Annotated in this window: 200 protein-coding genes, 1 tRNA gene, 5 pseudogenes and 1 riboswitch (1 of these 207 cut by a window edge); of the genes and pseudogenes, 100 read left to right on the forward strand and 106 right to left on the reverse strand. The window is 70.3% G+C overall.

Annotation, left to right across the window (positions count from 1 at the left end):
• The 3 genes from KGS77_RS17270 to KGS77_RS17280 all read left to right on the forward strand — a co-directional run.
• On the forward strand, positions 1-1,443 hold the 3' portion of the coding sequence (locus KGS77_RS17270; RefSeq protein WP_242582630.1) for a DUF2252 domain-containing protein. Its footprint begins 237 nt before the window's first position; 1,443 of the gene's 1,680 nt are visible here — the last part of the coding sequence; its start codon lies off the left edge, out of view; it ends in the stop codon at positions 1,441-1,443.
• Between the two features lie 704 nt (positions 1,444-2,147).
• Positions 2,148-2,978 carry a J domain-containing protein gene (locus KGS77_RS17275; protein ID WP_242582633.1) on the forward strand — a complete coding sequence of 277 codons (831 nt, stop codon included), beginning with the start codon at positions 2,148-2,150 and terminating at the stop codon, positions 2,976-2,978.
• Positions 2,979-2,988: 10 nt separating this feature from the next.
• Positions 2,989-3,333 carry a rhodanese-like domain-containing protein gene (locus KGS77_RS17280; protein ID WP_242582635.1) on the forward strand — a complete coding sequence of 115 codons (345 nt, stop codon included), beginning with the start codon at positions 2,989-2,991 and terminating at the stop codon, positions 3,331-3,333.
• A 158-nt stretch (positions 3,334-3,491) separates the two neighbouring features.
• Here KGS77_RS17280 and KGS77_RS17285 read toward each other — a convergent pair whose 3' ends face one another.
• From KGS77_RS17285 to paaA, 6 genes are all read right to left on the reverse strand, one after another.
• Positions 3,492-4,667, reverse strand: coding sequence for an acyl-CoA dehydrogenase family protein (locus KGS77_RS17285; protein ID WP_242582638.1), 1,176 nt, complete (start codon positions 4,665-4,667; stop codon positions 3,492-3,494).
• An 89-nt stretch (positions 4,668-4,756) separates the two neighbouring features.
• A complete protein-coding gene (locus tag KGS77_RS17290) occupies positions 4,757-5,920 on the reverse strand; it encodes a 2Fe-2S iron-sulfur cluster-binding protein (protein WP_242582641.1) in 1,164 nt (387 codons plus the stop codon).
• On the reverse strand, positions 5,920-6,489 hold the full coding sequence (gene paaD / locus KGS77_RS17295; protein ID WP_242582643.1) for a 1,2-phenylacetyl-CoA epoxidase subunit PaaD: 570 nt from the start codon (positions 6,487-6,489) through the stop codon (positions 5,920-5,922). Before paaD ends, KGS77_RS17290 begins: the two co-directional genes overlap by 1 nt.
• A complete protein-coding gene (gene paaC, locus KGS77_RS17300; RefSeq protein WP_242582644.1) occupies positions 6,483-7,205 on the reverse strand; it encodes a 1,2-phenylacetyl-CoA epoxidase subunit PaaC in 723 nt (240 codons plus the stop codon). Before paaC ends, paaD begins: the two co-directional genes overlap by 7 nt.
• The gene (gene paaB / locus KGS77_RS17305) at positions 7,156-7,488 is read right to left on the reverse strand and encodes a 1,2-phenylacetyl-CoA epoxidase subunit PaaB (protein WP_242582648.1); all 333 of its coding nucleotides are present in this window, start codon (positions 7,486-7,488) and stop codon (positions 7,156-7,158) included. Before paaB ends, paaC begins: the two co-directional genes overlap by 50 nt.
• On the reverse strand, positions 7,485-8,435 hold the full coding sequence (paaA, locus tag KGS77_RS17310; RefSeq protein ID WP_242582651.1) for a 1,2-phenylacetyl-CoA epoxidase subunit PaaA: 951 nt from the start codon (positions 8,433-8,435) through the stop codon (positions 7,485-7,487). The genes paaB and paaA overlap by 4 nt, the downstream gene beginning before the upstream one ends.
• 170 nt (positions 8,436-8,605) lie before the next feature.
• Between paaA and KGS77_RS17315 the strand changes: the two genes are divergently transcribed.
• From KGS77_RS17315 to KGS77_RS17325, 3 genes are read left to right on the forward strand one after another with little or no spacing between them, the layout of a single operon-like run.
• Entirely contained in the window at positions 8,606-9,274 is a 669-nt protein-coding gene (locus tag KGS77_RS17315; RefSeq protein WP_242582654.1) for a DUF5819 family protein, read from the forward strand.
• Positions 9,271-10,869 carry an HTTM domain-containing protein gene (locus tag KGS77_RS17320; protein ID WP_242582656.1) on the forward strand — a complete coding sequence of 533 codons (1,599 nt, stop codon included), beginning with the start codon at positions 9,271-9,273 and terminating at the stop codon, positions 10,867-10,869. Before KGS77_RS17315 ends, KGS77_RS17320 begins: the two co-directional genes overlap by 4 nt.
• Positions 10,866-11,756: a TrmH family RNA methyltransferase gene (locus KGS77_RS17325; protein WP_242582659.1), complete on the forward strand. Its 891-nt coding sequence runs from the start codon at positions 10,866-10,868 to the stop codon at positions 11,754-11,756. The genes KGS77_RS17320 and KGS77_RS17325 overlap by 4 nt, the downstream gene beginning before the upstream one ends.
• A 141-nt stretch (positions 11,757-11,897) precedes the next feature.
• On the opposite strand, the gene paaN is transcribed toward KGS77_RS17325, so the two are convergent.
• Positions 11,898-13,595: a phenylacetic acid degradation protein PaaN gene (paaN, locus tag KGS77_RS17330; protein ID WP_242582661.1), complete on the reverse strand. Its 1,698-nt coding sequence runs from the start codon at positions 13,593-13,595 to the stop codon at positions 11,898-11,900.
• A 360-nt stretch (positions 13,596-13,955) separates the two neighbouring features.
• Between paaN and KGS77_RS17335 the strand changes: the two genes are divergently transcribed.
• Complete coding sequence (locus KGS77_RS17335) at positions 13,956-15,467, forward strand: 3-hydroxyacyl-CoA dehydrogenase (protein WP_242582663.1); 1,512 nt, start codon at positions 13,956-13,958, stop codon at positions 15,465-15,467.
• Between the two features lie 11 nt (positions 15,468-15,478).
• A complete protein-coding gene (locus KGS77_RS17340) occupies positions 15,479-16,066 on the forward strand; it encodes a TetR/AcrR family transcriptional regulator (protein ID WP_242582665.1) in 588 nt (195 codons plus the stop codon).
• 54 nt (positions 16,067-16,120) lie between these two features.
• On the opposite strand, the gene KGS77_RS17345 is transcribed toward KGS77_RS17340, so the two are convergent.
• On the reverse strand, positions 16,121-16,612 hold the full coding sequence (locus tag KGS77_RS17345; RefSeq protein ID WP_242582667.1) for an Lrp/AsnC family transcriptional regulator: 492 nt from the start codon (positions 16,610-16,612) through the stop codon (positions 16,121-16,123).
• A 222-nt stretch (positions 16,613-16,834) separates the two neighbouring features.
• Here KGS77_RS17345 and pdhA (KGS77_RS17350) point away from each other — a divergent pair, with 222 nt between their 5' ends.
• The 9 genes from pdhA (KGS77_RS17350) (at position 16,835) to KGS77_RS17390 (ending at position 28,117) form a co-directional block, all read left to right on the forward strand.
• The gene (gene pdhA, locus KGS77_RS17350) at positions 16,835-18,043 is read left to right on the forward strand and encodes a pyruvate dehydrogenase (acetyl-transferring) E1 component subunit alpha (RefSeq protein ID WP_242582669.1); all 1,209 of its coding nucleotides are present in this window, start codon (positions 16,835-16,837) and stop codon (positions 18,041-18,043) included.
• Entirely contained in the window at positions 18,040-19,074 is a 1,035-nt protein-coding gene (locus KGS77_RS17355) for an alpha-ketoacid dehydrogenase subunit beta (RefSeq protein ID WP_242582671.1), read from the forward strand. Before pdhA (KGS77_RS17350) ends, KGS77_RS17355 begins: the two co-directional genes overlap by 4 nt.
• Positions 19,074-20,597: a dihydrolipoamide acetyltransferase family protein gene (locus KGS77_RS17360; protein ID WP_242582673.1), complete on the forward strand. Its 1,524-nt coding sequence runs from the start codon at positions 19,074-19,076 to the stop codon at positions 20,595-20,597. Before KGS77_RS17355 ends, KGS77_RS17360 begins: the two co-directional genes overlap by 1 nt.
• A gap of 198 nt (positions 20,598-20,795) precedes the next feature.
• A complete protein-coding gene (locus KGS77_RS17365) occupies positions 20,796-21,911 on the forward strand; it encodes a DUF6457 domain-containing protein (RefSeq protein ID WP_242587519.1) in 1,116 nt (371 codons plus the stop codon).
• A 457-nt stretch (positions 21,912-22,368) separates the two neighbouring features.
• The gene (locus tag KGS77_RS17370) at positions 22,369-23,922 is read left to right on the forward strand and encodes a molybdopterin molybdotransferase MoeA (protein WP_347404585.1); all 1,554 of its coding nucleotides are present in this window, start codon (positions 22,369-22,371) and stop codon (positions 23,920-23,922) included.
• Positions 23,919-25,076: a potassium channel family protein gene (locus KGS77_RS17375; protein WP_242582675.1), complete on the forward strand. Its 1,158-nt coding sequence runs from the start codon at positions 23,919-23,921 to the stop codon at positions 25,074-25,076. The genes KGS77_RS17370 and KGS77_RS17375 overlap by 4 nt, the downstream gene beginning before the upstream one ends.
• Before the next feature lie 234 nt (positions 25,077-25,310).
• Positions 25,311-26,318: an NAD(P)H-quinone oxidoreductase gene (locus KGS77_RS17380; RefSeq protein WP_242582678.1), complete on the forward strand. Its 1,008-nt coding sequence runs from the start codon at positions 25,311-25,313 to the stop codon at positions 26,316-26,318.
• A 160-nt stretch (positions 26,319-26,478) separates the two neighbouring features.
• Positions 26,479-27,408: a hypothetical protein gene (locus tag KGS77_RS17385; RefSeq protein WP_242582680.1), complete on the forward strand. Its 930-nt coding sequence runs from the start codon at positions 26,479-26,481 to the stop codon at positions 27,406-27,408.
• A gap of 139 nt (positions 27,409-27,547) precedes the next feature.
• A complete protein-coding gene (locus KGS77_RS17390) occupies positions 27,548-28,117 on the forward strand; it encodes a bacterial proteasome activator family protein (protein WP_242582682.1) in 570 nt (189 codons plus the stop codon).
• A gap of 122 nt (positions 28,118-28,239) precedes the next feature.
• Here the strand turns inward: KGS77_RS17390 and KGS77_RS17395 are convergent, their stop codons facing one another.
• The gene (locus tag KGS77_RS17395) at positions 28,240-29,970 is read right to left on the reverse strand and encodes a protein kinase (RefSeq protein ID WP_242582684.1); all 1,731 of its coding nucleotides are present in this window, start codon (positions 29,968-29,970) and stop codon (positions 28,240-28,242) included.
• 476 nt (positions 29,971-30,446) lie between these two features.
• On the opposite strand from KGS77_RS17395, the gene KGS77_RS17400 reads away from it, so the two are divergent.
• Entirely contained in the window at positions 30,447-32,093 is a 1,647-nt protein-coding gene (locus KGS77_RS17400; protein WP_242582697.1) for a protein kinase, read from the forward strand.
• Positions 32,094-32,194: 101 nt separating this feature from the next.
• Here KGS77_RS17400 and KGS77_RS17405 read toward each other — a convergent pair whose 3' ends face one another.
• From KGS77_RS17405 to KGS77_RS17415, 3 genes are all read right to left on the reverse strand, one after another.
• On the reverse strand, positions 32,195-33,241 hold the full coding sequence (locus KGS77_RS17405) for a phosphotransferase (protein ID WP_242582700.1): 1,047 nt from the start codon (positions 33,239-33,241) through the stop codon (positions 32,195-32,197).
• A 33-nt stretch (positions 33,242-33,274) separates the two neighbouring features.
• Positions 33,275-33,691, reverse strand: coding sequence for a pyridoxamine 5'-phosphate oxidase family protein (locus tag KGS77_RS17410; RefSeq protein ID WP_242582702.1), 417 nt, complete (start codon positions 33,689-33,691; stop codon positions 33,275-33,277).
• A 324-nt stretch (positions 33,692-34,015) separates the two neighbouring features.
• Positions 34,016-34,678, reverse strand: coding sequence for a response regulator transcription factor (locus KGS77_RS17415; RefSeq protein ID WP_242582706.1), 663 nt, complete (start codon positions 34,676-34,678; stop codon positions 34,016-34,018).
• Positions 34,679-35,004: 326 nt separating this feature from the next.
• Here KGS77_RS17415 and pdhA (KGS77_RS17420) point away from each other — a divergent pair, with 326 nt between their 5' ends.
• Genes pdhA (KGS77_RS17420) through KGS77_RS17430 form a run of 3 tightly spaced genes read left to right on the forward strand, consistent with a single transcriptional unit; the run spans position 35,005 to position 38,770 of the window.
• On the forward strand, positions 35,005-36,219 hold the full coding sequence (pdhA, locus tag KGS77_RS17420) for a pyruvate dehydrogenase (acetyl-transferring) E1 component subunit alpha (RefSeq protein ID WP_242582710.1): 1,215 nt from the start codon (positions 35,005-35,007) through the stop codon (positions 36,217-36,219).
• A 2-nt stretch (positions 36,220-36,221) separates the two neighbouring features.
• Positions 36,222-37,205, forward strand: coding sequence for an alpha-ketoacid dehydrogenase subunit beta (locus tag KGS77_RS17425; RefSeq protein WP_242582712.1), 984 nt, complete (start codon positions 36,222-36,224; stop codon positions 37,203-37,205).
• A gap of 23 nt (positions 37,206-37,228) precedes the next feature.
• On the forward strand, positions 37,229-38,770 hold the full coding sequence (locus tag KGS77_RS17430) for a dihydrolipoamide acetyltransferase family protein (RefSeq protein WP_242582714.1): 1,542 nt from the start codon (positions 37,229-37,231) through the stop codon (positions 38,768-38,770).
• A 99-nt stretch (positions 38,771-38,869) separates the two neighbouring features.
• Here the strand turns inward: KGS77_RS17430 and KGS77_RS17435 are convergent, their stop codons facing one another.
• A complete protein-coding gene (locus KGS77_RS17435) occupies positions 38,870-39,736 on the reverse strand; it encodes a polysaccharide deacetylase family protein (protein ID WP_242582717.1) in 867 nt (288 codons plus the stop codon).
• A 499-nt stretch (positions 39,737-40,235) separates the two neighbouring features.
• Between KGS77_RS17435 and KGS77_RS17440 the strand changes: the two genes are divergently transcribed.
• Entirely contained in the window at positions 40,236-41,957 is a 1,722-nt protein-coding gene (locus KGS77_RS17440) for a mycolysin (RefSeq protein WP_242582719.1), read from the forward strand.
• Between the two features lie 101 nt (positions 41,958-42,058).
• Here KGS77_RS17440 and KGS77_RS17445 read toward each other — a convergent pair whose 3' ends face one another.
• Positions 42,059-42,235: a hypothetical protein gene (locus KGS77_RS17445; RefSeq protein ID WP_242582721.1), complete on the reverse strand. Its 177-nt coding sequence runs from the start codon at positions 42,233-42,235 to the stop codon at positions 42,059-42,061.
• A 626-nt stretch (positions 42,236-42,861) separates the two neighbouring features.
• Here KGS77_RS17445 and KGS77_RS17450 point away from each other — a divergent pair.
• Positions 42,862-43,056: a DUF397 domain-containing protein gene (locus KGS77_RS17450; protein ID WP_242582723.1), complete on the forward strand. Its 195-nt coding sequence runs from the start codon at positions 42,862-42,864 to the stop codon at positions 43,054-43,056.
• Between the two features lie 64 nt (positions 43,057-43,120).
• Here KGS77_RS17450 and KGS77_RS17455 read toward each other — a convergent pair whose 3' ends face one another.
• Complete coding sequence (locus KGS77_RS17455; RefSeq protein ID WP_242587521.1) at positions 43,121-43,855, reverse strand: helix-turn-helix domain-containing protein; 735 nt, start codon at positions 43,853-43,855, stop codon at positions 43,121-43,123.
• Between the two features lie 266 nt (positions 43,856-44,121).
• Between KGS77_RS17455 and KGS77_RS17460 the strand changes: the two genes are divergently transcribed.
• The gene (locus KGS77_RS17460; RefSeq protein WP_242582735.1) at positions 44,122-44,784 is read left to right on the forward strand and encodes a DUF4097 family beta strand repeat-containing protein; all 663 of its coding nucleotides are present in this window, start codon (positions 44,122-44,124) and stop codon (positions 44,782-44,784) included.
• 90 nt (positions 44,785-44,874) lie between these two features.
• A complete protein-coding gene (locus KGS77_RS17465; RefSeq protein WP_242582738.1) occupies positions 44,875-46,116 on the forward strand; it encodes a serine hydrolase domain-containing protein in 1,242 nt (413 codons plus the stop codon).
• 74 nt (positions 46,117-46,190) lie between these two features.
• On the opposite strand, the gene KGS77_RS17470 is transcribed toward KGS77_RS17465, so the two are convergent.
• From KGS77_RS17470 to KGS77_RS17495, 6 genes are all read right to left on the reverse strand, one after another.
• On the reverse strand, positions 46,191-47,330 hold the full coding sequence (locus tag KGS77_RS17470) for a hypothetical protein (protein WP_242582740.1): 1,140 nt from the start codon (positions 47,328-47,330) through the stop codon (positions 46,191-46,193).
• A 204-nt stretch (positions 47,331-47,534) separates the two neighbouring features.
• Positions 47,535-47,735: a hypothetical protein gene (locus tag KGS77_RS17475; RefSeq protein WP_242582741.1), complete on the reverse strand. Its 201-nt coding sequence runs from the start codon at positions 47,733-47,735 to the stop codon at positions 47,535-47,537.
• A 143-nt stretch (positions 47,736-47,878) separates the two neighbouring features.
• Positions 47,879-49,063 carry an NAD(P)/FAD-dependent oxidoreductase gene (locus KGS77_RS17480; RefSeq protein WP_242582742.1) on the reverse strand — a complete coding sequence of 395 codons (1,185 nt, stop codon included), beginning with the start codon at positions 49,061-49,063 and terminating at the stop codon, positions 47,879-47,881.
• Positions 49,064-49,441: 378 nt separating this feature from the next.
• On the reverse strand, positions 49,442-50,158 hold the full coding sequence (locus KGS77_RS17485; RefSeq protein WP_242582745.1) for a GAF and ANTAR domain-containing protein: 717 nt from the start codon (positions 50,156-50,158) through the stop codon (positions 49,442-49,444).
• A gap of 218 nt (positions 50,159-50,376) precedes the next feature.
• Positions 50,377-51,111 (reverse strand): GAF and ANTAR domain-containing protein, encoded by a 735-nt coding sequence (locus tag KGS77_RS17490; protein WP_242582748.1) that lies wholly within the window; start codon positions 51,109-51,111, stop codon positions 50,377-50,379.
• 6 nt (positions 51,112-51,117) lie between these two features.
• Complete coding sequence (locus KGS77_RS17495) at positions 51,118-51,834, reverse strand: GAF and ANTAR domain-containing protein (protein ID WP_242582751.1); 717 nt, start codon at positions 51,832-51,834, stop codon at positions 51,118-51,120.
• A gap of 473 nt (positions 51,835-52,307) precedes the next feature.
• On the opposite strand from KGS77_RS17495, the gene KGS77_RS17500 reads away from it, so the two are divergent.
• Both KGS77_RS17500 and KGS77_RS17505 read left to right on the forward strand, forming a co-directional pair.
• Positions 52,308-52,868: a GntR family transcriptional regulator gene (locus KGS77_RS17500; RefSeq protein WP_242582753.1), complete on the forward strand. Its 561-nt coding sequence runs from the start codon at positions 52,308-52,310 to the stop codon at positions 52,866-52,868.
• Positions 52,865-54,298 carry an MFS transporter gene (locus KGS77_RS17505; RefSeq protein WP_242582755.1) on the forward strand — a complete coding sequence of 478 codons (1,434 nt, stop codon included), beginning with the start codon at positions 52,865-52,867 and terminating at the stop codon, positions 54,296-54,298. The genes KGS77_RS17500 and KGS77_RS17505 overlap by 4 nt, the downstream gene beginning before the upstream one ends.
• Positions 54,299-54,395: 97 nt before the next feature.
• Here KGS77_RS17505 and KGS77_RS17510 read toward each other — a convergent pair whose 3' ends face one another.
• Complete coding sequence (locus tag KGS77_RS17510) at positions 54,396-55,220, reverse strand: maleylpyruvate isomerase family mycothiol-dependent enzyme (protein WP_242582766.1); 825 nt, start codon at positions 55,218-55,220, stop codon at positions 54,396-54,398.
• Between the two features lie 143 nt (positions 55,221-55,363).
• On the opposite strand from KGS77_RS17510, the gene KGS77_RS17515 reads away from it, so the two are divergent.
• Positions 55,364-56,158, forward strand: coding sequence for a carbon-nitrogen family hydrolase (locus KGS77_RS17515; protein WP_242582770.1), 795 nt, complete (start codon positions 55,364-55,366; stop codon positions 56,156-56,158).
• A 115-nt stretch (positions 56,159-56,273) separates the two neighbouring features.
• On the opposite strand, the gene KGS77_RS17520 is transcribed toward KGS77_RS17515, so the two are convergent.
• The 4 genes from KGS77_RS17520 to KGS77_RS17535 form a co-directional block, all read right to left on the reverse strand.
• Entirely contained in the window at positions 56,274-56,912 is a 639-nt protein-coding gene (locus KGS77_RS17520; protein WP_242582773.1) for a hypothetical protein, read from the reverse strand.
• 390 nt (positions 56,913-57,302) lie between these two features.
• On the reverse strand, positions 57,303-58,424 hold the full coding sequence (locus tag KGS77_RS17525; protein ID WP_242587522.1) for an alcohol dehydrogenase catalytic domain-containing protein: 1,122 nt from the start codon (positions 58,422-58,424) through the stop codon (positions 57,303-57,305).
• A 146-nt stretch (positions 58,425-58,570) separates the two neighbouring features.
• On the reverse strand, positions 58,571-59,557 hold the full coding sequence (locus KGS77_RS17530; RefSeq protein ID WP_242582775.1) for a hypothetical protein: 987 nt from the start codon (positions 59,555-59,557) through the stop codon (positions 58,571-58,573).
• Between the two features lie 49 nt (positions 59,558-59,606).
• Positions 59,607-60,818 (reverse strand): multidrug effflux MFS transporter, encoded by a 1,212-nt coding sequence (locus KGS77_RS17535; protein ID WP_242582778.1) that lies wholly within the window; start codon positions 60,816-60,818, stop codon positions 59,607-59,609.
• 84 nt (positions 60,819-60,902) lie between these two features.
• On the opposite strand from KGS77_RS17535, the gene KGS77_RS17540 reads away from it, so the two are divergent.
• On the forward strand, positions 60,903-61,397 hold the full coding sequence (locus tag KGS77_RS17540) for a MarR family transcriptional regulator (RefSeq protein WP_242582795.1): 495 nt from the start codon (positions 60,903-60,905) through the stop codon (positions 61,395-61,397).
• A gap of 199 nt (positions 61,398-61,596) precedes the next feature.
• Here KGS77_RS17540 and KGS77_RS34640 read toward each other — a convergent pair whose 3' ends face one another.
• A complete protein-coding gene (locus tag KGS77_RS34640) occupies positions 61,597-61,728 on the reverse strand; it encodes a hypothetical protein (RefSeq protein ID WP_277994233.1) in 132 nt (43 codons plus the stop codon).
• A gap of 38 nt (positions 61,729-61,766) precedes the next feature.
• Between KGS77_RS34640 and KGS77_RS17545 the strand changes: the two genes are divergently transcribed.
• A complete protein-coding gene (locus KGS77_RS17545) occupies positions 61,767-63,683 on the forward strand; it encodes an NHL domain-containing thioredoxin family protein (RefSeq protein ID WP_242587523.1) in 1,917 nt (638 codons plus the stop codon).
• A gap of 60 nt (positions 63,684-63,743) precedes the next feature.
• Here the strand turns inward: KGS77_RS17545 and KGS77_RS17550 are convergent, their stop codons facing one another.
• Positions 63,744-64,451, reverse strand: coding sequence for a DUF4232 domain-containing protein (locus KGS77_RS17550; protein WP_242582797.1), 708 nt, complete (start codon positions 64,449-64,451; stop codon positions 63,744-63,746).
• A gap of 298 nt (positions 64,452-64,749) precedes the next feature.
• Here KGS77_RS17550 and KGS77_RS17555 point away from each other — a divergent pair, with 298 nt between their 5' ends.
• On the forward strand, positions 64,750-65,334 hold the full coding sequence (locus KGS77_RS17555) for a hypothetical protein (RefSeq protein ID WP_242582799.1): 585 nt from the start codon (positions 64,750-64,752) through the stop codon (positions 65,332-65,334).
• Here KGS77_RS17555 and KGS77_RS17560 read toward each other — a convergent pair.
• The 4 genes from KGS77_RS17560 to KGS77_RS17580 all read right to left on the reverse strand — a co-directional run bounded on the left by KGS77_RS17560 (position 65,322) and on the right by KGS77_RS17580 (position 70,353).
• Positions 65,322-65,552, reverse strand: coding sequence for a DUF6458 family protein (locus KGS77_RS17560; RefSeq protein ID WP_242582801.1), 231 nt, complete (start codon positions 65,550-65,552; stop codon positions 65,322-65,324). The two genes, KGS77_RS17555 and KGS77_RS17560, sit on opposite strands and share 13 nt — an antisense overlap.
• A gap of 87 nt (positions 65,553-65,639) precedes the next feature.
• A complete protein-coding gene (locus tag KGS77_RS34645; RefSeq protein ID WP_277994234.1) occupies positions 65,640-66,515 on the reverse strand; it encodes a DUF4232 domain-containing protein in 876 nt (291 codons plus the stop codon).
• Positions 66,516-66,647: 132 nt separating this feature from the next.
• Complete coding sequence (locus KGS77_RS17575) at positions 66,648-69,026, reverse strand: BTAD domain-containing putative transcriptional regulator (protein ID WP_242582803.1); 2,379 nt, start codon at positions 69,024-69,026, stop codon at positions 66,648-66,650.
• 1 nt (position 69,027) lies between these two features.
• Entirely contained in the window at positions 69,028-70,353 is a 1,326-nt protein-coding gene (locus KGS77_RS17580; RefSeq protein WP_242582807.1) for a M18 family aminopeptidase, read from the reverse strand.
• A 348-nt stretch (positions 70,354-70,701) separates the two neighbouring features.
• On the opposite strand from KGS77_RS17580, the gene KGS77_RS17585 reads away from it, so the two are divergent.
• Positions 70,702-71,031 (forward strand): helix-turn-helix transcriptional regulator, encoded by a 330-nt coding sequence (locus KGS77_RS17585; protein ID WP_242587525.1) that lies wholly within the window; start codon positions 70,702-70,704, stop codon positions 71,029-71,031.
• A 146-nt stretch (positions 71,032-71,177) separates the two neighbouring features.
• Here the strand turns inward: KGS77_RS17585 and KGS77_RS17590 are convergent, their stop codons facing one another.
• Positions 71,178-73,004, reverse strand: coding sequence for an acyl-CoA dehydrogenase (locus tag KGS77_RS17590; RefSeq protein WP_242582810.1), 1,827 nt, complete (start codon positions 73,002-73,004; stop codon positions 71,178-71,180).
• Positions 73,005-73,283: 279 nt separating this feature from the next.
• On the opposite strand from KGS77_RS17590, the pseudogene KGS77_RS17595 reads away from it, so the two are divergent.
• The 3 genes and pseudogenes from KGS77_RS17595 (at position 73,284) to KGS77_RS17605 (ending at position 76,389) form a co-directional block, all read left to right on the forward strand.
• Positions 73,284-73,759 (forward strand): annotated as a pseudogene (locus tag KGS77_RS17595) (SseB family protein).
• Between the two features lie 200 nt (positions 73,760-73,959).
• Positions 73,960-74,910: a pirin family protein gene (locus KGS77_RS17600; RefSeq protein ID WP_242582815.1), complete on the forward strand. Its 951-nt coding sequence runs from the start codon at positions 73,960-73,962 to the stop codon at positions 74,908-74,910.
• 321 nt (positions 74,911-75,231) lie between these two features.
• Positions 75,232-76,389 (forward strand): AI-2E family transporter, encoded by a 1,158-nt coding sequence (locus KGS77_RS17605; protein WP_347404586.1) that lies wholly within the window; start codon positions 75,232-75,234, stop codon positions 76,387-76,389.
• Here KGS77_RS17605 and KGS77_RS17610 read toward each other — a convergent pair.
• Positions 76,377-78,479 (reverse strand): annotated as a pseudogene (locus tag KGS77_RS17610) (SpoIIE family protein phosphatase); the annotation flags it as partial. The gene KGS77_RS17605 and the pseudogene KGS77_RS17610 overlap by 13 nt on opposite strands.
• A gap of 381 nt (positions 78,480-78,860) precedes the next feature.
• On the opposite strand from KGS77_RS17610, the gene aspS reads away from it, so the two are divergent.
• The 3 genes from aspS to KGS77_RS17625 all read left to right on the forward strand — a co-directional run bounded on the left by aspS (position 78,861) and on the right by KGS77_RS17625 (position 81,400).
• Complete coding sequence (gene aspS / locus KGS77_RS17615) at positions 78,861-80,624, forward strand: aspartate--tRNA ligase (protein WP_242582872.1); 1,764 nt, start codon at positions 78,861-78,863, stop codon at positions 80,622-80,624.
• A gap of 159 nt (positions 80,625-80,783) precedes the next feature.
• A complete protein-coding gene (locus tag KGS77_RS17620; RefSeq protein WP_242582874.1) occupies positions 80,784-81,011 on the forward strand; it encodes a hypothetical protein in 228 nt (75 codons plus the stop codon).
• Positions 81,008-81,400 (forward strand): type II toxin-antitoxin system VapC family toxin, encoded by a 393-nt coding sequence (locus KGS77_RS17625; protein WP_242582876.1) that lies wholly within the window; start codon positions 81,008-81,010, stop codon positions 81,398-81,400. Before KGS77_RS17620 ends, KGS77_RS17625 begins: the two co-directional genes overlap by 4 nt.
• Before the next feature lie 178 nt (positions 81,401-81,578).
• On the opposite strand, the gene metG is transcribed toward KGS77_RS17625, so the two are convergent.
• The 17 genes from metG to eccD all read right to left on the reverse strand — a co-directional run bounded on the left by metG (position 81,579) and on the right by eccD (position 99,030).
• On the reverse strand, positions 81,579-83,297 hold the full coding sequence (metG, locus tag KGS77_RS17630) for a methionine--tRNA ligase (RefSeq protein ID WP_242582879.1): 1,719 nt from the start codon (positions 83,295-83,297) through the stop codon (positions 81,579-81,581).
• 232 nt (positions 83,298-83,529) lie between these two features.
• Complete coding sequence (locus KGS77_RS17635; protein WP_242582880.1) at positions 83,530-84,108, reverse strand: hypothetical protein; 579 nt, start codon at positions 84,106-84,108, stop codon at positions 83,530-83,532.
• Positions 84,101-85,552 carry an alpha/beta hydrolase gene (locus KGS77_RS17640; RefSeq protein WP_242582882.1) on the reverse strand — a complete coding sequence of 484 codons (1,452 nt, stop codon included), beginning with the start codon at positions 85,550-85,552 and terminating at the stop codon, positions 84,101-84,103. The genes KGS77_RS17635 and KGS77_RS17640 overlap by 8 nt, the downstream gene beginning before the upstream one ends.
• A 137-nt stretch (positions 85,553-85,689) precedes the next feature.
• The gene (locus KGS77_RS17645) at positions 85,690-85,878 is read right to left on the reverse strand and encodes a hypothetical protein (protein WP_242582884.1); all 189 of its coding nucleotides are present in this window, start codon (positions 85,876-85,878) and stop codon (positions 85,690-85,692) included.
• Between the two features lie 7 nt (positions 85,879-85,885).
• Positions 85,886-86,074: a hypothetical protein gene (locus tag KGS77_RS17650; RefSeq protein ID WP_242582886.1), complete on the reverse strand. Its 189-nt coding sequence runs from the start codon at positions 86,072-86,074 to the stop codon at positions 85,886-85,888.
• Between the two features lie 781 nt (positions 86,075-86,855).
• Positions 86,856-87,446 (reverse strand): hypothetical protein, encoded by a 591-nt coding sequence (locus tag KGS77_RS17655; RefSeq protein ID WP_242582889.1) that lies wholly within the window; start codon positions 87,444-87,446, stop codon positions 86,856-86,858.
• Complete coding sequence (locus KGS77_RS35030; RefSeq protein ID WP_347404502.1) at positions 87,443-88,069, reverse strand: alpha/beta hydrolase; 627 nt, start codon at positions 88,067-88,069, stop codon at positions 87,443-87,445. The genes KGS77_RS17655 and KGS77_RS35030 overlap by 4 nt, the downstream gene beginning before the upstream one ends.
• Positions 88,066-89,232 (reverse strand): alpha/beta hydrolase, encoded by a 1,167-nt coding sequence (locus tag KGS77_RS17660; RefSeq protein ID WP_347404503.1) that lies wholly within the window; start codon positions 89,230-89,232, stop codon positions 88,066-88,068. The genes KGS77_RS35030 and KGS77_RS17660 overlap by 4 nt, the downstream gene beginning before the upstream one ends.
• A 7-nt stretch (positions 89,233-89,239) precedes the next feature.
• Positions 89,240-89,704 carry a hypothetical protein gene (locus KGS77_RS17665; RefSeq protein WP_242582892.1) on the reverse strand — a complete coding sequence of 155 codons (465 nt, stop codon included), beginning with the start codon at positions 89,702-89,704 and terminating at the stop codon, positions 89,240-89,242.
• Between the two features lie 198 nt (positions 89,705-89,902).
• Positions 89,903-90,199 (reverse strand): WXG100 family type VII secretion target, encoded by a 297-nt coding sequence (locus tag KGS77_RS17670; protein WP_242582895.1) that lies wholly within the window; start codon positions 90,197-90,199, stop codon positions 89,903-89,905.
• A gap of 78 nt (positions 90,200-90,277) precedes the next feature.
• The gene (locus KGS77_RS17675) at positions 90,278-90,640 is read right to left on the reverse strand and encodes a WXG100 family type VII secretion target (RefSeq protein WP_242582898.1); all 363 of its coding nucleotides are present in this window, start codon (positions 90,638-90,640) and stop codon (positions 90,278-90,280) included.
• A 101-nt stretch (positions 90,641-90,741) separates the two neighbouring features.
• Entirely contained in the window at positions 90,742-92,037 is a 1,296-nt protein-coding gene (locus tag KGS77_RS17680; RefSeq protein WP_242582901.1) for a S8 family serine peptidase, read from the reverse strand.
• Between the two features lie 7 nt (positions 92,038-92,044).
• Complete coding sequence (locus tag KGS77_RS17685) at positions 92,045-93,700, reverse strand: hypothetical protein (protein ID WP_242582904.1); 1,656 nt, start codon at positions 93,698-93,700, stop codon at positions 92,045-92,047.
• A gap of 31 nt (positions 93,701-93,731) precedes the next feature.
• A complete protein-coding gene (locus KGS77_RS17690) occupies positions 93,732-94,238 on the reverse strand; it encodes a hypothetical protein (protein WP_242582906.1) in 507 nt (168 codons plus the stop codon).
• Between the two features lie 174 nt (positions 94,239-94,412).
• Positions 94,413-95,534: a type VII secretion-associated serine protease mycosin gene (mycP, locus tag KGS77_RS17695; RefSeq protein ID WP_242587526.1), complete on the reverse strand. Its 1,122-nt coding sequence runs from the start codon at positions 95,532-95,534 to the stop codon at positions 94,413-94,415.
• A gap of 171 nt (positions 95,535-95,705) precedes the next feature.
• Positions 95,706-97,304, reverse strand: a complete 1,599-nt coding sequence (gene eccB / locus KGS77_RS17700; protein WP_242582909.1) for a type VII secretion protein EccB — start codon at positions 97,302-97,304, stop codon at positions 95,706-95,708.
• A 226-nt stretch (positions 97,305-97,530) separates the two neighbouring features.
• Positions 97,531-99,030: a type VII secretion integral membrane protein EccD gene (gene eccD, locus KGS77_RS17705; RefSeq protein ID WP_242582912.1), complete on the reverse strand. Its 1,500-nt coding sequence runs from the start codon at positions 99,028-99,030 to the stop codon at positions 97,531-97,533.
• A gap of 185 nt (positions 99,031-99,215) precedes the next feature.
• On the opposite strand from eccD, the gene eccCa reads away from it, so the two are divergent.
• The 3 genes from eccCa to KGS77_RS17720 all read left to right on the forward strand — a co-directional run bounded on the left by eccCa (position 99,216) and on the right by KGS77_RS17720 (position 104,468).
• Positions 99,216-103,193 carry a type VII secretion protein EccCa gene (eccCa, locus tag KGS77_RS17710; protein ID WP_242582915.1) on the forward strand — a complete coding sequence of 1,326 codons (3,978 nt, stop codon included), beginning with the start codon at positions 99,216-99,218 and terminating at the stop codon, positions 103,191-103,193.
• A 283-nt stretch (positions 103,194-103,476) separates the two neighbouring features.
• A complete protein-coding gene (locus KGS77_RS17715; RefSeq protein WP_242582918.1) occupies positions 103,477-103,959 on the forward strand; it encodes a hypothetical protein in 483 nt (160 codons plus the stop codon).
• Positions 103,956-104,468 (forward strand): hypothetical protein, encoded by a 513-nt coding sequence (locus KGS77_RS17720; protein ID WP_242582921.1) that lies wholly within the window; start codon positions 103,956-103,958, stop codon positions 104,466-104,468. Before KGS77_RS17715 ends, KGS77_RS17720 begins: the two co-directional genes overlap by 4 nt.
• On the opposite strand, the gene KGS77_RS17725 is transcribed toward KGS77_RS17720, so the two are convergent.
• Together KGS77_RS17725 and KGS77_RS17730 are read right to left on the reverse strand one after the other, a co-directional pair.
• Entirely contained in the window at positions 104,457-105,995 is a 1,539-nt protein-coding gene (locus KGS77_RS17725) for an MFS transporter (RefSeq protein WP_242582923.1), read from the reverse strand. The genes KGS77_RS17720 and KGS77_RS17725 overlap by 12 nt on opposite strands.
• A gap of 293 nt (positions 105,996-106,288) precedes the next feature.
• Complete coding sequence (locus KGS77_RS17730; protein WP_242582926.1) at positions 106,289-107,140, reverse strand: hypothetical protein; 852 nt, start codon at positions 107,138-107,140, stop codon at positions 106,289-106,291.
• Positions 107,141-107,640: 500 nt separating this feature from the next.
• Between KGS77_RS17730 and KGS77_RS17735 the strand changes: the two genes are divergently transcribed.
• Positions 107,641-108,444, forward strand: coding sequence for a colicin immunity domain-containing protein (locus KGS77_RS17735; protein WP_242582929.1), 804 nt, complete (start codon positions 107,641-107,643; stop codon positions 108,442-108,444).
• Positions 108,445-109,891: 1,447 nt separating this feature from the next.
• Here KGS77_RS17735 and KGS77_RS17740 read toward each other — a convergent pair.
• From KGS77_RS17740 to KGS77_RS17755, 3 genes are all read right to left on the reverse strand, one after another.
• Complete coding sequence (locus tag KGS77_RS17740) at positions 109,892-110,266, reverse strand: RHS repeat domain-containing protein (protein WP_347404587.1); 375 nt, start codon at positions 110,264-110,266, stop codon at positions 109,892-109,894.
• A gap of 1,122 nt (positions 110,267-111,388) precedes the next feature.
• Entirely contained in the window at positions 111,389-111,817 is a 429-nt protein-coding gene (locus KGS77_RS17750) for a hypothetical protein (RefSeq protein WP_242582932.1), read from the reverse strand.
• A 430-nt stretch (positions 111,818-112,247) separates the two neighbouring features.
• Positions 112,248-112,403, reverse strand: coding sequence for an RHS repeat-associated core domain-containing protein (locus KGS77_RS17755; RefSeq protein ID WP_242582935.1), 156 nt, complete (start codon positions 112,401-112,403; stop codon positions 112,248-112,250).
• A gap of 1,387 nt (positions 112,404-113,790) precedes the next feature.
• Between KGS77_RS17755 and KGS77_RS17760 the strand changes: the two genes are divergently transcribed.
• Positions 113,791-114,033, forward strand: a complete 243-nt coding sequence (locus tag KGS77_RS17760; RefSeq protein WP_242582938.1) for a helix-turn-helix domain-containing protein — start codon at positions 113,791-113,793, stop codon at positions 114,031-114,033.
• Between the two features lie 44 nt (positions 114,034-114,077).
• Entirely contained in the window at positions 114,078-114,860 is a 783-nt protein-coding gene (locus tag KGS77_RS17765; protein WP_277994235.1) for a transposase, read from the forward strand.
• Between the two features lie 272 nt (positions 114,861-115,132).
• Here the strand turns inward: KGS77_RS17765 and KGS77_RS17770 are convergent, their stop codons facing one another.
• From KGS77_RS17770 to KGS77_RS17790, 5 genes are all read right to left on the reverse strand, one after another.
• Positions 115,133-115,399: a hypothetical protein gene (locus KGS77_RS17770; RefSeq protein WP_242582944.1), complete on the reverse strand. Its 267-nt coding sequence runs from the start codon at positions 115,397-115,399 to the stop codon at positions 115,133-115,135.
• Between the two features lie 17 nt (positions 115,400-115,416).
• Positions 115,417-120,096: a putative T7SS-secreted protein gene (locus KGS77_RS17775; protein ID WP_242582947.1), complete on the reverse strand. Its 4,680-nt coding sequence runs from the start codon at positions 120,094-120,096 to the stop codon at positions 115,417-115,419.
• Positions 120,096-120,731, reverse strand: coding sequence for a hypothetical protein (locus KGS77_RS17780; protein ID WP_242582951.1), 636 nt, complete (start codon positions 120,729-120,731; stop codon positions 120,096-120,098). Before KGS77_RS17780 ends, KGS77_RS17775 begins: the two co-directional genes overlap by 1 nt.
• On the reverse strand, positions 120,728-121,135 hold the full coding sequence (locus KGS77_RS17785) for an SseB family protein (protein ID WP_242582954.1): 408 nt from the start codon (positions 121,133-121,135) through the stop codon (positions 120,728-120,730). The genes KGS77_RS17780 and KGS77_RS17785 overlap by 4 nt, the downstream gene beginning before the upstream one ends.
• A 269-nt stretch (positions 121,136-121,404) precedes the next feature.
• On the reverse strand, positions 121,405-122,628 hold the full coding sequence (locus KGS77_RS17790) for a VWA domain-containing protein (protein WP_242582957.1): 1,224 nt from the start codon (positions 122,626-122,628) through the stop codon (positions 121,405-121,407).
• A gap of 428 nt (positions 122,629-123,056) precedes the next feature.
• On the opposite strand from KGS77_RS17790, the gene KGS77_RS17795 reads away from it, so the two are divergent.
• The 7 genes from KGS77_RS17795 to KGS77_RS17825 all read left to right on the forward strand — a co-directional run bounded on the left by KGS77_RS17795 (position 123,057) and on the right by KGS77_RS17825 (position 129,978).
• Positions 123,057-124,358, forward strand: a complete 1,302-nt coding sequence (locus tag KGS77_RS17795; protein ID WP_242582960.1) for an alpha/beta hydrolase-fold protein — start codon at positions 123,057-123,059, stop codon at positions 124,356-124,358.
• Between the two features lie 329 nt (positions 124,359-124,687).
• Entirely contained in the window at positions 124,688-125,242 is a 555-nt protein-coding gene (locus KGS77_RS17800) for a MarR family transcriptional regulator (protein ID WP_242582962.1), read from the forward strand.
• Between the two features lie 164 nt (positions 125,243-125,406).
• The gene (locus tag KGS77_RS17805) at positions 125,407-126,291 is read left to right on the forward strand and encodes an STAS domain-containing protein (protein WP_242582965.1); all 885 of its coding nucleotides are present in this window, start codon (positions 125,407-125,409) and stop codon (positions 126,289-126,291) included.
• The gene (locus KGS77_RS17810; protein ID WP_242582968.1) at positions 126,288-126,731 is read left to right on the forward strand and encodes an STAS domain-containing protein; all 444 of its coding nucleotides are present in this window, start codon (positions 126,288-126,290) and stop codon (positions 126,729-126,731) included. The genes KGS77_RS17805 and KGS77_RS17810 overlap by 4 nt, the downstream gene beginning before the upstream one ends.
• A 328-nt stretch (positions 126,732-127,059) precedes the next feature.
• Positions 127,060-127,419: an ATP-binding protein gene (locus KGS77_RS17815; protein WP_242587528.1), complete on the forward strand. Its 360-nt coding sequence runs from the start codon at positions 127,060-127,062 to the stop codon at positions 127,417-127,419.
• Positions 127,404-128,618: a SpoIIE family protein phosphatase gene (locus KGS77_RS17820; RefSeq protein WP_242582971.1), complete on the forward strand. Its 1,215-nt coding sequence runs from the start codon at positions 127,404-127,406 to the stop codon at positions 128,616-128,618. The genes KGS77_RS17815 and KGS77_RS17820 overlap by 16 nt, the downstream gene beginning before the upstream one ends.
• 169 nt (positions 128,619-128,787) lie before the next feature.
• Positions 128,788-129,978: a PP2C family protein-serine/threonine phosphatase gene (locus KGS77_RS17825; protein ID WP_242587529.1), complete on the forward strand. Its 1,191-nt coding sequence runs from the start codon at positions 128,788-128,790 to the stop codon at positions 129,976-129,978.
• Between the two features lie 32 nt (positions 129,979-130,010).
• Here the strand turns inward: KGS77_RS17825 and ligD are convergent, their stop codons facing one another.
• A complete protein-coding gene (gene ligD / locus KGS77_RS17830) occupies positions 130,011-131,003 on the reverse strand; it encodes a non-homologous end-joining DNA ligase (RefSeq protein WP_242582974.1) in 993 nt (330 codons plus the stop codon).
• Positions 131,004-131,322: 319 nt separating this feature from the next.
• On the opposite strand from ligD, the gene KGS77_RS17835 reads away from it, so the two are divergent.
• Positions 131,323-132,264, forward strand: coding sequence for an NADP-dependent oxidoreductase (locus tag KGS77_RS17835; protein WP_242582978.1), 942 nt, complete (start codon positions 131,323-131,325; stop codon positions 132,262-132,264).
• A 76-nt stretch (positions 132,265-132,340) separates the two neighbouring features.
• Here KGS77_RS17835 and KGS77_RS17840 read toward each other — a convergent pair whose 3' ends face one another.
• Positions 132,341-133,507, reverse strand: coding sequence for a cation diffusion facilitator family transporter (locus tag KGS77_RS17840; protein WP_242582982.1), 1,167 nt, complete (start codon positions 133,505-133,507; stop codon positions 132,341-132,343).
• A 294-nt stretch (positions 133,508-133,801) separates the two neighbouring features.
• On the opposite strand from KGS77_RS17840, the gene KGS77_RS17845 reads away from it, so the two are divergent.
• Positions 133,802-135,049, forward strand: coding sequence for a cytochrome P450 (locus KGS77_RS17845; protein WP_242582986.1), 1,248 nt, complete (start codon positions 133,802-133,804; stop codon positions 135,047-135,049).
• Here KGS77_RS17845 and KGS77_RS17850 read toward each other — a convergent pair.
• The 8 genes from KGS77_RS17850 to tsaD form a co-directional block, all read right to left on the reverse strand.
• On the reverse strand, positions 135,033-136,349 hold the full coding sequence (locus KGS77_RS17850; protein ID WP_242587530.1) for a cytochrome P450: 1,317 nt from the start codon (positions 136,347-136,349) through the stop codon (positions 135,033-135,035). The two genes, KGS77_RS17845 and KGS77_RS17850, sit on opposite strands and share 17 nt — an antisense overlap.
• Before the next feature lie 113 nt (positions 136,350-136,462).
• Positions 136,463-137,188, reverse strand: a complete 726-nt coding sequence (locus KGS77_RS17855; RefSeq protein ID WP_242582988.1) for an ATP/GTP-binding protein — start codon at positions 137,186-137,188, stop codon at positions 136,463-136,465.
• Positions 137,169-137,531 (reverse strand): DUF742 domain-containing protein, encoded by a 363-nt coding sequence (locus KGS77_RS17860; RefSeq protein WP_242582992.1) that lies wholly within the window; start codon positions 137,529-137,531, stop codon positions 137,169-137,171. Before KGS77_RS17860 ends, KGS77_RS17855 begins: the two co-directional genes overlap by 20 nt.
• Positions 137,528-137,956, reverse strand: a complete 429-nt coding sequence (locus tag KGS77_RS17865; protein ID WP_242582995.1) for a roadblock/LC7 domain-containing protein — start codon at positions 137,954-137,956, stop codon at positions 137,528-137,530. Before KGS77_RS17865 ends, KGS77_RS17860 begins: the two co-directional genes overlap by 4 nt.
• Complete coding sequence (locus tag KGS77_RS17870) at positions 137,953-139,590, reverse strand: ATP-binding protein (protein WP_242582997.1); 1,638 nt, start codon at positions 139,588-139,590, stop codon at positions 137,953-137,955. Before KGS77_RS17870 ends, KGS77_RS17865 begins: the two co-directional genes overlap by 4 nt.
• 378 nt (positions 139,591-139,968) lie before the next feature.
• Positions 139,969-140,100 carry a hypothetical protein gene (locus KGS77_RS34650; RefSeq protein ID WP_277994236.1) on the reverse strand — a complete coding sequence of 44 codons (132 nt, stop codon included), beginning with the start codon at positions 140,098-140,100 and terminating at the stop codon, positions 139,969-139,971.
• A gap of 310 nt (positions 140,101-140,410) precedes the next feature.
• A complete protein-coding gene (locus KGS77_RS17875) occupies positions 140,411-141,109 on the reverse strand; it encodes a GNAT family protein (RefSeq protein WP_347404588.1) in 699 nt (232 codons plus the stop codon).
• Between the two features lie 388 nt (positions 141,110-141,497).
• A complete protein-coding gene (tsaD, locus tag KGS77_RS17880; RefSeq protein ID WP_242582999.1) occupies positions 141,498-142,643 on the reverse strand; it encodes a tRNA (adenosine(37)-N6)-threonylcarbamoyltransferase complex transferase subunit TsaD in 1,146 nt (381 codons plus the stop codon).
• A gap of 270 nt (positions 142,644-142,913) precedes the next feature.
• On the opposite strand from tsaD, the gene cbiT reads away from it, so the two are divergent.
• The 3 genes and pseudogenes from cbiT (at position 142,914) to KGS77_RS17895 (ending at position 145,664) form a co-directional block, all read left to right on the forward strand.
• The gene (gene cbiT, locus KGS77_RS17885) at positions 142,914-144,257 is read left to right on the forward strand and encodes a precorrin-6Y C5,15-methyltransferase (decarboxylating) subunit CbiT (RefSeq protein WP_242583010.1); all 1,344 of its coding nucleotides are present in this window, start codon (positions 142,914-142,916) and stop codon (positions 144,255-144,257) included.
• Positions 144,254-145,014, forward strand: a pseudogene (gene cobM, locus KGS77_RS17890) (precorrin-4 C(11)-methyltransferase). Before cbiT ends, cobM begins: the two are co-directional and overlap by 4 nt.
• Positions 145,015-145,103: 89 nt before the next feature.
• Positions 145,104-145,664, forward strand: coding sequence for a hypothetical protein (locus KGS77_RS17895; protein ID WP_242583012.1), 561 nt, complete (start codon positions 145,104-145,106; stop codon positions 145,662-145,664).
• A gap of 45 nt (positions 145,665-145,709) precedes the next feature.
• Here KGS77_RS17895 and KGS77_RS17900 read toward each other — a convergent pair whose 3' ends face one another.
• Entirely contained in the window at positions 145,710-146,951 is a 1,242-nt protein-coding gene (locus tag KGS77_RS17900) for a cobalt-precorrin-5B (C(1))-methyltransferase (RefSeq protein ID WP_242583015.1), read from the reverse strand.
• 17 nt (positions 146,952-146,968) lie between these two features.
• Between KGS77_RS17900 and KGS77_RS17905 the strand changes: the two genes are divergently transcribed.
• A complete protein-coding gene (locus KGS77_RS17905; protein ID WP_242583017.1) occupies positions 146,969-147,751 on the forward strand; it encodes a cobalt-precorrin-6A reductase in 783 nt (260 codons plus the stop codon).
• A gap of 32 nt (positions 147,752-147,783) precedes the next feature.
• On the opposite strand, the gene KGS77_RS17910 is transcribed toward KGS77_RS17905, so the two are convergent.
• On the reverse strand, positions 147,784-147,924 hold the full coding sequence (locus KGS77_RS17910; RefSeq protein WP_242583020.1) for a hypothetical protein: 141 nt from the start codon (positions 147,922-147,924) through the stop codon (positions 147,784-147,786).
• A 285-nt stretch (positions 147,925-148,209) separates the two neighbouring features.
• Between KGS77_RS17910 and KGS77_RS17915 the strand changes: the two genes are divergently transcribed.
• Positions 148,210-148,266 (forward strand): hypothetical protein, encoded by a 57-nt coding sequence (locus KGS77_RS17915; protein WP_242587532.1) that lies wholly within the window; start codon positions 148,210-148,212, stop codon positions 148,264-148,266.
• A gap of 69 nt (positions 148,267-148,335) precedes the next feature.
• Here the strand turns inward: KGS77_RS17915 and KGS77_RS17920 are convergent, their stop codons facing one another.
• From KGS77_RS17920 to cobG, 3 genes are read right to left on the reverse strand one after another with little or no spacing between them, the layout of a single operon-like run.
• Positions 148,336-149,853, reverse strand: coding sequence for a precorrin-2 C(20)-methyltransferase (locus KGS77_RS17920; protein ID WP_242583023.1), 1,518 nt, complete (start codon positions 149,851-149,853; stop codon positions 148,336-148,338).
• Positions 149,850-150,506, reverse strand: a complete 657-nt coding sequence (locus tag KGS77_RS17925) for a precorrin-8X methylmutase (protein WP_242583026.1) — start codon at positions 150,504-150,506, stop codon at positions 149,850-149,852. Before KGS77_RS17925 ends, KGS77_RS17920 begins: the two co-directional genes overlap by 4 nt.
• Complete coding sequence (gene cobG, locus KGS77_RS17930; protein ID WP_242583029.1) at positions 150,503-151,882, reverse strand: precorrin-3B synthase; 1,380 nt, start codon at positions 151,880-151,882, stop codon at positions 150,503-150,505. Before cobG ends, KGS77_RS17925 begins: the two co-directional genes overlap by 4 nt.
• 74 nt (positions 151,883-151,956) lie before the next feature.
• A riboswitch (cobalamin riboswitch) is annotated at positions 151,957-152,092 on the forward strand.
• Between the two features lie 33 nt (positions 152,093-152,125).
• Here cobG and cobN point away from each other — a divergent pair.
• Positions 152,126-155,773 (forward strand): cobaltochelatase subunit CobN, encoded by a 3,648-nt coding sequence (gene cobN / locus KGS77_RS17935; RefSeq protein WP_242583032.1) that lies wholly within the window; start codon positions 152,126-152,128, stop codon positions 155,771-155,773.
• Positions 155,774-156,006: 233 nt separating this feature from the next.
• Positions 156,007-156,450, forward strand: a complete 444-nt coding sequence (locus tag KGS77_RS17940; RefSeq protein WP_242583034.1) for a hypothetical protein — start codon at positions 156,007-156,009, stop codon at positions 156,448-156,450.
• Between the two features lie 96 nt (positions 156,451-156,546).
• On the opposite strand, the gene KGS77_RS17945 is transcribed toward KGS77_RS17940, so the two are convergent.
• From KGS77_RS17945 to KGS77_RS17955, 3 genes are all read right to left on the reverse strand, one after another.
• A complete protein-coding gene (locus KGS77_RS17945) occupies positions 156,547-157,881 on the reverse strand; it encodes an LCP family protein (RefSeq protein ID WP_242587533.1) in 1,335 nt (444 codons plus the stop codon).
• A 697-nt stretch (positions 157,882-158,578) separates the two neighbouring features.
• A complete protein-coding gene (locus tag KGS77_RS17950; RefSeq protein WP_242583037.1) occupies positions 158,579-159,517 on the reverse strand; it encodes a M56 family metallopeptidase in 939 nt (312 codons plus the stop codon).
• A gap of 11 nt (positions 159,518-159,528) precedes the next feature.
• The gene (locus KGS77_RS17955; RefSeq protein ID WP_242583040.1) at positions 159,529-160,083 is read right to left on the reverse strand and encodes a BlaI/MecI/CopY family transcriptional regulator; all 555 of its coding nucleotides are present in this window, start codon (positions 160,081-160,083) and stop codon (positions 159,529-159,531) included.
• A 191-nt stretch (positions 160,084-160,274) separates the two neighbouring features.
• Between KGS77_RS17955 and KGS77_RS17960 the strand changes: the two genes are divergently transcribed.
• Positions 160,275-160,850, forward strand: a complete 576-nt coding sequence (locus tag KGS77_RS17960; protein ID WP_242583042.1) for a TerD family protein — start codon at positions 160,275-160,277, stop codon at positions 160,848-160,850.
• Between the two features lie 143 nt (positions 160,851-160,993).
• Here KGS77_RS17960 and KGS77_RS17965 read toward each other — a convergent pair whose 3' ends face one another.
• The gene (locus tag KGS77_RS17965; RefSeq protein ID WP_242583046.1) at positions 160,994-161,449 is read right to left on the reverse strand and encodes a TerB family tellurite resistance protein; all 456 of its coding nucleotides are present in this window, start codon (positions 161,447-161,449) and stop codon (positions 160,994-160,996) included.
• A gap of 323 nt (positions 161,450-161,772) precedes the next feature.
• On the opposite strand from KGS77_RS17965, the gene KGS77_RS17970 reads away from it, so the two are divergent.
• A complete protein-coding gene (locus KGS77_RS17970; protein WP_242583049.1) occupies positions 161,773-162,048 on the forward strand; it encodes a hypothetical protein in 276 nt (91 codons plus the stop codon).
• Positions 162,049-162,395: 347 nt separating this feature from the next.
• Here the strand turns inward: KGS77_RS17970 and KGS77_RS17975 are convergent, their stop codons facing one another.
• From KGS77_RS17975 to KGS77_RS17995, 5 genes are all read right to left on the reverse strand, one after another.
• On the reverse strand, positions 162,396-163,793 hold the full coding sequence (locus KGS77_RS17975) for an alkaline phosphatase (RefSeq protein ID WP_242583052.1): 1,398 nt from the start codon (positions 163,791-163,793) through the stop codon (positions 162,396-162,398).
• A gap of 359 nt (positions 163,794-164,152) precedes the next feature.
• Positions 164,153-164,842 carry a response regulator transcription factor gene (locus KGS77_RS17980; RefSeq protein ID WP_277994237.1) on the reverse strand — a complete coding sequence of 230 codons (690 nt, stop codon included), beginning with the start codon at positions 164,840-164,842 and terminating at the stop codon, positions 164,153-164,155.
• Entirely contained in the window at positions 164,835-166,244 is a 1,410-nt protein-coding gene (locus KGS77_RS17985) for a sensor histidine kinase (RefSeq protein ID WP_242587535.1), read from the reverse strand. The genes KGS77_RS17980 and KGS77_RS17985 overlap by 8 nt, the downstream gene beginning before the upstream one ends.
• A 263-nt stretch (positions 166,245-166,507) precedes the next feature.
• The gene (locus KGS77_RS17990) at positions 166,508-167,296 is read right to left on the reverse strand and encodes an ABC transporter permease (protein WP_242587536.1); all 789 of its coding nucleotides are present in this window, start codon (positions 167,294-167,296) and stop codon (positions 166,508-166,510) included.
• Positions 167,297-167,336: 40 nt separating this feature from the next.
• Positions 167,337-168,263, reverse strand: a complete 927-nt coding sequence (locus tag KGS77_RS17995; protein ID WP_242583054.1) for an ABC transporter ATP-binding protein — start codon at positions 168,261-168,263, stop codon at positions 167,337-167,339.
• Positions 168,264-168,520: 257 nt separating this feature from the next.
• Here KGS77_RS17995 and KGS77_RS18000 point away from each other — a divergent pair, with 257 nt between their 5' ends.
• A complete protein-coding gene (locus KGS77_RS18000; RefSeq protein ID WP_242583057.1) occupies positions 168,521-168,952 on the forward strand; it encodes a DUF6344 domain-containing protein in 432 nt (143 codons plus the stop codon).
• Between the two features lie 618 nt (positions 168,953-169,570).
• Here KGS77_RS18000 and KGS77_RS18005 read toward each other — a convergent pair.
• Positions 169,571-169,644: transfer RNA gene (locus KGS77_RS18005), tRNA-Gly, on the reverse strand.
• Between the two features lie 209 nt (positions 169,645-169,853).
• On the opposite strand from KGS77_RS18005, the gene KGS77_RS18010 reads away from it, so the two are divergent.
• The 7 genes from KGS77_RS18010 (at position 169,854) to KGS77_RS18040 (ending at position 176,227) form a co-directional block, all read left to right on the forward strand.
• Positions 169,854-170,012 carry a hypothetical protein gene (locus KGS77_RS18010; protein ID WP_242583059.1) on the forward strand — a complete coding sequence of 53 codons (159 nt, stop codon included), beginning with the start codon at positions 169,854-169,856 and terminating at the stop codon, positions 170,010-170,012.
• Positions 170,013-170,161: 149 nt separating this feature from the next.
• The gene (gene dcd / locus KGS77_RS18015) at positions 170,162-170,737 is read left to right on the forward strand and encodes a dCTP deaminase (RefSeq protein WP_242583061.1); all 576 of its coding nucleotides are present in this window, start codon (positions 170,162-170,164) and stop codon (positions 170,735-170,737) included.
• 149 nt (positions 170,738-170,886) lie between these two features.
• Complete coding sequence (locus KGS77_RS18020) at positions 170,887-171,384, forward strand: phosphoribosyltransferase (protein WP_242583063.1); 498 nt, start codon at positions 170,887-170,889, stop codon at positions 171,382-171,384.
• A 235-nt stretch (positions 171,385-171,619) separates the two neighbouring features.
• Positions 171,620-171,949 (forward strand): hypothetical protein, encoded by a 330-nt coding sequence (locus KGS77_RS18025; RefSeq protein WP_242583065.1) that lies wholly within the window; start codon positions 171,620-171,622, stop codon positions 171,947-171,949.
• On the forward strand, positions 171,946-173,040 hold the full coding sequence (locus tag KGS77_RS18030; protein WP_242583068.1) for a WXG100 family type VII secretion target: 1,095 nt from the start codon (positions 171,946-171,948) through the stop codon (positions 173,038-173,040). Before KGS77_RS18025 ends, KGS77_RS18030 begins: the two co-directional genes overlap by 4 nt.
• A gap of 53 nt (positions 173,041-173,093) precedes the next feature.
• Positions 173,094-174,443: a hypothetical protein gene (locus KGS77_RS18035; protein WP_242583071.1), complete on the forward strand. Its 1,350-nt coding sequence runs from the start codon at positions 173,094-173,096 to the stop codon at positions 174,441-174,443.
• Between the two features lie 218 nt (positions 174,444-174,661).
• Positions 174,662-176,227 carry a ricin-type beta-trefoil lectin domain protein gene (locus KGS77_RS18040; RefSeq protein WP_242583074.1) on the forward strand — a complete coding sequence of 522 codons (1,566 nt, stop codon included), beginning with the start codon at positions 174,662-174,664 and terminating at the stop codon, positions 176,225-176,227.
• A 177-nt stretch (positions 176,228-176,404) separates the two neighbouring features.
• Here KGS77_RS18040 and KGS77_RS18045 read toward each other — a convergent pair whose 3' ends face one another.
• From KGS77_RS18045 to KGS77_RS18065, 5 genes are all read right to left on the reverse strand, one after another.
• Positions 176,405-177,457 (reverse strand): Yip1 family protein, encoded by a 1,053-nt coding sequence (locus KGS77_RS18045; RefSeq protein ID WP_242587537.1) that lies wholly within the window; start codon positions 177,455-177,457, stop codon positions 176,405-176,407.
• Positions 177,458-178,047: 590 nt separating this feature from the next.
• Entirely contained in the window at positions 178,048-179,046 is a 999-nt protein-coding gene (locus KGS77_RS18050; RefSeq protein WP_242583077.1) for an AraC family transcriptional regulator, read from the reverse strand.
• 532 nt (positions 179,047-179,578) lie between these two features.
• Positions 179,579-180,349, reverse strand: coding sequence for a sensor domain-containing protein (locus KGS77_RS18055; protein ID WP_242583080.1), 771 nt, complete (start codon positions 180,347-180,349; stop codon positions 179,579-179,581).
• Between the two features lie 203 nt (positions 180,350-180,552).
• Positions 180,553-181,212, reverse strand: a complete 660-nt coding sequence (locus KGS77_RS18060; RefSeq protein WP_242583082.1) for a CatB-related O-acetyltransferase — start codon at positions 181,210-181,212, stop codon at positions 180,553-180,555.
• Positions 181,213-181,500: 288 nt separating this feature from the next.
• Positions 181,501-183,795 (reverse strand): (Fe-S)-binding protein, encoded by a 2,295-nt coding sequence (locus KGS77_RS18065; protein WP_242583085.1) that lies wholly within the window; start codon positions 183,793-183,795, stop codon positions 181,501-181,503.
• A 300-nt stretch (positions 183,796-184,095) separates the two neighbouring features.
• Here KGS77_RS18065 and dnaK point away from each other — a divergent pair, with 300 nt between their 5' ends.
• From dnaK to KGS77_RS18085, 4 genes are read left to right on the forward strand one after another with little or no spacing between them, the layout of a single operon-like run.
• Entirely contained in the window at positions 184,096-185,952 is a 1,857-nt protein-coding gene (gene dnaK / locus KGS77_RS18070) for a molecular chaperone DnaK (protein WP_242583097.1), read from the forward strand.
• Positions 185,949-186,644 carry a nucleotide exchange factor GrpE gene (grpE, locus tag KGS77_RS18075; RefSeq protein WP_242583100.1) on the forward strand — a complete coding sequence of 232 codons (696 nt, stop codon included), beginning with the start codon at positions 185,949-185,951 and terminating at the stop codon, positions 186,642-186,644. The genes dnaK and grpE overlap by 4 nt, the downstream gene beginning before the upstream one ends.
• A 45-nt stretch (positions 186,645-186,689) precedes the next feature.
• Positions 186,690-187,865 (forward strand): molecular chaperone DnaJ, encoded by a 1,176-nt coding sequence (gene dnaJ / locus KGS77_RS18080; protein WP_242583102.1) that lies wholly within the window; start codon positions 186,690-186,692, stop codon positions 187,863-187,865.
• A 1-nt stretch (position 187,866) separates the two neighbouring features.
• Positions 187,867-188,322, forward strand: a complete 456-nt coding sequence (locus KGS77_RS18085; RefSeq protein WP_242583104.1) for a helix-turn-helix domain-containing protein — start codon at positions 187,867-187,869, stop codon at positions 188,320-188,322.
• Between the two features lie 705 nt (positions 188,323-189,027).
• Here the strand turns inward: KGS77_RS18085 and KGS77_RS18090 are convergent.
• Positions 189,028-189,432, reverse strand: a complete 405-nt coding sequence (locus tag KGS77_RS18090) for a TIGR03618 family F420-dependent PPOX class oxidoreductase (RefSeq protein ID WP_242583106.1) — start codon at positions 189,430-189,432, stop codon at positions 189,028-189,030.
• A 25-nt stretch (positions 189,433-189,457) separates the two neighbouring features.
• Entirely contained in the window at positions 189,458-190,039 is a 582-nt protein-coding gene (locus KGS77_RS18095) for a Uma2 family endonuclease (protein ID WP_242583108.1), read from the reverse strand.
• 256 nt (positions 190,040-190,295) lie between these two features.
• On the opposite strand from KGS77_RS18095, the pseudogene KGS77_RS18100 reads away from it, so the two are divergent.
• A pseudogene (locus tag KGS77_RS18100) lies at positions 190,296-193,024 on the forward strand (AAA family ATPase).
• 206 nt (positions 193,025-193,230) lie between these two features.
• Entirely contained in the window at positions 193,231-193,767 is a 537-nt protein-coding gene (locus KGS77_RS18105; protein ID WP_242583110.1) for a YbjN domain-containing protein, read from the forward strand.
• Positions 193,768-193,975: 208 nt separating this feature from the next.
• Here the strand turns inward: KGS77_RS18105 and KGS77_RS18110 are convergent, their stop codons facing one another.
• Positions 193,976-195,352, reverse strand: coding sequence for a serine hydrolase domain-containing protein (locus KGS77_RS18110; protein WP_242583112.1), 1,377 nt, complete (start codon positions 195,350-195,352; stop codon positions 193,976-193,978).
• A 168-nt stretch (positions 195,353-195,520) separates the two neighbouring features.
• Here KGS77_RS18110 and KGS77_RS18115 point away from each other — a divergent pair, with 168 nt between their 5' ends.
• Positions 195,521-196,267 (forward strand): TetR/AcrR family transcriptional regulator, encoded by a 747-nt coding sequence (locus KGS77_RS18115; protein ID WP_242583114.1) that lies wholly within the window; start codon positions 195,521-195,523, stop codon positions 196,265-196,267.
• 138 nt (positions 196,268-196,405) lie between these two features.
• Here the strand turns inward: KGS77_RS18115 and KGS77_RS18120 are convergent, their stop codons facing one another.
• The gene (locus tag KGS77_RS18120) at positions 196,406-197,779 is read right to left on the reverse strand and encodes a hypothetical protein (RefSeq protein WP_242583116.1); all 1,374 of its coding nucleotides are present in this window, start codon (positions 197,777-197,779) and stop codon (positions 196,406-196,408) included.
• 226 nt (positions 197,780-198,005) lie between these two features.
• On the opposite strand from KGS77_RS18120, the gene KGS77_RS18125 reads away from it, so the two are divergent.
• Complete coding sequence (locus KGS77_RS18125) at positions 198,006-198,242, forward strand: hypothetical protein (RefSeq protein ID WP_242583118.1); 237 nt, start codon at positions 198,006-198,008, stop codon at positions 198,240-198,242.
• On the opposite strand, the gene KGS77_RS18130 is transcribed toward KGS77_RS18125, so the two are convergent.
• Positions 198,229-199,422, reverse strand: a complete 1,194-nt coding sequence (locus KGS77_RS18130; RefSeq protein WP_242583122.1) for a pyridoxal phosphate-dependent aminotransferase — start codon at positions 199,420-199,422, stop codon at positions 198,229-198,231. The genes KGS77_RS18125 and KGS77_RS18130 overlap by 14 nt on opposite strands.
• 1,046 nt (positions 199,423-200,468) lie before the next feature.
• On the opposite strand from KGS77_RS18130, the gene KGS77_RS18135 reads away from it, so the two are divergent.
• The 5 genes from KGS77_RS18135 (at position 200,469) to KGS77_RS18155 (ending at position 204,947) form a co-directional block, all read left to right on the forward strand.
• Positions 200,469-200,987, forward strand: coding sequence for a DUF2617 family protein (locus KGS77_RS18135; protein WP_242583125.1), 519 nt, complete (start codon positions 200,469-200,471; stop codon positions 200,985-200,987).
• A 63-nt stretch (positions 200,988-201,050) separates the two neighbouring features.
• Positions 201,051-202,886 (forward strand): spermidine synthase, encoded by a 1,836-nt coding sequence (locus tag KGS77_RS18140; protein WP_242583127.1) that lies wholly within the window; start codon positions 201,051-201,053, stop codon positions 202,884-202,886.
• 122 nt (positions 202,887-203,008) lie between these two features.
• Positions 203,009-204,016, forward strand: coding sequence for a carbon monoxide dehydrogenase subunit G (locus KGS77_RS18145; protein ID WP_242583130.1), 1,008 nt, complete (start codon positions 203,009-203,011; stop codon positions 204,014-204,016).
• A gap of 9 nt (positions 204,017-204,025) precedes the next feature.
• On the forward strand, positions 204,026-204,418 hold the full coding sequence (locus KGS77_RS18150; RefSeq protein WP_242583133.1) for an AraC family transcriptional regulator: 393 nt from the start codon (positions 204,026-204,028) through the stop codon (positions 204,416-204,418).
• Positions 204,419-204,536: 118 nt separating this feature from the next.
• Entirely contained in the window at positions 204,537-204,947 is a 411-nt protein-coding gene (locus KGS77_RS18155; protein ID WP_242583135.1) for a VOC family protein, read from the forward strand.
• A gap of 173 nt (positions 204,948-205,120) precedes the next feature.
• On the opposite strand, the gene KGS77_RS18160 is transcribed toward KGS77_RS18155, so the two are convergent.
• Positions 205,121-205,678: a GNAT family protein gene (locus KGS77_RS18160; protein ID WP_242583138.1), complete on the reverse strand. Its 558-nt coding sequence runs from the start codon at positions 205,676-205,678 to the stop codon at positions 205,121-205,123.
• A gap of 173 nt (positions 205,679-205,851) precedes the next feature.
• Between KGS77_RS18160 and KGS77_RS18165 the strand changes: the two genes are divergently transcribed.
• From KGS77_RS18165 to KGS77_RS18205, 9 genes are all read left to right on the forward strand, one after another.
• Entirely contained in the window at positions 205,852-206,718 is an 867-nt protein-coding gene (locus KGS77_RS18165; RefSeq protein WP_242587538.1) for an aldose 1-epimerase, read from the forward strand.
• Between the two features lie 62 nt (positions 206,719-206,780).
• Complete coding sequence (gene pyrE, locus KGS77_RS18170) at positions 206,781-207,323, forward strand: orotate phosphoribosyltransferase (protein WP_242583140.1); 543 nt, start codon at positions 206,781-206,783, stop codon at positions 207,321-207,323.
• A gap of 243 nt (positions 207,324-207,566) precedes the next feature.
• Positions 207,567-208,589, forward strand: a complete 1,023-nt coding sequence (fbaA, locus tag KGS77_RS18175; protein WP_242583142.1) for a class II fructose-bisphosphate aldolase — start codon at positions 207,567-207,569, stop codon at positions 208,587-208,589.
• 157 nt (positions 208,590-208,746) lie between these two features.
• Positions 208,747-209,160 carry a DUF3151 domain-containing protein gene (locus tag KGS77_RS18180; protein ID WP_242583145.1) on the forward strand — a complete coding sequence of 138 codons (414 nt, stop codon included), beginning with the start codon at positions 208,747-208,749 and terminating at the stop codon, positions 209,158-209,160.
• 188 nt (positions 209,161-209,348) lie between these two features.
• Entirely contained in the window at positions 209,349-210,248 is a 900-nt protein-coding gene (locus KGS77_RS18185; RefSeq protein ID WP_242583148.1) for a tryptophan 2,3-dioxygenase family protein, read from the forward strand.
• The gene (gene kynU / locus KGS77_RS18190) at positions 210,241-211,548 is read left to right on the forward strand and encodes a kynureninase (protein WP_242583151.1); all 1,308 of its coding nucleotides are present in this window, start codon (positions 210,241-210,243) and stop codon (positions 211,546-211,548) included. Before KGS77_RS18185 ends, kynU begins: the two co-directional genes overlap by 8 nt.
• Complete coding sequence (locus KGS77_RS18195) at positions 211,466-212,656, forward strand: alpha/beta fold hydrolase (RefSeq protein ID WP_242583153.1); 1,191 nt, start codon at positions 211,466-211,468, stop codon at positions 212,654-212,656. The genes kynU and KGS77_RS18195 overlap by 83 nt, the downstream gene beginning before the upstream one ends.
• A gap of 124 nt (positions 212,657-212,780) precedes the next feature.
• Positions 212,781-214,172, forward strand: coding sequence for a histidine kinase (locus KGS77_RS18200; protein ID WP_242587539.1), 1,392 nt, complete (start codon positions 212,781-212,783; stop codon positions 214,170-214,172).
• Positions 214,169-214,825: a response regulator transcription factor gene (locus tag KGS77_RS18205; protein ID WP_242583156.1), complete on the forward strand. Its 657-nt coding sequence runs from the start codon at positions 214,169-214,171 to the stop codon at positions 214,823-214,825. Before KGS77_RS18200 ends, KGS77_RS18205 begins: the two co-directional genes overlap by 4 nt.
• Before the next feature lie 68 nt (positions 214,826-214,893).
• On the opposite strand, the gene KGS77_RS18210 is transcribed toward KGS77_RS18205, so the two are convergent.
• Both KGS77_RS18210 and KGS77_RS18215 read right to left on the reverse strand, forming a co-directional pair.
• Positions 214,894-215,457, reverse strand: a complete 564-nt coding sequence (locus tag KGS77_RS18210) for a DUF1707 domain-containing protein (RefSeq protein ID WP_242583159.1) — start codon at positions 215,455-215,457, stop codon at positions 214,894-214,896.
• A 108-nt stretch (positions 215,458-215,565) separates the two neighbouring features.
• Positions 215,566-216,501: a helix-turn-helix domain-containing protein gene (locus KGS77_RS18215; RefSeq protein WP_242583161.1), complete on the reverse strand. Its 936-nt coding sequence runs from the start codon at positions 216,499-216,501 to the stop codon at positions 215,566-215,568.
• A gap of 72 nt (positions 216,502-216,573) precedes the next feature.
• Here KGS77_RS18215 and KGS77_RS18220 point away from each other — a divergent pair, with 72 nt between their 5' ends.
• Positions 216,574-216,909, forward strand: a complete 336-nt coding sequence (locus tag KGS77_RS18220; protein WP_242583164.1) for a cupin domain-containing protein — start codon at positions 216,574-216,576, stop codon at positions 216,907-216,909.
• Between the two features lie 104 nt (positions 216,910-217,013).
• Positions 217,014-218,227, forward strand: a pseudogene (locus tag KGS77_RS18225) (cytochrome P450).
• 290 nt (positions 218,228-218,517) lie between these two features.
• Here KGS77_RS18225 and KGS77_RS18230 read toward each other — a convergent pair.
• On the reverse strand, positions 218,518-219,315 hold the full coding sequence (locus KGS77_RS18230) for an SDR family oxidoreductase (RefSeq protein ID WP_242583166.1): 798 nt from the start codon (positions 219,313-219,315) through the stop codon (positions 218,518-218,520).
• Between the two features lie 213 nt (positions 219,316-219,528).
• Between KGS77_RS18230 and KGS77_RS18235 the strand changes: the two genes are divergently transcribed.
• Entirely contained in the window at positions 219,529-220,407 is an 879-nt protein-coding gene (locus KGS77_RS18235) for a helix-turn-helix transcriptional regulator (RefSeq protein ID WP_242583169.1), read from the forward strand.
• Between the two features lie 166 nt (positions 220,408-220,573).
• Here KGS77_RS18235 and KGS77_RS18240 read toward each other — a convergent pair whose 3' ends face one another.
• A complete protein-coding gene (locus KGS77_RS18240; RefSeq protein ID WP_242583172.1) occupies positions 220,574-222,247 on the reverse strand; it encodes an ABC transporter permease in 1,674 nt (557 codons plus the stop codon).
• Positions 222,244-223,188 (reverse strand): ABC transporter ATP-binding protein, encoded by a 945-nt coding sequence (locus KGS77_RS18245; protein WP_242583174.1) that lies wholly within the window; start codon positions 223,186-223,188, stop codon positions 222,244-222,246. The genes KGS77_RS18240 and KGS77_RS18245 overlap by 4 nt, the downstream gene beginning before the upstream one ends.
• Positions 223,189-223,300: 112 nt before the next feature.
• On the opposite strand from KGS77_RS18245, the gene KGS77_RS18250 reads away from it, so the two are divergent.
• Entirely contained in the window at positions 223,301-223,897 is a 597-nt protein-coding gene (locus tag KGS77_RS18250; protein WP_242583177.1) for a MarR family transcriptional regulator, read from the forward strand.
• Between the two features lie 120 nt (positions 223,898-224,017).
• On the opposite strand, the gene KGS77_RS18255 is transcribed toward KGS77_RS18250, so the two are convergent.
• Positions 224,018-224,920 carry a hypothetical protein gene (locus tag KGS77_RS18255; RefSeq protein WP_242583180.1) on the reverse strand — a complete coding sequence of 301 codons (903 nt, stop codon included), beginning with the start codon at positions 224,918-224,920 and terminating at the stop codon, positions 224,018-224,020.
• A gap of 247 nt (positions 224,921-225,167) precedes the next feature.
• Here KGS77_RS18255 and KGS77_RS18260 point away from each other — a divergent pair, with 247 nt between their 5' ends.
• The 4 genes from KGS77_RS18260 (at position 225,168) to KGS77_RS18275 (ending at position 228,442) form a co-directional block, all read left to right on the forward strand.
• Positions 225,168-226,454, forward strand: coding sequence for an adenylosuccinate synthase (locus KGS77_RS18260; RefSeq protein ID WP_242583183.1), 1,287 nt, complete (start codon positions 225,168-225,170; stop codon positions 226,452-226,454).
• A gap of 143 nt (positions 226,455-226,597) precedes the next feature.
• Complete coding sequence (locus KGS77_RS18265; RefSeq protein WP_242587540.1) at positions 226,598-226,798, forward strand: DUF397 domain-containing protein; 201 nt, start codon at positions 226,598-226,600, stop codon at positions 226,796-226,798.
• 30 nt (positions 226,799-226,828) lie between these two features.
• Complete coding sequence (locus tag KGS77_RS18270; protein WP_242583187.1) at positions 226,829-227,680, forward strand: helix-turn-helix transcriptional regulator; 852 nt, start codon at positions 226,829-226,831, stop codon at positions 227,678-227,680.
• A gap of 465 nt (positions 227,681-228,145) precedes the next feature.
• Complete coding sequence (locus KGS77_RS18275) at positions 228,146-228,442, forward strand: hypothetical protein (protein WP_242583189.1); 297 nt, start codon at positions 228,146-228,148, stop codon at positions 228,440-228,442.
• A gap of 50 nt (positions 228,443-228,492) precedes the next feature.
• Here the strand turns inward: KGS77_RS18275 and KGS77_RS18280 are convergent, their stop codons facing one another.
• The 3 genes from KGS77_RS18280 to KGS77_RS18290 are packed head-to-tail and all read right to left on the reverse strand — an operon-like array spanning position 228,493 to position 229,510.
• Positions 228,493-228,657, reverse strand: a complete 165-nt coding sequence (locus KGS77_RS18280) for a hypothetical protein (RefSeq protein ID WP_242583191.1) — start codon at positions 228,655-228,657, stop codon at positions 228,493-228,495.
• A complete protein-coding gene (locus tag KGS77_RS18285) occupies positions 228,654-229,094 on the reverse strand; it encodes a MarR family transcriptional regulator (protein ID WP_242583193.1) in 441 nt (146 codons plus the stop codon). Before KGS77_RS18285 ends, KGS77_RS18280 begins: the two co-directional genes overlap by 4 nt.
• Positions 229,094-229,510: an SRPBCC family protein gene (locus tag KGS77_RS18290; RefSeq protein WP_242583195.1), complete on the reverse strand. Its 417-nt coding sequence runs from the start codon at positions 229,508-229,510 to the stop codon at positions 229,094-229,096. Before KGS77_RS18290 ends, KGS77_RS18285 begins: the two co-directional genes overlap by 1 nt.
• Positions 229,511-229,631: the final 121 nt, after the last annotated feature.

Raw genomic sequence — 229,631 nt, forward strand, 5'->3', positions numbered from 1 at the left:
CGGATGGCCGCCAGCCCCTTCGCGTTCCTTCGCGGTACGGCCGGCCTGATGGCGTACGACTTGATGTCCGGGCCCGTGACCGGCATCGGCGCGCAGATATGCGGGGACGCCCACGCCGGCAACTTCGGTCTCTACGGCGACGCCCGCGGCCGTCTGGTGATGGACCTGAACGACTTCGACGAGACGCTGTACGGACCCTGGGAGTGGGACCTCAAGCGGCTGGTGACGTCGTTGGTCCTGGCAGGACGTGAAGCGGGGGCCGGCGAGGACGCCTGCCGGGACGCCGCTCGGGACGCGGCGGGAGCGTACCGGCGCACGATGAGGCTGCTGGCGGCGATGCCGGCCGCGGACGCCTGGAACGCGATCGCCGACGAGGAACTGGTCTCGCACGCCGACGCCCGTGACCTGCTGGGCACGCTGAAACGGGTCTCGGCCAAGGCCCGGAAGAACACCAGCGCACGCTTCGCGGCGAAATCTACGGAAGACGAGCCGGGAGGCGGCAGGCGGTTCGTGGACGCGCCGCCGGTCCTGCGCCGGATACCGGACGAAGAGGCCGCGGCGGTCGCCTCTTCACTCGCCGGCTACTTGGAGACGCTCCCCGAGGACAAGCTGCCGCTGCTGGCCAGATACGCGGTGCAGGACGTGGCGTTCCGGGTGGTGGGCACGGGCAGCGTGGGGTTGCGCTCGTACGTGGTGCTGCTGCTGGACCACCGGGGGGAGCCCCTGGTCCTCCAGGTGAAGGAGGTACGTACCTCGGCGCTGGCTCCGTACGTGGAGAAGGCGGGCTTTCCGGTGCCGGCCGTGGCGCATGAGGGGCGCCGTGTGGTGCTCGGACAGCGGCAGATGCAGGTCGTCAGTGATCCCTTGCTGGGGTGGACGACGGTGCCGGACCAGCCGATACCGGGCGTCTGGGAGAGGCCCGCAAGGACGAAGGACTCAAGAAAGGGCGAGGGCAGGGGAGCAAGCGAAGCGGAAGAAACCGCGAACACCACGGAAGCCACCGGCCCAACGGGAAGGAAGGCAGAAACAGGCGCCGGAACAACCGTCCAGGCAGCATTGACGCGGATGACGAGGCACCCCGGCTCTCACGGATACCAGGACTATCAGGGTTATCAGGCTCAGGGCCGAAGCCGTGTCCATGGCCGGGAAGGCGTGCCGTTCCAGGTGCGTCAGTTCAGGAACCGCAAAGGCAGCGTGGATCCGGCGGCACTGTCCCCGGACCAGATCGACGACTACGCACGGATGACGGGCGCACTGTTGGCGCGGGCCCATGCCCACAGTGCCGATCCGCGCCTGGTGGCCGGTTACTGCGGCAAGAACGAGGAGCTGGACGAGGCGCTGGCCGCCTTCGCGGTGGCGTACGCGGACCTGACGGAATCGGACCACGAGGACCTGATCGCGGCGATAGGCAGCGGACGCATAGCCGCCGAACCCGACGTGTGAGCACACCACCCGATCGGTGCGCCGCGCCGCGATGAACCCCCGTACCCTCCGGGCCGCGAGGGCGTTACCTCCGGGGCCGGGGTGCCGGGGTGCCGGGGCCGGGGTGCCGGGGTGCCGGGGTGCCGGGGTGCCGGGGTGCCGGGGTGCCGGGGTGCCGGGGTGCCGGGGTGCCGGGGTGCCGGGGTGCCGGGGCCGGGGTGCCGGGGTGCCGGGGTGCCGGGGTGCCGGGGTGCCGGGTGCCGGGGTGCCGGGGTGCCGGGTGCCGGGGTGGTCGTGGGTGGGTGGTGGTGGGTGGTGGTGGAGGAGGGGTGGGGTGGGGGGAGGGGGGAGGCCCCCCGGAGGGGCGGGGGGGGAGGTTGAGGGGTGTGGGGGCGTTCGGTGGGCGGGAGTGTGTGGGGTTGGGGTGAGGTTGGGTGGGGGCTTGGTGTGGGCCGTAGGGTGGCCGGGTGACGAACTCGCGGGCGTGGAATGTGCAGGACGGCCAGGGTGCGGCGGAGGGCCGGCACGCACCGGACAGTCACGAGGTGTCGGTGGGTTCCGGCTTCGGTGCGTCGGATGATCGCAATGGGGCGGTGGGTTCCGGCTCTGGTGCGTCGGATGATCGCAATGGGGCGGTGGGGGACGGCGGGTCCTGGGGCCACGATGGTGCTGTTGCAGGGCTTGGGGCGGTAGAGGGGCAGGATGTTTTGGCGGGCCCCGGTTCGGTGGACGGTCACGGGGATTCGGAGGGGGCCGGCGCGGGGGCGGGTCAGGGGGAGCAGGCTGCGGCTACTGAGCGGTTGGCCCGGGCGGTGCGGGCTGCTGAGCAGGCGCTGATCGAGTTCGAGATCGCGGTGGAGACGTTCCGGGTGGAGGTGGAGAACTTTTCCCGGCTCCACCATCAGCGGCTCGGGCCCATGTACGCGCGGCTGGACGAGTTGGACGCGCAGATCGCGGAGGCGATCGCGGCCCGCAGCGGCGACCCGGAGGATCTGCGCAGGGCCCAGGAGGCGCGGGCGGCGGTGTTGCCGATGCCGGACGTGGAGGAGCTCTTCCACGGCTGGATGGGGTCGGACGGGCTGTTCCCGGAGGCCGAGGCGATGCTCACGGAGCGGCCCGTACAGCCACCGCAGAAGGTACGTCCCAGTGAGGAGGCCCGCCGGGCCTATCGCGACCTGGTGCGTAAGGCCCACCCCGACCTGGCGCGGGACGAGGCCGAGCGGGAGCGCCGGGACGCTTTCATCGTGCGGGTCAACGCGGCGTACGCGTCCGGGGACGAGGCGGCGCTGCGGGAGCTGGCGCGCGAGTGGGAAGCCGGACCGGCTCCGGCGCAGCAGCGGCTGAGCGAGAGCGAGGAGCTCTACGCGCGGCTGGAGTGGCTGGCCGAGCGCAAGGAGCTGCTGGCTGCGGTGGCCGCCGAGCTGGAGGGAAGTGCGATCGGCGCGATGATCAAGATGGCGCCGCAGGACCCGGATGTCCTGCTGGAGGAGATCGCCGAGAAGCTGCTCGCCGAGGTCGCCGAACGCGAGGCGTATCTCGCCGGCCTGGTCGGGTAGCGTCGGGTCCATGCATTTTGGTTCTCTGCCCACGGTCGGTGTCGACGCTCTCACCTCCGAGGACTTCCTCCTGGACGTCCGTGAGGACGACGAGTGGGAGGCGGGACACGCCGAGGGGGCGTTGCACATTCCGATGAGTGAATTCGTCGCCCGCTTCGGCGAGTTCACCGAACAGGCACCTGAGGACGGCAAGGTGTATGTGCTGTGCCGCGTCGGTGGCCGCTCTGCTCAGGTCACGCAGTATTTGCTCCAGCAGGGCATTGCCGCGGTGAACGTCGAGGGCGGTATGCAGGCGTGGGAGGCCGCGGGCCGCCCGGTGACGGACGGCAAGGGCGGCATCGGCACAGTCGTCTAGCGGGCGGCCGGCTTTCGTACGGGTCTTCGGTAGCTCGGGACGCGGGCGTACGGGCCGTTCGGCGCGTCGGGCCGGGCGGTCGCGCGGTCGATCCGGTCGGTTGCGTAATCGGGCCGGCCGGCCGCGTGGGCAGGTCGGCCGGCCGGGGTTTGGGCCAGTCAGTCCAGGGCGTGGGAGGCGGCGAGCAGGTCGCCCAGGGCTTCCTCATGGGCCGCTGCCGGTCCCAGGGACAGTTCCAGTTGCTTGGCCCAGGCGTGGTAGCGGTGCAGCGCGTAGTCGGTGTCGGCGCCGAAGCCGCCGTGCAGGTGCTGCGCGGTCTGTACGACGCGGCGTACTCCCTCGGAGGCCCAGATCTTGGCCACGGCCACGTCCGCGGCGCGGGGCAGCAGGCCGCCCTCCCCTCCTCTGTCGGTGTTTCCGGGTACGTCGGTGTCCGGGGCGGTGCCCAGGCGCCAGGCGGCCTGCCAGAGGGTGGCTTCCATGGCGCGCAGGTCGATGTAGCGGTCCGCGGCCTGCATGGCGACGGCTTGGAAGGTGGCTATCGGGTGGCCGAACTGCTCTCGTTTGCCGGTGTATTGGCTGGTCATGGTGAGTACGGCCTGGCCGAGGCCGAGCGCGAGGGCACAGGTCCCGGTGGCCAGGAGGTCGCGTAGCCACTCCCACGCGGCGGGGTGGGTGACCACGTGGCGGGCCGGGAGGCGTACGGAGTCGAGGTGGAGTTCGGCGCAGCGTTCGCCGCTGGTGAAGACCTGGTCCAGCAGGGTGACGCCGTCGTGGGGGCGGGGCACCAGGGCCAGTACGGAGGGGCCGTCGTCGGTGCGGGCGGGTACGAGGACGTGATTGGCGGTGGGCGCCCAGGGAACGGCGGTCTGTACGCCGTCCAGCACCCAGCCGCCCTCTTCCTGCCGGGCACTGACGGACAGTTCGGCCGGGTCGTGGCCGGTACGGCCGTTGGAGGCGGCCGTGACCACGAGTTCGCCCCGGCCGATCTGCGGCAGCACCTCGGCCTTCAGCTCGGTACCGGCGTACTTCTGGAGGGTGAGGGCCGCGGCGCTGGTCTCCAGGAGTGGTACGCGGGCCAAAACCTTGGCCGCTTCGCGCAGGACGAGACAGAGCGCGATCGGGTCGAGTCCGGCGCCGCCGTGTTCGGGAGCCGTCAGCAGGCTCAGCAGGTCGGCGGCGGCGAGCTTGCGCCACAAGGGGCGGTCGAAGTCGTCCGCGACGGCGCCAGCGGTCAGCGCCGGGCTGGGCACGCTGTCGGGGGAGACGCCTGAGAAGACGGCCTTGGCCGCCTCGGCGGCGGCCTGCTGCTCCTCGGTGAAGGTGAAGTCCACTGGTCTGTCCTCCCACGCGCCGTGCCGGGCATGACGAGGCGCCAAGGTAGAACATGTTCCAGAATTTGGGAATGGGCTCGGCGAAGGACTCAGCGGTCGAAGTCCAGTTCCACCCGCTCGGTGAGCGGATGTGACTGACACGCCAGCACATATCCCGCCTCGACCTCTTCCGCCTCCAGCGCGAAGTTGCGGTCCATGCGTATCTCGCCCGAGACCAGGAAGGCCCGGCAGGTGCCGCAGACGCCGCCCTTGCAGGCGTACGGGGCGTCCGAGCGGTGGCGCAGCACCGTCTCCAGCAGCGCCTCACCGTCCCGCACCGCCCAGTCACCCGACCGGCCGTCCAGGGTCGCGGTGACCGTGCTGCGTACGGGTGGGATCGCGGCCGTGCCGGATGCCGGCACCGAGCCCGAGTCCGAGGCCGTGCCCGAAGCCGTGGCCGCCGCGTCGGAGGAGGGCGGGGGTGAGATCGCGGTCGGCGGGGTGGCCGTGCCGGCGTTCACCGGGCCGGCGTTCACCGTGTCGGCGTCCACGTGGAATATCTCCTCGTGGACACGGTTGCGGGGCACCTGGAGGGCGCGCAGGGCACGCTCGGCGCTCTGTATGAGCCCGTAGGGCCCGCACAGGAACCAGCCGTCCACGTCACCGACGGGCAGCAGTGCGGGCAGCAGGTCCCGCAGCCGCCCCTCGTCCAGGCGCCCGGAGGGCAGCCCGGCCTGCTGTTCCTCGCGGGAGAGGGTGTGCAGGAGCTGGAACCGGTCGGGGTGGCGGTCTTTGAGGTCGGCCACCTCTTCCAGGAACATCGTGGAGGCCGCCGTACGGTCGCTGCGGATCAGGCAGAACCGGGCGTCCGGCTGCCGGTCCAGGAGCGTGGTGGCGATGGACAGGACGGGTGTGATCCCGCTGCCGCCGACGATTCCGACGAAGTGACCGGGGCGCGGGTCCAGGACGAACCGTCCGGCGGGCGCCATGACCTCGACCGTGTCGCCGACGGCCAGTTCTTTGAGCGCGTACGTGGAGAACGCGCCACCGTCGACCAGCCGGATCCCCACCCGCAGGACGGGCTCGGCGGTGGCGGGGGCGCAGATCGAGTACGTACGGCGGATCTCCTGGCCGTCCACGACGCGGCGCACCGCGATGTGCTGGCCCGGGGTGTGGCGGAAGGTCTCGCGCAGCTCGGGCGGCACGTCGAAGGTGACGGCCACCGCGTCGTCCGTGAGTGGTTCGATCGCCGCGACCTGGAGCGGGTGGAACATCACACCTCCTTGAAGTGGTCGAACGGTTCGCGGCAGGACTCGCAGCGGCGCAGGGCCTTGCAGGCGGTGGAGGAGAAGCGGCTGAGCAGGGCGGTGTCGGTCGAGCCGCAGTGCGGGCAGCGGATCGCGAGGTCGACCGGTATGGGCCCGCCGCCCCTGGTGGCGGTGCCCCGCGGGCCGGCGGCGGCCGGGGCCGGGGCGCCGTCCACGGACGGGGAACCCGCGGTGGGCAGGACCGGGCGTGGCGGGGCGATGCCGAACTCCGCCAGTTTGCGCCGTCCTTCGGCGCTGATGGCGTCCGTCGTCCATGCGGGGCTCAGTACCCTGCGGACTTCTACCTCGGGGATGCCGTGGTCGTGCAGGACGCGCTCTATGTCCGCCGACATCGCTTCCACGGCGGGGCAGCCGGTGTAGGTGGGGGTCAGCTCGACCTCGACGCGCCCGGGGGCGGTGACCCGTACGCCGCGCACCACGCCCAGTTCGGCGAGGGTGACCACCGGCAGTTCCGGGTCGGGTACGGAGCCGGCCAGCTCCAGCAGTTCCGCTTCCAGGGCGGTGGTGGTCACCATGTCGCTCCCGGGTGGCTGCGGTGCAGATGCTGCATCTCGGCGAGCATCCGGCCGAAGGGCTCGGTGTGCAGCCCTTGGCGGCCGGCGCCGGCGGTCCAGGCGCCGCGCTGCGGGCCCTGGGGCACGGTGAGGGTGGCGCGGTCCAGTACGGAGCCGATGCGCGCGGTCCATGCTTCGCGCAGCGGGGCCGGGTCTACCTGCGTGCCCTCTATGGGCGCGAAGAGTTCGCCGGTGTAGCGCCACAGGGCGTCCAGGCCGCGCTGCATGCGGGTACGGCTCTCTTCGGTGCCGTCGCCCAGGCGCAGGGTCCACTGTTCGGCGTGGTCGCGGTGGTAGGCGACCTCCTTGACCGCCTTGGCCGCCAGGGGGGCCAGCGGTCCATCGCCCTGGGCCAGTTGTTCGTACATCAGCTCCTGGTAGGTGGAGAAGTAGAGCTGGCGGGCGATGGTGTGGGCGAAGTCGCCGTTGGGCTGCTCGACGAGCTGGACGTTGCGGAAGGCGCGTTCCTCGCGAAGATAGGCCAGTTCGTCCTCGTCGCCCACGAGGGAGAGCAGTACCCGGGCCTGGCCGAGGAGGTCCAGTGCGATGTTGGCGAGCGCCACCTCTTCCTCCAGGACGGGCGCGTGTCCCGCCCACTCCCCCAGGCGGTGGGAGAGCACCAGGGCGTCATCGCCCAGGGACAGGGCCGCGACGAAGGCGGGCGTCTCGGTCTTCACAGGTGCTGCACCCCTCGGGGATGTCGTAGAAGGTCGGGTGGCGGTAGGGCTTGTCGGCGGCCGGTTCGAAGAAGGCGTCTTTTTCGTCCGGTGAGGAGGCGGAGATCTGGGCGGAGGGCACCACCCAGATCGAGACGCCTTCCGAGCGGCGGGTGTACAGGTCGCGGGCGTTGCGCAGCGCCATCTCGGCGTCCGGGGCGTGGAGGCTTCCGGCGTGGGTGTGCGACAGTCCGCGCCTGCTGCGCACGAACACCTCCCACAGCGGCCAGTCGGCGGAACTCATCGCTTGTCCTCCCCGTGCTTGGCCGCGTAGGCGGCTGCCGCTTCGCGTACCCAGGCGCCGTTCTCGTGTGCGGTACGGCGCTGGGTGATCCGTTGTCCGTTGCAGGGGCCGTTGCCCTTGAGGACGTCGCGGAATTCGTCCCAGTCGATGGGGCCGAAGTTCCAGTGCTCCCGCTCCGGGTCCCAGGCCAGGTCCGGGTCGGGGAGGGTCAGGCCCAGCGCCTCGGCCTGGGGGACGCAGATGTCCACGAAGCGCTGGCGCAGTTCGTCGTTGGAGTGCCGTTTGATCTTCCAGGCCATGGACTGCGCGGAGTGCGCCGATTCGTCGTCCGGCGGGCCGAACATCATCAGCGAGGGCCACCACCACCGGTCGACCGCGTCCTGTGCCATGGCGTGCTGGGCCGGTGTTCCCTGGCTGAGGGCCAGCAGGAGTTCATACCCCTGCCGCTGGTGGAAGGACTCCTCCTTGCACACGCGGACCATGGCGCGGGCGTACGGCCCGTAGGAGCAGCGGCACAGAGGGACTTGGTTGGTGATCGCGGCGCCGTCCACGAGCCATCCGATGGCGCCGACGTCGGCCCAGGTCAGCGTCGGGTAGTTGAAGATCGAGGAGTACTTCTGGCGGCCGGAGTGCAGCTTGTCGAGCAGCTCTTCGCGGCTGACGCCGAGCGTTTCGGCGGCGCTGTAGAGATACAGGCCGTGGCCGGCCTCGTCCTGGACCTTCGCCATCAGGATCGCCTTGCGGCGCAGGGACGGCGCCCTGGTGATCCAGTTGGCCTCCGGCTGCATCCCGATGATCTCGGAGTGGGCGTGCTGCGCGATCTGCCGCACCAGTGAGGAGCGGTAGCCCTCCGGCATCCAGTCGCGTGGCTCGATGCGCTCGTCCGCGGCCACGGCGGCTTCGAAGACGGCCGCAAGGGCCTCCTCGTCCGGCGCGATCGTCGTCATGTGCTGCCCCCTCGCTCCCGACCGACCGATCGTTCGGTTCAATGGTGGGTCGCGGGAAGGCGGAGTGTCAAGCCTGTGGATAAGTCGGGTGAGGGTGTGCCCGGTGGGAAGGCGTAGGTACGGTTCCGTGGCGGTGCAAACTCGTACGGGATCTGGGGAACGGGGCTGGAATGCAGGCAAACGGGGACGAAACGCGGCCGACGGCCGCGCTCTCGCTACCCTCACGCATGGTCATAGCGGTAGCGGCCGGCGCGGTCGCGCTCGCCGTGGCGATTCATCTCGCGATGATGTTTCTGCACGTCGCGCCGCCCAACACGCTGAGCAAGCAGCACGGGGACGCGATCGGCGACTACGTCTATCCGGAGTACGAGCAGAACTGGAAGCTGTTCGCACCCAACCCGCTCCAGCAGAACATCGCGGTCCAGGCCCGTGCCGTGGTCAGGGACCGGGACGGACGTACGCGGACGACCGGCTGGACCGACCTGACCGCCCAGGACGGCCGGGCGATCCACCACAACCCCGTCCCCAGCCACACCCAGCAGAACCAGCTCCGCCGCGCCTGGGAGTTCCTCGTCAACGCCCATGACACCCAGAACCGCCCCAACGGGCTGCGCGGAGAGCTGTCCGAGCGCTATGTACGGCGCATCGTGATGGCCCGCGCCGGCAAGGAGTGGGCGGCCGGCGGGCGCACCGAGCAGATCCAGGTGCGCTCCGAGACCACGGCCGTCGGCGCGCCCCCGTGGAGCAACGAGAAGATCAGCCGCACGCCCGTGTACCGCGTACTGCCCTGGTGGCAGGTCACCGCCGACGACCTGCCCAAGGGGGCGACGAACCAGTGACACCGAAGACGGCCACCACCGAGGAGACGCGCGTCGAGCGCCTGATCGGCCGCGGTTTCGCCCGCGTCACCGGCAGCGCGCTGGCCCCGTACCAGACCGCCGTGATCCGTATCGGCTTCGCGGCCACCTGGTTCCTCTTCCTCCTGCGGGAATGGCCCAACCGCCTCTCGCTCTACGGTCCGGACGGCCCGTGGAGCCTGGACATGGCCCGCCGGCTCCTCGCCAACAACCACGCCTTCTCGGTCCTGACCTGGTCCGACGGCCGCGGCTGGTTCGAATTCGTCTACGCCGCCGCCCTCGTCTCCAGCGCGCTGCTCATGCTCGGCTGGCGCACCCGCACCATGTCCGTACTGTTCATGATCGGTGTGCTCTCGCTGCAGAACCGCAGCGTGTTCGTCGGTGACGGCGGTGACAACGTCATCCACCTGATGTCGATCTACCTGGTCCTGACCCGCTGCGGCCAGGTGTGGTCGCTGGACGCCCGCCGCGCGAAGCGGGCCGCTCGGCGTGCGGAGGCACGGCGGGCGGGCGACCAGGAGGCGGACGAACGGCGGGCGGGCGACCAGCAGGCCGTCGCGCGGCCCGGCACCGGTCCTGACCTGCCCGGCATCATCCTGTGGTCGGTCCTCGGCCTGGCCCTGGCCGTCGCCCAGTCGCTCGGCGTGTACGGGCTCACCTGGTTCGAGCACGGCCCCTTCCCGCAGATGGGCTGGGCGCTGGCCCTATGGGGACTGTGGCTCATACATGGGGTGTGGTGGGCGGTACGGCGGTACGCGCCGGGCGAGCCGCGCACCGTACTGGACGCCCTGGCCAAACTCGCGCACAACGGTGCGCTGCTGGTGATCGTCTGCGAGGTCTGCCTGATCTACGCCACCGCCGGCTGGTACAAGATCCAGGGGTCGCGCTGGCAGGACGGCACTGCGGTCTTCTACCCGATGCACCTGAACTACTTCTCGCCCTGGCCCGAACTCTCCCAGGCACTGGGTGACAACGGCCTGCTGATCATGCTGATCAGTTACGGCACCGTGGCCGTACAGGTCGCCTTCCCCTTCACCCTCTTCAACCGCCGGCTCAAGAACGTCCTGCTCGTCGTGATGATCTGCGAGCACCTCTCGATCGCGTTCCTGCTCGGGCTGCCGTTCTTCTCGCTGGCGATGGTCGCCGCGGACGCGGTCTTCCTGCCGACCAACTTCCTGAAGTGGCTCGCCGCCCGGATCTCGGCCGTACGCGACCGGCTGCTGAACCGGGGCCGGGACCGGGGCCTGCCGGTGGACCCGGCGCCCGCCCTATCAGACCCGGCGCCCGCCCTCTCGGACGTGGCGGCCACCGCGCAAGGCAGCGGCGGCGGTGGTGGTGGCGGCCTTCCCGGCGTCCGCTCCACGCCGTACGGCCTACCGGCACAGCCCGGACAGTCCGGACAGCACGCGCCGGCCGAGCCGACGGGCTCCCCGGCCCCCACCGCCCCGCACGGACCGGCGGCCCCTCGGACCGGTGAGGCGGCGATCGGGACGGCGGTGGAAGCAGCAGTAGAAGCAGCAGTGGGAACAGTGGTGGAAACAGCGGTCGGGACGCCGGTTGAGATAGTGGAGGCATGAGTGACAGTGGCGCGTGGGATGTTCTGGTGCGGCAGTGGCGTGCGAGCGCCGAGGACCCGGCCTCGGTCCTCCTGGACGGCTTCCACGCGCTGAAGCACGCACTGCGCTTCGGCGGCGACGTACGGCATGTCGTCACCGACGACAAGGCCGCTGCGCTGGCCCTGGCGGCGGAACTGGCCGAGGACGTCCACGACGCCCTGGACGCCTCGGCCGTGCAGGTCCCCACACGGGTCATGCGCTCGCTCGTGCCCAAGCCGCACCCCACCGGCGTCGCGGCCCTGGCCGTACGTCCCGATGCCGGGGCGACCACCGCGCGGCTGCGGCGGACCCCTCGGCGCTCGCCCGTCGTCCTGCTGGAGAACCCGCGGAACCTGGGCAATATCGGTGCGGTCGTACGGCTCGCGGCGGGATTCGGGGCGACGGGCGTGGTCACCACGGGCAGCCTGGACCCCTGGCACCCGAACGCGGTACGCGGCAGCGCCGGCCTCCACTTCGCCGGCGCCGTACAGCGGCTCACCCTGGAGGAACTGCCGCCCGGCCCGGTGTACGCCCTGGACCCCGAAGGTACGGACATCCGTTCCCTGGTCCTGCCCGACGACGCCGTGCTGGCGTTCGGCTCCGAGCGGCAGGGGATCTCCCCCCAGTTGCGCGAGCGCGCGACCGCGTTGGTCGCGGTGCCGATGCAGCCACGCGTCTCCAGCTTCAACCTGGCCACGAGCGTCGCCATGGGACTGTTCCACTGGATGTCCCACAGCCCGTCGACCGGCCCGGTCGGCCAGACCGGCCTGTCCGGCCGGCCCGAGCAGGTCGGACAGCCCGAGCGGGCGGGCCGGCCCGTCCCGGACGACCTCTCCGGCCTCGGCGGCCTGACCGATCTGCCGGCCTGACCGATCTGCCGGTCTGACCAGTCAGTCGGCGTGACCGATCTGCCGGAGTGACCGGTCAGCCGTCCTCCGGACAGAAAGACCGGAAAGCACCTTCCTGACTTCCTGTCCGGAGAACGGCACTCCTCTGGACGGCCGGGCTTCTCAGGCCGGCCTGCGCACCTCCACCGTCCTGAAGCGGTTCGCCACGAACGCGCCGTCGCACAGCGCCGCGTTGGCCGCCGGATTGCCGCCCGAACCGTGGAAGTCGGAGAAGGCGGCGGTCTGGTTCACATAGACACCGCCCGTCAGGTTGAGCGAGAGCTGCGCGCACTCCTCCAGGCACGCCTCCTCGACCAGCTTCTCCACCTCCTCGGAGGTGGTGTACGCGCCGACGGTCATCGCGCCCTTCTCCCGGGTCGTTCGCCGCAGCAGGTCCACCGCGTCCGCCGCGGAATCCATGGCCACCGCGAAGGACACCGGCCCGAAGCACTCCGTCAGATACGGTGCGTCGGTGCCCGCGCCCTCCCAGAGCTTGCGCGCGCCGTCCAGCTTGACGATCACGGGCGTACGGACCGTGGCGTCGGGGAAGTCGGGGTTGGCGACCTCCCGCGAGGGCAGGGCCACCTCGCCCAGCCCCGGCGCCGCCTCCAGCCGCTCCTTGACCTGCGGATTGACGATGGCACCCAGCAGGGCGTTGGCCCGCGCGTCGTCCCCCAACAGCCCGTCGACCGCGGCGGCCAGGTCGCTGACGACCTCGTCGTAGGTCTTGGGGCCGGCGTCCGTACCGATGCCGTCCCGGGGGATGAGCAGGTTCTGCGGCGTGGTGCACATCTGGCCGCTGTAGAGGGACAGGGAGAAGGCCAGGTTGGAGAGCATGCCCTTGTAGTCGTCCGTCGAGTCGATGACGACGGTGTTGACCCCGGCCTTCTCCGTGTAGACCTCGGCCTGGCGGGCGTTGGCCTCCAGCCAGTCGCCGAAGGCCGTGGAGCCCGTGTAGTCGATGACGCGGATCTCGGGCCGTACGGCCAGGGTCTTGGCCAGGCCCTCGTCGGGCCGGTCGACGGCCAGGCACACCAGGTTGGGGTCGAAGCCGGCCTCGCCCAGCACCTCGCGGGCCACCCGTACGGTCAGCGCCAGCGGCAGTACGGCGCGCGGGTGCGGCTTGACCAGCACCGGGTTGCCGGTGGCCAGGGACGCGAACAGGCCCGGGTAGCCGTTCCACGTGGGGAAGGTGTTGCAGCCGATCACCAGGGCGACGCCACGCGGGACGGGCTTGAACTCCTTGTCCAGTTGGAGCGGGTCCCGCTTGCCCTGGGGCTTGGACCACGAAGCCTTGTCGGGGGTGCGGGTCTGCTCGGCGTAGGCGTACGCGACCGCCTCCAGGCCGCGGTCCTGGGCGTGCGGCCCGCCGGCCTGGAAGGCCATCATGAACGCCTGGCCGCTGGTGTGCATCACGGCCTGCGCGAACTCATGGGTACGGGCGCTGATCCGGGCCAGGATCTCCAGGCAGACCGCGGCGCGGACCAGGGCGCCGGCGTCCCGCCACGCGGGGATCGCCGCGCGCATCGCGGGCAGCAGGACGTCCACGTCCGGATGCGGGTAGGTGATGCCCAACTCCGGCCCGTAGGGCGAGACCTCGGAGCCCGTCCAGTCGTCGGTGCCGGGCTGGTCGAGCTCGAAGCGCCGGCCGCGCAGCGCCTCGAATGCGGCCTGGCCGTCCGGTGCCGCGTTCTCCCCGTACGCCTTGGGGTGCTCGGGGTGCGGCGACCAGTACGCGCGGGTGCGGATCGCTTCCAGCGCCTGGTCGAGGGTCGGGCGGTGCTTCTCGGTCAACTGCGCGGCGGTTGATTCGGCGGCCATTGATGACCAACTCCTCGTCGTGCTGGGCCGGTACACGGTCGGTGACCGGGGACGGGAACAGGGGCGGCGGCTGGGGCCGGCTGAACTTGCGGCGGAGTCGTGACGGGACCGCGGCACGGGCGCGCTGCGGGCGGAACGGGGTCTGGGACGGGAACGGCAACGCAGCTAGAGTAACCGAACGATCGGTCGGGGCAAGGGGCTCTCGCGAACCTGTGGACAACTTTTGAAAAGCCCCTGCGAGCGGCCTGGAAGCCCGTCGGGGCGAGGCTTGGACGGGCAGCCCGGACCGCCCGAAGCGCGAGCTCGGAAGCACAAGACGGACCACCACAAGCACCAGGGACGAAACAGGAAGGCGGCCTGATGACAGTCATCGCGCCGAGCAGCACCGTCGCCGTGGTCGGCACCGGCACCATGGGCCAGGGCATCGCCCAGGTCGCCCTGGTCGCGGGCCACCGCGTCACGCTCTACGACGCCGCCCCGGGCCGGGCGGAGCAGGCCGCGACCGCGATCGCCGCGCGCCTGGGCCGACTGGTCGACAAGGGCCGGCTCGCCGCCGCGGACCGTGACGCTGCCCGGGCCCGCCTGACCCCCGCCACCGGCCTCGCGGACCTGGCCGGCGCGGCGCTCGTCATCGAGGCGATCGTGGAGGAACTGACCGCCAAGCAGGAACTGTTCCATGCCCTGGAGGACGTCGTCGGTGAAGACTGTCTGCTGGCCACCAACACCTCCTCCCTGTCGGTGACCGCCGTCGCCGGTGCCCTGCGCCACCCGGGCCGCTTCGTGGGCCTGCACTTCTTCAACCCCGCGCCGCTGCTCCCCCTCGTCGAGGTCGTCAGCGGTTTCGCGACGGACCCGGCGGCGGCCACCACCGCGTACGAGACAGCCGCGGCCTGGGGGAAGACGCCCGTACGGAGCGCCGACACTCCGGGCTTCATCGTCAACCGCATCGCCCGCCCCTTCTACGCCGAGGCCCTGCGCCTGTACGAGGAGCGGGCCGCCGACCCCGCCACCATCGACGCGGTGCTGCGCGAGTCCGCCGGCTTCCGTATGGGTCCGTTCGAGTTGACGGACCTCATCGGCCAGGATGTGAACGAGGCCGTCACGCGCTCGGTGTGGGAGGGGTTCTTCCGGGATCCGAAGTTCACGCCGTCGCTCGCACAGCGGCACCTCGTGGCGGCCGGGCTGCTGGGCCGCAAGTCGGGGCGGGGCTGGTACGACTATGCGGAGGGTGCGGCCGAACAGCTCCCGCACACGGCGGAGCGCTGCCCGGCGCCGGAGTCGGTGGCGGTGCACGCGAAGCTCGCCGGGCCTTCCGCGGTTCTGCGGGAGCTGATCGACGAGGCCGGCATCAAGGTCACCCGGGATCGCACGCCGGCTGAGCATGAGGGCTTCATCCGGCTGCCGGGCGGTGCGCGCCTGGCCCTGACCGACGGCTATCCCGCCACGGGCGACACGTCCGGACCGGCCATCCGCTTCGACCTGGCGCTGGACTACCGGGCCGCGACCCGCATCGCCCTGGCGCCCGGTGCGGAGGCGTCGCCCGGGGACGTGAGGGAGGCGGTGGGCCTCTTCCAGGCGCTCGGCAAGGAAGTCAGCGTCATCGACGACGTACCGGGCATGATCGTCGCCCGTACGGTCGCGATGATCGTGGATTTCGCCGTGGACGCCGAGGCCCGGGGCATCGCGAGCCGCGCGGACATCGACACGGCCATGCGCCTGGGCGTGAACTACCCCGGCGGCCCCTTCGAGTGGGCCGAGAACGTGGGCCGCTACTGGGTGTGGGACCTGCTGGACACCATGCACCACCAGTACGCGAACGGGCGCTACGGACCGTCCTGGGCCCTGCGGCGCAGTTTGAAGCTGAACCACTAGATGCTCTAATCATGACCATGGCCAAGCGCGACACCTATACGCCCGATTCGCTGCTCGCGGTCGCCGTCGAGGTGTTCAACGAGCGCGGTTACGACGGCACGTCCATGGAGCACCTCTCCAAGGCGGCCGGTATTTCGAAGTCCTCCATCTACCACCACGTGCGCAGTAAGGAAGAGCTGCTGCACCGTGCCATAAGCCGGGCACTGGACGGACTCTTCGGGGTCCTCCAGGAGCCCGGCGCGCAAGAGGGGCGGGCGATCGACCGGCTGGAGTATGTGGCCAGGCGCGAGGCCGAGGTGCTCATGGACGAACTTCCCTATGTGACCCTGCTGTTGCGCGTACGGGGCAACACGGACACCGAGCGCTGGGCCATGGAGCGCCGGCGGGAGTTCGACCACCAGGTGGCCGAGCTGCTCAAGCAGGCCGCCGCCGACGGTGACCTGCGGCCGGATGTGGACGTACGGCTGGCGACCCGGCTGCTCTTCGGCATGATCAATTCGATCGCGGAGTGGTACCGGCCGGGGCGCGGTGGCGCGGCGAGCCGGGAGGAGGTCGCCGAGGCCGTGGTCCGTACGGCCTTCGCGGGTCTGCGCAACTGAGGCGGACCCGCCCCCCTCACCCGGGGCACGGGTCGAGGGCAGGCCCCTGCGCCGTCACTGCACCTCGGAGCCGATGTCGGACTCCTCGAAGACCAGTAACGTGCGGGTGCTGAGCACTTCCGGGATCGACTGGATACGGGTGAGGACCAGCTCCCGCAGTTCGCGGGTGTCTTTGGTGTGGACCAGCAGCAGGACGTCGAAGTCACCGCTGACCAGGGCGATGTGCGCGGCTCCGGGGAGGGCCTTGAGCTGGTCGCGCACCGTACGCCAGGTGTTCTGCACGATCTTGAGCGTGATGTAGGCGGACGCGCTCTGCCCGGCCCGTTCCTGGTCGATCCGCGCGGTGAACCCACGGATCACGCCGTCGTCGATCAGCCGGTTGATGCGGGCGTAGGCGTTGGCGCGCGAGACGTGTACCCGCTCGGCGACGGAGCGTATCGACGCCCGGCCGTCGGTCCGCAGCATGGCCAGAATCGCCCGGTCGATGGTGTCCAGCGGGCGTACCGGCGGGCGCCCCCCGGAGCTGGCCATCTGTTCGTCCGCCATACCGCCCCGCCTCCCCTTCATGGACGCTCTGTACTCATCTCAGGCTGTGGAGAACCGTTTGTCCACAGCCCGACCCTGCCTGTAGCCAAAATGTGCTGGCGACCGAACAATCGGTAGGGAGAGCACACCCGCTCCCGCCTTACGCATCATTCCCGCCTGTCGCCCGCCACCACCCCATATGCGGCGCTTCGCGCCACCCCTTCATCCGAGGAGGTGCTCGTCATGACGGTCCTTGAACAGTCCGGCAGCAGCAGGGACTTCGGCCACAGGAACACGGAGCAATGGCCCGCCCCGCCGCCCGCCTGGCGGCCTCGTGTCGACCCCGCCCCCCTCCTCCCCGGCGCGGAGCCCCGGCGCGTGCTGGGGACGGACGCCGCGGGGCGCCTGGACGCCGCATTCCTGACCGATCTGTACGAGCGGCTGGTGCGCGGGCGCCGTTACAACACGCAGGCCACGGCGCTGACCCGGCAGGGACGGCTCGCCGTCTACCCGTCCTCCACCGGCCAGGAGGCGTGCCAGATCGCCGCCGCGCTGGCCCTGAAGGAGCAGGACTGGCTCTTCCCCAGTTACCGCGACACGCTGGCCGCCGTCGCCCGCGGGCTGGACCCCGTACAGGCCCTGACGCTGCTGCGGGGCGACTGGCACACGGGGTACGACCCGCACGAGCACCGCATCGCACCGCTGTGCACGCCCCTGGCCACCCAGCTCCCGCACGCGGTGGGACTGGCGCACGCCGCGCGCCTGAAGGGCGATGACGTCGTGGCGCTCGCGCTGGTCGGTGACGGCGGCACCAGCGAGGGCGACTTCCACGAGGCGCTGAACTTCGCCGCCGTATGGCAGGCGCCGGTGGTCTTCCTCGTCCAGAACAACGGCTTTGCGATCTCCGTGCCGCTGGAGAAGCAGAGCGCGGCGCCGTCCCTGGCCCACAAGGCGGTCGGGTACGGCATGCCGGGCCACCTGGTGGACGGCAACGACGCGCCCGCGGTGCACGAGGTGCTCACCGAAGCCGTCGAGCGGGCGCGCCGGGGCGGGGGCCCGACGCTCGTGGAGGCCATCACCTACCGCATCGAGGCGCACACCAACGCCGACGACGCCACCCGCTACCGCACGGACAGCGCGGTCCAGGAGTGGCGGGCGCACGACCCGATATCCCTGGTCGAGCGCGAGTTGGAGGCGCGCGGGCTGTTGACGCAGAAGTTCACCGGGGCCGTCCGCGAGGGCGCCGAGGAGATGGCGGCGGACCTGCGGGCCCGTATGAACCAGGACCCGGTCCTGGACCCGATGGACCTCTTCACACATGTGTACGCCGAGCAGACCAGTCAGCTACGGGAACAGGCGGCGCGGTTGCGGGCGGAACTGGAAGCCGAGACGAACGCCGCACCGCACGGCGAACCGAACGCCGAGGGGACAGCACAGGAGGACCGGCCATGACGCCGACCGTGGTGGAGACCGGACGCAAGCCCGCCAGCATGGCCCAGGCCCTGAACAGGGCACTGCGCGATGCCATGGCCGAGGATCCGTCCGTCCATGTGATGGGCGAGGACGTGGGCGCGCTGGGCGGCGTGTTCCGGATCACCGACGGGCTCACCGAGGAGTTCGGCGAGGACCGCTGCCGCGACACCCCGCTCGCCGAGGCCGGCATCCTCGGTACGGCCGTCGGCATGGCCATGTACGGGCTGCGGCCCGTCGTGGAGATGCAGTTCGACGCCTTCGCCTACCCGGCCTTCGAGCAGTTGATCAGCCACGTCGCGCGGATGCGCAACCGCACCCGGGGCGCGATGCCGCTGCCGCTGACCATCCGCGTGCCCTACGGCGGCGGGATCGGCGGCGTGGAGCACCACAGCGACTCCTCCGAGGCGTACTACCTGGCGACCCCGGGTCTCCACGTCCTGACCCCGGCCACGGTCGCCGACGCGTACGGGATGCTGCGCGCGGCGATCGCCTCCGACGACCCGGTGGTCTTCCTCGAACCCAAGCGCCTGTACTGGGCGAAGGACGACTGGTCTCCTGAGAACCCCACGCCGGTCGCCCCCATAGGGCGCGCCGAGATCCGGCGCCCCGGCCGCAGCGCCACGCTCATCACGTACGGGCCCTCGGTCCCGGTGTGCCTGGAGGCCGCCGAGGCCGCCACGGCGGAAGGCTGGGACCTGGAAGTCCTGGACCTGCGTTCGCTGATGCCCTTCGACGACGAGACGGTGTGCGCGGCCGTACGGCGCACCGGACGGGCGGTGGTGGTGCACGAGGCGAACGGCTTCGGCGGCCCCGGCGGCGAGATCGCCGCCCGGATCACGGAGCGCTGCTTCCACCACCTGGAGGCGCCCGTACTGAGGGTGGCGGGTCTGGACATCCCGTATCCGCCGCCGATGCTGGAGCGGCACCACCTGCCGGGTGTGGACCGCATCCTGGACACCGTCGCCCGGCTCCAGTGGGAGGCGGGCTGGACCGAGGGGAGCGGGGACTGATGGCCGAAGTGCGGGAATTCGCCCTTCCCGACCTGGGCGAAGGGCTCACCGAGGCGACGATCGTCCGGTGGCTGGTCGAGGTCGGCGAGGTCGTGGACGTCGACCAGACCGTGGTCGAGGTCGAGACGGCCAAGGCGCTGGTGGACGTGCCGTGCCCGTACGGGGGCGTGGTCACCGCCCGGATGGGCGAGGAGGGCGCCGAACTGCCGGTTGGTGCACCGCTGTTGACGGTCGCGATCGGGTCGGAAGCGGCGCGGGAAGCGGCAGCGGGAGCCGGGGGCGGCACGTCGCCCGGGGCACCGGTGGGCGCGTCGGTGGATGCGTCGGCGGGCATGTCGGCGGGGGATGTGCCCGGGACATCCGGTACGGGTTCCGCGGCTCCCGGTAAGGCCCGTAAACCCGTCGCCGGTGGCAGCGGGGATGCCGGGGGCGACCGGGATGCCGGGGGCGATCCGGACGGCGGGTCGGGCAATGTGCTCGTCGGGTACGGGACCCGGGCCCCGGCCGCGCGTCGCCGGCGGATCCGTCCCCAGGCGGGCGGCGCGGCTGCGGGAAGCGTGACCGAGAAAGCGGGCGGGTCCCGGCGCCGGAACGGACCCGACCGGACAAGTGGTGAGCGGACCAGTGGTGAGCGGACCGAGGTGCCGGCTCCTGCGGGGGCGGTGCCGGTCATATCCCCCCTCGTACGGCGGCTGGCGCGCGAACACGGCCTGGACCTGCGGGAGGTGACCGGCTCGGGAGCCGATGGGCTGATCCTGCGTACGGACGTCGAGCGGGCGGTCCGTATGAAGGAACGCCAGCAGCAGGAGGCGCGGGCCGGGGCGGCCTCCGGGGCGGGCGAGCGGATACCGCTGCGGGGCATGCGCGGTGCCGCGGCGGAGAAGTTCCGCCGCAGCCGTCAGGAGATCCCCGACGCGACCTGCTGGGTCGACGCCGACGCGACCGAACTGCTCGCCGCCCGATCGGCGATGAACGTTCCCGGTGCGCCCAAGGTGTCCGTTCTGGCGCTCATGGGACGCATCGTGACGGCCGCGCTCGCACGGTTCCCCGCGCTCAACTCCACCGTCGACACCGAGCGCAACGAGATCGTACGGCTGCCCGCCGTGCACCTGGGATTCGCGGCGCAGACCGAGCGCGGACTGGTGGTGCCGGTGGTCAGGGACGCCCATGCCCGTACGGCCGAGGAGCTGTCCGCCGAGATGGCCCGGCTCACCGAGTCGGCCCGGGCCGGCACGCTCACCCTCGCCGACCTCACGCACGGCACGTTCACCGTCAACAACTATGGGGTCTTCGGCGTGGACGGTTCCACGCCGATCATCAACCACCCCGAAGCGGCGATGCTCGGTGTGGGGCGAATAACACCCAAGCCATGGGTCCATGAGGGCGAGTTGGCGGTCCGGCAGGTCGTACAGCTCTCGCTCACCTTCGACCACCGGGTGTGCGACGGCGGTACGGCGGGCGGGTTCCTGCGGTTCGTCGCGGACTGTGTGGAGCGGCCCGCCCGGCTGCTGCGGACGCTGTGAGTCCGGTGTGGCCGCCGTCCCCGCCGTCTCCGCCGCCCCTGCCGTCCGCGCGGCTTCGGCGGTGATACTCGTGGGGTGAGCGACCACACCGACGACAGCCACGGTGCCTCTGTCCGGGGCGATGGGTACGGGTCCACGTACGGGTACGGGTCCGCGTACGGCCACGGGCACGGGCACCGGTACGCGTACGACGCCGTTGTGCTGGCCGGGGGCGCGGCCAGGCGGCTCGGCGGGGCGGACAAGCCCGCCCTGTCGGTCGGGGGACGTTCGCTCCTGGACCGGGTGCTGGGCGCCTGTCCCGACGCGGCGGCCACCGTCGTGGTGGGGCCCCGGCGTCCCACCGGCCGCGCGGTCCTATGGACCGTCGAGGACCCGCCGGGCGGGGGCCCGCTCGCCGGGCTGGAGGCGGGCCTTCGGCACACCACCGCTCCGGCCGTGCTCGTCCTGTCCGCCGACCTTCCCTTCCTCACCGCCGCGACCGTACGGGCCCTGCTGGAGGCCACGGCGGGAGCGGAGATCACGGAGGGCGGGGAGGCCACGGAGGGCGGGGAGGCCGTGGCGGGAGGGGAGCCGGAGGCGGACGACGCAGGCGGGGGCCGCGGGGGACGACCGGTCGACGGTGCGGTGCTGCGGGACGCCCAGGGGCGTGATCAGCCGCTGGTGGCCGTGTACCGGGCAGCCGCTCTGCGCCGCGAGTTGGCGGGGCTGCGCGCCGAACGCGGCGCCCTCGGCGGGCTGCCGTTGCGGGCGCTGCTGGGCCGACTGGCGCTCCGGAGGGTCCAGGACCGTACGGCCGCGGCGTCCTTCGACTGCGACACCTGGGAGGACCTCAGCGCGGCGCGCGCCCGTATCAGGGAGCATGGGAGCGTGTTGGACGAATGGATCACAGCAGCCAAAGCCGAACTGGGCATCGAACTCGATGTCGACACGGCGGCACTCCTCGATCTCGCGCGGGACGCGGCACACGGCGTGGCCCGCCCGGCCGCGCCGCTGACGACCTTCCTGGTCGGTTACGCCGCCGCCCAGCAGGGGCGGGACGTGGCGGAGCTGGCCGGCAGGGTGGCGGAGCTGGCCAACCGCTGGTCCGCGGAGACAGCCGGAACCACCGGTAGCGGGGCGGCCGGGGGAACGGGCCGGAAGCGAAGCGTACGGAATGAGCGACGCGGAGTTCGACGACGCCCTGGCGCTGGCCAACAGCCACAGCGAGCCGGCGCGTCCCGGGCCTGGGCCCGCCGGCACCGGTTCCGGGGCCGCGTCCGGGGCCGCGTCCGGGCCCGGGCCCATGTCCGGTTCCGGCCCTGCCTCCGAGTCTGACGGCGGCACCGGTGCTGGTCCGGGCCCCGGCGCCGACGCCGGTAGCGGCACCGGCACCGGCCCCGGCCCCGGTCATAAGAAGGCGCCGGAACCGTTCTTCTTCGAGCAGGTCTACGACATCGAGGCGGAGACCGGTATCGACGCCTATCAGGCCGAGCAGTACGAAGACGAGCCGTATGAGGACACCTCGTACGACGAAGGGACGGAGGCGGCCCTCCCGTACGACCCCTCGGCCTACGACACGGAGGTGTGCGGCGGCGAGCCGTCCGGGGCCGGATCCGTGCCGCCCGGTGGCCCCGACACGTACCCCACCGAGCCCATCCAGCTCTACGGCACCGGACGGCGCCGCAGCCGGCCGACTCCGTTGTTCGACTACGAGCAGCCCGACCCCCCGCCGGGCGAAAAGAGCCGGGCCGCCCCCGGCCGTACCGCGTCCGGCCATGCCCCGGCAGGCCGCATTCCGTCCGGCCAGACCCCGCCCAGCCCCCAAACGCCCGCCCCAGCGGCCCATACCCCAGCGGCCCATACCCCAGCGGCTCATACCGCAGCGGCTCACGCCCCAACCGCGCCCACCCACTGGCAGACCGCCCGTACCGTCGCCGGGCAGGTGGCCCGCGGCCCCCTGGAGGTGGTCACCTCCCCGCTCGTCGAGGCTCTTGGCCGTACGCTCGCCGTACCGCTCACCGCCCTCACCGACCTGCCGTCCTTCGACACCTCCGCCATGGACGGCTGGGCGGTCTCCGGACCGGGCCCCTGGCGCATCACCACCCATATGACCGCCGATGGCGAGGCCGAACACGACGCCGAACCCGGCAACGAGCAACCCGCCAACGAGCAAAACGGCCAGCCCGGCGACGGCCAGGCCGACGACGAGCGACACGACGACGAGCGGTACGACGAAGACCTCCGCCAACTGGGCATCCTCGCCGGTCACGCCCAAAAGGGCGCGCTACGCGACGGTCACGCCGTCCCCATCGCCACCGGCGCCCGTATCCCCCTCGGCGCCACCGCCGTACTGCGCAGCGAGTACGGCGAGGTCCGCGACCTGGGCCCGGCCGGCTCCCGGCTGTACGCGCCGGCCCCCGCGCCCCCCGGCCAGGACATCCGCCCGCGCGGCCAGGAGTGCCGACGCGGCGACCAACTCCTGCCCGCCGGCGCCCTGGTGACCCCGGCCGTCGTGGGCCTGGCCGCCGCCGCCGGGTACGACCTCCTGGACACCTACCGCCGCCCGCGCGTGGAGGTGCTCGTCCTGGGTGACGAGTTGCTGCACGAGGGTCTGCCGTACGACGGGCGGATCCGTGACGCGCTCGGCCCGATGCTGGGCCCCTGGCTGCTCACCCTGGGCGCCGAGACCGCCCCTCCGCGCCATCTCGGCGACGACGCGGAGGTGCTGTGCCACGCCCTCACCGACTCCACCGCCGATCTGGTGATCACCACCGGCGGTACGGCCTCCGGGCCCGTCGACCACGTCCACTCCACGCTGCGCCGCCTGGAGGCGGAGATCCTGGTGGACGGTGTCGCGGTACGCCCCGGCCACCCCATGCTGCTCGCCCGCCTCGCCCCGCGCCGTCACCTCGTCGGCCTGCCCGGCAACCCGCTGGCCGCCGTCTCCGGCCTGCTGACCCTGGCCGAACCGCTGCTGCACACGCTCGCGGCCCGGCCGCGGCAGGAGCCGTGTACGGCGCCGCTCACCGACGCCGTACAAGGCCATCCCCACGACACCCGGCTGGTTCCGGTGGCCTATCAGGAGGACGGCGAGGAAGCCGTCATGGCGGCTCCGCTGCACTTCAGCGGGCCCGCCATGCTCCGTGGCATCGCCGGCGCGGACGCCCTGGCCGTCGTTCCGCCCGGCGGGGCGCAGCGCGGCGAGGAGGTCGAGCTGCTGGAACTCCCCTGGTCCACGAGCTGGCCCGGCTTCGCCCCGTACGGCCCGTACGCCACCCCGTCCGCCTCACCTGCCGCCTCCGCCTCCCCGGCCTCCGCCCCTCCCGCCGCCGGAGGCGCCGAGTGATGCTGCCCACGCAGGACGCGGCGGCCCGCGAGGCACCCGAGAGCCGGTCCCACCACGTGCTCCTGCCGCGCCGCGCGCCGGCCGCCCCACTGCGCCAGGTGGTCCGCCGCATCCTGATGGCCCTGCTGGTCCTGGCCGTGACCGTACTGATCGTCTGGATCGACCGCGACGAGTACCACGACAACGCCGACGGCTCGGTGGACTTCCTGGACTGCGTCTACTACGCCACCGTCACGCTCTCCACCACCGGTTACGGTGACATCGTCCCGTACGGCGACAACGCCCGGCTGCTGAACATCCTGCTGATCACGCCGCTGCGTATCCTTTTCCTGATCATCCTGGTCGGCACCACTCTTGAGGTCCTCACCGAGCGCACCCGCGAGCAGTTGCGACTGAACCGCTGGAGAAACGCCTTGCGCGATCACACCGTCGTCATCGGCTTCGGCACCAAGGGGCGTTCGGCCGTCCAGACGCTGCGCGCCACCGGCCTGACGCGCGAGCGCATCGTCATCGTCGACCCGAACCCCAAGGTGATCGAGTCGGCCGTCGCCGAGGGGCTCGCGGGGGTGGTCGGCGACGCCACCCGCAGTGACGTACTCGTACGGGCCGAGATCCAGCGGGCCGCCCAGATCGTCATCGCCACCCAGCGGGACGACACCGCCGTACTGGTCACGTTGACGGCGCGTCAGCTCAACAAGAAGGCCAATATCGTCGCGGCCGTACGGGAGGAGGAGAACGCGCCGTTGCTGCGCCAGTCCGGCGCCGACGCCGTGATCACCTCCGCCAGCGCCGCCGGCCGGCTGCTCGGCCTGTCGGTGCACAGCCCCAGCGCCGGTACGGTCATAGAGGACCTGATCCAGCAGGGCAGCGGCCTGGACCTGGTGGAACGGCCCGTGGTGAAGGCCGAGGTGGGCAAGTCGGTCCGGGAGACCGACGACCTGGTCGTCTCGGTGCTGCGCGGGCACCGCCTCCTGGGGTACGACGATCCCGCGGCGAGCCCACTCCAGCCCGCCGACCGCCTGATCACCATCGTCCGCGCCGCTCCAGGGGCCGACGGTTACGGACCGGCCGCCCGGCAGGGCACCGCCTCCGGCCGGTCCTCGCTCCCGGGCGGCGTCTCGCCCATGACCCCGGCACGCCGTACGGACGACTGAGCCCAGGAGGACGGAACCGGTACGAGCCGAGCGAGGCCGGACGACTCAGCCCGGACGAGCCGGCCGGGACGGGGCAACCGGAACGGGTCAACCGCTACAGGGCAACCGGTGCGGGTCAGCCGTGACGAGTCAGCCGGGACAGGTCAACCGAGCTGAGACCACCGGGACGGCCGGAGTCCCCGGTGGCGGTCCGCCTCGTAGTACGGCCGACCGGTGACGAGTAGCCTCGCGGTCATGCGAGCGATCACCATCCCCGAGCCCGGCGGTCCCGATGCCCTCGTATGGGCGGAGGTGCCCGATCCGCAGCCCGCCGAGGGCGAGGTCCTGATCGAGGTCGCGGCGACGGCCGTGAACCGCGCGGACCTCCTCCAGCGCCAGGGTTTCTACGACCCGCCGCCCGGCGCCTCCCCCTATCCCGGCCTGGAGTGCTCCGGCCGGATCGTCGCCGTCGGCCCCGGCGTCGGGAGTCTTCCCGGGCCGGAGGGTGCGGGCGGCGGCTGGTCGGTCGGTGACGAGGTCTGCGCGCTGCTGGCGGGCGGTGGCTACGCGGAGCGGGTCGCGGTGCCGGCCGGGCAGGTGATGCCCGTACCGGAAGGGCTGGACCTGGTCTCGGCCGCGGCCCTGCCGGAGGTCGTATGCACCGTCTGGTCCAACGTCTTCATGATCGCCCATTTGCGCCCCGGCGAGACGCTGCTGGCGCACGGCGGCTCCAGCGGCATCGGCACGATGGCGGTCCAGCTCGCCAAGGCGGTAGGCGCGCGGGTCGCGGTGACCGCGGGCGGCCCCGAGAAGCTGGCGCGCTGCGCCGAGCTGGGCGCGGACGTCCTCATCGACTACCGCGAGCAGGACTTCGTGGAGGAGCTGCGCAAGGCCACCGACGGCAAGGGCGCGGACGTCATCCTCGACATCATCGGAGCCAAGTACCTGGAACGGAACGTCAAGGCCCTGGCCGCCAACGGGCGACTGGCGATCATCGGCCTCCAGGGCGGTACGAAGGCGGAGCTGAACCTCGGCACGCTGCTGGCCAAGCGCGCCGCCGTCACCGCGACGTCGCTGCGCGGCCGACCGCTGGAGGAGAAGGCGGCGATCGTGGCGGCCGTACGCGAACACGTCTGGCCGCTGATCGGCAACGGGCAGGTCCGGCCGATCGTGGACCGTACGCTGCCGATCACCGAGGCCGCCGAGGCGCACCGGATCGTGGAGGCGAGCACCCACGTCGGAAAGGTCGTCCTGACGGTCTGAACGGTCTCACGGCCTGACTGTCAGGTCGGACACCTGCCCCAATAGCCCGTCCCGACAGCCCCCTATTCCGCCCACTCCCATTCGTCCGAGATGCCGGAAATGCCGGTCCATGTGAGGCTGAGTACGTTTCCCGGTGGCTCCGGACGAAAGGGGCAGGGGCGTGTACTCAGGGCTTAACGCGCGCATCGCGGCCGGCCTTCTGGTCGCCGCCGTGCTGCTGCCGGTGCCGCCGACGGCGTCCGCGGCGGCACCGGTGACCTCTCCGACGGCCCCGGAGCCACGGGAGGACACGGAGAACCCCGGCGGTCCCGGTTCCGCCCCCGACCCCGCATCCGACGCCCCGGCCCTGGCCGGCAGCCGGGCGGGACAGGGGCGCGGGCACCCGGGCCACCGCGAAGCCCCACCGCGCCCCCCGGAGGCCGACCGCGCTCGCGTCCCGGAGGCCGACCGCGCTCCCCTTTCGCGTCCCCCGGACCCCGGTTCCGCCGCACCCCCGAACCACCACGGCCCGGAACGCGGCACACCCCCCGGCACCGAACCGGACTCCGGCACCGGCTACGGTCCCGGCCTGGACCTCGGCCTCGGCCTTCTCCCGGCCCTCGGGTTCGCCCCCGGCCGCTACCCGCCCCAACATGAGCCGCTGTCGCCAGGGCCCCCCGTCCCCTCCTCCGCCCCGCCCCTGGCGGCGGGCTTCCCGGAGTCCCCGTCCGCACCGCGGTCGGTGTCCTCCTCGCCCCGCCGCTCCGCGTCCACGGCCGGGCGGCCGGTCAGGCGCCGGTACGGACCGGTGCCGCCGCTCCAGTTCCGCGTGGCGCCCAAGAGGCACCGCCCGTACGGAGCCCGTCCCCCGTACGGGCGGAACCCGTACCGCCACGACCTATACCGCGACGCCCCGAACCACCACGCCCCGAACCGCCACGCCCCGCACCACCACGCCCCGTACAACTACGACCCGTTCGGTCAGGTCCCCTATGAGAGCGCCACGCCGGAGTACCGGGAGCCCGTCCAGCGCGTGCTCCCGCTCGGCGCCGGGCTGGCCCTCACCGGCCTCGGCCTCGCCTTCATCGGCCTGCGCCTGCGCCGCGGCTGACGGGGCGCAGGGATCACGGCAAGGATCACGACACGGCGCAAGGACCACGACGCGTTTCGAAGTCACTTCTGCGGAAGGGTGGATCACCTTCCCGCGGGGGCACAACCGTTCCTAGTCATCTGTACGAGAGAATGGCGGCATGGATATGCCGATGAACGAACGGTCGCAGGAGAGCCCGCACGTCCTGGTTGTCGGCCCGGACGGAATGGCTCTCGGCAGTGCCGGGCCCGGTGGCGGGGACGGCGACGACGAGCCCCGCGAGGTTCCCGTGACGGACATGGTCGAACAGCCCGCGAAGGTCATGCGCATCGGCAGCATGATCAAGCAGTTGCTGGAGGAGGTGAAGGCCGCTCCCCTGGACGAGGCGAGCCGCGTCCGGCTCAAGGAGATCCACTCCAGCTCGGTCAAGGAGCTGGAGGACGGGCTGGCGCCCGAGCTGGTCGAGGAACTGGAGCGGCTCTCCCTGCCCTTCACCGACGACACGGTGCCCACCGACGCCGAACTGCGCATCGCCCAGGCGCAGTTGGTGGGCTGGCTGGAGGGCCTCTTCCACGGCATCCAGACCGCGCTGTTCGCCCAGCAGATGGCCGCCCGCGCCCAGTTGGAACAGATGCGCCGCGCCCTGCCGCCCGGCGCCGTGCCCGCCGAGGACGCCGGCGACAAGGGCCCCGGCCGCACCGGCGGCGCCCGCTCCGGCCCGTACCTCTAGGACCGGAGCGCAGCCGGTAGCCGGCAGTAACCGCGCCGCCGGTGGCCGGCAGTAACCACACACAGGAGAAGGGCCCGATGCGCACCCGCGCACCGGGCCCTCCCCTTACAAGCCCGTACGACTCAGGGCGAGTACCCGTTGGACACCGTCAGTTCGATCCGCTCGGTCTTCGGGTCGAACGCCGAGAAGAACTCGGGCGACTGCTTGGTGACCGTGCCCTGGCCCCACAGCGTGTCAGGCGCCTCCGTGACGTGGACCTTCCAGCCCGCCGCGGAGATGCACTTCTTCACCGACTCCACGTTCTTGAGCTTGAAGTGCGGCATGTAGATCTTGTTCTTGTCGCTGTAGTACGGCCGGGCGTTGGTGCACTCGGACGGGTCGACCGGCGACCACTCGTCCGGCGGCCTCCTCGTCTGGGTGGGCGAGGCCGGCGGCGAGTAGGAGTACGGGGTGTACGACGATGTGACGCTGCCGCCGCCGATCGGCTTGTCCTTGCCGCCTCCGGCGCTCAGCCCGATGCCGATGGCTATCGCGGTGACCACCACGACACCGACGACTGCCGAGATGACGATGACCGGAGCGTTGCTCTTGCCGCTGCGCGACCCGCCCCCGCCGCCGGTGACGACCGGGGTGGGCGTCGTGGGCGCCGCGTAGGACGGCGCCGGGGTCGGGAAGCCGCTGTTGAACGCGGGGGACGGTGCCGGGGTCTGGGCGCCCACCGGACCGGGCCCGGGAGCGGGGAAGGGGCTGTTGGCCGGCGGCGGGGTCGGCGCCGAGGGGCCGAAGCCTCCGGACATGCCCCCGGACAGGCCCCCGGAGACGGCCTGCGTCGGCTGGTACGGCGTCTGGACGCTCGGCGGCGCCGGGGTCTGCGGATTGCCCGTCGCGGTGGGGAAGACCGCGGAGGACACCGAGGAGCCGCTCGTACGGGCCCGCGGGCCCTCGCTGATGATCAGCGGCGTCGCCCCGGTCTGCCCGCTCCCGGCGACCCGCAGGCACTCCTCGCGCATGGCGTCGGCGGTCGGGAAGCGTTCGTTGGGGTTCTTCTTCAGTGCCCGGGCCACCAGCGCGTCCACCGCGGGCGGCACCGAGCGGTTGATGCTGGAGGGCACCGGCGGCTCCTCCTGGACATGCGCGTAGGCGATGGCCAGCGGGGAGTCCGCGTCGAAGGGGAGCTGGCCGGTCAGCAGCTCGAAGAGCATGATGCCGACCGAGTACAGGTCGGAGCGGGCGTCCACGCCGCGGCCCAGCGCCTGCTCGGGGGAGAGGTACTGCGGGGTGCCGACGACCATGCCGGTCTGGGTCATGGACGTGACACCGGACTGCATGGCGCGGGCGATGCCGAAGTCCATGACCTTGACGACGCCGCGCTTGGTCATCATCACGTTGCCGGGCTTGATGTCGCGGTGGACCAGGCCCATTTCGTGGCTGGCCTCCAGGGCCGCCAGCACGTCGGCAGTGATCTTCAGGGCTTTTTCCGTCGGCATCGCGCCGTGTTCGGCGATGTCGTGGTCCAGCTCACCGCGCAGCGGGCGCCCGGAGACGTACTCCATGACGATGTACGGCACCATGCCGCCGTCCAGCTCGTCCTCACCGGAGTCGAAGACCGAGACGATGTTGGTGTGGGTGAGCTTGGCGACGGCCTGCGCCTCGCGCCGGAACCGCTCGCGGAAGGCCGCCTCGCGCCCCAGCTCGGTGTGCAGCGTCTTGATCGCGACCTCGCGGTCCAGCACGCTGTCGTAGGCGAGGTGGACCGAGGCCATGCCGCCCTCACCGAGAAGGTCGCGGAGTTGGTAGCGTCCCCCGCCGACCGAACGGCCCTCGTATCGGCCCTGAGCGCCGTCCTGGCTCATGGTTGCGCTTCCCCCTCGGCGTGCCTTCCGGCTCGCTGTGCCCGTACGTAATGTGGAGATACCTCTGGGGATACCTCTGCATCAATTGTTTGATTCAGTATCTGGAATATCGCTGCCCAGTCTGCCCCAGGGCACTGACACGTCAAGCTGTGTGCCCGTTCCGTGACCAGATGTGCAAGATCCGGTCACGACTCCGGGACGTCCGTGACGAATCGAAACGGCGTTCGCAACAAGTTCCCGACGGATTCCTGTCGGGTTACCCGCGGGTTACCGGCAGGTTCCCCCAGGTGATCGCGATGGTTTCGTGCCGGTATGGGCGGCTTCGCCATCGCGGGAGAACTTGAGAGACTGGGGCGTGGCAAGGCTCGTCGGCCGGGTCATCGGGGACCGGCGCGCACCGCGGAGCCTGTAGCGTGCTCTAGCGAAGACCGAGACCTTACCGCGTATGACGCGGATCGATTCGACGGCGAGGACCGATGGCACCGACGCAGAGCCCCCAGGGCCCGTCCGATCCTGACGCCACCGGCTCCAATATCCCCGACGCACCGGAGATGTGGGGCAACGGCGGCTTGGTGGGCGACGGCCGCTACCGGCTCACGCACCGGCTCGGCCGCGGTGGCATGGCCGAGGTGTTCGCGGCCGAGGACGTACGGCTGGGGCGCACCGTCGCGGTGAAGCTGCTGCGGGCCGACCTGGCGGAGGACCCGGTCTCCAAGGCGCGCTTCACCCGTGAGGCGCAGTCCGTCGCGGGCCTGAACCACCACGCGGTGGTGGCCGTGTACGACTCCGGCGAGGACTACGCGGGCGGCAAGACCGTCCCCTACATCGTCATGGAGCTGGTCGAGGGCCGTACCATCCGCGACCTGCTGCTCAACGCGGACGCGCCGCCGCCGGACCAGGCCCTGATCATCGTCTCGGGGGTGCTGGAGGCGCTGGCCTACAGCCACCAGCACGGCATCGTGCACCGGGACATCAAGCCGGCCAACGTCATCATCACGAACAGCGGCGCCGTCAAGGTCATGGACTTCGGCATCGCCCGCGCGCTGCACGGCGCGGCCTCGACGATGACCCAGACCGGCATGGTCATGGGCACGCCGCAGTACCTCTCCCCGGAGCAGGCGCTCGGCAAGACCGTGGACACCCGCTCCGACCTGTACGCCACGGGCTGTCTGCTGTACGAACTGCTGGCCCTGCGCCCGCCGTTCACCGGCGAGACCCCGCTGTCGGTGGTCTACCAGCACGTTCAGGACATGCCGGTGCCGCCGTCCCAGGTCCTGGACTCGGTGCCGCCGGAGCTGGACGGCCTGGTCATGCGCTCGCTGGCCAAGGACCCGGACGACCGTTTCCAGACCGCGGAGGAGATGCGCGGGCTGGTCCAGTACGCCCTGCAGATGCTCCAGGACCAGGGCGGCCACAGCGGCGGGGTGTGGAACACCGGCCCGGTCGCCGTCCACGAGGGCGGGCACGGCGCCACCCGGAGCATGGCGGCGACCACCGCGCTGCCGCACCCGGACCACGGCCAGACCGCGGCCCAGCCGATGCTGCCGCCCAACATGGTGGACCGGAACGGCGGCGGCTACGACGGCAGCCATGGCGGCCCGGCCAGGAGCGGCGGGCGCGGCAAGATCGTGCTGGTCGTGGTGCTCGCCGTGATCGCCGTCGCGATCGGCGTGGCCTTCGCCGTGCGCCAGGCCGGCAGCGGGACCGAGACGCCCAAGAAGGAGAAGAAGACCACCGCCCCGCCGACGACGCCGGAGAAGTCCGCCGAGCCGTCGACGCCGCCGCCGACGACGGAGCAGCAGACCCAGCCCGGCGGTACGGGCGGCAACTCGGGCACGTACACCCACCGTCCGACCTACCGTCCGACCTGGCGGCCCACCACGCAGCCGTCGACGACCCCGCCGCCCACGCACAAGCCCTCCTCGCCCCCGCCGACCACCAGCGGCGACGGCGGCAACACCAGCCAGGGCAACACCAGCCAGGGCACCACGGACGGCGGCAACGGCGACAACGCGGGCAACACCAGCACCGGGCAGTCCGGCAGCTCCGGGAACACCAACAAGGGCACGGACAACGGCGGCCCGGCGGGAGACACGACCGACGGGAGCGGCGTGACCGGCTGAGACCTCACGCCGTGGAGTGGACGGTGCCGTTCGCCCAGGGCGACGGCACCGTCGGCATGTCGGGGCCCGGGCACCGTCAGCAGACCGTCGGCCAGGCCCCGTCAGCAGGTGAACGCGTCCCGTACCGCCCGGTATTCGCGCGTCCACCACACCGCCAGCGCCGCCGCCGCCGGGAACTGCGGGTCGGCCCGCCGGTCCCCCAGCCGGTAGCGCCAGGTGAGCATCCAGAAGTCGTTCAGCCGCTCCCACCACACCCGGTGGACGGCCGCCGCCAGTTCGGCACCGCAGGCCCCGGAGACGCGCCGGTAGGCACTCGCGTAGGCCCGTACCTTCGGCAGGTCCAGCGTGCCCGAAGGCTGTACGAAGAAGATCGCTGCGGCGCGTACGGCCTCTTCGGCGCGGGGGTGGACGCCCAGCCGGTCCCAGTCCACGATCGCGGCCGGCTCCGCGCCCCGGTAGAGCAGGTTCAGCGGGTGGAAGTCGCCGTGCACCCACCCAGTGGCCGGGTGGGCCGCCGCGTCCGGCCTGCGGTGTGCCTGGCGCTCCAGCAGGGCCCGCCGCTCCAGCAGCCGGTGTTCGGCCAGCTCGTCGAAGCTGGTGCGGGGGCGGCTGCCGCGGGCCAGCGCCAGCAGCTCGTCGATGACCTCGAAGGTCCGCCGGGGATCGGCCACGGCGGGCTCGTACGGCCTCGTGGGGCCGCAGGCCGGGTCGTCAGCTATGACGTGGTCCAGCGAGGTGTGTACGCGCCCCAGGAGGGCGCCCAGCCGCCGCGACTGGACCCGGGACAGCGCCGCCCCGTCGCGGTGCCGGCCCTCGACCCAGGGGTGCAGGGCGTAGCAGCGGTCGTCCACGACGGCGACGGTACGGCCGTCGGCGGCGGCCAGCGGCGGGGCGACGGGCAGCCCGAGGGCGTCGAGTCTGAGGGTGGCGCGGTGCTGCCGGGCGATGGCGGTGCGGTCCCCGTCCAGGTGGTGCTTGAGGAAGAAGCGACCGCGGGTGGTGGCCAGGCGGTAGCCGCGGTTGAGCAGGCCCTCGGCGACCGGTTCGCACGACAACGGCTCCCCGGCGCCTTCGTAGCGGCGCAGCAGGGAGCCGAGGGAGCGTCCGTCGGGCGTCGTCACCGTGCGGACAGCGGATGAGCGCAGCACGCGCCAGATGTTAGATCACGTGCATCACTTGGGTCACACAGAGTGCTCGTACTGGAACACTGGGGCATCGCTGAGGTAGTGCACGCGCGCGAACTCCGGCTCTATGCCCAGGAAAACCGGGTCGAAGGGGTCGCCGTCCGCGAGCCGGGGCGCGCGGCCGAACCGGGCGCGCTCGGCGGGGCCCGGGTCGGTCAGCCGCGCGGTGCCGGTGAACTGGACGGACCAGGCCACCGGTTCGCCGTCGTGGACGTTGTCGGCCTCGTACGTGGCGACGCTGCCGTCCAGGGCGTGGTGGTAGCCGTGGCCGCGGTGCAGCCGCAGCACGATCCGGTCGCCGACGACCAGGTGCCGGGCGATGGTGGTGAACGGCAGTGCCCGCTGGCTGGCCGACACCCGCCCGTAGGGGGTGCGGTGGAGCAGCTCGATGGCGCGGGGGTCGTCGATGGGCATGTCTTCACCCTGCCGCGCGGCGGAAGGAGGAAGTAGGGACACCCGCCCCCTGGGTGTGGGGACATAGGTCCCGAATGCGGTGGCGGGCGCCGGGGAAGGGTGAATTCTCAACGCAACCTCAAGACAACCTCAAGGCGCCCTGCCGATCTACCGCCCTCGGGCCTTCCCGGCCGCCTTCCGGCCGCCTTCCGGCCGACGCTCCCCCCGCACCCCGCGGAATTCTTTGTATTCTTTTGAACTTTCCCGGCCGAATACCGGAATGGAGTATTCCATCGGGGTGACGGTCCCCACCGTGAGGGTCTGGGCACCCCCGGTCCGTACCCCTCAGCCCCGCTCGGCCTGCCTGCGGGCCACGTACGCGGCGGCCTGCGACCGGCGTTCCATTCCCAGCTTGGACAGCAGGCTGGAGACATAGTTCTTGATCGTCTTCTCGGCGAGGTGCAGCCGCTCGCCGATGGCCCGGTTGGTCAGTCCCTCGCCGATCAGGTCGAGGATCCTGCGCTCCTGATCGGTGAGGCCGGCCAGCCGGTCGTCGCCCTTGGCGCCCGCGCCGCCGTCCCGCAGCCGCTCCAGTACGCGGGCCGTGGCCACCGGGTCCAGCAGCGACTTCCCGGCTGCCACGTCCCGTACGGCCGCCAGGAGTTCATTGCCCCGGATCGCTTTCAGGACGTACCCCGAGGCCCCGGCCATGATCGCGTCGAAGAGCGCCTCGTCGTCCGCGAAAGAGGTCAGCATCAGGCATTTGATGTCCTCGTCCTGGGAACGGATCTCACGGCAGACCTCGACCCCGCTGCCGTCCGGGAGGCGGACGTCCAGTACGGCCACGTCCGGGCGGGTGGCCGGAATCCTGACCAGTGCGTCGGCGGCGGTACCGGCCTCGCCGACGACCTCGATGTCGTCCTCGACGGTCAGCATTTCGTGGACGCCACGCCGGACGACTTCATGGTCATCGAGTAGGAATACCGTGATTTTTCCGTCTACGCGCACGTTCTCAGTCTCACACACCAAGTCTTCCCGTGCTCCAGGTCACCGATATAACGTGCCGTTGTCCCGGCGGCCTGCGACGCTGTGACCAGGAGTTGTTCCCACCCCTCGCGATTTACTTGGAAATCCAAGCAAAATCGCAGGTCAAAGCCGTTTTTGCGTACGCTCCGGCAGTGGGTACCGTGCAATGGGCAGGCCACTTCCGGGACACTTTGTTCCATCCGGATCCGGCCGCGTTCGCACCCACCCCGTGCGCCGTATCGGAACCGGGTGAGCCGCAAAACGGCCGCCGGCGGACCCCGGGGGCCGGACAGACGGAGGAGCAGCACGTGACCGTGGAGAGCACTGCCGCGCGGAAAACCACCCGCAGCGGCAAGCGCACCGCCGCAAAGAAGACATCGCCCGGCAAGGCCGGCGCCAAGGCCCAGGACGCGCCCGCGGCCGGGCCGGCCGATGCCGAGCAGCACCAGCTCGTACAACTGCTGACCCCCGAGGGGAAGCGCGTCGAGCACCCGGACTACTCGATCGACCTGTCCGCCGAGGAACTGCGCGGGCTGTACCGGGACATGGTGCTGACCCGGCGTTTCGACGCGGAGGCCACCACGCTCCAGCGCCAGGGCGAGCTGGGCCTGTGGGCCTCGCTGCTGGGCCAGGAGGCGGCCCAGATCGGCTCCGGGCGCGCGCTGCGCGACGACGACTACGTCTTCCCGACCTACCGTGAGCACGGCGTGGCCTGGTGCCGCGGGGTCGACCCGACGAACCTGCTGGGCATGTTCCGCGGGGTGAACAACGGCGGCTGGGACCCCAGCAGCAACAACTTCCACCTCTACACCATCGTCATCGGCTCGCAGACCCTGCACGCCACCGGCTACGCCATGGGCGTCCAGAAGGACGGCGCGGACTCCGCCGTCATCGCCTATTTCGGTGACGGCGCCTCCAGCCAGGGCGACGTGGCCGAGGCGTTCACCTTCTCCGCGGTTTACAACGCCCCGGTCGTCTTCTTCTGCCAGAACAACCAGTGGGCGATCTCCGAGCCCACCGAGAAGCAGACCCGCGTCCCGCTCTACCAGCGCGCCCGCGGCTTCGGCTTCCCCGGCGTACGGGTGGACGGCAACGACGTCCTGGCGTGCCTGGCCGTGACCAAGGCGGCGCTGGAGCGGGCGCGCGGCGGCGAGGGCCCGATGCTGATCGAGGCGTTCACCTACCGCATGGGTGCCCACACCACGTCCGACGACCCCACGCGCTACCGCCGCGACGAGGAGCGCGAGGCGTGGGAGGCCAAGGACCCGATCGCGCGGCTGAAGACGTACATGGAGGCCGAGGGCATCGCCGACCAGGCGTACTACGCCGCGGTCGAGGAGGAGAGCGAGGCGCTGGGCAAGCGGGTGCGCGAGACCGTGCGCTCCATGCCCGACCCGGACTCCATGGCGCTTTTCGAGAACATCTACGCCGACGGGCACGCGCTGGTGGACGAGGAGCGCGCCCAGTTCGCCGAATACCAGGCTTCATTCGTCGACGCGCAGACCGCCGCGGAGGAGAACTGACCATGGCTGTCTTCGAGAAGATCACCCTCTCCAAGGCGATCAACGCATCGCTGCGCGCTTCCATGGAGGCCGACCCCAAGGTCGTCGTCATGGGCGAGGACGTCGGCAAGCTCGGCGGCGTCTTCCGCGTCACCGACGGCCTCCAGAAGGACTTCGGCGAGGAGCGGGTCATCGACACCCCGCTCGCCGAGTCCGGCATCGTCGGCACCGCGATCGGCATGGCCCTGCGCGGCTACCGCCCGGTCGTGGAGATCCAGTTCGACGGCTTCGTCTTCCCCGCGTACGACCAGATCGTCACCCAGCTCGCCAAGATGCACGCGCGCGCCCTGGGCAAGGTCAAGGTCCCCGTCGTCGTCCGCATCCCCTACGGCGGCGGCATCGGCGCGGTCGAGCACCACTCCGAGTCCCCCGAGGCGCTGTTCGCGCACGTCGCGGGCCTGAAGGTGGTCTCCCCCTCCAATTCCTCGGACGCCTACTGGATGCTCCAGCAGGCCATCGCGGGCGACGACCCGGTCATCTACTTCGAGCCCAAGCGCCGCTACCACGACAAGTCGCCGCTGGACACCGAGGCCATCCCCGAGCCGCTGCACAAGGCCCGCGTCGCCCGGACCGGCACGGACCTGACGCTCGCCGCGTACGGCCCGATGGTCAAGGTGTGCCTGGACGCCGCCAAGGTGGCCGCCGAGGAGGGCAAGTCGGTGGAGGTCGTGGACCTGCGCTCGATCTCGCCCATCGACTTCGACACGGTCCAGACGTCGGTGGAGAAGACCGGCCGGCTGGTCGTCGTCCACGAGGCGCCGGTCTTCCTGGGTACGGGTTCGGAGATCGCCGCCCGGATCACGGAGCGGTGCTTCTACCACCTGGAGGCGCCGGTCCTGCGGGTCGGCGGCTACCACTCGCCCTACCCGCCGTCCCGCCTGGAGGAGGAGTACCTGCCGGGTCTGGACCGGGTGCTGGACGCCGTCGACCGCGCGCTGGCGTACTGAGGGCTTCGAGGAGAGTCGTGACCATGACTGCAAGCACCGCCAAAGACCAGCGCTTCCGCGAGTTCAAGATGCCCGACGTGGGCGAGGGACTCACCGAGGCGGAGATCCTCAAGTGGTACGTCCAGCCGGGTGACACCGTCACCGACGGGCAGGTCGTCTGCGAGGTGGAGACCGCCAAGGCGGCCGTGGAACTGCCCATTCCGTACGACGGGGTCGTGCACGAACTCCGCTTCGAGGAGGGCGTGACCGTCGACGTCGGTACGGCGATCATCTCGGTGGACACCGACCCGGGGGCCGGGCCCGCCCAGGAGACCGTGGAGCCCGCGGCGTCCGACGTGCCGGCCGGCGGCGCCGCTGCCGACAACGGCGAGGAGGAGGCCGAGCCGCAGGGCCGGCAGGCCGTACTCGTCGGGTACGGGGCGGCGCCCTCGTCCACCAAGCGCCGGGCCCGCAAGCCGCAGCCGGGCGCGTCGCAGCCCGGGACGCCGCAGCCCGGGACGCCGCAGCCCGGGACGTCGCAGCCGTCCGCGCCCCGTCAGTCCGTGGCGGCGGCCGTCCAGGCGGAGTTCAACGGGCACGGGGCCCAGGCCCCGGCACCGGCTTCCCCTGCACCGGCTGCCGCCCCCGTCGCCGCCGCCCCGGACCGTACGCGCCCGCTGGCCAAGCCGCCGGTCCGCAAGCTCGCCAAGGACCTCGGCATCGACTTGGCGACGGTCCTTCCGACCGGCCCCGACGGCGTCATCACCCGCGAGGACGTCCACGCGGCGGCGAGTGCCACCGCACCGGCGGCCCCCGCGGAGGCGACAGGGACCGTGACGGCCGCGCCCGCCGCGCCCGCCACCGACGACGCGGCCCGTACCGCCGCGCGCGAGACCCGTATCCCCATCAAGGGGGTCCGCAAGGCCACCGCGCAGGCGATGGTGGCCAGCGCCTTCACCGCGCCGCACGTCACCGAGTTCGTCACGGTCGATGTCACCCGCACGATGAAGCTGGTCCAGGAGCTCAAGCAGGACCCGGACATGGCCGGCCTGCGCGTCAACCCGCTGCTGCTCGTCGCCAAGGCCCTGCTGGTCGCCATCAAGCGCAACCCGCAGATCAACGCCGCCTGGGACGAGGACAACCAGGAGATCGTCCTCAAGGACTACGTCAACCTGGGCATCGCGGCGGCCACCCCGCGCGGACTGATCGTGCCGAACATCAAGGACGCGGGCACCAAGACGCTCCCGCAGCTCGCCCAGGAGCTGAGCGAGCTGGTCTCCACCGCCCGCGAGGGCCGTACCACCCCGGCCGCGATGTCCGGCGGCACGGTGACCATCACCAACGTCGGTGTCTTCGGCGTGGACACCGGTACGCCGATCCTCAACCCGGGGGAGTCGGCGATCCTGGCCTTCGGCGCGGTCAAGCTCCAGCCGTGGGTCCACAAGGGCAAGGTCAAGCCGCGCCACGTCACCACCCTCGCGCTCTCCTTCGACCACCGTCTGGTCGACGGCGAGCTGGGCTCCAAGGTCCTCGCGGACATCGCGGCGGTCCTGGAGCACCCCAAGCGCCTGATCACCTGGGCGTAGGGCGCATATCGAACGGCCGGTGCCCGGTACGCGCAGCCGTGCGCGTACCGGGCACCGGCCGTCGCCGTACGCGTACCGGGCACCGGCCGTCGCCCGTTCCTACCGGCCCGAGGCCGTACGGGCGTAGTGCTCGGCGATCTCATCACTGGTCGTCAGCCACACCCCGGGGTGCTGGGCGACGTGTTCGAGTGCCTGGTCCAGGTACTTGTGCCGGAACGGCTGGCTGATCACGAACGGATGCAGCACCAGCGACATCACCCGCCCGCTGTCCGCCGAGTCCTCGTAGAGCTGCTCCAGTTGGTCCTTGACGATCTGGACGAAGTCCGGCCCGCTCAGGCTCTTGCCGACGAACAGGCTGATGTCGTTGACCTCGATGGAGTACGGGACGCTGAGCATCCCCGGCACGTTCAGCGGGTACGGCTGGTCGTCGTTGCTCCAGTCGAGCACGTACCTCAGGCCCAGTTCGGCGAGGATCTGCGGCGTACGGAAGGTCTCGGTGAGCGCCGGCCCGAGCCAGCCGCGCGGGCGCCGGCCGGTGGCCTTCTCGATGGTCTCCACGACCTCTTTCAGGAAGGCGCGTTCCTCCTCGGGGGCCATGTCGGCCTGGAAGGTCGAGTTGTCCCGCCCGTGGGCGATCCACGCCCAGTCCCGGGCCCGGCCCGCCTCGATGATCTGCGGGTAGTGGGCGGTGACGGCGGAGTTGAGCATCACGCTCGCCCGTATCCCGTGCCGGTCCAGGCTCTCCATCAGCCGCCAGATGCCCACCCGTGGGCCGTAGTCGCGCCATCCGTAGTTCAGCGGGTCCGGCGCGAGTCCGGCCGTACCCGGGAAGATACTCGTCGACGGCCGGTCGACCTGGTAGTGCTCGACGTTCAGGCCGACGTAGAAGGCGATGCGGGCGCCGCCGGGCCAGTGGATCGGCTCACGTCCGACGATCGGGCTGTAGTCGAAGAGTTCGTTGTCCATCGTCCTGTACCTCCGTACGGCCGGCACTTCTCACGTCCGGCCCTGTGGTGTGGTTCCGTATGGCACGCATGATCGAACGCTCCCATTAGTGAGAAGGTCAAGCGGGCCCGCTGCGGCAGCCGGCGGCAGGTACGGGTGATGGGGTCGGGGCCGCCGAGTCGAAGCCCAGCCATCACAACGTGTAATCGGCGCATGCGGCTTGAGTCAGCCCTCAGCACCCGTGATTACAAACACCGGCCATTTCTGTTATGGCGCAAATGGCCTGGCCAGGGCCCTAGTTCGCACCAGATCCAGGCTCTGCGCCGAATGATGACATGCGCAGGCCACCGGTGTATGGTTTCGACCTCTGTCACCCAGGGTGTTGCTTTGGCCAGTGGTCGATTGATTGGTTGAACGCACCGGCGCCCCGGGAGCAGTGCCCTGCCCCCCACAGCGGGCCCGCGTGCACCGGATCCGGTCGGCCGGATCCAGGCCGCGTGCGCCGCGGAAAGGTTTGCCCATGTCCCGAAAACGGGCCGTGAAAAGACGGATACTCAAGCCCGTCCCTCTGACCGCACTGGCAGGCGTCGGCGCCTGTCTCGCCATCGTCGTCGTACCGTCCGCGTTCGCGGGCAAGGCGGCCCCGGCCGATCAGGCCGCCCCGGCCGGCGCGTGCACGATCCGCTCCGCGGACAAGCACTCCGAAGCGCCTCTTAGCTGCCTCGGCGTCACCGCCTCCCTCGACCACCTGCCCGCCGTCGGCCAGCAGGCCACCCTGACCGTGGACGTCAAGGCACAGGCGGACGTGAAGAACGCCGGCCTGTCCGTCCAACTGCCGCCCGCGCTGCGAATAGCCGACGACGACTCCGGCCTCCCCGCGCCCACCACGGACGCCTTCGGCCAGCGCACCAGCCAGAAGCTGGCGCTCACCCCCGGCACCCGCTCCGTCAAGCTGAAGGTCAAGGCCGTGGCCGCCGGGCCCGCCCAGATCCAGGCGGACATCAGCGACATCGACCGTCCCGACCCGCGCCGCGCCGGACACGACTCGGTGGAACTGACCGTCGGCACCACCAAGGGCTCCACCGACAAGGGAGTCTCGGTCACCAAGGGCCGTGCGACCAAGGTCCAGGGCCCCGGGCCTGGCCAGCGCAAGCCCCGCAAGACCACCCCCAAGACTCCGCCCCCGGCCCGTGCCAAGACCGGTTCGACACCGGCCGCGCGCGCCCAGGTCTGCGTCGGCGGCACCTTCCGCAACCGCTTCCAGTCCTCCGAGGGCGGCGACTGGAACGGCAAGGCCAGCCGGGACGAGCCGGTCAGCAACGCCAACATCACCCTGTGGGGCAAGCCGACCGCGGGCAGCGCCACGCGGAAGCTCGCCACGGGGATGACCGGCAACGGCAACGGCAAGTTCAACCTCTGCTACACCCCGACCACCGCCGTCACCTCCGCCGCCTGGGTGGAGTTCCAGACGCAGGCCGGCCGCATGTGGTCGGTGGTGGACGGCAACAACGGCCTCTACGCCACCGCCTCGTACGCGGCGAACAACATCTCGCGCAGCATCAGCCTGGGCGACGTGTACGCCAACACCGGCCAGAGCCGCGCCTGGCACGCCTTCGACACCCTCAACAAGCTGTGGTGGAACCGCGGTTCCACGACCAACTGCTGGGCGAGCAGCCAGCAGGACGGCCGCTGCACCCCGATCACCGTCCAGTGGTACCCCGGCTCCACCGACGGCACGTACTGGATGTCCGGCGAGGACAAGATCCACCTCGCGGACAACGACCCCGACGCCGAGCACACCACCATCCACGAGGCGGGTCACGCCCTCATGGGCAAGCTCTACCGGGGCTGGTGGCCGCAGGTGAGCAACTGCTCACCGCACTACGTCAACCGCACCTCCTCCGCGAGCTGCGGCTGGACCGAGGGCTTCGCCGACGCGGTGGCGTTCCACACGTTCAACGACACGACCTACTACTGGGGCAACGGCGGCTCCCAGGACCTGGCCAACGACCGCTCCACGAGCGGCATCGACCCGGGCGACGCCTGCGAGGCGCGGGTCGCCACCGCGCTGGTCGACCTGTGGTCCCAGGTCGACGGCGGCTGGGTGAAGAGCAACTCCATGATGGCCCGGGACCCCCAGTCCAGCTTCCGCGAGTACTTCGTCACCGACCGGCCCGCCTACGGCCTGGACACCGGTACGAAGGCCCGGAACATCATCTGGAAGCACACCATCTGGTACTGACCGGTTCCGACGACTCACCGTAGTCGATCACACGCGCACAGGGACCGGGCCGACTGTCGGCCCGGTCCCCGTGCGTCGCGTCCGTGACGGCTCTCCCGGCACTACCCGCGGATGATCTCCACCGCGCGGGTCAGGGGCCCCACCGGGCCGTTCGGCGCCGACCGGTCGCCGTGCGTGGCGCCGGCGGTCAGCGCGGTTCCCGCCCACAGTGCGGCCATCAGCAGAACGATCAGCGTGGCGTTGCGGGTGCGGCGGCCGGCGTTCGTCCTGGGCTGCATGGGTCCTCTCCCCTTACGTACGGATCGGGGCCTGGTGGCCCCCCTTCCATTACGTCACGGGAAACCCCCCGTCCTCGTACGCGCCAGGTACATATTCACGTCAGCCTTAAGTCGGACAGGGCATCCACCCTGAGGCGCAGAACCCGAAAGAGTGCGCCGCCGACGGGCGCGCTGTTTACGGTCACCGCGCTGTCTACGGTCACGCGGTGAGCACCGACACCCGGCAGCCGCCCCCCGCCCCTCTAAAGATCAACTTCCGCCCACACCGTCTTCCCCGCCGCCCGCACCTCCGTCCCCCACCGGTCGGCGATCATCCCGACGATCACGATCACGATCACGATCACGATCACGAGCCCGTGCCCACCCGTCCCGGCGCCCCGGGGGCCGCGCGTGCGGCAGCCGCCCGGCCCCCGGATCACTCACCTCGATCCGCAGCGTCATCCCGCTCATCACCGTCCGTACCCGGAACAGCCGGTTACGCAGCGATCCGTGCAGCTACCGTATGGGTGGAGAACGAGAAGGCATCAGCCGCGTACGCCGAGTCATTCGACCGTGCCGCCCGGCTCAGCCTGTCACAACACGACTCAACCGTGCTGATCGAGAGTATCCGGAAGGAATCGTGAGCCGTGGCCGAGTACACATTCGTGACGTCCAGCCACAGCACCCTCAGTGGCGAGTGCGTCGAGGTAGCGATGAACAACCCGGGAGAGGTCGCGGTCCGGGACTCCAAAGATCCGGACGGCCCCATACTCCGTTTCGGGGCGGCCGAGTGGGCGGCCTTCCAAGAAGCCGTGGCGCAGGACGGCTCCATATTTCGGTGAACGGGACTCGGGCGGCCCACCCCCGTGTCGGCGGAGACGGCGCCGACCGGCCGTCGAGGGCCGATCAGGCGGTGTCGCCCGGGGGCGTTTCGGTTCTGGTGTAGAGGACCTCGCGGCCCTGCTCGGCGGCGCGGATCAGCGCTTCGCTGACGAAGTCGAGGAAGCGGGCGGCGTTTTCGAGGCGGTGGGCGGCCGGGGTGCCGTGGCCGAGGATGCCGACGCCCTGCCGGGCGGTCTCGATGAACTCGTCGTTGGCGCGGGCGCTGCGGAGCATCGACTGGTACCAGAGGTCGTCGTCCACGACATAGCGCTCGCGGCGGCGCTCGTCGCGTTCCCGGCGGACGAGGTCCAGGCCCTCCAGGAACGTGATCGCCTTGGAGATGGACGCCGGGCTGACCTGGAGGCGCTGGGCGAGTTCGGAGGCGGTGAGGCTGCCGCTGTCGGTGGTGTAGAGGCAGCCCAGTACCCGGGCCATCATCTTGGGCAGGCCCGAGGTCATGAAGACGGTGGTCAGCGTCTCCTGGTAGTCGCGTACGGCCTCGGCGTCGCGCCCGTACGGCTGCGGGAGTGCCTGCGACCCCTGGGGCGCGGTCGGCCGGCGTCGTTGGGTGCGCTGCTGGGTGGCGCGGTGGGCCAGGTCGGCGCGGTATCCGGTGGGACCGCCGTTCCGCGTCACCTCACGCGTGATCGTGGAGGTCGGGCGGCCGAGACGGCGGGCGATCTCGGCGTAGGCCAAACCGTCGGACAGCCCGGCCGCGATCTGCTGGCGCTCCTGCTGGGTGAGTCTGCCTCCCGGCATCACGGCCCCCTTCATGCCCCACAGGTGGTCCATGGGTGCTGCTTCTCGGTGTTCCTCGACGCCTTCACCATAGCGTTCAGCTCCTAGTAAGTGCAACGACCGGTGGTCTCGTCATTGCGTTAGGCGTGAAGGCGTTGCAACGATTTGCAGCCACTCACCTGCGCAGATGTTGTTTTGAAGCAATGTCGGTGTTGCTGATACCTGGAAAGCAACGTAGCGTTTCCATCGTTCGGAAACGGCGACCCATCAGCACAAGGGAGAGCACGATGCAGAAGTTCGACACCCCGGCCCCGATCTCCGCCGTCCTGACCGTCCCCGCGGGACGTGTCCAGTTCATCGCCGCGGACCGGGCCGACACCGTGGTCGAGGTCCGTCCCGCGAACGCCGCGAAGGGGCGTGACGTGAAGGCGGCGGAGCAGACCACGGTCGACTACGCCGATGGGGTCCTGCGGATCGAGAACGCGGCGAAGAACCAGTACCTCGGCCCCTCCGGGGCCGTCGAGGTGACGGTCAAGCTGCCCGCCGGTTCCCGGGTCGAGGGCAGGGCGGCGGGCACCGAACTCCGTACCCTCGGCCGCCTCGGCGACGTCGCCTTCGAGGGCGCGTACCGCCAGATCAAGGTGGATGAGGCCGCGAGCCTCCGGCTGACCGCGGTCGACGGCGACGTGGAGGTCGGCCGACTGGGCGGGGCCTCGGAGATCAGCACCGCGAGGGGCGACATCCGGATCGCCGAGGCCATGGGCGGCACGGTCGTACTCAGCACCCGGTCCGGTGACATCACCGTCGCCGCATCCCGCGGAGTCAGTGCCTCTCTGGACGCGGGCACCAGCCACGGCCGTATCAACAACGCCCTCAAGAACGACGGCACCGCCGGTCTCGACATCCGCGCCACCACCCCCAACGGCGACATCACCGCCCGCAGCCTCTGACCTGCTCCCCACAGCACCTCGCCGCGCCAACCAGCCACCCACCCACCCAGTCACTCACTCATCCACACACCCCACGAGGAGCCCACAGTCATGTCCCTCAACCTCACCGGCCGGCCCAGCGGTTTCTCCGACACGGGGCTGCGCAGACTCCGCGACGTGCTGACGCGGCATGTGGAGTCGGGGCGGATCCCCGGTCTCGTTGCCCTGGTCAGCCGGGGCGGCCAGACGCACGTCGAAGCGCTCGGGACGATGCGCCACGAGGGTGGCGCGTCGATGCGCCGGGACACGATCTTCCGGCTGGCCTCGACGTCCAAGCCGGTCACGATGGCGGCGGCGATGGTCCTGCTGGACGAGTGCCGGATACGGCTCGATGACCTGGTGGAGACTTGGCTGCCGGAACTCGCCGACCGCCGGGTGCTCAGACGGCCCGACGGTCCGCTGGAGGACACCGTGCCTGCGCGCCGGCCGATCACCGTACGGGACCTGCTGACCTCCACCTTCGGGCTCGGTATGGACCTGACGGCGGTGGGCACCCCGATCATGGACGCGATCTTCGAGCGGGGCGTGTTCAGCCAGGGCGCGTCAGCGCTGGCCGAGCCGGACGAGTGGATGCGCCGCCTGGGCACGCTGCCGCTGATGCAACAGCCCGGGGAGCGCTGGCAGTACCAGATCAGCCACGACGTGCTGGGCGTGCTCGTGGCCAGGGTCACCGGGCAGTCGCACGAGTCGTTCCTGCGTGAACGGGTCCTGGGCCCGCTGGGCATGAAGGACACCGGTTTCCATGTGCCTGCCGACAAGATCGACCGGCTGCCGCCCTGCTACACACCGAACCCGCAGACGGGGGAGTTCACCGTGTGGGACGAGGCGGTGGGCGGGCAGTACAGCGCGCCTCCGGCGTTCCAGTCGGGCGGTGGCGGCCTGGTCTCCACCGTCGACGACTACCACGCCTATCTGCGGATGCTGTTGAACCACGGCATGCACGACGGCGAACGCGTCCTGTCCCGGCCGGCCGTGGAGCTGATGACCACCAACTGCCTCACCCCCGAGCAGGAGGCCGCCCGCAGCGAACTGGCCCGCAACAACGTCCACATCTCCTTCGGCCAGGGGCAGCACGGCGGTTGGGGCTACGGCATGGCGGTACGCACCTACCGCGGCGACTACGCGCCCATCGGCCAGTTCGGCTGGGACGGCGGTACCGGCACCTCCGCCTACGCCGACCCGCACAACGGGCTCGTCGGCATCCTGCTCACCCAGGTCGGGCTGTCCGTGCCCGCCCCGGCACAGCTCATCCACGACTTCTGGACCACGCTCTACCAGGCGATCGACGACTGACGCCGGACCCACGCCCCCGCAGCCGGGCCGGCCTTCGGCCCGGCTGCGGGGGCAGGCGGACATGGACCGATGGACTAACGGCCGGACGGCGCGGTGACGGTGGGGGCGGCGGCCAGTGCGCCGAGGACCGTGGGCGCATCGCGTCGCCGGGTGGCGATGCGGACCGCCCGGTCACCGTCCCGGCACTCGATGACGACGCCGTCGTACTTGTAGAGGGGCTGCCAGCCGGCGTACTCCTCGACGGTGAAAGTCCGGACGCCCTGTACGGTCAGCGTTTCCGGAAGCTCCTTGCGGGCGAATCGGCCGTCGGGGTCCGGCGTGGCCGCCGGCCGCCCGTCCCCCACCACCAGGTGCCCGTAACCGGACACGCTGTAGGGGACGTCCCCGCTCACGGACGCCCGCAGGCACCGCTTCTCCGTGGGCGGTACCGGCACGATGTCACCGGTGTCGGCGGCGCGGACCATGCGCTGCCGCATGCGCCGTAGGGTCAGCCAGGCCAAGGCCAGGGCCGGCACGATGCCGACCCCCGTGATCAGGAACGCCTGCTGTACACCGCCGCAGAGCATGGCCGCGCAAGCGCCGATCACGCCGAGAAGGGCACCGGCCGCGACTCCCACGCCGGGCGCCCAGGGAACCGCGTGGGCCGGGGCGGAGGAGCGGGGCCGGCGCCAGAACAGGAACGAGAGCATGCCGAGTCCGAAGGGCAGCGCGCCGAGGCCGATCGCCACGGGAACCCGCCAGTGGGAGGTCGGTGACGCCGAGGTCTCCTGGGAGGTCACGCCGAGCCGTACGGCGGTGATCTCACCCCGCCAGTACGTCACGGTCACCTTGTCGCCGGTGCGTGCGGCGCCGTACACCGGCCCCCACCCGGCCATGCGCACACGCCGCACGGTGGACGAGCCGGCCTCGGTCAGGAGGAGGTACTCCTTGTTCTTGAACTCGTGATCCGTTCCTTTGACGGTCGCCGGGACCGCCGTCGTGCACGAGCCGGACCGGGGGGTGCCGGCCGGGCAGGCGGGCGCGGCGGTGTACGCGTCGGCGTCCGCCAGCGTGCCGGGCACGGTGGCGAGGGACCCCGCGGACACCAGCACGGCCAGCAGTCCGATGACGGCGAGAGCCACCGTCGCCCGCTTGCGGGTCGCTTCCGGCGTCCGGCCCGGCGTCCCGTTCAGTCTTCCGTCCGGTGTCCCGTCCGGCTTTTCAGAACGCGCCATACCCGCCGCCCCCTTCTGCCGCCCCCGGGCGGCAAACAGTTGCTCCGCCCCGCATTCTGCCCGGGTGTTCCGCACCCGTGGAGGCCAGGGTGGCAACACCGCTCACCGAGGCGCCGCCCGGCCGCCGCCCCCCTCACAAAAGCCCCCCGAACAGCGGGAACGCAGCTCGGAGGGCGATAGGCGTGGGCGCGCCGGTGGTACTCCTCAGTCCGACTCGGCCTTACGGATGCGGTACCACGTCACCCCGACCATGAATGCCGTGAAGAGCATCGCGTAGGAGCCCTGGGACGCGTACGAGACGTACTCCTCGTTGCCCTCGGCGCGGAATTGGACCGCGAAGAATCCCAGCACGGTACCGACTGCCGCGAACCCGCAGATCAGTGCGGCGAAAGGCGGCTTGGCCATTCCATCTCCTCCAAACAATGAGCTGACCTGATCGCCGCAGAGTCTACGTAGGGGCGGTCTACGTAGGGGCGGGTCGGCCACGGATCGGCTGCCACTCGCTTACCCATGACGGTGTGTTCCATGCACATCCACGGCCAGGACCATCAGCCCACAAGCCGCTCCAGCTCCTCGTTGTAGAACTCCTCCGCCGCGCAGACGCCCGAGAGGACGCCGAAGTAGCGGTCCACCAACTCCTGATGGGGGGATATGGCGCGGACCACCGCCAGTTTCTCTTCCGTCACCTTGAGTTCGGCCACGCTCAGCGTGCCGTGGTAAGCCTCCACGAACTTCTCTTCCAAGTCCCTGGCATAGCGGTCACACGCCGCCGTGAGGGCCTTCGGGTCGTGCAGGTCCGTGCCGATGTAGTCGGTGAGCATCTGCACCTGACGGAAGGCGTCGGTGATGCCCCGGGCGGCGATGGAGTCCTTGTGATGCGCGGCGTCACCGACCAGGGCCCAGCCCGGACCTGCGGACTGCCGTACGAAGTTGAGCTGTTCGCCCGTGCCGTAGAGCCGTTCGGCCTGGCGGGCGGCGGACAGCCGGTCGCTCAGCTCCGGGGACGTGGTGCGGATCGCTTCCAGGTAGGCGGCCTGGGCGTCCTTGCGTATCTGCCGGAACTCCGCCTGGGGGAAGTAGGCCATCACCAGCGTGCGCCCGTCGTTGGTCGGTACGACGCCGAGTGACCGCCCGGTGCGTTCGTACAGCTCCCAGTGCGAGGCGTTCAGGCCCTCCCAGTAGCTGTAATACGTGCAGCTCATGGGCGCATGCTCGACGATCACCGGTGCCTGGACGTGCCGGGCGACGGTCGAGCGCATGCCGTCCGCGCCGACGACCAGACGTGCACGCTCGGTGAACTCGCCGCCGGCCGTCCTGTACTTCACGCCGGTGACCCTGCCGTCCTCCTGGAGCAGACCGGTGACCGTGCATCCCTCGCGGAACTCGGCACCGGCCTCGACCGCGGCGGCGGCGAGGATCGGGTCGAGTACGTAACGCCTGGGCGCGTACGTCGTGGTGTGCCCGTCGGCCGGCAACAGGGAACCGACGAGCCGGACGCCCGCGGTCTCGCAACTGACCCGGTCTATAGGCGTGCATCCGGCGGCCCGCAGCTTCTCCAGCACGCCCCACCGGTCGAGCAGGGCGACCCCTGGCTGGTGAAGGTAGTGGGAGGAGAGCTTGTCTTTCGGAAAATGCGCCTTCTCCAATAACAGCACGCGGTATCCGGCACGGGCCATCAGCATTGCCGTCGGCGCCCCCGCACAGCGCGCACCGACCACGATCACGTCGTACACGACGTCTCCTTGCTCCTCGGACCGAGAAAACTGAACCCCCGTGTTATTCGGCTCCCAGCCCTGGAAGGAGAAGAACACGCTCAAGGCACCCTCGAAGATGCGCGCGAAGTCGTCGAGGTTCCACGTGAAACATCGGTCGATGGTGGTGGGAATTGCAATCGAGCGTGCTGCGGGGCGAGTTCGTGCGCTGGCAGAGGCACGCGGCAAACCATCAACAGATGCCGAACAGGACCCAAAACGGGGACCATAGGCCCTGGCCCCATAGGGCCATATGGCGGGCGGATTCCGTCTCGGTGAGCGGGCGCGAGAAGTAACCGGCTCCCCGCGCGGGTTAGGTCGCTCACGCCCCCGGCCGGCCGTCCCGGTCAGTCGTCCCGGTCAGTCGTCCCGGTCGTCGTCCAGGGCCCGGCCGTTGATGACGTTCTCCGCCGTTTCCTGCAGGGGCTGGTTGTAGCGGTAGGAGTGGGCACGCATACGGGCCAGTGCGTCGTCGGGGGTGAGGTTGTCCTTCGCCGCGAGGATGCCGGCAGCGGCATGTACGGCCGGGGGGTAGCCCTGCGGGCCCGGGCGGGCGGAGCGGGCGTCGGCCGCCAGGAAATGGGGGTGCTCGTCCAGGACGAGCAGGGCGAGAATGCGGGCGTACGCGCGGGCCCGTGCCTTCTCCTGGCCGTTCAGGGAGCGCGCCTGGAGGCGGTAGAGGTCCAGGGCGCCGACGCGCAGATCCCCGACGGCCAGGGGAAGCGCCGTCACACTGCGGATACCGAGTTCGGCCGCGACCTGGCTGAAGGCGGGCCACCGGCTGGGGGCGAGGTTGAGGTCGGCCTCCTCGATCAACGCGTGCTGGAGGAAGGCGTCGGTGCACGGGCCCTCACCGGTCACCAACTGGGCGTTCTCCAGCAGTTCCGCCTGCTCGTTGCTGGCGCATCCCAGTACGCGCAGCTCACCGACGGTGACAAGGGTGACGCCCAGGGCGTCGACATCGATGTCGACGGCGGTCGCCTGGCAGGCCGTGGCCAGCGTGACGCCGGTGCCGGCGGCACGTGCGGTCTCAGAGAGGTGCCGCCAGGCTGCGGCGTGATGGCGATCGTCGTCCATGTGTTTTCCCAACGGCAGCGCCCGGGCCGTACGTCGGAGGCGCACGGAGGAGCGGTAGGGGTGGAGCAGGTCGAGTACCTGGTTGAAGGGGCGGGGCCGGGGTGAAGGCCGAGGCCGGAGGACCAGAAACCGGGGCCGGGGGCCAGGGGTCGGAGGGCGGGCAGGGACGGGTGGGCCGGCAGGCGGCCATAGAGGGCCGGACCCGGCCGCGGCGGGGATCAGTGGTCGGGTCGGCGAAGGTCATCGCTGTCGAGTTCGCCGTCGATCACCATCCGGCAGACCTCGGACAGCCGGAGCTGATGCGCCCGGGCATACCGGCGTACGGTGTCGAACGCCTCGTCCAGGCTGGTCTGCCACCGCTCGGTGAGGATGCCCTTGGTCTGCTCGATGACGATACGGCTGGTCAGAGCCGCCTGTAGCTGGACGCGCTCCACGTTGCCCTGGACGATGGTGCGGTGCTGCAGGATGGCGATGGTCGCCACGTCGGCCAGCGCCTGTGCCACGTTCGCGTTCTCCGGGGAAATGTCCTGAGCGCGGGTGTCGAAGAGGTTCACCGCCCCGATGATCTGCTGGCGCAGGCGCATCGGCAGCGCGTGGGTGGTGAGGAATCCGGCCTGCCGGGCTTGCGCGGCGAACACGGCGAATCCCGCCGTTTCCTCGGGGTTGTCCAGGTGGATGTTCAGCCGGGCGACGCCGGTCCGGTGGACTTCCACACACGGCCCCTGGTCGCTTTGCAGGGCGAACAGCTCCAGCAGCCGGGTGTGCTCATCCGAGGCGGCGATCACCTGCAGGCTGCCCGTGGGGTCGGCGAGGGAGACGCCCACGGCCGACACGTCGAGCAGTTCGACGCAGCGGTCGCAAAGCTGGTGGAGAAAGTCGATCAGGTCGAAGTCGTCAACCAGGGTGTCGACGGCCTCGACGACAGCCGCCAGGAGGCGTTGTTCCCGGGTCATGATCCTTCAGTCCTTTCGCCGGCCAGGCGCGTCCGGCCCGTCTCCATCATTTCTGAAGTGCACCCGCCTGGCCACCACGTCCGTGGCAACCTCCGCCACCGTACGGCCGCGCCGGTAGGCGTAGGCCCGCAGCCGCAGCAGGGCCTGTGCGAGCGGAACCCCGGCCTGAACGCTGATCATTCCCGTGGCCTGGTGAACGGCCGCTCCGTAGAAGATCGAGTGGTTCTCCCCGGCGGCGATGGCCTCCTGCTGTTCGCCGCCTTCGAGAATCACCGCGGTCAGCGCGCCCGTCAGCAACAGGGTGTCGGTCAGCGCCCGCTGCGACAGCGCGCCGGGCGCCGCACGTTGAAGAGTCATGACGCCCAAGCATGCGCCACCGATGTGCAGCGGAAAACAGAACACCGCGCGCACGCCCATAGCCGTGACGTCGGGCAACAGGCCGGGCCATCGGTCACCGGGGACGCGGCTCAGGTCGGGCTCCAGCACGGTGGCGCACGTGGCGACCGCCTGCGGACCCGGGCCCTCCCCCAGTGTGAACTGGAGCCCCTCCAGGCGTTCGCTGACGCCGGGGGAACACCAGACGACTTCGTTCAGCCCGCCGTTCACCGTCAGGGAGACCGCGACCCCGTCGACGTCCAGCACCTGGGCACAGAACACCGGGTCCGCCCCCACGAGTCCGCCGCTGCCGGGCGCGGGCCGCAGGGTCTCCAGAACGGCAGCCATCGCGGAACTGGCGCCCACCGTCCTCACCCACTTCCTGACCGCGCCATCGCCTGCCGCACTCGGCGAGCCGAGTACTTCCAGCCTAGACGGGTTGCTGCCGGGAATCGCCGTACCGAACGCGGGATTCCGAGGGGTTCTCCCGCCCGTCGGCGGCGGGTGAGGACAGCCCAGGTCGACGGGGCCGGCCACCGGGAAACCGGGGGGCCGCGACGGCCGCCGGCCCACCGTTCGCATGGCGGACACCGATGTCGTACGCATGCATGTTGTATCTATCCTGTGCGCATGTCTCTCGCCCCAGCAGCCTCCTCCCCAACCGGCGCATCGCCCGCCTCGGGCCCCGCACCTGATTCGGGCTCCACACCCGCCGCCCCTACGGGTGGGCCCGCCCCGGCCCCCGCCAAGCAGCCCCCGCCGCCGAACGGGTCTACACCCACGTCAAACAGGCCGTCCTGGAGCGCCGCTACGAGGGCGGGATGCTGCTGACCGAAGGCGAGCTGGCCCAGGCCGTCGGCGTGTCGCGCACCCCCGTACGGGAGGCGCTGCTCCGCCTGGAGGCCGAGGAGCTGATCAAGCTCTACCCGAAGAAGGGCGCCCTGGTCCTGCCGGTGTCCGCCCAGGAGATCGCGGACGTGGTGGAGACCCGGCTGCTGGTCGAGGAGTACGCCGCCCGCAAGGCCGTACCGGCGGGCCCGGCGCTCCTTGCCGAGCTGGAAGAACTGCTGGACCGGATGAAGGAGCTGGCCGCCGCCGGGGACCTGGCCGGCGTGTCCGTCGCCGACCGCTGCTTCCACGCCGCCATCGTGCGCGACACCGGCAACCAGATCCTGGACCGCCTCTACGAGCAGCTCCGCGACCGGCAACTGCGGATGGGCGTCGCCGTCATGCATGCCCACCCGGACCGGATCGCCAAGAACATCGCCGAGCACGGCGAGATCCTCGACGCCCTGCGCGCGGGCGACGCGGACGCGGCCGGCCGCGCCGTACACCGGCACGTGAGCCGGGTACGCAACCTCGCGCAGGGAGACGTCCGATGAGCGCGGGCGCGTCCGCGATACCCGCCGCGCAGTTGCCCGGCGACCCGCCCGGAGGCCGCCGCGCCGTGGCCGTCTGGGGGATCGGCGTCGCCGTCTACTTCGTCGCCATCACCTACCGTACGAGTCTGGGCGTCGCCGGACTGGACGCCGCCGACCGCTTCCACATCAACGCCTCCGCGCTGTCCACCTTCTCCATCCTCCAGCTCCTGGTCTACGCGGGCATGCAGATACCCGTCGGCCTGATGGTCGACCGGCTCGGCCCCAAGAAGGTGCTGACGCTGGGCGCCGTGCTCTACACCCTCGGCCAGCTCGGCTTCGCGCTCTCCGGCTCCTACGCCGCCGCCCTCGGCTCCCGTGCCCTGCTGGGCTGTGGCGACGCGATGACGTTCATCAGCGTGCTGCGTCTGGGCGCCCGCTGGTTCCCGGCCCGCCGGGGCCCGCTCGTCGCGCAGATCGCCGCCCTGGTCGGCATGGCCGGCAACCTGATCTCCACCCTCGTCCTCGCCCGCCTGCTGCACACCTTCGGCTGGACGCCGACCTTCGCGGCCAGCGCGCTCGGCGGCGTACTGGTGCTGGCGCTGCTGACGGCGTTCCTCAAGGACCATCCGCAGGGGTACGGGCCACAGCCGGGGTCCGCCGCGCGCAACGGGGCGGGGCCCGAACGTATCGCCGGGTCCGAACCCGCCACCGGGCCCGAACGTGTCGCCAGGACCGAACGCGTCAGGGCCGAGGAAGAAGCAGGGAAAGGCGAGACGGCCGGCTCCGGCGGCTTCATACGCCGCCAGATCGCCGACGCCTGGCACGAACCGGGCACCCGCCTGGGCATGTGGGTGCACTTCACCACCCAGTTCCCGGCGATGGTCTTCCTGCTGCTGTGGGGCCTGCCCTTCCTCGTCCAGGCACAGGGCCGTAGCCGCGGCGCGGCGGGCGCGCTGCTCACCCTCGTCGTCCTGTCCAACATGGTGATCGGCCTGGTCTACGGCCAGATCATCGCCCGCCACCACGCGGCCCGGCTGCCGCTGGCCCTGGGCACGGTCGCCGCCACCGCGCTGCTGTGGGCCGCCACCCTCCTGTGGCCCGGCCACGCCCCGACGGCGCTGCTGTCCGTCCTGTGCGTGGTGCTGGGTGCCTGCGGCCCCGCCTCGATGATCGGCTTCGATTTCGCCCGCCCCGCCAATCCGCCGCAGCGCCAGGGCACCGCCTCCGGCATCGTCAACATGGGCGGCTTCACCGCCTCGATGACGACGCTGCTGGCCATCGGTGTGCTGCTGGACGCCACCGGTGACAACTACCGGGCCGCCTTCGCCTCGGTCTTCGTCCTTCAGGCGCTGGGCGTCTGGCAGATCCTGCGGCTGCGGTCCCGCGTCGTACGGCGCGAACGCGAGCGCCTGGTCGCCAGCCGCGTGGAGACCGTACACGTACCCGCATAAACAGCCCTAAAAGCCGCAATAGGGCGAACCCGACCCCAGCCCAAGCGGTTTCCCCTCACAGCCCTACAGTCCCGGCCCCCTGCCGCTGCCCCACGCCCTACGGCGTGATCGCGAAGTTCCCCAGAATCGAATCGGCCAGCGCCCGGTCCCCGTCGATCTTTATCTGCTCGGCGACGGCGGCCGGGCGCACCCGCCCGCAGGCCAGCCGCATGTAGACCTCCCAGTCCATCGACAGCGTCACGGCCGGGCCGAGCGGAACGCTGGCGTCGACCGTGCCCACTCCCTGGGCGTCGACCCGTACCGTACGCATGAACTCCACCGGCCCGCCCACGTCCACCACGACGGACGACCCGGCGGGCGCACCCGCGTCCTTGGCGACGACCTTGGGCAGCGCGAGCAGCAGCAGGTCGCGGGTGATCTGCGCGCCGGGGGAGTCGAGGTTTCCCGGGGCGTTCAGCGCCCGGCGCAGATCCTGCTCATGAACCCATACATCGAATGCCCGCTGCCGCAGCAGGAATTGCAGACTGCGCTCCTCACCCAGGGGACCGCGCAGCACCGTTTCGGGGGAGCGGGTCTCGTTGCGCAGGCTGCGGGCGCGGCGGATGACGGTGTATTCCAGCTCGGCGGTCATTTCCGGCCCGGTGTGGTGCCGCCGGACGTCCACCTGGAGTTCCATACGGCGGGCGAAATCGGTCCGTACGTGGAACAGGTCGCGCGGCAGCGTGTGGATCGGGCGGGGGTCGCCGAGCATCTCGCATTCGACGCCGATGATGTGCGAGACGACATCGCGCACGGACCATCCCGGAAGGTCCGTCGGCCGGCTCCATTCGCCTTCCGTGAGCGGTGTCACCAGCTCGGATATCGCCTCGATGGAGTGCGTCCAGGCGTCGATGTAGGGCTGCAGACTTGGGTGGACGGTCACGGGACCCCTCGGACGTTCGTACGCGGGCTGCTGTCTGTGCAGTTAAGTTACGCTGCGCACGGGCACCCCGGCAGTGCTTTCGGGTGACCATCGTAGGTCGATTTTTGACGGCGGACCGGCTCGAATGCTTAGGCGGTGGTACTGTGCGCGCTTCGCTGCTCCAGATCGGTGTGGACACGGAAGAACCGGTCAAGTCCCGGCGCCTGCGCGCCGCTGCGCTGGTACGCGAGCGCTCCGGCAGCGACCTCGTCGTACTCCCCGAACTGTGGCCCGTCGGTGCCTTCGCCTTCGACTCCTTCCAGGCCGAGGCGGAACCGCTGCACGGCCCGACGTACGAGGCGATGTCGGCCGCCGCGCGCGACGCCGAGGTGTGGCTGCACGCCGGATCGATCGTGGAACGCGCCGCCGACGGTGCCCTCTACAACACCTCCCTGATCTTCGCCCCCGACGGCTCACTGGCCGCCGTCTACCGCAAGATCCACCGCTTCGGCTTCGACCGGGGTGAGGCGGTCCTGATGGGCGCCGGCGAAAAGCCCGTCACGGTGCCGCTGCCCGACACCACCCTCGGCCTGGCGACCTGCTACGACCTTCGCTTCCCCGAAATGTTCCGGCAGTTGACGGACGCCGGCGCGCAGACCCTGGTCATCCCGGCCGGCTGGCCCGCCCGGCGCCGCGCCCACTGGTCCCTCCTGGCCCGCGCCCGCGCGGTGGAGAACCAGTGCTACGTCCTGGCCTGCGGCACCGCCGGCACCCACGCCGGCGTCGAACAGGCCGGTCACAGCGTCGTCGTCGACCCCTGGGGCGAGGTCATCGCCGAGGCCGGCCCGTACGAGGAAGTCCTCACCGCCGACCTCGACCCCGCCAAGGTAGCCAAAACCCGCTCCGACTTCCCGGTCCTGCGCGACCGCGTCCTGGGGCTGGACCTGCCGCGTCCATAGAAGCCCGGCCATGCAGGCAGTACGCCAACACGCGCGTCACTTTGCGCGTGGGGGGCGGCGCAGCGGCCCGGTCGCGGGGCCGGTACGTCACGGACAGCACGCCGGCTGACAGTCCTTACCCCGCCGGAACTTTGTCCGTGAGGTCGTAGCCGCCCCTGATCACCTTGGAGTCGGCGGCCGGCGCCATGCACTTGCTCAGCAGCGGCTCGCCCTCCTTGGTGCCTCCGGAAAGCCCGATGCGGCTGGGACCGCTGCCCTTGCCTTCTCCCACGTAGAAGCTGATCCCCATGCGGACATGCCGCTTCAGATAATCGTCCCAGCCACCGACGTCACCCCCGGTGTGCACGATGCGCCCGGTCACGGTGGCGGTGGGGCCGCCGCTGGTCAGGCAGTCGACCTTGAAGTCGCCCCAATTGACCTTCGCCTGCTCGCCCTTGCCGGCCGGCATCCGGTGGTAGATGCGGAAGGTGCCCCAGGCTCTGTCGGGCTCGGCCCAGCCCACGCCCTTGAAGGTGGCGTGGGCGTCGACGGTGACCTGGATGTCGTGACCGGCGTCGGGATAGTCCATGCGGCCCCAGCCCTTGAGGCTGGAGGTGAGGGTCCCGGAAGCGGCGGAGGCCCGTGCGGCCTCGCCGGGCTCGGACGCGGGTGCTGTTGACGCAGTTGACGCAGAGGCGACCCCCGCAGTGGCCGCCACCACGGCGGTCGCCGCGAGGAACGTGACGATGCGGTTGGGCAGCTTGCATCTGGACATGGCGGAACTCCATTCGGGGTCGTGGAACCGAAGCGCCGGAGTGAGAGAACCTCCGCTTCGCCACGACCGATCCTGCTCAACATCCGCTTCGCCCACGTCAGTCACCGGTCGTGACCGCATTCCGCCGTGCGGCTGAGCCCGCCGGTGAAGCGATCCTCCTCAAGACGTACGCGACAACGACCATGGCGCCGAACCAAGACGTCGTCTCAGTCCACGATCCTGGACACCTCGCTCAGATCAGCGTCGCTGTACACAAGGCCCTGGATACGGCGCCGGACGGTGACCCGGCGCCCACCTGCTCCCTGGATCCGGTACCCGGCGACCGGGCTGCCCGGCGGCAAAGCGGCGCTCCCCACTTCGCGTCGGAGGGCCGCGCCCAGACTGCTGGGGTTACGGCTTCTGGTGGGGTGGTTGGGAGGGGTTGATGACAGCCATCCACATGGGCTCGGTGCGGGTCTGCAGCATGTGCAGGGCGGTCCGGACTTCGGCGAGCGGATAGCGGTGGGTGATCAGGTCTTCTGCCTGGAGGAGGCCGGTCTCCATCAGGCGCAGGATCTCGTGGACGTCGGAGCGGGTGCAGGAGCGGGTGCCGATGAGGCGCCAGCAGTTGGTCATCAAGGTGAGGGCGGGGAACGGGCAGGGGGTGGGGTTTCCGCCCATGTGGACCATGGTCGCGCCGGTGGCGAGAGCGGCGGTGGCCTGCCAGGTGGTGGGGCCGTCGGGTGTGTAGTCGAGTACGGCGTCGGCGCCTTGGGGCAGCAGGTGGCGCAGCCGGGCGGTGAGGCCGGAGTTGGTGGCCCAGTCGGTGTCGAGCTCTTCCAGGGCGACGGTGTCGGTGGGCAGGCTGCCTGCGAGCCGGCTCACGGCGTCCAGGCGTGCGCGAGAGCGGGCGACGAGGATCAGCCGGGCTATGCCGAAGTAGGGGGCGAGCTTGATGGTGGCGGTGCCCATGGTGCCGGTGGCGGCGGTGACGACCAGGGCGGAGCCGGGGCGTAGCGCGGCGAGTTTCAGTGCGCGCAGGGCGTTGGCGAGGTCGTGGACTTTGGCGCCGAGGTCGAAGGAGACATTGTCCGGCAGTGGGTCGAGCAGCCAATGGGGCACTCGGATGTATTCGGCCAGGCCGCCGTCGTGGTAGCGCGCGTACAGAGGCATGGGGGCAGGACCGAAGGCGGCGTGGCCGATCATGGCCTGCTGGGCGCACAGCATGTCGCGGTCGGTGGTGCAGGCCGCGCAGGTGCGGCAGTTGAGCTGGGGATGGACGCGGATCCGCTGTCCTGGCGCCCAACCGTGGGCCTCCGCCTCGGGACCGACGGCGGTGATGGTGCCGGCGGCCTCGTGGCCCAGGACGGTGGGCAGGTGACGGAAGGCCCCACGGGACAGGAGGGTCATCATGCCCGGGGCGAGTCCGGCGGCGGCGACGCGGACCAGGACGTCCTGCGCTCCGGGTTCAGGGACGGGAATGGTGTCCAGATGGATTTGGGCGGAGCTGGCGTGGGCGGTGACGGCCTGCATGGTGGGCACGGGGTCTGTCTCCCGGTTTCTCGATGGTCGGTGCGATGGCGCGGCGTCGAAGCGGTGGCGCGGCGTCGAAGCGGTGGAGGGGGTGCGCGTGAAGCAGCGTTTGTCGTTCTTCGGGTGGCGGTGGTCGTAGGTGTGGGTCAGTGCGCGATGAGTTCGCGCACCAGAGGTGAGGTGAGGGGTTCGGCGGTGCGGGCGGCGGGTGCGACGCGGGGAGCCGGTCGGTGGGAGAGGAGGGTGATGTGTAGGGCCGGTTCCTCGGTGATGCTGGTGTGGGCGACCCCCAGGGGGATGCGGACGAAGTCCCCTGGGCCCAGTTCGAGGGCGCCGCGCTGGGTGAGCAGGACGCGCCGGCCGCTGATCTGGTACTGGATCTCGTCGGCGTCCAGGGTGCGGGTGTAGGCCCGCTGGTCGGGCGCGGCGGACAGGCGGGTGATGCCGAGCCGGAAGCCGGCGGCCCGGTAGAGCCACGCGGTTGTTGCGGGGGCGGGGTCCGGGCGCAGCACGGCCAGCCGGCCGGGCTCGTTGTGGGCTTGTTCCAGCAGGAGGCGTTCGTCGCTGCGGTGGGCGGCCACGTCGTGGCCGGGGGTGCCCAGGCACTGGGTGGTGACTTCGGTGACGGTTGCAGCTTCCCAGCCCTCGAAGGGTGGGAAGAGGGGGTGGGAGACGTGGTGGGCGGTGTGTTCTTCGGTGACGGGCGCGGGGACGTAGAAGAGCAGATGGCTCTCCCTACGGCCGTAGTTGTCGTGGGCGACGCCGCGGGGGATGCGGGAGAAGTCGCCGGGCTGAAGCTCGACGGTGCCCAGTTCCGTCATGAGGGTGCGCTCGCCCGCGATCTGGTACGACATCTCGTCCACATCGCAGTTGCGGTGGTAGAAGGGCTGCCGGTTGTCCATGGTCTGCCACTCGACGCGCAGTTGGTCGTTCTCGTAGAGGCCCCGCGGCGGCGCGAACGGCTGGGACGCATACCGCTGGGGAAAGTGCACCGTCTCCAGCAGGGGCTGGTCGGCCCACAACTTCATCGGCCCGGGGGCCGGTTCGGCGAGCAGCAGCTCTTCGTCGCGCCGGATCGTACGCAGGGGCTGCTCGTGTCCGAGCAGGCGGAAGGTTTCGGTCACGATGGCCATGACGGGCTCCTCGGTGTCGGAGGCAGTGAAACGGGGGCGGGGAAGTTGTTCAGCGGGCCTGGCTGGGGCTCAGGGGCTGTGGCGCTGTCGCACGCCGGGCGATGCGGGCGCCGATCGCGGTGGCGACAGCCGCGCCGGTCATGACGCAGGCCATCGCCAGGGCCGGGTCGGCGTCCCCGAGGCCGACCAGCGGGGTGACCAGGGCGCCGGTGGTGAACTGGGTGGCACCCAGCAGTGCCGAGGCCGAGCCGCTGGCACCGGACTGGCCGGACATGGCCAGCGTGGTGCAGCAGGGCGCCGCGAGGCCGAAGGCGGCGATCTGCACCACCAGGGGTATCAGGAACACGGGGAGCGGCGCCCCGGCCCAGGCCGCTGCCAGCACCCCCGTGCCGGCCAGGACGAGGACGGTGGTCGCCTTGGCGAGGATGCGCTGGGGGGTGGTGCGGCGGGCCAGGCGGCCGGTGGCCGCACCGCCCGCCACCATGCATGCCGCGACCAGTGCGAAGACGGCGCCGGCGGCGGTGGGTGTGAGGCCGTAGCCGTTCTGGAGGACGAAGGCCGCACCGGCGATGTAGGCGAAGAGAATGGCGAAGAGCGCGCCGAGGGTCAGCGTGTACGCCCGGAAGGTGCGGTTGCTCAGCAGTCGGCCGTAGACGCGGAAGATGCTGGAGGGGCCGGTGTTGGTCCGCTGTCCGGGCGACAGGGTCTCCGGCATCGAGCGCACCGACCACAAGGCCAGTACGGCGCCGGCCATCGCGAGAGCAACGAACAGGCCGTGCCAGGAGGAGACGCGCAGCAGTCCGCCGCCCAGAACAGGGGCGCAGACCGGGGCGATCCCCATGACCAGGGAGAGTGTCCCGAAGAGCTGGGCGAGTCTGCTGCCGGAGTACAGGTCGCGGGCGATGGCCCGGCCCAGCACCGGTCCGGCCGCACCTGCGAGGCCCTGCAGGAACCGCAGGGCGGTCAGCACCGCGAGCGAGGGTGCCAGAGCACAGCCCAGGGAGGCCAGTGCGAAGACGAGCAGGCCGGCGAGCAGGGGCCGTCGGCGCCCCAGGACGTCGGAGAGCGAGCCCATGAGCAATTGCCCCGCTGCCAGCCCGGCGACGTTCGCGGACAGGGTGACCCCCACCGCTGCCGGACTGGTCTCCAGCGAGGACGCGATGACGGGCAGAGCTGGTACGTACAGGTCGATCGCCATGGGGGCCATGGCGCACAGCAGACCGAGCAGCAGGACGGGGGGACCCTGACGGCAGGAGGTCACGGGAGAGGGCACCGGAAGAACCACCAAACTTGTAAGGTGGCTTATAAAGCTAGAGCTTTATAAGCTAACTGACAAGCGGTGCCCATGGATACGCCCGATACTTCCTCTTCCTCACCTTCCGCCGAAGCTGGCGCAGCGGTCTTCGAGCCGTCCACCGGCTACCTCGTCTGGCAGCTCGGGCACGCCTTGGGCGCCCGGCTCGAACGGGCCCTGCGCGACCTGGACCTCACGCTCGCCCAGCACAATGCCCTTCAGCACGCCATCCATCGCCCCGGCGTCACCAGCGCCGAATCCGCCCGGCGCACGGGTGTGACCGCGCAGTCCATGGGCAGCGCGGTCGCCGACCTGACCGCGCGGGGACTCCTGGAACGCCGCCCACACCCCACCAACCGGCGCATGATCGGCCTGCACCCCACGGAGGCCGGCGCCCGGCTCGCCGCCCGCGCGAAGACGGTGGTCGAGAACGTCAACGCCGAGGCGCTCGCCGTCCTGACACCCCCGGAACAGGCCACCGCCCATCTGCTCCTGCATCGTCTGATCACGCACCTCAACCCCGACGCCCTGCGCCTGCCCTCCTGAGCGCCCAGACCCACGGCGCCGCCCCGGCCGCCGCCACGGAGGAAGCGATGCGGGTCCGCGAGTAAGACGTCATCTCATTTGGTGGCTCTGCGGTCCAGCGGTGGCGGCCCGGACGGGTCGAGGACTTGATGCCCTTGCGGGCGATGCGGTGCCTGATGCCGCAATCCCTTCCAGCCGATTGCGGCCGATTGCGCGCGGATTACGCGAGCGAGTCACGGGCCCGCGTGACCAGCGCGCGAGCCTTCGCGCCGTAGACCGCCATGCCGGCCGGGTTGGCGAACGTGTCGGCGTACAGATCCGGTCCCACCCGGCTCTGTAACGGCTGTCGCACCGCCGTGATCCTCCGTTCACGCCCGGATGGCACCCTTGGTGCATGAACGATGCTGCCCCGGCGTCCACCCCCGCGCGCCCCGCCGTGCCCGTGTCCGTGCCCCCGAGCTGATCGGCAAGGGCGGCTGGCTGAACACCGGAGGCAAGGAGCTCACCCTCGCTGACCTGCGAGGTAAGTGCGTTGTTGTCGACTTCTGGACATTTTGCTGTGTGAACTGTCTGCATGTTCTGGACGAGCTGCGGGAGCTGGAGGAGCGGCACCGGGACACCGTGGTGATCATCGGGGTGCACTCGCCGAAGTTCGTGCACGAGGCGGAGCACCAGGCCGTCGTGGACGCGGTGGAGCGGTACGGCGTCGAGCACCCGGTGCTGGACGATCCCGAGCTGGCCACGTGGAAGCAGTACGCCGTACGGGCCTGGCCGACACTGGTGGTCATCGACCCCGAGGGGTACGTCGTCGCGCAGCACGCGGGCGAGGGGCATGCCCATGCCATTGAGAAGCTCGTGGAGGAGCTGGAGGCCGAGCACACGGCCAAGGGCACGCTGCGGCGCGGTGACGGCCCTTACGTACCGCCGGAGCCGGTGGCGAGCGACCTGCGCTTCCCCGGGAAGGCGCTGCGGCTGCCCACCGGAACGTTTCTGGTCTCCGACACCACCCGGCACCAGCTCGTGGAGCTGGCGGCGGACGGCGAAAGCGTGCTGCGCCGGATCGGCAGCGGTGAGCGCGGGCTGGGCCCGGACTCCTTCAACGAGCCGCAGGGGCTGGCGCTGCTGCCCGACGGCAAGGTCGCCGTGGCCGACACCGTCAACCACGCCATCCGTACGTTCGACCCGGTCAGCGGCGTGATCGAGACGGTGGCCGGGACGGGCCGGCAGTGGTGGCAGGGGTCGGCGACCTCCGGGCCGGCCCGCGAGGTGGACCTCTCCTCGCCGTGGGACGTGGCGTGGTGGAAGGACCGGCTGTGGATCGCGATGGCGGGTGTCCACCAGCTCTGGACGTACGACCCGGAGACCGGGACGGTACGGGCCGTGGCGGGGACGACCAACGAGGGGCTGGTCGACGGACCGGCCGCCGAGGCGTGGTTCGCGCAGCCGTCCGGGCTGGCGGCGGCCGGGGACCGGCTGTGGGTCGCGGACTCGGAGACCAGTGCGGTGCGGTGGGTGGAGCGGTCCGCCGAAGGGGACGGGGACGATCAGGACGGGGACGACGAGGACGGGGACGATGCGGGGGCGTATGTCGTCCGTACGGCTGTCGGGACCGGGCTGTTCGACTTCGGGCACCGGGACGGGGACGCCGGGCAGGCGCTGTTCCAGCATCCGCTGGGCGTCACCGCCCTGCCGGACGGCTCGGTCGCGGTCTCGGACACCTACAACCACGCGCTGCGCCGGTACGACCCGCACAGCGGCGAGGTGACCACGCTGGCGACCGACCTGCGCGAGCCCTCCGACGCGGTCCTGGTCGACGACGACATCGTCGTGGTGGAGTCGGCCCGGCACCGGCTGACCCGGCTGCGGCTGCCCGAGGAGGCCGTACGGGTCGCGGCGGTCGCCCACCGCACCCAGCGCGCGGCCACCGAGGTCGCGCCCGGGAAGCTGCGGGTGGACGTGGTCTTCCAGGCCCCGGCGGGCCAGAAGCTCGACACCCGGTACGGGCCGTCCACGCGGCTGCTCGTCAGCTCGACCCCGCCGGAGCTGCTGGCCTCGGGCGACGGGGCCGGGACGGACCTGGCGCGGGACCTGGTGCTGGCGGACGGGGTGAGCGAGGGTGTGCTGCACGTCTCGGCGATGGCCGCGTCCTGCGACGACGACCCGGAGATCGAGTACCCGGCCTGCCATGTCCACCAGCAGGACTGGGGCGTGCCGGTCCGGGTCACCGAGGGCGGCGTGGCGCGGCTGGGGCTCGTCCTGGCGGGGATGGACAGCCAGGACGGGAGCGAGCGCGACAGCGCGGAGTAGTTGGAGTGGTTGGAGCCGCGGTGGCGGTCGGGCAGCGGTCAGCCGGCCGGCCGCAGACCGTCAGGACTTCGGCTTCGTGTAGTGCTCGGCCTGGCGCAGGGTCCTCTGCCAGAAGGTGACCTGGGTGGCGCCGACGGCGAGCCGCGCGTTGGGGAAGTCCACACGCTGCTGGGGGCCGCGCGCCTCGTCGTCCAGGTCCCTGCCGCTGAACTCGATGGTCGCGTACGTGTGCTCGGGACCGCTGCCCTTCTGGGCGGCGGTCGCCGTCGGGATGCTCGCCCAGGCGGTCGCCTTGGGGGCGACGGTCACCACCGATTCGCCCAGTAGGCTGCTGTCCTTCATCACGGGCAGCGGGTTCTTGGCACCGCCGAAGCGGATGACCGGGTGGTTGTAGAGCAGGCAGGTGAGGCTGCTGCGGTTGGTGGCCTTGATCACCACATGGTCGCTCGGGTAGTACGAGTAGACCGTGAACCGGAAGATGCCGGGCCCGCACGAACGGGCGCCGCGGCTGCGCGTACTCCCCACCGCACCGCCCCCGGCCGCCGCCGCCGACCCGCCGCCAGTCCTTTTCCCGCTTTTGCCCTTGCTCGTCGACGAGGACGAGGAGGAGTGCGACTTCGACTTCGACTTCGTCCTCGACTTGGACTTGGACGACGAGCCGGAGGAGCTGCCGCCGGAGCAGCCTGTCAGGGCGAGTGATCCGGCCATCGCGACCGCGAGTACGGCGTACGTGGCGGAGCGTCGTGAGCGGCGGCGGCGTGCGGTCATGGGTGGTTCCCCTTGTGAGTGGCTGCTTGCGAGTGGCTTCGCTCAGTGGGTGGCTTCGCTCAATGGGTGGCTTCGCTCAGTGGGCGGCCGGGGCCGGATCGGATGTCATGGCACCGACACGATAGCGAGTGTTTCCACAGGCGTCAGTGGGGTGATGAAACGTTACCCTTTCGGGTGGGATCACTGGATTCGTTTGAGGTTCGGGCCTCTATGTACGGTCGTGACCTCCGTCGCGCGGCGGAGGCGGATCACCCCGCTGACTGATCAGCGCGTGCCACGGGCCCGGAACGGTGGACGCATGACCGTACGTACGAAAGATCCCACGGCGCCGGCCGCCCGGACCGAGCGGCCCGTACCGCTGTGGGCCGAGCGCGTCGCCCGTCTGATGCCCCTCCTCGCCCTGCCGGTGTGTCTGTGGCGGCTGCCCATCGGGTTCGACTTCCAGATGGGGATGGATATGCCTCCGATGGGCTGGGCCCGGTGGGCCAGCGTGGCGTACGTCGTCACCCTGAGCGTGCTGTCCGAGGCGTTCGCGCTGCTGTGCCGCGGACTGGTGCGCCCGTGGGGAGAGGTCGTACCGGCCTGGGTACCGAGGCTGGGCGGCAGGCGCATACCGCCCTTCATGGTGATGGTGCCCGCGACGTTCGCCGGCCTGTTCTTCACCGCGCTGCTGGTCGACTGGGTGCTGTGCACGTTCCACATCGCGGGGTTCTCGGACGTCCCGTACACCAATGCGGGGTGGCGGTTGCTGGCCACCACGGTCAGTGGTCTGTTCGTCTTGTGGGGGCCACTGGTGCTCGCTTTGACGTACGCGTATTACCGGCGCCGGCGCGGCGGCACGACGTCAGTCCCAGGAGGTCTCGGGCCCGTTCAGTCCCCGTAGTGCATGCGGTGGTTCTCCTCCACCACCGGGGCCGCCGGGCTCGGGGGCTGCATGCGGCGGCGCTTGAAGATGCTGACGTACGCGGCGATGCCGATGACGCCGACGGCCATCAGGATCAGGCCGACCAGGTGGACGTTGACTCCGGCCATGTGCCAGTCCACGGCGAACGTGAGGATGCCCCCGATCGCCAGCAGACCGATGCACCATCCGATGCCCATGGTTCCGCCCCTCCGTACACGATTGGCTGTACCGCCGGACGGTGGGGCGGGTACCCGGCGCCGGGGCGGTCAATCGCGCGCCGCAGATCACCAGTTGGTGGCTGCGTTCGCCGCGCGCTGCCAGTACGTCACGCGCGCGGTGGCGTCGACGCGGACCGTGCCGCCACCGGGCACCGTGGGGGAAGCCGCTTCAGGCAGTCGCACCTTCACGGTGCGGGGCGGCCGTGGGAGCGTACTGCCTTCGACCTCCGCGAACACCGAACGGTGCCGGGCGGTCAGGGCGACCCGCAGCGACGTTGTCACGCGGCTGTCGCCGCCGGAACCGTCGGCGGAGCAGGTCCTGACGGCGGCATGGCCGGACTCGCCGGGCGCGAGGGTGACGGCGGTCTGCGGGCGGCTGTCCAGGAGGGGGGCGACAGGGGTCAGGGAACCGCCGAACCGCAGGTAGGGATAGGCGTACAGGACACAGTCGGTGGCAGAGGTGTTGGTGGCCTTCAGCAGCAGGCGGCCGGTGGTGTGGGGGACCGGCTCGGCCGTGACGGTGACCTTCGTGGCGTCGCAGGCGGTGCGTGACGTACCGGTCGCACGGGGCGCACGGGGTGTATGGGGCGTATGGCTGGTGCCGGGGTGACCGGAGCCGGGGCCGAAGCCGGGGCCTGCGGAGACCCGGGCCGCTCCGGAGGTGCCGGTGCCGGTGTCGGTGCCGGTGCCGGCCCCGGAGCGTGGGATGTACGGGGCGGACGGGTCGGAGGTGTCGTACGAGTCGGAGGTGTCGTACGGGTCGGACTGGGTGAAGGGGCGGAACGGTTTGGCGTCGGCGACCTGGAGGGGGTCCTGCCCGCCGCAGGCCGTGAGGGTGAACGCGGCGGCGACGGCGGTCAGCCCGGCGGTGGCGACCCGCAGCGTACGGACCTGGCGGCCGGTACGGGAGGCGGCGGCGGGGCGTGCGGCGGTGCGCGGCATGTCAGGTCGTCTCCCCCGGTCGGTCCATGTCGTCGCTCGATACGCGCCCAGGCTGCCGACCGCCGCTGCCGAACGGCTAACGCTTCCCTAACATGCGCAGGTCAGGGGCCTTTTTTGTAATTTTCCGGCCTCCTACCGGCGGCCGGCCGACCCCTCATCCGTACCCCCGGCAGGCTTTTCGTCCGCGGTCCCGGCCGACCCTTCGACCGCGCCCCCTGCCGGGCCCCCGGCCGGGCCCCCAGCCGGGCCCTCGTCGCGGGCGAAGAGCTGGGTGAGAGTGCTGATCGTATAGACGTCGGTGGCCTGCTCGTCCACCAGGTGCATCTGGGCGAGCCGGTCCAGGCCGTCCTGGATCTCCTCGGGGTCCGCGCCTGCCAGCGTGGCCGCCAGGGAAGCGCTCAGGTGTCCGTCGGCGCTGGTGGCGAGCGTGCTGAGCAGCCGTGCGTCGTCCGGCGAGAGCCGGGCCACGGATGTCCGCAGCGCCGCCGCGATCCCGGCGTCCTCCGCCGACAGCAGGGCCAGCCGGCGCCGCTCGTCACGCAGTGCGGCAGCCATCCGGGCCAGGCGCCGGCCCGGACGTGCGGTGAGCTGTGCGGCGGCGGCGCGCAGCGCGAGCGGGAGCCCGTCGCACAGCGCCACCAACTCCCGTGCCGCCTCCGGGTCCTCGTCGATGCGCTCGGCGCCGAGCATGGCGCGGAGCAGGGCCACCCCTTCCTCGTCCGTCAGCGGCTGAAGGGCGACCGGGCGGGCCCAGTCGGTGGCGACCAGCCCGTCGAGCCTGCTGCGGCTGGTCACGACGGTGGCACAGTACGGCCCTCCGGGCAGCAGCGGACGCACCTGCGCCGAGTCGCGGGCGTTGTCCAGTACGACGAGCAGCCGGCGCCCGGCGACCAGTGACCGGAAGAGGGCGGAGGCGGCCGGGGCGGAGGAGGGCACGTGCTCGGGAGGCGTACCGAGGGCGAGCAGGAAGTCGCGGAGGATCTCGACGGGGCCGGCCTCCTCGTCGTCGCCGAAACCGCGCAGGTCGGCGAAGAGCTGCCCGTCGGGGAAGGCCGCGGCGTTCAGGTGGGCCCACTGCACGGCACACGCCGTCTTGCCGACGCCCGCCGGTCCGGTCACGACGGCGAGCGGGCTCTCGCCGCCCTCGCCGGGCAGCAGGATCGTGGACAACTGGGCGAGTTGGCGGTCGCGGCCGAGGAACCGGGCCGGTGGGCGGGGGAGCAGCCGGGAGCCTGGTACCGCCGGGGCTGTCCGAGCGCCGGCGGGCGTATGAGTGCTTGAGGCTGCCTGGGCACCAGGTGTGGGCTGGGCACCCGGTGCTGGCTGGGCACCCGGCGTTGGCTGAGCACCCGGTACTGGCTGGGTGCCTGGCGCGGTCTGAATCCCCGGGATCGTCTGGGCACTTGCGGCATCCGCCGCTTCCGCGGCGGCCTGAAGCGCCGACTCTCCAACGGCCGACGCGTGCGGGGCCACCCCCTGAAGACCCTGCCGCGCCTGATCCGTCCCGCTGCCGGCCAGGCCGTCTCCGTACGACGTGCCCGCAGCGGGGCCACCCTGCGCCGGTACGTTCCCGGCCGGCCTGCCGTACGCCGTCCCGCCCGACACCGCCCTGCCGTACGCCGCCCCGCCCGACACCGCCCGGCCCGGGCCCGCCCCGCCGACAGCACCAGCGGAACCGGCCCCGGAACCACTTCCGAAACCACTTCCGGAACCACTCCCAGAGCCGCCCCCGGAGCCCCTGCCGGCGCCGGCCGCCCTGCCGCCGCCGACCCCCTCCGCCCGCAGGATCTCCTCGTACGCCGCGCTCAGCCGCTCGCCCGGATTGATGCCCAGCTCCTCCTTGAGCAGCCGCCGCGTCCGGTGGAACCACTCGATCGCGTCCGACCGGCGCCCCGTGCGGAACAGCGCCCGTATGAGGGCGGCGATCAGCCCCTCCCGCAGCGGGTTGCCGACCGCCGCGGTGTAGAGGGTGGCCGCGGCCTGCTCGTGCTCGCCGAGCGCGCCGTGGGCCCGGGCCAGCGCCTCGACGGCGCTCAGCCGCCGCTCCTCCAGCGCGTGCGCCGCGGCGGCGAACGGCGGGCTGGGAACCGTGCCGGTCAGCGCGGGCCCGTGCCACAGGCCCAGCGCCTCGCGTAGCAGCGGTACGGCGTCGCCCGGTGCCGCCTGGGGGCGCGCCAGCGACACCAGCTCCCCGAAGCGGTGGGCGTCGATCATCTCCTCGGTGACCCGCAGGAGATAGGCCGAGCCGTGTGTGGCCAGCTCGATGCCGTACGCCTCGGCGCCGCCCTCGGCGAGCGTGGCGCGCAGCCGCGAGACATGGCCCTGGACGACCGTACGGGCGTGCTCGGGCGGCTCGTCCTCCCACAGGGCGTCGATCAACTGCGTCAGCGGCACCGTCGTGTTGGGCCGCAGCAGGAGCAGCGCCAGCACGCTGCGCCGCTTGGCCGGGCCGAGCGCCAGCTCATGGGGACCGGACCGGACGGCGATCGGGCCCAGCAGGGAGAATTCCAACTCAGCCCTCCAGGAAGGCCGTCAGGGCGTTGGCCAGCAGGTACGGGTCCTCGGCGCCGCACATCTCGCGCGCCGAGTGCATGGAGAGGATGGCCACGCCGATGTCGACGGTGGCGATGCCGTGCCGGGCGGCGGTGATCGGGCCGATGGTCGTGCCGCAGGGCATCGCGTTGTTGGAGACGAAGGTCTGCCACGGCACGCCGGCCCGCTCGCAGGCCGCCGCGAACACCGCGCGCCCGCTGCCGTCGGTCGCGTACCGCTGGTTGACGTTCACCTTGAGGATGGGGCCGCCGTTGGGCAGCGGGTGGTGGCCCGGCTCGTGGCGCTCGCTGTAGTTGGGGTGGACGGCGTGGCCGGTGTCGGAGGAGAGGCAGACGGTCCCGGCGAAGGCGCGCGCCCGGTCCTCGTACGATCCGCCGCGGGCATAGAGCGAACGTTCCAGCACCGTACCGAGCAGCGGGCCGTCGGCGCCGGTGTCGGACTGGCTGCCGTTCTCCTCGTGGTCGAAGGCGGCCAGGACGGGGATGTACGGCAGGTCTTCCCGGGCGGCGGCTGCCGCCAGCGCGGCCGTACCGGCGTGTACGGACAGCAGGTTGTCCATCCGGGGACCGGCCACCAGCTCGCGGTCCCGGCCCAGGTAGGCGGGGGGTTCGACGCTGTGCAGCATCAGGTCCCAGCCCCGGATCTCCCCGGCCGGCACACCGGCCTCCTCCTCCACGAAGGAGATCAGGTCGCCCTCGCGGACCTCGCCCAGGCCCCAGATGGGCGTCATGTGGCGCTGCTTATCCAGCTTCAGCCCGTCGGTGTTGACGGACCGGTCGAGGTGGACGGCGAGCTGCGGTACGCGCATCAGCGCCCGGTCCACGTTCACCAGCCGGTGGCTGCCGTCGCGCAGCGTCACGCGTCCGCTCAGCCCGAGGTCGCGGTCGAGCCAGGTGTTGAGCAGGGTCCCGCCGTAGATCTCGACGGCGACCTGCCGCCAGCCGCGCGAGCCGGTGTCCGGCAGCGGCTTGACGCGCAAATTGGGCGAGTCGGTGTGTGCTCCGACAATTCGGTACGGAGTCGCGGGAGTGGCACCCTCGGGCACGTACCACGCGATGAGCGCACCGCCCCGCAGGACGTACTTCCCGCCCGTACCCATCGCCTTGCGTTCCTGGGCCGTGCCGCCGCCCCCATCCCAGGCGTCGGTCTCGGCCACCTGCCGGAACCCGGCCTTTTCCAGCCGCTCGGCCGCGTTCGCGACCGCGTGGTACGGGGACGGGCTGGCGGCTAGGAAGGACATCAGGTCGTCGGTGAGGCCGCGATCGAAGCGGGCGGAAGTGCTCATGGATTCAGCATAAGGACGGCAGCGGCTCAATCCCCTGCATCCTCTTGGGTAAAGCTTCACAGTCCGTACGAACGCACTGCCTCTGCCCCGTTGCGTCGCCCCACTGCCCCTCGGCCTGCCCTGAAGTACCGCTGAAGAGGGGAAAGGCGATGTTTCACGTGGAACAGACCTCGTACGGCTGCGTATGGCCGCGTACGGCTGCGCACGGCCGCGGGTGAGCCCGACCGCACCAACCCCGAAACGTACGATGGCGATAGAACCTCTAGCGCCAGTGACAGCGCCAGCGTCAGTGACAGCGCCAGCGTCAGTGAAAGCGACATGGACAGGGACAGCGAGGGAGCCGCCGCCATGCCCGACGCCGAGGGGCACCCCCACCGCGAGGAGATGACCTTGCGGACGGTCCTGAACGCCCTGTCGGACCCGTTGCGTTACGAGGTGGTCGCCCGGCTCGTCCAGGAGCCGGAGGGAACTACGCGGACCTGCGCGTCCTTCGGCTTCCCGGTCTCCAAGTCGACGCTCAGCCACCATTTCCGGGTGCTGCGCGAGTCCGGCCTGATCCTTCAGGTGGACCGTGGCAACAGCCGCGCCGCCGAACTGCGCCGCGAGGACCTCCAGGCCCGCTTCCCGGGCCTGCTCGACCTGGTCGCGGCCAACCCCGAGCACGGCGGCCCGGACTGAGTGGCACGGGGTCGGAGTGAGCGCCCAGGCCCGCAGTAGGGGCAGGGCACGGACAGCGCGAACGACGGCGCCCGCCTCCCCGGGGGGTGGGGAAGGCGGGCGCAGGTGTCAGTGTGAACCGCGTTCGTGAAAACGCCTCTTAGAAATCAGAAGGCGGCCTCGTCCAGCTCCATCAGCGACTGGTCGACGGACTCGGCCAGCGCCCGCTGCACGGCCACGCCCGGCAGGACGTTGTGCGCGAAGAACTTCGCCGCCGCGATCTTGCCCTCGTAGAACGGCTTGTCCTTGGCCGAGGCGCCCGCCAGCTTCTCGGCCGCGACCACCGCGCCCTTCAGCAGCAGGTAACCGACGACGACGTCACCCGAGGCCATCAGCAGACGGGTGGTGTTCAGGCCGACCTTGTAGATGGACTTGACGTCCTTCTCGGTCGCCGCGAGGTCCGTCAGCATCGCGCCGACGATCGCCTCCAGGCCGGCGGCGGCGGTGGCCAGCTCGCCGCGGGCCTGCTCCAGCTCCTCGCCGCCGGCGGCCTCGGCGAGGAACTTCTTGATCTCCTCGGAGAGGGCGGTCAGTGCCTGGCCCTGGTCGCGGACGATCTTCCGGAAGAAGAAGTCCTGGCCCTGGATGGCGGTGGTGCCCTCGTACAGGGTGTCGATCTTGGCGTCCCGGATGTACTGCTCGATCGGGTACTCCTGGAGGTACCCGGACCCGCCGAAGGTCTGGAGCGACTGGGCGAGCTGCTCGTAGGACTTCTCCGAGCCGTAGCCCTTGACGATCGGCAGCAGCAGGTCGTTCAGGCGGATGGCGGCGGAGGCGTCCTCGCCCGCCGCCTCCTTGACCAGGATCTCGTCCTGGACGGCGGCGGTGTAGAGCACCAGGGCGCGCATGCCCTCCGCGTAGGCCTTCTGCGTCATCAGCGCGCGGCGCACGTCGGGGTGGTGGGTGATGGTCACGCGCGGCGCGGTCTTGTCGGTGAAGGCCGCCAGATCCGGGCCCTGCACCCGCTCCTTGGCGTACTCCAGGGCGTTGAGGTAGCCGGTGGAGAGGGTGGCGATGGCCTTCGTGCCGACCATCATCCGCGCGAACTCGATGATCTTGAACATCTGGCGGATGCCGTCGTGCTTCTCGCCCAGCAGCCAGCCCTTGGCCGGGTGGTTGGCGCCGAAGGTCATCTCGCAGGTGTTGGACGCCTTCAGGCCCATCTTGTGCTCGACGTTGGTGGCGTAGACGCCGTTGCGCTCGCCCAGCTCACCGGTCTCCCAGTCGAAGTCGTACTTCGGCACGATGAACAGGGACAGGCCCTTGGTGCCCGGACCGGCACCCTCGGGACGCGCGAGGACGAAGTGCACGATGTTCTCGGACATGTCGTGCTCACCGGAGGTGATGAAGCGCTTGACGCCCTCGATGTGCCAGGAGCCGTCCTCCTGCTGCGTGGCCTTGGTGCGGCCCGCACCCACGTCCGAGCCGGCGTCCGGCTCGGTCAGGACCATCGTGGAGCCCCACTGGCGGTCCACCATCCGCTGCGCGATCTTGTGCTGCTCCTCGGTGCCCTCGTCGTAGAGGACACCCGCGAAGGCGGGACCGGAGGCGTACATCCAGATCGCCGGGTTCGAGCCGAGGATCGTCTCGGCGAAGGCCCACAGCAGGGAGCGCGGCGCGGTGGTGCCGCCCAGCTCCTCCGGGATGCCCAGGCGCCACCACTCGGCGTCCATGTACGCCTGGTAGCTCTTCTTGAACGTGTCGGGGACGGGCGCGGTGTTGGTCTCCGGGTCGAAGACCGGCGGGTTGCGGTCGGTGTCGGCGAAGGAGTCCGCCAGCTCGTTCTCCGAGAGCCGGGCGATCTCCGACAGCACGCTCTTGGCGGTCTCGACGTCCATCTCCGCGAACGGTCCGGTGCCGTACACGCTGTCGCGTCCGAGCACCTCGAAGAGGTTGAACTCGATGTCGCGGAGATTCGACTTGTAGTGCCCCATGACGACGGCTCCGTAAGGATTCGGGAGGTGGTACCTCAACGCAATACCAGCAAGTAGCTACCGATGATGCTACCCGTCGGTAATAAGGCGCAACCCCTGGCCGCCCATCTGTGACGAGAGTCCCTCGTGCCCGCGGCGAGGGCCCTTCGGTCCCTGCCGGCCGGCTCCCGTGACGCCGTACGGCCCCACCTTGCCCGCCCGCGTACGGCCTCACCCCGTTCCGTCTGCCTACGGCCCTCCGGCGCCTGCCCGGTACGGGGACTCAGTACGCTGTGGCGCATGTACGGCTACGACCAGAACGCGGGGCCCGGGCAGCAGCAGTACGGTGCCCCCCCGCCCCCGCCGCAGCACCCGTCCCCGGCGGCTACGGCGAGCAGCCGCTCTACCCGGAGCCGTCGCCGCCGTCCCTGGCCGACGCGGTGCGCGCCTTCACCACCGGCTCGATGTCGGCGGAGGACTTCCAGGGCATCTTCTCCACGTCGAAGGTCTACTGCCCGCGCGGCGACAACCCCGGCTTCCTGGCACTGCACAACACCCAGCAGCCGGTGATCCCCATGTTCACCTCGCTCAAGGAACTGCGCCGGTACGCGGGCAAGGAGTCCAAGTACTTCGTGATCACCGGTGCCGAGGTGCTGGACCTGCTGCCGACCGGCTACGGCTTCGTGCTGGACATGGAGGGCGACCACCGGATGGTCTTCGACGCCAAGGCCGTGGAGCAGATGGTCGACTTCGCCATGCGCCGGATGTACGGCTGATGCGCAGGCCCGGCTGACGCGGAGATCCGGCTGACGCGGAGATCCGGCTGACGGCCGGACCCCGGCGTCCTCCCGCCCGGCCGGGCGCCTCTTCCTCGCATACCCCTGTCACCTGCGGGAACTCCGGAGGGAATGCCGCACGCCTTGCGGGTTGTTCAGTCTTCAACTAACTTGGATGACGAACGACCGAGGAGGCCGTCATGCCCGCAGTGACCGTAGAGAACCCGCTGACCCTGCCGCGCGTGGCCGCGCCCGCCGGAGGCCGCCCGCGCCCCGTACTCGCCGTCGCCACCGCGCCCAGCGGCTTCGAGGGCGAGGGTTTCCCGGTGCGCCGCGCCTTCGCCGGCATCGACTACACCTACCTGGACCCGTTCATCATGATGGACCAGATGGGTGAGGTGGAGTACGCGCCCGGCGAGCCCAAAGGCACCCCCTGGCACCCCCACCGCGGCTTCGAGACGGTGACGTACCTGCTCGACGGCACCTTCGTGCACCGCGACTCGCACGGCGGCGGTGGTGTCATCAATGACGGCGACACCCAGTGGATGACGGCGGGATCCGGCCTGCTGCACATCGAGGCGCCGCCGGAGGCCCTCGTCATGAGCGGCGGCCTCTTCCACGGCCTCCAGCTCTGGGTGAACCTCCCCCGGAGCGACAAGATGATGGCGCCGCGCTACCAGGACATCGGTGGCGGCCGGGTCAAGCTGCTGACCTCGGCCGACGGCGGCGCGCTGGTGCGGCTGATCGCGGGTGACATCGACGGTCACAAGGGGCCGGGTATCACTCACACGCCGATCACGATGACGCACGTCTCGCTCAGCCCCGGTGCCGAACTGACTCTGCCCTGGCGCCCGGAGTTCAACGCCCTCGCGTACGGCCTGGCCGGGCGCGGCACGGCCGGCGCGGAGCAGCGCCCGTTCCGTATGGGGCAGACGGTGGTCTTCGGCGGTGGCGGTGACATGCTGACGATACGGGCCGACGCGTCACAGGAGTCCCGTAGTCCCAATTTCGAGGTCGTCCTCCTCGGCGGCCTGCCGATCCGCGAGCCGATGATGCACTACGGCCCCTTCGTGATGAACACCCACGCCGAACTGGCCCAGGCGTTCGAGGACTTCAAGTCGGGCCGTCTGGGCACGGTTCCCGCCGAGTAGCGTCCGGCTCCCGGTCGTACGGCGTCCCGAGACGGGACCGACGCGCCGTCAGGCGCCGTACGGCCGAACGCCGTAATTCCGATTGACACACGAAATCGTCCGGCCGTGCACCCCTGCCGAGTGAAGATCGCGTGGTGGACTGACGGCGTGCACAAAGAGACGGAGCGAAGGCAGACAGAGCGAAGGCAGACGGAACCAGAGCGGCAAAAACAACGGCAGGAACAACGGCAGGAACGGCGGACACAGTGGTCGGGGTCGCCGGGGCAGGCACTCCTCCCCGTAGGCGCTCGTAAGACGGCGGCCTGGTCCGGCGTCGTACTCCTGGTGGCCGCCGTCGCCGCCGTGGGTGTGTGGCTGTGCGTGGAGCTGAGCGCCGCGGTCACGCCCGTCCTGCTGGCCCTGCTGGGCAGCGCGCTGCTGGGCCCGCTGTACCGGCGGCTGGTGGCCATGAAGCTCAACCGCTCGCTGGCGGCCGGGCTGACCTGCGCGGTGCTGCTGGTGTTCGTCGGCGGCGCGGCCTACATCGTGGTGAACGCGCTGATGGAGACCGGTGACCAGATCATCGCGTCCCTGAAGCAGGCGGCCAAGGACGTCTCCCGCCACTTCGGCACCGCGGGCACCTCGCTGGACGACATCGCCTCCAACGCCAAAGCACTGATAGGGAAGTTCGGCGGCACCGCGGCCTCCGGGCTGCTGACGGGCGTGAGCATGGTGAGCCAGTTCCTGGCCGCCGCGGTTCTGGCGCTGCTGCTGACGTTCTTCTTCCTGCGCGACTCCGGCAAGGCCGTACGCGCCCTGAACCACTGGGCGCCGGGCGACTCCGGCCCGCATCTGGAGCGGATGGCGCGGCGCGGCTTCCAGGCCGTCGAGGGCTTCATGCGCGGTACGACGCTGATCGCGTTCATCGACGCGCTGTGCATCACCGTCGGGCTGCTGATCCTGGGTGTGCCGGGCGCGGTGGGCCTGGGCGCGCTGGTCTTCGTGGGCGCCTACATCCCCTATCTGGGTGCGTTCATCTCCGGCGCGGTGTCCATCCTGGTGGCGCTCGCGGACCGCGGGCTGGCGATCGCGGTGTGGGCGCTGGGCGTCGTCCTGCTCGTACAGGTGCTGGAGGGGCACATCCTCCAGCCGGTGATCCAGAGCCGTACGGTCCAGATGCACCCGGCCGTCGTACTGCTGGCGATCACGGCGGGCGCCAGCGTGGCCGGAATCCTGGGGATGCTGCTGTCGGTGCCGCTGACCGCCGCGGCCTTCGGTGTGCTCTCGGAGCTGCGCGGGCACTACGCGGCGGGCTCGGGCACCGACTCCCCGGAAGCCGCAGGGGGTCCGGGAGGCCCGGAAGACCCGCGGGAGCCGGGCGACCCCGGGCCAGGAGATCCAGGAGACCCCGGAGACCCGGGGACCACGGGAGGTGCCACGGCCGACGCGCCGCCCGGTACGGACGGCGGCGCCGCCCCGCCCCCGCCCGCGTCCTCATAGAGCTCGAACCACGTCGACTTGCCGTCCCCGCGCGGATCCACGCCCCACGCGCCGGCCAGCAGTTCCATCAGCACCAGCCCGCGGCCCGAGGACGCCAGTTCCCCGGGGCTGCGGCGGTGCGGGAGCTCGTCGCTGCCGTCGGCGACGTCGACGCGGATGCGCCGGTGGCCGCGCGGACCGGTGATCTCGGCGACCAGCAGCGCGTCCCCGTCGGTGTGGGTGAGCACGTTGGTGACCATCTCGGAGACCATCAGGACGGCGGAGTCCACCTGGTCCTCGTCCGCCCAGTCGTGCAGCACGTCGCGGACCTGGCGGCGGGCCTCGGCTATGCGCTCCGGCTCGGCCTGGGCGACGGTCAGCACTGTACGCCGCATGTGTTCGTGCCCGGCGCCGCCGCCCGTGCCGATCGCACAGCTCGCGCCGTCCCGGCCCAGCAGCAGCATCGCGATGTCGTCCTCGCGGCGGTCCACCAGCGGCCCGGTCGTGTGGTACGAGAACGGGCCGTGCACGGCCTGGACCAGGGCGTCGGCGAGCCGTTCCAGGCCCTCCCCGTCCTCCCCCTCCTCGTACGCCTCCAGGATGTCGCGCAGCCGCGCCCAGCCGCTCTCCAGATCGTGGCCGCCGGTCTCGATGAGGCCGTCGGTGCAGACCAGCATCGTCTCGCCGGGCTCCAGGACGAAGCGGGTGGTGGGGTAGTCGGTGTCCGGGTCGATGCCCAGCGGCAGCCCGCCCGCGGTGGGCCGTACGAGCATCGTGCCGTCGGCCATCCGGATGGCCGGGTCGGGGTGGCCGGCCCGGGCGATGTCCAGCAGGCCGGTCGCCGGGTCGACCTCCATGTAGAGGCAGGTGGCGAAGCGCGGGTCCTGGCCGGCCGCCTCGGTGTCGTTGATGCCGCACAGGAAGCGGGAGGCGCGGGAGAGGACCGCGTCGGGGTGGTGGCCCTCGGAGGCGTAGGCGCGCAGCGCGATCCGCAGTTGTCCCATGAGGCCCGCGGCCCGTACGTCATGGCCCTGTACGTCCCCGATGACCAGGGCGAGCCGGCCGGACGGCAGGGTGATCATGTCGTACCAGTCGCCGCCGACCTCCAGGCCGCCGCCGGTCGGTACGTACCGTGCCGCGACCGTCATACCGGGAATGTCCGGCTGCACCGTCGGCATCATGCTGCGCTGGAGCCCCACCGACAGCTCGCGCTGCGTCTCCTGGTCACCGGCCCGCGCCAGGGCCTGGGCGAGCATCCGGGCGACGGTGGTGAGCACCGAGCGCTCGTCGGGGGTGAAGGCGACCGGGTGGCCGAAGGCCGCCATCCAGGCGCCGATCGTCCTTCCCGCGTTGATCAGCGGGAGGAAGGCCCAGGAGGCGCGGTGGAAGGCGGAGGCCAGCGGCCAGGTGGTGGGGTAGCGGCGGCGGTAGTCCTCGGGGGTGGGCAGGTAGATGGCCCGGCCCGTACGTATGACCTCGGCCGCCGGGTAGTCGGTGTTCAGCGGCATGTCGGCGAAGGGCTGTTCGTCACCGGATTTGTGCCCGTGGTGGCCGATGACCGAGATCCGGTCGGCCTCGATGCCGAAGACCGCCAGGCCGTCCGGCATGAAGCCGGGCATCGACAGGCCGGCGGCCACCCGCAGCACCTCTTCGGTGGAGCGGGCCTCGGCCAGCGCGCGGCCGGCGTCCAGCAGGAAGGCTTCGCGCGAGCGCCGCCAGTCGCCGGTGATGGGGGTGTGCGCGGAGGAGGTGCCGGGCTGCGGCTCGGGGACCTCCTGGAGGGTGCCGACCAGCTCGTACGTACCGTCCGGGTTGACCAGGGGACGGGCGCGGCTGCGGACCACGCGCCGCACCCGGCCGCTCTCGTCCACGATCCGCAGCCGGGCCTCGGCGAGGGTGTCCTCGGCGACGGCGAGCTGCACGATGCCGTTGATCTCGGCGAAGTCCACGGGGTGGAAGCGGGAGCGGACGGCGGCTTCGGTGTGCGCCGCGGGGTCCTCGGGCAGGCCCAGCAGCCGGGCCGCCTCGGCGTCCAGGGTCACGCCGCCTGTGGCCCTGTCCCAGCGCCACAGGCCGGTCGCGATGGCGGCCAGGAGCTCCTTGGTGCGCATTGCATCACTTTATGTGAGTTTGGCGGGACCCGACCAGCTTGGCTGGGCCCGTCGGGATCGGGCGGCTTGCCCACCGGGATCGGGCGCCTTATGAGGGCCGGTACGTGGACGAGGACGCGGCGGCCCGGCCGGACGAGACCGTACGAGACCGGAAAGGGCCACCGGAACCGGCCACCGGACACGGTCACCGCAAACAGCCACCGGAACCGGCCACCGGACGTGACCATCGTCCCACGGCGCATGCGATCCGCATATGTCAACCGAACGGCGGCGCCCGGGACGGTAACCTGAAGCGGGTGTCTCCATGGTCCATACCGCTCGGTCCGGACGGTGGAGGTCCCCAAGACCCCCCTCTTCGACTCGCGACGACTTGGATGAGCGATGCATCGTTACCGGTCCCACACCTGCGGCGAGCTCCGGGCGACGGACGTCGACACCGACGTCCGGCTCAGCGGCTGGCTGCACAATCGACGTGACCTGGGCGGCATCCTCTTCATCGATCTGCGCGACCACTACGGTCTCGTGCAGCTCGTCGCCCGCCCCGGCACCCCCGCCAACGAGGTCCTCGGCTCGCTGACCAAGGAGTCCGTCGTACGGATCGACGGCAAGGTCAGCGCCCGCGGCGCGGACAACGTCAACCCCGACCTGCCGACCGGCGAGATCGAGATCGAGGTCTCCTCCGTCGAGGTGCTGGGCGCCGCCGAGCAGATCCCCTTCACGATCAACGCCGAGGACGGGGTGAACGAGGAGAAGCGCCTCGAATACCGCTTCCTGGACCTGCGGCGCGAGCGCATGCACCGCAACATCATGCTGCGTACCGCCGTCATCTCCGCCATCCGCCACAAGATGGTGGCGCTGGGCTTCAACGAGATGGCGACCCCGATCCTGTCGGCGACCTCCCCCGAGGGCGCCCGCGACTTCCTGGTCCCCTCGCGGCTGCACGCCGGCAAGTTCTACGCGCTGCCGCAGGCCCCGCAGCAGTTCAAGCAGCTCCTGATGATCGCGGGCTTCGACCGCTACTTCCAGATCGCACCCTGCTTCCGTGACGAGGACGCCCGCGCGGACCGCTCGCCGGGCGAGTTCTACCAGCTCGACGTCGAGATGAGCTTCGTCGAGCAGGAGGATGTCTTCCAGCCGATCGAGAAGCTCATGACCGAGCTGTTCACCGAGTTCGGCGGCGGCCGGACCGTCACCTCCCCCTTCCCGCGCATCCCCTTCCGCGAGGCGATGCTCAAGTACGGCTCCGACAAGCCGGACCTGCGCGCCAAGCTGGAACTGGTCGACGTCTCGGAGATCTTCGCCGGCTCCGGCTTCAAGGCGTTCGCCGACAAGCACGTCCGCGCCCTGGCGGTCCCCGACACCGCCGACCAGCCGCGGAAGTTCTTCGACCAGATGGGTGAGTTCGCGGTCGCCCAGGGCGCCAAGGGCCTGGCCTGGGTGCGCGTGGGCGAGGAAGGCACGCTGACCGGCCCGATCGCCAAGTTCCTCACCGAGGACGACGTCAAGGCGCTGCTGACCACGCTGGACGCGAAGCCCGGCCACGCGATCTTCTTCGGCGCGGGCGAGTTCGACGAGGTCTCCAAGATCATGGGCGCGGTCCGCGTCGAGGCCGCCAAGCGCGCCGGCCACTTCGAGGAGAACGTCTTCCGCTTCTGCTGGATCGTCGACTTCCCGATGTTCGAGAAGGACGAGGACACCGGCAAGATCGAGTTCTCCCACAACCCGTTCTCCATGCCCCAGGGCGGCCTCCAGGCCCTGGAGACCATGGACCCGCTGGACATCCTGGCCTGGCAGTACGACATCGTCTGCAACGGCGTCGAGCTGTCCTCCGGCGCGATCCGCAACCACGAGCCCGAGGTCATGTACAAGGCCTTCGAGATCGCCGGTTACTCCAAGGAGACCGTCGAGCAGGAGTTCGGCGGCATGCTCCGCGCCTTCAAGTTCGGCGCCCCGCCCCACGGCGGCATCGCCCCCGGCGTCGACCGCATCGTCATGCTCCTGGCCGACGAGCCCAACATCCGCGAGACCATCGCCTTCCCGCTCAACGGCAACGCCCAGGACCTCCTGATGGGCGCCCCGAGCGAGGTCGAGGAGTCCCGCCTGAAGGAACTCCACCTCTCGATCCGCAAGCCGCAGGTCAAGTAGCCCCTCCCCGCGCCGGCCTCCACGGGGGCCGGCGCGCGGCATCCGGCGCCCAGGGCTGTCGGGACTTCTGGTCCCGGCAGCCTTTTGCGTTGGGTGCCCGGCCCGGCCGCCTGGAATCACTGCGTTGTTGCCGCGTGAAAACAGCGCTAATCTGCATGCATGGCCACCGTACAGATCAGGAACCTGAACGACACCGCGTACGCCATACTGCGCCGCCGCGCGGCCGACTCCGGCCGTTCACTCCAGGAGTACCTGCGGACTCGACTGGAGCAGGAAGCCACGACCCCGACGGTCGAGGAGGCCCTGGCCGAAGCCAGGGCGGAACTGACCGGTGAGGTGCCCGTGAGCGCTATCGTCCACGTACAGCGTGAAGGCCGCGAACGGTGATCGTCGTCGACAACTCCGTACTGATCTCCGCCCTCGTGGACGCGGGCCCCACAGGCAAAGCATGTGCCGCGCGGCTGTCCGGCGAACGGTTGGCGGCGCCGGCGGTCATCGACTTCGAGGCGCTGCACGTACTGCGCGGTCTGCTCCTCGGCAACAAGATCACGCAGCCGGTCGCGGACCGCGCGGCGCGCTGCCTGCCCACCTTCCCGGTGGACCGGGTCCCGACCACCTCACTCGTCGGCCGGATCTGGGAGCTACGCGGCAACTACACCGCGTACGACGCCGCATACGTGGCATTGGCGGAACAACTCGGCGCACCTTTGGTGACCAGCGATGCCAAAATGCAGCGCGCCAATGGGGCACGGTGCGTCGTCGAAGTGATCCGGTAAGCGGTAAGTCCCCGACCCCGCGCCTCTATGGACGAGCTGATCATCGGCACCCGTACCGGCCCGCAGAGGCGTAGCCGTAGCCGCTCTGTACGCCGACGTACCGACGCACCGGGGCCCGTTACCGAATCCCCGATCCGGTAACGGGCCCACGTACATCCGCGCGTACGCCCTACTCGCCCTACTGGCCGCTGTCGCCGCCCCCGAAGCGCTCCCGGTACGACTCAAGGTCGTCCTCGGTGATCTTCGCGAAGAGCACCGGCGGTACGGTGAAGGCCGTGCCGGCCGCGACCGTGTCCAGCGCCCTGGCCTCCTCCGGGCTCACCCACGTCTTCGTGTCCTCGGCCAGCGCGAACGCGCCGCGCATGGCCTTCGCCGACGCCGGGATGAACGGCTCGGAGACCACCGCGTACAGGTGGATCAGATTCATGGCCGTACGCAGCGTCAGCGCCGCCGCTTCCTTGTCGGTCTTGATCTCCAGCCAGGGGGCCTTCTCCTCCAGGTAGGAGTTGCCCGCGCTCCACAGGGCCCGCAGTGCCGCCGCGGCCTTACGGAACTGGAGCGCCTCCATGTGGCCCTCGTACTCCGCGAGCAGCTCCGCGATCTGCTCGCCGAGCCGGACCTCGGCCTCGCCCGCCGCGGCGCCCGCCGGGACCTCGTCCCCGAAGCGCTTGCGGGAGAAGGACAGCACGCGGTTGACGAAGTTGCCGAGGGTGTCCGCCAGGTCCTTGTTGACCGAGGAGGAGAACAGCTCCCAGGTGAAGGAGGTGTCGTCCGACTCGGGCGCGTTGGCCATCAGGAAGTAGCGCCAGTAGTCGGCCGGCAGCAGCTCCAGCGCGGCGTCGGTGAAGATGCCGCGCTGCTGGGAGGTGGAGAACTTGCCGCCGTAGTACGTCAGCCAGTTGAACGCCTTGAGGAAGTCGACCCGCTTCCACGGCTCGCGGGTGCCGATCTGGGTGGCCGGGAACATGACGCTGTGGAACGGCACGTTGTCCTTGGCCATGAACTCCGTGTACCGGACGTCCTCGGCCTCGTACCACCACGACTTCCAGTCGCGGGCCCCGGGCTCCTGGTCCGCCCACTCCTTCGTCGCCCCGATGTACTCGATCGGCGCGTCGAACCACACGTAGAAGACCTTGCCCTCGGCCGCCAGCTCCGGCCACACATCGGCCGGCACCGGTACGCCCCACTCCAGGTCACGGGTGATCGACCGGTCCTGCAATCCCTCGGTCAGCCACTTGCGCGCGATGGACGACGCGAGCGTCGGCCACTGGTCGCCGTTGGCGTTGATCCACTGCTCGACCTCGCCCTGAAGCTTGGACTGGAGGAGGAAGAGGTGCTTGGTCTCGCGCACCTCCAGCTCGCTGCTGCCGCTGATCGCCGACCGCGCGTCGATCAGGTCGGTCGGGTCCAGGACGCGGGTGCAGTTCTCACACTGGTCGCCGCGCGCCTTGTCGTACCCGCAGTGCGGGCACGTACCGACGATGTACCGGTCCGGAAGGAACCGGTCATCAGCGATCGAGAAGACCTGCCGAATGGCCCGCTCTTCGATAAAACCGTTCTCATTCAGCTTCCGCGCGAAGTGCTGCGTCAGCTCACGGTTCTGCTCCGAGGAACTGCGCCCGAAGTAGTCGAAGCACAGGCTGAAGCCGTCGTAGATCGCCTTCTGCGCGAGGTGCTGCTCACTGCAGAACGTGTCCACAGGCAGCCCGGCGTCCTTGGCCGCCAGCTCGGCGGGCGTGCCGTGCTCATCCGTCGCACAGATGTACAGCACCTCGTGCCCACGCTGCCGCAGATACCGCGCGTACACATCCGCCGGGAGCATGGACCCCACCATGTTGCCCAGGTGCTTGATCCCGTTGATGTACGGAAGGGCGCTGGTGATGAGGTGTCGAGCCATTGCCGGCTGCTCCCAAGTCGCTACGGAAAGTAAGGTTTTGTTCTACGGAACGTCAATATCGTACTGGACCGCCCACCCCGGCGGTCGCCCATTTGATCCGGGCTCGAAGACCGTCGGCGTGCAGCGCCGTCGACGCCGAAGCGGCTGTGGGCCTCGTGCGGCCACCATGCCCGTTGCGGCCTGACCCATCGCGAAGAACGCGGGCGGAGAGCCGAAGCGCAGAGTTGGAGGGTCAGTACTCGTCCACGGTCTTACCCTTCGGCACCTGGAAGCACTCGGAAAGCAGGTCCACGAAGATCTTCGACTTGGGCCCGTCAGGCTTGGCCCGCCCGCTCTCGTCATAGAGGTGAATGTTCACGAAGAATCTCTTCTCGGCGAATTCTGCCACCAGTTTGAGGCTCTTGCTCGGGCTCTTGTCCGGGCCGTAACCGAAAATCTTCCACCCATGCTTGGGCAGGTCCGCCTTCAGGCTCGCCATCGCCTTTTTCATGTCTCCCACCGGAACATCTGTCACAGACCAACGATGATGGATCGAGTAAAATCTGCCAGGATCCTTGCCCGAACACTCGGAAACCCCTGGCCCTCTATCGCTCACCTTGCCGTGCAGGTTGATGAGTTCAAGAATCTTCGCCGAGATATTCCTGACCTCCGCCCGCGCATCGGAGATTTCTCGGGTTTCCGGAGTGTGGTCCAGCCGGTCGTCAGAATCATTCATCGTTGAACACCCTGTTAGTGCGATAATTGCCACCGAAGAAAAAGTGGCGATCCAGATCCGCAAGCACAAACCCTTGCCCACGGTACGGCTACTCATCACGCTCCACCTTGTCATACCGCCCGGCGACTACGGCTGCCTGATTTAGCAAACTGGTCGATTTCTCATTCCAGTAGTTGCTGTGCTCCGTGGTGTCGGTACTCATTTGGTTGGCCCCGAACAGGTCGTCGCTGGGGTTGATGAAGGTGCCTCCGCCCAGCCTCCACTGGGACCCACCATGCCCGAACCTCCCTATGTCCGGCACAAAGTCCCGGTCTGCCTCCTCATTCCACACATGCCCTTGTGGCACGTCCATCTCCTTCGCACTCCCCACCTGAACTCCGGGGCTCCCTGCGAACACCACGTCATCCGCGTTGAGGTCACCTTGTCTGGCCGCAGAGCCAATGAGGGTGGTGCCGTAAGAATGGCCAATCGCAGTGAGATGGCCACTTGACTTTGTTTCGTTCGCGGCCTTGAGTCCATCGACGAAGCTGTTGAATGCTGGGGCACCGTCGTCCGCATAGTGGCTGAACGGAGAGTCCTTGACAATATTTTGCGGTGCGTCGTAGCCGAGCCAAGTAATAGTCGAGACGTTCTGACTGTTAGCAAACTCATGAGTAGCATTCCACGTATCGGCCATTCGTCGGATGTCGCCGTCGATGCCTGCAAGGTTCGATCCAGTGCCGGGTACGTAAACCGCGGTGTGGTCGGCCGTGTCAGGGTTCCCGTTGGCGACAATCGCACGGCCGTTACCTTCCGAGCTGAAGCCCAGCAAGTATGCCTCGGGCGCTCCTATCTTGTCAGAGCCGCAAACAAGGCGCCTCTGGATGGCGTTCATTCCTTCGAGGGGCCCCGCAAGCTCCTGCTTCTTTTCGTTCCACTCCTTCCATTCTTCGGTGTCGACCTTCACGCCATCAATCGAGTGCCTCCCATAGGGGCTGTAGTAGGTCCGATATCGGTCGGGCTCCTTATTTAGCTTCAGCCAGTTGTCCAACTCAAGCTGCGCGGTGGCGCGGGACTCGGCCAGTACGACGCGGTTCGCCTGGTCGCGCACGGTGGCGGGGAGGCCGTCCAGCGCACCGACACTCGCCGGATACAGAGCTGTGTACTCGTCACGACGTTCCTGGCTGAGGCTCTCCCACCACTTTTTGTTGTCGGTGGGTGACTTGCCCTTGGGGATGTCGCTTTCTTTGAGGTAACCGCCGGCCACTTTCCGGACGTCCTTGAGGTCATGGCCTGCGTCGGCCCAGACCGCGTCATCGACCTTCAGCCCCCGGGTCGTCTTGAGTTTCCCCAGGACCGACCGGTAGCGCTCGTCCACCGCGACCGCATCGCGGAGTGCGGCGGCGATGCGTTTGGCGATGTCCTCTGCCTTGGCCCGGTTGGGGTTGGCGTCGGCGTCTGCTTTGCGGGGGAGAAAAGGGACGGGGACGTCGGCAGTCGCGGTGACCGTCTTGGAGAGGGAGAGAGCAGCGGCCGGGTACTGGACTGAACCGTCCGGCATCACCGTGAAGCCGAGCTGCTGTGCTTCGTCCAGGGCGTTATTGAGCTTTTTCTGCGGGCCGGCGAGTTCCGAGGCGAAGCTGTTGAGCGCGGTACGGATCAGGCCGCATTCGGTGTGGATGTACTGGTAGTTGCGGCTTAGCTGGTCCGGGCGGCGATCGCCTTGTCGGCCGTTGTTCCGGATTGACTGTCGCGGAGCTTCGCGAGCATCTCGTGGTCGACCTGGTCCTTGGCCGCTCTCGCACGACTGCTGACCTCACCCCAGCCGTCGGCCGCGTCCTTGTATGTCTGAACCTTGAGATCCCGAAGCTGCTGCCAGGTGATCACTGGGCCATCACCTCCCGGCCTGCGAGGCGCCGTGCCCTTGCTGCTGCGGGAACGAGTGCGCCACCCTCGTATCGACCTCGCCGAACTCCTTGGCTGCTGCCCTGAGCGCGCCCTCAAGCCGGTGGCACTCGGCCTTGACGTCCCCAAGGCGGTCGCTCCATGAGGCACGCACTTCATTGAGGACTGCTGGGGTCATGAACCCTTCTAGACCCCAGGTCACGCCTTCGTGCGCAGCGCTGAGCCTGGCTGCTGCCGAGCCCGTGCTCGCCTGTAAGGCGTTCGCAACCCCGGAGGCAGACCGCCACGGCGCTTGACTGACTTTCAGGTCGGAAGACCCACCGCCGTCACGCCCTGCCTTGGCCTGAGCCGAGGCGAGCGCCAACCGGGCACCTTGGCCAGAGCCCTGGGCCACACCACTTGTCCCGGACCGTGCCGCTCTGACCAACTGCTCCCATTCCTCGCGGAATTCCATTCGCCCTCCCCGTCCCACACGGCGCACCGTAAGCGAGACCAGCGCTATGCACGGCAGGGGCACCTGTCACGCGTACCGCTCTCTACACCGCCTGAGTACGCGTACTCAGGCGGGGCACGCGTGCACCAGGGCGTTGGTGGGCGACCGGGAGAGCTGCCGGACACGGCTCGTGAGGAACCGCAGGTCGAGCGCGGATGGCGCACGACCCGATTCCCGCACCATCGCGTTGGGACGCCCGCGCGGAGTACCCCAGCAAGGCACCTGACGCCGGACCGCTGTTGCCGCCTGCTGCCCTTCGTGCTCTCCGGCCATGATGCTGACGGGTCCTGCTCCACCACCGTCCTGGGGTGCATCACGATTCGCGGTCCGGTCGGCCTCGTACTCGTATCCGGACACACACTGGCGGCGTGGCCGTGGACAAGACGTATTTCTCCGAGCCAACTGCGTCTATCTGCGCAGGCGCAACATCCAGGCAGTGACCGGGAGAAGACCGATCAGGGAGGGCTCAGGAAACCGGAGCGCCCTTCGACCAGAAATCCGATCGAACGTTGGGGGTTGGGATGTCCTGCCCTGAGTAATCAGGGCCGTTGGTCTTGGTCTTGGGAGAAGCGACCTTGGATTCCGTCGCACAAGGGGTCACGACGTCGATGAACACCTGCCCTTTGTAGCCGACCTCCAGGGCCAGCTGAAAGTTCTCCGGGGTAAAAGCAAACATCGCGGGATTCTTTTTGTGCTGGCGCACTGTGGTGATTTTGTATCCCTTGCTTTTCCAATAACGTTCCACTACCCCGAGGAAGCTCCCGCGTCGCTCGTCGGAAATGACCGTCGTTACTACAGCTCGCCGCGTCACCGTGCCAGTTCCCAGCGAACGATTCCTGAAGTCCGTGCACGGCCCATGAGTGGATTCGCCATGTGTCCATTGAACGGGAGGCTGAACGGCCGCGAGTGTGCCGCTGATCACCGCGTCTGCGTACTCTGCAGCATGTTGCATGTTCATGCTTAAATCACTTTCCTTACGCTCATCAGCGCTGTCCGAAGAGCCACAGGCAGCCAGGCAAAGCGCAAGAACCAGGATGGCAGCGGCTCGGCGCTTCATCGGCCCTCCTCGGGAACGATGAGGTCGCTTCGGTTGGCGACGACGGCGGCCACGTTCGCGGCGGAGGCCGCGTCCACTTTCGGGTCGAAATAGTTGGAGTGAGCAGCGGTGGGTGCCTGGCCGTCAACAAACGGACGCGGGCCATCATCGACCTTGAATCGTCTGGCACCGAAATCTGTACTCGCTGGGTCGATGCCGAACCATCGTTCATTGTCGTCCGCCACCAGTGCGCCGAATCCGTAGCCGACGGCTCCGCTCAGGACGGCCCCCGGTGGCCCCAGGACCAGGCCGCCCACTGTCGCACCGCCGGCCAGGCCGGTTCCCTCTGCCTTGCTCGGCAGTTTCGTAACCGGATCGTTCTCGGCCGCGCCAACAAAGACGTGGTCCTTGCCCACCCCCAGATCTGACGCGGTCTCCGCCCCTGTCCCCGGGCTGCCGAGCAGCACGATGTCGTCCACCCCGGGGATGCCTTTGCTCGTAAGAGCAGACTGACCGACGGTCAATGAGCCGTATGAATGGCCGATAGCAGTGATGTGCGGGTCCGCATTGGTGTTTGTCGCAGAGATGCCGCTCATGAATCCGATGAACGCCGGCGCCCCGGCCCGCGCGTTCCCTTCAGTCAAGACATCGAAGTTTTCAGCAAAATCCTCGGCTGGGAGTTGGGGGCATCATACCCCAGCCACACGAGTGACGCACTTGACGGATCGTGTTTCTGCGCCCCGATTGCTGTGTCCTTAGCTCTCTTAAGGTCGATGGTCGCAAAATCCTCGTTCAAGGCGGTACCTAGTCCGGGAACGTAGGCCGAAACATTCCTTGCGGTGTCGGGATTTCCGTAACTGACGATTGCCCGGCCGTTCCCTTCATCGCTGATCCCCAGCAAATACATGGGAGGCTTACTGGGTTCGCTGAGCTTGCTCGCGAGCTTCTGGAGTCCTTCCAGCTGCATCCTGGACTTCTCGTCGTCCTGCCCATTCAGCTTGCTGATCAGCATAGGTAGGTAATTGCGGTTCGCCTCGTCACGAGCCACCGCAGGCACCCCATCCAGTTGCCCAATAATATCGGGGTAAAGCGTCAGTAGCTCTTGCTGTCGTTCACGGGACAGACCATTCCACCATTTGAGGGTGTCCTTGGGTGACTTGCGCTTCGGGATACCTCCGTTGGAGGAACCACGTACAGAGGCGGTGTCAGCGGATACGTCCCGCCAAGTGGCGTCATCGACGGTCACGCCGCGGGAAGTCTTTAGTTTGGCCAGGACCGATTGATAGCGTCTGTCCACCTCGACCGCGTCGCGCAGTGCGGCGGCGATTCGCTTGGCGATGTCTTCTGCCTTGGCCTGGTTGGGGTTGGCATCGGCGTCTGCTTTGTGGGGGAGGAATGGGAGGGGTACGTCGGGGGTTGCGGTGACCGTCTTGGTCGGGGAGAGGACAGCGGCCGGGTATTGGACTGATCCGTCCGGCTTCACCGTAAAGCCGAGCTGCTGGGCTTCGTCCAGGGCGTTGTTGAGCTTCTTCTGCGGGCCGGCGAGTTCTGAGGCGAAGCCGTTGAGTGCGGTACGGATCAGGCCGGCCTCGGTGTGGATGTACTGGTAGTTGCGGCTCAGCCGCTCCAAGGCGCCGATCGCCTCGTCGGCTGCCTTGGCGGACTGGGTGTCCCGGAGCTTCGCGAGCATTTCGTGGTCGACGCGGTCCTTGGCAGCTCTAGCGCGGCTGCTGAGCTCACCCCAGCCATCGGAGGCGTCCTTGTACTTCTGGGTTTTAAGGTCTCGCAGCTGCTGCCAGGTAATCACTGGGCCGTCACCGTCCGGCCTGCGAGTCGCCACGGCTCTGCTGTTGCGGGAACGAGTGGGCCACCCTTGCCTCGACCTCGCCGAACTCCTTGGCTGCTGCCTTGAGCTTGCCTTCCAGCCGGTGGCACTCGGCCTTGACGTCCCCGAGGCGATCGATCCATGAGGTACGCACCTCGTTAAGGACCGCCGGGGTCATGAACCCTTCGAGCCCCCAGGTGACCCCTTCATGCGCAGCACTGAGCCTGGTTGCTGCCACGCTCGTGCTCGCCTGCAAGGCATTCGCGACACCGGAGGCAGAAGTCCAGGGCTCCTGGCTCACTTTCAAGTCGAGGGAGCCACTGCTGCCACCCCCTCCCTTGGCCTGAGCCGAGGCGAGCGTCATCCGGGCATCTTGACCAGAACTCTGAGCCTCAGCATCCGGCCGGGATCGCGCCGCCCTGATCAACTGGTCCCATTCATCGCGAAATTCCATTCACCCTCCCCCATCCCGCATGACCCACTGCATGCAGGATCGACGCTACACACGGCAGCGTTCCCCCGTCGCACGTATCGCTCCCTACACCGCCTGAGTACGCGTACTCACCTCGGCCCATCTGCCCAACGCAGAATGACGCGGGGTGGATGCCCGATAGATGGGCGCCCACCCCGACGTCTTGCCACCCGTGGGCTGCTAGTGGAAGAAGCCAGCAGCCCGGCGGTCCGTTGCCTGGTAGTCCGCGCTGCCCGCACGGACCTTGGCGGAGACCTGGTGCAGCGTGCTCTGGATGTGGCTGGCCCGGGAGTTCCACTGGCGTTCCGCGGCCTGGAAAGCCTGGTGCGCCTCGCCCTCCCAGGCGTTCGAGACGCGCTTGACCGCGGCCCAGATCTTGTCGAGTTCGGCCTGAAGTTCTTTTGCGGCACGCTCAATATCGGCGGCGGTCTGTTCTACCGCGGCGTAAGTGACCCGAAGGTCCTGGTTGCCGGCCATTTCTCCCCCACTGTTCGTGGCTGATCGGTGGACTTGGGCTTGTCCGAGGCAGCGCGCTGCTCCGGCGGACGGGGTGGTCTAGTAGTTGCTGATGCCGCTGGTGGAGCCGGTGTTGAGCTGGCCGCCCGGCGCTCCGCCGTTCACATCGATTCCCCGGAAGCTGGAGAGCACCTCGGAGTCGTTGGCCTGGCTGGTGGTGCTCGTTCGGGCGATCGCGTCATTGATGCCGTCGAGCATGCGGCGCAGAGCGGCATGGTCTTCGTTCAGTGCGTTCTGGGCCTGCCGGAAGGCGCTTGCGCCCTGGCCGGTCCACGCGGACTCGACAGTGGCGATGGCGTTGACCAGCGTACGCAGTTGGGACGACATCGCCTGGCTGCCGCTCTGGATCTCGCTCTTGAGCTTTTCGATCTCCGCGTAGGTAAGTGCGGTATTTCCTGCCATGATCCACCTTCCCCATGAGTAAGTTACAAAGCTGAGGTCATTCTTATGCTCTCGGCTTCGCCTGAAGGTCGCTCCTCGGTAAGTGCGACCTGGTGTTCTGGTCACTCTAGTCGCGTTGAGCTAGAGTCCCAATTTGATTTCCGAGATTCATGTGATGCTTTGCGGCGGCGGGCGATCACTAGTCCGCCGATTGTCAGGGCACCGGCCCCTGTGCCGATTCCAGCGATTACCGGCCAAGGCTTCGTTGCATTCGCTTGGTCGGCTTGCTGCTGCGTCGGTTCGGTGATTTTCCTGTCGTGCCCTGAACGCGGTGTCTGTGAAGGTGAAGATGAAGGTGTTGCGTTCTTCTCCTTGTTCTTACGGACTGGAAGCAGCGGGTTGACGTCAGCGGGGCCCGGATCACCTTCCTGATCGAGCAGGACCTTGCGAGGACGAACGATGCCATAGCCGAGATACTTACTCGGAACCTTTCCGTCTGTCGGTTTGCCGGCGGTTTGCAGCATGACTCGCAGAACCTGGTTATTTGTCCAGCTCGGGTGCGCTGACCAAATCAGGGCGGCCGAGGCTGAGGCAATGGCTGTGGCCTGGCTGGTGCCCCTGGACATGCAATCCAGCAGTTTCTTTGTGCAACGGGTCGGAATATCTACCCCGGGTGCCGACAGCGCCACCTGCGGCCCGTACGTGGAAAACTTCGTCACCGTCAGGGACTTGTCAACGGCTCCAACCCCAACAACCCCGGGAATGATTGAGGGATATCCTGGGGAGTTGCCCTTGTCGCCGCTGTTCCCAGTCGCCGCGAAGATCAGGCTCCCCTTGTTGTTCGCATAATCGACCGCAGGTTGCAACGTGGCCTTGATATCATCGGTCGGTGTGCCACCCTGGGAAATGTTGATGACCTTCGCGCCCTGATCTGCCGCATAGCGGATACCCTTGGCCATGTTCACGGCCGAGTTTTCACCAGCGTTCCTGATGGGCAGGATTTTCGATCCCGGTGCCAGCCCCCAGGCTCCATCTCCAATTCGCTTTGCGGCGATGGTCATCGCCATTCCTGTACCATGGCCATCGTCGTCGTAGTTTGCACCGCGCCATTGGATTGAGAAGTCCTTTCCCGGCACCAACTGGCCGCGCAGCTCAGGTACTGAACTGTTGACCCCGCTGTCGATCACGGCGACCGTAACGCCTTCTCCTGTGCTGGTTCGCCACATGCGTTCAGCCTGCATCGCGTCCAGGTACCACTGGCGTGACCTCAGGTCTGCCTTGGCGTCTGTCGATGCGAGCAGGGTGAGGCACAGTGCCGTGAGGCAGACGAACACGGTCGCTGACAACTGGTTCTTCCGTTGCACGCGAATTGCCGCATAAGTCACGGTGCTGCCTACCCCTGTCTGTTGCACGACCACGCCTGAGCTATTCGATCACCGGAGGCACCACCGACGGGTGCGGTGCCGTCCACGTCTCGCCGTCTTCCTTGAGATAGTCCGGCCGCTGAACGAGGTTGCGCCTTCTCTGGTGAGACGACGGAGCTCCTGGCATGGGAAGCGCACCACTGGATGGGGTGCCTCGTGTCAATCCGGTGCCGCCAGACGTAAAGTCGCCGGCCCGGCCTCGCGGCATCTGTGTTCGGCCCTCTGCTGCTGGTTCGCCAACACCTTTCATCGGGCCTTGGATGCCTGGGCGTCGCTCATTCCCTATCACCGATCCGCCAGGTACCGAGCCGACGGTCCCACCGGGCTCGGATGCCAGCCGACGGCCCGGCACATGGGGACTCCCACCAGCGCCGACGCTTCCCGGAATGCCACCTCCTGCCACGCCGCGCGCCGCCGAACCGCGTTCCTCGCCCATGGCTGCCGCGCGCGGCCTGTCCACGGTCTCACTGCGATGAGGTGCCAGGCGCTGGCCAGGACCAGCCGTACCCCCCTGAGAGGGGCCGCTTCCGAGGACGGGAGGATTCGCCCCGGAGCCGACCGGCCTGGGTAGGGTTACGGCGCGTTCCTCGCCCATGACGGTCCCTCCCGGCAACCGCGGGCGTCCACCGCCAGTGCCACCCTGCTGCGTAGTCGCACGAACGATTCCGTCCTTCGCGGGGTTGCTCGGCCGCGCTTGTACCGTGCCGGGACGCTCGGTGGTCGGTATCGAGCTTCGTTCCATGTTTCCGCGTCGAGTGCCGGGCGTTTTCTCTTTCCCGGGAATCGTCGGAAAATGGGGTACGGGAGGTACGTGCCAGTTCGCAGGGGTGCTGGAACGGGGCAGCGTGGTGCTTTCGTGGGTCGGTACTGTGTGGGGCAGGGTGACGGGCCCCGTGGAGTCCACAGACATACCGACATGCTGGTCCTGCTGAACGCCAGCAGAACCTGACGGGGTGATCTCCATGTGTCGCCCACCACCACTGTTGGCCGGTGAGGAAGCTACTCCGCTGTCACCTGCCATATGCACAGCCCCGCTGCCTGCGGGTCGGTCCACAATGGGAGTAGCCTCGGCCCAGTCTATGGACCTGTCCGGCGGGCCCGGTACAAACCCGGACGCCGGCTTGAAGTTCGGCGTTTCGTGCCGCTTGAAGTCCTCCTGAGCCGTTCTGTAGTAGGACGCCAACCGCTCCATCTCCCGGACGGCTTCCTCGTAGTGCGGGCCGTCCGTGATGGGGTGGGGGTCGGTCACTCGAGTGGGCGCCAACAGGCTTTTCTTGGGGTTTGCCGGTCTGACCGCTCCGTGGTCGAGTGCGACGTAGTTCGGCTTGGGCATGGACTGCGCGTGGCTGAGAGCCCCGCCGGCGCGGGTCATCGCGTCTCCGGCGCCCTTGGCGTAGGCGGCGAGCTTGAGGCTTTCCTTGACGGTGTGGTGGCCCCATTTGGTGAAGGCATCGGCGCCTTCGCCTTCCCAGCGCACCTTGTCGATGTAGGTTTTCAGCTCCTCGGCGATCTTCTGGATCTCCTTGCCGGCGCCTCGCAGGCCCGTGCCTGCGGAGGTGATCCGCTCAGGGTTTCCGTCGACCACCATTCCGTACAGCTCGCCGTGCGTCTTGTGCTCGAAATTGCTCGCGCCGGAGCTGCCCGTGCTTTTTGTCATTGCCCTCCCCGTTTCGTCACTCCCTGTGTCGTCAGACGGCGTCGGGGCCCGCGGACTGGCCGCTGCCCATTCCCGGGGCGGTGTCACGCTCATCGGACCGCGACGGTGACTGCGCCGGCGACTGCGACTGCGGATGCTGTTCGTACAGCTTCTGCGTACGGCGCTGGATGGCGGCCAGGCGGCTCTTGACGTCCGCGTCGACGGCTTCGTAGCCCTTCTCGGCGACCTGAGCACCGATACTAAGTGTCTCAATCTGATCGCCGAACGCCTTGGAGAACGCCTCCAGTTGAGAGATCACGCCCTCGTACGCGGCGGCCAGGTCATCCGCTTCATGGAACCCCTGCCCGTAGGCGAACCGGTCGACCTTATGGCTGCCGATCGCGGTGGGCCCGGCCTGTGATGCCTTGAGCTGGTGCAGCAGGTCATCGACCCGCTTCTTGAATCCCCCGAGCGTTTCGGCGCCGACGGCCATCGCCGCGTACTGAGCCGTTGGTGCCGCCCCGTTGACCTGCGTGGTCGCCGTCTCGTTGGTCCCCATAGCGCCCCTCCCCCGTAAGTCACTCACGTCAGGAGTCACTGTAGTCACCGCCTATGACATCGACAGTTCGTCGTCGCACCAATGGGATCAAAAAGCGCCAACATCCGCTGATTAAAAGGTAGCCTCACACACCGTCGGGCTCATGCGCCCCAATTCTTAACGCTATGGGTACGGCTACTTATTGACATGCGCCGACCGGCGACGTACATCGCGCCATACGACCGCCGCTCCCGCGATCACCGCGACCGCGACGCCACCGGCGCCCAGGCCGTACATCGCATACCGTTCCGTACGTGCCTGTGGCGTCTCGCCGGCCGGCAGAGCCATCGGGTCCGGGGGAGTGGCCTTGACCGGGCCGCCGTCCGCGGTGGGCTCGTCGATGGGGTGGTCGTCCTCGGCGAGGGCGCGTACGGGGTCCACGACGCCCCACCCCACAAAGGGATCGCGGCCGTTGACGGTCCGCTCGGCGGTCTGCTCGATCTGGGCGACGATCTGGTGTTCCTTCCAGTCGGGGTGTTTGGCCCGCAGGAGGGCGGCGACGCCGGCGACATAAGGGGCCGAGAAGCTGGTGCCGTTGTCGACGCACTGGCCGCCTTTGGGGACGGTGGAGACCATGTCCACGCCCGGGGCCGCGACACCGATGAAATCGCCGCTCTGGGAGAAGGAGGCGCGCTCGTTGTTGCGGTCGGAGGAAGCGACGGCCAGAACGCCCTCGTAGGACGCCGGGTACGTTTTCTTGAGCCGGCCGTCGACGCCGTCGTTGCCCGCGGAGGCGACCACGACGACGTTCTTCGCCCGTGCCTCCCGTACGGCCGTGGCCAGGTCGGAGTTGGGGGAGAGCGGTTTGGTGGTGTCCTGGGAGATGTTGATGACGTCGGCGTGCGCGGCGACGGCCTTGCGGATGGCCCGGGCCAGGGTGGCGGCGGTTCCGGTCCCCTTCTCGTCGTTCTGGCGGATGGGGATGATCGTCGCCTCGGGGGCCAGACCGACGAAGCCGGTGCCCGGGCGTGGGCGGGCCGCGATGATGCCGGCGACCTTGGTGCCGTGGCCCACCGGATCGTACGTACCGTCCTTCGGTGCCTTGGGGTCCGCGTCCTTTCCGCCGCCCAGGAAGTCCGATCCGCTCTTGGCGTCGACGGCACCCGCGAGCTGCGGATTGGTGGTGTCCACGCCGGTGTCGATGACCGCGACGCGTACCGGGTCGCCCTTGGCGTCGCGTCCCTTGGTGTCCTGCCACAGACGGTCGAAGACGAGGCGCTGCAGGGACCAGGGCCGCTCTTTGATCTGCTGTTTCATGGGGAAGGTGCACGACCCGTTGCCCTCCGGCACTTCGGTGACGCCCTCCCCGCCCGCCGCCACCGCCGGCGAGACCGCGACCGCCACGTAAACGAGCGGCATGCAAACCAGCGGTACGACCGCGGTCCGCGCCGCGATTCGCTTCCTCCCCACCCTTGGACCCCCCGTTCCTTACGAGCCCTGCGGCTGTCGGGCGGCATTGGTGTCCAGCCGCGGCCCCATCGGCAGGAACTTCGACCAGCTCGCCGGCACCAGGGCGGGCTTGATGTCCTTGTAGCCGAGCAGGATCTGCGCCTGGTGGGACTCCTGCTGCTTCCCCGGTCCCGGTCCCGACCCCGGCCCCGCTTCCGGTCCCTCCCCCGGCCCCTGCCCCGACCCCTGCGACCCGTCTTTGTCCTCGCCGTCCGCGCCAATACCCGACTGCTTCGCACTGCTGTCGTTGTTCGTCTGGACTCCGTACCTCAAGCCCGTGTCCGTCACGAGAAAGTGCGCGCCCGAGTCCACGTCACCGGCTTGGATCTGCTTGTAGAACAGGCCCGTGCCGGGAGTGACGTACGCGCTGGTGCCACCGTTCACGATCTGCTGCGGGTAGCTCGTCCCCGCCCAGGTGCTGAGTTCCGTGCCGCCGGTCCTGGACACCGAGCGCAGGACGCTGCACACCGTGCCCCCCTCGCCCCCGGCCGTGGTGGCGTTGGCCTGCTCGGCCACCGCTTGGGGCCACTGCTTTTCCGCGAAGAGGCTTCCGGTCTCCGGGGTGAAGGACTGGGCATCCACCTCGGTCGGCCGGTTGCGCTGCTCCAGCGGGGCCGTCTGCTTGGAGAACAGGAGCAGGCGGGCGACGAAGTCCGAGACCGGCACGACCTTGCCTCGTAGTACGGCGTACTGCTGCGCACCGGCGCCCGTGGTCGCACGCAGGATCACACCGACGCGGTTCTCCCGGGCGGCCAGGCCCTGGATACCGGCCGGCTCACCGACCGTTCCGGGAAGGTCAGGAAAGGCGATCGGCGTGCCGTCGTGGAAGGTGGCCAGCCAGTCCTTGGTGACCTGCTGCGGCTGTCTGCTTCCCACCAGCGCACGGAGCAGGAGCTCGGTGTCACGGCCACCGTCGATGAGGTACTTGGTGCCCTTGGCGTCGATCAGGTAGCGCGCGGCCTCCGTGCCGCCCGTCTCTTGTACGTAGAGCACTTGGCCGCCGCTCAGCCGCCCGGGGCCGTCCACCTTGCCCGCGTCGCGGTCGGCGAGGAGGAACGTGGCCTTCTGTACGGACCTGCCGTTGCTGCCCGGCTGCTCGCACACCGCCCAGCGCTTGCTCCTCTCCGCCTCCTGGGCCTCGGGGATACGGTCCGGTGCGTAGGGGATGCCGAGGGTCGGGCCGTGCGGGATCTTGCCGCTGTCCAGCTCGCTCTCGTCGACCTTGAGGAGGTCGAACCGGTCGGTCTTCAGCAGCAGGCGGGCGGAGGCCATGTTGAGGACGGGGTGCAGTTGCCGCTTGCCCCCGGTGTTGAGGACGACGTACAAGGTCGCTGACTTGCTGCCCACGATGACGTGCTGGCCGGGCGTGTCCCAGCCCTTGGGGGCCTTGGGGCGGAACATGCCCCAGGCGCCGAAGCCCGCCAGGACGAGGGCGGCGATGACCAGGCCGGGCAGAACGGCGCGCAGGGGGTTGGGAGCGCCTTCGTCCGTACGGTCGGGCGAGGGCTGCAAAAAGGCTGCCACCAGCCGTTTCTTGGCGAAGGTATAGCCGTTGAGCTCGTCCCGCCGTGATGCCATGGTGCTGAGCTTCCCCCTGCGACCCTTACTCGTACTCGGCTGTTCGGACTTGTCTTTCCCGCCCCGGGCAGTGGTGCCGGGCAGGAGCACCCGCCGCTGTGCCGTTCGCCCGCCGTTCTCACCGTTCTCGCCGCACGGAGACCGGATTCTCGCCATACGGAGACCGGATTCTCGCCGTACGGGGACCGATGGCCGGCGGCCCCCGTGCCCCGTACGCCGTAGGCCCTCACCCGCTGGTCATGCTGCGGGCCCGGCTGTACAGATCCAGCACCGCCAGGCACAGCGGCATCAGGGACAGCAGGAGCAGCCCGTCGGTGATGTCGAGGGCTCGCCCCCAGAACGGGGTCAGGCCCCGCTTCGGGACGGTCAGGGCGATGAACGTCAGCAGCGCGGCGCCACCGACGAGCGCGAGTGACAGCCACAGGGTACGGAGGTCCGTCGCGGCCCGGTCACCGGCGAGGAAGTCGGTGAGCGCGCCGGTCGGCGGATTGACGGCCATGCCCAGTACGAGCAGTGCCAACGCGGCGAGCCCGGCAACCAGCGTGCACACGACCTGCGCGGTGTAGCGGAAGAGCCGGGCCCTGAGCAGCGTGGTCAGACCGGCCGCGAGGGAGAGGAGCTGGGCCCACGCCGACGCCGAGAAACCCAGGACGGCCGCCGCGCCGACGACGACCGCGCAACAGCCACCGAGCAGCCCGAACAGCAGCTCGTGGCCGCGGCGGGCCTGTGCGGCGATGCGCTGCTCGTCGACCGCTTCGGGGCCGGCGTCCGGGCCGGTGTTCGAGCCGGGCACATCCCTGCCACGCGGGTCCGTCTCCGCGTCGCGCTCGGCCAGGCTCCGTGGTGTGACGTAACCGATGGGCAGGCGCGCCAGACGCGTGGAGAGTCCAGGGAGAAAAGCCATGAGCCCGATGGCCACGGGGACGCAGACGCCGGCGGCCTGGGTCGCCGTGGCCTCCGTGACGATGGCGAGGAAAGCCGCGAGGGTGCAGATGGCCGCCACGAAGGTGGCGGCGATGAACGGCGCGTCACCCTGCGCCGACAGCACGACGAGCGCCACGGAGACGACGAGCACGGCAACGCACCCGAGCAGGAACTGCAGCCGTCCGGCCCCTTGTCCGCTGTCCGGGCCGACGATCCCCGAGCCCGCGCACAGCACGATCGGCAGCGACCCCAGGCCCAGGGCGACGGCGGACGGCTGATCGCGGTAGACCCGGGCCCGTACGCCCGCGAGCGCGGCCAACAGCAGCCCGGCCGTGGCCGCGATTACGCCCGGCAGGCCGTGCATGTCGTGCCGTACGGGGTCGGCGCTCCACAGCACGAAGGCGAGAAGGGTGAGCAGCACGCCCACACCGGCCAGGCCGGCACCGCGCAGCATGCCGTCGTTCCACAGCCGCCGGTCCCGGGTGACGGCGGAGGCCACGGCGTCGCAGACATCGTCGAAGACGGTCGGCGGAAGCGATTGTGCGAAGGGCCTCAGGTGCAGCATCTCGCCGTCCACCACGCGCTGGTCGGCGAGCGTACGGGAGCTGTCCAGGGCGGTGCCGTCGCCGCGGAAGAGGTAGTAGCCGGTCGGCGCGTCCGCGGGCTGGGTCTGGCCGGTCAGCCGCAGGATCTGCGGATAGACGTCGGACACCGGGATGTTCTCGGGCAGGGCCACGTCGATACGGCTGTCGGGGGCGACCACGGCGACTCGGCGAAAGCCGGTGCCCACGCTCGTTGCCATCTTCGGATTCCCCTGTTCACCGCCGGGTTGTTCACCACCGGGTCCGGTCCTGACCGGTCGTGCCGCGAATCCCTTCCCCCGTCGGTCACATTAGTCGGCAGTAGGATCGCGTGGTGCGGGGGGTGCCGTCGCCAGGGGGCGGTGGGTAAGGATTGCGCCTGCCCGTAATGAGGGATTGGTGCCTGGTGAGCCAGATTGTCGTCAAGCGCCCGCCGAGAGTTTTTCCGCCGGACGTTCCCAGTGGAGAGCTACGGCTCGAAGCGCCGCCGGAACTGCCGCGCGGACAGCAGGAGGGCGTGCTGATGCAGCTCCTGCCGATGATCGGCATGGGCTCGTCGGTGGTCTTCTTCTTCATGCCGGGCATGCCCGCGTTCATGCGCGTCATGGGCGCGCTGATGCTGGTCTCGACGATCGGCATGGTCATCGCCCAGGTCGTCCGCCACCGCCGCGGTACGCAGGGAGAGATGGCGCAAAGTCGCCGTGACTACCTCAGGTACCTGGCCCAGACCCGGCGCAGGATCCGCCGTACGGCACTGGCCCAGCGCGACGCCCAGCACTACCTCCACCCCGGCCCCGACCAACTGTGGGCGGTGGTCGCCGAGGGCAGCCGCGTATGGGAACGGCGGATCGGCGACGCGGACTTCGCCCAGGCCCGCATCGGTCTGGGCACCCAGCAGCTCGCCACCGCGCTCATCGCCCCCGACACCGCGCCCGTCGACGAGCTCGAACCACTGACCGCGGGCATCATGCAGCGCTTCCTGGCCACCCACGGCTCGCTGCGCAACATGCCGGTGGCGGTGTCGCTGCGCGCCTTCTACCACGTCACCGTCTCCGGCGACCCCGACTGTGCCCACGGGGCGGCCCGGGCCCTGATCGGTCAGCTCGTCACCCTTCACTCACCTCAGGACCTCATGGTCGCCGTGGTGGCCGCTCCGGGTGCGATCGGGCGCTGGGAGTGGACGAAGTGGCTGCCGCACGCCCAGGTGCCTGGCTCGGTGGACGGTGCCGGCACCCGCCGTCTCTTCGGCGACGACCTCAGTGAGATCGAAACGCTGCTGGCGGATCAGCTCGCGGACCGCCCACGCTTCAGCCGCGACTCCCCCGCGCTGGTCGAGCAGCCGCACCTGGTTCTCGTCCTGGACGGTGGCCTGGTGCCCCCGGACTCCGCCTTCGCCGCCCCCGAGGGTCTGCAGGGTGTCACCGTCATCGAGGTCGTCTCCGGTGAACTCGACGAGCCCCGCGGCGGCCTGTCCGTACAGGTGCACCCCAACCGGCTGCGGCTGGAATCCGCCGTCTCCCGCTACGACGGCATCCCCGATCTCCTCTCCCTCGAACGCGCCGACACCCTCGCCCGCCAGCTCGCCCCCCTGCGCGTCGATGTCGACGACGACGGCGAGCCGCTCCTCGCCAACCTAGACTTCGCCGACCTCCTCGACCTCGGAGACCCCGGCGCCATCGAGACCGCCCGCACCTGGCGTCCCCGTTCCCAGGCCGAACGCCTCCGGGTCCCCATCGGCATCGGCGAGGACGGCCGGCCCGTCATGCTCGACCTGAAGGAAGCTGCCCAGAACGGCATGGGACCGCACGGCCTGTGTGTCGGCGCCACCGGTTCCGGCAAGTCCGAACTCCTGCGCACCCTGGTTCTCGGCCTGTCGGTCACCCACTCCTCCGAGACCCTCAATTTCGTCCTGGCGGACTTCAAGGGCGGCGCGACCTTCGCCGGCATGTCCCATCTGCCGCACGTGGCGGCCGTCATCACCAACCTCGCCGACGACCTCTCCCTGGTCGACCGCATGGGTGACTCCATCCGCGGCGAACTCCAGCGGCGTCAGGAACTCCTGCGCCGGAAAGGCAATTTCGCCAACATCCACGATTACGAGAAGGCGCGCGCCGCCGGAGCCGCACTCGCTCCGCTGGCCTCACTCGTCATCGTCATCGACGAATTCAGCGAACTTCTCACCGCCAAGCCCGATTTCATCGACATGTTCATCCAGATCGGCCGCATCGGCCGGTCGCTCGGTGTCCACCTCCTCCTTGCCTCCCAGCGCCTGGAGGAAGGCCGCCTGCGCGGTCTGGACACCTACCTCTCCTACCGCATCGGCCTGCGCACCTTCTCCGGCGCCGAATCCCGCGTCGCTCTCGGCGTGCCCGACGCCTACCACCTCCCCACCGTCCCGGGCTCCGGCTATCTCAAATTCGGTACGGACGAAATGACCCGCTTCAAGGCCGCATACGTCTCCGGGGCCTATCGCCCCGGCATCGGCCACGCGAACGAAGGCCCGCTCCCCGTCGAACAGCGCGCGGCCCTCTTCACCGCCTCCGTGGTCCCCGTGTCCCACGCCGCCCCGGCTCCGGATTCCTCCGCCACCGCGTCCTCCGCCGCGTCCGCCGCATCCACCACGCCTGCCGTCGACGACGCCCTCACCGACACGGTCCTGGACGTGATCGTCCGCCGCCTGGAGGGCCAGGGCCCGGCCGCCCATCAGGTCTGGCTCCCGCCCCTGGACAAGGCTCCCTGCCTGGACCAACTGCTCCCGGCACTGACCACCGCCCCCGACCGTGGGCTGCACGCATCCGGCTACCAGGGCGAGGGCAGGCTGTCCGTACCGCTCGGCCTGGTCGACAAGCCCTTCGAGCAGCGCCGCGAGATCCTCTTCCACGACTTCTCCGGCGCCCTGGGCCACCTGCTGGTGGTCGGCGGCCCCCAGTCCGGCAAGTCCACCTTGCTGCGCTCCCTCGTCGGCGCCTTCGCCCTGACCCACACCCCCGCCGAAGTCCAGTTCTACGGGCTCGACTTCGGCGGCGGCGCGCTGTCCTCCCTCACCGGCCTCCCGCACGTCGGCTCCGTGGCTTCACGTCTGGACCCGGAACGCATCCGCCGTACGGTCGCGGAGGTGGCCGGCATCCTGGCCCGCCGCGAGGAGTACTTCCGTGCCCACGACATCGACACCATCGCCACCTACCGCAGACGGCGTGCCGACGGACATATCTCCGACCAGCCCTGGGGAGACGTTTTCCTTCTCGTCGACGGCTGGGGCACCTTCAAGGACGAATACGAATTGCTGGAGCCGGTCGTCACGGACATCGCCTCCCGCGGCCTCGGCTTCGGCATCCACGTAATCGTCACCGCATCGCGCCACATGGAGGTCCGCGCGGCCCTCAAGGACCAGCTTCTCGGCCGCCTCGAACTGCGCCTGGCCGATCCCATGGATTCCGAATTCGACCGCAAAACCGCCGCCAACGTTCCCTCCGGCGTCCCCGGCCGCGGCCAGACCCCCACCCGGCTCCACTTCATGGCCGCGCTGCCCCGTACCGACTCCGCGAACACCGCCGACGGCCTTGCCGACGCCACCGCCGACTTCGTACGTACGGTTGCCGCGGCCTGGCCCGGCCCGCCCGCACCCGCGGTCCGCCTGCTGCCCCACAAGGTCCCCGCCCACCAGCTTCCCAAGGGCTCCGATTTCCCCGAGCGCGGTATCGCCCTGGGTATCGACGAAACCAGCCTCGCGCCGGTCTACGTCGACTTCGAAACCGACCCCTTCCTCCTCATCTTCGGCGAAAGCGAATCCGGTAAAACCGCTGCCCTTCGCCATATCGCTCAAAAGATCTCCGAACGCTACACCCCTGACGAGGCCAAAATCGTCGTCGGCGACTACCGCCGCACCCTCCTGGACGCCATTCCCGCCACCCACCTCCTCGAATACGCCCCCACCGACTCCGCCCTCACCGTTCACATGGAAGCCCTCGGGAGCCTCATGGAACGCCGCGAACCCACCCCCGACGTCACCCCCCAGCAACTTCGCGACCGTAGCTGGTGGGCCGGCCCCCGCTTCTTCGTCCTCATCGACGACTACGACCTGATCGCCACCAGTACGGGCAACCCCTTGACCGTCCTCGCCGACAAACTCCCTTTCGCCCGCGACGCCGGCATCCACTTCGTCATCACCCGCTCCACCGCCGGCGTATCCCGCGCCCTCTTCGAGCCCGTCCTCCAACGCATCATGGAACTCGGAGCTCAGGGCCTGATCCTCTCCGGCGACCCGAACGAGGGCGACATCCTCGGCAGCGTCCGGCCCCATCCCATGCCACCGGGCCGCGCCCATTTCGTCTCCCGCAAGCGCGGCACGCCGCTGGTACAGCTCGGATGGATGTCCGAAGGGTAGGTCCGGCCGGGCTCGTGATCGGAGACCCGAGACCTGAGATCTCTATATAAGGAATGGGTGGGAAACTTAACCCGCCCACCCTCCCAATTCCCGTGCACAGCGCGCGAGATGACGCCAGGTAGTCGGTTTGCCACGGACCGTGCCGACCCTCTAGCGTTCGCGGCAACAAACAACCCCGGCAGGTGCTGACAACACCGGCCGGGGTCTGACCGACAAGATCAACCCAAGGGATCTCGTGGCGTACTCAAACTCTATCGCTGCCCGGCACTCGTCCGCACACCCCATGGCCCGACCGGGTTACGGAAAACGCTCCGCCCCCGGTCAACTGCCGCGCCAGCGCGACACATTCAGCCATCTGCCCGAGCGTGAGGCGTATCTCGCCGCCTTCATCGACCGGCTGCCGGACGGCGCCGCGATCGGCATCAAGGCCCTGGCAGAGGCCCAACCTCGGTACGGGCAACAGGCGGTGGCCACGGCTCTGCGCAACCTGTCGGTGGCCGGGCACCTGCGGCGCGTGCACCTCGGCGCCGGTGAGGGCCCCGGCAAGCTCGTGACCCGCACGTTCTTCTCCCGTACGGCACGCGACGACGCCTGGTGGGCGACGTTCCTGCGCGACGACGGCACCCCGCACCGAGCCCCGAACGGGCTCCAGAACCAACTCCCGCATCAACTCCCGCAGCGCCCCCCGTACTGGCTGCCGCATCGGCTCCCGTACTGGCTGCCGCGACCGCGCAGGTACCGGCTGGGCAGCCCGCCGCACCCATGACCGCGACGGCTGCGCCTGCCCCCGCCCCTGTGCGGGAGGCCCGCTCGCAGGCGTACGAGACGCTGGCCCGCCTCGGGCACGTCGACGACCGGCTGACCCTTTCGGCCGCCGAATGCGCTGCCCTGGAGGGGCTGGCGGGGGAATGGCTGGCGCGCGGGGCCGGAGAGGGGCAGCTCGTGTGTGCGCTGACCGCCGGCCTGCCCGCCACGGTCTACAGCCCGGGCGCTTTCGTCCGTACTCGACTCACCGGCAAAATCCCACCCGAACGAGTGACGCCGCCGTCTACTGCTCCGGCCCCCGCGCGCGCCTTCGCACCCGTCCCCGCCCCTACGTGGATGGTGGAGTGCACCGACTGCGGTATCCCCGGCCCGGCCGAAGCACTCGCCGGCGGCCTCTGCCGCCCTTGCCACGGCGACCCGCCACCCGCTCCATCCGTCCCGCTGACTCCCATCGAGGTCCATGCCCACGCCGCGCGCGTCCGCGCCGCCCGCATCACTTCACCTCGGTGACACATCGGCAGCGCCGGGTGCGTCCTCCGCCGCCCCGGCACCGGCATCGTGCTTGGGAGCCCCGGCCGCCACCATCAAGCCCGCGACCACCGCCGCGAGCAGCATGATCGCCGCGCCCCACCCGATTGCAACCGTAAACCCGTGCACCACACCGTCCTTGACGACACCGTCGCGTACGCCCCGCGGCACCCGGCCGCCCGTATGTGCCGCGCTCGCCGCCAGGTGGGAGCCGATGTACGCCGTACTGGCCGACGTCGCGATCGTGTTGAGCAACGCCGTACCGATGGAACCGCCCACCTGCTGCGCCGTGTTGACGGTCGCGGAGGTGACGCCGGAGTCGCGTGGTGCGACGCCGGCGGTGGCCGTGGCCATGACCGGCATGAATATCAGGCCCATGCCCAGGCCCACCAGGATCTCGGCGGGCAGCACATGCGACACGTACGCGGGCTCCGCCGTCAGGAACGTCAGCAGGAACAGGCCCGCCGCCGCCAACAGCCCTCCCGGAACCATCAGGGCCCGAGGCGGCAAATGGTGCAGCAGCCGTGCCGAGACCTGCGTGGATCCAACAATGATCGACACAGTCATCGGCAAATAGGCCAACCCGGTCTTCACCGGCGAATAACCCAGCACCACCTGGAAGTAATACGTCATGAACAGAAACATCCCGAACATGGCGATGGTGGCCAGCGCCATGGTGAGGAATGCACCCGCCCGATTCCGATCGCGAACGATATGCAACGGCAACAGCGGACCGGGCGCCCGCGTCTGCCACCACATGAACGCACCCAACACCACCACCCCGCCCACGAGCATCCCCACCACCAGCCCGTCGTCCCACCCCCGCGGCTGCGCCTCACTGCACCCGTAAACGATGGCGACCAGCCCACCACACCCCAGTACGACCCCCGGCACATCCAGCCGCGCCCGATGACTCCGCCCCACCCGATCACGCAGAAACACCACCGCACCGACCAACGCGATCAACGCCACCGGAACATTCACATACAAACACCACCGCCAGTCCAAATACTCGGTGAGCAACCCACCCGCAATCAGCCCGATAGCCGCCCCACCACCGGCAATCGCCCCATAAATCCCGAACGCCTTCCCCCGCTCCCTCCCATCCGTGAACGTCGTCGTCAACAACGACAAAGCGGTAGGCGCCAGCAACGCCCCGAAAACCCCCTGCAACGCCCGCGCCCCGAACAACAACCCCTGCCCGGTCGCGGCACCACCCAACGCCGACGCGACCGCGAACCCCACCAGCCCGATCATGAACGTACGTTTCCGCCCTGCCAGATCCGCGATCCGCCCCCCGAGCAGCAACAACCCACCAAAAGCAAGCGTGTACGCAGTGATGACCCACTGCCGATTGGTATCCGAAATCCCCAACTCACGCTGCGCCGACGGCAACGCGATGTTGACGATGGTCGCATCCAGCACCACCATCAACTGCGCCAGCGCAATAACAACAAGCCCCCACCACCGCCGCGGATCGCCCCCAGAAGCGCTACGAACGGTCTCCACCCGCCCTACACTGCTCCGGCTCATGACGCCCCACTTCCGCCGGCCGATCACGTACGGGGTCTCACACACACGGGCTCACGGGCTCCCAGGCCCCCTCACCCACCCAACCCACCGTAAAACACCCCACGTCCCCCCGCCCCCGGAACCAATTCCCCTGACAACCAGCTACTGACCGCCGCCGCAGGCCCCAGCCGGCCTTGATGAATCCCGCACCGACCCGCCGACCAAGGATTCCTGCCGCGCGCCCCACTGCGCCCGATCCTTCACCCCTCACCACACTCGGAGGGACTCTCTCACCCGAACTCGTCTGCCAGATCTTGAACGGCGCGACTGATAGTTTGCCTCTGCGGTAGACCCCCGCCAGGATCAGTGATCCTTTTCACGAATTCACGAAATTCCTGGCGGGCGCCCTCATCGCCATCTTGAAACCTCTCAACAAATATTTCCGTCACCATCGTCAAGTATTCACTCAGAAGACTGGCAGTAGCGTCATCTGGCGGCGTGTGTGGCGGAAACTCCCAGGAAGCCGTCAAGTACTTCGCCGGATTGCTCAGCATCCAACCGACGAGCTTCCCGTCTGCAGCAAGGAGATCCACATCCTGCGCGAAGCGGACCCTGAAGCACGCCTCTGCCGTGCGGGACTCAGGTTCCTCAAGGCACACCAAAGCTTTGCCGTACGGGTCGGCCCATCGAATGACTGTCGCCGGTAAGCCGAAATTCTGCTCAGTCGTTGCGTGGAGACCCCCGTGTACAACTCTCACTCGGAACCATTTTCCACAAAGACCCGAGTCCTCGCACACCACCTCGGGGACTGAAAAGAAGGCGCTATGCAAGTTCCGGTCAGTCTTCCTGAAACGAAGCTCATCGTCCCCTGACCAGAGCCAGTCGAGACTGCCAAACGTTTCTGAATACTGGCGTTCGCGCTCGCCCGTGTCGGCGTAGTCGCCGACAGCCAAGAAAAGTCCTGACAGACAAAACCGAGGAATATGCGGCAGTATCATTTGATTCACTTGCGCTTTGACTTCACGCGTCAGTGCGATCTGCAATGCAACATTCCTTCCATTTTGCCCAAACTTCGAAATGGCATCCACGATGCCCCTGGCGCTCACTGCGATCGCTTCATCAGAATCACCGGAGTGGCCCATCGAGCCCTCCATCCTCCATGGCAATATTCCTCCCGGCGCGTTCGGAACAGTCGACGCAACCTCTCACCAGCACTGAGCGCATGGCATCAATCGCTGGCTGGTATGGCGGGTGCTCTGGTTTTGGGGACGGAGCTCTTGAGCTCCTCACCCATTTCCGCCTCACTGAGGGGAAATGCGCAGAATACACTCAAGGGGATTTTACGGACATCCGCAGAAGTACGTGGCCCAACTGGATATAACCAAAAAACAGCAAAATGAAACTGAGGGCCCGCCGCATGCACGCACGACGACCTCGGCCCCTGGTCAACATCCGCATTCGCCCTCGAAAGCGAAGACATGTTAGCACTGGTACGCGAAACGGAAAACGCCCCGCATCCAAGATATATACTCACCACCATCATCGATAAGGGGAATCAGACGGTACTGAACGCCTTCATTCACTAGGCCATCAGCATCGAACAAAGATATCGTCGACCAGGGAAGATTGTGATGATCGGGCAGTGACCTACCAGCTCGGCGCAGACGTGACGAGAAACGTCCTTTCCTCGGGTAGCTCTTACGCGCAACTTTGGCTGAGAAGCGGGAAGAAGCGAGTAGCGCCACTAGCCGTTAACGGTAAAACTGACCTCGGTTCTCTCCGCCGCATGGTTGCGGGGTGCTGGGAGAGCGGGGCAGACGAAGTGCTGTTGGCTCACCCATTGCATACGAACAGCTCCGTGCCAGTGATGCACACGGCGGCATCGGTCTCGTCTCTGCAGGAGGCTGCGCGGCAATGGCGTGGTCACCTATTGCTTGTGTCATCGTCTTTCGACGGAGCCTTGCTGTTCCCAGCGCCTGGTTATGCCCTCATCGCAGGCGACTGTCGTTTCCTGTCGGGGGCTGTATCCGAGGGTATCGACCAGGCGCGCGCCAATTTTTCCAGGTACGCAAAGAGAGTCGAAAGCAAGTGGCCGAGCCTAACTGAGATTGCCAGATCATTCCCGCCGCGCAAGGGCGCCTGGTCGAAACCCGATGATGTGGCTACCGAGAGCGGAACGGCCGAGCAGTTGAACCTCATGCGGTCTCTCGCAGATGGACGCATATCCCCTACCCATTTCGCCGCGGACTGGACGGCCGCACGGCGTCGGGCCATGAAAGAAGGTGACCGCGTGCGTTCTCCACTCAGTGTAGCTCTCAATGAAGTGTTTTGCGCCCTTGAGGACTACTCGATCGATCCTGCTTACAAAGAACCAGAAGACCTTACGGATGAAGAGCTGGTTGCGCGAGTACGCGAGGTCCTCGATGGTCTCGTACGCCAGAAGTGATATTTCAGTGCAGACCAGACCCGGGTGAGGCAGTAGCAGCCATTCATCGCGTAATACACCATCACAAACGTTTCGCCCTGACGAGAGAATCTCCTAACGTTCGGGGCGGGGCGGAAGAGGTGCCGAGAAGAGCACGGCCAGCGAATGCTGAAAAAATCCCAGCGACGGACAAAATAAGCGAAATGGCATATCCATGCAAAGCTTCAGCTACACCGAAGTTAACAGATTGCTCAGCGAGCGGCCATTCTTTATCGAAAGGCCTCGCGAGCAGGTGTGCCCCTCTTGCGGAGCGCGATCTGTACGTACTTATGTTTATCGGGCGGGCACGGAGTCACGCCCCACTCTCATTACGTACTACTGGTGCGCCAACTGCCGGAAAGTCAAAGGGTGGACAGGTCCTGATCCTGGAGACCTGGCGTTCTCTGATCCGCTGGAAAGGATGTCGCCGCAGGAACGTGACGTGGTGTTGCGTAGTGTAAATCGTCTCTTTCTTCTACTGGACGATCTGTGGGCCGCTGGTTCACTGCCGCAAAAGTTCATCAGAGCCACTAACTGATAAATACGCAAGAACTCACATGTCAGACCCCTCACCACAGGAAAACAATGTGCGACAGGCAGAAACCGTCCATTGCCCCTACGCTGGACCGATATTGCGGCTCCTCGCGTGGCCGGGTGTCGCCGACTGTTGACCACTCGCTTCGCAGTTCCGGGTCGTACACGTATTTGCCGTCCGTGTATACACCGTGATAGGTGAAATTGTCGTGTTGAACTCCTTTTGTCGAGGTCTGTGGCACGGCGATCTCTTCCCTTGACGGAGTCGTGAATTCACGATTTTCCCATGCCCTTCTGATCTCCGCAGAAAGTACTCGGCGAGTTCGGAACAATCGACGCTGCCGCCCGCAGACGCAGGCCTCATTGCCCCTATCGCCGGCTGATGTGGCGGGTGATCTGGGTGCGGCGGCCGGAATTCATAGGTTCCTCGTCCCCGCCCGTTGGGCTGCAAGACATCAGGGTGAGCGGCTCGACCCACGAACTTGTGTTGCGCACGTACCCGACTGGCTCGGGGCCGGGCTCGAGCCAGTCGGGGGTCCTGGGACACATAAGGCCGGAACCTGGGTCGTAGTGGTGGTGGCAGTTGTAGTGAAGTAGCGATTCGGAGTCGAAGTACTGCCCCGGGAAGCGTAACGGTGTGTACGCCGTAGCGTGCGGGCTCCAGGTTGTGGCGCCCCAGAGGGAGGGTCTGGTTACCGGACTCGTAGTAGGCATAGGTCTCGGTCCAGTTGGCGGCGTTGACGGCGGTGACGCGGCCTGCGCGGTCGAGGTCGAAGGTGCGGTGGCCCCGGATGGAGTCGTCGATGCCGGTGAGGTTGCCGTCGGGGCGGTAGGTGTAGGTGCGGGAGGGGAGGGGGACTGGGGGAGGTGCTCGTGGAAGTTAGAGATTGGGAGGTTAGGCGGCCGATGGGGTCCCACTTGTGGATGAGGGGGAGGGTGTCGGTGAGGTGGCGGGTGGTTTCTCTGCCGATGGCGTCGTGGTCGAAGGTGAGTGGGTGGCCGGAGGCCGACATGTGGGTGCGGTTGCCGGCGGGGTCGTACGCGTAGGTGGTGACGAGGCCCGCGGCTTTCTTCTCGGCGAGGTGGCTGAGGGGGTATAGGTGGTGGCCTGGCCCAGCGCGTCAGTGCGCGTGGTGAGTCGGCCCGCCGCGTCGTGGATGTAGGCGAGGACGCGGTCGTCGAAGTCGGCCTCGGAGCTCAGGCGTCCGGCGCCGTCGTACGCGTAGTTCCAGGTCAGGCCCTGGGGATTGGTGACCTGAGTGATGCGCAGCTCGGTGTCGTGGCTGAAGGTGTGGCGGGTGCCGTCCGGGTCGGTGCGAGCCGCGAGCAGCTCGAAGTGGGTGTATGTGAAGCGGGTGGTCTGGTTTAGGGCTGGGCTAGGGCGCGCTGGGTGGGGCGGACGTTGTCATGTTTGACAAAGTCGATGCGAATCAACGATTACGAAAAGGCGCGTACCAGTCTCTGGGTAGTCCTTGGATCCTGGAGATCTCGCCCAGTGTGTCGTTGATCAGTGCAAACGTCTTGAACGTCAACGGGTAGTAGATGGTGAACATTGCGTGTTCTTTCGTGGTGATTGTAAGTCTGCTGTTTTCCGGGTCGGCGATTGACAGGGTGGCCAGAAACCCGGAGCTCTCGTCTTGGAGCACCGAGACGGGGGACTTTTGCGCAGTGGCAGTGACGGACATTCGCCACAAGGTGGTCCAAGAGCCGTCGAGATTCCTATATAAGTCTCCCCAAACAGTCTTACGGATCGATGATGCAGTGTATTGAGGCGGTTCCTCACTGGGCCCTTCTACGGGGTGATGGATGCCAGCCATTTCATCTCCTGATTGAGTTTACCGAAAAAAACCTGAATGGAATATCGTCTTTCCGGGAACCCCTTCTCCTGCTTCGCGCACTGTTATCAGGCCGAGCCGGCGGCTTTCAGCTCTTGAAAATATGCTCGGCGTGTCGGCGGGAAGTGCCATGTCAGGGACATAGCTTCTTCCGTAGTCCCTCGCTACGCATCGGTCATCCCGGGTAGTAGAAGTGGCGCTTCTCGCCGACCTGCTGGTATCACTGCACTTCGCGTCACGCAGAATCCAGCGCTCTAGGGCTGTGCTGCATGGGAGTGAGGCTCAGCGCGTTCGGGGCGTTGGTATATTCGGCGATCACGCGCGTGCCTTTGGGTGATTCGCACTGATAACGCCATCCGTAAAATCCAGGGCTGTTGCAATAACCATAAGCCCACCACCGCCGAGGACCCGGCTCCCTGTCGCCTCGGCTCGTCCCTGCACCCGACTCTGGCTCGGGCTCACGAGGATTCGCCTTCGCCGTTGGTCGGTCGACGGTTGCTCGTGTAGCTCGCCAACTGGCTGGGCGCATCCAGTGCATGTTGCCTCCTGGAGGTCGACTACCTGAAGTCGTGGGCTTCGATTTCCGACATGCCCATGGGCTCAAATACGGGAATTATGCGACGTAGGTACCAGCTGAAGTCGCAGAACTGGGAGCCTTCTATGTTCTTACGATTCACGGTGATGTTCAGCGATGCGGACTGTCGTCCGGGGTGGAAAAGAAAGTCGCCTCCGTGGCGATGGCCGTCCAGTAGGACGGTGATGCCAAAAGTGGTGTGTTGGGCGTCGGCTCCTTTGGCCATTTCGATTACCTGCTGAACATGTGTGTAGTCAACTCGGACCCATTTGAACATTTGGGCCGAGTCTACGACGTACGCCACCTTTCCCTCGTAATGAAGTGACATGCCGGCAACACGGAACCGCTCCAACGTGGCGGCCGTGTCGAGCGGAGTGATGAAATTGAAATCGATGTCGGCGCTTCGGGACACGGTGCATCCTCAGGTCTCGGCTTACATGGGTATGACATCCCACAGGATGCCTTTTCTGGCAAGCCAGTTGCTAATTTGTGCGGGTATCTCCTTCTCGGGAATGGCCATGTAGTCGATGTCTTTTCCCACTGCTATTACTGACTTCTGACCCTCGGTCGAGAAGAAAAGACCTTACGCGTGCGCTTCGGGCTTTCGATTATGTTTTGCCAGAAGTCTCCCGGCTTCGCCTCGTACCAGGTCTCGCGTCCCGTTGCGGGGTGGATGAAAGCGCCATCGAATTGGCGCTCCATTTGCGAGAATTCGCCTACCCCGCGCAAGTGATTCACGAGGTGTTCCTCGTAAGCTTCTCCGTACTCCTGGGCGATGCGCCCACCGCTCTTGCGCTCACACGCAGAGAGTGCAAGCGGGTCTACCTGTTTATGCGGGCAGGCTACATAGCTGCTGACGTTTGGTGCGGGGGCGAGCGGAGAGGGTCGTTCGACAGGTCTCGCCCGGCTTCGGCCGCATAATAGCGTTGCAGATTGTAGCGAAGTTGAGTCTCAAAATCGAAGTACTGCCCCGAAAACCGCAGCGGCGTATACGCCATCGCGTTCCCGTTCCACGCCGACGTGCACACCGTCGGCTCGGTGCTGTGTGTTCCGATCGGGCGAGTAAGGAGCACTTCATGCGCCCTGCCCCCCTACATCACGCAACCATGCGTCGGAGAGGGGCCAGATCAGTTTTCCTGTTAACGGCGAGTTTCGCCACGCGTTAATTCCCGCTCCTTAGCCAGGAAGGAGCGTAAAAGCGTTCAGAGGAAAGGACTCGACTGGTCACATCTGCGTCGATATGGTGAGGCACTTCGCGATCGCCACAACCCTCCTTTGTCGATAGTATCCTGGAATTGCGCGTCGCTAAGGCTCCATGCCGAGAAATCTAGCTACGTGACTCCGACGGTCTAGGTGGCTAGCTTTTCGGGTTTCTGCCGGAATTCGTGCACAACAACCCAGTACTCGTCGTCTTCTACGGAAATGGCGCAGATGCGTCGACCATCCCCAGATACAGCGACAAGAGAGGGGTCCCCTTTGTGACTAGCCAGACGTGTCGCTAGGTCAAGGCCAGCCACTGGGTCCTTGACGAGGTACCACCCAACGTCGGCGGCGCATACTGCGGGTCCGCAAATGATGACTTCATCGTTTGCACTATAAAGCCGATTGCGTTGAGACTGTTCTCTCCAGTGAAGGTCCAACTGACTCAACGCATCGGCGAGTGCCCGGCTGACGGACGCCGTGGGCTCGGCGTCCATGCTGTTTACGATCTGCAACGCCTTAGTTGGGTCGGGCAGCGATCGGTTACATGATTCGTTGAGGACACGCATTCCTGCTGCGGAAATAGCGGCGCGCCATTTTGTTATGACTTCCTCAGTGGTCATCGGTTCCTTTCGCAAGCTTGCATATCATGGTTAACATGAGTCTCAGCCGTGCACATCTCGTTCCTTGTAGCGCGTTCCTATGCCGGGGGAATTAGCCCGGCCGAAATTGACGCCGGCACGTGATTCGACGTCTTTTGGCGGGTCTTCGAACTTGAGCGGTGCGTCTTGTCGGGCGCACTGACTGTTCGTCACACCGAGTGATATGCGCGGCGGGAGGGGCCCTGGACGCAGGGAGCCCGTGGCCCTGAGTGATCATTTCTGTTCTCTACGCAGAAGGATCATTGGGGAGCCACGGGCTTGGTCAACGATGCGAGGTTGCTGCTCGGCCTCGACGGGGTGTCTGTCGTGCGAGTCGAGTCGCTGGCCGACCGGACGCGACGGGTGCGCCTGATCACGGCGGACGATGCGGCGCGGGCCTGCCCGTCCTGCGGGATCTTGGCCTCCGGGTGAAGGGGCCGGCAGTGACCTGGCCGCGTGATCTGCCCTCGGCGAACGGGGGCTGGGGTTCTTCTGGCACAAGCGCCGCTGGTGGTGCCGCGAGCCGACGTGCCCGAGGAAGTCGTTGACCGAGAGCATCGCCCAGAGACCGGCCGGTGCGCGGATCATTGTCCGGCTGCGCCAGGCAGCCGGACACCGGGTACGGGAGGCAGGCTCCACGGTCATCCAGGCCGCCCGTGACCTGCATCTGTCCTGGCCGACGGTGATGGCCGCCTTCCGTACAACGGCGCGCGAGGTGGTCGACGCCCCGCTGCCCGAGGTGACGGTGCTGAGCATCGACGAGGCCCGCCGGGGCAAGACGAGGTGAGAGCAGGATCCCGGCAGCGGCAAGTGGCGTCCGACCCGGGATCGGTGGCACACCGGGTTCGTCGCCGCGGCCGGCCGCGGCGGGCTGCTCGGCCAGGTCGAGGGCCGCACCGTCGCCGACGTCCTGGCCTGGCTGTCCACCACACCGCTGACCTGGCGAAAAAGGATCCGCCACGTTGCCATCGACATGTCGCCACCTACCGTGCCGCGATCCGCACCGGCCTGCCCGACGCCACCGTCGTGGTCGACCACTTCCACGTCGTCCAACTCGCCAACAAGATGCTCTCCATGGTCCGTGGCCACACCACCGCCGAGATGCGCGGACGCCGCGGACGCGCCAGCGACCCGGAGTGGAAGGCGAGGCGGCGTCTGCTGCGAAACCGCGAGGGCCTCACCGACGAGCAGTTCACCACCATGTGGAACCCGCTGCCGGCCGAAGGGAAGATCGGCCGCACCCTGCTGACCGCGCGGATCGCCAAGGAGTCCCTGTGCAACCTCCTCGTACTGGCCCGCACCGGCGCCAACCGCCACCGCATCGGCCACGCCCGGCGGAAGTTCCTGACCTGGTGCGCAGGCGCCGACACTCCCGAGGCCCGCCAGCTCGCCACCCGTGGACCGCTGGTGGACCGAGATCGCAGCATTCATCGACACCGGCCACATCAACGCCAAGAGCGAAGGGACCAACCGTGTGAGCAAGCTCGTCGCCCGCGCCGCCTTCGGGTTCCGCAACGCCGACAGCCAACGCCTGCGCACACGGTGCGTCACCATCCGCCGAGCCCGCGGGCGCCTCCGCACCGCTCAACTTCGAAGGCCTGGCTTGTTCGGTGAGGGTGGGGCCGTCCCAGGTGAAGTGCGTGGATCGGAGGTGATGGTGCCGTCGGGAGTGAGGCGGTGTTTGGCGGTGCGGCGACCGAGAGGGCGGAAGGCAACGCGATATTCGCAATCATCACGTCCAACACGACCATCAACTGCGCGAGTGCGCTAACGACCAGCCCCCTTCACCGCTGAGAGGCCGGCCCCTCGCCCCGCCGACCCGTCCCTCCACCCGACTCTGGCTAGGGCTCTGGCTCATGAGGATCCGCCCCCGCCATGGTCAACAGTCAGTGGTCACTTGCCGAGCCGCCGTGCCATTGGTCATCGTCGTCCGGCCTCGGCTCCCAATCGATAACCCAGCGCGCCTCTTCGAAAAACTGCTGCAGGGATGCGAAGTCCTCGACCCACTCATCACCGCCTTCGTGCGTGAAGTCGGGGTCGGCGGCAGTGAGGACGAGGAAGCTGGGCGGGTCGTCAAGTAGCTCCTGGATCTTCACGTACTTGCCCTGATCGTCTCCCGCAGAGATTCTTCCCAAGGTGTTGATTTTGATCACGCTGCGCTCTTTCTAGTCTAGTAGTCGGTCAGGGGAACGTGATTGTTTACGAACGCCTTCTTGGCCTGGCCGTTCTCGTATATCTCGAAATGGACATGAGGGACGTGCGGCCAGTGCCCGCCCGCCAGGGAGTCCCGGTCTATTCTGAACTGCCGCAACCCGTCGGCGCTTCGGAAGACCCACGTGTTCTTTCCAAGCTCTCTATACCCTTCTCCGAGGAAATCCGCACCTGCCTTCAGTGCTTCGTTAAATGGCATTGGGTGATCGCTGACTATGCTGCCTTTCCCTGCTCTGGTCTCGGCTACTGCGGGCGGCTCACAAGGAGACAGGCCCAGTGGGTCTATCCACGCGTGGGGATTAGTTACGTAGGAAAGGTTATTATCGTCCGGAGCGAGGCCCAGGGGGTCGGCGCTGATGTACCGAGATGTGAATGCGTCATAGTGACGATAGAAGTTATAGTGCAACTGTGTCTCCGGGTCGAAATATTGACCCGGAAAGCGGAGGGGCGTATAGGCTGTGGCGTCTGCATTCCAAGAAGTGCATCCCCAGAGGGTGGTTGTATTTCTCCAGACAAGTTCTCCCGAACTGGACACCAACTCCGTCGGAGTTCCCACCAAGTCCGTGACGATGCCGAAGAAACGCTCGTCGATGACCTCTTGTGGCGCGGAGGGCAGGCCGGACGTGGAGAGCTTTCGTTCGGTTTGGGTTAGGGGGGTTAGGTCCTGGTGGTCCCAGGTGAGGGTGAGGGATTGGGGGGAGCCTGGGGTGGTGGTGGATTGTTCGGTGAGGGTGGGGCCGTCCCAGGTGAAGTGGGTGGATTCGAGGGTGGTGGTGCGGTCGGGGGTGAGGCGGTGTTTGGCGGTGCGGCGGCCTAGGGGGTCGTAGGTGTAGTGCCAGATAGTGCCGTCGGGGGTGGTGACGGTGGTGAGGCGGTCCTCGGGGTTCCAGGTGTAGTGCCAGGTGTCTGGTTTGCGGGAGAGGCGGGTTTTTTGGCGGAGGGTTACTCGGCCGAGGGCGTCGTGTTCGTAGCGGATGGAGCCGGCGCGGGTGATGCGGGTGCCGGTGTAGGTGCGGGGGCCTTGGGCGGCGGGGTCGGGGTGGTTGGTGGGCCAGGTGGCGTGGGTTTGGTTGCCTGCGTCGTCGTAGGCGTAGGTCTCGGCCCAGTTGGCGGCGTTGACGGCGGTGACGCGGCCTGCGCGGTCGAGGTCGAAGGTGCGGTGGCCTCGGGTGGAGTCGTCGATGGCGGTGAGGTTGCCGTCGGGGCGGTAGGTGTAGGTGCGGGAGAGGAGGGGAGCCGCCTCCGGTGAGGTGGTCGCGGAGGTGAGGGATTGGGAGGTTAGGCGGCCGGTGGGGTCCCACTGATGGGTGAGGGTGAGGGTGTCGGGGAGGTGACGGGTGGTTTCTCTGCCGGTGGGGTCGTGTTCGAAGGTGAGGGTGCGGCCGGAGGCGGTGAGGGTGGTGCGGTTGCCGGCGGCGTCGTAGGTGTAGGTGGTGGTGGCGCCGGTGGGCGTGGTGCGGGACGTGCGGCGGCCGAGGGCGTCGTAGGTGAGGGACAGCGTGCGGCCGTTGACGGTTTCGGTGAGGACGCGGCCGAGGGCGTCGCGGGTGTAGGTGAGGGTCGCGTCGGGGTTGCTGGTGCGGAGGAGACGGCCTGCGGGGTCGTAGGAGTAGGTGGTGATATGGCCGGCGGCGTCCTTGGTGGTGATGTTGCCGAGGATGTCGCGGGTGTAGGTGGTGACCTGGCTGAGGGCGTCGGTGCGGGTGGTGAGTTGGCCGGCCGGGTCGTGGGTGTAGGTCAGGACGCGGTTGTCGAAGTCGGTCTCGGAGGTCAGGCGGCCCGCGGCGTCGTAGGCGTAGTCCCAGGTCAGGCCCTGGGGGTTGGTGACCTGGGTGAGGCGTAGTTCGGTGTCGTGGGTGAAGGTGTGGCGGACGCCGTCGGGGGTGGTGCGGGCGGTGAGGGTGTCGAAGTGGGTGTATTCGAAGTGGGTGGTCTGGTTGAGGGCGTCGGTGTGGGTGGTGCGGTTGCCCTCGCCGTCGTAGGTCCAGTGCTCGGTGGCGCCGGTCGGGTCGGTGCGGGTGGCGAGGTGGCCTTCGACGGTCCAGGTGAAGTGGGTGGTGGCGCCGAGGGGGTCGGTGACGGAGGTGACGCGGCCGAAGCGGTCGCGGCGGTAGTGGGTGGTCGCGCCGAGGGGGTCGGTGACGGTCAGGGGGAGGCCGGCCGGGTCGCAGTGGATGCGGGTGGTGGCGCCGAGGGCGTCCGTGACGGCGGATATGTGGCCGCGGCGGTCGTAGGTGTAGGTGGTGGTGGCGCCGGCGGGGTCGGTGATCGAGGTGCGGTTGCCGCGGGCGTCGTACGTCTGGTGCCAGGTGGTGCCGTCGGGGCCGGTGGTGGTGACCGGGTTGCCGTGGTCGTCGTAGGTGGTGGTGGAGTGGCGGCCGTCGGGGAGGGTGATGCGGGTGGGGCGGCCGACGGGGTCGTATTCGATACGGGTGGTGCGGCCGAGGGGGTCTGTGGTGGACAGGACGCGGTCGTAGCGGTCGCGTTCGGTGCGGGTGGTGGCGCCGGTCGGGTCGGTCTCCGCGACGACGTTGAGGCGGTCGTCGACCAGGTAGCGGGTGGGCTGGTCGTGGGAGTCGTACTGGAGGGTGGTGCGCAGGCCGGTTTCCGGGTCCCGCTCTCCGTAGACGAAACGTGAGCGCAGGTGGCCGGCGGCGCCGGTCTGGAAGGTGCAGCGGTCCTGGTCGTCGTACTCGAAGGTGAAGTGGCTGTCGTTGGTGTCGGTCCAGGACGTCATACGGCCTTCGGCGTCATAGCCGAAGCGCAGCGGGAGGCCGGAGGAGTTGGTGACGGCGGCGAGGTTGCCGGCCTCGTCGTATCCGTACGTCATCAGGAGCTGGTCGCCGCCGTCGGGGGCGGCGCCCGCCAGGTGGAGGGCGGTGATGCGGCCGGCCTCGGCGGTGAGGAGGAGGCGGTAGCCGGCGCTGTGGGTGATGGCGGTCGGGGTGCCGTGCTCGTCGTGGTCGAAGGTGATGTGGTGGCCGCGCCGGTCGGTGATCTCGTCCAGGAGGGCGAGGTCCTCGTCGTACGTGCTGAAGAACCAGCGGGTTCCGGTCGAGGGGTCGGTGACGATGTAGTCGCCCTCGGGGGTCTGCTCCAGGGGGCGCGGAGTGCCGTCCAGGGGTACGGTCGGAACGCCGACGGCCGGGTGCGGGTAGGCCAGGATCTGCCCCTGCTCACCGACCAGCAGGACGCCCTCGGCGTCGATCTCCAGGCGCTGGTCGGCGGTGCTCGACCAGGTGGGGCCGAACCAGCGGCCCGCGCGGTAGGCCGACTCGAAGGTACGGGAGAACGCCAGCGGCAGGCTGCCGGGGAGCTGGATATCGGTCTGCGGCAGGATCATCCGGCCGGTGCCGATGTCCACCGGCTCGCGGCGCAGGACCTTGCAGTTGAATTCGCGGGCGAGGTTACGGGCGGCGTCCGCGGTCCGTTTCATCGCGCCGCGTGCGGCGCCCTTGACCGTACTCTTGGCACCCGCTTTGGCGGCGGCCTTGGCGAATCCGCCCGCGCCCTTGCCGCCGAACAGGTTGCCGATCAAGTTACCCGTCGCGTCCGCCGGGTCGCTGCCCCAGCCGGAGCCCAGCAGGGCCTTGGGCAGGCGCTCGGGGTGAAGGGCCATGCCGCCCAGCCCCATGAGGGTGGTGGAGACGTTGCTGAAGTACTGGAAGGGGTGGGAGATGTTGTACGGGTCCAGGGGGAAGAGGGTGCGGGCGAACTTCAGCGTCTCGGCGCCGGACTTGACCAGGCCGCCGCCGAAGTGCATGAGGTGGAGGCTGCCTGCCGCCATCCCGTCGACGCCGTCCAGCACCAGCCGGTCGGTGAACTTCGGTTCCGTGGGGGCGTGGACCAGCGCCAGCGTGATCGCGTGCTGCGCCTTCTCGGCGGCTGCGTCGCGCTGGCTGCGGGCGTGCTTGAGGATGTCCCGGGCCGCCTCGCGGTCCTCCTTGCCCGGGTCCTCGAAAGGGCCGGGTTTCTGTGGCTTCGAACCCGGGTCGGCGTTCTTCTCCACGGCGGCGTTGTAGGCGTCGACCCTGGAGTTGTACGCGCTGATGTGGGAGTTGTACGCCTCGATCGCGTTCTTGGTCGTGTTCTCGGCCTTCTGGTACTTGTCGATGGCCGCTCTTGCCTGGCGCTGGGCCCAGGCGACCGTGTCCGCGTACGCGTCGAGCGCGTCGCCGGCCGCCTCGCAGGCGTCGGCCGCGTGCATCCACTGCTTGGGATGGGCGTCGAACTCCTCGTGGAAGCTGTCGGCCGCCTTGCCCTTCCAGCCACCGGTGTCCAGCTTGCGCAAGCCCTGGCCCACGCCGTCGAGGGCGGTGAAGAAGTCCTTGAGGTGTGAGGCCGACTCGTTGATCTTTGCGGGGTCGCCGTGGATCAACTGCTTCGGGTCGTCGGTCTCGCCGAGCTGCCGCTCCCCCACCTTCGCGCCCAAGGTGTCGGCGATGTCGTCACCGGCGGTACGGACCTGGTCGGCCACGCCTTCCGCGCCGGCCTTCTCCAGCGCGTCGGCCGCCTTGTCGGTGGCGAATTCGACGGCCTCGCCCGCCGTCTCCTTGACGTCGTCGATGACCTCGCCGGCCTTTTCGGCGACCGAATCGATGCCGTCCTTGATGCCCCCGACGATCTCTCCGAAGCCCATCAGCCCTTGCCCCCGTGCTCGTCCCCGCCCTTGCCCCCGTCTTTGTCCGGCTTTTCCTGGACCGGCCCCAACGCCTTGTAATCGGCGAGATCGTGGTCGGAACGACCGAGCCAGGTCGAGGTTTCGGCGTCGTCCTGTAGCTGGCCCCACGCGTCTTTCACGCGCTCGTGTGCCTGGAGGCTCTCGGCCGACCGGGGGTTCCAGTCCGCGTCTCTGAATTGGTTGAACGGGTTGTCCGATCCGATCTCGCCCCAGGTCATGTCCTTGAGCTCGTCCGAAGTCCGTGTGGGGTCGCCCATGCCCGCGTTGACCACGGTCTTGAGCGTGCTGGATATGTACTGCTCCTGCTCGTGGTAAAGCCCGACGGAAAGGTCGAGGCGGCGGGCCAACTCGTTGGCCTCGTGCATCAAGGTGCGCACGCCCCAGTTCCAGCGGTCACAGAAGGACTTGAAGGTCTCGGCCAGTCCGGGGTGGCCCGCCTCCATTCCGGACAGGGATAGCTTGTCGAAACCGTGGCCCAACTGGGCGTCGATGTCGAAGCCCAGTTCTTTCAGTTCCGAGATCGTGTTGTTGATCCCTTTGCTGACCTGCCGAAGTGCTTCCGGGTTGAGTTCGTACCCGTCGCCCGAGCTCACGAGCGGCCCCCGTTCTCGTCTCCGTTCTCGTGCCGGTCCAGTGCGGCGGCCTCCGGGACTATGCCCTTGAGCGGCGGGAAGACCATGCCGTGCTCGCTCCCGGCATCCAGGGCCACACCGGTCGGGCCCTCGATGGCGGGGATCACCACGTCCAGGAGCCGGGCGCCCCTGACGGTCACGTACTCCCAGGAGGCACCGGGTGCGAGGCCCTTCCCGGCGGCATACCGCATGAGTGCGTCCTCGTCGGAAAAGGCGAGGAGCCAGCGGATTCCGTTCCACTCGGCGGACATGAGGCTGTCGTCGGCGAGCGGGACCAGAACGGGGGTCCGCCGGAATTCTCCGATCATCGCGGCCGGGTTTCCGTTGCCTGCGCGCATGCCGGCGATCTCGTCCGCCAATGCCATGTCATCCGCCCCCTGGTCGGTACTTCGCCGTACGGGTCCGTACGGATCCCCCTGAGCCCGTACGGGAACTGTGTGTGCAAAGGCCGTGCTACGGCTCCGGTGTCTCTTCCGTCGCCCGCATCACCCTGGCACAGGGGACTGACAGTGGGGGGCCGGCGGTTGCATAACCGGCCGACCTGTTTGTTTTTGAAAATTGGACAGCGGAAAAGCCAACGGCCGTGGCGAGCTTGGGCTCGGCCACGGCCGGGGGTGAGGGGTGAGGTCGGGAGTCAGTTATTGAGGATGCCGGCGGTGCGGGCTTCGGTGAGCCACTCGGGGAATTCGATCATCAGTTGCTGGTAGAGCTCGGAGTCGGCGAGGGCGCGGGGGTCGCGGCCGGCGTGGAAGAAACCGGCGTTGTCGACGACGCGCTTTTCGGGGACGGCGAGGTCGTCGAGTTTGCGCAGGAAGTCGAAGCCCTTGGCGTCGGGGTCGCCGAAGCCGACGAACTGCCAGAAGATGGGGAGTTTCGCGGCCTCGCAGAGGGCCTTTTCGGCGGCGGGCCTGGAGGTGGGGGCGCCGTCGGTCTGGAAGATGACGAAGGCGGGGTCGGTGGCGCCGGACTTCTCGTAGTGCTCGACCACGGCGTTGATGGCCCAGTGGTAGTTCGTACGGCCCATGTGGCCCAGGCCCGCGTGCAACTCCTCGATGCGGCCCTCGTAGTTGGTCAGGTCCAGGTCGGCGGTGCCGTCGACGTCGGTGGAGAAGAAGATGACGGGGACGGTGCCGTCGTCGTCCAGGTTGGCGGAGAGGCCGAGGGCCTGCTCGGCGAGATGCTGGACGGTGCCGTCCTTGTAGTAGTTGCGCATGGAGCCGGAGCGGTCCAGGACCAGGTAGACGGCGGCGCGCTGGGTGGCCAGGCCGCGCTTCTCCAGGGTGACGGCGGCGGCCTTGTAGAGGCTGACGAGGCCGGGGGCCTGCTTCTCGACCTTCTCGGCCTTGGTGAGGGAGACGGGGGAGAGGGGGGAGAGCGAGGTGGGCTGCGGCTCGGGGTCGGCCTCCGCCTGCGGTTCGGCCTCCGCCCGCAGTTCGGGCTCCGCCTTCGGTTCAGGCTGCACCTTCGGCTCGGGGACCACCTGCGGTTCGGGCTGCGCCTTCGGCTCAAGGGCCGCCTCCGGCTCGGTTTCGGGCTTCGAATCCGGGGTGGGGGTGTCGAAGGCTTGGGTCACGAGGTCGGAGGCCGGGGAAGTCGCCGGCTCTTCGGGCTGGGAGGCGGTGGAGTGGTGGGGCGGAGTGCTCTGGGAGGGGAGGGTGGGGGCCGGCGGGTCGGCCGGTGCGCTGCGGGCGGCGGGGAGGCCGGATTCGCGGTCCTTCGTCTTGGCGCCGGCTTCCTCGCGGGCTTCCGGAATGGCTGCCGAGCCCGGCGCCTTCACGCCGTCCGGTGCCGCGTCCGGTTCCTCGCGGGTCTCCTTTGAGCGGCCGAAAGCGTTGCGCAGCAGACTCCGAATGCCCATCGGCGAACCTCTCTTGCGTGTGGTGGTTGCGGTGCGGCGTATGTCCGTGACAGCGACATGTCCCTGACCAGACCGGACACGTAAGGGTAGCGGCCGGACCCGGCCGGATCGTGGGACGACCCCGCGCGTCGTGGCGCGTGCCGTGGCGGGGCCGTACAGAGGTGGAGGAGGGGGTGCGGCTGAGTCGTACCTGCGCAACCGCATACATTTACCGTCCGGACGGGTCCGCCGCCATCAGGTGTGCCGGTCACAAACGGACACGAAGTGGAAACGGGACGGCAAGAGGTTGGTAAGAAGTATGGCGATCAGTTATCCGGGCCCCGAACGTCCCCGTCTTCGCCGGTGACCATTGGCCTTAGCCGCCGTTGTCCCTCACGGCGGCCGAAAACGAAAACAACCCTCGTACGGGTGACGGGAGAAGTGGGCGCATGGGACTGACCAGTCAGTCACTTGAAATCACGGTAGGCGCACTGGCCGTGGCCTGCGTCGTTCTTACGGTGTGGCTGTGGCCGCGGCTGTCGCGGCGGGGGGTCATCCCTGTCCTGGGGAGGCTCGGCTCCATCCTCGTCACCCAGGTTGCCATCATCTGTTCGCTCGCCCTGGCCGTGAACAACAACTTCGAGTTCTACGGCACCTGGGACGAGTTGCTGGGCAACAACGAGAAGGCGCCGGTCGCGGTCAGCGAGGGCGGCGGTGGTCAGTACGCCGACGTCGGCAGCATCAAGGGCGGCGGGCTGGTGCAGCCGGCCGGTCCGCAGGGCCTGGACCGGGTGACGGGTCTGCCGAAGGGGGCCCCCGAGAAGGCCGGCAAGATGGAGTCGGTACGGATACTCGGGCGCCGCAGCCGCGCCATCAACCCCGCCTTCGTCTATCTCCCCCCGCAGTACTTCCAGAAGGCGTACAAGCGGCAGCGGTTCCCCGTCATGGTCGTCATCAGCGGCTACCCGGGCGGCATCATGAACCTCGCCGAGCACCTCCAGATCCCGCAGAACGCGGGCCGGCTGATCGCCCAGGGCCGGATGCAGCCGACCATCCTGGTGATGCTCCGGCCGACGATCGCGCCGCCGCGCGACACCGAGTGCGTGGACGTACCGGACGGGCCGAAGGCCGAGACGTTCTTCACCAAGGACCTGCCGGACGCCTTGAAGTCCACCTACCGCGTGGGCCACGACCCCAGCGCGTGGGGTGCTTTCGGCTACTCCTCGGGGGGCACCTGCTCCCTCGAACTGGCGATGCGCAACCCGAAGGTCTATACCTCCGCCGTCTCGCTGTCCGGCGACTACCGCGTCAAGAACGACCTGGCCACCGGCAGCCTCTTCGGCGACAGCCCGGCCGAGGCCCAGCGCCAGCGCGAGCACGACCTGCTGTGGCGGCTGAAGAACCTGCCCATGCCGCGGATCTCCGCGCTGGTGACCAGCAGCCGCGAGGGCGAGCCGAACTATGGCGACACCATGAAGTTCATCCATGCCGCCAAGCCCCCGATGACCGTCGACTCGATCATCCTGCCCAGGGGCAGCCACCAGTTCTCCACCTGGAACCGCGAGATCGTGCCCGCCCTGGAGTGGCAGAGCCAGCAGCTCATCTACCCGCAGGACGTGGAGCCGCTGCACCCCAAGCCGAAGACCGGGTCGCTGCCGCCGGCCGAGGGTGACGCGAAGGACAAGGCCAAGGACGAGCCGAAGGACAAGCCGAAGGGCAAGTCGGTGGTCGCGGAGCCGTCGGAGCACTGAGGCGCGGATTCCTCACGCGGATCCCTTCCCGCGGATTCCTTCCCGCGGATACCTTCAGGCGGATTTCTTCACAGCGGAAGCGCCGTACGATCCGGGGCGCCGCGCACGGGTACGTCCCGTGCGGGGTACCTCCCGGCCGTACGGCGCTTCCGTGCGTACGGGACGTGAGCCACCACTGACCACACGCGTCACACCCCGCCGACCGCCGGTCGCCGGACGTCGGTTGCCGTACGCGCCGCTGACCACGGTGTTCCCCCACGCGGCGAGCCGCCGTCCGGGCGCCGTCCGGGAGCTGACAAGCGGCGGTACGAACTGCCACAGTTGCGGGCATGAACCCCTCCTCCCCCTCCCGCCGGCCGCGGACCGCCGCGCACGCGGCGTCCGAGGTCGTCGAGTTGCTGGAGGTGCTGTGGGAGCGGGGCCGGGCGGCGGCCCCGCCCGCACCGGTGCCGTCCGCGCAGCTCAGGGTCCTGTACGTGCTGGAGCGCGCCGAGGGCATCAATCTGCGGGCCCTGGGCCAGGCCCTGGGCGCCGCGCCCTCCTCGGTCAGCCGGCTGTGCGACCGGCTGGAGGCCGCCGGATACGTGGCCCGCCGGCACAGCCCCCTCAGCGGGCGGGAGGTCGATCTGCGGCTGACCGGGGCGGGCCGGGCGTACCTGGCCGAGCTGCGGGCCCGCCGCGAGGACGTCCTGCTGACGGCGATCGCGGCGATGGCTCCGGAGGAGCGTGCGGCGCTGGTGGGCGGGCTCTCCGGCTTCCGGCAGGCGTCCGAGGGGCTGCTGCCGCGCCCGCGCCGTACGGTCGGACCGCGCCCGCGCCGTACGGTCGGCAGTGCGATCAGCACGCAGGAGCACCACCCGAAGCGACAGGGCGGCGATCAGTAGGCCTAGAGCGGCACGACTGGGGTACTGGGGGAAGCTGAGTCTGGATAATATTTGCCGCTCGGCAACTGTTGTGTGATGTTGGCGGTCGGGCCGGCGACACGGCCTCCGGACCAGCAGCATGCTTCCGCCGGCGACGGCGGGAGCCGAAGCGGAAAGGGCATGGGTTGACGAGCAGCGATACCGCCGTACGGGACCGCCTCACGCGAGCCCTGCGGGAGCGGGCCGATGACATCGCCGACCGCTGGGTCCAACTCCAGTGGGAACAGGCCGTGGTGGACGACGGCGTCGAGGAGAGCGAGCTGCGCGAAGAGGCGGACGCGCTCGTCGACGCGGTACGGGCCGGGCTGGAAAGCGCCATACCGGTCTACCGGGTGGTGCAGGAGCACCAGGAACTGCGACGCTCGGTGATCGATCTGTCACTGCGCCGGGCGCGCGCCGGCGCGTCCCCCTCGGCGACCTCCATGGCCGTGCTGTCCTTGAAGGAAGCCTTGTTGGAGGTGGTACGGGCCGAGGTGCAGGATGCCACGGAGCTGTACCACAGCGCGCTTCTGGTCAACCGGCTGCTGGACGCGGCGGGCGCGCTGTGTTTTGAGACGTTCGTGGACGGCCGCGAGGAGATCATCCGGCGGCAGAGCAGGCAGTTGCTGGAGCTGTCCACGCCGGTGGTACGGCTGTGGCGCCAGGTGCTCGCGGTGCCGCTGATCGGCACGCTGGACACCGCCCGTACGCAGGTGGTGATGGAGAACCTGCTCCAGGCGATCCAGGACCACGAGGCGCTGGTGACCATCATCGACATCACCGGTGTGCCGACGGTGGACACCGCCGTCGCCCAGCACCTGATGCACACCGTCAACGCCGTACGGCTCATGGGCGCCGACTGTGTGATCAGCGGCATCCGGCCGCCGATCGCGCAGACCATCGCACAGCTCGGCATCGACCTGTCCACGATCCTGACCCGGGCCACCCTCGCCGACGCACTGGGTACGGCGATCAAGCTGATCGACCGGCCCGCCCGCCAGGCCGACTCGTTCACCCCGGCGGCACCATGAACGGATCACAGCCCGCGACCGGCGTCCCGATCCTGCGGCTCGGGGACGTCCTGGTGACCGGCCTGCTCAATGAGCTGGACGACAAGACCGCGGTCGCCTTCACGGACGAACTCACCCGGCGCATCACCTCCGACGAGGCGCGCGGGGTGCTGATCGATGTCTCCCGGCTGGAGATCATCGACTCGTTCGTCGCCCGGACGCTGATGGAACTCAGTACGGTGGCGCGGCTGTTGGGCGCCCGGGTGATCGTGGCCGGCGTACGTCCACCGGTGGCGATCACCCTCGTGGAGCTGGGCATCCAACTGACCGGGGTGGAGACGGCGCTCAACGCGGAGCAGGGGATGGCCGCGCTGGGCTGGTACCGGACGACGGCCGGGCAGCGGGAGGGCGAGCGGTGGGACGGCGATCGGTGGGACGGCGAGCAGAGGGAAGGGGCGTGAGGTGAAGCTGTCCGGTGAACGTTCCGCGTCGTCTCCGCCTGCCCTTACGCCCCAGTCCTCCCTTACAACTCGGTCCTCCCTTACGTCCCAGTCTCCGCTCACGTCGCCTCAGCCTGCCCTGACGTCCGCGCCGGGGCGGCCGGCCCCTGTGGTCCCGGGTCCGGCTCGACCCTCGGCGTCCGCTCCGTCTTCACCATCTTCGTCCCCTTCTCCCCCTTCACCCTCTTCGTCCTCGGCTTCGTCGAGTACGGCAGAGTCATCCCTTTCTTCGGAGGCGACCGATCCGTCCGCGTCGGTCGAGAGCTACCCCGTCCGTACGGAAGAGGACCTGCTGGCCGTACGCCACGCCGTGCGCGCGGCCACCGTGGAGGCCGGGTTCGGGCTCGTGGACCAGACCAGGGTCGTCACCGCCGCCAGCGAGCTGGCCCGTAACGCCTATATCCACGGCGGCGGCGGACACCTGTCCATCGAGCGGCTGCACAGGGCGGGGCGCTCGGGGCTGCGGCTGACCGTACGGGACGAGGGGCCGGGCATCCCCGACCTGGAGGCCGCCCTGGAGGACGGTTTCACCACCGGCGCCGGGCTCGGCCACGGCCTCGGCGGCGCCCGGCGGCTCATGGACGAATTCGAGGTCCGCTCCTCGCCCGGCGGCACGACGGTGAGCGTCACCCGGTGGACCAGACAGTGACAAAAGCACCGACCGTGCAGATACGCGTCGACCACGACAGCGCCGTACGGCTGGCCGCCGCCGCGGCCAGGGTCGTCGCGGTCGGCTGCGGGCTGCCCGGAGCACTGCCCGACCACGCCGCCGTGCTCGCCTCCGAGCTGGCCGGCAACCTCGACAAGCACGCCGAGGACGGCACCGTCTACCTCCAGCCGCTGCCGCTCGGCGGTGGCATGGAGATCCTGGCCGTGGACCGCGGACCGGGGATGGCCGAGCCCGAACGCTGCCTGGCCGACGGCTTCACCACCACCGGCACGCTCGGCGCCGGGCTCGGCGCGGTCAAGCGGATGGCCACCGAGTTCGTGCTGCGCAGCAGCGTGCCGGGCGGCACCCTCGCCTGTGCCCGGCTCGCGCCGCCCGGTGCGCCGGGGGCAGCCCGGCAGAGTGTGGGGTCGGTGTGCCTGCCGGTGGAGGGCGAGGACCGCTGTGGTGACGCCTGCGCGGTAGTGGAGACCGAGACGGGGACCGGGGCCGTCGTCCGTACGGCCGTGATCATCGACGGGCTGGGGCACGGCGACGCGGCGGCCGAGGCGGCCCAGGCCGCGCTGCGCTGTTTCCACGCCGGTCCGGACCGGCCGCTGCCCGACCTCTTCGCGGCCATGAACCGCGCCCTGCGCCGGACCCGGGGCGCGGCCGTCGGCGTGCTGCGGCTGACGGCCGGCGGCCGGGCCGAGCACTGTGCGGTCGGCAACACCCGTACGGTGGTGCTGGACCATGTCGACATCCGCCACAAGCTGGCCGCCCAGCCCGGGGTCGTGGGGTGGAACATGCCGGTCCCGCAGGTCGAGGTCCTTTCGCTGCCGCCGGGGGCCACCGCCGTACTGCACACCGACGGCATAGACCACCGCTGGGACCGCACCGGTGATCCGTTCCTGCTGCGGCTGCCGCCGCCGCTGCTCGCCGCCGCGCTCGCCCACGGACACCGCCGGGTACGTGACGACGCCACCGCCCTGACCCTGCGCGCCCCGGCTGCCTACCGCGCGCCGGCCGCCCCGCGGGTGCCCGGACGGCGCCGGGCGACCGATCAAGGGATCTCTGATCGGGGGATGTCCGATCGGGAGGTACCTGGGCAGGCGGCGCCCGGCACCCCGTACGCCCCGTACAGCCCGGACGGGGCATACGGAAGGCCGGGCCGCTCGACCGCTCGACCCGGCTGTGAGTGACCGGCCCGCTGTCCCCCACGTGAGGCGACGATTCCGTTCGTGAGGCGATGATCCTGTGAGACCGACCCGAGCCGACCACAGCCCGGCCGAGCACCCTCCGGCCGAGCACCCCCCGGCCGCGTACCCCCGGGCCGGGCAGACCTCGGCCCGGCACAGCAGTCTTCCGGCGCTGCGCGACTGGCTGCGCACCCTCGTGCGGCAGTACGGGCTCGCCGCCGAGCCGCGGGCGCGCCTGGTGCTGTCGGTGGTCGCGGTGGCCCGCGAGGAGCTGTCGGCCGGCCGCCCCGTCACCGTGTCCGCCGCTCCGGAAGCCGCTGCGGACGGCTCCCGGCCCGCCTTGGTGGTGAGTCTGAGCGCCCGGCCGCCGCAGGTGCTTTCCTTCGGCGGACTGCCGCTGCCGGCCGAACAGGCGCCCGACGGTTCGGCGGTCTGGCGGGTGCCGCTCGGCCCCGCCGCCTCCGCGGCCGAGGGCCGGGGGTCGTACGCGGACGACCTGGAGGAGGAACTGCTGGCGCTCGTCGCCCGCTGCGACACCCTCGCCGCCGAACACCGCCGCCTCAAGCACGAGCTGGCCGAGACCAACAGCGGGGTCCTGGCGCTCTACGTACAACTGGAGGAGCGCGACGAGCGGCTGCGCAATGCGCACGGCCAGACGCTGCGCGAGCTGGAGGACGCGCTGCGCCCCGCGCCCATCGAGGTGGACGGCCTGGAGACGGCGGTCCATTACGCGCCGGCCGGCACCGACGCCCCCACCGGCGGGGACCTGTACGACTGGTTCACGCTGCCCGACGGCACGGTCCACATCACCGTCGTCGACGCCCTGGGCCACGGCGTGCGGAGCACCCGCAGTGCGCTCGACGTCACCCACGCCGTCCGTACGCTCGCCCTCGAAGGGCACCCGCTGGAGTCGATCGTCGCCCGTACCGACGAGATCCTGCTGCCCTACGACCCGGAGCTGATGGCCACCGTCCAGCTCGCCCGCATCGACCCGCGCACCGGCGACCTCCGGCTGGCCAACGGGAGCCATCCGCCGGCGCTGCTGCTGCGGGCCGACGGGTCGCCGGAGTTCCTGGAGGTGCGCGGGCGCGGCGTCGGGTATCCGATGGCCGGCAGCGACCGCATTCTGCACACCGCCCTGGGCGCGGAGGACCTGCTGGTCCTGTACACCGACGGTCTCACCGAGAGCCGGCGCGACCCCAGGGAGGGCGAACACCGGCTGGTGGAGGCGGTACGGGCGCACGCCGGCCGGCCCATCGGGGAGATCCCCGGCGCCGTCGCGCAGGACATGCACACGGTCATCCTGCACGCCGACGACACCCTCGCCCTCGCCGTACGGCTGAGCGGGACCGCCGGCTCGTAGGTCGGCTGCTCAGGTGACCCGGGCCGGTCCCGTCACTCGGTCAGCGCGTCGAGCCGCTTGCGCGCCGCGCGCAGCGACCGGCCGCGCCAGTGCGCCTCCGACCACGGGTCCGGGGCGCTCAGCCGCTCCTGGAACGTGCGCAACGTCCAGCGGTCGGCGGTCAGTTCGGGGTCCTCCAGCTCCTCGCGGCTGATCGGCGTGGCCACCGGGGCGCCCGGCCTGGCCCGTACGCAATAGGGGGCGACGGCCGTCTGCGCATAGGCGTTGCGCTGGACGTCCAGGTAGATCCGTCCCTCACGGGCCGCCTTGCGGACCTCCGTGGTGAGCCGGTCGGGGTGGCGCCGGGCCAGCAGACCGGCGGCGGCGTGCGCGAAGTCGCGTACGGAGTCGAACGCGGCCTTGGCGTCGAGCGGGGTGATCACGTGCAGACCGCGCGAGCCGGTGGTCATCAGCCGGGCGGGCAGCTTGAGTTCGTCCCACAGTTCGCACACCTGGCGGGCCGCCCACCGTACGTCGTCGAAGGACGCACCGCCGTCCGGGGGCGGGTCGAGGTCGACGACGAGGAGGTCGGGGTGGTCGGGCCGGTCCGCGCGGGAGAGCCAGCGGTGCTGGGTCACGGACGCCTGGTCCGCCAGGTAGACCAGGGTCGCGGCGTCGTCGCACAGCACATGCGTGACCTTGCCGCCCTCCTTGGCCTGTACGGAGCGCCGCACCCAGCCGGGGAAGTGGTCGGGCGCGTTCTTCTGCATCAGCGGGCGGAGCGGGTGGCCGTCGTCGCCGATGCCGTCCGGGTAGCGCTCCATCATCAGCGGCCGGCCGCGCAGCCGGGGGACCGCGCGTCCGGCGACGGACCGGTAGTGCACGGCCAGCTCGCCCTTGGTGATGCCGTCGTCGGGGAAGAGGATCTTGTCGGGACGGCTGACGGTGACCGTACGCCGCCCCGCCCTGATCACCCGGCCGCCGCCCCTGCCGCTCCCGCCGGAACCCGTACCTGCGCTCCCGCCCGTACCCGTGTCTGTGCTCATGCGCCGTCCCGTCCCGTGCCGCGTCCCCGTCCCGTGGATCTGCTCCAGCCGCTCCGCCGTACGTCGTCCCGGCGGGCCCGCCTCCGGCGTCACCGCCGCCCCTGCCGCCGCTCACATCGGGGACGGGTAACCGCCCGCGCCGCACGGCAAACCCGCCACCGCCGCCCCGTTGGCACGGCACCGGTTCGGCGGGGGGCCGTAAGAGTTGCTTCCGTGGCACCGCCCTTCGGCCTGCCGCGTCCGGCCCCGCACCCGTGCTTACGATCCTTTCTGCCTTCGTCGAAAAGGGTGGGTCGCAAGGGTGAGAGGAAGTGCCACGATGAGAGCCGTAGCAGTCACCGCGTTCGGCGAAGAGCCCCAGCTCATGGACGTGCCGCAGCCCGAGGCGGGGCCGGGCGAGGTCCTGGTGCGGATGGCCGTCGCCGGGCTGAACCCCGTCGACTGGCGCATCGCCGACGGCATGCTGAAGGACGCCGGGCCGCAGTCCTTCCCGATGGTGCTGGGCACGGACGGGGCCGGTGAGGTGGTCGCGGTGGGCACCGGCGTACGGCGCTTCACGGTGGGGGACGCGGTGTTCGGGCGGTTTTGGCGGCCGGCCAAGGGCGGCGGGTCGTACGCGGATCTCGCCGTGGCGGGCGAGAAGGACGTCGCGCAGGCGCCGCGCAGCGTCACGTACGCCACCTCCGCCGCCGTCCCCACCGCCGGCACCAGCGCCTACAACCTGATCGAGGAGACCCGGGCGGGCGAGGGCAAGCGGGTCCTGGTCGTCGGCGCGACGGGCGGCGTGGGCACCTTCGCCACCCAGCTCGCGGCCGGCCGGGGCGCCGAGGTGCTCGCCACCGCGCGGACCACCAAGGCGGACCTGATGCGGAACCTGGGCTCCGCCGCGACGGTCGACCACACCGCGGGCCCGGTCGCCGAGCAGGTGCTGGCGGCGCACCCGGAGGGGGTGGACATCCTCATCGACCTGGTCAGCGGCCCGGAGGAGTTCGGGGCGATGACCCGGGCCGTACGGGACGGGGGCACCGCCGTCTCCACCACCGGCGCCGCCGACGCGGACGCCCTGACCGAGCAGAACCTGCGCGGCTTCAACTTCCACAACCGGCCCTCGCCGCAACTGCTGGAGATCCTGGCCGGTCAGCTCGACGCGGGACGGCTGACGGTGCTGGTCGGCAGCGAGGTGGCGCTGGAGGAGGCGCCGGAGGCGCTCCAGCTCAGCCGTACGGGCCGGGCGCGCGGCAAGACGGTCATCGCGCTCTGAGCACGGCGCGCGCCTCGGCCGGCGCCCGTGGGTTGGTGTCCGTGGGCCGGCGCCCGTGGGCCGGTGCCGGTGTGGGTCAGTGCCGGTGTGGGGCGGCCCGGTGGACGGGCCCGTGGGGAGCCTCGCAGTAGGTGTGGGTGGGGGCGGCTTCCGTGGGGGCGGGGCCGGCCGCTATGTGGAGGAGTTCGCCGTCGGCGGGACGTTCGTTGAGGTGGTCGACCTGGAGCGTGGCGTGGGTGATGCCGTACCGGTCGCTCAGCAGGCGCTGGAGGTCGCGGCGTACTGCGTGGCAGTCACCGGCCGGGGCGACCAGGACGTGCGCGGAGAGGGCCGGCTCGCCGGAGGTGATCTCCCAGATGTGGAGGTCGTGCACCTCGACCACCGCGTCGCTGGCGACCAGGCGGTCCCCCAGCGCGTCCGGGTCCAGTCCGGCGGGGGCCGCCTCCATGAAGATCCGGCCGGAGTCGCGGACCAGACCCAGGCCGGCCCGCAGCATCAGGGCGACGACGACCAGGGTGGCGATGGCGTCGGCCTGGACGAAGCCGGTGGTCAGTACGATCGCGCCGGAGACGGCGGTGGCGATGAAGCCGAAGAGGTCGGTGAGGATGTGCTGGTAGGCACCCTCGACGTTGAGGCTGGAGCGGTTGGCGCGGGAGAGGCACCAGGCGGCGACCAGGTTGACCAGGACTCCGGTGAGCGCGGTCACCAGGACCGGGCCGCCGTTGATCTCGGGCGGTGAGAGCAGCCGGGCGACGGCCTCGTACGCCAGCCACAGGGAGAGCACCAGCAGGGTGATGCCGTTGGCCTGGGCGGAGAGGATCTCGGCGCGCTTGAGTCCGTAGGTGTAGCCGCCGCGCGCGGGGCGGGCCGCCAGCCGCATCGCGACCAGGGCCAGCACGATCGAGGCCGCGTCGGTGAGCATATGGGCGGCGTCCGAGATCAGCGCGAGCGAACCGGACAGGAAGCCGATGACGACCTCGACGGCCATGTAGGCGGTGATCAGGACGAGGGCGGCGCGCAGCCAGCGGCGGTCGGCGTCGGCGGAGATGCCGTGGGAGTGGCCACCGGGCCCGTGGGAGTGGCCGTGGGAGCCGTGCGCATGGCCGCCGTGCGCGTGGCCGCCGTGACCACCGGGGGAGTGGTCGCCGCGCCCGGTCGTGCGGGCGCCGGGGCCGCTGTGGGCGTGGTCACCGCGGCTGCCGTGGTCGTCGTGCCGTGGTCCGTCGTGCGCGTGCTCGGGCATCGCGCGCTCCTTCCTGAGCCGTCCGACAGGGCGTACACACGTCCGTGCGCGCCTCCATGACAAGGCCGTGCGGAAGGAAGCAAAGCGCACTTCGGCAAAAGATCCAAAGGCTGCACCGGTGACCGTTGTCATTACCGTCGGAGGGCGCGTTTCCGCAGGTGAGAGAGGTGGGGGGAGAAGAGCTCCGGAGTAGGTGGCCGGTGCAATCAGGTGCCGTCCGGCTCTTGATAAGTCAGGGTTCCAACGACGATCTTGGTGGTGCCGTTGGCCCCGACCGCACACCGAAGGAGCGTCTTGCCCGCCACACCAGCAGCCCCGGACATACTGTCGCCCGCGTTCGCCGCGGACCCGTACAGCGCCTACCGCGTCCTGCGCGAGCACTACCCGCTGCTCCACCACCAGCCCACCGGGAGCTACCTCCTCTCGCGGTACGAGGACGTCGAGCGGGCCTTCAAGGACCCGGCGTTCACCACGGACAACTACGACTGGCAGCTCGAACCCGTACACGGCCGCACCATCCTCCAGATGAGCGGCCGGGAGCACTCCGTACGCCGCGCGCTGGTCGCCCCGGCCTTCCGCGGCACGGCGCTCCAGGAGTCCTTCCTGCCCGTCATCGAGCGCAACGCCCGCGAGCTGATCGACGGCTTCCGCGACGCGGGCAGCGCGGACCTGGTCGCGGACTTCGCCACCCGCTTCCCGGTGAACGTCATCGTCGACATGCTCGGCCTGGACCAGCGCGACCACGACCGCTTCCACCGCTGGTACACCGCGATCATCGCCTTCCTGGGCAATCTCTCCCAGGACCCGGAGGTGACCGCGGCCGGGCTGCGCACCCGGCAGGAGTTCGCCGACCACCTGCTGCCGGTCATCCGCGAGCGCCGCCGCAACCCGGGCGAGGACCTGCTGTCCACGCTGTGCGCGGCCGAGGTCGACGGCACGACGATGAGCGACGAGGACGTCAAGGCGTTCTGCAGCCTGCTGCTGACCGCGGGCGGTGAGACGACCGACAAGGCGATCTCCAGCCTCTTCCACCATCTGCTGCGCCACCCCGAGCAGCTCGCGGCGGTGCGCGCGGACCGTACGCTGATCGCCCGGGCCTTCGCGGAGACCCTGCGCTACACCCCGCCGGTACAGATGATCATGCGGCAGGTGAGCGAGGACGTGGAGATCGCCGGCGGCACGGTCCCGGCGGGCGCCACCGTCACCTGCCTCATCGGGTCGGCGGGGCGCGACGAGCGGCGCTACGCCGACCCCGACACCTTCGACCTCTTCCGTACGGACCTGTCGGCCACCACCGCCTTCTCGGCCGCCGCCGACCACCTCTCCTTCGCGCTGGGCCGCCACTTCTGCGTGGGCGCGCTGCTGGCGAAGGCCGAGGTGGAGGTCGGCGTGGGGCAGTTGCTGGACGCGCTGCCCGACGCCGCGCTCGCGGACGGCTTCACGGCGCGCGAGCAGGGGGTGTTCACCCGCGGCCTGGAGAGCCTGCCGGTCCGTTTCACCCCGGCCGGCCGGACACCGGCCCCGGTCACGCCTGCCGGGTAGCCGGATCCACGGGGTACGAGGCGGGCTGCCCGACGGGGTACCCGCCTCCGGGCCGTCCCGTCCCGAACGCCGCCGCGGGCACCTCCACCGGCGTCTGCACGGGTGTGAACTCCACCGGCAGGCCGGTCAGCCCGCGCATCCACAGCGAGGGGTGCCACACCAGCTCCTCGGCGGGCACCGCCAGCATCACGTCCGGCAGCCGGTCCAGCAGCACCTCCACCGCCGCCCTGGCGATCACCTCGGCGATCTCCGGCGCCGGGTACGGGCAGGAGTGCTCGCCGTGGCTGAAGGACATATGGGCCTGGTTGCCCTCGGCCTCCGAGTCGAAGCCGGGCCGCACCATCGGATCGGTGTTGGCGGCGGCCAGGCCCAGGACGAGCAGGTCACCGGCGCGGATACGGCGCCCGCCGAGCTGGGTGTCGCGCACCGCCCAGCGTCCGATGAAGTTCTGGGTGGGGGTGTCCTGCCACAGCACCTCGTTCAGCGCCTGGCCGACGCTGCGCCGTCCGCCGGACAGGCTGAGTGCGAACCGGTCGTCGGTCAGCATCAGCCGCAGGGTGTTGCCGATCCAGTTGGCGGTGGGCTGCTGGGCGGCGGCCATCACCACCAGCAGGTCGATGACGACCTGCTCCTCGGTCAGGCCCGAGTGGTGCGCCAGCAGCCGCGAGGGCACGTCCGGGCCCGGCCGGGAGCGCTTGGCGCGCACCAGCCGCGCCATCCGGTCCGCGACCCGCTGGTGCGCCTCGATCGCGCCGGGGCCCACGTCCAGCGACTCGGCGATGTCCCGTACGAGGCCGGGCACCTCGCTGTCCGGGAAGCCGAACAGCTCGGCGACCACCAGCAGCGGGATGCGTGTGGTGTAGTCCGCCACCAGGTCCGCCTCGCCGGTCCCGGCGAACGCGTCGATCAGGGTGTCGGCCACCCGCTCACAGGTCTGCCGCAGCTCGAACTGGTCCACCGCCATCAGGGAGTCGCTGATCGCCCCGGCCCGCCGCCGGTGCTCGGGGCCCTCGGCGAACATCACGGAGGGCTGGTGGCCGACGAACGGCAGCAGCGGCCAGTCCTCGGGGATCTGCGGCCAGGCGTGCCAGCGGCGCGAATCACGGGCGAACAGCTCGGAGTTGGAGGTGACCTGGTGCACCTCCCGGTAGCCCAGGACGAACCAGGCCGGTACGTCCCCGTCCAGGAGGATCGGCGCGACCGTCCCGTACCGCTGCCGCATCTCCCGGTACAGCCGGGCCGGATCGCCGCTGAGCCCCTCGCCGTACATCGGTACGGGACCGTCGGTCACCGGCAGCAGGCTGCCCGGCGCTGCTGAGAGGGGATGGCCGTTCGCCGGCCCGGGGCCGCCCGCGTGAGCGGGGCAGCCGGGCCCGGCGGGCGGGGCGGCGGCGGTCTGGTGGTGCTCCTGGGTCACGGCGTGGCTTCCTCGGTCTCCCGGGCGGACAGGGCGTAGAGGTGGTTGACCAAGGCGATCAGTACGGCCTTGCAGGAGTCGCGGTCACGCGCGTCGCAGTCGATCAGCGGCACGTCCGGGTCCAGGTCGAGCGCCTCGCGCACCTGCTCCAGGCTGTGCTGCGGCCCGCCGAAGTCGTTGCGGGCGACGACGAACGGCATCCCGTGCGCCTCCAGCCGGTCGATGGCGTACCAGGAGTCGTCCAGGCGCCGGGTGTCCACCAGGACCACCGCGCCCAGCGTTCCGGAGAACAGCCGGTCCCACAGGAACCAGAAACGTTCCTGCCCCGGTGCGCCGAACAGGTAGAGCACATTGCGCTCGTTGATGCTGATCCGGCCGAAGTCGAAGGCGACGGTGGTGGTGGACTTGCCCTCCACCCCGGACGGGTCGTCCACGCCCACGCCCGCCCGCGTCATCGTCTCCTCGGTGTTCAGCGGGCGGATCTCGCTCACGGACCGGACCATCGTCGTCTTGCCGACGCCGAACCCGCCGACGATGACGATCTTCAGCCCGTTCTCGGCGGAGTCGTGCAGCGGCACCCGTACGGCATCCTGCCCGGCCGGATCGGCCGGACCAGCCGTGGCAATCGGTTCGACCGGTTCGACCGGTTCGACCGGTGCAGCCGGACCGGCCGTACGGGTCCCGGTCCCGGCCCGGGGCAGCTCAGAGGCGGTGGAGTGCATCGAGCACCTCCTTCAGCAGATCGGCGCCGGGCAACTGGTGGTCCCGGGCGGCCGTACGGGGATGGCGGGCGGTGATCCGGCCCGTGTCGAGCAGGTCGGACAGCAGGATGCGCACCACGCCGACCGGCAGCTTCAGCGCGGCGGAGATCTCCACGACCGACAGCGGGTGCTCGCACATCCGCAGGATGCGGACGTGCTCGGACTGCATGCCGGGCGTCGGGGCGCTCTCGCTGACGATCAGGGTGACCAGGTCGAAGACCTCGGCGTCCACGGCCCGGCTGCGCCCGCCGGTGACGGTGTAGAGCCGGTCCGGGTCCTCGTCGGGACCCAGCCGCCGTGTCATGCCGAGCGCTCCCGTCGGCCGGGCTCCCCGCTCTCGCGCGGCTCGGCGCTGAGGTACTCGCCGATCTGCTCCACCAGCTCGTTCATGTTGAAGCCGATCAGGCCGACATCGGCGTCCTCGACGGCCACCAGCGCCAGGTGGGCGCCGTGCCCGGCCTCCACGATGAACAGGATGCCGCCGTGGAACTCGGTCATCGCCTGCCGTACGCCGCCGGTGCCGTCCCCGAACTCCACGGACGCGCCGTGCGAGAGGCTCTGGATGCCCGAGGCGATGGCGGCGAGCTGGTCGGCCTGGTCGACGGTCATGCCGGGCGTGTGGCAGAGCTTGAGGCCGTCGCGGGAGAGCACCAGCGCGTGCCGGGCGCCGGGTGTCTTCTGGAGCAGGTTCTCCAGCATCCATTCGAGGCTGTTGTCGGTGGTGTTCATCTGGTGTCTTCCTCCGGGGGCGCGGGAGAGGGGTCGTGCGCAGCGGCGGGGGAGCCGGTGCGGGTGCCGTCGGCGGGACCGCCGTCCGGGGGCGGGCCGCCGGGGGCGGCTGCGCCGTGGACGGCCTGGCCCTGGACGGCCTGACGGAAGGCACGGAACCGGGCCGCCGACTCCTCGCGGGAGCGGGCCGGGCGCGGTGCGGCGGCGGGCGGCTGGGCGGGGGCGGGCGCCGAGGCCAGGGTCTGCCCGCGGCGCCGCCTGGGCAGCCCGCTCGGGGCGACCTCGGGGGCGGGGCGGCGGCGCTGGGCCAAGGGGGGCGGCGGAATCCGGGGGTCCGGGTCGGCCGGGGTGTCCGGGACGGTCGGGACGATCGGAGCGGGTGAGGCGGCCGAAGGGGTCGTACTCGTCGTGGTGAGCGGGGCGGCGGGTGCGGGCGGGGTGCGGCCCGGCAGGTGCAGTTGCCGGGTGTCCTGGTCCTGCACCTGGACCCGTTCCCCCTGCACCTGCCCCTGCTCCTGCGCCTGCTCCGGCGCCCGGCCCTTCGGCGGCGCCTGCGTGACGAGCTGCTGCGGAATCAGTACGACGACCCCGGTGCCGCCCCGCGCCGAGGGCCGGAAGGACACCGACAGCCCGTGCTTGCGGGCCAGACAGCCCACCACGGCCAGGCCCAGCCGCGTACCGGAGAGCGACATCAGGTCCAGCGAACGGGCCGTCACCGCCTGCTGGGCGCGGCGCAGCGCGGTCTCGCTCATCACCAGCCCGCTGTCCTCGACGGTGACGACCACCCCCGCCTGCGCCTCCTCCACGTACACATGGACCGGGGAGGACGGCGGCGAGAAGGAGGTCGCGTTGTCCATGATCTCGGCGAGCGCGTGCATGATGCCCTCGGCCGCGTGCCCGGCGACCGCGAGGGTGCTGCTGTTGTGCAGCCGCACCCGCCGGTAGGCGCTGATCCGCCCCATCGCGCCGCGCAGGATGCTCTCCATCGCGATCGGCTTGTTCCAGCGCCGCCCGGACCGGGCTCCGGTCAGTACGGCGATGCTGTCCGCCAGCCGGCCGGCCTGGGCCGTGGTGTGGTCCAGCTTCAGCAGGTCCCCGAGCACTTCCTCGCCGTGCCGGTGCTGCATCTCCCGCAGGTCCGCGAGCATGCTGGTGGCCAGCGCCTGGACGCGGCCGGCGGCGTTGGCGCACGCCGACATCGCGGCGGCCCGCATCCGCTCGCTGCGGCCGACCTCCTCCGCCAGGGTCCGTACGATCCGCTGGTGGGAGGGGACCGAGGGCGTCGGGGTGCGGCCGAGCGAGGTGTCCACCGACGCGCCGTCCCGCAGCTTGGCGACCAGCTCGGGCAGCGTCTGATCGGCCAGCTTGTCGGCCTCGGCCTCCATGGCGCGGGCCCGCTCGCGGTGGTGCCCGGCGGACCGCAGGCCGTACACCGCGACCGTCACCGCCACGCTCATCAGGACGGCCGTCGCGCCACCGCCCCAGGCCAGCGCGGTCCGTACGCCCGTGGGCGCCGCGAGGACGGCCCACAGACACAGGCCCCCGGTCACCACCAGCGCGGCCGGAAGGGCGAGCAGCGCCGCGCCCAGAGGCGGGCGCGGTGCCTGTGGACGGGTGGATATCTGTGCTGACATCAAACGGGTCCTCGTGAGCGGTGGCGGCGTACGGGCCGTGCGGTGCGCTGGCACAGCGGAAAGCGAAGATCGTCCAGCACCCTATCGGCTCCCCGGCGCGCGGCAACTTCCGTCCCGTCCGGCCGGGTTGTTAACAGGCGTAACAGAGCTGTCACGCCGTCAGGGGAGGCCGTGTGCCGGTGGTCGGTGAACCGGGTGCCGATGGCCCGTAAAAGTGCCGAAGGTCCTTTGGACGGGGGCCGGTCGGGGGAACAAGAGCCACAGGGGACGCAGAGGACGCAGAGGTTACGGGGGACGCGCGGTAGGCGGAGGGGACAGCGCAGGCAGAGGCCACAGGGATCAGGACATCACCACGAGATCACGTCACCACGTCCCACGTCACAGGGGACCGTGGTGGCGCCGGGCGCTGCGCCGGTTGGCCTCGCGCACCTTGGCCACCAGCTCCGCGCGGCGCTTCTCGACCTGTGCCGTCCGCTCGTCCTTCTCCTCGGGCGGTGGCTTCTCGGTCATGCCACGCACCGCCCCGGAGCCGTGCCCGGCCGGCCCGGCCGCTCCAGCCAGCTCGCCGTACCCATGGTGCTCATGCCTCCCGCCGCGGTTCCGCCTTACAAGCCTTACGGGTCTTACAAGCCTTACGGGCCTCATGGACGAGCATCCGGGAGCAATGCGCCGATTACCAGGGGTAATTGCACTCGGTACGGCAGGCGAAAGGATCCGGCGGCGAATCCGGGCCGTACGGGAGCCGGGCGGCGGCGGGCCCACGGCCGTCGGAAAGGCGTCCGGTGGGCATGCCCGGGGCAAAGAACCCGGCCCGCTGTTTTCAGGGTGTGAGGTGCGGGCCGTCGTACAGGACGCGCTGGAACAAAACGTGGTCACGCCAGGCGCCATTGATGTGGAGGTAGTTTCTGGCCGTGCCGATGCATTCGAAGTCATTCTTCTGCAGTACGCGCTGAGAGGCGGCATTGTGCCGCAGCGTGCCCGCTTCGACGCGGGGCAGGCCGAACCGTTCCCGGGCCAGGTGGCACACCAGGTGTACGGCGGCGGTGGCCAGACCCCGGCCCGCGCCCGCGCCCGTGCCCGTATCCGTGGACGTGCCTGCGCCTGTGCCCGTGTCCGTGCTGGGAGCGGGACTGCCGGACGCCGGGCGGGTGGTGAGCACCCACGGCATCATCCGCCCCGCCCACCGCTGCGCCAACTGCTCGCGCAGCCGCGCCGCCTGGCCCTCCGGCGGGTGGAACTCGGCGTCGCGGTGCGGATCCCAAGGACGCAGACGTTCCCGGCTGCGCAGGTAGCTGTCGCACAGCGACCCGGCGTCCTCCTGCGTGACGGGGCGCAGGAGGACGCCGTCGATGACGACCTCAAGTCGAACAGTGCCGGCGCGTCCAGTGCCCCGGCTGCGTCGGCGGCACCCACCGCACTTCCACCGGAAGTTCGCGGCACGGCGCGCGGTTGGCCGCCTCCTCGGTCTCCTTGCCGTACGGAGCGGGCGGCGCGGCGTGGACTGCGGCGCAGTACGTATCCGTGGCTCTCGCCGCCGGACGTGATGCCGTCGTGCGGCGGCATCAGTGCCGTACGGACGTCGGCGGCGCCGACCCGCGTCCGTACGTCGCCCTGCGGGTCGTCACCGTGACGGGCGCCGTCCGGTCCCGCGGCATGGTCCAGGACGGACCGCGTCCCGCCGGTCCTGTAGAGGCTGTCGGCGCCTTGGAGGGGAGCGGCCGTCCGCTCCGGGCCCCACCGAGGCCGGTGTTGCGTCGGGACGGTCTGCCGAGGAAGGAGTAGCCGGACCTGCCGGACCCCTCACCCCACTCGTACTGCATGAAGACCGGACCCTCGAATTCCGGGCAGCGGTCCTCGTCCACATCCGGCCCGCCGAGCCGGCCCGCCGCCGGTCCCGCGGCCGTGGTTCAGCTCCGACCGGAGCCGCACGGGCCGGGATTCCGCGCCGCGACCGGGTGCAGCGCGGCGTACTCCAAAGGCGCCGACGGGTCGACGGAGACGTCCAGCGGCGCCGGCTCGGCCCCGGCGCGTACGAGGAGGTCGCCCACGGCGGCGATCATCGCGCCGTTGTCCGTGCACAGCCGCAGCGGCGGTACCCGCAGCTCGATCCCGGCCGCCGCGCAGCGCTCGTGCGCCAGCGCCCGTACCCGGGAGTTGGCGGCCACCCCGCCGACCACCACCAGCGTCCGTACGCCGTACTCGGCGCAGGCGGCCACGGCCTTGCGGGTCAGCACGTCGGCGATCGCCTCCTGGAGCGAGGCGGCGCCGTCGGGGACCGGCAGTTCCCGGCCGGCGGCCCGGTGCCGCTCGGCCCAGCGGGCCGCCGCCGTCTTCAGCCCGGAGAAGGAGAAGTCGTACATATGGGTATAGGCAGGGGTGTGGGAACGGGAGGGGGCGGGAGAGTGGGCGTCCGGGGTCCGGCGTGGGCCGCCGGCGGTCAGCGGGCGCGGGAAGGCCACGGCGTACGGATCGCCCGCGCGCGCCGCCCGGTCCACGGCCGGGCCGCCGGGGTAGGGCAGCCCGAAGACCCGGGCGACCTTGTCGAAACACTCGCCGGCCGCGTCGTCCAGTGTGTCGCCGAGGTGGGTGATCGGGTCGCGGGCCAGGTCGCGGACCAGGAGGAGCGAGGTGTGCCCGCCGGAGACGATCAGCACCACGCACGGGTTCGGCAGCGGGCCGTGTTCGAGGGTGTCGGCGGCGACGTGTCCGGCGAGGTGGTGCACCCCGTACAGCGGCACGCCCAGCGCGTACGCCAGGCCCTTGGCACCGGCCAGCCCCACCTGGAGTGCGCCGGAGAGCCCGGGGCCGGTGGTCACCGCGACCGCCCCGATGTCGGCCGCCCGCAGTCCGGCGTCCGCCAGCGCCCGGCGGACGACCGGCGTCAGCGCGTGGACGTGCGCGCGGGCCGCGATCTCGGGGACCACCCCGCCGTACCGCGCGTGCTCCTCCATGCTCGACGCCAGCGCGTGCCCGAGCAGCCGGCCGTCCCGGACCAGGCCGGCGCCCGTCTCGTCACAGGACGACTCGATCCCCAGCACCACGGGTGAACTCACCGGACCTCCCCTTCTTGCCCTTCTTGCATACGGACCGCAATTGCAATCTATAAGCAACAAGTGTCCCGCAGCGCTCCACGCGGCTCCCCGGAGGGCGCGTCCGGCGCCCCGGTCAGTAAAGTTTCGGCTCCCGCCCGTCCACTCCTCCTTCCGCTCTTCCTTCCACCCGTCCCGCTCTCCCGCCCGAGGTACCCGGCAGTGACCCCCGCCCCACCCGCCGCACGGCATCCGGATCCACAGCCACCGGATCCGCCGTACGCACCGGAGCCCGTGACGGTCGTGGGCATCGGCGCCGACGGCTGGGACGGCCTGCCCGACGCCTCACGGCAGGCGCTGCGCCGCGCCGAGGTCCTGATCGGCGGTCCGCGCCAGCTCGACCTGCTGCCTGCCGACTGCGCCGGCGAGCGCCTCCCCTGGCCCTCCCCGCTGCGCCCCGCCGTGCCCCGCCTGCTCGCCGCCCACGCCGGCCGCCGGGTGTGCGTCCTGGCCAGCGGCGACCCGATGTTCTACGGCATCGGCCGCACCCTCACCGAAGCCCTGACCCCACAGACCGCCCCGCAGACCTCCCCACAGTCCGTCCCGCAGCCCGGCATCCCGGCGGAGGCCCCCACCGTCCCCACCGTCCCCCTCCGCGTCCTCCCCCACCCCTCCTCCGTCTCCTACGCCTGCGCCCGGCTCGGCTGGCCGCTGGAGGACACCGAGGTCCTGACCCTCGTCGGCCGGCCCACCGCGGGCCTGGCCGCGGCCCTGCACCACGGCCGCCGGCTGCTGGTCCTGTCCGCCGGTGCAGCGACGCCCGCCGAGGTCGCCGCCCTGCTGCGCGAACGCGGCTTCGGCCCGACCCGTATGCGCGTACTGGAACAGCTCGGCAGCGCCCGCGAGCGACAGCACGAGGGCACCGCGGACACCTGGCCGCACCCGCCCGCCGACCCGCTCAACGTGATCGCCCTGGACTGCGTCCGCGCCCCGGACGCGCTCCGCCTCTCCCTCACACCGGGCCTGCCCGACACCGCGTACGAGCACGACGGCCAGCTCACCAAGCGCCACGTACGGGCCGCCACACTGGCCGCGCTGGCGCCCGCGCCCGGCGAACTGCTGTGGGACATCGGCGGCGGCTCCGGTTCGATCGGCATCGAGTGGATGCGTGTCCACCGCACCTGCCGCGCCGTCGCCGTCGAACGCGACCCCGTACGCGCCGAACGCATCACCCGCAACGCCCACACCCTCGGCGTCCCCGCCCTCCGCGTCGTCACCGGCCGGGCCCCCGCCGCCCTGGCCGAACTCCCCACTCCCGACGCGGTGTTCATCGGCGGCGGCCTGACCGCACCGGGCCTGCTGGAAGCCTGCTGGGCGGCGCTCCCGCCCGGCGGCCGGCTGGTCGCCAACACCGTGACGCTGGAGTCCGAGGCACTGCTGGCCGACTGGTACCGGCGGCACGGCGGCGACCTCGTACGGCTGGCGGTCGCCCAGGCCGTACCCGTCGGCGGCTTCACCGGCTGGCGCCAGGCCATGCCGGTAACCCAGTGGTCCGTACAGAAACCGCCCCCCGACCAGGCCCCAAGCCCCAACCCGTCCCCTGCCCCCACCCCTGCCCTCCCCGGAGAATCCCCATGACCGTCTACTTCATCGGGGCGGGCCCCGGCGCCGCCGACCTGATCACGGTGCGCGGCGCCCGCACCCTGGCCGCCTGCGAGGTGTGCCTGTACGCGGGCAGCCTGGTCCCCGCGACCTGCTCGCCGAATGCCCGCCCGGCGCCCGCCTGGTCGACACCGCCCACCTCAACCTCGACCAGATCACCGAGGAACTGGTCCGGGCCCACGAGCAGGGCAAGGACGTGGCCCGGCTGCACTCCGGCGACCCTTCCGTCTTCAGCGCCGTCGCCGAACAGATGCGCCGCCTGGACGCGGCGGGCATCCCGTACGAGACCGTCCCCGGCGTACCGGCCTTCGCCGCCGCCGCGGCGGCCCTGGGCCGCGAACTGACCGTCCCCACCGTCGGCCAGACCGTCATCCTCACCCGCATCGCCCAGCAGGCCACCCCCATGCCGCCCGGCGAGGACCTGGCCACCCTGGGCCGCAGCGGCGCCCTGCTGGTCCTCCACCTCGCCGTCCGCTACGCCGACCGCGTCGTCACCGAACTCCTGCCCCACTACGGCCCGGACTGCCCGGCCGCCGTCGTCGCCATGGCCTCCCGCCCCGACGAACTCGTCCTGCGCGGCACCCTCGCCGACATCGCCGGCCAGGTGAAGTCCGCCGGTATCACCCGCACCGCCGTCATCCTCGTGGGCCGCACCCTCGCCGCCGCCCAGTTCCCCGACAGCCACCTGTACTCCACCATCCGCGAACGCCCGCACCCGCCGTGCGGCGGCTGACGCGACCGTCAGGGGACGAGCCGACAGCTCGAACGGGGCCGGCCGCACCCGCCGAAGCCGGCTGATCCAGGCCGGATAGCGTGGCGGGCATGACAACGGAGGAAGCAGGGTCACCAGTTGCTGCTGGGGTGCTCTGTCCTGGCTGTGGTGGCCACGAGGTGCCCACCGTCACGGCGGCGCGCGTCAGCAAGGGGGCCGTACGCAAGAACCTGGCGAGCCGGCTGGAGAAGGGGCCGGACAAGACCGGCGACGGCTGTCTGCACTTCATCGAGGGCATGGTCATGACCGCCGCCGCGATCGCCTTCGCCGTCTGGGGGAAGGGCGAGGGCAAGCCGCTGTATCTGTACGGCGGCGCGGCACTGGCGGTGCTGTGCTTCTTCGGCACGATCGCCGTCGTACGCGGCGAGAAACGGGAGAAGGAAGCCGCGGCGGCGGGCGAGCCGCGGGCCGACGAGCTCTACCGGCCGGCGCGGTACTGCCATGGCTGCGACCGGGTGTTCTGCCCCGACGGCACGCCGTGGCAGGGCCTGCTGACCCCGGAACAGTTCAAGAAAATGGTGTGGACCGAGGCCGGCTACGCCTCCCACCTCGGCAGCTCCGACAAGGCGAAGACGGCCGAGGTGCCGCCGTGGACGCTGCCGGGCCGGTGAGCCGGTGAGCCGGCCGGCGAGCGGCTGCGGACGCTGCTCGCCGGATCACCGCCCCGCCGGCCCCAGGGCGTCCGCGCGGCCCACGATCGTGCCCGCGCGGTCGATGCAGATGATGTCGACCGCGACCGGGGCACCGCGCAGGACGCCCAGGGCCTCGGTACGGGCGGCGGTGGCGACCAGGTCGCCGAGGGGGACACCGGCGGCGGTGCAGAGCTGGAGGGCGGCCAGGCCCGTGTTGGCCTCGGTGACCGCCTTCGCCAGGGACTCCTCCGCGCCGCCGCGCCGGGCCAGTTCCGCCAGGAAGCCCTTGTCGACCTGTGAGCGGGAGGAGTGCAGGTCCAGGTGGCCGGCGGCCAGTTTGGAGAGCTTGGCGAAGCCGCCGCAGACGGTCAGGCGGGGTACGGGGTGGCGGCGGATGTACTTCAGTACGGCGCCCGCGAAGTCGCCCATGTCCAGCAGCGCGTCCTCCGGCAGGCCGTGCACCGCGACCGCGGTCTTCTCGGACGTGGCACCCGTACAGCCCGCGACGTGCGTACGGCCCGCCGCGCGCGCCACGTCCACGCCGCGCCGGATCGAGTCGATCCACGCCGAGCAGGAGTACGGCACGACGATGCCGGTCGTCCCGAGGATCGACAGCCCGCCGAGGATGCCCAGGCGCGGGTTCCACGTGCTGCGGGCGATCTCCTCGCCGTGGTCGACGGAGAGGGTGATCTCCACGTCACCGCTGCCGCCGTGCCGGGCGGCGACCAGCGCGATGTGCTCGCGCATCATCTGACGCGGTACGGGGTTGACGGCCGGCTCGCCGACATCCAGCGGCAGGCCGGGCCGGGTGACCGTACCGACGCCGGGCCCGGCGCGGAAGACCACGCCGGAGCCGGCCGGCAGCGTCCGTACGGTGGCGCGGATGATCGCGCCGTGGGTCACGTCGGGGTCGTCGCCGGCGTCCTTGACGACCGCGGCCATGGCGGAGCGGTCCGGGGCCTGACCTTGGTCCGGCACCGATCCCGGTCCCGTCCCCGTCCCCGGTCCCAACTCCAGCGACTCGTCGGCGAGGGCGAAGGCCGGGGTCTGTCCCTTCGGCAGGGTGATCGTCACCGGGTCCGGGAACTCGCCGGTCAGCAGGGCCGTGTACGCGGCGGTGGTGGCCGCCGTCGCACAGGCCCCGGTCGTCCACCCGTGCCGCAGCCCGGTGTGCGCGAGCTGCGCGCTGCGCCCTCCGGCTGCTGCCCCGGCCCCCGTACCGCCGCCGGCGCCCGTTCCCGTACTGTTCGTGTCCGTCTCAGCCATGAAGGAACCCGTAACCGATGAGCCCGCGCCCGCACGTGCTGATCCTCGGCGGCACCACGGAAGCCCGCCGCCTCGCCGCCGCCCTGACCGCAGACCGGCCGTCCGCGCCGCACCCCGGGCCGCCGCTGCGCGTCACCAGCTCGCTGGCCGGCCGGGTCGCCGAGCCGCGGCTGCCCGCCGGAGACGTACGCATCGGAGGCTTCGGAGGCCCCGAGGGCCTCGCCCGCTGGCTGCGCGAGCACGCGGTGGACGCGCTCATCGACGCCACCCATCCTTTCGCCGGCACGATCAGTTTCCACGCGGCGCAGGCCGCCGCCACCGCCCATGTTCCCCTGCTCGCCCTCCGTCGGCCCGGGTGGGTACCGGAGCCCGGCGACGACTGGCACCCGGTCGGCTCACTCGACGAGGCCGCGGCGGCCCTCCCCGCACTCGGCGAACGCGTCTTCCTGACCACCGGCCGCCTGGGCCTGTCCGCCTTCGCCCACGCCGGCCTGGCCGCCCTCTGGTTCCTCGTACGCTCCGTGGACGCCCCCGAGCCGCCGCACCCGGCCCGTATGGAGGTGCTGCTCGACCGTGGCCCCTTCACCCTCGACGGCGAACGCGACCTGCTGCGCCGCCACCGCGTCGACGTCCTGGTGACCAAGGACAGCGGCGGCGCGGCGACCGCCCCCAAGCTCACCGCCGCCCGCGAGGCCGGCATCCCGGTCGTCGTCGTCCGCCGCCCGCCCACCCCGGCGGGCGTTCCGGTGGCCACGACGTGGGAGGCGGCGGCCACGTGGGTACGGGACACGGCCGGCTGACCGCGCCGGCCCCTCGACCGCCCCCTCGGCCTTCAGAACGGGCGGTTGACGCTCAGCCGATTGGCCTCCCGCACCTTCGCCGCGAGCTCCTCGCGCCGCCGCGCTTCCTCATCCGTACGCTCCTGGCCGGCCGCCCCCTCCGGCTCCTCGGGCCGGTCCTCCTCCTCGCTCACGCGTGACACCCGCGCAACACCGCCGCGAGCCGCCGCAATTCATCACACGCCGCCTCGGCGTCCCAGATCTTCTTCGATGCCACGCTCTGCTCCCTCGACGTCATCGCTCGTGTCCCTCTTTCCCGTCTTTCCCGAACCAACCCACAACTACCTTGAGTAGTCTTAGAGTTACCCTCCGGCGTCAAGGTGTAGCGGTGGAGGTGACTCGAACTGCGTGGAGTCCGCCGGCAATGTGCCCGGCAGGATCCCGTAGGGGACAGCAAGGACCCGTACGGTCCCGTTGTGGTGTTTCCGGCCGTCGGGTGGGCGGAGTTCACAGCTGTGGTGAGGGGGAGCTGCTGACCGGCTCCTCCGGGTGAAAAGGCGGCTCCTCCAGGGGAGTTGAGGAGCCGCCTTTCCGTGCGGCGTCGGCTACTTCTCCGGGTAGCGGCGGGGTGTCCAGACGGTCGGCCGGCCGGCGGGGTCCGGGCCGCGGCGTACGGACCGGGTCTGGGAGGAGCCGATCAGCAGGATCGTGCGCATGTCGACCTCGGAGGGGTCCAGGTCCGCGAGGCGGACGGTGCGTACGGATTCCTGCGGGCCGCCGACGTCGCGGGCCAGGACGACCGGGGTGTCGGGGGCCCGGTGGTCCAGGAGGAGGTCGCGGGCCTTGCCCACCTGCCACGTACGGCTGCGGGAGCCGGGGTTGTACAGGGCCAGGGCCAGATCGGCGCAGGCGGCGGCGCGCAGGCGTTCCGCGATGACGTCCCAGGGCTTGAGGCGGTCGGAGAGGGAGATGACCGCGTAGTCGTGGCCGAGGGGCGCGCCGGCCCGGGCCGCGGCGGCGTTGGCGGCGGTGACGCCGGGCAGGACGCGTACGGGAACGTCCCGGTACGTGTCCTGGGCGGCGACCTCCAGGACGGCGGTGGCCATGGCGAAGACGCCGGGGTCGCCGCCGGAGACCACGGCCACCCGACGGCCGCGCCGGGCCAGGTCCAGGGCCAGTTCGGCGCGTTCGGACTCGACCTTGTTGTCGGAGGCGTGGCGTGCCTGGCCGGGGCGTACGGGAACGCGGTCGAGGTAGGTGGTGTAGCCGACCAGATCGGTGGCGCGGGCCAGAGCGCCGCGGGATTCCGGGGTGAGCCAGAGCGGACCGGCCGGGCCGGTGCCCACGACGACGACCTCGCCGTGCGCGGGCGCGGGCGGCGGGGTGGCGATGCGGCTGGGGACCACGGCGACCGAGAAGTACGGGACGGAGTCGGGGGAGACCTCCGCGAGCGGCGCGGTGCGCTCACCGGCCATGGTGGCGCGTTCGACGTAGTGGGCCTCGGGCAGCCGCCCGGAGGTCTCCAGCGCCTGCCGTACGGCCGGGTAGGTACGGCCGAGCTTCATGACGACGGCGGCGTCGGTGGCGGCCAGCCGGGCCGTCAGCTCCTCCTGGGGGAGGGTGCCGGGCAGGATCGTCAGCACCTCGTCCGCCTCGACCAGCGGCTTGCCCAGGCGGGCCGCGGCGGCGCTGACCGAGGTGACGCCGGGGACGACCTCGGTCTCGTAGCGGTCGGCCAGACGCTGGTGCATGTGCTGGTAGGAGCCGTAGAACAGCGGGTCGCCCTCGGCGAGTACGGCGACGGTGCGCCCCGCGTCCAGGTGCGCGGCGAGCCGGGCCGCCGCCTGTTCGTAGAACTCCTCCAGCGCGCCCCGGTAGCCGCCGGGGTGGTCGGTGGTCTCGGTGGTGACCGGGTAGACCAGCGCCTCCTCGATGTGGTCGGGGCGGATGTGCCGCTCGGCGATGGAGCGGGCGATCGAGCGTCCGTGCCGGGCGCTGTGGTACGCCACGACATCGGCCGCGGCGATGACCTCCACGGCCCGCAGGGTCATCAGGGACGGGTCGCCGGGGCCCAGCCCCACCCCGTACAGGCGGCCGGCGGGCCGCTGCTGCTGCGCGCTCACTCTTCCTCGCTCGCTATCGCGTTGATCGCGGCGGCGGCCATGGCGCTGCCGCCGCGCCGTCCGCGTATCACCAGGTGCTCAAGGCCCAGTGCGGGCCCGTGTTCGGCCAGCGCGTCCTTGGACTCGGCGGCGCCGATGAAGCCCACCGGTACGCCGATGACCGCGGCCGGACGCGGCGCGCCCTGCGCGATCATCTCCAGGAGGCGGAACAGGGCGGTGGGCGCGTTGCCGACGGCCACCACCGCGCCTTCCATACGGTCGCGCCACAGCTCCAGGGCGGCGGCGCTGCGCGTGGTCCCCATCCGGGCGGCCAGCGCGGGCACCGACGGGTCGGCGAGGGTGCACAGGACGTCGTTGCCGGCGGGCAGCCGCTTGCGGGTGACGCCGCTGGCGACCATGTTCGCGTCGCACAGGATCGGCGCGCCGGCCCGCAGCGCCTTGCGGGCGCGGGCCACCACCTCGGGGGAGTAGGCCAGGTCGCGTACGAGGTCGGTCATCCCGCAGGCGTGGATCATCCGGACCGCTACCCGGCTGACGTCGTCGGGCAGACCCGCGAGGTCGGCCTCGGCGCGGATGGTGGCAAAGGACTGGCGGTAGATCGCCGCCCCGTCCTTCTCGTAGTCGAACACTGTGCCCTCGTTGCCTTCGTTCATGTTGTCGCGCGGGTCGAAGCGCGGGTCGCTGCGCGTGCCGTTGTCACGGCATCGGCGAGTTCTGCGGGAGTGGTGGGGGTGGTGGGGCCGGTGGTCACCGGGTCGTCGAGTCCTCGTACGGACACCCGGTAGCCGTCGCCGGTGGCCAGGACGTCGACCCACTGCCCGTGAGGGTGGCCGCAGCGGCGTTCGCACCCCGACCAGTACACCGGGAGCCCGCCGCCCTCCGTACGGGCCGCCGCCGCGTCGGCCCGTACGTCGGACCGGGACTTGGCGCACCCGGGGCGGCCCGTGCAGGCACCCACCCCGTACCAGGGGGACGCCGGATCGGTGACCAGTCCGGCCGAGGCCAGCTCCCGCAGCCGTGGGGCGGCGTCCTCGCGCGACAGCCCGGGAAGGACCACGCCGCGCCAGGGTGTCACACGCAGTTCGCCGGACCCGTGCCGGGCGGCGGTCGCGGCCAGCAGCCGTGCCTGCGCGGCCGTCAGCCGGCCGAGGGGGGCCAGGACGGACAGGGCGGCGGTGCGGTGGCGGCTGTCCGGGCCGTCGGGGGCCTCGATGATGCCGGGGGCCGGGCCGCCGGGCGGGGGCGTGGGCCGTACGCCGCGTGCGCCCAAGGCCGCGTCGATCCCGTTCGCGGTCAAGCCGGCCGCCACCGTACGTGCGCTCAGCGCATGCTCCGCGGGCAGTTCGCGCACCCGCCACGCGCCGGTTCCGCTGTCCCATACGGCCTTGAGGAAGGCGAGGGCGGTGTGCAGGGCGGCCCGTGGCGCATCCGCGCCCGCCACCCGTACGACCTGGTGGTCCGCGTCCGCGCTCCCGGCCCACAGCTCCGCGCTCCCGGCCCCCGCTGCGACCAAGGTCACATCGGCGCCGAGCGCGGCCACATCGCCCCGCCCGTCGTCCAGCGCGAACAGGAAGCGCCCGGACAGTGCCGCGGCCTTCGGGGTCGCGCACAGAAGGGTGTCCAGCTCACGCGCCCATACGTGGACGTCCGCCGAGCCCCGCCCGTCCAGTCCGGCCAGCGGCGAGACCAGGACATTGCGGACCCGCTCGTGCTGCTCCGAGGGCAGCAGGCCGGCGCCCCGCAGCAGTTCCGCCAGTTCGCTGCCGCAGCCGTCGCCGAGTCCGCGCAGCTCCACGTTGCCCCGGGAGGTGATCGACAGCCGGGCGTCACCGAGCCGGTCCGCGGCATCGGCCAGCACCGCGACCTGACACGCCGTCAGCATGCCGCCCGGCAGCCGGAGTCGGGCCAGGAAGCCGTCGTCCGCCGGATGCAGCCGCAGCGCGCCGGGGCAGGCGTCACCCCGGTCGCGAATGACCGTTTCGTCCCGCGGTGCGGGCGCTTGTTCGGACAGCGGAGGGCGGGGGGACATGGCGGCGAGCATACCGACGTCCCCGCAGGGTGGACCGCCCCGTACCGGACCGGCAGCCCTTACTATGCAGGTCGGTGGGTCACACGGCCCGCCGGACGCCGCTGACGGCGCCAAGGGAGGAAGCCCGGTGAGAATCCGGCGCGGTCCCGCCACTGTGAACCCGGCCACCCCCGGGTGAGCCAGGAACTCCCGCCGTCTCTTTCACCGCCCGGGGCGCGGACCCCGAGGAAGGGCCCACGCCGCATGATCCTGCTGCTGTCGACGTCCGACACCGACCTGCTCAGCGCCCGCGCGGCCGGCGGCCCCGTGCCGTACCGGCTCGCCAACCCCGCCCGCCTGGACCTCCAAGAGCTGCCCGCACTGCTGGACGGCACCGACCTGGTCGTCGTACGCCTCCTCGGCGGCATCCGCGCCTGGCAGGAGGGGCTGGACCAGCTCCTCGCCCAGGACCGGCCGGTGGTCGTCCTCACCGGTGAACAGGCGCCCGACGCCCAGCTCATGGAGGCGTCGACCGTCCCCATCGGCACCGCGGCCGAGGCGCACGCCTACCTCGCGCACGGCGGCCCCGCCAACCTCGAACAGCTCGCCCGCTTCCTGTCGGACACCGTGCTGCTGACCGGCCACGGCTTCGAGCCGCCGGCGCCCGCCCCCACCTGGGGCGCCCTCCGCCACGACCCCACGCCCGGCGTGCACGTCGCGGCCGACGCCCCGCTCGTCGCGGTGCTCTACTACCGCGCCCACCACATGAGCGGCAACACCGGCTTCGTCACCGCGCTGTGCGAGCAGATCGAGCGGGCCGGCGGCCGGCCGCTGCCGCTGTTCGTCGCCTCGCTGCGGGCCCCCGAGCCCGAGCTGATCGAGGCGCTGCGGCCCGCCGACGCCATCGTCACCACCGTCCTCGCCGCCGGCGGCACCAAGCCCGCCGAGGCGTCGGCCGGCGGCGACGACGAGTCCTGGGACGCGGGCGCGCTGGCCGCCCTGGACGTACCGATCCTCCAGGCCCTGTGCCTGACCGGGCCGCGCAGCGCCTGGGAGGAGAACGACGAGGGGCTCTCGCCGCTGGACGCCGCCAGCCAGATCGCGGTGCCCGAGTTCGACGGCCGGCTGATCACCGTCCCGTTCTCCTTCAAGGAGACAGACGAGGACGGCCTGCCGGTGTACGTCGCCGACCCCGAGCGCGCCGCCCGGGTCGCCGGGATCGCTGTACGCCATGCCCGGCTGCGCCACATCGCGCCCGCCGACAAGCGCCTGGCGCTGGTGCTGTCCGCCTACCCGACCAAGCACTCGCGGATCGGCAACGCGGTGGGCCTGGACACCCCGGCCAGCGCCGTCGCCCTGCTGCGGCGGCTGCGCGAGGAGGGGTACGACTTCGGGCCGCGGACCGGCGAGGAGGCCGTACCGGGCCTGGAGTCCGGGAACGGTGACGAGCTGATCTACGCGCTCATCGATGCGGGCGGCCACGACCAGGAGTGGCTGACCGAGGAACAGCTCGCCCGCAACCCGGTCCGTATCCCGGCCGCCGACTACCGGCGCTGGTACGCCACCCTCCCGCAGGAGCTGCGTGAGCAGGTCGAGGAGCACTGGGGCCCGCCGCCCGGCGAGATGTTCGTGGACCGCAGCCGAAACCCCGAGGGCGACATCGTGCTGGCGGCGCTGCGCCGCGGCAACCTGCTCATCCTCATCCAGCCGCCGCGCGGCTTCGGCGAGAACCCCATCGCGATCTACCACGACCCGGACCTGCCGCCCTCCCACCACTACCTGGCCGCCTACCGCTGGATCGCCGCCCCCCAGGAGGACGGCGGCTTCGGCGCCGACGCCATGGTGCACCTGGGCAAGCACGGCAACCTGGAGTGGCTGCCCGGCAAGAACGCCGGCCTGTCCGCCGCCTGCGGCCCGGACGCGGCCCTCGGCGACCTGCCGCTGATCTACCCCTTCCTGGTCAACGACCCGGGCGAGGGCACCCAGGCCAAGCGCCGGGTGCACGCCACGCTCGTGGACCACCTCGTCCCGCCGATGGCCCGCGCCGAGTCCTACGGCGACATCGCGCGCCTGGAACAGCTCCTGGACGAGTACGCGGCGATCTCCGCCATGGACCCGGCCAAGCTGCCCGCCATCCGCGCCCAGATCTGGACCCTGATCCAGGCCGCCAAGCTCGACCACGACCTCGGCCTTCAGGACCGGCCGGACGACGACGGCTTCGATGACTTCCTGCTGCACGTCGACGGCTGGCTGTGCGAGGTCAAGGACGCCCAGATCCGCGACGGCCTGCACGTCCTGGGCGGCGCCCCCGAAGGCGAGGCGCGCGTCAACCTGGTCCTGGCGATCCTGCGTGCCCGCCAGATCTGGGGCGGCACCTCCTCCCTGCCGGGCCTGCGCGAGGCGCTGGGCCTGGACGAGTCCGCGGCCACCCGTACCGCCGCCGACGACACCGAGGAGCGGGCCCGCGCCCTCGTCCAGGCGATGGACGACGCGAGCTGGGACCTCGCCGCGATCGAGAAGGTCACCGCCGGCCTGCCGGAGGACCGGCGCGAGCCGGTCGCCGCCATCCTCGGCTTCGCGGCCCGCGAGGTCGTCCCCCGCCTCGCCGCCACCACCGACGAGATCGACCACGCCGTGCACGCCCTGCGCGGCGGCTTCGTCCCGGCCGGCCCCTCCGGCTCCCCGCTGCGCGGCCTGGTCAACGTGCTGCCGACGGGCCGCAACTTCTACTCCGTCGACCCCAAGGCCGTCCCGAGCAAGCTCGCCTGGGAGACCGGGCAGGCGCTGGCGGACTCGCTGCTGGAGCGCTACCGCACCGACAACGGCGACTGGCCGACATCGGTCGGGCTCTCCCTGTGGGGCACCAGCGCGATGCGCACCTCCGGTGACGACGTGGCCGAGGCGCTGGCCCTGCTGGGCATCCGCCCCGTATGGGACGACGCCTCCCGCCGGGTCACGGGCCTGGAACCCATCCCGCACCAGGAGCTGGGCCGCCCGCGCATCGACGTCACCCTGCGCATCTCCGGCTTCTTCCGCGACGCCTTCCCGCACGTCATCGGCCTCCTGGACGACGCCGTACGGCTCGCCGCCTCCCTGGACGAGCCCGCCGACGTCAACCACGTACGGGCCCACGCGCAGGCCGACCTGGCCGCGCACGGCGACGAGCGGCGCGCCACCACCCGCATCTTCGGCTCCCGCCCCGGTACGTACGGCGCGGGCCTGCTCCAGCTCATCGACAGCCGCGACTGGCGCACCGACGCCGACCTCGCCGAGGTCTACACGGTCTGGGGCGGCTTCGCCTACGGCCGCGGCCTGGACGGCTGCCCGGCCCGCGAGGAGATGGAGACCGCCTACAAGCGCATCGCGGTCGCGGCCAAGAACACCGACACCCGCGAGCACGACATCGCGGACTCCGACGACTACTTCCAGTACCACGGCGGGATGGTCGCCACCGTACGGGCGCTGAAGGGCACCGCCCCCGAGGCGTACATCGGGGACTCGACCCGCCCGGAGACGGTCCGTACCCGCACGCTGGTCGAGGAGACCTCCCGCGTCTTCCGCGCCCGGGTCGTCAACCCCCGCTGGATCGAGGCGATGCGCCGCCACGGCTACAAGGGCGCCTTCGAACTCGCCGCGACGGTGGACTACCTGTTCGGGTACGACGCGACGACCGGCGTCGTCGCCGACTGGATGTACGACAAGCTCGCCCAGACCTACGTCCTGGACCCGGAGAACCGTGCCTTCCTCCAGGAGGCGAACCCCTGGGCGCTGCACGGCATCGCCGAACGGCTGCTGGAGGCCGAATCCCGCGGCATGTGGGCCGAGCCCGACGCGCGGACGCTCGCCGAGCTGCGCCAGGCGTTCCTGGAGACCGAGGGCGACCTGGAGGGCGGCGCGGACGGCGAGAGCTGAGTGCCGGCAGGTGAGTGTCTGGTGGAGGGGGCCCCGGTAGCCGGGTGAGGCCGGTTCGCTGCCCTGTGCCCCGCAGGTCACGGGTTGCGCAGGGGCGACCGGCCGGTCCGCGCCGTAGTGGCTTTGGCGGTATTTGACGCTGTACGGCGCCCGGGGGCCCTCCGATGGTGGTACGGCGCCTCCGGGCGCCCCGTCAGCAGCGCTGGCACACCGAGTGAGAGGACGTACCGCCCATGGCTCCCGTCCCGGTAAAACCCGGCATCTACAAGATCCACGCGCACATCATCGGTCCGACCTCCCTGGTGACGGCCACCGAGTACGCCACCAAGCACGGCGCTCCCGTCATCACCGACCGCCTCAACCCGCTGCCCATCGAGCAGGAATGGGTCATCCGCCCCCTGGAGAACGTGCCTGGCGCGCCGTACGTGATCCACCTCGCCCATCAGGAGGGCGCGGGCATCGTGGTCCACGAGGACAAGCTCTACGTCAACACCGTGCAGTCCTCGGAATGGGCGAAGTTCACTTTCGAGAAGGTCCTCGGCGGACTCAAGATCCTCTCGGAGAAGGGCCTGGCCTGGCGCTCCGGTCACCGGGGCGCACAGATCGTACTGAGCGCGCCGACGCCGGACTTCCAGGAGACGTGGACCCTGGAGTTCGTGCGGCCGATCGGCGAGTAGCGCGCGGCCGTGCGGGCGTCCGGGCCATGCGGGTGTCCGGGCCGTGTGGCCCGGACGCTTCTGCTCCGCGTGGCCTGGACGCCTCCGCCCGCGTGCTCAGTTCGGCAGCGGGAAGTCCGGCCCCACCGTCAGGGTCACCACGCCCGGCGCCGCCCCCGCTGCCCCGGCCGTCCCGGTGGCCTTGGTACCCGGGAAGCGGGACGCCAGCACCTCGGCCTGGGCCTTGAGCGCGGCGGGAGCGCCGACCTCGGTCCTGGTGACGTTCGCGGGAGCGTTGCCGGTGGCCACGACCGTGAAGCCCAGCCTGCGCACCTGCTCGGCCGCCTTGGCCCCCACGCCCGTACGGCCCGTCCCGTTCAGGACCCGGACCTTCACCGAGCGGGCGGTGATCGGGTTCTTGGACGCCTCGGCCAGCTTCTTCTTGTCCACCTCGCGGTCGTGCGCCAGGTCGCTGAACAACTGGCCGGCCTGTGGGTACTGCCAGATCACATTGGCCTTGTCGGTGGGGACGTCGGCCTCGCGTGAGTAGTTCGGCACGGTCAGGAAAGTCAGCCGGTTGCTGGGGATGTCCTTGACGGTGGAGGCGAGTTCGGACAGCGGCTTGACGCCCGCCAGGTCCTTGTCGGTGGTCAGCGACTTGGTCGCCGAGTCCAGGAACCCGTACAGCGCGGTCGGGCTGGAGAGCTTGGACTGGGCCTTCTCCCCGAGGGCCTTCATGAACTCCTGCTGCCGCCCGATGCGCCCGAGGTCGGAGCCGTCACCGACGCTGTAGCGGGTACGGACGTAGCCCAGCGCCTTCTCGTCGGTGACGTTCTGGCAGCCGGCGTCCATGTCCAGGTGCGCCTTCTTGTCGTGGATGGCGTGCTTGGGACAGACCTCGATGCCGCCCAGCGCGTTGACCATGCCCTTGAAGCCCTGGAAGTCCACCGAGACGAAGTGGTCGATGCGCAGCCCGGTGTTCTTCTCCACGGTCTTGATGGTGCAGGCCGCGGCGTTGGCGATGTCGCCGCTCTCACCGCCGATGGAGAACGCCTCGTTTATCTTGAAGTGGTGCGGCTTGGACATGACGCCCTTGCCCTTGTCGCACGCCGGGATAGGCACCCAGGAGTCACGGGGGAAGGACACGGCGGTGGCCCACTCGCGGTTGGCGGCGATGTGCAGCACCATCAGCGTGTCCGACTGCATGGTCTCCAGGTTCTTGCCGTACTTGGCGTTGGCGCCCGCACGGCTGTCGGAGCCGACCACGAGGATGTTCTTGGACCCGGGGCTGAGGTTGGCGGGCCGGTCGCCGCCGAGCCGGCTGCCGACGTCCGCGCCGTGGATGTTGCTGTCCAAGTGCTGGTAGACCCAGGCGCCGACGCCCGCGGTGACCAGCAGGAGTACGCCGATGACACCGCCGGTCCAGGCCAGGATGCGCCCGCGCCGGGTCATCCGTGCCTTGCCGGCCTTCCGGGATCCGCCGGCCCGGTGGCCCTGGCCGGACGGCCGGCCCCGGTTGGCGGTGCGGGCCGCGGCGCGTGAGGAGGGCGGTCCGGAGCGGCCGGCTTCCGCGGCGCCCGTACGGCCGTGGTGCGCCGCGCTCGTACGGCCGCGGTCCGGTGAGGCCGTACGACCGTGCCCGGAGGAGTCCGTACGTCCGTGACCGGAGGAGTCCGTACGTCCGTAGCCGGACGGTTCCGTACGACCGTGGTCCGCCGGGTTCGTGCGGCCGGGGCCCGCGCCACCTGTGCGGCCGGCTCCCGGAGCGCTCGTACGGTCCGGGCCCGCGGCGCCCTTGCGCCGGCCGGAAGTGCCCCGCCGGGGCCTGTCCCTGTCATGCACGCCAATGGTCCTTCTGGTGCGTCAGATGCCCGCGTTCGGCAGGACGAGCATGCGGTCGGAGCCGTAGCGGACTCACGGCGGACGGGTGGCGCGGCGCGGCGTGCGCACTCGTCCCCATCTCCCCCTCCCGACGCGCCCGTTGCGGACGTTCAGGGCACTCTACAGCCAACTTCTACATACCTGTAGAAACCTACTGTGACGGGACGGATACAGCATCGCCGTCATCGGGCCGCGGTGCGGACTCCCGCGTACGGACGCCTCGGGCCGCGGCACAGCGGACACAGTGCACCACACGCGGTGCGAAGTGTCACAGTGGCGTCGCGGTTTTCAGCACCAGGAAGAGCGCGACCGCCGCGTTGAGCGAGGACAGCGCGGAGGCGGCGGTACCGGCCGCGGCCACCAGCGCGGCGAACCCGGCCGGGGTCAGCGCCGGCGGCCAGCTCCGGGCGGGCGGCACCGGGGCGAGCAGCGCCGCCACCCGGCGCGGCACCGGCCCCGGCCCGGGCGCCGCGAAGTGCGCCAACTCCGGTGTCACGGCGGGCCGGGAGACCAGCGCCGCCTTGCCGACGGCGCGCGCGGTCAGCCGTCGGTCGCCGACCGCCCGGGCCGCCTCCTCATCCGCCCAGCGCTCCGTACTGAAGGCGACCGCCGAACGCAGCGGAAGCAGCAGCGGATTCAGACATCCGGCCAGCCGTACGGTCAGCAGGAAGCGGTGGTGGCGGCCCGTCAGGTGGGCCCGCTCGTGTGCGAACAACGCCCGCCGCTCGTCCGCGTCCAGGGTCCGCAGCATGCCGCGCGAGACGGCTATCCGGCCGGGTCTGCCGGGCACGGCGTAGGCGTACGGGGCGTCGTCCGGCAGTACCGCCACGTCCGAGCGGTGCGGCAGGACGTCCAGGGCACGGTGCGTACGGGCCCGTACGCGGTAGTGGCGGCGCAGCTCGCCCGCACAGGTCACCAGGGCGGCGGTGAGGGCGACGATGCCGGCCGTACCGGCGGTCTCGACGTAGGGGACGGCGGCCCGTACCTCCGGGTCCGACCAACTGTCGGGCAGTGGGTTGCCCGGCAACTGGGCCGTGCCCACGACCACCAGCAGCCCCAGGCACAGCGTGCTGCACACGGCCAGGACGGCTGCCAGCACGGTCAGCAGCCGGGTGGTGCCGCGCGGGTGGAGGTGCTGGCCGGCGAGGCGGGCGATGGGCAGCGCGGTCAGGGGCAGGACGAGCGGCAGGAAGACGAAGACGCCCACGGATCAGTACCTCAGTCCTCGCGGCCGGGGGCGTGCGCCGGCGCTTCGGTCCTGGCGCGTCCGGTGTCTTCGTCGCCTCTGGCGTCCCCGGCGTCTGCGGCGTCCCTCACGTCCCCGGCGTTCGTGGCGTCCCTCACGTCCCCGGCGTTCGTGGCGTCCCTCACGTCCCCGGCGTCCGATGCGCGCTCCAGCAGGGAGCGCAGCAGTTGCTCGTCGTGCTCGGAGAGCGCCGAGACGAAGCTGGTCAGTACGGCGTCCCGGTCCGTCTCGCTGTCCAGTACGCGCCGCATCCGCAGGGCGGCGAGCCCGGCCTCGTCGGCGGCGGGCGTCCACACGTACGAGCGACCGTCCCGCTCGCGGGTCACGGCCTTCTTCGCCCGGAGGCGGGAGAGGATCGTCATGACCGTGGTGTACGCCAGGTCGCCGCCGAGGCGCTGCTGCACCCACGCGGCGGTGGCCGGGCCGGGGGACTGGTGCAGCGCGGCCAGCACCTGGGCCTCCAGTTCGCCCTGACCGCGCCGTCGCACGCCGTCGCGGCCGGCTCCGCCGAAAGCGTCTTCGCCCATGCCGTCGCCTCCCAGCGAGCTCCGCGCTCCGTGCGGCCGGAGCGTCGGGGCATTTTACTGAGCCGGCCGGGAACACGGGGCGGCTCTCGTTCGTATCTTCTACAACGCTGTAGATTTTGTGGTCCGCCACACATGGCACGCACCGCGAACAGTGCAACGCACGTATATCACCCAACACCGGGAGGAAACCCATGGGAGTCACGCTGGCCAAGGGCGGCAACGTCTCGCTGTCGAAGGAGGCGCCCGGCCTGACCGCCGTCACCGTCGGCCTCGGCTGGGACGTCCGTACGACCACGGGCGCCGACTACGACCTCGACGCCAGCGCGCTGCTCTGCAACGGCTCCGGCAAGGTCGCCTCGGACCAACACTTCGTCTTCTACAACAACCTCACCAGCCCCGACGGCTCGGTGCAGCACACCGGCGACAACCTGACCGGTGAGGGCGAGGGGGACGACGAGACGATCAACGTGACGCTCAGCGGCGTACCGGCCGAGATCGAGAAGATCGTCTTCCCGGTGTCGATCCACGACGCCGAGAGCCGCGGCCAGAGCTTCGGCCAGGTCCGCAACGCCTACATCCGTGTGGTCAACCAGGCGGACGGCAAGGAGCTGGCGCGCTACGACCTGAGCGAGGACGCCTCGACCGAGACCGCGATGGTCTTCGGTGAGCTGTACCGCAACGGCGGGGAGTGGAAGTTCCGGGCGGTGGGCCAGGGGTACGCCTCCGGGCTGGCGGGCATCGCGTCCGACTACGGAGTCAACGTCTGACGGAACGGCTGGGCGGGGGCCCGTCCCTTGGGGGGCGGGCCCCCGCCCATGCCGTCTGTTCGCGTGCCCTCGCCTTGGCGTGCCCTCCCCTTACAGGGGCCGCCGGCCGCCGGCTACCGCTCAGCGGCCGGTTCCGCCCCCTCTCACAGGTCGAACTCGGCCGGCGTGATGTCCAGCGCGTAGCAGACCTCGCGGACGACGGCCTGCTCGGTCTTGTCGAAGTCCCCGTCGGCGCCGCCGATGACGATGCCGATCTGGATGACGGCACGCGCCTCGACCGGCTTCTTCTTCACCTTGCCGATGTCCTGCATCACGCTGACCTTGCCGAAGTCGAAGTCGGCGGTCAGCTTGTCCAGGTACGCGTCGAAGCGGCGCCGCAGATCGTCCGCGGGGAAGTTCTGGAGCACCTCGTTGGTGGCGATGAGCTGGGCCACGCGCTGGCGCTCGGAGGGGTCCACGGAGCCGTCGGCGGCGGCCACCAGGGCGCACATCGCCATGCTCGCGTCCCGGAAGGCGCCGCTCTTGAGGTCGTTCTTCTTCGCGATGAGCTGCGACTGCATCGTCTGGGCGGAATCCTTGATCCGGTCCCACAGAGCCATGTGGATCTCCTTGTCGTTCCCGCAGTGCGAGTAATGCAGAAGCAAAATCTACAGGCTTGTAGAACTTCCTCGTAATCGCCCCTCCTGCCAAACCGTCTTCTCCGCGCGGTACGGGGCCGGCGGACCGCCGGAACCGGGTCGGTGCGACGGGGCACCGGGCCGGTGCGCGGCGAGTAAGGTGAAACCGACGGAGGCGCTCCCGTGCGCCGGCGACCAGGCCGGCCTCGTCTCCGGAAAACGACGACACCGGGCGATCCGTGCCCGGGGCAGGGCCGCGACATGACCGCAACAGCCTGCCGCGTCCGTACAGGGAGTGAACGGCGGTGACCTTCGCCCGTCCGCTGCCCTCGTCCGGACTGGCCGAGATCCGTATCGTCGCCGCCACCTCCGAGGTGGCCCGGCAGGTCGCCGAGGCGCTGCGCCGCCGCTTCGCAGGCGAGGACGCGCTCGGCTGTCCGGCGCACTCCGACGGCAGTGGCACCGTCCTGTATCTGACGGTCGACACGATGCGCGAGCACGGCCGGCCCGGACCCGTCCGGCCGCGGCGTACCCCCAGCGACCCGGACACCGGACACGCGCACCCGGACAACTCCGGCTGACCGGGTGGGTGAGCGGCGCGGATACGGCCGGGTGCCGGGTGGCGCCCCGCCGCAGCGGGAGTACGACGGGACGTCACCTGCCTTCTCCATCACGCCTACGGACCTACGGGCCAGGGGTTGATGGGCCCAGCGGTTCATGTGGGTTATGGGCTTATGAACCCGACGCGAACACAGCAGGCGAGGGACGGCAGTACGCCGTCCCTCGCCTGTTCCCCCGTCCGGTGCGGTCCGGCCCCCCAGCCCCCAGCCCCCCGGCTCGGCCCGGCCCGCACCCCGTGCTCCCCCTGCCTTCCCGCCCCCTTACCGGCTTACCTGACCGGCCTCACCTGACCGGCCTCACCGGGCCGTCAGCGCAGCCGCAGCGCCGTACGGATCGTCCTGAAGAGGTCCGTCTGGTCGGTGACCCCCAGCACGCGGAACGCCTGCGGCCCCTGAGCCGCGATCCGCACCTCGGTACCCGTGTGCTCCTGCGACTGACCAGGCGTGTTGGTCGAGTAGTTGACCTTCAGCCGGCTGCCCTCGTTGGTGACGAGCGTGGAGGACAGGCCGGGCGGGTTGGCCTCCAGCGGCACGATCTGGCTGGAGTGGCCGTGGTCGGCGGTGGTGACCACCAGCGTGTCCGGGTGCTTGGCGGCGTAGTCGCGGGCCACCTTCACCGCACGGTCGAACGCCGCGGTCTCACCGATCTGCCCGCAGGGGTCGGCCGCGTGGTCCTGCTTGTCGATCGAGGCGCCCTCGATCTGGAGGAAGAAGCCCTTGTCCGAGCCCTTGCCGCCGTGGCCCTTGGAGGACCGCGCCCGCTGCTTGTCCTCCAGCAGCGCGATCGCCTTCTTGGCCTGCTCGTCCAGCGCCGGGGTGCCGGCGGGCCGCTTGGAGTTGGAGGTGGTGCAGCGCTGCGGGTCGGTGCCGCCGACTGCGGCCGGCTTCCCGGTCCACTCCACCGGCACGTTGCCCGGCGCGAAGAGCCCCAGCACCGGTTTGCCGCCCTTGACGCTCTTGACGCCCTTCAGGCCCTTGGCGTCCGTGACGACCTGGTAGCCGAGCTTGCTTGCCTGCTGGAGCACCGTCATGCCCTTGTACCGGCCCTCGGTGATCTTCTGGTCGAAGCGCTGCTTGCCGCCGCCCAGCAGTACGTCCACCTTGTGGTTGACGCTCTGCTCGGCGATCGAACCCGGTCCGCCCTTGCCGATCGTGTCCACGGCGCACTTGGCCATGTCGGCCGGGCCCTGGCAGCTACGGTCGGTGGCGTGCGAGGCGAGCACGGCCGGGGTGGCGTCGGTGAGTTCGGCGGTGGTGACGGATCCGGTGGCGTAACCGTTCTTCTGGGCCAGCTCAAGGATCGTCGGCAGCGCCTTGTTGGTACCCGGCGTCTTGGAGATCCGGCCGTTGACCGTCTTGTGGCCGGTGGCCCAGCCGCTGCCGCTGGCCGCCGAGTCGGTGACGTAGTCCGGCTTGCCCTTCTCATCGACCGAGTACGTCGTGTACGCGCCGGTCATCGGGAGCCTGTCCATGTTCAGCCGGCCCGCGGCACCCACGGTGTAGTCCCGCGCGAGGGTGATCTCCGAGTCGCCCATGCCGTCACCGATCAGCAGGATGACGTTCTTGGCCGGGCCGCCCTTGACCGCGTGCTCCACCTGCTCCTGCGTGCCGAACGCGGAGGCTCCGGCGGGCACGGCCACGGCCGTGGCGAGCACCACGGTGGCGCAGGCTATGACGTGGCGGCGGGACAGGCGCACTCTTCGCATGGGGAACTCCTCTTTCGTACGGCCGGGTGCCGACGCCGCGAAGCTCACCAGGCGGGGGTGAACCAGAGGTGACGGACGAGCGGACAACAAACCGCTCCTGAGGAACGAGCGCCCCCCAAGGCAAGAACAAACAACCCCCCACACCGAACCCACCCACACCTGCCCCCCGAACCCGGCCGCGACTCCTACCCGAACCCGGCCGTGGCTGCGACCCGGGACCCGGCCACGTCTGTCACCCGAAGCCGACCGCGACTGCGACCCGGGCCCGGTCCCCTGCCCGCACGGCTTCCCTCCCCGCGCACCGGCCGCCTTCTCCGCACGCCGCCTTCTCCGCACGCCGGCTTCCCCGCCTGCCCGGCCTACCCGAGAATGCCGCGCTCGTACGCCACGGCGACCGCCTCCGCTCGGTCCTTGACCCCCAACTTGCCGTATATATGCGTCAGGTGAGTCTTCACGGTCGCCTCGCTGACGAACAGCACCGCCGCGATCTCCCGGTTGGACGTGCCCTTGGCCACCAGCCTCAGCACCTCCCGCTCGCGCCCGCTCAACGGCTGCCGGCCCGGTGACCTGACCCGGGACACCAGCCGGGAGGCAACCGCGGGGGACAGCACCGTACGGCCCTCGGCCGCCGCGCGGACGGCGTTGAACAGTTCCTCCCGTGGGGTGTCCTTGAGCAGGTAGCCGGTGGCTCCCGCTTCGATGGCGGGCAGGGTGTCGGAGTCGGTGTCGTACGTCGTCAGCACCAGCACCTTGCAGCGCGGCGCCCGGCGGGCCAGCTCGCCGATCGCGGCCACCCCGCCGCCCCCGGGCATCCGCAGGTCCATCAGCACCACATCGGGATCCAGCCGGACCGCGAGCGCAACCCCTTCGACCCCGTCCGCAGCCTCGCCCAGCACCGCGAAACCTGGGGAGGAGGCGAACATCCCGCGCAGTCCGTCCCGTACGACGGGATGGTCATCGACTATGAGAACGGTGACGGGCGGACCGGGTGGGTCGGGCGGACCGGGCTGATCGACTGGGCCCTGGCCGGCAGGCTCGTACTCAGCCATGGCGCACCAACAACGGTACCCGGGCACAGACCGCCGTCCCCTGCCCCGGCCCGGACTCGACGTCCACCGTCCCGGCGATCCGCTCAGCGCGCGCCCGCATCCCCCCGATCCCGAAACCGCCGCCCCTCAATCCCCCAGCCCCCGAACCACCGGACCCGAAACCACCGGCCCCGACCCCGCCGCTCCCCAGGCCACCGGCCCCAACACCGCCGGCTCCAAGGCAACCGGCCTCAAGGCCGGCCGCCCGCCGACGCGGTGGGGGTGCTGCCGGGTCAAAACCGCGCCCGTCGTCCCGTACGTCCAACGTCACTTCCTCTTCCATGTACGAGAGCGTGACACCCACCCGTGACGCGCCGGCGTGCCGGCCCACGTTGGCCAGTGCCTCCTGCGCGATCCGCAGCAGCGTCGCCTCGACCTCTTCGTGCAGCGGCTCGGGCTCACCGGTGACGGTGAACGCGGCCCGTACGTCCTGGGCCGCCGACCACTCCACCACGGTCTTCTCCAGCGCGGCCGGCAGCGCGTCGTGCTCCAGGGCGCCCGGCCCCAGGTCCTGCACCGAGCGGCGGGCCTCGCCCAGGCTGTGCCGGGCCAGCTCCGCCGCGCGCAGGGCGTGCTCCCGGGCGACGGCCGGGTCGGCCTGCTCGGTGGCGGCCTGGAGCTGGGTGATGATGCCGGTGAGCCCTTGCGCGAGGGTGTCGTGGATCTCCGCGGCGAGCCGTTGCCGCTCGTCGTTGATCCCCGCCTCCCGGGCCTGCGCGAGGAGTTGGGCCTGTAGTCCGGCATTTTCCGCCATCGCCTGCTCCAGCCGGGCGTTGGTGCGTTCCAGTTCCTGGATGGTGGCGGCCCTGGCGGCGGCGTGCTCGGCCTCCTGGCCGGTGACATGCTGAAAGAAGAGCACGAGCCCGGAGTTGACCGTGAACAGCGCGAGAAAGGCGAACCACCCCGTCGCACCGCGCGGCGGCAGCCCGCCGCTCGCCGCGCCCGCCAGGGTCGCGGCGCTGCCGAGCAGGCCCAGGCGCGCGGCGCGCCGGGAGAGGAACTGGACGGTGTCGACGTAACCGATGGCCGCGTAGACGCCGAAGTACGGGTTGAGCCAGCAGAGCGCGAAGGCGACGCCGAACCGCAGGACGTAATAGACCTGCCCGAGGAGGTATTCCCGCTCGGAGACCCGGAGCTGCCCGGCGAACGCCTGCTCACCGTCGACGGGCTCCCACCCGACCACCCGCCACCACACATGGAGTGCGTACGCGGCCGTCACCAGCGCACCGGCCGCGTACATCTGGCCCCGGCTCATCAACTGGTCGGCCGAGCGGGCTGCTATGACCGTGGCCATCGTCAGCAGAACGAGCCCGCCCCACCGCTGGAAGCACCGATACCCGCTTCCCTGACCCGCCGTCACCATCCGGCCGCCGTCCTCGACCGCTCCGCCGTACCCCTCCACCCTGCCGCCCCCGCTCGTCTACGACCGGCCTGTGTCCACCGTGGCCCAGCCCCGCCCAGCCCCGCCCTGTCCAGCTCAGCCCAACCCTGTCCTGTCCTGTCCTGTCCTGTCCCGGCATCGTTCCCCTACGAGGCCCCGCCCCCTCTCCTCTCTCCCGCCTCCCCGCCCCCACTCCTCTCTACCGCCTCCCCAGCCCTGCTACACCCTGGGCTCGCCCGTGCCCACTACTCCCACCGGAACCACCGTGCGGCGGCGCCGATCAGCAGCGCGGTCCACAGCGCGAGGACGCCCAGGTGCGACCAGTCGGGCCAGTGCCCGCCGGTGGCCTGCGCCATGGCCTGGGACGCGGCTCCAAAGGGCGTGTACTGCACGATGCGCTGGAGTATCTCCGGCATGGACTGGACCGGCAGCCACAGCCCCGAGGTGAACATCATCGGGAAGAAGGCCGCCGAACCGATGGCCCCGGCGGCCTTGACCGTACGGGACAGCGCACAGATCACACAGCCGAACGCGAGCGCCCCGAGCATCGTGAGCAGCAGTGTCACGGCGAATCCGACGGGCTGCTCCGGCAGCCGTACGGCGAAGCCGAGCCGGCCGACGGCCAGGGCGAGGACGACGGAGCCCAGGCAGACGGCGCTGTGCAGCACTATCTGCGCGGTGAGCAGGACCGCGGGCCGTACGGGCGTGGTGGACATCCGACGCAGTACGCCGCGCTCCCGGTAACCGGCCAGGGTGCCCGGCATGACCTGGAGGCCCGTGATGATCACGGCGACGAGCACGGCCACGGCGACGTACAGGTCGATCACGCGGAGACCGCCGTTGGCCGGGTCAGGCTCCCGGAAGGACGGGATCAGCCCGAGGATCGTCAGCAGCAGCGCCGGGAAGACCAGGACCCAGAACACCCCGCCCGGCTCCCGGGCGAACAGCCGCGCCTCCGCCTTGAGTACGGCCGCGAAGGGTGAGACCCGCCCGGGGCCCCGCACCGGCCCCGCGCCGGGTCCGTTCTTCGTCATGACCTTCACGGCCCTCTCATCCATGGCACTCTCCGCCATCTCACGCCTCCTGAGCGGTCAGATCGAGGAACGCGTCGTCCAAGGTCGCGTCGGTCACCCGCAACTGCCGTGCGGTGATCCGGCGCCGCGCCAGCAGCGATATCACCGCGTTGACGGTCTCGTCGGTCCCGGTGATGACCACCCGCCCACCGGCCGCCTCGCCGCCCGGCACCCGCTCGCACGCCACGGACGCCGGCCCCGGCAGTGCCGCCAGTTCCTCCTTGCTCAGCGGCTCCGAGGGGATGAAGGAGATGACGGTCGAACGTGCGGCCCCGGTGATGAGCGCCGCGGGCGCGTCCAGCGCGGCGATCCGCCCGCGGTCGATCACCGCGACGCGGTCGCACAGCCGCTGCGCTTCCTCCATGAAGTGCGTGACGAGCAGAACGGTCACCCCGGACGCCCGTATGTCCTCGATGAGTTCCCAGGTGTCACGGCGGGCCCGCGGGTCCAGGCCGGTGGTCAGCTCGTCCAGGACCACGATCCGGGGACCGCCGATGAGCGCGAGCGCGATGAACAGCCGCTGCTTCTGTCCGCCGGAGAGCTTCCCGAAGCGGGCGTCGAGCCGGTCGGTGAGATTGAGCCGTTCGACGAGTATGCGCCAGTCGGCGGGCCGCGCGTAGAACGCGGCGTACAGCTCCAGTGCTTCGCGGACGGTGAGTTTCTCCTGCAACTCGCTTTCCTGCAACTGCACGCCGAGGATCTGTGTCACCCGCTCGTGATCGGCGACCGGATCCAGCCCGCCCACCCGTACGACACCCGCGTCCGGGGTCCGCAGCCCCTCGACGCACTCCACGGTGGTTGTCTTTCCCGCGCCGTTCGGCCCCAGTACACCGAAGATCTCCCCCTCTTCGACACCGAAGGAAACGCCGTCCACGACGGCCCTGCCCCCGTACTCCTTGCGTAGCCCGCTGACTTCGATGATCGGCATGCAACGAGCATCCGCCCGGACCGCACCCGGCCACATCGCCCGATGCGCCTGTCCTTCCATCGGCCGATCGGTTGATGGTGGGACAGGCCAGCGGCCCCTTTTCAGCCCGCGCTGCGCCGTCCGAGCGAATTTCCCCCCGACCTCATCGACGCGCGGTCATATCTCCCGCCATTCCGACCCCCTATACACATCATGAGAAAGCGCCGCAAACCATACAAACCGTTCACCGAACCAGAACATCGCGAAAGGAGCACCCCATGACGACCACCGCCGCGACCGCCGGATTCTGGTCCGCCCTCCTCGCCGCCTTTCTCAAGGTCCTCGCCTACCTGGGTTTCAAGGCACCTGCCTCCGCCCTCGCCCCCACTCCAGCCACCCCTACTCCAGCCGCCCCCTCCTCGGCCTCCACTGCCGGCCCGGCCCCTGCCCCCGGCGCGGCACCTGCCGCCGGCTCGGCTTCCCGTCCCGTACCACCGGACTCCGGAGCTGCCTGCCTCCTCCCTCACCCCCGCTGCGCCACTCCTGCAGGACCCGCTGCACGCTCCCTGCCGCCGACCATGAAGCAGCGCATCCAGGCCGAAGCCCACAACGCGGCTCCCGCCACCCGTTCCCTCCTCACCTCCGAGTCGCCCCGCTCCTTCCCCACGGTCGCCGCGCTGCACGGCGAATCGGCCCTCTGTCCGTCCTGAGCAACGGCACTCGCCACCGCATCAAGAACCCCTCAGCGATTCCCCGCTCTCTCCCACGAGCTCCAACTCCCCACCACGCAACGCGCTTTATCAGCAGTCCGCAGCCGACACAGAACTCTCGCGCTCTACACGGGTACCTGCCGCGCGTGCCGTACGCGCCTTACCACCCTGCGCACCGTACGTGCCGAGCGCGCCCTGCGACCCTGCCGCGTCTTTGCGGCCCAGGCGCCGTGAACCGGCGTGTAAGCATCCGGAACAATGGAAACGGCTGGGCGCCAGGGACGAAGAGATGAAGGCGATGCCCTCCTAGGAGCGCGTGGTGCAGATCACGACCGATACGGTGGAAACCGTGATCGGCGATAAGGCCCAGCTCGTACGCGCGCTACAGGACCGGCTGATGGTCGAACAGGCCAAGGGGATGGCGCATCGGTGCCAATGACCGGATACCCCGAATATCCCGGGTACCCGGAGTGCCGGACGCCTGAAGTGAAAGTGGCGCCACCGCCAGGCAGGCAGGCGGCGCGCAATCCGCCGGTCCGGCTTTCTCCTCCGACTGGCCACTCTGAGGGCCCCGGACGCAAGCAAAAAGACCCAGGTCTCTGACCTGGGCCTTTGTAGTGGAGCGGGCGACGAGAATCGAACTCGCGCTCTGAGCTTGGGAAGCTCATGTTCTACCATTAAACTACGCCCGCGCGACACGGCCGCCTGTTGGCGGAGCGTCGTCGGACACTCTACCCCATGTCCCTCCTTGGGTGAATAGCGGTAAGCCGGTGAGGGTGGGACGGGTGCGCGGTGGGCGGGAGTTGGGCGTACGGTGGGGCGTCGGAGTGCCGCGTACGGAGGCGCCCAGTTCATCCCCTAATGTGGCTTTTGTCGTCCACGCAGTTGGGAGAGGGACTTGATGGAGCGCACCGTCGTCCGTTGTGCCGAAGGGCACGTGTTCAGCACCGCTTCGTTCCCGATGCAGACCACGGACCGGCTCGGCCCCGGCCGGCTGCTGCGCTGCCCGCGCTGTGCGCGGCTGCGGCACGCGGTACCGGTGGAGTACGAGAAGCGGTAGGGAAGCCGGAACGTACGGCCGGGGCGGGATCGACGGCCGTACGTGGTGAGCGGTAAGTAAGCGGAAGACGTGGAGAGGGTCCGGTTCCCCGGCGGGGGCCGGGCCCTCTTCGTGCGTGGCGGAACGGCTCGGGCGCGTATCCTCGACCCGTGCTTCTCTCAGACAAGGACATCCGGACCGAGATCGACGCGGGACGGGTCCGCATCGATCCCTATGACGAGTCGATGGTTCAGCCGTCGAGTATCGATGTGCGCCTCGACCGCTTTTTCCGGGTGTTCGAGAACCACCGGTACCCCCACATCGACCCCGCGGTCGAGCAGCCCGACCTGACCCGTGAGGTAGTCCCGGAGGGGGACGAGGCGTTCATCCTCCACCCCGGCGAGTTCGTGCTGGCCTCGACGTACGAGGTCATCACGCTGCCCGACGACATCGCCTCGCGCCTGGAGGGCAAGAGCTCGCTGGGCCGGCTGGGTCTGCTGACGCACTCGACCGCCGGGTTCATCGATCCGGGCTTCAGCGGGCATGTGACCCTGGAGCTGAGCAATGTCGCCACGCTGCCGATCAAGCTGTGGCCGGGGATGAAGATCGGGCAGTTGTGCATGTTCCGGCTGACCTCGCCGGCCGAGCACCCGTACGGCTCCGCGCAGTACGGCTCCCGGTACCAGGGCCAGCGCGGGCCGACGCCCTCGCGGTCGTACATGAACTTCCACCGTACGCAGGTCTGAGCGCGCGGAAGCCCGGGGCGCAGTGCAGGCTCGGGGTGCAGGGCTCGGGGCGTGGGCGCGGACACCGGCGTCGGTGCGGGCGCGGACGGAGCGTGGGCGTCGGCGCAGGCTCGGGGATGTCGAGAGATAGCTGAGAGAGACAGAGATACGTGAGTGACGTGCGGGAAAATCTGACGTACGAGCGCTTCGGCGGCGCGATTCGCGAGCTGGCGCAGATGGTCGCCGACGACGGGTACGAGCCCGACGTCGTGCTGTCGATCGCGCGCGGCGGCGTGTTCGTGGCCGGCGGGCTGGCGTACGCGCTGGACTGCAAGAACATCCACCTGGTGAACGTGGAGTTTTATACGGGGGTGGGCGAGACGCTCGAAATGCCCGTCATGCTGGCGCCCGTCCCGAACGCGATCGACTTCTCGAACAAGAAGGTCCTGATCGCGGACGACGTCGCCGACACGGGCAAGACCCTCAAGCTCGTGCACGACTTCTGCCTCGACGCGGTCGCCGACGTGCGCTCGGCCGTCATCTATGAGAAGTCGCACAGCCTGGTGAAGTGCGAGTACGTGTGGAAGCGCACGGACGACTGGATCAACTTCCCGTGGAGCGTGGAGCCGCCGGTCGTGCGGCGTGAGGGCCAGGTCCTCGACGCGTAGGCCCCGGCCGCAGTACGGACGCCCCCGGTTCCTTGTCGGAATCGGGGGCGTCCGTCTTTTGTGTTTCTTTTACGCGTATTTTCGGCATCAAGAATCCGGTAAGGACGCGACAAGAAAACTTCCGGCCGCTTTTCCGGTGATCACTCCTTCATAAACTCGGAGGCCGAACGGCACGGTCGTGCCGTTCCGCGTCGTGCCGTCGGCTGCTCAGGGACGGGAACAGCAAGGGGGACTCATGTCCAAAAACGAGTCGTTAGTTGATGCGGCGGCTCTCGGGAAGCTCTCGAAGAGCTTCGAGAGCTATGGGGCGGACCTGGAGAGCTATATCAAGGAATTCCAGGGGAAGACCGGCTCCGAGGTCATTCATGACGGATTCGGCGTCCTGACCGAATCCGAAGAGGTCACCTCCGCGTACATCGAGCTGTCCACGGACATGACGCAGACGCTGAACGAACTGCGACGCCACCTCGACCAAATGAGCCAGGGGATCCGCCAGGTCCAGCAGAACGCCACGGCGACGGACGAATCCCTGTCGAGCGGCTTCGACCAGGGACGTCACGCATGAGCGGAGACGAGTCCGTGGCCGAGCAGGTCTACGAGGCCGGCCTGGAGATCATCAACCCCGGCGGTGACCCGGACACCCTCCGCGCGGCGGCCAAGGGGTGGCGGGACCTCCACGACAACCTCCAGAGCATGTTCCAGGGCCTGGACGGCGAAGTGCGGCGGACCCTGGATTCCGGATGGCGGGGACCGGCGGCCGACGCCTTCGCGAAACACTGGAAAGACCTCAAGGCGGGGATGGACAAAACCCTGCCGCAATTGCCGCAGGCGGCAAAGAGCCTCGACGAGGCGGCGGATGCCATCGAGGAGATCAACGACGAGATCCACCAGATCTACCTGGAGATCGGAATATCCATCGGCATTTCGGTGGGACTGTCGTTTCTCACCATGGGCTTCTCGGCGGCTGCGGGGGCCGCCCGAGCCGCCCAGCTCGCCGCCCGGGCCGCCAAACTCGCCAAAACGCTCGGCACCATCCTGCAGAAGGTCGGCCACGCTTTCAAAACCATCTCCCGGCTGGCGAAGGAGCACCGCTTCCTGAAGAACGTTCTGGTCAACTGGGCCAGCAACACCGGCGGCACCGTTATCACCAACGCGCTGACCGGGCAGGAGACCAACCTGTTCGACGCGACCTGGCAGGGCGGGCTCTCCGCGGTCGCCGGTACCGGGCCCGGGCTCATTTTCTCCCGGGGGCTGGCCAAGACCCGGCCGCTGGTCGGTGACATAGTGGGCGGCTCCGTTGGGAGTACGGTCGGCGGGCTCGCCGTCGACGGGACGAAGAATCTCGACAACGATTCGTCGAACGATGTCAGCGGGAAAAACGTGCTCTGGGACGCAGCGGTCAACGTGGTCGGTGGCGGGCTGGGAGGCGGAGCCGTACACGGTGCGAACAAGCACCTGCCACCCGGGCAGGAGGGCCCGCACTTCTCGGTGGAAGGGCCGGCTCAGGGAGCCGTCTACGGCGGTACCGGGGCCATCGGCGCGCCACTGCACGATGTCATTGTCGGCAAGGACTCGGACGACAAGAAAAGTGAGGACACCGGCGCCAGTGCGGCACAGGCACCGAAGAAGGGATCGGTGAGGGACGTGTTCGGGTGAGGGAGCGCGACGCCGGCACCGCCCTGGCTACTGCTGTGGCCTGGGGTGGTGCCGTGGCCTTCATGGTCTGCCTGCTGGTTCGGAAGATCGCGCCGTATCCACGCTGGGATTTGCTCGGGTGCCTGGCGGTTTCCGCCGTCGCGGTGCTGGCGTGGTGGCGAAAAGCGAGCGGACGTACGAGGAGCAGGCGGACGGTGTTCGCCGGTCGGGCGACGCGGGCTTCTGCTTGGCCCATACCGGGGGAGCGGGGGATTCTCTGGTGGCCCGGCAGACGCTTTCCGTTTGTTCTCCTCGTCCTGTTGATGCTGCCCCTGCCGATCGTCATGCTGTACCTGTCGTCAACAGGGAGCTCGCCCCAGGTGGCCGCGATCCTTGCGCACGGCCCGCGTATATCGGATGTGACGGTCGCTCAGGTTCACCACTCGTACTTCAAGCAGGGCAAGGGTTACAGCTACTACGAGTCCGCGGTCACGGTCATGGTGCCGGTCGGGGACGGTGACGCGGCCCCCAGCCGGCCCGGGAAAGGAATGCCACGACTCAGGAGCGTCGTGGAATCCTCCACCCGGCCGCACCCAGGTAGCCGGTTCCCGGGCTTGTACGCTCCTGACCACCTCGCCGCAGGGATCATTCTGGACACTCGCGGCCAACTGCGCTCGCTTCTCGGTGGGCCCGCCGGTCCGCGGGATTTAGTGATGCTGGGCCTTTGGAGCATCTTGCCTTTGGGCTGCGCCGTATTCGCCTTCCGTAAACGTGCCGCCTCACTTCCCTGGGACGATGTGCCCGGCGACGGTGAGGCCCGAATGCTCCGGGTCCGGGTCGTGGGCGCGGGCGCGGGCGCGGGTGACTATCTCAACCGCCGTATGGAAAGGGCCTCGAAGCCGGGCAAGCCGGAATTGAGACCCACGCTGCGTTTGAACTCGCCGAGCGGGAGCCGCGATCTGCTGCTGGAGCGGTGCCTGGACCCCGTACAACTCGCCGAGGCCCTTCACGGTGTTCAGGGGCGTCTCTACTGGGCCCCCAAGCCGGAAGACAGACCCGAGTACTCCGTCCCTGCCTTGCTCGTCCTGGACGACGGCCGGTACGTACGGGGAGACACGATCAACGGTACGCCCCCGGGGACCCCGGCGGGTGAGCCGGTCGCCGAACCCCTCCCCAACGATCAGCAGGCGATCCGCCCGGTAGGGCCCTACGTACTGTGGCAGCCCCAGGTGCACAGACCGGGCCTAGTCGGCTGCGCTGTCGCCTTCCTCGCCGTGGTCCTGCTGGTGTCGGGCGCCGGATACGGCAACGCGACGCTGCGCAACGCGTGCTTGGTGGTCGCCGGGGCTGGGCCGGTCGTCGGACTGGCGCTGATTCGAAGGAGACGTACGCACTATTTGCGCCGGTTGGTGCGGCCGATCTGAAAGGGACAGCTCAAGGAGCGAACCGAACGTAAGGCTCATCCGGCACGTAAGTCTCGTACACCACATCAGCCGCTCCAACCTCTTTCGCCCTACCCCCTCCAGCCGCTGGTTTCGGCCAATCCCGTCCCGGCTGTTCCGCCGGCCTCTACCTGCGAGTAGAAACCGGCGGTAACAGCGGTAGCAGGAGTGCGGTAGCAGGAGTCTGGAAGGGAGGCCCGATGGGGCGCGCGGGACCAGGGCGGCTGACGGCCGTCGTCGCGGCGTGTGTGATGGCTTTCGGTGGCGTCGGTATGAGCGCGGGTGCGGCCACGGCCGCCGGCCCGGATGCGGGTGGGGGTCCGGGCGCGGGTACGCGTACGGCGGACGGTGCCGCGAGCAGCAAGCCGCTGCCGCCGAAGCTGGAGCGGATCCGGGCGGCCGAGGCGAAGAAGCTGTACGGCGACACCGCCGAGCGGCCTTTGGAGCAGCGCAAGACGTCCCTGATCTCGTTGGGGGACAGCGAGATCTCCGGCGAGGGCGTGGGGACGTACGAGCCGGGGACCAACGGGCCCGACAACTGGTGCCACCGTTCGCCCGATTCGGCCATCCACCGTACGGGCATCGCGGCCGATGTGACGTACAACGTCGCCTGCTCCGGCGCGTACACCGGAAACATCAAGATCGGCGGGAGCAAGCAGTACGCCGATGAGCTGGTGCAGAGCGACAGCCTGGCGATCAAGGCGCGCAACACCCGGCTGAAGATGATCCTGCTGGGTGTCGGGGCCAACGACGACCTCCAGTTCGGCCCGGTGATGACGGACTGCGTGACCCGCTGGTTCACCCTCCAGGGGCCGTGCGAGCCCAAGTACCAGCCGGGCTGGAAGGCACGGGTCGACGCCCTGGTGCCCAAGGTCGAGCAGACCGTCGGCGACCTGCGGACCGTGATGCGTGACGCGGGCTACGCGGACGGCGACTACAAACTCGTCGTGATGGGCTACCCGAGCCCGATCGGCCCGGACGTCGAGGACAACCCCGACTTCCCCGGGAAGCTGGCGGGCGGGTGCACGGGTTATACCTCCGACGCCGCCTGGGCGCGTGACTCGGCCGTACCGGTCTTCGAGAAGGGCGTGCGCAAGATCGCCAAGGACACCGGCGTGACCTACCTCGACGCCTCGCGGCTCTTCCACGGCCATGAGGTGTGCATGGAGGACACCTGGGCGCGCGGCCTGTACGTCGACCTGACCAACCCCTTCCCGCCGGACGAGAACTCCGTACGCCAGTCCTTCCACCCCAACAAGAGCGGCCACGGCGCCTTCGCCTCCTGCCTGACGCAGCTCTACGCGGCGGGTGTGCGGGAGGGCTCCTGCGCCGACCCGGCCAGCACCGGAAAGCCCAAGCTGTACCCCGGGGCCTGGGACGACGCTTACCGGCCGCTGAAGGGCGCGGCGACCGGCGACTGCGTGGACGTGACGGGCGCGAGCAGCCGCAACGGTACGGCGGTCGGCGGCTGGGACTGCAACGGCCAGCGCAACCAGGGCTGGTGGTACGAGCCGGAGCGGCGCTCCCTGCATGTGGAGATGACGCAGGACCGCTGCCTGGACGTGCCGGGCGGCAAGTACGAGCCGGGGGCCGGGCTGGTGCTGTGGAACTGCTCGGGCGCGGCCAACCAGCAGTTCGTCAAGGACGCCGGGAGCGGGACGATCCGGCCGGCCGCGGCGCAGGGCCTGTGTCTGACGCTGGGCGCGCCGAAGGACGCGCTGCGGCTGCGGGCGTGCGACGGGTCGGCGGCGCAGCGGTTCGTCTGACCTCGCAGTTCGTCTGATGTCGCGGGTTCTGTGCGTGTGACACGTACGGCGCACGACCGGCGCGCGTACGGGAAGGGGCCCGCATCCTGACCGGGATGCGGGCCCCTTCGGACGTACAGGTACGGGTACGGGGCGCGGGTACGGGCGCGGTGTGCGGCCGGGCGGACCGGCTGACGACTACAGGGTGCCCAGCTTGAGCAGCGCCAGCAGCGCGACGAGCTGGATGGACGCGGCACCCAGCGCCCTGGGCCACGGCAGGTCGTGCGACTTGCTGACCATGGTGGTGAACAGGAACCCGGACGCCAGCCAGGTGATCCAGCCCAGCACCTGCACCAGCGTACTGTCGCCGCCCAGGAACATCGCGAACACCAGCCGCGGCGCGTCCGTGATCGCCATGATCAGCATGGACAGGCCGATGGTCGGGGCCCAGGTGCCGTCGCCGCCGAGCTGGCGGGCGAGGGTGTGGGTCACCGCGCCCAGGATCAGACTGCCGACGACGAACATGATGCCGGTGATCAGCACCCACGGGATGCTGTTGGAGAGGGTGGCGTTGAGCACGTCCTCGCGGGCCTTGTCGAAGCCGAAGACCGCGAGCAGGCCGTAGACCAGGCTGACGATCAGGGCCGGAATCCAGACCGGGTGATCGCGCATCTGCATGAACGTCGGCCCGGGACGGGTCACGATGCCGACGAGCAACTGCTTCCAGGGCAGGCGGGGGCCGACGGGCGCAGCCGCGGCCTGACCGGCGCGGTAGGTCCCGCCGTCCCCGTACTGGCTGTCGCCGCCGTTCCCGTACGGGTCGCCGTAAGGGTCGGGGTACTGGCCGCCGGGTCCGGGGCCGTAGGCGTCCGGGACCTCGCCGACGCTGAACTGCCGGGTGTGACCGGGGTTGTTGTCGTTGGCGTACGGGGCGTAGGACTGCTGCACGGGCTCGTAGCCGTCGTCACCGAAGTACTCGGGCTCGCCGTGCCGGCCGCCGTGCTGGGCGCCGCCGTGCTGGGCGCCGCCCTGGTGCGGACCGCCCTGCTGCGGGGCGCCGTACCCCGGCCGGCTCGCGTACGGCTGCGGTGAGTGCGGCGCCTGCGGGGCCCGCGGCGACTGCTGCGGTTGCTGCCACTGTCCGTGCGGAGGCGGGGGCTGCTGCCCGTACGGTCCCTGCTGTCCGTACGGCGCCTGCTGCCCCTGCTGCTGCCCGTGCTGCGCGGAGCGGGAGTTCCGTCCGCGACCCATCCTGAATCCAGCCACGCGATCGAACGTACCTGGTCCGGAGGGTCTCGGTGCAGGGCCCGGGGGAACCGCCGGGCATTGCTGCCGAGCTGTGACATCCCTTAAGGGAATTCTGCGGGAACCCGGAGGGGTTTCGGGCCGGGGCGTGGGTCTTCCGGCGGATGGCGGTAGCACTTGAGGAGGACGCGCGGCTCGTACGGTGCCTCGCCCGTGGGGCGTCGGGTCTCTCGACTCTCCGACGCCCCACGGGGGGCGGGCCGGTCCGGAATACGGGGGAGCCGGACCGGGCCGTGGGGCCGGCCTGTGGAAACTGCCGTCGATGGGCACCGACGGGACCGGACACGCCGACGTGGCCCGATGTGTCCACGGTAGATGTAATGCGCCATCAACATGATCCATTCTGCGCAGTGGGTATCCGGAACACGCTGCGGATTCCCGTTCCGGCGCGCCATCAGGCAATTTCCGACCGGCCCGGCGGAATGATTCCGGGCCCGGCCACCGGGCCGAGCGGCTGCCGGGGGTCGAACGGCCGCCGGGCTTCCCGGCGTCCGGTAGCCGGGGGCCCTCCAGCCCTCCAGCTCACCGGCTCGGACTCAGGGCGTGTGGAGCGTCTGCGAGGGGGTCTCGCCGAAGCGGGCCCGGTAACTGCTCGCGAACCGGCCCAGATGTACAAAGCCCCAGCGGTACGCCGCCTCGCCCACACTCAGCTCTCCGGGTCCGGAGTGCCGCAGATCGTCCCGTACGCGGCACAGCCGTACGTCGCGCAGGTAGGCCATCGGCGACATGCCGACGTGCCGGCGGAAGCCCTCCTGGAGCCAGCGCACGCTGACCTGACCGATCGCTGCCAGCTCGGCGGTGTTGAAGGCGTGTTCCGGATGCGCCTGGATGGCGTCCACGACGCGCTTGACGGCGACCGGCCGTAACGACGGGGTCGGCGCCATGAGTTCGTCGCGGTGCCGGTGGCCGGCCGCCAGCAACAGGCCGTTCAGCAGCGTCTCCTGGAGCGGCTTGACCACCAGGGGCTGACCGAGCAGGCCGGGGTGGTCACGCATGTCATGGACGGCCAGCTTCACCAGCCGGGTCCAACTGCGCCCCGGCCCCTGCGAGACGTCGAACTCGGGGGAGAAGCGGACCGGTCTGCGGATGGGCCGGCCGAGCAACTGCTCCAGGTGCTGTTCCAGCGCCGCCGCGTCGATCTTCACCGCCAGCAGCCGGCAGTCACGGCTCCATCGGTCGATCGTGGTGTCACCGTCCGGCTGGAAGACGGCGGCCCGGGAGGACGTGGCGGTGGCCGGGCCGGGGACGTGGCGGCCCTGCCGCCAGGACATGTGCCCGGTCAGCAGCACGTCCACGTGGTACGAGCCCAGCTCGCCGAAGCGCGCCCGCAGTTCCGTACCGAAGCTGCACTCCCCGAGGGTCAGCGGACCCAGCCGGACGATGTCGAAGCGCGCGTCGAGGGCGTCCCCTGGGTCGAGCTGGTCGAGGGAATTGGCGTAGTACGTCTCGCTGATCACCGTACGGGCCTCTTCGAGGTCCGCGGTCCGGAAGGACAAGGGCAGCGAGACCGGCGCCGGTGCCGGGCGCGCGGGCATCTGCAGGAAGCTCCTTTCCCATCCCATGAAGACGGGGCTTCCAGGCATGCGCAGACGCAGCCACTTCGAACGAACCCCCGATAACAGGATAGGCACCCGCCACGACGAACGGTGCATACCTCATCAAGTGCCCGCCCCGACTCCGGATCCGGCCCCCCGAAGAAGCGCCACCAACGCCCCCACGCCCAGGCCGGGCCCGCCCCGGTGCCGGCCCCGGGAACAGCGAGCCGTACCAACCCGCCCAGCACACCGGGCTTGCCTGCTGACTGCCGCCCGCAGTGATTACCTTGATGGGATGATTAGGGCATGCCCGGAGTGAGCGTTATGCCGAGTTCCCAAGAAGTAAGCAAAAACGCCCCTCTCGCCAACCGTTAGCCCAGGTCAGCTCCTGTGGTCCCCGCGTGCGCGGGGGTGGTCCCCAGCCTGACTGGGAAGTCGACGTTCTTGCCGTGTGGTCCCCGCGCACGCGGGGATCGTTTCGTCAGTGCCGTCAGGTGCTGATGCCCCCGTTCAGGGCATCGGCCCGGCCCGCTCAGTGGGCCGTGCGTATCAGGGAGCGCGAGAGGCGGGCCTGTGCGCGCAGGATGTGGGGGCCGGTCCACAGGGCCAGGAGGATCTCCAGTATGCCGAGCCCGGCTGCCCAGTCGGCCGAGACCTGGCTCGTCAGGGGCAGGAACAGGTACCAGCTTCCGTCCCAGGCGGAGACGACCGTCTGCCAGATGAACGGCAGCACGATGCCGAACAGGCCGTGCGCCAGCATCGCGAAGGGCAGCAGGGCCAGCAGCCCGCCGGCCGTCACGGCGACCTGTGCCCAGGCCAGTTCCCGCCAGGTCGACGGGCGCTTGAGCAGGCCCAGCACGCGGGAGAAGGCGGTGGGCCGGCCCTCGGCCGCCCCCGCGACGCGTGCGTCGTTCTCGTAGCCGTTTCGGTGCCCGTACCCGTACCCGTATCCGTCCTGGTGCCCGGCCTCGTATTCATCGATGAGACCACGGCCTCCGGTGTCCGACCGGCCGTCGGCTATGCCGGACCAGCGTCGGCCGAGGGCGAGTTGCCGGCCGGCCAGGGCGTGGAGGCCGCGCGACAGGGCCGGTACGAGAGCGAAGCCGACCCATACGACCAGCAGCACCATCGCGGTGATCAGCAGCCAGGACAGCACCGCCGCGGCCACCCCGAGCCCCAGCAGTGCCAGGCCGCGCCAGGGGGCGAGCAGCCGCCCGCCGAGGCCCGGCCGCCAGGTGGGAGCCTCGCGCCCCGTACGCGCCGCCGTACGCAGCGCCGTGGTGCCCGCGGTGTGTTCCGTCATCGTGCCGCTCCCCGTGATCGTCTCGTCGGAACGGCTGATTCCGTGCTCGCCCCGCACAGATCATTGTGCGGGTTCCGGGCGTCGCCAACAGTAGGGTTGTCCCCCCTGTTTTCCCTGACGCGTACCCCCGACGTCCCTGATATCCCCGTCACCCCCGATGCCCCCGTCTCTCCTGATGGGGCCCGGTCCCGTCGGGCGTACCTCTATCCGAGAGCCCCCGGAGCGCCCGGAGCCACGGCCTCCAGTGCGTCCACGCTGCCGGACATGATCGTGCGGATGTGTGCGGTGATGTGTTCGGCGGGCCAGTCCCACCAGGCCAGAGCGAGCAGGCGCGCCACGTCCGCGTCGTCGAAACGGCGGCGGATGAGCCGGGCCGGGTTGCCCCCGACCACGCCGTAGTCGGGAACGTCGTCGACCACGACGGAGCCCGAGGCGATGACCGCGCCGTGGCCGATGCGGACCCCCGGCATCACCGTCGACCCGTAGCCGAACCAGACGTCGTTGCCGACGACGGTGTCACCCCGTCCCGGCAGGTCGGTGATGAGGTCGAAATGGTCGGCCCACGAGCCGCCCATGATGGGGAAGGGGAAGGTCGAAGGCCCGTCCATCCGGTGGTTGGCGCCGTTCATGATGAACCGCGTGCCTTCGCCCAGCGCGCAGAACTTGCCGATGACCAGCTTCTCCGGCCCGTAGTGATACAGCACGTTCCGGGTTTCGAACGCCGTCGGGTCGTCCGGGTCGTCGTAGTAGGAGTACTCCCCGACCTCGATCAGTGGCGAGGTGACCAGGGGTTTGAGCAGTACCACCCGGGGCTGTCCGGGCATGGGGTGCAGCGCGGTCGGGTCGGCGGGAACGGCGGGCATCGGTGGACCGGTCTCCTTACGTGTCGCAGCACGGCCGCTCCATGATCACAAACATCCCCCGGCACCGCTCGTGGTTTCCCGGACGGCCCTGGGGCCACCCGACTCCGGGATGCGACGGGATGCGACGGGATGCGACGGGATGCAACGGGATGCAACGGGATGCAACGGGATGCGACGAAACGCGACATGACGACGGCCGGCCCCGCGCCTGCGGGACCGGCCGTCGCCGTATCAAGGGGACCAGAGGGGAACCAGAAGGAACCCGGAGGAACCGGGAGGAACCCGGAGCTACTTCACCGGCTCGGGCTCCGGCGCGTCGGCCGTGGCCGCCGTACCGCCGCCGTCCCCGTCACCACCGTCCGTCGCCCCGGCGCCCACCGGCGTCCTGACCGACTCCAGCAGCAACTGGGCCACGTCCACGACCTGCACGGACTCCTTGGCCTTGCCGTCGTTCTTCTTCCCGTTGACGGAGTCCGTCAGCATGACCAGGCAGAACGGGCAGGCGGTGGAGACGATGTCGGGGTTCAGGGAGAGCGCCTCGTCCACGCGCTCGTTGTTGATGCGCTTGCCGATCCGCTCCTCCATCCACATACGGGCGCCGCCGGCGCCGCAGCAGAAGCCGCGCTCCTTGTGGCGGTGCATCTCCTCGTTCCGCAGGCCGGGCACCTTGGCGATGATCTCGCGCGGCGGTGTGTAGACCTTGTTGTGGCGGCCGAGGTAGCAGGGGTCGTGGTACGTGATCAGGCCCTCGACCGGGGTGACGGGGATGAGCTTGCCCTCGTCGACCAGGTGCTGGAGCAACTGCGTGTGGTGGATGACCTCGTACTCGCCGCCGAGCTGCGGGTACTCGTTGGCGATGGTGTTGAAGCAGTGCGGGCAGGTCGCGACGATCTTCTTCTTGGACTTCGGGACGGTCACGCCCTCGTCCGCGTCCTCACCGAACGCCATGTTCAGCATCTCGACGTTCTGCTGACCGAGCTGCTGGAAGAGGAACTCGTTGCCCAGGCGGCGGGCCGAGTCACCGGTGCACGCCTCGTCGCCGCCCATGATCGCGAACTTCACGCCCGCCATGTGCAGCAGCTCGGCGAAGGCCTTGGTGGTCTTCTTGGCCCGGTCCTCCAGGGCGCCCGCGCAGCCGACCCAGTACAGGTAGTCGACCTCGGTGAGGTCCTCGATGTCCTTGCCGACGACCGGGACCTCGAAGTCGACCTCCTTGGTCCAGGCAAGACGCTGCTTCTTGGCCAGGCCCCAGGGGTTGCCCTTCTTCTCCAGGTTCTTGAGCATCGTGCCGGCCTCGCTGGGGAAGCTGGACTCGATCATCACCTGGTAGCGGCGCATGTCGACGATGTGGTCGACGTGCTCGATGTCCACCGGGCACTGCTCCACGCACGCGCCGCAGGTGGTGCAGGACCACAGGACGTCGGGGTCGATGACGCCGTTCTCTTCGAGGGTGCCGACCAGGGGGCGCTCGGCCTCGGCCAGCGCCTTGGCGGGCACCTCGGCCAACTGCTCGGCGGTGGCCTTCTCGTTGCCCTCGGCGTCCTTGCCGCCGCCCGCGAGGAGGTACGGCGCCTTGGCGTACGCGTGGTCGCGCAGCGCCATGATCAGCAGCTTGGGGGACAGCGGCTTGCCGGTGTTCCAGGCCGGGCACTGCGACTGGCAGCGTCCGCACTCGGTGCAGGTGGAGAAGTCGAGGATGCCCTTCCAGGAGAAGTGCTCGATCTGGGAGACGCCGAACTGGTCGTCCTCGCCCGGGTCCTCGAAGTCGATCGGCTTGCCCGCGCTGGTCATCGGCGGGAGCGCGCCGAGCGCCACGTCTCCGTCCGCCTCGCGCTTGAACCAGATGTTGGGGAAGGCCAGGAAGCGGTGCCAGGCGACACCCATGTCCGTCTTCAGCGCGACGGTGATCATCCAGATGAAGGACGTCGCGATCTTGATCATCGCGAAGAGGTAGGTCAGGTTCTGCAGGGTGCCGAGGCTCAGGCCCTTGAAGGCGGCGATCAGCGGGTACGAGGCGAAGAAGCCGACCTCGTAGCTGTCCACGCCGTGCTGGGCGCCCTCCAGCGCGCGCAGCGTCAGGATGCACACGCCGACGATGAGGATGACGGCCTCGACGAAGTACGCCTGGCCGAAGTTGGAACCCGCGAAGCGGGACTTGCGGCCGGGCTTGCCCGGCTTGCTGAGCTGCCGGACGACGATCAGGGTGATGATGCCGAGCGTGGTCATCAGGCCGATGAACTCGGTGAAGATCTCCCACGGCAGCCAGTCGCCGATCACCGGGATGAGCCAGTCGGCCTTGAAGAGCTGGCCGATGGCGTTGACGATCGTCAGCAGCAGGGAGAAGAAGCCCACCGCCACGAACCAGTGCGCCACGCCGACGACGCCCCACTTGTTCATCCTGGTGTGGCCCAGGAACTCCTTGGCCACGGTGATGGTGCGCTGCTTGGGGTCGTCGGTCCGCGAGCCGGCGGGTACGGGCTGGCCGAGCCGCACGAAGCGGTAGATCTGTGCGATGGCACGGCCGAACAGTGCGACGCCCACCACGATGAGGACCAGCGACACGATGATCGCGGCGAGTTGCATGGGTGGCTCCTCGGGCCTGCGAGTGCGGGAGATTTCGGGGAAGAGAAGAGTTCTGAAGGGATTACTAAGCAGTAACTTTTCAGGTCTGCCGCTGAGGTTACCCAGTATTGCGGGCGCCATGAAGCCGCCCGGCCGGTGATCTGTGTCGCGAAGGCAACCCTCTCCGTACGCGTCGCGTCCCGCTTGCATGTAGGGCCCGTATAAAAGCTGAGCGGCCCTGACTCAGGTCTGTTGACAGGCTGGGATCCGTGCTGCACCCTTGAGCCAGATCCACTCAAGTCAGTTCCTGGAGGAATCGAAATGGCACGTGCGGTCGGCATCGACCTGGGCACGACGAACTCCGTCGTCAGTGTTCTCGAAGGCGGTGAGCCCACCGTCATCACCAACGCCGAGGGCGCCAGGACCACGCCGTCCGTCGTCGCCTTCGCCAAGAACGGCGAGGTGCTGGTCGGCGAGGTCGCCAAGCGCCAGGCGGTCACCAACGTCGACAGGACCATCCGGTCGGTCAAGCGCCACATGGGCACCGACTGGAAGATCAACATCGATGGCAAGGACTTCAACCCGCAGCAGATGAGCGCCTTCATCCTGCAGAAGCTCAAGCGGGACGCGGAGGCCTACCTCGGTGAGAAGGTCGTGGACGCGGTCATCACCGTGCCGGCGTACTTCAACGACTCCGAGCGCCAGGCCACCAAGGAGGCCGGCGAGATCGCGGGTCTGAACGTCCTGCGCATCGTCAACGAGCCGACCGCCGCCGCGCTGGCCTACGGCCTGGAGAAGGACGACCAGACCATCCTGGTCTTCGACCTCGGTGGCGGCACCTTCGACGTCTCGCTGCTGGAGATCGGCGACGGCGTCGTCGAGGTGAAGGCCACCAACGGCGACAACCACCTCGGTGGTGACGACTGGGACCAGCGCGTCGTCGACTACCTGGTCAAGCAGTTCCAGAACGGCCACGGCGTCGACCTGTCCAAGGACAAGATGGCGCTCCAGCGTCTGCGCGAGGCCGCGGAGAAGGCGAAGATCGAGCTGTCGTCCTCGACCGAGACGACGATCAACCTGCCTTACATCACCGCCTCCGCCGAGGGCCCGCTGCACCTGGACGAGAAGCTCACCCGCGCCCAGTTCCAGCAGCTCACCGCGGACCTCCTGGAGCGCTGCAAGACCCCGTTCCACAACGTCATCAAGGACGCGGGCATCCAGCTCTCCGAGATCGACCACGTGGTCCTGGTCGGCGGCTCGACCCGTATGCCGGCCGTCGCCGAGCTCGTCAAGGAGCTGACCGGTGGCAAGGAGGCCAACAAGGGCGTCAACCCGGACGAGGTCGTGGCGATCGGTGCGTCGCTGCAGGCCGGTGTCCTCAAGGGTGAGGTCAAGGACGTCCTGCTGCTGGACGTCACCCCGCTGTCCCTGGGCATCGAGACCAAGGGCGGCATCATGACCAAGCTGATCGAGCGGAACACCACGATCCCGACCAAGCGCTCGGAGATCTTCACCACCGCCGAGGACAACCAGCCCTCCGTGCAGATCCAGGTCTACCAGGGCGAGCGCGAGATCGCGGCGTACAACAAGAAGCTCGGCATGTTCGAGCTGACCGGTCTGCCGCCGGCCCCGCGCGGCGTCCCGCAGATCGAGGTCACCTTCGACATCGACGCCAACGGCATCATGCACGTCGCCGCCAAGGACCTGGGCACGGGCAAGGAGCAGAAGATGACCGTCACCGGCGGCTCCGCGCTGCCCAAGGACGACATCGACCGCATGATGCGCGAGGCCGAGCAGTACGCGGAGGAGGACCACAAGCGCCGCGAGGCCGCCGAGACCCGCAACCAGGCCGAGCAGCTCGTCTACCAGACGGAGAAGTTCCTCAAGGACAACGAGGAGAAGATCCCTGCCGAGGTGAAGACCGAGGTGGAGACCGCCGTCGGTGAGCTGAAGGACAAGCTCAAGGGCGAGGACACCGCCGAGATCCGCACCGCGACCGAGAAGGTCGCCGCGGTCAGCCAGAAGCTGGGCCAGGCCCTGTACGCCGACGCCCAGGCGGCCGGTGGCGCGGCGGGCGCCGGGGGCGCCGCCGGCGGCGACCAGCCCAAGGCCGAGGACGACGTGGTGGACGCCGAGATCGTCGACGACGAGAAGCCGAAGAAGGATGGTGCGGCGTGACGGAGGAGACCCCGGGCTTCGAGGAGAAGCCCGACGTCCCCACCGACGCCGCAGCCCCTGACGACGCGGCGCAGGGCGCCGGGTCCGCCGACAAGGCGGGCCCGGCCCCGGCCGGGGACGCGAACCAGACGAACGAGGACGTAGCCCTCACCGCGCAGTTGGACCAGGCCCGTACGGCGCTCAACGAGCGCACGTCCGACCTCCAGCGCCTCCAGGCGGAGTACCAGAACTACCGCCGCCGGGTGGAGCGGGACCGGGTCGCCGTCAAGGAGATCGCCGCGGCGAACCTCCTGTCCGAGCTGCTGCCGACGCTGGACGACATCGGCCGCGCCCGTGAGCACGGCGAGCTGGTCGGCGGCTTCAAGTCGGTGGCCGAGTCGCTGGAGACCGTGGTCGCCAAGCTGGGCCTCCAGCAGTTCGGCAAGGAGGGCGAGCCCTTCGACCCGACGATCCACGAGGCCCTGATGCACTCCTACGCTCCGGATGTCTCGGAGACCACGTGCGTCGCCATCCTGCAGCCCGGGTATCGCATCGGTGACCGGACGATCCGCCCCGCGCGGGTCGCGGTGGCCGAGCCGCAGCCGGGCGCCCAGCCCGGCGCGGGCAGCGGCAAGGCGGGCTCCGGCGGCTCCGAGGACGACGCCAAGTCCAAGGCTTCGGACGAGGAGAGCGGTGGCCCGGAAGAGGGCTGACGTGCGCACGCGTGAGGAATCGGTACGGGAGGAGGGACGTCGGGGATGAGCACCAAGGACTTCGTGGAGAAGGACTTCTACAAGGTCCTCGGCGTCCCGAAGGACGCCACCGAAGCAGAGATCAAGAAGGCGTACCGCAAGCTCGCCCGTGAGTTCCACCCGGACGCCAACAAGGGCGACTCCAAGGCCGAGGAGCGCTTCAAGGAGATCTCCGAGGCGAACGACGTCCTGGGGGACCCCAAGCGCCGCAAGGAGTACGACGAGGCGCGGGCGCTGTTCGGCAACGGCGGCTTCCGGGCCGGTCCGGGCGGCGGGGGCGGCGGCTCCTTCAACTTCGACCTGGGCGACCTCTTCGGAGGCGGCCAGGGCGGGGGGCAGGGCGGCGGCTTCGGCGGCGGCCTCGGGGACGTCTTCGGCGGCCTGTTCAACCGCGGCGGTACGGGAACCCGTACGCAGCCCAGGCGCGGCCAGGACATCGAGTCCGAGGTGACGCTCAGCTTCACCGAGGCGGTGGACGGGGCCACGGTCCCGCTGCGGATGTCCAGCCAGGCTCCCTGCAAGGCGTGTTCGGGCACCGGCGACAAGAACGGCACACCCCGCGTGTGCCCGACCTGCGTGGGCACCGGCCAGGTCTCCCGCGGCGGCGGTGGCGGCTTCTCGCTCACCGACCCGTGCGTGGACTGCAAGGGCCGCGGCCTGATCGCCGAGAACCCCTGCGAGGTCTGCAAGGGCAGCGGGCGGGCCACCAGCTCCCGCACGATGCAGGTACGTATCCCCGCGGGCGTCTCCGACGGGCAGCGCATCCGGCTGCGCGGCAAGGGCGCCCCCGGGGAGCGAGGCGGCCCCAACGGCGATCTGTATGTCGTCGTGCACGTGGGCAAACACCCCGTGTTCGGCCGCAAGGGCGACAACCTCACCGTCACCGTGCCCGTCACCTTCCCGGAGGCGGCGCTCGGCGGCGAGGTACGGGTCCCGACCCTGGGCGGCCCGCCGGTCACCCTCAAGATCCCGGCCGGTACGCCCAACGGCCGTACGATGCGTGCCCGGGGCAAGGGTGCGGTACGCAAGGACGGCACCCGCGGGGACCTGCTGGTCACCGTCGAGGTGATGGTCCCCAAGGTGCTCGGCGACAAGGCCAGGGAGTCGCTGGAGTCCTACCGGGAGGCGACCGCGGACCAGGATCCGCGGGCGGAACTGTTCCAGGCCGCGAAGGGAGCTTGAGATGGACGGCCGTGGCGGGCGGAGTCGTAACCCGTATGAACTGACCGAAGAGTCGCCGGTCTACGTCATCTCCGTCGCGGCTCAGCTCTCGGGCCTGCACCCGCAGACCCTGCGGCAGTACGACCGCCTCGGCCTGGTCTCCCCGGACCGTACGGCCGGGCGCGGTCGCCGCTATTCGGCCCGGGACATCGAACTGCTCCGGGAAGTCCAGCGGCTGTCGCAGGACGAGGGCATCAACCTCGCCGGCATCAAGCGCATCATCGAACTGGAGAACCAGGTCGCGGCCCTGCGCCAGCGGGTCGCCGAACTCCAGCACGCGGTGGAGGGCGCCGCGGTGGCCATGCAGCAGCGCGAGGCCGCCGTCCACGCCTCCTACCGCCGCGACCTGGTTCCCTACCAGGACGTCCAGCAGACCAGCGCCCTGGTCGTCTGGCGCCCCAAGCGCCCGACCGACTGAGGCCCGGACCCTGGACTCCGGGCCCCGGACCCTGGACCGGGCCAAGCCTCGAAGACCCGTCACCTCAGTGGTGACGGGTCTCGGTTTTTTTCAGCTGTCCGGGCCGCCGCGGCCGTATCGGGACCTGGGGGCGGGGGCGGTCCCGGGGGTGAGGCGTAGCCGCAGGCGTGGCAGATCTTCCAGCCGTCCTGGTTCACGGCGAGGGGGCCGCCGCAGCGGGGGCACGTTTCGGCGTGGGGGCGGGGGCGGGAGTCCGTGGAAGGCCGCGGCCTGGTTGCCGTCGTGTGCGTTTTTGACCCCATGAGACCCTCCAATTGACGGACCGGCTCCGAAGTGGTTCGGATTCTGGGCCGTTCTGTTCACAACCTGGTTAGCAGGTCGGGGAAAGGGACGGAACCAGGCGGTCCGGAACCGGCCAGGCGGGCGGTGGCCACGCAGGGATGCGGCGTCGCGTGGTTGAAGGGAAACGCGAGGGCGAGGGGTCCGCGGCGGGGTGCGGGAGGTGTCGCGGGGCGGCGAGGGGCGTGAATCGGGAGCCAGGACGGTGCGTACGCGCCCGCTCGGAGTCCCCACCAAGCCCCTGTGAAGCCGCTGTGCCGATGAGAATGTCGTAACTGCGTAGGGCGCGGGTGCGGCCGTCAGGACCGTTCGGGGCGCGGCATGCGGCATGCGGCACGCGGAACGCAGAGCGCAGGCGCGGTGTGCTCAGACGTTGCCGAGCGCCTTGGTGACCGCTATCTCGATGAGCACCCGCTCCGGGTTGGGCGTCGGCGTGCGGCCGTACCGCTGCGCGTAGCGCCGTACCGCGTCGGCCACCGCCTCCGCATCCGTACGCACCCGCGCCACGCCCTCCAGCGTCGCCCACCGCCCCCGGTCCACCTGGCACACCGCCACCCGCGCGCCCTCCGGGCCCGCGGCACGGATGTTGGCGATCTTGGCGCTGGTCCGGCGGGTGATGACCCGCGCCGTGCGCTGCGCCGCGTCGAAGGTGACACCGACCGGGACGACGTGCGGGGTGCCGTCGCGGCGCAGCGTGGTGAGCGTGCACATCAGGTGCTTGTCCCAGAAGGCGACGTATTCGGGGCTGAGGGCGTCCAGATCGTGAGCCATGCCGGAAGCGTAAACGGCGGGCAGGTCAGAGGAAGTCGGAGGTGTCGAGGTCGAAGGAGAAGGGGGCGGGGAGGGGGACGGGTTTGCCGAAGAGGGCGGAGTGGAGGACGGCGTAGTCGTCACCGGAGGGCTCGGCGAAGAGCGTGGCCGTGTCCTCGTCGCGGTCGACGAGCAGGTAGAGAGGGGTACCGGCGCGGGCGTAGGAGTGCCGCTTCCAGATGCGGTCGCCTTCCGGGCGGGTGGAGGTGACCTCGACGACCATGGCGACGCCCTCGCTGCGCATCCAGCGAGGCGCCTGCCGGAACAGACGCAGTTCGCGGGGCGCGAAGGTGGCGTCAGGGATCACGTGATCCTTGGCCGGCCTGGCTCCGGTTCGCAGCTTGATGCCTTTGTTGCCGGACACGTCCATGTCGGTCGCGGACTTGCGCAGCACCTGCCTGATGAGCGTGCTCAGACAGTCCTCGTGCTCGCCGTCCGGAGCTGGTGCCACGACGATCTCCCCCTCGATGAGCTCGGCCCGGAATCCCTCGGGGAGCTCCAGGTCGAGGAAGTAATCCAGGAGGATCTTTTCACTCGTGGGCATCGGCGCGTGTGCCACAGCCGTCATGCTGCACCCCCTTGTGGTCGATGGCCAGCTTCACCGGGCGGCGGCGGTGGCGTAGGTGAGTTCGCCTCGCTTCACCCCTAAGAGTTCAAGATCGACACTGGTTGACCGGGTCCGCGCAGGGCATCCGAATCAGCCTTGAGTGGAATAGACTCAACTTATCGCACGTTGGTAAGAGCAGGACTGTCAGGATTGGCCCCGCCGTACAGCGAGCACCCGTACGCAGGGCACGCCACAGCACAAGAAGGAGCGCGAGGTCGTGGACGCCGAGCTGACCAACAAGAGCCGGGAGGCGCTGAGCGCCGCCAACGAGCGGGCGGTGACCGCCGGGCACGCGGACCTGACGTCCGCGCACCTGCTGCTCGCGCTGCTGGCCGGGCAGGAGAACGACAACATCATGGACCTGCTGGCGGCCGTGGAGGCGGACGCCGCCACGCTGCGGTCGGAGGCCGAGCGGCAGCTCGCCGGGCTGCCCAGTGTGCAGGGGTCCACCGTCGCGCCGCCGCAGCCCGACCGCGACCTGCTGGCCGTCATCGCCGACGCCAAGCAGCGCGCCAAGGAGCTGGGCGACGCCTATATTTCCACCGAGCATCTGCTCATCGGCATCGCCGCCAAGGGCGGCCGGACCGGGGAGCTGCTGGAGCGGCAGGGCGCCTCGGCGAAGAACCTGCTGAAGGCGTTCGAGGAGAGCAGGGGCGGACAGCGGGTGACCAACGCGGACCCGGAGGGCACGTACAAGGCGCTGGAGAAGTTCGGTACGGACTTCACGGCCGCCGCCCGTGAGGGCAAGCTCGACCCGGTCATCGGCCGGGACCAGGAGATCCGCCGCGTGGTGCAGGTGCTCTCGCGGCGTACGAAGAACAACCCGGTGCTGATCGGCGAGCCCGGCGTCGGCAAGACCGCCGTCGTGGAGGGCCTGGCGCAGCGGATAGTCAAGGGCGACGTCCCCGAGTCGCTGCGCGACAAGCGGCTGGTCTCCCTGGACCTGGGCGCGATGGTGGCCGGGGCGAAGTACCGCGGTGAGTTCGAGGAGCGGCTCAAGACCGTACTGGCGGAGATCAAGTCCAGCGACGGGCAGATCATCACGTTCATCGACGAGCTGCACACCGTCGTGGGCGCGGGCGCCGGCGGCGACTCCGCGATGGACGCGGGCAACATGCTCAAGCCCATGCTGGCCCGCGGCGAGCTGCGGATGGTCGGCGCGACGACGCTGGACGAGTACCGCGAGCGCATCGAGAAGGACCCGGCGCTGGAGCGGCGCTTCCAGCAGGTGCTGGTGGCCGAGCCGAGCGTGGAGGACACCGTCGCGATCCTGCGCGGCCTCAAGGGGCGGTACGAGGCACACCACAAGGTGCAGATCGCCGACTCCGCGCTGGTGGCCGCCGCCACCCTCTCCGACCGGTACATCACCTCCCGCTTCCTGCCCGACAAGGCCATCGACCTGGTGGACGAGGCGGCTTCCCGGCTCCGTATGGAGATCGACTCCTCGCCCGTGGAGATCGACGAGCTCCAGCGCGCCGTGGACCGGCTGCGCATGGAGGAGCTGGCGCTGCGCAACGAGACCGACGCCGGCTCCGTGCAGCGGCTGGAGAAGCTGCGCAAGGACCTCGCCGACAAGGAGGAGGAGCTGCGCGGCCTGACCGCCCGCTGGGAGAAGGAGAAGCAGGGCCTGAACCGGGTCGGTGAGCTGAAGGAGAAGCTGGACGACCTGCGCGGCCAGGCCGAACGTGCCCAGCGCGACGGCGACTTCGACACCGCCTCCAAGCTGCTGTACGGGGAGATCCCGGGCCTGGAACGGGAGCTGGAGGAGGCCGCCCGCGCGGAGGCCGAACAGCAGGAGGCGTCCAAGGACGGAGGCGGCGACGCCAAGGGCCCCATGGTCAAGGAGGAGGTCGGTCCCGACGACATCGCCGATGTGGTCGGCGCCTGGACCGGTATCCCGGCCGGGCGTCTCCTGGAGGGCGAGACGCAGAAGCTGCTGCGCATGGAGCAGGAGCTGGGCAAGCGGCTGATCGGCCAGGCCGAGGCCGTACGGGCGGTGTCCGACGCCGTACGCCGTACGCGTGCCGGCATCGCCGACCCCGACCGCCCACCGGCTCCTTCCTCTTCCTCGGCCCGACCGGCGTCGGCAAGACCGAGCTGGCCAAGGCGCTCGCGGACTTCCTCTTCGACGACGAGCGGGCGATGGTCCGCATCGACATGAGTGAGTACAGCGAGAAGCACAGCGTGGCGCGGCTGGTCGGGGCGCCGCCCGGCTACGTCGGCTACGAGGAGGGCGGCCAGCTCACCGAGGCGGTGCGCCGGCGCCCGTACAGCGTCGTCCTGCTGGACGAGGTGGAGAAGGCGCACCACGAGGTCTTCGACATCCTGCTCCAGGTGCTGGACGACGGGCGGCTGACGGACGGCCAGGGCCGCACCGTCGACTTCCGCAACACCATCCTCATCCTCACCTCCAACCTCGGCTCCACCTTCCTGATGGACCCGCTGCTGAAGGAGGAACAGAAGAAGGAAAAGGTGCTGGAGACCGTACGGAGCGCCTTCCGGCCGGAGTTCCTCAACCGGCTGGACGACCTGGTGGTCTTCCATCCGCTGGGCACCGACCAGCTCCAGCGGATCGCCCGCCTCCAGATCGGCCACCTCCAGCGCCGGCTGGCCGACCGCAGGCTGACGCTGGACGTCACGGACGCGGCCCTGACCTGGCTCGCCTGGCTCGGCCAGGAGCCGGTCATCGACCGTCCGGAGGCGCTGTCCCCGGGCTCCCCGGACACCTCGGGTACGTCGGGTACGTCGGGTACGTCGGGTACATCGGTCTCCTCGGGGCCCGACCTGTCCTACGGCGCCCGTCCGCTGCGCCGCCTGGTCCAGACGGCCATCGGCGACCAGCTCGCCCGGGCGATCCTGGCGGGCGAGGTACGGGACGGCGACACGGTACGGGTGGACGTGGACCCGCGGGAGCGCGACCGGCTGGTGGTGGAGCGGGCCGGGTGATTCGGGCCGGAGGGCACGGGCCCGGGTGACGCGGGCCGGGCGATACGGGTGCACACGTCCTGGTGGAATCCTTCCGCCGGGACGTGTGCGACGCGGTCCGCGGCGCGGCGCCGGCGCGATGTGTCGACCTGGTGACGGCACCGCGCTTGCCATACAGGGGCGGGGATGGTGGAGGATGGCCAGGACCATACGAAGGGAATTCCACGGTGAGCATCGACCCGTCCTCGATTCCGAATTTCGGGGGCCAGCCCGAACCTCAGCCGTCGGGGCCTGATGGTCCCGTCGTGCCCGACCAGGATCTGGTCAAGCAGCTCCTCGAACAGATGGAGCTGAAGTACGTAGTCGACGACGAGGGAGACCTCGCCGCCCCGTGGGAGCAGTTCCGCACGTACTTCATGTTCCGCGGCGAGGAGGAGCAGCAGATCTTCTCCGTCCGCACGTTCTACGACCGTCCGCACGGCATCGACGACAAGCCGAAGCTGCTGGAGGCGATCGACGACTGGAACCGCCGGACCCTGTGGCCGAAGGCGTACACCCACACCCACGACGACGGCACCGTCCGTCTGATCGGTGAGGCGTCGATGCTGATCGGCACCGGCGTCGCGCTCGAACACTTCGTGTCGAGCACGGTGAGCTGGATCCGCGCGTCGATCGAGTTCGACCGGTGGATCATCGAGCAGCTCGGTCTGGAGTCCGAGATCGAAGGCGGCTCGGACGAGAAGCCGGGTGACGAGGAGGCCTGAGCCTCCGAGAGGCGCGAGCCTCTCGCCACGATCGGCGATCGGCAACAAGTGATCAGTGATCGGTGACCGGTGACCGGTGATCGGTGAACAGCGATTGACGATCGCTGGTTCAGCGCTTGCGGGCCCCTGGGACGGCTGCGCGCGGTAAGACGCGCGCGGCGTTCCGGGGGCCCGATCGCGTTCCGGGGGCCCGGTCGCATCGAGGGCGTCATGCGACCTTGGGCGCGGCGCGCATCCCGATGTAGACGCATTCGGTGCCGTCGGACAGCGTGGAGAACACCACGGGCATCCAGTCCTCGCTGAAGGACGGCCCGGCGCCCGTACCGGCGAAGACCGTCTCGGTCACCGGCAGCAGGTCGATCTCCAGCGCCGGGGAGAAGTCCTTCATCCCGTCGACGAACTCGTAGCGCAGGTGCGGTGCGCCGTCACGCTCGCTGACGGTGATCACGACGCCCGCCCGCTTGTACGTGCCCAGGAGCGCGGCCAGGTTCACGGCCGGCGGCTGGGCCGCCGGCGCGAAGGCGTCGGGCATCCTGACGCCGGCCAGCTCCGCGAGCAGTTCCCGCAAGAGCGCGGCGTAGACCTGGCGGGCGCCGCCGCCGTTGGTGAGCAGGGCGATGGCCACCCCCGCGCCGGGGACGACGCGCAGGTAGGCGTACTGGCCGATGGAGGCGCCGTCGTGGCCGAAGCCCGGGGTGCCGAACCAGTCGTACAGGGTCCAGCCCAGTCCCCAGCCGTCGGCGCTGACGGTCCACTTGTCCGGGACGTCGACCTCCCGGCGCTGCATGGCGGTGACGGTCTCGGGGGCCAGTACGGGGGTGCCGTCCGGTGCCGTGCCGCCGTCCAGGTGCATCCGGGCCAGCCGCACCACGTCGGCGGCGCTGGCGATGACCCGTCCGTACGGGCCGGCCGAGCGCGGCATGAGGTCCCAGGCCGGCGCCGGGTCCGGGTCCGTACCCGGCTCTCCCAGGTGCCCCATGGCGGCGCGGAACCGCAGCGCCTCCTCGGGCAGCGTCATGGTGTGGGTGAGGCCGAGCGGGGTCAGGAGGAGCTCTTTGAGCGCCTCGTCCCAGGTGCGGCCGGTCAGCACCTCGACGATGCGGCCCAGCACGTTGTACCCGACGCTGCTGTAGGAGACCGCAGTCCCGGGCGGGCAGTCCAGCGCGACCGTCTTCGCCGCCTCGACGTAGCGGGCCAGGCAGTCGTCGCCGCGCCCGCTGTCGTGGGTGAAGTCGCAGGTCAGGCCACTGGTGTGGCTGAGGAGCTGACGGGTGGTGATCCGCTTGGTGGCTTCGGGGTCGGCCGTGGCGAACTCCGGCAGAACCTCCACCACCGGCGCGTCCAGGTCCAGGGCGCCGGATTCGGCGAGCCGCATCACCAGCGTGGCGGTGTAGACCTTCGCGATCGAGCCGAGCTGGAAGACCGAGTCGGTGGTCACCTCCACGCCGGTGCCCCGGTGAAGTACGCCGGTGGCCAGGGAGTGGATGTCGCCGCCGGCGAGTACGGCCAGGGACGCGCCCGGGACGTGGTGGGCGGCGCACAGCTCGGTGAGGCGTGCCTGCCAGTGGTCGATGTCGAAGCTCATGCCGGTTCCCCTGCCCTTTGTGTGTCTGTGGTGCGTACGGCTGCCTGTCGTGTACGACCGGCCGCTGCGTACGGCGTGCTCTCGTTGCGAACACCGTACGCAAGGGGAGTGGCGTGCGCAAGTGCGTACGTCGTGCGCTACGGTGCGGGGAGACGAAAAGGAGGCCCTGTGTCAGCCGATGAGCAGAAGATCCCCTCTGTGTGGGCGCGACCGCGCCGACAGCGGGAACAGCCCGCACTGAGCCGGGAGCAGATCGTCTCCGAGGCGGTCGGGCTGCTCGACGCCGAGGGCCTGGAAGCCCTGAGCATGCGGCGCCTGGGCACCCGGCTGGGCGCCGGCGCCACCTCCCTCTACCGGCACGTGGCCAACAAGGACGAGCTGATCGAGCTGGTCGTGGACGAGGTCTACGGCGAACTGGAGGTGCCGGACGCGGAAGATCCGGCGAGCTGGCGGGCGGCGGCCGGGCGCAGTGCGCACAGCCTCCGGGAGATGACGCTGCGGCATCCCTGGGTCGCCTCGGTGCTCGGCCAGGTCGGCCTGGCGCACCTCGGGCCCAACCTGACGCGCGTATCGGAGCGGATGCTCGCCGTCTTCCAGGCCGCGGGCTTCACCGTGGAGGAGGCCGACCGTGCGATGAGCACCGTCATCGCGTACGTCATCGGGATGACCACCAGCGAAGCCGCGTACCTGTCCATGCTCGCCCGCAGTGGGCGCAGTGAGCGGGAGTGGCTGGAGCAGCTTCGGCCGGCCGCCGAAGAAGCCGTACGCGACCATCCGCGGCTGAGTGAGGGGTACGCCGCCCAGCACGGCAAGGACCCGCGGGAAATGCGCGACGAGAACTTCACCTACGGGCTCGACCGCGTCCTGGACGGCCTGGAGGTCCGGCTGCGGAGCGTTACGGGCGCCGGGAGCTGACACGACGGGAGGTGCGGGCGGTGCGGCGGCCCGGCCGTCGCCCGCACGCCCTCATAGGCGCATAGACGCATGGGCGCATAGACGCATAGGGACAGGCATAGGCGCATGCGGGCTCATGGGGCTGTGTGGCCATACGGCTCATAGGGGCATGCGGGCGACGGTGAGCAGGTAGAGCCCGTAGGTGAGGGAGAGCGCGGTCAGCGCGCCGCCCGTCAGGACGACGGTACGGGTACGGGCCCGGGCCAGCGCCACCGCCGCGGGCAGCAGCAGCGGGAAGGCCGGGAGCAGGAAGCGCGGCTTGGACGCGAAGTAGTCCGTGCCGCCGAGGGCGATGACGACCAGGACCGCCGTGTAGGCGAGCAGGGCGGGCGGCGGCCGGTCCAGCGCCAGCAGGAGGAAGAGCAGCAGCGCCACACAGACCACGGCGACGGTCATGTGGTGCGCGAGCGGGACGTCGTGCAGGACCAGGCGTTTCACGGAGCGCAGCGCGTCCTGCCCGAAGTCGAAGCGCGAGCCCCACAGGGCTTGTACGGCGAAGTAGCCGCGCGGCCCGTCCCCCGTACGCTGCCCGACCCACAGCACGTACCCCAGCCAGCCGGTCGGCGCGATCAGCGCACCTGCCCACAGACGGGCGCGCGGCGGTGTACGCGCGCCCGCGCATGGAAGCTCTTCCGGCTGCCCATACGCCGCAACGCGCCCCTTCCCCACCTCCACTCCACCCCGCACGGCGCCCACGCCTCCCTCGGGCGCCCCCTTACCCTCCCGGCGCCTTCCCCGCCGCCAGGTCTCCGCGACCGCCGCCGCCCACACCGCCGCCACGATCGCCAGCGCGCTGGGCCGGGCCAGCCCCGCCACCGCGGCCAGCGCTCCGGCCACCACCGGCCGCCCGGTCAGCAGCCCGTACAGCGACCAGGCACTCAGCGCGGTGAGCAGCGTCTCGGTGTAGCCCAGGGACTGGATGACGGCGTGCGGCAGCACGGCCCACAGCGCGACCAGGAACGTCCCGGTACGCCGCCCGTGAAGGTGCGCCCCGACCGCGAAGATCCCCCAGGCGGCCACCGCTGCCGCCGCCCAGGCGACCAGAAGTCCGGCGGTGATCCCGCCGACCGGCAGGGCGCCCGAGACGGCCCGTACGAGCCAGGGGTAGAGCGGAAAGAAGGCCAGGTCCGCCTGGGGCGCGTCGGGCCACATGCCTTTGGGGACGGGCGCCCCGTACCCGTGCTCGGCGATGGCGAGATACCAGGCGGAGTCCCAGGACTTCCCCAGGAGCGTGCGGGGGTGGCGCCCGGTGTGCCAGGCCCACAGGGTCAGGCAGGCGATGCCGGCCAGACGTATCGCCGCGTAGAGCGCCAGGGCGGGGGCGGCCCGGCCCAGCGCGGCCCGCAGCCGGACACGCAACGGCGCACGTACGGACAGGGGAACGCCCGGCGTCCCTCGGGCGCCGGCATCCACACCGGCCGCGGTCTCGACCGTCTGGGCGGTCCGGGCGGTCTCGGCGGTCTCTACGGACACGGGCCTCCTCCGGTGCGGCACTCCGGCTGCAACGGCCGCGGTGGCTGCAACGGCTGCGGCGGCTGCTACGTCGGCGGTCGGCCCCGCTCCGGCCCACCCCGCCGCGCCCCTTCGACTCTCACCGCCCCCCGCCCCACCGCGACCGGCACTCCCCCGACCGGGTGGTGGCCATCTCCCGGTGAGCATGAGCCCGTGCCGCCTTCCTGGATCATTTGCTATGCCAGGTATGCCGGGCGGAGCCGAAGAGGGACAGAAACACATGAGGTATCAGGGAGAAGGGATTCCGCATTTCGCGACCGATCCGGATATCCGGACCTTCTTCGAGGTCGCGCTCGGTGTCGAGTGGATCGACGACATCGACAGAACGAAGGGGAACGCGACGTCGGACACGCCGTTCGCCCGGTCGCAGACCCGGCCGGGGGCGCGGCCGGACCTGCGACCGGTGGCCGTCAGAGGCGCTTGAGGCGGCTGACGGCCTCTTCGAGGACCGAGGTGCGTTTGCAGAAGGCGAAGCGGACGAACGGGGCGCCCTGGTCCTGGTGGTCGTAGAAGACGGCGTTGGGGATGGCGACGACGCCGACGCGTTCGGGGAGGTCGCGGCAGAAGGCGAAGCCGTCGCCCTTGTGGGAGATCGTTTCGCCCAGGGGGCGGATGTCGGTGGTGATGAAGTACGTGCCGCAGGGGCGGTAGACCTGGAAGCCGGCTTCGGCGAGGCCGTCCGCCAGGAGGTCGCGTTTGGCGCGCAGGTCCTCGCGGAGGGCGGTGAAGTAGCTGTCGGGGAGGGCGAGGGCCTCGGCGATGGCGTACTGGAAGGGGCCGGAGGCCACGTACGTCAGGAACTGCTTGGCGGAGCGGACGGCGGAGACCAGGGCGGGGGCCGCGGTGATCCAGCCGACCTTCCAGCCGGTGAAGGAGAAGGTCTTGCCGGCCGAGCCGATGGTGACGGTCCGCTCGCGCATGCCGGGGAAGGACGCCAGCGGGATGTGTTCGCCCTCGAAGACGAGGTGTTCGTAAACCTCGTCGGTGACGACGAGGAGGTCGCGTGCGCAGGCGAGTTCGGCGATGGCGGCCAGTTCGTCCCGGGTGAGGACGGTGCCGGTGGGGTTGTGGGGAGTGTTGAGGAGGATGAGGCGGGTGCGGTCGGTGACGGCGGCGCGCAGCTCGTCCAGGTCCAGGGAGTACGTACCGGTTTCGGGTGACGGTCGCAGCGTCACAGGGACGCGGGTGCCGCCGGCCATCGCGATGCAGGCGGCGTACGAGTCGTAGTACGGCTCCAGCGCGATGACCTCGTCGCCCGGTTCGAGGAGGGCGAGCAGAGAGGCGGCGATGGCTTCCGTGGCGCCCGCGGTGACCAGGACCTCGGTGTCGGGGTCGTACGCGAGGCCGTACGTGCCGTAGAAGCGGTTGTGGTGCGCGGCGACGGCGGCGCGCAGTTCGGGGACCCCGGGGCCGGGCGGGTACTGGTTGCCGCGGCCGTCGCGCAGCGCGCGGACCGCCGCTTCGCGGACCGCTTCGGGTCCGTCGGAGTCGGGGAAGCCCTGGCCGAGGTTGATGGATCCGGTCCGTACGGCGAGCGCCGACATCTCGGCGAAGATCGTCGTGCCGAACGCGGCGAGGCGGCGATTGAGCAGCGGTCGTTCCATGCGCGCCATCCTGCGCCGAACCTCTGGACTTCCTCAACTGTGCTTTGGCGCCAACGGGGTCGGGGCATGACCCGGGCACCCGCGCGACGCGGTGCCGACGGGCGCCGGTGGGGGCGGGTTGCTCAGGGGATTGCTCAGCGGGTTGCTCAGGGGGAGCGGGGGACGTCGGGCCGGGCGACGCCGGGCGACGCCGGGTGGGCACGTGTCCACCCGGCACATGCCGCGCGCCGGATGCCGGATGCCGGGTGCCGGATGCCGGTTGCCGAGTGGTGCCCGGACGGAGTGGATGCCTCGCTTCGGGGGAACGAAAGGAGTGTGAGGCAAAGATGGGACTCATCGCCTTCATCGTGATCTGTGCGGTGATTGTGTGTCTCGTGGCGGTTGCGGCGCATGTCGGGGGTGGGACGTCCGGTGGTGTGAAGGCCCTGGGTAGCAGCGGCGGCCGGAGCGGTCGGCGCCGCCGGGCCCGCAGCGGCCGGCATGCGTCGAGCAGCGGCGGGAGCTGGTGGGCGGACAGCGGTGACTCCGGCTGGGACGGCGGTCATCACGGAGGCCATCACAGCGGTCACTCGTGCGGGGGCGGCCACTCGTGCGGGGGCGGTCACTCCTGCGGCGGGGGCGGCGGCTGCGGGAGCTCCTGAGCCCCCGCCCGTGTGTGCCGGTCGCCGTCCGCGTCTGTCAGTACAGGGAAAGTGAACGTTCTGTCCGTACGCGGTCGTGCGTGCCTTCACCGGCGTGCGCACGGCCGCCCGACGATCAGCACATGCGAGCGGCCCATGCCTGCCCGCATATGCGCCGCGCGGACTCAAATCTCTTGCCCCGCCCGGTAGTTGAACAACTGAACCGAGTGGCCCTCTGAGGGATGGAAACCCGTCGAAGATGGGTAAAAATGCTTTGAGCCCCGCGGGTTTCATGATTCCCTCATTGCCGCAGAATCCAGTTCTCGGACCCCCATGTGGGCACGAGTCGGCAGACAGTCGTTAACTCTGAACCTCCTCCCGGGGCGGGCCGGCCCACCATCCACTGCGTGCTTGCGGAGCCGATCCATGCTCACGACCCTGAAAACGGCCTACACCGATACCCGTGCAACCGACCTCGCCTGGGCGCTGGGCAGGGAGCCGCTCCCCGCCCTCGCCGTGATGGACCTCGAACTAGGCGCAGCACAGCTTCAGTTGAGGCTTCTGGGCGCCTCTCATCAAGTGCTGCTGGAAGAGGAGCGCGGCACCTGCTCCGAGACGGTCGCCTGTATGCCGGGCAGCAGCACGCCGCTCCCCCTGGGGGTGGCGAAACGCATCGGCGACTGGGAGTACGAATTCGCCGCCCATGTGGAGACCCTTTCGCGGGGCTCGTTCGTGGGCCGGGCACAGGAACTCCTCGCGCTGGTGGCCGAGCATCCGCACGGCCTCGCCGGAACGTTCCCCGGCTCGCCGCACGCCTTCACCGCGATGCTGGCGCAGCGCGAGCAGGACCAGGTGCGCTGGCGTACCTGGCACGCCTATCCGCAGGAAGGGCGGCTGGTCGCGACCCGTACGCGGGTGGGCGTCCAGGCGGTGGCGGCGGTGTGAGCGTACGGAGTGCACCCGTGTGGGTGACAGGGGGCGTCCTGGGCGTCACGTAGCGTTCACTTCGTGATCGACCCGCCAGAGCCCGCCTCTCCCGAGGCTCCCGGGCCTCCCGAGGCCCTCAAACCGGCACGGCTGCCCGTGTCGGCCGGACTCGGCCGTCTGCTGGTCCTCACCGTCGTCTTCCTCTGCGCCGCCTGCGGCCTGGTGTACGAACTCGAACTGGTCGCCCTGGCCTCGTACTTGGCCGGCGACTCCGTCACCCAGGCGTCCGTCGTCCTGTCCGTCATGGTCTTCGCGATGGGCGTCGGCTCGCTGCTCGCCAAGCGGCTGCGGTGCCGGGCCGCCGTCGGGTTCGGGGCGGTGGAGGCGCTGCTCGCGCTCATCGGCGGCTACTCCGCCATGGCGCTCTACGCCTGCTTCGCCTGGCTGGCCCAGTCCCGCTCGGTCCTGGTGGGCTTCTCGCTGGCCATCGGCGTCCTCATCGGTGCGGAGGTGCCGCTGCTGATGACGCTCATCCAGCGCGTCCGCCGGCAGGACCCGGGCGGCGCGGTGGCCGATCTCTTCGCCGCCGATTACGTGGGTGCCCTGGTCGGCGGGCTGGCGTTCCCCTTCCTCCTGCTGCCGGTTCTGGGCCAGTTGACGGGCGCGCTGCTGACCGGCACGGTCAACGCCGTGGCGGGCGGCGCGCTGGTGCTGTGGCTGTTCGGCCGCGATCTGACCGTACGGTCACGGTGGCTGCTGATCGTCGCGAACGTGCTGGTGCTGGCGCTGCTCGCGGTGGGTACGGCACTGGCGGCGCCCTTCGAACGGGCCGCGCGGCAGGCGGTGTACGGCGCCGCGGCGCGGGTGGCCCTGCGCACCGGCGTACAGGAAGTCGTCATCACGGACGGTGTGGCGGACGCCGGCGCCGGTGGGGCGCAGGAGGGCTCCGGGGGCGGCGCGGGAGACGGGGCGGCAGGAGCCGGCGGGGGCACGGACGGGGACCGTACGGACAGTACGAGCGGGACCGGAGGGGCTGGCGGGGCCGGGCAGGGCCAGGGTGGCGCGGGCGCCGGAAGCGGCGGGCGGGACGCGGCGGCCCCGGGCGGGCAGCAGGGGGCTGACGGGCCGGGCCGTACGGGGCGGGGCGGTGGCCGGCCGCTGGCCCTCTACCTGGACGGGCGGCTGCGCGCCAGCTCCGACAACGAGTTCCGCTACCACGAGGCGCTGGTGCACCCGGCCATGGCGGGCCACCCCCGCCGCCGGGTGCTGGTGCTCGGCGGCGGGGACGGGCTGGCCGCGCGGGAGGTGCTGCGCTACCGCGACGTCCGCTCCGTGACGGTCATCGAACTCGACCCGGACGTCACCCGGCTGGCGCGTACCGACCCGGGCCTGTCCGCCCTGAACCACCACGCACTGCGCGACCGCCGGGTACGGGTCGTGACCGGCGACGCGTTCGACTGGCTGCGGCGCCGGGCGCCCGCGGAGGTCCGGCGCCGGGGCGCATACGACGTCGTGATCTGCGACCTCCCCGACCCCGGGGGCACGGCCAGCACCAAGCTCTACTCCCAGGAGTTCTACGGCCTGACGGCGCGAGTGCTCGCCAAGCAGGGGCGGGTGGTGGTGCACGCGGGTCGTCCGGGGGCGCGACCGGGCTCCTTCTGGACGGTGGACGCGACCTTGCGGTCCGTACCGTTCGCGACGGTTCCATACGGGGTCCCCGGCGGCGGGATCGGCTTCCTGTCCTGGGGATTCCTGCTGGCCGCGCGGCGCCCTCCGCCGCTGGTCCTGGCGCCGGACGCGCCACCTCTGCGGTCCCTGAACCCCGGCATCCTGCGCGCCGCCGGCCGGGCGCTGGCTTCGGCCCGCCCGCCCGGCCTGGCGCCGTCGACGCTGATGCGTCCCCGGTACCTGGGCTGAGGGTCCCGGTGTGCGGTTGAGGCATCCAGGCCGGGCGGACGGGCGCGGACCACGCGTATGGACGAGGAAAGTTCCGCAGGACCGGGCACGTGTACGGGGGCCGCTGGGTAGGCTCCCGTGTCATGGAGCATGAGGTGTTCGTTCCGTTTTCCGTCGGGACCGTACGGCAGGCGCTCGGCGAGCCCGGGCGGGTGGCGCGCTGCGTCCCCGGAGTCCAGTTGGACGCCGACGCGGGCCCCGGCGCGCCCGAGGGGCGGCTGCGGCTGCGTGTCGGCAGCTCGACGATCACCTATCGCGGCACGCTGACGGTGAGCGTGCCGGAGGGGGACAAGGACGGGGAGGGGGACGGGGGGCCGGACTTGTCCTCGCATCCGGAGCCGGGGACCTCCGTGGCGCCGCCGGCCGTCGTCGTCCACGCGCGCGGTACGGAATCCCGCGGTGGCGGCTCCGTCGACCTGACGCTCACGGTGCGGTTGTCCGCGTCCGCGTCCGGGCCCGGGGCCGCGTCCGGACCGGCGGGAGAGAGCGGTACGACGCTGGTCTGCTCCGGCACCGTCCGCAGCGAGGGCCGGCTCGCGGAGGCCACGCCCCAGGCCGCCGAAGCCACGGGCCGCCGTCTCCTGGACCGCTTCGCCGCCAACCTGGCGACCGACCTCACGGAACGCCCGCTCCAGGCCCCGCCCGCGGCCGGTGCTCCCTCGGACACCTCCTCCGATACTCCGTCCGGCACTCCGTCCGGCGCCCCGGCTGGCACCACGTCCGACGGCCCTGACCAGCCTGGCCGGCCCGCCCCCGCCGATCCCGCCGACCCGGCGGACCTGTCCGATCTGCCCGGGCACCCCGATCACGCGGCCCTTTTCGAGGTCGAGGTGCCGCCGCCTTCCCTCGACCCGCTCACCGACGACGAGCTGGCGGCAGTGGCTCCGGCCGAGGCCGCGCACGCCCGCCGCACGATGATCGGCCGCAGCGCGGAGGAGGTGGACCACGCCCCGCCGCGTGGCCGCTACGCCCCGGTGCCGGCCCCCGAGTCGGCCTCGGCCACCGACACCCTGCGCTGGGCGGCCCCCGCCGCCGCGGTTCTCCTGGCCTCCGCCGTACTGGTGGGCCGTATCCTGCGCCGCCGTCGCTGAGGGGTGTCCGTGAACCGTGCCGTGGAGGAGTCCAACCGCCGCATGCTGCGGGCACGGGACGCGATGGACCGTGCGTACGCGCAGCCGCTGGACGTCCCGGCGCTGGCCAGGATCGCCCATGTGTCCCCGGCGCACTTCACGCGTACGTTCCGGGCCACGTTCGGTGAGACGCCGCACCGCTATCTCCAGCGCCGCCGGGTCGAGCGGGCGATGTTCCTGCTGCGGGAGACCGACCGCAGCGTGACGGACATCTGCTTCGAGGTCGGTTTCGGCAGCCCGGGGACGTTCAGCCGTACGTTCCGCGACATCGTCGGCCGGTCCCCGAGGACGTACCGGAAGGAAGCGGTGGCCGTCGGCGTGCCGACGTGCTTCACGATGGCGTGGACGCGCCCGAGCGCCTGACCGCCCATGCCGTCCGTGCCGCCTCCTGCCGTCGTACCGCCGTTCCGCCGCCGGTGCCGGTGCCGGCCGAGCAGTTTTGGATAAGTTTTCCTCCGGTCCGGCCACTAGCGTGAGGGACATGTTCAACGCCATCACGCACTCGCAGATATACGTTCTCGACCAGGACGAGGCCCTCGACTTCTACGTCGGCAAGCTGGGCCTGGTGGTCAACACCGACGTCGACATGGGCTTCATGCGCTGGCTGACCGTCAGTGTGCCCGGTCACCCGGAGCGCGAGATCCTGCTGGAGAAGCCGGGCGCTCCGGCGATGTCCGAGGAGACGGCGCAGCAGGTCCGCGAACTGGTGACCAAGGGCGCGATGGGCGGCTGGCTGATCTTCACCACGGACGACTGCCGCAAGACGTACGAAACGCTGCTGGCTCAGGGCGTGGAGTTCACCGAGGAGCCCACCGACCGCCCGTACGGAACCGACTGCGGCCTGCGCGACCCCTTCGGCAACCGCATCCGCTTCACCCAGCCGAGGAGCTGAGGAACGCCGAAGGTGTCGTTGGCGGGGCGGAGGGCCCTTTCGGCGGGGGAAGGGCCCTCCGCGGGCGCCGGTCCGGGACCGTTCCGCGTCCGTTCCGCGTCCGTTCCGCGTCCGTTCCGCGTCCGGTCCGGGACCGGTCAGGCCGGTCAGCGGGGGCTGTCGCGGCCCGCAAGTCAGCCGGGGCTGTGCGCGGCCCGCCATTCGGGGGCGAGTACGGACCAGACCTCGGTGTTCTGCCGTACGCCCCGGTAGGGCGAGTTCTCCCGCAGGACTCCCTCGCGGGTCATGCCGAGCCGCTTGGCGATGTTGATGCTCGGTGTGTTCTCCGGGGCGACCTGCCACTCCACGCGGTGCATGCCGCGCACCAGCACCGCCCAGTCGATGAGGGCGCGTACGGCACGGGTGGCCAGGCCGCGTCCGGCGGCGGCCGGCTCCACCCAGCAGCCGGCCTCGCAGTTGCCCGTGGAGGTGTCGAAGACGCGCAGGAGGACACCGCCGACCAGACGTCCGTCCAGCCATATGCCGTGGAGCCGGCCGGTGTCGGCGGCGGTCCTGTCGGCGTAGAGCTGGAGCCAGTTCCGCGTGGAGTCGAGGTCGTGGACGATGTCGGGCAGGCCGACGTACCGGCCGATGAACTCCCGGCCGCGGTCGATGTGTGCGAGGAACTCCTCGGCCTGCCAGGGCTCCAGCGGCCGTAGTTCCGCTCCGTCCCCCAGCGCTTTCGCGAACATTCGGGTCCTCCCCGTCGGTCGTCCGTGGCGTCTCGGCGTGGATCTTCGCACGGGCGCCGACGCATCCTTGTGGCTGCGGTCCGTTCCCGGCGGTGGCCGTTAGGGTCGCAGGCGTGAGCTCCGACAACGACACACAGGCCGCATCGCGGGCACAGGACCAGGCAAGGGCCCAGGTGCAGACGCAGGCGCAGACGAACGGTGTACGGCTGGCCGCCGGTGACGCCGAGCTGACCATTCACCCCGACAACGGCTGCCGCATCGCGAGCCTGCGCGTGGGCGGGCGGGAACTGCTGCGGCAGGGCGCCAAGTACGGCTGCTTCCCGATGGTGCCGTGGTGCGGCCGGATCGAGCACGGGCGGTTCCGTAACGGCGGCGAGGTGCACCAGATGCCGCTGAACTCCCCGCCGCACGCCATCCACGGCACCGGCCGCAACCTCGCCTGGAAGACGGCCCGCGCGAGCGCCACCTCGGCCGCCTTCACCTACGACCTCGCCGACCCGGCCGCCCCCTGGCCGTACCCCGGAACGGTCACCCAGCTCGTCGAGCTGGCGGCGGACGGCAGCTCGCTCACCCTGACCATGGGCGTGGAGACGTACGCCGACTCCTTCCCCGCGCAGGCGGGCTGGCATCCATGGTTCGTACGGAATCTCGACGCGGACGAGGCTGCCGGTGGCGCCACCGGAGGCGGCACGGAAGACGCGGCCGGAGACGTACGGATCGACTTTGCGGCCGAGTGGCAGGAGGAGCGCGGCGCGGATCACCTGCCCACCGGGCGGCGGATCGTCCCGACGCCCGGCCCCTGGGACGACTGCTTCGGCATGCCGCAGGGGGTGGACGTCACCCTCACCTGGCCGGGGGAGCTGGAGCTGAAGGTGACCAGCCGCGCCGAGTGGGTGGTCGTCTTCGACGAGCAGCCGGCGGCGGTCTGTGTGGAGCCGCAGTCCGGCCCGCCGAACGGCCTGAACACCATGCCGCGGCTGGTCACGCCGATCGACCCGCTGGAGATCTCCACCACGTGGTCCTGGCGCGCCCTGGGGTGACGCGGGGCGGGACGGGCGGCGGGGACCCGGTGCGGTCCGGCGGACCGCCTAAGCTCATGCGCATGAGCGACGACGTACGTGGCGAGCTGCTTCAGCAGATCAAGGACAAGGCCGTGGTGCACGGCAAGGTGACGCTTTCCTCCGGCAAGGAGGCCGACTACTACATCGACCTGCGCCGGATCACGCTGGACAGCGAGGCGGCCCCGCTGGTCGGCCGGCTGATGCTCGACATCACCGCCGGGCTCGACTTCGACGCGGTCGGCGGGCTGACCCTGGGCGCCGACCCCGTCGCGACCTCGATGCTGCATGCCGCCGCGGCCCGTGGCCGGCGGCTGGACGCGTTCGTCGTACGCAAGGCGCAGAAGACGCACGGCATGCAGCGCCGCATCGAGGGTCCGGACATCAAGGGCCGGCGCGTGCTGGTCGTGGAGGACACCTCCACGACCGGCGGCTCGCCGCTGACCGCCGTCGAGGCGGCGCGGGAGGCCGGTGCCGAGGTCGTCGCGGTGGCCACGATCGTGGACCGGGGTGCCGCATCGGCCATCGCCGAGGCCGGTCTGGAGTACATCACCGGCTACCGACTCGAAGACCTGGACCTGGCCTGAGACGCCGGGCGCAGCCGCGAAAGCGCGGCTGACCAGCGGGTTTGTCGGCTGCGTAAGGGTGGCTGAGCAGCGGGCCCGTCCGAGGGGTGGCCGGTTTCACGTGAAACCAGCCACCCCTTCGTGGGCGTGGCGGATGCGCGATGTGGAGCAATCGGCCGAGTCTGGGAAGATGAGGGACGGCGATGTCCTCGCCCCCTGGTCAGGGCCAAGAACGCACACCCGCACATCACAAGGAGCGGTCAGATGCCCATCGCAACCCCCGAGGTCTACAACGAGATGCTCGACCGGGCGAAGGCAGGCAAGTTCGCCTACCCGGCCATCAACGTGACCTCGACGCAGACTCTGCACGCAGCGCTGCGCGGCTTCGCCGAGGCCGAGAGCGACGGCATCATCCAGATCTCCACCGGTGGCGCGGAGTTCCTGGGCGGCCAGTACAACAAGGACATGGTGACCGGCGCCGTCGCGCTCGCCGAGTTCGCGCACGTCGTGGCCGACAAGTACGACATCACCGTCGCGCTGCACACCGACCACTGCCCCAAGGACAAGCTGGACGGCTACGTCCGCCCGCTCCTGGAGATCTCCGAGAAGCGCGTCGCCAAGGGCCAGAACCCGCTGTTCCAGTCCCACATGTGGGATGGCTCGGCCGAGACCCTGGCCGACAACCTGGCCATCGGCCAGGAGCTGCTGGCCAAGGCCGCCGCCGCCAAGATCATCCTTGAGGTCGAGATCACCCCGACCGGTGGCGAGGAGGACGGCGTCAGCCACGAGATCAACGACGAGCTGTACACCACGGTCGAGGACGCGCTGCGCACCGCCGAGGCGCTGGGTCTGGGTGAGAAGGGCCGCTACCTGCTCGCCGCCTCCTTCGGCAACGTCCACGGCGTCTACAAGCCGGGCAATGTCGTCCTGCGCCCCGAGCTGCTCAAGGACCTCCAGGAGGGCGTGGGCGCCAAGTACGGCAAGCAGAGCCCGTTCGACTTCGTCTTCCACGGCGGTTCCGGCTCCACCGAGCAGGAGATCGCCACCGCGCTGGAGAACGGCGTCGTGAAGATGAACCTGGACACCGACACCCAGTACGCCTTCACCCGCCCGGTCGCGGACCACATGTTCCGTAACTACGACGGTGTCCTGAAGGTGGACGGCGAGGTCGGCAACAAGAAGACCTACGACCCGCGTAGCTGGGGTAAGCTGGCCGAGGCCGGCATGGCCAAGCGTGTCACCGAGGCGTGCGCCAACCTGCGCTCCACGGGCACCAAGCTGAAGTAAGCGCCCCCGGCCCACACACGCCGTCGGCGTACCTGACGCGGGGCTCCCCGTCTCATCGGAGGCGGGGAGCCCCGCGTCGTACGCGGATGCCCCCGCGGGTACCGGCGACCGGCCGGGTGGCGGCCGGGCCGGCGGGCGGACCAGGCAGACTTGGGCCATGGCCATTCACGAGAACCTGCTCGGGGGACCGCCCCCGACCCACCTGCCCGACGACCCCGAGCCCCGCGAACTGCTCGCCTCGGGCGCGGCCCCGGCCGATGTCGCCGCCAAGTACCCGACCTCCTCCCTGGCGTGGGCGCAGCTCGCCGACGACGCCTTCCAGGCCGGCCGGGTCGTCGAGTCCTACGCCTATGCCCGTACGGGCTACCACCGCGGTCTGGACGCGCTGCGCCGGGCTGGCTGGAAGGGCCACGGTCCGGTGCCCTTCGAGCACGAGCCCAACCGCGGTTTCCTGCGCGCGCTGCACGCCCTGGCACGGGCCGCGCAGGCGATCGGTGAGCAGGAGGAGTACGAGCGCTGCACGACCTTCCTGCGCGACTCCTCCCCGACGGCGGCGGACACCCTTTCCTGAAAATCTCTCCGGCCGGGCCGACCGCAAGATCGCGGTCGGCCCTTGCGCGTGCGGGGTCCGGCGCGCATGATGCCACTGGGCCGGGAGAGCCCGATTCGCACGCTCTCCGGCCCGAGGGGACCGGGGCTCCATCGCCGACAGGAAGGGGCGGACCGCTACCCGGAAGACGCAGCATCGAGGAGTTCCTCATGTCGCAGCACTCCGACGGGTCCCGAAACGGACACAGCACGGAACCGGAGCCCATGTGCCCGGTGGCCGCCGCGGGCGGCAACGCCGGTAATCCGGACCTGAGCATAGGGAGCCGGGGCACCACCCCGTACGAGGACTACGTCCACGCCGACGTCCTCACCCACCTCCAGCACCCGCTCTCCGACGACCCCGGAGAGATGGCCTTCCTGGTCACCACCCAGGTCATGGAGCTGTGGTTCACCGTCATCGTCCATGAGTGGCACACCGCGGCGCGGGCCCTGCGCCGTGACGACCTGCCGGTGGCCATGGACGCGCTCAAGCGCTCCACGTACGAGCTGGAGGCGCTCAACGCGGCGTGGAAGCCGCTGGCCCGGCTGACCCCCGCGCAGTTCAACTCCTTCCGCGGGGCGCTCGGTGAGGGGTCGGGGTTCCAGTCCGCGATGTACCGGCGGCTGGAGTTCCTGCTCGGCGAGAAGTCGTCCTCCATGCTCGTCCCGCACCGGGGCGCGCCGCGCGAGCACGCCGAACTGGAGAAGGCCCTTCAGGAGCCCAGCCTGTGGGACGAGGTGCTGCATCTGCTCCGGCGCCGCGGGTACGCCGTGCCCGAGGAGGTGCTCGACCGCGACCTCACCGCCAAGTACGAGCCGCACCCGGCCGTCGAGGCGGCCTGGGCGGAGATCTACGCGGGCCCGCAGGACAGCGAACTGACGCAGCTCGGCGAGGCGTTGACCGATGTGGCCGAGCTGATGTGGCGCTGGCGCAACGACCACCTGGTGGCGACGCGGCGGGCGATGGGTGCCAAGCCGGGCACGGCCGGCTCGGCGGGTGTGACCTGGCTGGAGAAACGGGCCCGCAAGAACGTCTTCCCCGAGCTGTGGACGGCCCGCAGCCATGTCTGAATCACTGATGACGCGGGAGCAGGGGGACGAAGGGCGCGAGGAGCGCGCGGAATACGAGGGTCGCGAGGAGTACGAGGAGCGCGAGGAGTACGAGGGTCTCGCGGGACGGCCCGAGCCGGTGGTCGCGGACCTCTTCGAGCGCGCCCGGGCGCAGGACGCGGCGGACCAACTCGCCTCCGTACGCGAACGGTTCGTGCTGGACGAGGCGGTCTACCTCGACGGGAACTCCCTGGGCGCGCTGCCCCGTGCCGTACCCGGCCGGATCGCCGATGTCATCGCCCGCGAATGGGGCGAGCTGCGGATCCGGTCGTGGACCGAGTCCGGCTGGTGGATGGCGCCCGAGCGGATCGGCGACCGGATCGCCCCGCTCGTCGGAGCGGCGCCGGGCCGGATCGTGGTCGGCGACTCCACCAGCGTCAACGTCTTCAAGGCCGTGGTCGGCGGCGTACGGATGGCGGGCGAGGACCGCGACGAGATCCTGGTCGACGAGACGACGTTCCCCACCGACGGCTACATCGCCCGGTCCGCGGCCCGGCTGACCGGCCGTACGCTACGGCCCGTCCAGCCCGCGCGGATTCCGCAGGAGGCCGGCCCGCGCACCGCCCTGGCGCTGGTCAACCACGTCGACTACCGCACCGGCCGGCTCAACGACCTGCCCGGCATCACCGCCGCGCTGCACGAGGCCGGCGCGCTGGCGGTCTGGGACCTGTGCCACAGCGCGGGTGCGCTGCCGGTCGGGCTGGACGCGCACGGCGTCGACCTCGCGGTCGGCTGCACGTACAAGTACCTCAACGGCGGCCCGGGTTCGCCGGCCTACCTGTACGTACGCCAGGACCTCCAGCAGCGGTTCGACTCCCCGCTGCCGGGCTGGAACTCGCACGCCGAGCCGTTCGGGATGGCGTCCCGCTACTCACCGGCCGACGGCATCGTGCGGGGCCGCGTCGGCACGCCGGACATCCTCTCGCTGCTCGCCCTGGAAGCGGCGCTGGAGGTCTGGGACGGCGTACGCATCGAATCCGTACGGGCCAAGAGCCTGGCGCTGACCGACTTCTTCCTCGACTGCGTCCAGGCGTACGCGCCGCCCGGCCGGGTCCGCGTCCTGACGCCGCGCGAGCACGCCCTGCGGGGCAGCCAGGTGGCGCTGGGGTGCGCGGGCGCGGGCGCGGTGATGACCGAACTGATCCGCCGCGGAGTGATCGGCGACTTCCGCCACCCGGATGTGCTGCGCTTCGGGTTCACGCCGCTGTACACCTCCTTCGCGGACGCGGAGCGGGCGGCGCGGATGCTGGGGACGTCCTGAGCGCCCTGCCGGACGAGGGCGGGAGCGGAAGCGAGGGCGAGGGCGGGAGCGGAGGCGGAAGCCGGTGAAGAACGCGGCGGCCGGGGAGGCGGCGGCGCAGGAGGAAGGGGCGGCCCGGGAAGAAGTGGCGGCCAGGGAGGAGGCCGCGCTGTTCGGGCTCGCGCCCGTGCCGCCGGACCGCACGGTGTCCTACGGGCCGCACCCGGACCAGGTGGTCGACCTGTACGGGTACGAGACTTCGTACGGGTACGGGACTTCGTACGGGTACGGGTCTTCGTATGGGGCGCGTCCGGGCGCCGGAAGCGGAGCGCCGGAGCCCCTGGTCGTCCTGCTGCACGGCGGCTTCTGGCGGGTGGCGTACGACCGCGGATACCTGTCCCCGCTGGCCGCCGCGCTGGTCAGGCACGGCCTGCCGGTCGCCCTCGCGGAGTACCGCAGGGTCGGAGGCGGGGACGCCACCGGGAACGGGAGCAGGTCCGGGACCGTGACCGGCGGCGGTGGCTGGCCGGAGACCTTCCAGGACGTGACGGCCGCCATCGCCACCGCCGTCGCGGCCGTCCCGGAAGCCCGGCAAGGCACACCGGTCGTGGTCGTCGGCCACTCCGCGGGCGGCCACCTGGCCCTCCTCACGGCGGCCCGGCGCAACCCCACTGCCGCCGCCCCCGCCGACCCCGCTGCCGCCGCCCCGCCACCGACCCCGATGCAGCCACCCCCGCCGCGCCCGCCGTCCCCACCGCCCCCGGCCACCCGCTCGCGGTCGTCGCCGTCTCGCCGGTCGCCGATCTCGACCGCGCCCACGCGCTCGGCCTCAGCAACGGCGCGGTGGCCGGCTTCCTCGGCCCCGGACCCGGCATGGCGGCCCGTATGGCCCAGGCCGACCCGATGCGCCACCCGCCCACCGGGGCGCCCGTGGCGATCCTGCACGGCACCGAGGACGCCGACGTCCCGGTGGAACTCTCCCGCCGCTACACCCGCGAAGCCCGCGCCACCTCCCCCGTCGCCCTCCACGAGCTCCCCAGCACCTCCCCCGTCACCCTCCACGAGCTCCCCGCCACCGGCCACTACGCCCCCGTCACCCCAGGCACGGACGCCTTCGCAGCCCTCCTGAAGGCCATCCGTGCCACCGCCGCGCAGGCGGTCACCGGCAGTCATCGCCGCACGTAGTACTTGAGACGGAGGCCCACACATCCCCACGGAGCCGGACGCCTTCGGCCCCCGCGCTGCTTACCGTGGTGTACGTGAACGACAGAAGTCAGTCCCAGCCGACCGGCCTGCGTACGGAAGCCGGCCTGGTCCGCGGGGTGCTCCGCAGGCTGCACCAGGACCTGGTCGAAGGCGCCTTCGCCTTCCACCCGATGCCGCCCTTGGACGAGAACGCCTACCAGTGGAGCCGACGCCTCCTGCCGCGGCGGCTGCGCAGGTGGTCCCGCTGGGCGCCGCACGCGCTGGTGGGCTCCCTGGCCGCCCTGATCTTCCTGTCGGGCATCGGGCAGTCGTCTTTCGGCTTCTCCATGGTGGGCACCCTCATCGGGTCGGTGTTCAGCTTCGCCTGTACGCTGCCGATCGCACTGACCCTCTTCCGCCCGGTCGGCGCCTTCTGGCTGTCGCTCGGCGTGCTGGGTGTGGCCGCGTTGCTCAACCCGAACAGCGGCTACGGCGGCTACTGGTCCGGTATGGCCTCCTTCACCCACATCATCGTCATGACACTGGTCGTGCTGCGCACCCGGCCGCGACTGGCCGTGGAAGTGTGGCTGGTCACCATGGTCGTGATCACCGTCGTGTGCACCTTCCGGGGCAACGGCTCCGACCTCGGTCCCTTCACGTTCTTCTCCGCGGTGATCCTGGTCTCGGCCGCCGCCGTCCGCGCCTGGCGCGAGGAGCGGCAGCACGTCGTGGAGACCGAGACGGTCACCGCCGAGGAGCGCTCGCGCCGTACGCTGCTGGAGGAGCGCGCGACCATCGCCCGCGAACTGCACGACGTGGTCGCCCACCACATGTCCGTCATCGCCATCCAGGCGGAGGCCGCGCCGTACCGCGTCAAGGAGACGCCGCCGGAGCTGGCGACGGCGTTCTCGACCATCCGGGAGAACGCCGTGGCCGCGCTGACCGAGCTGCGGCGCATCCTCGGTGTCGTACGGTCCGAGGACCCGGACGCCTTCGCCGACGCCAACCCCGAGGCGCCGCAGCCCACCCTCGCCAGCCTCGATTCGCTGCTGGCCAGCGTGCGTTCGGCGGGACTGACCGTCGAGGCGGTGATCACCGGTTCGGCCCGGCCGCTGCCGCAGGGCGTGGAGCTGTCCGCGTACCGCATCGTGCAGGAGGCGCTGAGCAACACGCTGCGCCATGCGCCGGGCGCCGAGGCACGGGTGGAGATCTCTTATGTGCTGGGCGGGCTGGGACTGCGTATCGTCAACGGTGCCCCGAGCCGGCTGGCCAAGCCCTCGCCGGGGGCCGGGCACGGAGTACTGGGCATGCGGGAGCGCGTACAGATGCTGGGTGGGGAGATGACCACCGGGCCCACCGAGGAGGGCGGGTTCGAGGTCGCGGCCTTCATCCCGGTGTCGGTTTCGGGTACGGGGACGGGGCCGGCCACGAACGCGTCGGCGGGGGAGGCGAAGTCATGATCAAGGTGATGATCGTGGACGATCAGGTGATGGTCCGCGAGGGATTCTCGGTGCTGCTCGGCGCGATGCCGGACATCGAGGTGGTCGGCGAGGCCGTGGACGGCCGGGACGCGGTGGCCAAGGTCGCCCAACTCCGCCCGGACGTCGTCCTGATGGACATCCGTATGCCCGAGATGAACGGGCTGGAGGCGACCCGCGAGATCGTCGCCGCCGACGCGGACGCCAAGGTGCTGGTCCTGACCACCTTCGACCTGGACGAGTACGTGTACCAGGCGCTGCGGGCCGGGGCCAGCGGCTTCCTCCTCAAGGACGCCTCGGCCGGTCAGCTCGCAGAGGGCGTACGGATCGTGGCGTCCGGCGAGGCACTGCTCGCACCCACCGTCACCAAGCGGCTGATCTCGGAGTTCTCCCGGCTGGGCGCGCCGCGCCCGCCGGCCCAGGAGCGCATCGGCGACCTCACCGAACGGGAGACGGAAGTGCTGGTCCTGGTGGCCCAGGGCCTGTCGAACGGGGAGATCGCCGAGCATCTGGTCGTCGCCGAGTCCACGGTGAAGACCCACGTCAGCCGCATCCTGGTCAAGCTCGGGCTGCGTGACCGCACGCAGGCGGCGGTCTTCGCGTACGAGGCCCGGCTGGTGACCCCGGGCGGCTGACGGACCGCGCGGGCCGGGTACGTACCCGGCGTCCACCGATCCGTTCGCTGGCCCGTCCGCCGGCCTGTCTACCGACCCGCGCGGCGCGCCCGCGCGGCCTCAAGCCGGCTCGGGTACCGCACCTTCACATTGCCCATGTCGATCTGCCCCGTGAAGCGCAGAACGGTCGCGCCCGGCTCCGGGCGGTCCGTCGCGCGGTTGACGACCTTGCCCATGCCGACGGCCACCTCGTCCGTGCGTACCTCCCACCCACGCGGCACCACGACGTTCACACTGCCCATGCCGACGGCCACCTCGACCGTCACCATGCGGTGGGCGCATTCGGCGGCCGTGAAGTCGAGCTTGGCGTTGCCCATGCCCGTACTGACGGTGATCTCGGACGGAACCACCCAGTAGCCCGTCTGCTGCACCGTGCCGGTCCCGGCCCGCAGCATCAGCGGCTGGTCGCGCCGCCCCGGCGCCGGCGCGGCCTCGGGGAGGTCCGCGATCAGCGGCTCCAGCTCCCCGAGCGTCTTGGCGGTGTACGCCGCGTCCAGCCGCTCCTCCAGCTCCTCCAGGGACAGCCGGCCCTCTGCCACCGCGTCCCGCAGCCGCTCGGCGACGGCCTCCCGGTCGGTGTCGGCGGCCCGCATCCCGGGCGTAACTACCGGCGGCTGACGGCGCGTTATGTCATCAGGGGTCATGCCCGGAGTGTAGGCGCATCACGGGCCGCACCCCGGCGGTTCACAGGCCGCACCCCCTCACGGAACCCGGAACGCCCGCCGGTAGGCGCCCGGGGTCGTACCTGTCCGGGCGCGGAAGCGGCGGCGCAAGTTGACCGCGGAGCCGAGGCCGACGCGGGCCGCGATCGCCTCGACCGGCAAGTCCGTCTCCTCCAGCAGGGTGCGCGCCGCGGCCACCCGCCGGGAGAGCAGCCAGTCACCCGGGCTCGTGCCGAGCCGGTCGGCGAAGCGTCGGGCCAGGGTGCGGGGCGAGACGCCGAGGTACGCGGCCAGGTCGTCCACCGACAGCGGTGTTCCCAGGCGTTCATCGGCCCACTTGAGCAGGTCGTCGAGCGCGTCCACGGGCGGTGCGGGCGGGATGCGCGGTGCCCGGCCGTCTTCGCGGGGCGGCGGCAGCACCATGTGCCGTGCGAGCAGGGCGGCGTACGCGGCCCCGTGGTCGCGCCGGACCAGACGCAGGCACAGGTCGAACCCCGCGCCCGCGCCGGCACTGGTGGCCACGTCACCGTGATCCACGTAGAGCCTGTCCGGCTCCACGGTCACCCGGGGGAATTCCCGCCGCAGTTGCTCGGCGCGCGCCCAGTGCGTGGTGGCCGAGCGGCCGTCCAGCAGGCCGGTACGGGCCAGCGCGAACACCCCGGAGCAGATCGTGACCAGCCGCGCCCCGCGCGCGTGCGCCTTCAGCAGCGCGTGGCGCACGCCGTCGGAAAGCGGCTCCTCCACCGGCAGCCAGCCCGGGATGATCACGGTGTCCGCCGAATCGAGCGCCGAGAGGCCCTGCGTCACGGACATCGCGTACCCGGCCGTGGTCGGCACCGGGCCGGGCGTCTCCGTACACGTCTCGAATGCGTAGTGCTGCGGCACTCCTGGCCGCTCCGTACCGAAGACCTCGACGGCGCAGCCGAGCTCGAACGTCGACTGCACCGGCCGTACCAGGGCCACCACGCGATGCATGGCAGGAAAGTACCCCATGATGGCATCGCGGACTCTGTCCGGCCGTGGCCCGCGCACGGCACTGTTGCGGGCATGCACCCAGAGATCCTCACGCAGGAGGGCTACACCTCCGTCTCCGTCCACGAATCCCCGGTCCGTGAGCTGTTCCCCGGTATACGGCTGCGTCCCCTGTGGCGGGGGCCGTCGGGCGCGCACGCCAATGTGCTGGAGATGGAGCCGGGCACCTCCTGGCCGCGCCGCGACGTCCACGAGCCCGGCCCGGAGGAGGTCTACGTGGTCGCCGGCACCTTCAACGACGGGGCACGCGACTACCCGGCCGGTACGTTCCTGCACGCCCCGGCCGGCACCTGGCACGTACCCTCGACCACCACCGGCTGCACTTTGTTCCTCTTCTACCCGGAAGGCTAGGCAGAGGGCTCCGTGAAGCCCCCGCATCCCGCATCCCGCATCGCATGCCGACAAGTCGGGACGACACCGGTCACAAGATCGTCGCAAGGCCCTAGTCTCCCGGCATGAGTACTGCCGCCGATGTCTTCGCGCCCTGGTCACGGCCGTTCGTCGTGGACCCCTACCCGCCTACGCCCGGCTGCGGGAGGCGGGGCGGGCGCATTACTACGAGCCGTCGAACCAGTGGCTGATCCCCCGGTACGAGGACGTCACCGCCCTGTTGCGCGACCGGCGCCTGGGCCGTACGTACCTCCACCGCTTCACCCACGAGGAGTTCGGCCGTACGCCGCCGCCCGCCGCGCACGAGCCCTTCCACGTGCTCAACGACAACGGGATGCTGGACCTGGAGCCGCCGGACCACCCACGGGTACGGCGGCTGGTCTCCCAGGCGTTCACGCCCCGTACGGTCCGCGAACTGGCGCCCACCGTCGAGCGGCTGGCGGGCGAACTGGCCGACTCCCTGGTCGCCTCCGGCGGCGGCGACCTGATCGCCGAGGTGGCCGAGCCGCTGCCGGTCGCGGTCATCGCCGAGCTGCTCGGCATCCCGGCGGCCGACCGCGGACTGCTGCGCCCCTGGTCCGCCGCGATCTGCGGGATGTACGAGCTGAATCCCACCGAGGACGCGGCCGGGCGCGCCGTCCGCGCCTCGCTGGAATTCTCCGACTACCTGCGGGATTTGATCGCCCGGCGCCGTACCGACCTCGGCTCCGACCTGATCAGCGGGCTGATCGCCGCGCACGACGAGGACGGCCGGCTCAGCGAACAGGAGATGATCTCCACCTGTGTGCTGCTGCTGAACGCCGGGCACGAGGCGACGGTCAACACCACCGGGAATGGCTGGTGGGCGCTGTTCCAGCACCCCGGACAGCTCGCCGCGCTGCGCGCCGACCCGGACCTGCTTCCGTACGCCGTGGAAGAGCTGCTGCGCTTCTCCAGCCCGCTGCAACTCTTCGAACGCTGGGTCCTGGACGAGATCGAGGTCGGCGGTACGGTCATCCCGCGCGGCGCGGAGGTCGCCCTGCTCTTCGGCTCCGCCAACCGGGACGAGGCGCGCTTCGACCGCCCGGAGACGCTGGACCTGACCCGTGCCGACAACCCGCACCTGGCGTTCGGCGCGGGCATCCACTACTGCCTGGGCGCGCCGCTGGCCCGGCTGGAACTGGCGGCCTCCTTCGGCGCGTTGCTGCGCCGGGCGCCCGGCCTGCGGCTGGTGCGCGAGCCGGAGTGGAAGTCCGGCTTCGTCATACGGGGGCTGCGGGAGCTGCTCGTGGAGATGTGAGCCGGGCGGGCGTCGAGGCGCGGGGTGCCGGTCGGCGAATCGTTTTGTCCACAACTTGTGGACAACTTCGGTGGATTAACGCGCCTCCGGGGGACCGGACAGGTCACATCCTGGCAAATGCCTCGCACATTTCGGGTTCCTTGGCGCCTCCCCCGCCGGTCCGTGTGGCCGCCGCCCCGCGCGGGACGTCGGCCATACGGACCGGCCACACGTCGGCCACACGGCGGCCAGGCGTCGGCCATACGCCGGCCACACATCAGCCACACGTCGGCCACACGCCGGATTCACGGTCAGGCGGCCTGACCGGTCGGCATGATCGTGACCTGCTGGAGGTTGGCCCGCGGCGGAAGCGACGCGAGGAACCCGATGGTCCGCGCGACGTCCTGCGGGGTGAGCCACTCCATCGTGTCCTTGCCGGCCGCCAGCCACGCCAGCGCGCCCTCGTCGGTGACATGGCTCTGCAGCTCCGTGTCGACGATGCCCGGCTCGATCGCCGACACCCGTACGTTCTTCGCGCCCAGCTCGGCCCGCAGATGCCGGGAGAGGTGGGTGACGTACGCCTTGGTCGCGGAGTAGACGGCGAAGTTGGGGAAGATGTTCTGTGCCGCGATCGAGGAGGTGTTGACCAGGTCGGCGACTTTGCGCTCGGCGGCGGCCTCGACCAGTTGCGGGACGAAGGCGCCGATGACGTTCATCAGGCCGGTCACGTTCAGGTCGATCTGGTGCTGCCACTGGCCGGTGGCCAGCTCCTCGACGGGCGCGGGGAGCATCACGCCCGCGTTGTTCAAGAGGAGGTCGGCGCCGCCGAGTTCGGCGGCCACGCGCTCGGCGGCGGCCCGTACCGCTGCCGCGTCGGTCACATCGACCGCGAGGGCCAGGGCCTGCCCGCCGTCCCTCTCGATGCGGGTGACGAGCTGCTCCAGCCGCTGCGCGCGCCGCGCCAGGACGACGACGCGGGCGCCGAGCGCGGCCAGGTGCTCGGCCGACGCCTCGCCGATCCCGCTGGAGGCGCCGGTGACGACCGCCACGCGGCCGGAGAGGGGGGAGGAAGGGGATGAGGAGGTACGGGCAGAGGTCTGTGCAGTCATGGTGCCTGCCTTTCAGGCGGTGGTGGGGTGGTGAGGGGACGAGGAGGGCGCATCGCCGTCGGCCGGTCGTTCGGCCCCTGCACCAGCAAACCGCTCACCAGGGCCTCACGGGGGCGCTTGAAGCGCCCTGACCGGGCAGGTATGCGTGAGGCTGGTACCGGCAGGGCCACCCTGCCCGGGATGTGTCCCGGCGGGCCCGGCGACACTGGAGGGATGGAGGACCGTAGTCGCGAGCTGGCCGATTTCCTGCGTACCCGCCGGGCCCGCATCACCCCCGACCGGGCGGGGCTGCCCGCCGACGGCCGCCCCCGGCGCGTGCCCGGGCTGCGGCGCGATGAGGCCGCCCGTCTCGCGGGTGTCAGTACCGAGTACTACACACGGCTCGAACAGGGCCGGGCACACAATCCTTCTCCCGAGGTCCTTCAGGCTCTCGCCCGCGCCCTCCAGCTCGACGCCTCCGAGCGCGAGCACCTCACCGACCTCCTGGCGCGGCCCACGGCCACCCGCCGCGCTCCGGCGGGCCCGCAGCGGGTCCGGCCGGGCCTGCACCTGATGCTCCACACCCTTGAGCACGTCCCGGCCTTCGTCCTCGGACGGCGTACCGATGTGCTGGCCTGCAACCGGCTGGCCCGTGAGGTCCTCACCGATTTCGACGCCCTGCCCGCGCCCCGCCGCAACATCGCCCGTTACTACCTGCTCGACCCCGAGGCCCGCGAACGCGTCGGTGACTGGGAGCGCATCGCCGCCGAAACCGTCGCCATGCTCCGCCTGGAGGCCGGCCGGTACCCGCACGACCGGCAGCTCGCCGACCTCGTGGGCGAACTGACGCTGCGCTGCCCGGAGTTCTCCACCTGGTGGAACGACCACCGTGTGCTGCGGCGCACCCACGGCGCCAAGCACTACCGCCACCCCCTCGTCGGCGATCTGCACTTCGCGTACGAGTCCTTCCAGGCCCCCGGCGACACCGACCAGACGCTGTGCGTCTACAACGTCGAGCCGGGTTCCGAGACCGCCCGGGCCCTCCAGCTCCTCGCCGACTGGACCGCGCCGCAGCCGCCGGGTACGCCCATCGCGCCGCCCACCACGCGCTGAGCCCGCCGCGCAGCCGTACGCCGACTGAGCCCGTCGCGCCGTCAGCGGGCGCACGGGCACGCGGAATTCGGAGTACGGAGTACGGCGCCGGAGTCCGCTACAGCTCCGGCGCCGTACGTATGTGGATGTGCCGTACGTATGTGGACGTGTGGGAGACCCCCACCCGTCAGCCGATGTCGCGCCTGCGCAGTCCCGCCAGCCCCACCGCCACGCACACACCCGCCAGGGCCGTCAGCCACAGGTACGGTGCCGCGCCGACGTCCACCGCCCCCGGCAGCTTGGGCAGATGGCTGAAGGGTGAGAGGTCCATGGCCCAGCCGGGCAGCCGTACGGCCGGGCCCAGCCAGCCGATGCCCAGGCAGCCACCGACGACGGCCCAGGCGGCGGCCGTCGCCCGGGGCAGTACGCCGAAGAGCAGCACCGTCAGGCCGGTGAGCGCCCAGACCGCCGGGACCTGCGCCAGTGCCGCTGCCAGTACGGCACCGGTCCGCCCGCCGGCGTCGTGCACCGTGATCCCGTACGTCAGTCCCAGCGCGAGCCCGCCGACGAGCAGGATGACGGCCGTGCCGAGGAAGGCGGCCAGCAGGTGGCCCGCCGCCCAGCGCAGCCGTCCCACCGCCCCGCCCAGCACCGGTTCGGCGCGCCCGCCGGTCTCCTCGCCGCGCAGCCGCAGCACCGCGCCCGTCGCGTACAGGGCCGAGACCATGCCCAGCATGCCGGTCATGGCGGCCAGGAAGGCGTCGGTCAGGCCCTGCTGTCCGCCCATCCGCTCGATGAGTTCACGGGTCTGCGCGCTGTCGCCGACCAGGTCGGCCGCGCCTTCGGTGATGCCGCCGAAGACGGCCCCGGCGCAGGCGAAGGCGGCCGACCAGCCCAGGAGGGTGGCGCGCTGGAGGCGCCAGGCCAGGCCGGGGGCGCCGTTGAGGGAGGCGGGGGCGTGGGCCGGTCCGGGGCGGGCGGCCAGGAAGCTCATGCCGATGTCGCGGCGGGCGGTCAGGGCGTACGCCGCCGCGACCGTGACCGCCGTCGCCGCCAGGAAGAGCGCCAGGACCCACCACCGTTGGTCGGCGTAGGCGCGGGCGTTCTCGGTCCAGCCGACGGGGGAGAGCCAGGTGAGGACGGCGGACCCGTCGTCGGAGGCGGCGTCGCCCGCCGCCTTCAGGACGAAGGCCAAGCCCAGGGCGGCACCGGTCAGACCCTTGGCGGACCGCGCGCTCTCGGTGAGCTGGGCCGCGACGGCCGCCAGGCCCGCGAAGAGCATCCCGGCGCCGCCGATCGCCAGGCCCAGCAGGAGCGAACCTCCCGTCGGCTGCCCGGACGCGGCCAGCCCGCCGCCGGTCAGCAGGGCGAGCGCGGCGTTCGCGGTCAGGGCCGTCAGCAGGGCGGCGGTCAGCGGGGCGCGGCGGCCGACGACGGCGGCCGAGAGCATTTCCTGACGGCCGCTCTCCTCCTCCTCACGGGTGTGCCGGATGACGACGGTCAGGCTCATCACGCCGGCCAGCAGCGCGGCGAAACCGGCCATCCGCCAGGCGACCAGGCCGCCCACGGAGTCGCTGAAGACCGGCCCGTACAGCGCGCGCAGCGAGCCGTTGGCGGCCATCGAACGGGCCACGCCGGCGCGGTCGGCGGCCGTGGCGTAGAACGATTGCAGGGCCGGTCCCATGCTGACGACGGTCAGGCCCAGGGCCAGTACCCACACCGGGATCAGGAGGCGGTCGCGGCGCAGCGCCAGCCGCAGCAGGGCGCCGGTGCCGGCCAGGTCGCGGGCGGCGCGTGGCGTACGGGTGCCCGGCGTACGGGTGAAGTCCGCGCCCGCGGAGGCAGGGGTGGCGGTGGTCATCGCGCGACCGCCTCCCGGCCCGCCGCGTCCTGCGCGCCGCTCCCGGCTTCCTCGCGTACGTCGTCCTGGTAGTGGCGCAGGAAGAGTTCCTCCAGCGTGGGCGGCGTGCTGGTCAGCGACCGCACTCCGGACCCGGTGAGCGCGCGCAGCACGGCGTCGAGCTTGTCGGTCTCCACCTGGAGCCTGACCCGCCGCCCCTGTACGTCCAGGTCGTGTACGCCGGGCAGCCGCGAGAGCCCGTCGGGCGGCCCGGCCAGCTCGGCGGACACGCTCGTACGGGTCAGGTGGCGCAGGTCGGCCAGCGACCCGCTCTCCACGGTCCGGCCCCGGCGGATGATGCTGACGCGGTCGCACAGCGCCTCGACCTCGGACAGGACGTGGCTGGAGAGCAGGACCGTACGGCCGCGCTCGCGCTCGCGCGCCACGCAGTCCTGGAAGACCTCCTCCATCAGCGGGTCCAGGCCGGAGGTCGGCTCGTCCAGGATCAGCAGGTCCACGTCGGAGGCGAAGGCGGCGACCAGGGCGACTTTCTGGCGGTTGCCCTTGGAGTACGTACGGCCCTTCTTGGTCGGGTCCAGTTCGAACCGTTCCAGCAGCTCGGCGCGGCGGGCCCGGTCCAGTCCGCCGCGCAGCCGTCCGTAGAGGTCGATGACCTCGCCGCCGGACAGGTTGCGCCACAGGGTGACGTCCCCGGGGACGTAGGCGATGCGGCGGTGGAGGGAGACGGCGTCGCGCCAGGGGTCCTGGCCCATGAGGCGGGTGGTGCCGCGGTCGGCGCGCAGCAGGCCCAGCAGGACGCGGATGGTGGTGGACTTGCCCGCCCCGTTGGGGCCGAGGAAGCCGTGCACTTCCCCGGCCCCGACGGTCAGGTCGAGGCCGTCCAGCGCGTGGGTGCGGCCGAAGGACTTGTGGAGCCCTGCGACGGAGATTGCCTCATTCATGTTTCGGAACCTACGCGCACTTCACAAACTTGTGAAGTTAAGGAACCGTATAAACTTGCCCCAGGGCGCTGAGCAGGGTGATCACGGGGCGATCAGGGGAGAGGATGCCGACATGGCGGACGCGGTTCAGACACCGGAAACAGCAGGGGCGGCACAGGCGGAGCGGACGGCGGGGCCGGTGTCCCCTCCGGCCCGGCCGCAGCAGTCACACCGACGGGACGAACAAGCCGTCTCCCAGTTCATCGAGCGCTTCGCGGCCCAGCTCACCGAGGCGGGGATGCAGCGCATGTCCGCCCGCGTCTTCGCGGCCCTGCTCGCCTCCGACTCGGGGACCCTGACCTCGGCGGAGCTGGGCGAGCGCCTCCAGGTCAGCCCGGCCGCCATCTCCGGCGCCATCCGCTACCTGTCCCAGGTCAACATGGTCGGCCGCGAGCGCGAGCCGGGCTCCCGGCGCGACCGCTACCGGGTGCACAGCGACCAGTGGTACGAGGCGCTGACCCAGCGGGACAACATGATGACCCGCTGGGAGGGCGCCCTGCGGGAGGGCGTCAGCGCCCTGGGCACCGGGTCTCCGGCCGGGCGGCGGGTCGCCGAGACGCTGGCCTTCTTCGAGTTCGTGCAGGGTGAGCTGGGCGGGCTGCTGGAGCGCTGGCGCGAGCACCGGGACAAGCTGCGTGCCGAGTACGAGGCGGACGCGCCCGAGAAGTGATCGTGTGACGCCGCTGCGCACGCCCTGCCAGCCGTACGCTCCCGCGCTGCGTACGCCCCTCCGCCCCGTACGCCATCTCTGCCGTGTACGCCCTCACCTCACAGCCCCGTCCCTCCCTCCTCAGTCGCGCGGCAGCGTCAGCCGCCACGCTCCCGCCTGCACCGTCCACGTACGGGTCCTGACCGGCCCGCCCACCACCGCGTCCGCCCGGTAGCGGAAGTCCGTGCCCGAGACGGTCACGGCCCGCGCGCGGGCCCGTACGGGATGCTCGGCGGACTGCCAGTGCACGACGACGTCGGCCAGCCCGGAATCCAGCGCGGCGCCGTCCACCGCCGCCGCGCCCGGCCCGTCCTGCGGCGCGCGGGCGCTGGGCACCACCGATACCCGCTCCACGGGCCGGTCCAGGTCGGCCAGCACGATTCCGTCCGCCTCGACCCGCAGCCGCCGGGGCGGTGTACGGTCCCGCCGCCCGCCCCGGCCCGTCAGCGCCGCCAGAAGGTCGCCGGGCGAGGTCAGCCGCGTCAGCGCCGCCCGCACCCCGGACCTCCCGCCACCCTCGGAGCCGCCCCGGCCACTGTCCCGGCCACCGCCCCCGCTCGCGTCCCCGCCTTCCCCCGCGTACGGAATGCGCAGCCCGCCCAGCACGATGCCGTCGCTGTCGTCCGTGAGCAGGTCCATCCGCTGCTCGGTGCCGTCCAGGACCGTCCGCGCGGCGGCCACGGCGCCCGTGGGGACGCCCAGGGAGTGCGACAGGGCCACCGTGGAGGGGGCGCCCACCGGGACCACCGACAGCGCCACCCGCGCCAGCTCGCGCTCCTTGTGGAGGAGCGCGACGGCGCGCACCAGGGCGTGGTCGTCACCGATCACCACCGGCCGGCGCTGGCCCCGGCGGGCGAGCGCCCGTGCGAACTCCTCCGGCCCGTCGGGAAGGCAGATTTTCGTACTGGCGCCCGCACACAGCACGTCTTTCGCGATGCGCACGGACTCCCCGTCCGTACTGCGGGCCACCGGGTCGATGACCACGAGCAGGGGGTGCCCCCGGACGGAGTCTGGGGGAGAGTGTCGAGGTCGAGAAGGCTGCGCCGACACCTCGGTCCTTCCTCATTTCAGGTAGCATCTCGGTGCAAGAGCCCCTTGCGCTATTGCGCCAGGGGCTTCGTCTATTCCGGGGCACCGGTCCAACGGCTCCAGCGATGACGTGCACATGGACACGCATGGAGTACACCGTCACGCACGTTGGACATGCCCCGCCCGGAAGGGGTGTACGCCTGTGCCCGCACTTGTGCTGCTCGGTGCTCAGTGGGGTGATGAGGGCAAGGGAAAGGCCACCGACCTGCTCGGTGGATCCGTCGATTATGTGGTGCGCTACCAGGGCGGCAACAACGCCGGCCACACGGTCGTCGTCGGCGACCAGAAGTACGCGCTGCATCTTCTCCCTTCCGGAATCCTCTCGCCGGGGTGCACCCCGGTCATCGGCAACGGCGTCGTCGTCGACCCGGCGGTCCTGCTCTCCGAGCTGAGCGGACTCAACGAGCGCGGCGTCGACACGTCCAAGCTGCTGATCAGCGGTAACGCGCATCTGATCACGCCGTACAACATCACCGTCGACAAGGTGACGGAACGCTTCCTCGGAAAGCGCAAGATCGGTACGACGGGCCGCGGCATCGGCCCGACGTACGCCGACAAGATCAACCGCACCGGCATCCGTGTGCAGGACCTCTTCGACGAGTCGATCCTGCACCAGAAGGTCGAGGCGGCCCTGGACTTCAAGAACCAGGTGCTCGCCAAGCTCTACAACCACCGCGCGGTCGTCGCCGACCAGGTCGTGGAGGAGATGCTCGGTTACGCGGACAAGATCCGCGGCTACGTCGCCGACACCACCCTGATCCTGAACAACGCCATCGACGAGGGCAAGGTCGTCCTCTTCGAAGGCGGTCAGGGCACGCTGCTGGATGTCGATCACGGCACCTACCCCTTCGTGACGTCCTCCAACCCCACCGCGGGCGGCGCCTGCACGGGCGCCGGCGTGGGCCCGACGAAGATCAGCCGGGTCATCGGCATCCTCAAGGCGTACACGACGCGGGTCGGTGCCGGTCCGTTCCCGACCGAGCTGTTCGACAAGGACGGCGAGGCGCTGCGCACCATCGGCGGCGAGCGCGGCGTCACCACCGGCCGCGACCGCCGCTGCGGCTGGTTCGACGCGGTCATCGCCCGTTACGCGACCCGCGTCAACGGCCTGACCGACTTCTTCCTCACCAAGCTCGACGTGCTCACCGGCTGGGAGCAGATCCCGGTCTGCGTCGCGTACGAGATCGACGGCAAGCGGGTCGAGGAACTCCCGTACTCCCAGACCGACTTCCACCACGCGAAGCCGATCTACGAGAACCTGCCGGGCTGGTCCGAGGACATCACCAAGGCCAAGACGTTCTCCGACCTGCCGAAGAACGCACAGGCGTACGTCAAGGCACTGGAGGAGATGTCCGGCGCCCCGATCTCCGCCATCGGCGTCGGCCCCGGCCGCGACGAGACGATCGAGATCAACTCCTTCCTCTCCTGACCGAATCGGCCCGTTCCCGATCGGTTCCTTCCTAGCCGTGGCCCGGCAGGCGATCCGCCTGCCGGGCCACGGCTACGCTGTGCGGCGTTCCCATCTGGTGGAGGCGCGGTCCACACTGGTGGGCAGGAGGAAGGTGGGTGGCGATGCGAGAGACGCCTCAGTGGCGCAAGTCAACATTCTCGGAGAACACCGGTGATGCGAACTGCGTCGAGCTCGCCACGTACGGCGATGAGATCTTCGTGCGGGAGAGCGACGAGCCCGATACGGTCCTCAAAACCACATCGCCGGAAGTCCGCGCGTTGCTCGCCAGCATCAAAACAGGCGGGTTGGGTCGGCCCGAGTAGGGTCTGCGCCGGTTCAAGCAGGGGGAGCGGATGGCGGCACGGAAACCACCGACCGAGCGGCAGCGGCGGCTGGGCGCGGAGTTGCGCAAGATGCGCGAGCGCGCGGGATTGTCGCTGACCGAAGCAGGGGTGGTTCACCGAGTGGACAAGGCCACCATCAGCAACATCGAGTCCGCTCGTTTCGGGGTCAGTTGCGACAGAGTACGCGTATGGGCCGCCAATTACTCGTGCCGGGACGCCGCGTACATCGATGCGCTGGTGGAGATGGCCAGGGAGCGCGGTAGGCACTGGTGGGACGATTACAGGGGGATCTGTGTCCCCGGTGCTATGAATCTGGCAGAAGTCGAGCACCACGCCCACGGCATGCGCTCCGTACAGATCATGCACATGCCGGGACTTCTTCAGCATGAGGAATACGCGCGGTCGGTGTTCGAAGAAGCGGTGCCCGCGGTGGCGCCCGAAGAGATCGAACGCAGGGTCGCATTCCGTATGCGCCGCAAAGATGTTCTGGATCGAACGCCGATGCTGGCCTGTATCTTCATCATCCACGAAGCGGCTCTGCGTATGCGCTTCGGCGGGCGAGGCGTGATCGGGTCGCAGTTGGACCATCTGTTGAAGCAGTCGGAGCGGGACAACGTGACGATCCGAGTCGTTCCGTTCGAGGCAGGCGGGTTTACTGCTGTGGGGACGTCGACCTTCTACGCCTATGGACCTGTTCCGCAGCTCGACACCGTGCAGTCGGATACACCCTTGGGTTCCAGGTTCATGGACGCAGAGGCCGACCTCGCCAACTACCGCGTGGTGCTGGACCGGATGGAACAGCGTTCTCTTAGTCCTGAGCGCTCGCGGGACTTCATCCAGGAAATGGTGCAGCAGCTCTGAAAGGGCTGTGTGCCGCAACGGCATATGCCAGTTTGTCGGTCAGGGGCCAAAATGTTGAAGTTCTAAGCCCCTTGAAGCTAGGGTCTCAACAGCACGCCGCAACTGCCCAGTTACCGCGTGAAGAGAAAGTGCCCTGGCGGTGTTCCAGCACCCCAGGGCGTGGCCAACGCCTCACAGGAGCGTCAGCATGGCCCACCTTATCTGCTCCGTCCTCCGACGAACAGTTGCCCGCTTCTTCAGGAAGCCTGATGCGGCCAAAAGCGCGGCCAAAAGCGCGGCCAAATTGGCGCGGCAATGCGCAGCGGCGCGGGCCGTCTGTTCCTTCGCCCAGCCGAGAAGGACCGGACCCGTCGAACACCCGATCCTCGACGGGCCCAGTCCGCTCGTACGGCCGTACCTCCTCGTCCACGAACAACAAGAACGGCGGGCCGCATACGAGCTGTTCGCCTTCGCGGGGGTGCCGGCATGAAGGGAACCCGTAACCCCTCCGTACCGCCGGGGCTGCGCATCAGTCGCGTACCCGGTGAACCCGTACGGCGCGAAGCCGACGGGCGGTACGCCATCCACCTCTGGCTGCGGCAGGACGGGAAGTTCGACGGGGACATCACCCTCCAGCTCACCCCGGCCGAAACCGAACTCCTGCACGCGCAACTCTGCTTCGCGCTCGACGAGGACCCGGCGGAGCCGGTGTCGCTGCCCGCCGACCGTACGCCGGACTGCCGCAAACCCGTGCCCCGCCGCCCGGTGGTGCGCTGGCCGTAGGCCCGTACGTACGGGCGGGCCGGGTCGCTCCCTTGTCCGGTTGGGGGCCGTCATCCGGTGCAAGGGGAGAGCCGTGCCGTCGTCGCCGTCGTCCCGCCTGCCCCGGTGACGACGCGGACGGCTTCGGCGGAAGCTGGGGCGGGCAGGACACCCCGGAGCAGCAGGCGGGTGATGTCCGCCTGCTGCTTCGGGGTGTCTTCGTGCGCGGTGGTCACTCGTCGTCCTCCGGCTGGGGACGGGCCAGGCGGCCGAGCAGGGTTACCGCGTCATCGAGGGGCACCGGCCGGAAGAACCGCTTGTCGACGAGTTCGACGGCGGCGATCGCGCGTGGGGCCAGGTCGGCGCCGGTGTGGGTGACGCGCAGCCGTTTGGCGCGGGTGTCGGCCGGGTCGACTTCGCGTTCGATGAGTCCTTTGTGCTCCAGGGCGCGCAAAACCTGGGAGGTCATCTTGATGTCGGTGCCCGCTTGGCGGGCGAGGGTCAGTTGATTGGGGTGCTCGCCCTGGGTGTTGAGCCACCAGGCACAGGCGAGCAGCACGAACTGTACGTGGGTGAGACCGAGAGGGGTCAGGGCTGCGGCGATGTCGCGCTGCCAGCGCAGGGTGGCGTGCCACAGCAGGAATCCGGGGCTCTCGCCGGGGGTGAGGTCCATCAGCGTCGAGCCAGCTCGACCAGCGAGGCCATGGTGTCGGGCCAGTCGGCGGTGATGCCCGGGCCGATGCGCGGGCCGGCCTCTTCGGCGCCGGGGCCGGTGATCTCCATCCGGTACACCACCCGGATCCGGTCGTCGTCGGTGTGGTCGATTCGGTGGGTGGTCCGCAGCACCAGGTCGCCGAAGCGGGCCTCGTCGACGAATCGTTCGTTCTCGACGGCCTCGGCGATGCGCAGCAGGACCGGATCGTCTCCTGGCGGCGTCATCGTGATGTGGGTGCCCGTCGCGAACGGGCCATCGATCTCGATCTTCTCGATCTCGGCGTTCCAGGTGCCCCAGTTCTCCACATCGGCCCAGAGCCGCCAGATCGCCTCGGGGGCGGCGCCGGTCTCGACGCTGTGCTCGTACTCCCACATGTGCGGTCTCCCTTGGAAAGCCCCGGCCGGTGATGTGCCCGGAGGTTGTCTGCGCGAAGGTTACCTACGCGGAGATTGCCTGCGCGCAGATTGTCTGTGCAGAGACTATCTGCGCGGAGGC

The sequence above is a fragment of the Streptomyces sp. MST-110588 genome (assembly GCF_022695595.1).
Taxonomy (GTDB): domain Bacteria; phylum Actinomycetota; class Actinomycetes; order Streptomycetales; family Streptomycetaceae; genus Streptomyces.

Bases quoted from the DNA above. Each gene is read 5' to 3' on its own strand.
- KGS77_RS17280 (WP_242582635.1), top strand. From the start codon at position 2,989: ATGCATTTTGGTTCTCTGCCCACGGTCGGTGTCGACGCTCTCACCTCC.
- KGS77_RS17290 (WP_242582641.1), bottom strand. From the start codon at position 5,920: ATGTTCCACCCGCTCCAGGTCGCGGCGATCGAACCACTCACGGACGAC.
- paaD (WP_242582643.1), bottom strand. From the start codon at position 6,489: ATGGTGACCACCACCGCCCTGGAAGCGGAACTGCTGGAGCTGGCCGGC.
- paaB (WP_242582648.1), bottom strand. From the start codon at position 7,488: ATGAGTTCCGCCGACTGGCCGCTGTGGGAGGTGTTCGTGCGCAGCAGG.
- paaA (WP_242582651.1), bottom strand. From the start codon at position 8,435: ATGACGACGATCGCGCCGGACGAGGAGGCCCTTGCGGCCGTCTTCGAA.
- KGS77_RS17315 (WP_242582654.1), top strand. From the start codon at position 8,606: ATGCAGGCAAACGGGGACGAAACGCGGCCGACGGCCGCGCTCTCGCTA.
- KGS77_RS17325 (WP_242582659.1), top strand. From the start codon at position 10,866: ATGAGTGACAGTGGCGCGTGGGATGTTCTGGTGCGGCAGTGGCGTGCG.
- paaN (WP_242582661.1), bottom strand. From the start codon at position 13,595: ATGGCCGCCGAATCAACCGCCGCGCAGTTGACCGAGAAGCACCGCCCG.
- KGS77_RS17335 (WP_242582663.1), top strand. From the start codon at position 13,956: ATGACAGTCATCGCGCCGAGCAGCACCGTCGCCGTGGTCGGCACCGGC.
- KGS77_RS17340 (WP_242582665.1), top strand. From the start codon at position 15,479: ATGACCATGGCCAAGCGCGACACCTATACGCCCGATTCGCTGCTCGCG.
- KGS77_RS17345 (WP_242582667.1), bottom strand. From the start codon at position 16,612: ATGGCGGACGAACAGATGGCCAGCTCCGGGGGGCGCCCGCCGGTACGC.
- pdhA (WP_242582669.1), top strand. From the start codon at position 16,835: ATGACGGTCCTTGAACAGTCCGGCAGCAGCAGGGACTTCGGCCACAGG.
- KGS77_RS17355 (WP_242582671.1), top strand. From the start codon at position 18,040: ATGACGCCGACCGTGGTGGAGACCGGACGCAAGCCCGCCAGCATGGCC.
- KGS77_RS17360 (WP_242582673.1), top strand. From the start codon at position 19,074: ATGGCCGAAGTGCGGGAATTCGCCCTTCCCGACCTGGGCGAAGGGCTC.
- KGS77_RS17380 (WP_242582678.1), top strand. From the start codon at position 25,311: ATGCGAGCGATCACCATCCCCGAGCCCGGCGGTCCCGATGCCCTCGTA.
- KGS77_RS17390 (WP_242582682.1), top strand. From the start codon at position 27,548: ATGGATATGCCGATGAACGAACGGTCGCAGGAGAGCCCGCACGTCCTG.
- KGS77_RS17395 (WP_242582684.1), bottom strand. From the start codon at position 29,970: ATGAGCCAGGACGGCGCTCAGGGCCGATACGAGGGCCGTTCGGTCGGC.
- KGS77_RS17400 (WP_242582697.1), top strand. From the start codon at position 30,447: ATGGCACCGACGCAGAGCCCCCAGGGCCCGTCCGATCCTGACGCCACC.
- KGS77_RS17410 (WP_242582702.1), bottom strand. From the start codon at position 33,691: ATGCCCATCGACGACCCCCGCGCCATCGAGCTGCTCCACCGCACCCCC.
- KGS77_RS17425 (WP_242582712.1), top strand. From the start codon at position 36,222: ATGGCTGTCTTCGAGAAGATCACCCTCTCCAAGGCGATCAACGCATCG.
- KGS77_RS17430 (WP_242582714.1), top strand. From the start codon at position 37,229: ATGACTGCAAGCACCGCCAAAGACCAGCGCTTCCGCGAGTTCAAGATG.
- KGS77_RS17435 (WP_242582717.1), bottom strand. From the start codon at position 39,736: ATGGACAACGAACTCTTCGACTACAGCCCGATCGTCGGACGTGAGCCG.
- KGS77_RS17440 (WP_242582719.1), top strand. From the start codon at position 40,236: ATGTCCCGAAAACGGGCCGTGAAAAGACGGATACTCAAGCCCGTCCCT.
- KGS77_RS17445 (WP_242582721.1), bottom strand. From the start codon at position 42,235: ATGCAGCCCAGGACGAACGCCGGCCGCCGCACCCGCAACGCCACGCTG.
- KGS77_RS17455 (WP_242587521.1), bottom strand. From the start codon at position 43,855: ATGCCGGGAGGCAGACTCACCCAGCAGGAGCGCCAGCAGATCGCGGCC.
- KGS77_RS17460 (WP_242582735.1), top strand. From the start codon at position 44,122: ATGCAGAAGTTCGACACCCCGGCCCCGATCTCCGCCGTCCTGACCGTC.
- KGS77_RS17465 (WP_242582738.1), top strand. From the start codon at position 44,875: ATGTCCCTCAACCTCACCGGCCGGCCCAGCGGTTTCTCCGACACGGGG.
- KGS77_RS17470 (WP_242582740.1), bottom strand. From the start codon at position 47,330: ATGGCGCGTTCTGAAAAGCCGGACGGGACACCGGACGGAAGACTGAAC.
- KGS77_RS17475 (WP_242582741.1), bottom strand. From the start codon at position 47,735: ATGGCCAAGCCGCCTTTCGCCGCACTGATCTGCGGGTTCGCGGCAGTC.
- KGS77_RS17485 (WP_242582745.1), bottom strand. From the start codon at position 50,158: ATGGACGACGATCGCCATCACGCCGCAGCCTGGCGGCACCTCTCTGAG.
- KGS77_RS17490 (WP_242582748.1), bottom strand. From the start codon at position 51,111: ATGACCCGGGAACAACGCCTCCTGGCGGCTGTCGTCGAGGCCGTCGAC.
- KGS77_RS17495 (WP_242582751.1), bottom strand. From the start codon at position 51,834: ATGGCTGCCGTTCTGGAGACCCTGCGGCCCGCGCCCGGCAGCGGCGGA.
- KGS77_RS17500 (WP_242582753.1), top strand. From the start codon at position 52,308: ATGCTGCTGACCGAAGGCGAGCTGGCCCAGGCCGTCGGCGTGTCGCGC.
- KGS77_RS17505 (WP_242582755.1), top strand. From the start codon at position 52,865: ATGAGCGCGGGCGCGTCCGCGATACCCGCCGCGCAGTTGCCCGGCGAC.
- KGS77_RS17520 (WP_242582773.1), bottom strand. From the start codon at position 56,912: ATGTCCAGATGCAAGCTGCCCAACCGCATCGTCACGTTCCTCGCGGCG.
- KGS77_RS17525 (WP_242587522.1), bottom strand. From the start codon at position 58,424: ATGCAGGCCGTCACCGCCCACGCCAGCTCCGCCCAAATCCATCTGGAC.
- KGS77_RS17530 (WP_242582775.1), bottom strand. From the start codon at position 59,557: ATGGCCATCGTGACCGAAACCTTCCGCCTGCTCGGACACGAGCAGCCC.
- KGS77_RS17540 (WP_242582795.1), top strand. From the start codon at position 60,903: ATGGATACGCCCGATACTTCCTCTTCCTCACCTTCCGCCGAAGCTGGC.
- KGS77_RS17550 (WP_242582797.1), bottom strand. From the start codon at position 64,451: ATGACCGCACGCCGCCGCCGCTCACGACGCTCCGCCACGTACGCCGTA.
- KGS77_RS17555 (WP_242582799.1), top strand. From the start codon at position 64,750: ATGACCGTACGTACGAAAGATCCCACGGCGCCGGCCGCCCGGACCGAG.
- KGS77_RS17560 (WP_242582801.1), bottom strand. From the start codon at position 65,552: ATGGGCATCGGATGGTGCATCGGTCTGCTGGCGATCGGGGGCATCCTC.
- KGS77_RS34645 (WP_277994234.1), bottom strand. From the start codon at position 66,515: ATGCCGCGCACCGCCGCACGCCCCGCCGCCGCCTCCCGTACCGGCCGC.
- KGS77_RS17580 (WP_242582807.1), bottom strand. From the start codon at position 70,353: ATGAGCACTTCCGCCCGCTTCGATCGCGGCCTCACCGACGACCTGATG.
- KGS77_RS17585 (WP_242587525.1), top strand. From the start codon at position 70,702: ATGCCCGACGCCGAGGGGCACCCCCACCGCGAGGAGATGACCTTGCGG.
- KGS77_RS17590 (WP_242582810.1), bottom strand. From the start codon at position 73,004: ATGGGGCACTACAAGTCGAATCTCCGCGACATCGAGTTCAACCTCTTC.
- KGS77_RS17600 (WP_242582815.1), top strand. From the start codon at position 73,960: ATGCCCGCAGTGACCGTAGAGAACCCGCTGACCCTGCCGCGCGTGGCC.
- aspS (WP_242582872.1), top strand. From the start codon at position 78,861: ATGCATCGTTACCGGTCCCACACCTGCGGCGAGCTCCGGGCGACGGAC.
- KGS77_RS17620 (WP_242582874.1), top strand. From the start codon at position 80,784: ATGGCCACCGTACAGATCAGGAACCTGAACGACACCGCGTACGCCATA.
- metG (WP_242582879.1), bottom strand. From the start codon at position 83,297: ATGGCTCGACACCTCATCACCAGCGCCCTTCCGTACATCAACGGGATC.
- KGS77_RS17635 (WP_242582880.1), bottom strand. From the start codon at position 84,108: ATGAGTAGCCGTACCGTGGGCAAGGGTTTGTGCTTGCGGATCTGGATC.
- KGS77_RS17640 (WP_242582882.1), bottom strand. From the start codon at position 85,552: ATGCCGGACGGTTCAGTCCAGTACCCGGCCGCTGCTCTCTCCCTCTCC.
- KGS77_RS17650 (WP_242582886.1), bottom strand. From the start codon at position 86,074: ATGACCCCAGCAGTCCTCAATGAAGTGCGTGCCTCATGGAGCGACCGC.
- KGS77_RS17655 (WP_242582889.1), bottom strand. From the start codon at position 87,446: ATGAAGCGCCGAGCCGCTGCCATCCTGGTTCTTGCGCTTTGCCTGGCT.
- KGS77_RS17665 (WP_242582892.1), bottom strand. From the start codon at position 89,704: ATGGAATTTCGCGATGAATGGGACCAGTTGATCAGGGCGGCGCGATCC.
- KGS77_RS17670 (WP_242582895.1), bottom strand. From the start codon at position 90,199: ATGGCCGGCAACCAGGACCTTCGGGTCACTTACGCCGCGGTAGAACAG.
- KGS77_RS17675 (WP_242582898.1), bottom strand. From the start codon at position 90,640: ATGGCAGGAAATACCGCACTTACCTACGCGGAGATCGAAAAGCTCAAG.
- KGS77_RS17685 (WP_242582904.1), bottom strand. From the start codon at position 93,700: ATGACAAAAAGCACGGGCAGCTCCGGCGCGAGCAATTTCGAGCACAAG.
- KGS77_RS17690 (WP_242582906.1), bottom strand. From the start codon at position 94,238: ATGGGGACCAACGAGACGGCGACCACGCAGGTCAACGGGGCGGCACCA.
- mycP (WP_242587526.1), bottom strand. From the start codon at position 95,534: ATGAAACAGCAGATCAAAGAGCGGCCCTGGTCCCTGCAGCGCCTCGTC.
- eccB (WP_242582909.1), bottom strand. From the start codon at position 97,304: ATGGCATCACGGCGGGACGAGCTCAACGGCTATACCTTCGCCAAGAAA.
- eccD (WP_242582912.1), bottom strand. From the start codon at position 99,030: ATGGCAACGAGCGTGGGCACCGGCTTTCGCCGAGTCGCCGTGGTCGCC.
- KGS77_RS17715 (WP_242582918.1), top strand. From the start codon at position 103,477: ATGGCCCGACCGGGTTACGGAAAACGCTCCGCCCCCGGTCAACTGCCG.
- KGS77_RS17720 (WP_242582921.1), top strand. From the start codon at position 103,956: ATGACCGCGACGGCTGCGCCTGCCCCCGCCCCTGTGCGGGAGGCCCGC.
- KGS77_RS17730 (WP_242582926.1), bottom strand. From the start codon at position 107,140: ATGGGCCACTCCGGTGATTCTGATGAAGCGATCGCAGTGAGCGCCAGG.
- KGS77_RS17755 (WP_242582935.1), bottom strand. From the start codon at position 112,403: ATGGCGTATACGCCGCTGCGGTTTTCGGGGCAGTACTTCGATTTTGAG.
- KGS77_RS17775 (WP_242582947.1), bottom strand. From the start codon at position 120,096: ATGGGCTTCGGAGAGATCGTCGGGGGCATCAAGGACGGCATCGATTCG.
- KGS77_RS17785 (WP_242582954.1), bottom strand. From the start codon at position 121,135: ATGGCATTGGCGGACGAGATCGCCGGCATGCGCGCAGGCAACGGAAAC.
- KGS77_RS17790 (WP_242582957.1), bottom strand. From the start codon at position 122,628: ATGGGCATTCGGAGTCTGCTGCGCAACGCTTTCGGCCGCTCAAAGGAG.
- KGS77_RS17795 (WP_242582960.1), top strand. From the start codon at position 123,057: ATGGGACTGACCAGTCAGTCACTTGAAATCACGGTAGGCGCACTGGCC.
- KGS77_RS17800 (WP_242582962.1), top strand. From the start codon at position 124,688: ATGAACCCCTCCTCCCCCTCCCGCCGGCCGCGGACCGCCGCGCACGCG.
- KGS77_RS17810 (WP_242582968.1), top strand. From the start codon at position 126,288: ATGAACGGATCACAGCCCGCGACCGGCGTCCCGATCCTGCGGCTCGGG.
- ligD (WP_242582974.1), bottom strand. From the start codon at position 131,003: ATGAGCACAGACACGGGTACGGGCGGGAGCGCAGGTACGGGTTCCGGC.
- KGS77_RS17835 (WP_242582978.1), top strand. From the start codon at position 131,323: ATGAGAGCCGTAGCAGTCACCGCGTTCGGCGAAGAGCCCCAGCTCATG.
- KGS77_RS17840 (WP_242582982.1), bottom strand. From the start codon at position 133,507: ATGCCCGAGCACGCGCACGACGGACCACGGCACGACGACCACGGCAGC.
- KGS77_RS17855 (WP_242582988.1), bottom strand. From the start codon at position 137,188: ATGCACTCCACCGCCTCTGAGCTGCCCCGGGCCGGGACCGGGACCCGT.
- KGS77_RS17860 (WP_242582992.1), bottom strand. From the start codon at position 137,531: ATGACACGGCGGCTGGGTCCCGACGAGGACCCGGACCGGCTCTACACC.
- KGS77_RS17865 (WP_242582995.1), bottom strand. From the start codon at position 137,956: ATGAACACCACCGACAACAGCCTCGAATGGATGCTGGAGAACCTGCTC.
- KGS77_RS17870 (WP_242582997.1), bottom strand. From the start codon at position 139,590: ATGTCAGCACAGATATCCACCCGTCCACAGGCACCGCGCCCGCCTCTG.
- KGS77_RS34650 (WP_277994236.1), bottom strand. From the start codon at position 140,100: ATGACCGAGAAGCCACCGCCCGAGGAGAAGGACGAGCGGACGGCACAG.
- KGS77_RS17895 (WP_242583012.1), top strand. From the start codon at position 145,104: ATGACAACGGAGGAAGCAGGGTCACCAGTTGCTGCTGGGGTGCTCTGT.
- KGS77_RS17900 (WP_242583015.1), bottom strand. From the start codon at position 146,951: ATGGCTGAGACGGACACGAACAGTACGGGAACGGGCGCCGGCGGCGGT.
- KGS77_RS17905 (WP_242583017.1), top strand. From the start codon at position 146,969: ATGAGCCCGCGCCCGCACGTGCTGATCCTCGGCGGCACCACGGAAGCC.
- KGS77_RS17925 (WP_242583026.1), bottom strand. From the start codon at position 150,506: ATGAACGAAGGCAACGAGGGCACAGTGTTCGACTACGAGAAGGACGGG.
- cobG (WP_242583029.1), bottom strand. From the start codon at position 151,882: ATGTCCCCCCGCCCTCCGCTGTCCGAACAAGCGCCCGCACCGCGGGAC.
- cobN (WP_242583032.1), top strand. From the start codon at position 152,126: ATGATCCTGCTGCTGTCGACGTCCGACACCGACCTGCTCAGCGCCCGC.
- KGS77_RS17940 (WP_242583034.1), top strand. From the start codon at position 156,007: ATGGCTCCCGTCCCGGTAAAACCCGGCATCTACAAGATCCACGCGCAC.
- KGS77_RS17945 (WP_242587533.1), bottom strand. From the start codon at position 157,881: ATGACCCGGCGCGGGCGCATCCTGGCCTGGACCGGCGGTGTCATCGGC.
- KGS77_RS17955 (WP_242583040.1), bottom strand. From the start codon at position 160,083: ATGGGCGAAGACGCTTTCGGCGGAGCCGGCCGCGACGGCGTGCGACGG.
- KGS77_RS17960 (WP_242583042.1), top strand. From the start codon at position 160,275: ATGGGAGTCACGCTGGCCAAGGGCGGCAACGTCTCGCTGTCGAAGGAG.
- KGS77_RS17965 (WP_242583046.1), bottom strand. From the start codon at position 161,449: ATGGCTCTGTGGGACCGGATCAAGGATTCCGCCCAGACGATGCAGTCG.
- KGS77_RS17975 (WP_242583052.1), bottom strand. From the start codon at position 163,793: ATGCGAAGAGTGCGCCTGTCCCGCCGCCACGTCATAGCCTGCGCCACC.
- KGS77_RS17980 (WP_277994237.1), bottom strand. From the start codon at position 164,842: ATGGCTGAGTACGAGCCTGCCGGCCAGGGCCCAGTCGATCAGCCCGGT.
- KGS77_RS17985 (WP_242587535.1), bottom strand. From the start codon at position 166,244: ATGGTGACGGCGGGTCAGGGAAGCGGGTATCGGTGCTTCCAGCGGTGG.
- KGS77_RS17990 (WP_242587536.1), bottom strand. From the start codon at position 167,296: ATGACGAAGAACGGACCCGGCGCGGGGCCGGTGCGGGGCCCCGGGCGG.
- KGS77_RS17995 (WP_242583054.1), bottom strand. From the start codon at position 168,263: ATGCCGATCATCGAAGTCAGCGGGCTACGCAAGGAGTACGGGGGCAGG.
- KGS77_RS18000 (WP_242583057.1), top strand. From the start codon at position 168,521: ATGACGACCACCGCCGCGACCGCCGGATTCTGGTCCGCCCTCCTCGCC.
- KGS77_RS18010 (WP_242583059.1), top strand. From the start codon at position 169,854: ATGGAGCGCACCGTCGTCCGTTGTGCCGAAGGGCACGTGTTCAGCACC.
- KGS77_RS18025 (WP_242583065.1), top strand. From the start codon at position 171,620: ATGTCCAAAAACGAGTCGTTAGTTGATGCGGCGGCTCTCGGGAAGCTC.
- KGS77_RS18030 (WP_242583068.1), top strand. From the start codon at position 171,946: ATGAGCGGAGACGAGTCCGTGGCCGAGCAGGTCTACGAGGCCGGCCTG.
- KGS77_RS18040 (WP_242583074.1), top strand. From the start codon at position 174,662: ATGGGGCGCGCGGGACCAGGGCGGCTGACGGCCGTCGTCGCGGCGTGT.
- KGS77_RS18045 (WP_242587537.1), bottom strand. From the start codon at position 177,457: ATGGGTCGCGGACGGAACTCCCGCTCCGCGCAGCACGGGCAGCAGCAG.
- KGS77_RS18050 (WP_242583077.1), bottom strand. From the start codon at position 179,046: ATGCCCGCGCGCCCGGCACCGGCGCCGGTCTCGCTGCCCTTGTCCTTC.
- KGS77_RS18055 (WP_242583080.1), bottom strand. From the start codon at position 180,349: ATGACGGAACACACCGCGGGCACCACGGCGCTGCGTACGGCGGCGCGT.
- KGS77_RS18060 (WP_242583082.1), bottom strand. From the start codon at position 181,212: ATGCCCGCCGTTCCCGCCGACCCGACCGCGCTGCACCCCATGCCCGGA.
- KGS77_RS18065 (WP_242583085.1), bottom strand. From the start codon at position 183,795: ATGCAACTCGCCGCGATCATCGTGTCGCTGGTCCTCATCGTGGTGGGC.
- dnaK (WP_242583097.1), top strand. From the start codon at position 184,096: ATGGCACGTGCGGTCGGCATCGACCTGGGCACGACGAACTCCGTCGTC.
- dnaJ (WP_242583102.1), top strand. From the start codon at position 186,690: ATGAGCACCAAGGACTTCGTGGAGAAGGACTTCTACAAGGTCCTCGGC.
- KGS77_RS18085 (WP_242583104.1), top strand. From the start codon at position 187,867: ATGGACGGCCGTGGCGGGCGGAGTCGTAACCCGTATGAACTGACCGAA.
- KGS77_RS18090 (WP_242583106.1), bottom strand. From the start codon at position 189,432: ATGGCTCACGATCTGGACGCCCTCAGCCCCGAATACGTCGCCTTCTGG.
- KGS77_RS18095 (WP_242583108.1), bottom strand. From the start codon at position 190,039: ATGACGGCTGTGGCACACGCGCCGATGCCCACGAGTGAAAAGATCCTC.
- KGS77_RS18110 (WP_242583112.1), bottom strand. From the start codon at position 195,352: ATGAGCTTCGACATCGACCACTGGCAGGCACGCCTCACCGAGCTGTGC.
- KGS77_RS18125 (WP_242583118.1), top strand. From the start codon at position 198,006: ATGCCGGGCGGAGCCGAAGAGGGACAGAAACACATGAGGTATCAGGGA.
- KGS77_RS18130 (WP_242583122.1), bottom strand. From the start codon at position 199,422: ATGGAACGACCGCTGCTCAATCGCCGCCTCGCCGCGTTCGGCACGACG.
- KGS77_RS18135 (WP_242583125.1), top strand. From the start codon at position 200,469: ATGCTCACGACCCTGAAAACGGCCTACACCGATACCCGTGCAACCGAC.
- KGS77_RS18145 (WP_242583130.1), top strand. From the start codon at position 203,009: ATGGAGCATGAGGTGTTCGTTCCGTTTTCCGTCGGGACCGTACGGCAG.
- KGS77_RS18155 (WP_242583135.1), top strand. From the start codon at position 204,537: ATGTTCAACGCCATCACGCACTCGCAGATATACGTTCTCGACCAGGAC.
- KGS77_RS18160 (WP_242583138.1), bottom strand. From the start codon at position 205,678: ATGTTCGCGAAAGCGCTGGGGGACGGAGCGGAACTACGGCCGCTGGAG.
- pyrE (WP_242583140.1), top strand. From the start codon at position 206,781: ATGAGCGACGACGTACGTGGCGAGCTGCTTCAGCAGATCAAGGACAAG.
- fbaA (WP_242583142.1), top strand. From the start codon at position 207,567: ATGCCCATCGCAACCCCCGAGGTCTACAACGAGATGCTCGACCGGGCG.
- KGS77_RS18180 (WP_242583145.1), top strand. From the start codon at position 208,747: ATGGCCATTCACGAGAACCTGCTCGGGGGACCGCCCCCGACCCACCTG.
- KGS77_RS18185 (WP_242583148.1), top strand. From the start codon at position 209,349: ATGTCGCAGCACTCCGACGGGTCCCGAAACGGACACAGCACGGAACCG.
- kynU (WP_242583151.1), top strand. From the start codon at position 210,241: ATGTCTGAATCACTGATGACGCGGGAGCAGGGGGACGAAGGGCGCGAG.
- KGS77_RS18195 (WP_242583153.1), top strand. From the start codon at position 211,466: ATGTGCTGCGCTTCGGGTTCACGCCGCTGTACACCTCCTTCGCGGACG.
- KGS77_RS18205 (WP_242583156.1), top strand. From the start codon at position 214,169: ATGATCAAGGTGATGATCGTGGACGATCAGGTGATGGTCCGCGAGGGA.
- KGS77_RS18210 (WP_242583159.1), bottom strand. From the start codon at position 215,457: ATGCGGGCCGCCGACACCGACCGGGAGGCCGTCGCCGAGCGGCTGCGG.
- KGS77_RS18215 (WP_242583161.1), bottom strand. From the start codon at position 216,501: ATGCATCGCGTGGTGGCCCTGGTACGGCCGGTGCAGTCGACGTTCGAG.
- KGS77_RS18220 (WP_242583164.1), top strand. From the start codon at position 216,574: ATGCACCCAGAGATCCTCACGCAGGAGGGCTACACCTCCGTCTCCGTC.
- KGS77_RS18230 (WP_242583166.1), bottom strand. From the start codon at position 219,315: ATGACTGCACAGACCTCTGCCCGTACCTCCTCATCCCCTTCCTCCCCC.
- KGS77_RS18235 (WP_242583169.1), top strand. From the start codon at position 219,529: ATGGAGGACCGTAGTCGCGAGCTGGCCGATTTCCTGCGTACCCGCCGG.
- KGS77_RS18240 (WP_242583172.1), bottom strand. From the start codon at position 222,247: ATGACCACCGCCACCCCTGCCTCCGCGGGCGCGGACTTCACCCGTACG.
- KGS77_RS18245 (WP_242583174.1), bottom strand. From the start codon at position 223,188: ATGAATGAGGCAATCTCCGTCGCAGGGCTCCACAAGTCCTTCGGCCGC.
- KGS77_RS18250 (WP_242583177.1), top strand. From the start codon at position 223,301: ATGGCGGACGCGGTTCAGACACCGGAAACAGCAGGGGCGGCACAGGCG.
- KGS77_RS18265 (WP_242587540.1), top strand. From the start codon at position 226,598: ATGCGAGAGACGCCTCAGTGGCGCAAGTCAACATTCTCGGAGAACACC.
- KGS77_RS18270 (WP_242583187.1), top strand. From the start codon at position 226,829: ATGGCGGCACGGAAACCACCGACCGAGCGGCAGCGGCGGCTGGGCGCG.
- KGS77_RS18275 (WP_242583189.1), top strand. From the start codon at position 228,146: ATGAAGGGAACCCGTAACCCCTCCGTACCGCCGGGGCTGCGCATCAGT.
- KGS77_RS18285 (WP_242583193.1), bottom strand. From the start codon at position 229,094: ATGGACCTCACCCCCGGCGAGAGCCCCGGATTCCTGCTGTGGCACGCC.
- KGS77_RS18290 (WP_242583195.1), bottom strand. From the start codon at position 229,510: ATGTGGGAGTACGAGCACAGCGTCGAGACCGGCGCCGCCCCCGAGGCG.